At 72.3% G+C, this 230686-nt stretch carries 204 protein-coding genes, 4 tRNA genes, 2 pseudogenes and 1 riboswitch (2 of these 211 cut by a window edge); of the genes and pseudogenes, 120 read left to right on the top strand and 90 right to left on the bottom strand.

The genetic code is table 11. The features are described from left to right. Nucleotides 1-49, bottom strand: the start of a protein-coding gene (locus J2S44_RS13120; protein WP_310412687.1) for an IniB N-terminal domain-containing protein. The gene continues 848 nt to the left of window position 1, outside the view; only the first 49 of its 897 coding nucleotides appear in the window; the start codon lies at nt 47-49; its stop codon lies beyond the left edge, outside the window. A 457-nt stretch (nt 50-506) separates the two neighbouring features. Between J2S44_RS13120 and J2S44_RS13115 the strand changes: the two genes are divergently transcribed. The 4 genes from J2S44_RS13115 to J2S44_RS13100 all read left to right on the top strand — a co-directional run bounded on the left by J2S44_RS13115 (nt 507) and on the right by J2S44_RS13100 (nt 6241). Next, nucleotides 507-1850, top strand: coding sequence for an Hsp70 family protein (locus J2S44_RS13115; RefSeq protein ID WP_310412684.1), 1344 nt, complete (start codon nt 507-509; stop codon nt 1848-1850). An 8-nt stretch (nt 1851-1858) separates the two neighbouring features. Further along, the gene (locus J2S44_RS13110) at nt 1859-4354 is read left to right on the top strand and encodes a helix-turn-helix transcriptional regulator (protein WP_310412681.1); all 2496 of its coding nucleotides are present in this window, start codon (nt 1859-1861) and stop codon (nt 4352-4354) included. After that, nucleotides 4351-5520: a sensor histidine kinase gene (locus tag J2S44_RS13105; protein ID WP_310412678.1), complete on the top strand. Its 1170-nt coding sequence runs from the start codon at nt 4351-4353 to the stop codon at nt 5518-5520. Before J2S44_RS13110 ends, J2S44_RS13105 begins: the two co-directional genes overlap by 4 nt. Before the next feature lie 268 nt (nt 5521-5788). Then, nucleotides 5789-6241 carry a DUF742 domain-containing protein gene (locus tag J2S44_RS13100; protein ID WP_310412675.1) on the top strand — a complete coding sequence of 151 codons (453 nt, stop codon included), beginning with the start codon at nt 5789-5791 and terminating at the stop codon, nt 6239-6241. 541 nt (nt 6242-6782) lie between these two features. Here J2S44_RS13100 and J2S44_RS13095 read toward each other — a convergent pair. Beyond that, on the bottom strand, nt 6783-7082 hold the full coding sequence (locus J2S44_RS13095; protein WP_310412673.1) for a hypothetical protein: 300 nt from the start codon (nt 7080-7082) through the stop codon (nt 6783-6785). Nucleotides 7083-7386: 304 nt separating this feature from the next. Between J2S44_RS13095 and J2S44_RS13090 the strand changes: the two genes are divergently transcribed. Both J2S44_RS13090 and J2S44_RS13085 read left to right on the top strand, forming a co-directional pair. Continuing rightward, nucleotides 7387-8343, top strand: a complete 957-nt coding sequence (locus J2S44_RS13090) for an SDR family oxidoreductase (protein ID WP_310412670.1) — start codon at nt 7387-7389, stop codon at nt 8341-8343. Nucleotides 8344-8578: 235 nt separating this feature from the next. Continuing rightward, nucleotides 8579-9004: a hypothetical protein gene (locus tag J2S44_RS13085; protein WP_310412668.1), complete on the top strand. Its 426-nt coding sequence runs from the start codon at nt 8579-8581 to the stop codon at nt 9002-9004. On the opposite strand, the gene J2S44_RS13080 is transcribed toward J2S44_RS13085, so the two are convergent. Further along, nucleotides 8985-9548 (bottom strand): GrpB family protein, encoded by a 564-nt coding sequence (locus J2S44_RS13080; RefSeq protein WP_310412665.1) that lies wholly within the window; start codon nt 9546-9548, stop codon nt 8985-8987. The genes J2S44_RS13085 and J2S44_RS13080 overlap by 20 nt on opposite strands. Nucleotides 9549-9612: 64 nt before the next feature. On the opposite strand from J2S44_RS13080, the gene J2S44_RS13075 reads away from it, so the two are divergent. Beyond that, complete coding sequence (locus J2S44_RS13075; protein WP_310412662.1) at nt 9613-9972, top strand: VOC family protein; 360 nt, start codon at nt 9613-9615, stop codon at nt 9970-9972. Nucleotides 9973-10122: 150 nt separating this feature from the next. Next, complete coding sequence (locus J2S44_RS13070; RefSeq protein ID WP_310412659.1) at nt 10123-10533, top strand: hypothetical protein; 411 nt, start codon at nt 10123-10125, stop codon at nt 10531-10533. Here the strand turns inward: J2S44_RS13070 and J2S44_RS13065 are convergent. The 4 genes from J2S44_RS13065 to J2S44_RS13050 form a co-directional block, all read right to left on the bottom strand. After that, nucleotides 10524-13079, bottom strand: a complete 2556-nt coding sequence (locus J2S44_RS13065) for a hypothetical protein (RefSeq protein ID WP_310412656.1) — start codon at nt 13077-13079, stop codon at nt 10524-10526. The two genes, J2S44_RS13070 and J2S44_RS13065, sit on opposite strands and share 10 nt — an antisense overlap. 168 nt (nt 13080-13247) lie before the next feature. Continuing rightward, nucleotides 13248-13628, bottom strand: a complete 381-nt coding sequence (locus J2S44_RS13060; RefSeq protein ID WP_310412653.1) for a RidA family protein — start codon at nt 13626-13628, stop codon at nt 13248-13250. Nucleotides 13629-13643: 15 nt separating this feature from the next. Further along, a complete protein-coding gene (locus J2S44_RS13055; RefSeq protein ID WP_310412650.1) occupies nt 13644-14933 on the bottom strand; it encodes an amidohydrolase/deacetylase family metallohydrolase in 1290 nt (429 codons plus the stop codon). Beyond that, nucleotides 14930-16312, bottom strand: coding sequence for a helix-turn-helix domain-containing protein (locus tag J2S44_RS13050; protein WP_310429636.1), 1383 nt, complete (start codon nt 16310-16312; stop codon nt 14930-14932). Before J2S44_RS13050 ends, J2S44_RS13055 begins: the two co-directional genes overlap by 4 nt. A gap of 133 nt (nt 16313-16445) precedes the next feature. On the opposite strand from J2S44_RS13050, the gene J2S44_RS13045 reads away from it, so the two are divergent. The 5 genes from J2S44_RS13045 (at nt 16446) to J2S44_RS13025 (ending at nt 22418) form a co-directional block, all read left to right on the top strand. Then, the gene (locus J2S44_RS13045; protein ID WP_310412647.1) at nt 16446-17654 is read left to right on the top strand and encodes an alanine racemase; all 1209 of its coding nucleotides are present in this window, start codon (nt 16446-16448) and stop codon (nt 17652-17654) included. Nucleotides 17655-17762: 108 nt separating this feature from the next. Beyond that, on the top strand, nt 17763-19019 hold the full coding sequence (locus tag J2S44_RS13040) for an extracellular solute-binding protein (RefSeq protein ID WP_310412644.1): 1257 nt from the start codon (nt 17763-17765) through the stop codon (nt 19017-19019). A 2-nt stretch (nt 19020-19021) separates the two neighbouring features. Then, nucleotides 19022-19948, top strand: a complete 927-nt coding sequence (locus J2S44_RS13035; protein WP_310412641.1) for a carbohydrate ABC transporter permease — start codon at nt 19022-19024, stop codon at nt 19946-19948. Next, nucleotides 19945-20790 (top strand): carbohydrate ABC transporter permease, encoded by an 846-nt coding sequence (locus J2S44_RS13030; RefSeq protein WP_310412638.1) that lies wholly within the window; start codon nt 19945-19947, stop codon nt 20788-20790. Before J2S44_RS13035 ends, J2S44_RS13030 begins: the two co-directional genes overlap by 4 nt. Then, nucleotides 20787-22418 carry a beta-N-acetylhexosaminidase gene (locus J2S44_RS13025; RefSeq protein WP_310412636.1) on the top strand — a complete coding sequence of 544 codons (1632 nt, stop codon included), beginning with the start codon at nt 20787-20789 and terminating at the stop codon, nt 22416-22418. The genes J2S44_RS13030 and J2S44_RS13025 overlap by 4 nt, the downstream gene beginning before the upstream one ends. A gap of 54 nt (nt 22419-22472) precedes the next feature. Here the strand turns inward: J2S44_RS13025 and J2S44_RS13020 are convergent, their stop codons facing one another. Beyond that, on the bottom strand, nt 22473-22943 hold the full coding sequence (locus J2S44_RS13020) for a MarR family winged helix-turn-helix transcriptional regulator (RefSeq protein WP_310412633.1): 471 nt from the start codon (nt 22941-22943) through the stop codon (nt 22473-22475). A 123-nt stretch (nt 22944-23066) separates the two neighbouring features. On the opposite strand from J2S44_RS13020, the gene J2S44_RS13015 reads away from it, so the two are divergent. The 3 genes from J2S44_RS13015 (at nt 23067) to J2S44_RS13005 (ending at nt 26232) form a co-directional block, all read left to right on the top strand. Beyond that, complete coding sequence (locus J2S44_RS13015) at nt 23067-24005, top strand: NmrA/HSCARG family protein (protein ID WP_310412630.1); 939 nt, start codon at nt 23067-23069, stop codon at nt 24003-24005. A 1106-nt stretch (nt 24006-25111) separates the two neighbouring features. Further along, on the top strand, nt 25112-25891 hold the full coding sequence (locus J2S44_RS13010; protein WP_310412627.1) for a discoidin domain-containing protein: 780 nt from the start codon (nt 25112-25114) through the stop codon (nt 25889-25891). A gap of 137 nt (nt 25892-26028) precedes the next feature. Next, on the top strand, nt 26029-26232 hold the full coding sequence (locus J2S44_RS13005) for a hypothetical protein (RefSeq protein ID WP_310412624.1): 204 nt from the start codon (nt 26029-26031) through the stop codon (nt 26230-26232). 91 nt (nt 26233-26323) lie between these two features. Here J2S44_RS13005 and J2S44_RS13000 read toward each other — a convergent pair whose 3' ends face one another. After that, on the bottom strand, nt 26324-26899 hold the full coding sequence (locus J2S44_RS13000; RefSeq protein WP_310412621.1) for a TetR/AcrR family transcriptional regulator: 576 nt from the start codon (nt 26897-26899) through the stop codon (nt 26324-26326). Between the two features lie 93 nt (nt 26900-26992). On the opposite strand from J2S44_RS13000, the gene J2S44_RS12995 reads away from it, so the two are divergent. The 3 genes from J2S44_RS12995 (at nt 26993) to J2S44_RS12985 (ending at nt 29179) form a co-directional block, all read left to right on the top strand. Next, nucleotides 26993-27844 (top strand): alpha/beta hydrolase family protein, encoded by an 852-nt coding sequence (locus tag J2S44_RS12995; protein ID WP_310412618.1) that lies wholly within the window; start codon nt 26993-26995, stop codon nt 27842-27844. Next, entirely contained in the window at nt 27841-28701 is an 861-nt protein-coding gene (locus J2S44_RS12990) for an LLM class flavin-dependent oxidoreductase (RefSeq protein ID WP_310412615.1), read from the top strand. The genes J2S44_RS12995 and J2S44_RS12990 overlap by 4 nt, the downstream gene beginning before the upstream one ends. Nucleotides 28702-28774: 73 nt before the next feature. Continuing rightward, nucleotides 28775-29179, top strand: coding sequence for a DoxX family protein (locus J2S44_RS12985; RefSeq protein ID WP_310412612.1), 405 nt, complete (start codon nt 28775-28777; stop codon nt 29177-29179). Between the two features lie 73 nt (nt 29180-29252). Here J2S44_RS12985 and J2S44_RS12980 read toward each other — a convergent pair whose 3' ends face one another. Together J2S44_RS12980 and J2S44_RS12975 are read right to left on the bottom strand one after the other, a co-directional pair. Continuing rightward, nucleotides 29253-29777, bottom strand: coding sequence for a CGNR zinc finger domain-containing protein (locus tag J2S44_RS12980; protein WP_310412609.1), 525 nt, complete (start codon nt 29775-29777; stop codon nt 29253-29255). 100 nt (nt 29778-29877) lie between these two features. Next, complete coding sequence (locus J2S44_RS12975) at nt 29878-31914, bottom strand: HelD family protein (RefSeq protein ID WP_310412606.1); 2037 nt, start codon at nt 31912-31914, stop codon at nt 29878-29880. Nucleotides 31915-31980: 66 nt separating this feature from the next. Between J2S44_RS12975 and J2S44_RS12970 the strand changes: the two genes are divergently transcribed. The 9 genes from J2S44_RS12970 (at nt 31981) to J2S44_RS12930 (ending at nt 42665) form a co-directional block, all read left to right on the top strand. Beyond that, nucleotides 31981-32610 carry a TetR/AcrR family transcriptional regulator gene (locus J2S44_RS12970; protein WP_310412603.1) on the top strand — a complete coding sequence of 210 codons (630 nt, stop codon included), beginning with the start codon at nt 31981-31983 and terminating at the stop codon, nt 32608-32610. A gap of 237 nt (nt 32611-32847) precedes the next feature. Further along, the gene (locus J2S44_RS12965) at nt 32848-33687 is read left to right on the top strand and encodes a glycosyltransferase family 2 protein (protein WP_310412600.1); all 840 of its coding nucleotides are present in this window, start codon (nt 32848-32850) and stop codon (nt 33685-33687) included. After that, nucleotides 33684-34670 carry a glycosyltransferase family 2 protein gene (locus tag J2S44_RS12960; RefSeq protein WP_310412598.1) on the top strand — a complete coding sequence of 329 codons (987 nt, stop codon included), beginning with the start codon at nt 33684-33686 and terminating at the stop codon, nt 34668-34670. The genes J2S44_RS12965 and J2S44_RS12960 overlap by 4 nt, the downstream gene beginning before the upstream one ends. Before the next feature lie 22 nt (nt 34671-34692). Beyond that, nucleotides 34693-35703 (top strand): polysaccharide pyruvyl transferase family protein, encoded by a 1011-nt coding sequence (locus J2S44_RS12955; protein ID WP_310412595.1) that lies wholly within the window; start codon nt 34693-34695, stop codon nt 35701-35703. Next, nucleotides 35700-36977 carry a glycosyltransferase family 2 protein gene (locus tag J2S44_RS12950; protein ID WP_310412592.1) on the top strand — a complete coding sequence of 426 codons (1278 nt, stop codon included), beginning with the start codon at nt 35700-35702 and terminating at the stop codon, nt 36975-36977. The genes J2S44_RS12955 and J2S44_RS12950 overlap by 4 nt, the downstream gene beginning before the upstream one ends. Further along, the gene (locus tag J2S44_RS12945; RefSeq protein ID WP_310412589.1) at nt 36974-38995 is read left to right on the top strand and encodes a hypothetical protein; all 2022 of its coding nucleotides are present in this window, start codon (nt 36974-36976) and stop codon (nt 38993-38995) included. The genes J2S44_RS12950 and J2S44_RS12945 overlap by 4 nt, the downstream gene beginning before the upstream one ends. Then, nucleotides 38992-40563, top strand: coding sequence for a lipopolysaccharide biosynthesis protein (locus tag J2S44_RS12940; RefSeq protein WP_310412586.1), 1572 nt, complete (start codon nt 38992-38994; stop codon nt 40561-40563). The genes J2S44_RS12945 and J2S44_RS12940 overlap by 4 nt, the downstream gene beginning before the upstream one ends. Further along, on the top strand, nt 40560-41537 hold the full coding sequence (locus J2S44_RS12935; RefSeq protein WP_310412582.1) for a beta-1,6-N-acetylglucosaminyltransferase: 978 nt from the start codon (nt 40560-40562) through the stop codon (nt 41535-41537). The genes J2S44_RS12940 and J2S44_RS12935 overlap by 4 nt, the downstream gene beginning before the upstream one ends. Before the next feature lie 246 nt (nt 41538-41783). Then, entirely contained in the window at nt 41784-42665 is an 882-nt protein-coding gene (locus J2S44_RS12930; RefSeq protein ID WP_310429634.1) for an IS5 family transposase, read from the top strand. Nucleotides 42666-42679: 14 nt separating this feature from the next. On the opposite strand, the gene J2S44_RS12925 is transcribed toward J2S44_RS12930, so the two are convergent. Beyond that, the gene (locus J2S44_RS12925; RefSeq protein ID WP_310412579.1) at nt 42680-44122 is read right to left on the bottom strand and encodes a glycoside hydrolase family 16 protein; all 1443 of its coding nucleotides are present in this window, start codon (nt 44120-44122) and stop codon (nt 42680-42682) included. Nucleotides 44123-44437: 315 nt separating this feature from the next. Here J2S44_RS12925 and J2S44_RS12920 point away from each other — a divergent pair, with 315 nt between their 5' ends. The 3 genes from J2S44_RS12920 to J2S44_RS12910 are packed head-to-tail and all read left to right on the top strand — an operon-like array spanning nt 44438 to nt 50740. Beyond that, on the top strand, nt 44438-47422 hold the full coding sequence (locus tag J2S44_RS12920; protein WP_310412576.1) for a methyl-accepting chemotaxis protein: 2985 nt from the start codon (nt 44438-44440) through the stop codon (nt 47420-47422). After that, nucleotides 47419-48972 (top strand): chemotaxis protein CheW, encoded by a 1554-nt coding sequence (locus J2S44_RS12915; RefSeq protein ID WP_310412573.1) that lies wholly within the window; start codon nt 47419-47421, stop codon nt 48970-48972. Before J2S44_RS12920 ends, J2S44_RS12915 begins: the two co-directional genes overlap by 4 nt. A gap of 28 nt (nt 48973-49000) precedes the next feature. After that, nucleotides 49001-50740 (top strand): sensor histidine kinase, encoded by a 1740-nt coding sequence (locus J2S44_RS12910; protein ID WP_310412570.1) that lies wholly within the window; start codon nt 49001-49003, stop codon nt 50738-50740. Between the two features lie 10 nt (nt 50741-50750). On the opposite strand, the gene J2S44_RS12905 is transcribed toward J2S44_RS12910, so the two are convergent. Then, the gene (locus J2S44_RS12905; protein ID WP_310412568.1) at nt 50751-51239 is read right to left on the bottom strand and encodes a CAP domain-containing protein; all 489 of its coding nucleotides are present in this window, start codon (nt 51237-51239) and stop codon (nt 50751-50753) included. Between the two features lie 466 nt (nt 51240-51705). On the opposite strand from J2S44_RS12905, the gene J2S44_RS12900 reads away from it, so the two are divergent. Further along, nucleotides 51706-52299, top strand: a complete 594-nt coding sequence (locus tag J2S44_RS12900) for a DUF3455 domain-containing protein (protein WP_310412566.1) — start codon at nt 51706-51708, stop codon at nt 52297-52299. Nucleotides 52300-52368: 69 nt separating this feature from the next. On the opposite strand, the gene J2S44_RS12895 is transcribed toward J2S44_RS12900, so the two are convergent. Both J2S44_RS12895 and J2S44_RS12890 read right to left on the bottom strand, forming a co-directional pair. Further along, complete coding sequence (locus J2S44_RS12895) at nt 52369-52824, bottom strand: SLATT domain-containing protein (RefSeq protein WP_310412563.1); 456 nt, start codon at nt 52822-52824, stop codon at nt 52369-52371. Beyond that, nucleotides 52817-53332, bottom strand: coding sequence for a DUF4231 domain-containing protein (locus J2S44_RS12890; RefSeq protein WP_310412560.1), 516 nt, complete (start codon nt 53330-53332; stop codon nt 52817-52819). The genes J2S44_RS12895 and J2S44_RS12890 overlap by 8 nt, the downstream gene beginning before the upstream one ends. Nucleotides 53333-53455: 123 nt before the next feature. On the opposite strand from J2S44_RS12890, the gene J2S44_RS12885 reads away from it, so the two are divergent. Beyond that, nucleotides 53456-54628: an acyl-CoA dehydrogenase family protein gene (locus tag J2S44_RS12885; protein ID WP_310412557.1), complete on the top strand. Its 1173-nt coding sequence runs from the start codon at nt 53456-53458 to the stop codon at nt 54626-54628. Between the two features lie 72 nt (nt 54629-54700). Further along, a complete protein-coding gene (locus J2S44_RS12880; RefSeq protein WP_310412554.1) occupies nt 54701-55642 on the top strand; it encodes a protein kinase family protein in 942 nt (313 codons plus the stop codon). Nucleotides 55643-55957: 315 nt separating this feature from the next. Here J2S44_RS12880 and J2S44_RS12875 read toward each other — a convergent pair whose 3' ends face one another. Further along, nucleotides 55958-58093: a DEAD/DEAH box helicase gene (locus tag J2S44_RS12875; protein WP_310412552.1), complete on the bottom strand. Its 2136-nt coding sequence runs from the start codon at nt 58091-58093 to the stop codon at nt 55958-55960. A gap of 42 nt (nt 58094-58135) precedes the next feature. Between J2S44_RS12875 and J2S44_RS12870 the strand changes: the two genes are divergently transcribed. Further along, nucleotides 58136-59035: an SMP-30/gluconolactonase/LRE family protein gene (locus J2S44_RS12870; protein WP_310412549.1), complete on the top strand. Its 900-nt coding sequence runs from the start codon at nt 58136-58138 to the stop codon at nt 59033-59035. On the opposite strand, the gene J2S44_RS12865 is transcribed toward J2S44_RS12870, so the two are convergent. Then, on the bottom strand, nt 59013-60023 hold the full coding sequence (locus J2S44_RS12865) for a GlxA family transcriptional regulator (RefSeq protein ID WP_374727836.1): 1011 nt from the start codon (nt 60021-60023) through the stop codon (nt 59013-59015). The genes J2S44_RS12870 and J2S44_RS12865 overlap by 23 nt on opposite strands. 54 nt (nt 60024-60077) lie before the next feature. Between J2S44_RS12865 and J2S44_RS12860 the strand changes: the two genes are divergently transcribed. Both J2S44_RS12860 and J2S44_RS12855 read left to right on the top strand, forming a co-directional pair. Continuing rightward, nucleotides 60078-61388: an MFS transporter gene (locus J2S44_RS12860; RefSeq protein WP_374727835.1), complete on the top strand. Its 1311-nt coding sequence runs from the start codon at nt 60078-60080 to the stop codon at nt 61386-61388. A gap of 76 nt (nt 61389-61464) precedes the next feature. Next, entirely contained in the window at nt 61465-61854 is a 390-nt protein-coding gene (locus J2S44_RS12855; protein ID WP_310412540.1) for a cupin domain-containing protein, read from the top strand. Here J2S44_RS12855 and J2S44_RS12850 read toward each other — a convergent pair. Both J2S44_RS12850 and J2S44_RS12845 read right to left on the bottom strand, forming a co-directional pair. Next, the gene (locus J2S44_RS12850) at nt 61847-62386 is read right to left on the bottom strand and encodes a hypothetical protein (protein ID WP_310412537.1); all 540 of its coding nucleotides are present in this window, start codon (nt 62384-62386) and stop codon (nt 61847-61849) included. The two genes, J2S44_RS12855 and J2S44_RS12850, sit on opposite strands and share 8 nt — an antisense overlap. A 265-nt stretch (nt 62387-62651) precedes the next feature. Beyond that, nucleotides 62652-63362 carry a hypothetical protein gene (locus J2S44_RS12845; protein WP_310412534.1) on the bottom strand — a complete coding sequence of 237 codons (711 nt, stop codon included), beginning with the start codon at nt 63360-63362 and terminating at the stop codon, nt 62652-62654. Nucleotides 63363-63551: 189 nt separating this feature from the next. Here J2S44_RS12845 and J2S44_RS12840 point away from each other — a divergent pair, with 189 nt between their 5' ends. Next, a complete protein-coding gene (locus J2S44_RS12840; RefSeq protein ID WP_310412531.1) occupies nt 63552-63863 on the top strand; it encodes a hypothetical protein in 312 nt (103 codons plus the stop codon). Here J2S44_RS12840 and J2S44_RS12835 read toward each other — a convergent pair. The 4 genes from J2S44_RS12835 to J2S44_RS12820 all read right to left on the bottom strand — a co-directional run bounded on the left by J2S44_RS12835 (nt 63860) and on the right by J2S44_RS12820 (nt 68399). Further along, nucleotides 63860-65149: an amylo-alpha-1,6-glucosidase gene (locus J2S44_RS12835; RefSeq protein WP_310412527.1), complete on the bottom strand. Its 1290-nt coding sequence runs from the start codon at nt 65147-65149 to the stop codon at nt 63860-63862. The two genes, J2S44_RS12840 and J2S44_RS12835, sit on opposite strands and share 4 nt — an antisense overlap. 85 nt (nt 65150-65234) lie before the next feature. Continuing rightward, nucleotides 65235-66077 carry a glycosyltransferase family 2 protein gene (locus J2S44_RS12830; RefSeq protein WP_310412524.1) on the bottom strand — a complete coding sequence of 281 codons (843 nt, stop codon included), beginning with the start codon at nt 66075-66077 and terminating at the stop codon, nt 65235-65237. 120 nt (nt 66078-66197) lie between these two features. Further along, nucleotides 66198-67355: a glycoside hydrolase family 12 protein gene (locus J2S44_RS12825; RefSeq protein ID WP_310412522.1), complete on the bottom strand. Its 1158-nt coding sequence runs from the start codon at nt 67353-67355 to the stop codon at nt 66198-66200. 282 nt (nt 67356-67637) lie between these two features. Next, nucleotides 67638-68399, bottom strand: a complete 762-nt coding sequence (locus J2S44_RS12820) for an IclR family transcriptional regulator (RefSeq protein ID WP_310412520.1) — start codon at nt 68397-68399, stop codon at nt 67638-67640. A gap of 76 nt (nt 68400-68475) precedes the next feature. Between J2S44_RS12820 and eda the strand changes: the two genes are divergently transcribed. The 4 genes from eda to ctaD all read left to right on the top strand — a co-directional run bounded on the left by eda (nt 68476) and on the right by ctaD (nt 73381). Further along, complete coding sequence (eda, locus tag J2S44_RS12815) at nt 68476-69114, top strand: bifunctional 4-hydroxy-2-oxoglutarate aldolase/2-dehydro-3-deoxy-phosphogluconate aldolase (protein ID WP_310412517.1); 639 nt, start codon at nt 68476-68478, stop codon at nt 69112-69114. Then, nucleotides 69108-70196: a sugar kinase gene (locus J2S44_RS12810; protein ID WP_310412513.1), complete on the top strand. Its 1089-nt coding sequence runs from the start codon at nt 69108-69110 to the stop codon at nt 70194-70196. The genes eda and J2S44_RS12810 overlap by 7 nt, the downstream gene beginning before the upstream one ends. A 157-nt stretch (nt 70197-70353) precedes the next feature. After that, on the top strand, nt 70354-71475 hold the full coding sequence (locus J2S44_RS12805) for an FAD-dependent monooxygenase (RefSeq protein WP_310412510.1): 1122 nt from the start codon (nt 70354-70356) through the stop codon (nt 71473-71475). Between the two features lie 142 nt (nt 71476-71617). After that, entirely contained in the window at nt 71618-73381 is a 1764-nt protein-coding gene (ctaD, locus tag J2S44_RS12800) for an aa3-type cytochrome oxidase subunit I (RefSeq protein WP_310412507.1), read from the top strand. 271 nt (nt 73382-73652) lie between these two features. Here the strand turns inward: ctaD and J2S44_RS12795 are convergent, their stop codons facing one another. Continuing rightward, nucleotides 73653-74594 carry a LysR family transcriptional regulator gene (locus J2S44_RS12795; protein ID WP_310412505.1) on the bottom strand — a complete coding sequence of 314 codons (942 nt, stop codon included), beginning with the start codon at nt 74592-74594 and terminating at the stop codon, nt 73653-73655. 80 nt (nt 74595-74674) lie between these two features. On the opposite strand from J2S44_RS12795, the gene J2S44_RS12790 reads away from it, so the two are divergent. The 3 genes from J2S44_RS12790 to J2S44_RS12780 all read left to right on the top strand — a co-directional run bounded on the left by J2S44_RS12790 (nt 74675) and on the right by J2S44_RS12780 (nt 78837). Further along, nucleotides 74675-75967 (top strand): aspartate aminotransferase family protein, encoded by a 1293-nt coding sequence (locus J2S44_RS12790; protein ID WP_310412502.1) that lies wholly within the window; start codon nt 74675-74677, stop codon nt 75965-75967. 127 nt (nt 75968-76094) lie between these two features. Further along, on the top strand, nt 76095-77648 hold the full coding sequence (gene mptB, locus J2S44_RS12785) for a polyprenol phosphomannose-dependent alpha 1,6 mannosyltransferase MptB (RefSeq protein ID WP_310412497.1): 1554 nt from the start codon (nt 76095-76097) through the stop codon (nt 77646-77648). A gap of 607 nt (nt 77649-78255) precedes the next feature. Continuing rightward, entirely contained in the window at nt 78256-78837 is a 582-nt protein-coding gene (locus tag J2S44_RS12780) for an RDD family protein (RefSeq protein ID WP_310412494.1), read from the top strand. A 127-nt stretch (nt 78838-78964) separates the two neighbouring features. Here the strand turns inward: J2S44_RS12780 and J2S44_RS12775 are convergent, their stop codons facing one another. From J2S44_RS12775 to J2S44_RS12755, 5 genes are all read right to left on the bottom strand, one after another. Beyond that, complete coding sequence (locus J2S44_RS12775; RefSeq protein ID WP_310412491.1) at nt 78965-80545, bottom strand: DUF7379 domain-containing protein; 1581 nt, start codon at nt 80543-80545, stop codon at nt 78965-78967. 684 nt (nt 80546-81229) lie between these two features. Further along, nucleotides 81230-82453, bottom strand: a complete 1224-nt coding sequence (locus J2S44_RS12770) for an MFS transporter (protein WP_310412488.1) — start codon at nt 82451-82453, stop codon at nt 81230-81232. A gap of 19 nt (nt 82454-82472) precedes the next feature. Then, on the bottom strand, nt 82473-83048 hold the full coding sequence (locus J2S44_RS12765; RefSeq protein ID WP_310412485.1) for an isochorismatase family protein: 576 nt from the start codon (nt 83046-83048) through the stop codon (nt 82473-82475). A 560-nt stretch (nt 83049-83608) separates the two neighbouring features. After that, nucleotides 83609-84892 carry a nicotinate phosphoribosyltransferase gene (locus J2S44_RS12760; RefSeq protein WP_310412482.1) on the bottom strand — a complete coding sequence of 428 codons (1284 nt, stop codon included), beginning with the start codon at nt 84890-84892 and terminating at the stop codon, nt 83609-83611. A 51-nt stretch (nt 84893-84943) separates the two neighbouring features. Further along, complete coding sequence (locus J2S44_RS12755; protein WP_310412480.1) at nt 84944-87595, bottom strand: LuxR C-terminal-related transcriptional regulator; 2652 nt, start codon at nt 87593-87595, stop codon at nt 84944-84946. A gap of 217 nt (nt 87596-87812) precedes the next feature. Between J2S44_RS12755 and J2S44_RS12750 the strand changes: the two genes are divergently transcribed. The 6 genes and pseudogenes from J2S44_RS12750 to J2S44_RS12725 all read left to right on the top strand — a co-directional run bounded on the left by J2S44_RS12750 (nt 87813) and on the right by J2S44_RS12725 (nt 92115). Further along, nucleotides 87813-89303, top strand: a complete 1491-nt coding sequence (locus J2S44_RS12750) for a hypothetical protein (protein ID WP_310412477.1) — start codon at nt 87813-87815, stop codon at nt 89301-89303. A gap of 58 nt (nt 89304-89361) precedes the next feature. Next, a complete protein-coding gene (clpS, locus tag J2S44_RS12745) occupies nt 89362-89652 on the top strand; it encodes an ATP-dependent Clp protease adapter ClpS (protein ID WP_306838681.1) in 291 nt (96 codons plus the stop codon). A gap of 16 nt (nt 89653-89668) precedes the next feature. After that, on the top strand, nt 89669-90166 hold the full coding sequence (locus J2S44_RS12740; RefSeq protein WP_310412474.1) for a DUF2017 domain-containing protein: 498 nt from the start codon (nt 89669-89671) through the stop codon (nt 90164-90166). Nucleotides 90167-90229: 63 nt separating this feature from the next. Next, nucleotides 90230-90746: pseudogene (locus J2S44_RS12735) on the top strand (M67 family metallopeptidase). Between the two features lie 75 nt (nt 90747-90821). Next, complete coding sequence (locus J2S44_RS12730) at nt 90822-91145, top strand: MoaD/ThiS family protein (protein ID WP_306838685.1); 324 nt, start codon at nt 90822-90824, stop codon at nt 91143-91145. Nucleotides 91146-91149: 4 nt separating this feature from the next. After that, nucleotides 91150-92115, top strand: a complete 966-nt coding sequence (locus J2S44_RS12725) for a PLP-dependent cysteine synthase family protein (protein WP_310412472.1) — start codon at nt 91150-91152, stop codon at nt 92113-92115. 83 nt (nt 92116-92198) lie between these two features. Here the strand turns inward: J2S44_RS12725 and J2S44_RS12720 are convergent, their stop codons facing one another. Then, entirely contained in the window at nt 92199-92579 is a 381-nt protein-coding gene (locus J2S44_RS12720; protein WP_310412469.1) for a hypothetical protein, read from the bottom strand. A gap of 301 nt (nt 92580-92880) precedes the next feature. On the opposite strand from J2S44_RS12720, the gene J2S44_RS12715 reads away from it, so the two are divergent. The 7 genes from J2S44_RS12715 (at nt 92881) to J2S44_RS12685 (ending at nt 100154) form a co-directional block, all read left to right on the top strand. After that, nucleotides 92881-93627: an MBL fold metallo-hydrolase gene (locus J2S44_RS12715; protein WP_310412467.1), complete on the top strand. Its 747-nt coding sequence runs from the start codon at nt 92881-92883 to the stop codon at nt 93625-93627. 95 nt (nt 93628-93722) lie between these two features. Continuing rightward, nucleotides 93723-94868, top strand: a complete 1146-nt coding sequence (locus J2S44_RS12710; protein WP_310412463.1) for a glycosyltransferase family 4 protein — start codon at nt 93723-93725, stop codon at nt 94866-94868. A 46-nt stretch (nt 94869-94914) separates the two neighbouring features. Continuing rightward, entirely contained in the window at nt 94915-96132 is a 1218-nt protein-coding gene (locus tag J2S44_RS12705; protein ID WP_488193100.1) for a glycosyltransferase, read from the top strand. A 168-nt stretch (nt 96133-96300) separates the two neighbouring features. Further along, nucleotides 96301-97032 carry a ribonuclease PH gene (gene rph, locus J2S44_RS12700; protein WP_310412460.1) on the top strand — a complete coding sequence of 244 codons (732 nt, stop codon included), beginning with the start codon at nt 96301-96303 and terminating at the stop codon, nt 97030-97032. Further along, nucleotides 97029-97637: an RdgB/HAM1 family non-canonical purine NTP pyrophosphatase gene (rdgB, locus tag J2S44_RS12695; RefSeq protein ID WP_310412457.1), complete on the top strand. Its 609-nt coding sequence runs from the start codon at nt 97029-97031 to the stop codon at nt 97635-97637. The genes rph and rdgB overlap by 4 nt, the downstream gene beginning before the upstream one ends. Before the next feature lie 54 nt (nt 97638-97691). Continuing rightward, on the top strand, nt 97692-99107 hold the full coding sequence (sthA, locus tag J2S44_RS12690; protein ID WP_310412454.1) for a Si-specific NAD(P)(+) transhydrogenase: 1416 nt from the start codon (nt 97692-97694) through the stop codon (nt 99105-99107). 63 nt (nt 99108-99170) lie between these two features. Beyond that, nucleotides 99171-100154 carry an arabinan endo-1,5-alpha-L-arabinosidase gene (locus tag J2S44_RS12685; protein ID WP_310412452.1) on the top strand — a complete coding sequence of 328 codons (984 nt, stop codon included), beginning with the start codon at nt 99171-99173 and terminating at the stop codon, nt 100152-100154. A gap of 24 nt (nt 100155-100178) precedes the next feature. Here the strand turns inward: J2S44_RS12685 and J2S44_RS12680 are convergent, their stop codons facing one another. The 10 genes from J2S44_RS12680 to J2S44_RS12635 form a co-directional block, all read right to left on the bottom strand. Continuing rightward, nucleotides 100179-100844, bottom strand: a complete 666-nt coding sequence (locus J2S44_RS12680; RefSeq protein WP_310412449.1) for a histone deacetylase — start codon at nt 100842-100844, stop codon at nt 100179-100181. A 107-nt stretch (nt 100845-100951) separates the two neighbouring features. Then, nucleotides 100952-102157, bottom strand: coding sequence for an IS110 family RNA-guided transposase (locus J2S44_RS12675; RefSeq protein WP_310412446.1), 1206 nt, complete (start codon nt 102155-102157; stop codon nt 100952-100954). Nucleotides 102158-102407: 250 nt separating this feature from the next. Then, nucleotides 102408-103166 (bottom strand): hypothetical protein, encoded by a 759-nt coding sequence (locus J2S44_RS12670; RefSeq protein ID WP_310412443.1) that lies wholly within the window; start codon nt 103164-103166, stop codon nt 102408-102410. Then, nucleotides 103163-103732 (bottom strand): SigE family RNA polymerase sigma factor, encoded by a 570-nt coding sequence (locus J2S44_RS12665; RefSeq protein WP_310412440.1) that lies wholly within the window; start codon nt 103730-103732, stop codon nt 103163-103165. Before J2S44_RS12665 ends, J2S44_RS12670 begins: the two co-directional genes overlap by 4 nt. A 43-nt stretch (nt 103733-103775) precedes the next feature. Then, nucleotides 103776-105311, bottom strand: a complete 1536-nt coding sequence (hutH, locus tag J2S44_RS12660) for a histidine ammonia-lyase (protein ID WP_310412437.1) — start codon at nt 105309-105311, stop codon at nt 103776-103778. Next, complete coding sequence (gene hutI / locus J2S44_RS12655) at nt 105308-106474, bottom strand: imidazolonepropionase (protein ID WP_310412435.1); 1167 nt, start codon at nt 106472-106474, stop codon at nt 105308-105310. The genes hutH and hutI overlap by 4 nt, the downstream gene beginning before the upstream one ends. Further along, complete coding sequence (locus J2S44_RS12650; protein ID WP_310412432.1) at nt 106462-107778, bottom strand: formimidoylglutamate deiminase; 1317 nt, start codon at nt 107776-107778, stop codon at nt 106462-106464. Before J2S44_RS12650 ends, hutI begins: the two co-directional genes overlap by 13 nt. Then, nucleotides 107769-108968, bottom strand: coding sequence for an allantoate amidohydrolase (locus tag J2S44_RS12645; protein ID WP_310412429.1), 1200 nt, complete (start codon nt 108966-108968; stop codon nt 107769-107771). Before J2S44_RS12645 ends, J2S44_RS12650 begins: the two co-directional genes overlap by 10 nt. Further along, nucleotides 108965-110593 (bottom strand): urocanate hydratase, encoded by a 1629-nt coding sequence (gene hutU / locus J2S44_RS12640; protein WP_310412426.1) that lies wholly within the window; start codon nt 110591-110593, stop codon nt 108965-108967. Before hutU ends, J2S44_RS12645 begins: the two co-directional genes overlap by 4 nt. A gap of 12 nt (nt 110594-110605) precedes the next feature. Beyond that, complete coding sequence (locus J2S44_RS12635) at nt 110606-111448, bottom strand: MurR/RpiR family transcriptional regulator (RefSeq protein ID WP_310412424.1); 843 nt, start codon at nt 111446-111448, stop codon at nt 110606-110608. Between the two features lie 112 nt (nt 111449-111560). On the opposite strand from J2S44_RS12635, the gene J2S44_RS12630 reads away from it, so the two are divergent. After that, nucleotides 111561-112550 carry an expansin EXLX1 family cellulose-binding protein gene (locus J2S44_RS12630; RefSeq protein WP_310412421.1) on the top strand — a complete coding sequence of 330 codons (990 nt, stop codon included), beginning with the start codon at nt 111561-111563 and terminating at the stop codon, nt 112548-112550. Nucleotides 112551-112592: 42 nt separating this feature from the next. On the opposite strand, the gene J2S44_RS12625 is transcribed toward J2S44_RS12630, so the two are convergent. Beyond that, a complete protein-coding gene (locus J2S44_RS12625; RefSeq protein ID WP_310412418.1) occupies nt 112593-113111 on the bottom strand; it encodes a GNAT family N-acetyltransferase in 519 nt (172 codons plus the stop codon). Nucleotides 113112-113557: 446 nt separating this feature from the next. Here J2S44_RS12625 and J2S44_RS12620 point away from each other — a divergent pair, with 446 nt between their 5' ends. The 5 genes from J2S44_RS12620 (at nt 113558) to J2S44_RS12600 (ending at nt 122100) form a co-directional block, all read left to right on the top strand. Beyond that, nucleotides 113558-113992, top strand: a complete 435-nt coding sequence (locus J2S44_RS12620) for an EndoU domain-containing protein (protein WP_310429630.1) — start codon at nt 113558-113560, stop codon at nt 113990-113992. A 5-nt stretch (nt 113993-113997) separates the two neighbouring features. Next, on the top strand, nt 113998-114402 hold the full coding sequence (locus J2S44_RS12615) for a hypothetical protein (protein WP_310412415.1): 405 nt from the start codon (nt 113998-114000) through the stop codon (nt 114400-114402). Between the two features lie 158 nt (nt 114403-114560). Further along, nucleotides 114561-115160 carry an OB-fold-containig protein gene (locus tag J2S44_RS12610; RefSeq protein WP_310412412.1) on the top strand — a complete coding sequence of 200 codons (600 nt, stop codon included), beginning with the start codon at nt 114561-114563 and terminating at the stop codon, nt 115158-115160. Nucleotides 115161-115210: 50 nt separating this feature from the next. After that, the gene (locus J2S44_RS12605; RefSeq protein WP_310412409.1) at nt 115211-117223 is read left to right on the top strand and encodes an SPFH domain-containing protein; all 2013 of its coding nucleotides are present in this window, start codon (nt 115211-115213) and stop codon (nt 117221-117223) included. 5 nt (nt 117224-117228) lie between these two features. Continuing rightward, nucleotides 117229-122100 (top strand): DNA repair ATPase, encoded by a 4872-nt coding sequence (locus J2S44_RS12600; protein ID WP_310412406.1) that lies wholly within the window; start codon nt 117229-117231, stop codon nt 122098-122100. Nucleotides 122101-122165: 65 nt separating this feature from the next. Here J2S44_RS12600 and J2S44_RS12595 read toward each other — a convergent pair whose 3' ends face one another. Then, complete coding sequence (locus J2S44_RS12595) at nt 122166-122405, bottom strand: hypothetical protein (protein ID WP_085067341.1); 240 nt, start codon at nt 122403-122405, stop codon at nt 122166-122168. A 202-nt stretch (nt 122406-122607) separates the two neighbouring features. Here J2S44_RS12595 and J2S44_RS12590 point away from each other — a divergent pair, with 202 nt between their 5' ends. Then, nucleotides 122608-123330 carry a response regulator transcription factor gene (locus J2S44_RS12590; protein ID WP_310429628.1) on the top strand — a complete coding sequence of 241 codons (723 nt, stop codon included), beginning with the start codon at nt 122608-122610 and terminating at the stop codon, nt 123328-123330. A 117-nt stretch (nt 123331-123447) separates the two neighbouring features. Here J2S44_RS12590 and J2S44_RS12585 read toward each other — a convergent pair whose 3' ends face one another. The 4 genes from J2S44_RS12585 to bcp all read right to left on the bottom strand — a co-directional run bounded on the left by J2S44_RS12585 (nt 123448) and on the right by bcp (nt 125505). Further along, nucleotides 123448-123840, bottom strand: a complete 393-nt coding sequence (locus tag J2S44_RS12585) for a hypothetical protein (RefSeq protein ID WP_310412403.1) — start codon at nt 123838-123840, stop codon at nt 123448-123450. Between the two features lie 182 nt (nt 123841-124022). Further along, nucleotides 124023-124107, bottom strand: a tRNA-Leu gene (locus tag J2S44_RS12580). A gap of 14 nt (nt 124108-124121) precedes the next feature. Beyond that, entirely contained in the window at nt 124122-125024 is a 903-nt protein-coding gene (locus J2S44_RS12575; RefSeq protein WP_310412400.1) for an HNH endonuclease, read from the bottom strand. A gap of 4 nt (nt 125025-125028) precedes the next feature. Further along, nucleotides 125029-125505: a thioredoxin-dependent thiol peroxidase gene (gene bcp / locus J2S44_RS12570; RefSeq protein WP_310412397.1), complete on the bottom strand. Its 477-nt coding sequence runs from the start codon at nt 125503-125505 to the stop codon at nt 125029-125031. A gap of 105 nt (nt 125506-125610) precedes the next feature. On the opposite strand from bcp, the gene J2S44_RS12565 reads away from it, so the two are divergent. Genes J2S44_RS12565 through J2S44_RS12550 form a run of 4 tightly spaced genes read left to right on the top strand, consistent with a single transcriptional unit; the run spans nt 125611 to nt 128097 of the window. Then, a complete protein-coding gene (locus J2S44_RS12565; RefSeq protein WP_310412394.1) occupies nt 125611-126306 on the top strand; it encodes an energy-coupling factor ABC transporter permease in 696 nt (231 codons plus the stop codon). After that, nucleotides 126303-126629, top strand: a complete 327-nt coding sequence (locus J2S44_RS12560) for a PDGLE domain-containing protein (protein ID WP_310412391.1) — start codon at nt 126303-126305, stop codon at nt 126627-126629. The genes J2S44_RS12565 and J2S44_RS12560 overlap by 4 nt, the downstream gene beginning before the upstream one ends. Continuing rightward, a complete protein-coding gene (gene cbiQ, locus J2S44_RS12555) occupies nt 126626-127351 on the top strand; it encodes a cobalt ECF transporter T component CbiQ (RefSeq protein WP_310412388.1) in 726 nt (241 codons plus the stop codon). The genes J2S44_RS12560 and cbiQ overlap by 4 nt, the downstream gene beginning before the upstream one ends. Further along, nucleotides 127348-128097, top strand: a complete 750-nt coding sequence (locus tag J2S44_RS12550; protein WP_310412385.1) for an energy-coupling factor ABC transporter ATP-binding protein — start codon at nt 127348-127350, stop codon at nt 128095-128097. The genes cbiQ and J2S44_RS12550 overlap by 4 nt, the downstream gene beginning before the upstream one ends. Before the next feature lie 260 nt (nt 128098-128357). Here J2S44_RS12550 and J2S44_RS12545 read toward each other — a convergent pair whose 3' ends face one another. From J2S44_RS12545 to J2S44_RS12535, 3 genes are read right to left on the bottom strand one after another with little or no spacing between them, the layout of a single operon-like run. Beyond that, nucleotides 128358-129578, bottom strand: a complete 1221-nt coding sequence (locus J2S44_RS12545) for a hypothetical protein (RefSeq protein WP_310412383.1) — start codon at nt 129576-129578, stop codon at nt 128358-128360. A 35-nt stretch (nt 129579-129613) separates the two neighbouring features. Further along, complete coding sequence (locus tag J2S44_RS12540) at nt 129614-130330, bottom strand: DsbA family protein (RefSeq protein ID WP_310412380.1); 717 nt, start codon at nt 130328-130330, stop codon at nt 129614-129616. Between the two features lie 6 nt (nt 130331-130336). Continuing rightward, nucleotides 130337-130801, bottom strand: coding sequence for a MauE/DoxX family redox-associated membrane protein (locus J2S44_RS12535; RefSeq protein ID WP_310412377.1), 465 nt, complete (start codon nt 130799-130801; stop codon nt 130337-130339). Nucleotides 130802-131057: 256 nt separating this feature from the next. Here J2S44_RS12535 and J2S44_RS12530 point away from each other — a divergent pair, with 256 nt between their 5' ends. The 6 genes from J2S44_RS12530 to J2S44_RS12505 all read left to right on the top strand — a co-directional run bounded on the left by J2S44_RS12530 (nt 131058) and on the right by J2S44_RS12505 (nt 137955). Then, nucleotides 131058-132728 carry a copper resistance CopC/CopD family protein gene (locus J2S44_RS12530; protein ID WP_310412375.1) on the top strand — a complete coding sequence of 557 codons (1671 nt, stop codon included), beginning with the start codon at nt 131058-131060 and terminating at the stop codon, nt 132726-132728. A gap of 14 nt (nt 132729-132742) precedes the next feature. Then, nucleotides 132743-133477, top strand: coding sequence for a YcnI family copper-binding membrane protein (locus J2S44_RS12525; RefSeq protein WP_310412373.1), 735 nt, complete (start codon nt 132743-132745; stop codon nt 133475-133477). 135 nt (nt 133478-133612) lie between these two features. After that, complete coding sequence (locus J2S44_RS12520) at nt 133613-135583, top strand: hypothetical protein (protein ID WP_310412370.1); 1971 nt, start codon at nt 133613-133615, stop codon at nt 135581-135583. A 218-nt stretch (nt 135584-135801) separates the two neighbouring features. Further along, nucleotides 135802-136392, top strand: coding sequence for an oligoribonuclease (gene orn, locus J2S44_RS12515; protein ID WP_307239949.1), 591 nt, complete (start codon nt 135802-135804; stop codon nt 136390-136392). A gap of 85 nt (nt 136393-136477) precedes the next feature. Continuing rightward, nucleotides 136478-136553 (top strand) — tRNA-His (locus J2S44_RS12510). A gap of 202 nt (nt 136554-136755) precedes the next feature. Then, nucleotides 136756-137955: a DUF1996 domain-containing protein gene (locus J2S44_RS12505; RefSeq protein WP_310412366.1), complete on the top strand. Its 1200-nt coding sequence runs from the start codon at nt 136756-136758 to the stop codon at nt 137953-137955. Between the two features lie 66 nt (nt 137956-138021). Here J2S44_RS12505 and J2S44_RS12500 read toward each other — a convergent pair. From J2S44_RS12500 to J2S44_RS12490, 3 genes are all read right to left on the bottom strand, one after another. Then, nucleotides 138022-138094 (bottom strand) — tRNA-Lys (locus J2S44_RS12500). Between the two features lie 138 nt (nt 138095-138232). Further along, on the bottom strand, nt 138233-139483 hold the full coding sequence (locus J2S44_RS12495) for a L,D-transpeptidase (protein WP_310412364.1): 1251 nt from the start codon (nt 139481-139483) through the stop codon (nt 138233-138235). A 312-nt stretch (nt 139484-139795) separates the two neighbouring features. Further along, complete coding sequence (locus J2S44_RS12490; RefSeq protein WP_310412361.1) at nt 139796-141052, bottom strand: L,D-transpeptidase; 1257 nt, start codon at nt 141050-141052, stop codon at nt 139796-139798. Nucleotides 141053-141260: 208 nt separating this feature from the next. On the opposite strand from J2S44_RS12490, the gene J2S44_RS12485 reads away from it, so the two are divergent. After that, nucleotides 141261-141333 (top strand) — tRNA-Lys (locus J2S44_RS12485). Nucleotides 141334-141725: 392 nt separating this feature from the next. On the opposite strand, the gene J2S44_RS12480 is transcribed toward J2S44_RS12485, so the two are convergent. The 4 genes from J2S44_RS12480 to J2S44_RS12465 all read right to left on the bottom strand — a co-directional run bounded on the left by J2S44_RS12480 (nt 141726) and on the right by J2S44_RS12465 (nt 146520). Further along, a complete protein-coding gene (locus tag J2S44_RS12480; protein WP_310412358.1) occupies nt 141726-141947 on the bottom strand; it encodes a hypothetical protein in 222 nt (73 codons plus the stop codon). Between the two features lie 132 nt (nt 141948-142079). Continuing rightward, nucleotides 142080-143372 carry a serine hydrolase domain-containing protein gene (locus J2S44_RS12475; RefSeq protein WP_310412355.1) on the bottom strand — a complete coding sequence of 431 codons (1293 nt, stop codon included), beginning with the start codon at nt 143370-143372 and terminating at the stop codon, nt 142080-142082. Between the two features lie 38 nt (nt 143373-143410). Next, nucleotides 143411-145249 carry a lectin-like domain-containing protein gene (locus J2S44_RS12470; protein WP_310412352.1) on the bottom strand — a complete coding sequence of 613 codons (1839 nt, stop codon included), beginning with the start codon at nt 145247-145249 and terminating at the stop codon, nt 143411-143413. 194 nt (nt 145250-145443) lie between these two features. Then, complete coding sequence (locus J2S44_RS12465) at nt 145444-146520, bottom strand: M20 family metallopeptidase (RefSeq protein WP_310412349.1); 1077 nt, start codon at nt 146518-146520, stop codon at nt 145444-145446. Nucleotides 146521-146641: 121 nt separating this feature from the next. On the opposite strand from J2S44_RS12465, the gene J2S44_RS12460 reads away from it, so the two are divergent. After that, entirely contained in the window at nt 146642-147403 is a 762-nt protein-coding gene (locus J2S44_RS12460) for a GntR family transcriptional regulator (RefSeq protein ID WP_310412347.1), read from the top strand. Here J2S44_RS12460 and J2S44_RS12455 read toward each other — a convergent pair. Continuing rightward, entirely contained in the window at nt 147396-149138 is a 1743-nt protein-coding gene (locus tag J2S44_RS12455; protein WP_310412344.1) for a protein kinase domain-containing protein, read from the bottom strand. The genes J2S44_RS12460 and J2S44_RS12455 overlap by 8 nt on opposite strands. A 159-nt stretch (nt 149139-149297) precedes the next feature. Beyond that, nucleotides 149298-153992, bottom strand: coding sequence for a diguanylate cyclase (locus J2S44_RS12450; RefSeq protein ID WP_310412340.1), 4695 nt, complete (start codon nt 153990-153992; stop codon nt 149298-149300). 158 nt (nt 153993-154150) lie between these two features. Between J2S44_RS12450 and J2S44_RS12445 the strand changes: the two genes are divergently transcribed. Together J2S44_RS12445 and J2S44_RS12440 are read left to right on the top strand one after the other, a co-directional pair. After that, nucleotides 154151-154402, top strand: a complete 252-nt coding sequence (locus J2S44_RS12445) for a hypothetical protein (protein ID WP_310372056.1) — start codon at nt 154151-154153, stop codon at nt 154400-154402. Between the two features lie 53 nt (nt 154403-154455). Continuing rightward, nucleotides 154456-155268, top strand: a complete 813-nt coding sequence (locus J2S44_RS12440; RefSeq protein WP_310412338.1) for a class I SAM-dependent methyltransferase — start codon at nt 154456-154458, stop codon at nt 155266-155268. Nucleotides 155269-155318: 50 nt separating this feature from the next. Here the strand turns inward: J2S44_RS12440 and J2S44_RS12435 are convergent, their stop codons facing one another. The 5 genes from J2S44_RS12435 to J2S44_RS12415 all read right to left on the bottom strand — a co-directional run bounded on the left by J2S44_RS12435 (nt 155319) and on the right by J2S44_RS12415 (nt 161010). Continuing rightward, nucleotides 155319-155786, bottom strand: a complete 468-nt coding sequence (locus J2S44_RS12435) for a nucleoside deaminase (RefSeq protein WP_310412336.1) — start codon at nt 155784-155786, stop codon at nt 155319-155321. After that, nucleotides 155783-158584 (bottom strand): molybdopterin-dependent oxidoreductase, encoded by a 2802-nt coding sequence (locus J2S44_RS12430; RefSeq protein ID WP_310412333.1) that lies wholly within the window; start codon nt 158582-158584, stop codon nt 155783-155785. Before J2S44_RS12430 ends, J2S44_RS12435 begins: the two co-directional genes overlap by 4 nt. After that, entirely contained in the window at nt 158568-159371 is an 804-nt protein-coding gene (locus J2S44_RS12425) for an FAD binding domain-containing protein (protein WP_310412330.1), read from the bottom strand. Before J2S44_RS12425 ends, J2S44_RS12430 begins: the two co-directional genes overlap by 17 nt. A gap of 227 nt (nt 159372-159598) precedes the next feature. Beyond that, entirely contained in the window at nt 159599-160795 is a 1197-nt protein-coding gene (locus J2S44_RS12420) for a cytochrome P450 family protein (RefSeq protein ID WP_310412328.1), read from the bottom strand. Then, nucleotides 160792-161010, bottom strand: a complete 219-nt coding sequence (locus tag J2S44_RS12415; protein WP_310412325.1) for a hypothetical protein — start codon at nt 161008-161010, stop codon at nt 160792-160794. The genes J2S44_RS12420 and J2S44_RS12415 overlap by 4 nt, the downstream gene beginning before the upstream one ends. A 459-nt stretch (nt 161011-161469) precedes the next feature. Between J2S44_RS12415 and J2S44_RS12410 the strand changes: the two genes are divergently transcribed. From J2S44_RS12410 to J2S44_RS12320, 19 genes and pseudogenes are all read left to right on the top strand, one after another. Beyond that, nucleotides 161470-163233, top strand: a complete 1764-nt coding sequence (locus J2S44_RS12410; RefSeq protein WP_310412321.1) for a glycoside hydrolase family 6 protein — start codon at nt 161470-161472, stop codon at nt 163231-163233. Between the two features lie 229 nt (nt 163234-163462). Beyond that, complete coding sequence (locus tag J2S44_RS12405) at nt 163463-164512, top strand: LacI family DNA-binding transcriptional regulator (RefSeq protein WP_310412318.1); 1050 nt, start codon at nt 163463-163465, stop codon at nt 164510-164512. A 10-nt stretch (nt 164513-164522) separates the two neighbouring features. Further along, nucleotides 164523-166184, top strand: a complete 1662-nt coding sequence (locus tag J2S44_RS12400; RefSeq protein ID WP_310412315.1) for a ribulokinase — start codon at nt 164523-164525, stop codon at nt 166182-166184. Further along, a complete protein-coding gene (locus tag J2S44_RS12395) occupies nt 166181-166873 on the top strand; it encodes an L-ribulose-5-phosphate 4-epimerase (protein WP_310412312.1) in 693 nt (230 codons plus the stop codon). The genes J2S44_RS12400 and J2S44_RS12395 overlap by 4 nt, the downstream gene beginning before the upstream one ends. A 46-nt stretch (nt 166874-166919) precedes the next feature. Continuing rightward, complete coding sequence (locus J2S44_RS12390) at nt 166920-168215, top strand: SGNH/GDSL hydrolase family protein (protein WP_310412309.1); 1296 nt, start codon at nt 166920-166922, stop codon at nt 168213-168215. Between the two features lie 108 nt (nt 168216-168323). Further along, the gene (locus J2S44_RS12385; protein ID WP_310412306.1) at nt 168324-169898 is read left to right on the top strand and encodes a methyl-accepting chemotaxis protein; all 1575 of its coding nucleotides are present in this window, start codon (nt 168324-168326) and stop codon (nt 169896-169898) included. 71 nt (nt 169899-169969) lie between these two features. After that, nucleotides 169970-171010 carry a DNA polymerase ligase N-terminal domain-containing protein gene (locus tag J2S44_RS12380; RefSeq protein WP_310412303.1) on the top strand — a complete coding sequence of 347 codons (1041 nt, stop codon included), beginning with the start codon at nt 169970-169972 and terminating at the stop codon, nt 171008-171010. A 743-nt stretch (nt 171011-171753) separates the two neighbouring features. After that, nucleotides 171754-172326: a hypothetical protein gene (locus J2S44_RS12375; RefSeq protein WP_310412300.1), complete on the top strand. Its 573-nt coding sequence runs from the start codon at nt 171754-171756 to the stop codon at nt 172324-172326. Then, on the top strand, nt 172320-173231 hold the full coding sequence (locus tag J2S44_RS12370; protein ID WP_310412298.1) for a hypothetical protein: 912 nt from the start codon (nt 172320-172322) through the stop codon (nt 173229-173231). The genes J2S44_RS12375 and J2S44_RS12370 overlap by 7 nt, the downstream gene beginning before the upstream one ends. Then, entirely contained in the window at nt 173228-173902 is a 675-nt protein-coding gene (locus J2S44_RS12365; protein ID WP_310412294.1) for an SAF domain-containing protein, read from the top strand. Before J2S44_RS12370 ends, J2S44_RS12365 begins: the two co-directional genes overlap by 4 nt. Before the next feature lie 2 nt (nt 173903-173904). Then, nucleotides 173905-174672 (top strand): annotated as a pseudogene (locus J2S44_RS12360) (CpaE/TadZ family protein); the annotation flags it as partial. 913 nt (nt 174673-175585) lie between these two features. Further along, the gene (locus tag J2S44_RS12355) at nt 175586-177037 is read left to right on the top strand and encodes a TadA family conjugal transfer-associated ATPase (RefSeq protein WP_374727978.1); all 1452 of its coding nucleotides are present in this window, start codon (nt 175586-175588) and stop codon (nt 177035-177037) included. Beyond that, the gene (locus J2S44_RS12350; RefSeq protein ID WP_310412288.1) at nt 177034-177939 is read left to right on the top strand and encodes a type II secretion system F family protein; all 906 of its coding nucleotides are present in this window, start codon (nt 177034-177036) and stop codon (nt 177937-177939) included. Before J2S44_RS12355 ends, J2S44_RS12350 begins: the two co-directional genes overlap by 4 nt. Before the next feature lie 38 nt (nt 177940-177977). Continuing rightward, nucleotides 177978-178826 carry a type II secretion system F family protein gene (locus J2S44_RS12345; protein WP_310429626.1) on the top strand — a complete coding sequence of 283 codons (849 nt, stop codon included), beginning with the start codon at nt 177978-177980 and terminating at the stop codon, nt 178824-178826. A gap of 26 nt (nt 178827-178852) precedes the next feature. Beyond that, entirely contained in the window at nt 178853-179068 is a 216-nt protein-coding gene (locus J2S44_RS12340; RefSeq protein WP_310412285.1) for a hypothetical protein, read from the top strand. A gap of 71 nt (nt 179069-179139) precedes the next feature. After that, nucleotides 179140-179520: a TadE family protein gene (locus tag J2S44_RS12335; protein ID WP_310412283.1), complete on the top strand. Its 381-nt coding sequence runs from the start codon at nt 179140-179142 to the stop codon at nt 179518-179520. Next, the gene (locus J2S44_RS12330; protein WP_310412280.1) at nt 179517-179960 is read left to right on the top strand and encodes a TadE family protein; all 444 of its coding nucleotides are present in this window, start codon (nt 179517-179519) and stop codon (nt 179958-179960) included. The genes J2S44_RS12335 and J2S44_RS12330 overlap by 4 nt, the downstream gene beginning before the upstream one ends. Beyond that, nucleotides 179957-180397, top strand: a complete 441-nt coding sequence (locus J2S44_RS12325; RefSeq protein WP_310412277.1) for a pilus assembly protein TadG-related protein — start codon at nt 179957-179959, stop codon at nt 180395-180397. Before J2S44_RS12330 ends, J2S44_RS12325 begins: the two co-directional genes overlap by 4 nt. A gap of 23 nt (nt 180398-180420) precedes the next feature. Next, on the top strand, nt 180421-181752 hold the full coding sequence (locus J2S44_RS12320; protein ID WP_310412274.1) for a LysM peptidoglycan-binding domain-containing protein: 1332 nt from the start codon (nt 180421-180423) through the stop codon (nt 181750-181752). 591 nt (nt 181753-182343) lie between these two features. On the opposite strand, the gene J2S44_RS12315 is transcribed toward J2S44_RS12320, so the two are convergent. Beyond that, a complete protein-coding gene (locus tag J2S44_RS12315) occupies nt 182344-184194 on the bottom strand; it encodes a hypothetical protein (protein ID WP_310412271.1) in 1851 nt (616 codons plus the stop codon). Nucleotides 184195-184206: 12 nt separating this feature from the next. Beyond that, entirely contained in the window at nt 184207-185157 is a 951-nt protein-coding gene (locus J2S44_RS12310; RefSeq protein WP_310412268.1) for a prefoldin domain-containing protein, read from the bottom strand. Between J2S44_RS12310 and J2S44_RS12305 the strand changes: the two genes are divergently transcribed. Genes J2S44_RS12305 through J2S44_RS12290 form a run of 4 tightly spaced genes read left to right on the top strand, consistent with a single transcriptional unit; the run spans nt 185111 to nt 189087 of the window. Beyond that, nucleotides 185111-187687 carry a nitrate- and nitrite sensing domain-containing protein gene (locus J2S44_RS12305; protein WP_310412265.1) on the top strand — a complete coding sequence of 859 codons (2577 nt, stop codon included), beginning with the start codon at nt 185111-185113 and terminating at the stop codon, nt 187685-187687. The two genes, J2S44_RS12310 and J2S44_RS12305, sit on opposite strands and share 47 nt — an antisense overlap. A gap of 12 nt (nt 187688-187699) precedes the next feature. Then, nucleotides 187700-188110, top strand: coding sequence for a roadblock/LC7 domain-containing protein (locus tag J2S44_RS12300; protein WP_310429624.1), 411 nt, complete (start codon nt 187700-187702; stop codon nt 188108-188110). After that, nucleotides 188100-188504 (top strand): DUF742 domain-containing protein, encoded by a 405-nt coding sequence (locus J2S44_RS12295; protein ID WP_310412262.1) that lies wholly within the window; start codon nt 188100-188102, stop codon nt 188502-188504. The genes J2S44_RS12300 and J2S44_RS12295 overlap by 11 nt, the downstream gene beginning before the upstream one ends. Next, nucleotides 188485-189087 (top strand): GTP-binding protein, encoded by a 603-nt coding sequence (locus J2S44_RS12290; protein ID WP_310412259.1) that lies wholly within the window; start codon nt 188485-188487, stop codon nt 189085-189087. Before J2S44_RS12295 ends, J2S44_RS12290 begins: the two co-directional genes overlap by 20 nt. 12 nt (nt 189088-189099) lie before the next feature. Here J2S44_RS12290 and J2S44_RS12285 read toward each other — a convergent pair whose 3' ends face one another. The 4 genes from J2S44_RS12285 to J2S44_RS12270 are packed head-to-tail and all read right to left on the bottom strand — an operon-like array spanning nt 189100 to nt 192485. Continuing rightward, nucleotides 189100-189711: a LutC/YkgG family protein gene (locus tag J2S44_RS12285; RefSeq protein WP_310412256.1), complete on the bottom strand. Its 612-nt coding sequence runs from the start codon at nt 189709-189711 to the stop codon at nt 189100-189102. After that, entirely contained in the window at nt 189708-191114 is a 1407-nt protein-coding gene (locus J2S44_RS12280; protein WP_310412253.1) for a LutB/LldF family L-lactate oxidation iron-sulfur protein, read from the bottom strand. The genes J2S44_RS12285 and J2S44_RS12280 overlap by 4 nt, the downstream gene beginning before the upstream one ends. Continuing rightward, complete coding sequence (locus J2S44_RS12275) at nt 191111-191845, bottom strand: (Fe-S)-binding protein (protein ID WP_310412250.1); 735 nt, start codon at nt 191843-191845, stop codon at nt 191111-191113. The genes J2S44_RS12280 and J2S44_RS12275 overlap by 4 nt, the downstream gene beginning before the upstream one ends. 4 nt (nt 191846-191849) lie before the next feature. Next, complete coding sequence (locus J2S44_RS12270) at nt 191850-192485, bottom strand: GntR family transcriptional regulator (RefSeq protein WP_310412247.1); 636 nt, start codon at nt 192483-192485, stop codon at nt 191850-191852. A gap of 71 nt (nt 192486-192556) precedes the next feature. On the opposite strand from J2S44_RS12270, the gene J2S44_RS12265 reads away from it, so the two are divergent. The 4 genes from J2S44_RS12265 to J2S44_RS12250 all read left to right on the top strand — a co-directional run bounded on the left by J2S44_RS12265 (nt 192557) and on the right by J2S44_RS12250 (nt 198337). Next, a complete protein-coding gene (locus tag J2S44_RS12265) occupies nt 192557-193549 on the top strand; it encodes an aldo/keto reductase (RefSeq protein WP_310412245.1) in 993 nt (330 codons plus the stop codon). 93 nt (nt 193550-193642) lie between these two features. After that, complete coding sequence (locus J2S44_RS12260; RefSeq protein WP_310429622.1) at nt 193643-194704, top strand: lactonase family protein; 1062 nt, start codon at nt 193643-193645, stop codon at nt 194702-194704. A gap of 292 nt (nt 194705-194996) precedes the next feature. After that, nucleotides 194997-196697: a substrate-binding domain-containing protein gene (locus J2S44_RS12255; RefSeq protein ID WP_310412243.1), complete on the top strand. Its 1701-nt coding sequence runs from the start codon at nt 194997-194999 to the stop codon at nt 196695-196697. A gap of 152 nt (nt 196698-196849) precedes the next feature. Beyond that, a complete protein-coding gene (locus J2S44_RS12250) occupies nt 196850-198337 on the top strand; it encodes a sugar transferase (RefSeq protein ID WP_310412240.1) in 1488 nt (495 codons plus the stop codon). 24 nt (nt 198338-198361) lie between these two features. On the opposite strand, the gene J2S44_RS12245 is transcribed toward J2S44_RS12250, so the two are convergent. After that, complete coding sequence (locus J2S44_RS12245) at nt 198362-198895, bottom strand: MarR family winged helix-turn-helix transcriptional regulator (protein WP_310412237.1); 534 nt, start codon at nt 198893-198895, stop codon at nt 198362-198364. Between the two features lie 38 nt (nt 198896-198933). Further along, nucleotides 198934-200124, bottom strand: coding sequence for an ROK family transcriptional regulator (locus J2S44_RS12240; RefSeq protein ID WP_310412235.1), 1191 nt, complete (start codon nt 200122-200124; stop codon nt 198934-198936). A 75-nt stretch (nt 200125-200199) separates the two neighbouring features. Here J2S44_RS12240 and xylA point away from each other — a divergent pair, with 75 nt between their 5' ends. Both xylA and xylB read left to right on the top strand, forming a co-directional pair. Continuing rightward, the gene (gene xylA / locus J2S44_RS12235; protein WP_310412232.1) at nt 200200-201387 is read left to right on the top strand and encodes a xylose isomerase; all 1188 of its coding nucleotides are present in this window, start codon (nt 200200-200202) and stop codon (nt 201385-201387) included. Between the two features lie 2 nt (nt 201388-201389). After that, on the top strand, nt 201390-202778 hold the full coding sequence (xylB, locus tag J2S44_RS12230) for a xylulokinase (protein WP_310412229.1): 1389 nt from the start codon (nt 201390-201392) through the stop codon (nt 202776-202778). Nucleotides 202779-202857: 79 nt separating this feature from the next. Here the strand turns inward: xylB and J2S44_RS12225 are convergent, their stop codons facing one another. Both J2S44_RS12225 and J2S44_RS12220 read right to left on the bottom strand, forming a co-directional pair. Then, nucleotides 202858-203055: a DUF397 domain-containing protein gene (locus J2S44_RS12225; RefSeq protein ID WP_310412227.1), complete on the bottom strand. Its 198-nt coding sequence runs from the start codon at nt 203053-203055 to the stop codon at nt 202858-202860. Between the two features lie 89 nt (nt 203056-203144). Next, nucleotides 203145-204002 (bottom strand): helix-turn-helix domain-containing protein, encoded by an 858-nt coding sequence (locus J2S44_RS12220; RefSeq protein ID WP_310412223.1) that lies wholly within the window; start codon nt 204000-204002, stop codon nt 203145-203147. 155 nt (nt 204003-204157) lie between these two features. Between J2S44_RS12220 and J2S44_RS12215 the strand changes: the two genes are divergently transcribed. Both J2S44_RS12215 and J2S44_RS12210 read left to right on the top strand, forming a co-directional pair. After that, the gene (locus J2S44_RS12215; protein WP_310412220.1) at nt 204158-204763 is read left to right on the top strand and encodes a GNAT family N-acetyltransferase; all 606 of its coding nucleotides are present in this window, start codon (nt 204158-204160) and stop codon (nt 204761-204763) included. 16 nt (nt 204764-204779) lie between these two features. Beyond that, a complete protein-coding gene (locus tag J2S44_RS12210) occupies nt 204780-206207 on the top strand; it encodes an MFS transporter (RefSeq protein ID WP_310412217.1) in 1428 nt (475 codons plus the stop codon). Nucleotides 206208-206284: 77 nt separating this feature from the next. On the opposite strand, the gene J2S44_RS12205 is transcribed toward J2S44_RS12210, so the two are convergent. The 5 genes from J2S44_RS12205 to J2S44_RS12185 form a co-directional block, all read right to left on the bottom strand. Continuing rightward, nucleotides 206285-207934: a glycoside hydrolase family 13 protein gene (locus tag J2S44_RS12205; RefSeq protein WP_310429620.1), complete on the bottom strand. Its 1650-nt coding sequence runs from the start codon at nt 207932-207934 to the stop codon at nt 206285-206287. Nucleotides 207935-207968: 34 nt separating this feature from the next. Continuing rightward, nucleotides 207969-208979, bottom strand: a complete 1011-nt coding sequence (locus tag J2S44_RS12200) for a LacI family DNA-binding transcriptional regulator (RefSeq protein ID WP_310412214.1) — start codon at nt 208977-208979, stop codon at nt 207969-207971. A 94-nt stretch (nt 208980-209073) separates the two neighbouring features. Beyond that, complete coding sequence (locus tag J2S44_RS12195) at nt 209074-210051, bottom strand: carbohydrate ABC transporter permease (RefSeq protein WP_310412212.1); 978 nt, start codon at nt 210049-210051, stop codon at nt 209074-209076. A 1-nt stretch (nt 210052) separates the two neighbouring features. Then, entirely contained in the window at nt 210053-211114 is a 1062-nt protein-coding gene (locus J2S44_RS12190) for a carbohydrate ABC transporter permease (protein ID WP_310429618.1), read from the bottom strand. A gap of 90 nt (nt 211115-211204) precedes the next feature. Then, on the bottom strand, nt 211205-212545 hold the full coding sequence (locus tag J2S44_RS12185; protein ID WP_310412208.1) for an ABC transporter substrate-binding protein: 1341 nt from the start codon (nt 212543-212545) through the stop codon (nt 211205-211207). Nucleotides 212546-212800: 255 nt separating this feature from the next. On the opposite strand from J2S44_RS12185, the gene J2S44_RS12180 reads away from it, so the two are divergent. Together J2S44_RS12180 and J2S44_RS12175 are read left to right on the top strand one after the other, a co-directional pair. Then, nucleotides 212801-213532 carry an HD domain-containing protein gene (locus J2S44_RS12180; protein WP_310412205.1) on the top strand — a complete coding sequence of 244 codons (732 nt, stop codon included), beginning with the start codon at nt 212801-212803 and terminating at the stop codon, nt 213530-213532. 28 nt (nt 213533-213560) lie between these two features. Continuing rightward, nucleotides 213561-214049 (top strand): TspO/MBR family protein, encoded by a 489-nt coding sequence (locus J2S44_RS12175; RefSeq protein ID WP_310412202.1) that lies wholly within the window; start codon nt 213561-213563, stop codon nt 214047-214049. Between the two features lie 359 nt (nt 214050-214408). Here J2S44_RS12175 and J2S44_RS12170 read toward each other — a convergent pair whose 3' ends face one another. The 6 genes from J2S44_RS12170 to J2S44_RS12145 all read right to left on the bottom strand — a co-directional run bounded on the left by J2S44_RS12170 (nt 214409) and on the right by J2S44_RS12145 (nt 218282). After that, nucleotides 214409-215314 (bottom strand): MHYT domain-containing protein, encoded by a 906-nt coding sequence (locus J2S44_RS12170; protein ID WP_310412199.1) that lies wholly within the window; start codon nt 215312-215314, stop codon nt 214409-214411. 253 nt (nt 215315-215567) lie between these two features. Further along, complete coding sequence (locus tag J2S44_RS12165; RefSeq protein WP_306838875.1) at nt 215568-215714, bottom strand: GPGG-motif small membrane protein; 147 nt, start codon at nt 215712-215714, stop codon at nt 215568-215570. A 95-nt stretch (nt 215715-215809) separates the two neighbouring features. Next, on the bottom strand, nt 215810-216568 hold the full coding sequence (locus J2S44_RS12160; protein WP_310412196.1) for a metallophosphoesterase family protein: 759 nt from the start codon (nt 216566-216568) through the stop codon (nt 215810-215812). Beyond that, a complete protein-coding gene (locus J2S44_RS12155) occupies nt 216565-216849 on the bottom strand; it encodes a hypothetical protein (RefSeq protein WP_310412193.1) in 285 nt (94 codons plus the stop codon). The genes J2S44_RS12160 and J2S44_RS12155 overlap by 4 nt, the downstream gene beginning before the upstream one ends. A 15-nt stretch (nt 216850-216864) precedes the next feature. Then, nucleotides 216865-217488 (bottom strand): nucleotidyltransferase family protein, encoded by a 624-nt coding sequence (locus tag J2S44_RS12150; RefSeq protein ID WP_310412190.1) that lies wholly within the window; start codon nt 217486-217488, stop codon nt 216865-216867. 89 nt (nt 217489-217577) lie between these two features. Beyond that, entirely contained in the window at nt 217578-218282 is a 705-nt protein-coding gene (locus J2S44_RS12145; RefSeq protein ID WP_310429616.1) for a SigB/SigF/SigG family RNA polymerase sigma factor, read from the bottom strand. A 257-nt stretch (nt 218283-218539) separates the two neighbouring features. Between J2S44_RS12145 and J2S44_RS12140 the strand changes: the two genes are divergently transcribed. The 4 genes from J2S44_RS12140 to J2S44_RS12125 all read left to right on the top strand — a co-directional run bounded on the left by J2S44_RS12140 (nt 218540) and on the right by J2S44_RS12125 (nt 222527). After that, nucleotides 218540-219247 carry a dTMP kinase gene (locus J2S44_RS12140; RefSeq protein WP_310412187.1) on the top strand — a complete coding sequence of 236 codons (708 nt, stop codon included), beginning with the start codon at nt 218540-218542 and terminating at the stop codon, nt 219245-219247. 148 nt (nt 219248-219395) lie between these two features. Beyond that, the gene (locus J2S44_RS12135; RefSeq protein ID WP_310412185.1) at nt 219396-220295 is read left to right on the top strand and encodes a MurR/RpiR family transcriptional regulator; all 900 of its coding nucleotides are present in this window, start codon (nt 219396-219398) and stop codon (nt 220293-220295) included. 483 nt (nt 220296-220778) lie between these two features. Next, complete coding sequence (locus J2S44_RS12130; RefSeq protein ID WP_374727977.1) at nt 220779-221720, top strand: sigma-70 family RNA polymerase sigma factor; 942 nt, start codon at nt 220779-220781, stop codon at nt 221718-221720. Nucleotides 221721-221906: 186 nt separating this feature from the next. After that, nucleotides 221907-222527: a DUF6642 family protein gene (locus tag J2S44_RS12125; RefSeq protein ID WP_307248782.1), complete on the top strand. Its 621-nt coding sequence runs from the start codon at nt 221907-221909 to the stop codon at nt 222525-222527. Between the two features lie 44 nt (nt 222528-222571). Here the strand turns inward: J2S44_RS12125 and J2S44_RS12120 are convergent, their stop codons facing one another. Further along, nucleotides 222572-223585 (bottom strand): C40 family peptidase, encoded by a 1014-nt coding sequence (locus tag J2S44_RS12120; RefSeq protein WP_310412180.1) that lies wholly within the window; start codon nt 223583-223585, stop codon nt 222572-222574. A gap of 8 nt (nt 223586-223593) precedes the next feature. Continuing rightward, a riboswitch (cyclic di-AMP (ydaO/yuaA leader) is annotated at nt 223594-223724 on the bottom strand. 828 nt (nt 223725-224552) lie between these two features. On the opposite strand from J2S44_RS12120, the gene J2S44_RS12115 reads away from it, so the two are divergent. Beyond that, nucleotides 224553-225083 (top strand): DUF6232 family protein, encoded by a 531-nt coding sequence (locus J2S44_RS12115; RefSeq protein ID WP_310412177.1) that lies wholly within the window; start codon nt 224553-224555, stop codon nt 225081-225083. Between the two features lie 131 nt (nt 225084-225214). Here J2S44_RS12115 and J2S44_RS12110 read toward each other — a convergent pair whose 3' ends face one another. Both J2S44_RS12110 and J2S44_RS12105 read right to left on the bottom strand, forming a co-directional pair. Further along, the gene (locus J2S44_RS12110) at nt 225215-226108 is read right to left on the bottom strand and encodes a helix-turn-helix domain-containing protein (RefSeq protein ID WP_310412174.1); all 894 of its coding nucleotides are present in this window, start codon (nt 226106-226108) and stop codon (nt 225215-225217) included. A gap of 29 nt (nt 226109-226137) precedes the next feature. Continuing rightward, a complete protein-coding gene (locus J2S44_RS12105) occupies nt 226138-227004 on the bottom strand; it encodes a helix-turn-helix domain-containing protein (RefSeq protein WP_310412171.1) in 867 nt (288 codons plus the stop codon). Between the two features lie 623 nt (nt 227005-227627). Here J2S44_RS12105 and J2S44_RS12100 point away from each other — a divergent pair. Then, entirely contained in the window at nt 227628-227822 is a 195-nt protein-coding gene (locus J2S44_RS12100) for a DUF397 domain-containing protein (protein ID WP_310412168.1), read from the top strand. A 104-nt stretch (nt 227823-227926) separates the two neighbouring features. Here J2S44_RS12100 and J2S44_RS12095 read toward each other — a convergent pair whose 3' ends face one another. Beyond that, nucleotides 227927-228295: a DUF3817 domain-containing protein gene (locus J2S44_RS12095; RefSeq protein ID WP_374727834.1), complete on the bottom strand. Its 369-nt coding sequence runs from the start codon at nt 228293-228295 to the stop codon at nt 227927-227929. A 10-nt stretch (nt 228296-228305) separates the two neighbouring features. Next, nucleotides 228306-228659, bottom strand: coding sequence for a hypothetical protein (locus tag J2S44_RS12090; protein WP_310412165.1), 354 nt, complete (start codon nt 228657-228659; stop codon nt 228306-228308). Between the two features lie 105 nt (nt 228660-228764). Here J2S44_RS12090 and J2S44_RS12085 point away from each other — a divergent pair, with 105 nt between their 5' ends. Then, nucleotides 228765-229505 (top strand): MerR family transcriptional regulator, encoded by a 741-nt coding sequence (locus J2S44_RS12085; RefSeq protein WP_310412162.1) that lies wholly within the window; start codon nt 228765-228767, stop codon nt 229503-229505. 162 nt (nt 229506-229667) lie between these two features. Further along, nucleotides 229668-229955: a DUF6158 family protein gene (locus J2S44_RS12080; RefSeq protein ID WP_310429612.1), complete on the top strand. Its 288-nt coding sequence runs from the start codon at nt 229668-229670 to the stop codon at nt 229953-229955. Between the two features lie 276 nt (nt 229956-230231). Here J2S44_RS12080 and J2S44_RS12075 read toward each other — a convergent pair whose 3' ends face one another. After that, on the bottom strand, nt 230232-230686 hold the 3' portion of the coding sequence (locus J2S44_RS12075; protein WP_310412159.1) for a 3-deoxy-7-phosphoheptulonate synthase. It continues 622 nt past the right edge of the window; 455 of the gene's 1077 nt are visible here — the last part of the coding sequence; its start codon lies off the right edge, out of view; the stop codon is at nt 230232-230234.

The following is a 230686-nucleotide window of genomic DNA, read 5'->3' as shown; positions in this document are numbered from 1 at the left end:
GCGGGTCGGTGATCAGGTTCAGTACGAAGTCGTGCAGCGTCGAAGTCATCGTGCGCCAAGCCTCTCAGGGATTTCGCGGTGGTCGGGCAGCGGCTGCCGATAACCGAAGCTAGTGCCGCGCCACCCGCCGAACATCGGGGACGAGACCGGGTTCCGCACCCGGCCCCCTGGGGACCCCCGGGGAGGGGGATAGGGGATTAGGGGGTCCGGCGGCGGTTGTTTTTGTGGGGTCCGTCCCCCGGCGGCTTTCTGGTACGAACAGTGCAGCCCGCCGATCAACGGCCGGAACGGCAGCCATCCCGTCCCGGCATCCGGCGGGCTCGAGCCCACCGTGGCCGCGGCCGGACTCCGTCTGCCTGGCCGGCCGTGCGAGCGTGTGCCCACGCGCCACCGCGGCGGGCTCGGTCTCTCCCGGGTAGGGGTGCCCAGGGAAGGCACGAGGGATGGGGCGGGCGTCCGCGGCTCATGCGGGCGCCCGCCCAACGAGGAGACGAGGGGGAGGCGGCATGGCGTACGTGCTCGGCATCGACATCGGCGGCACCCACGTCACCGCGGCCACCAGCGTCCTCGCCGACGGCGTCTGGAAACGCCCCACGCCGGTCCGGCTGCGCGGCGACTCCGACGAGGCGCCCGCGGTCCTGCACGTCGACCCGGAGGGCGCGCTGCAGGTCGGCGACCCGGCCGAACGCGGCCCGGTGCTGCGCCCCGGCGTCGTCGCCCGCGAGTTCGCCGGGCGGATCGGCGCGGACGCGCCCGTGCTGCTGCGCGGCGAACGCTGGTCACCGCAGACGCTCACCGCGATCGTCGCGCGCCGCGTCACCGACCTGGTCCGCGGCCGCGAGGGCGAGCCGCCGGTCCGGGTCGTGCTGGCCCACCCGGCCACGTTCACCGCGCACCACGTCGCCGCGCTGCGGGCTGCGCTCGCCGACGTCGCCCTGGCCGCCGAACCGCTGCCCGAGCCGGTCCTCGCGGCCGAGGGGCACGCGGCCCGCGGCGGCCCGGACGCCCGCGCACTCGCCGTGCTCGCGATCGGCGGCACCAGCTACGAGGCGTCCGTCGTCACCCGGACCAACCCGATCACGTACGCGGTGCGGGCCGCCCGCACCGGCGCGCACCAGCTCGGCGGCGCCGACCTCGACGAGGTGCTCGCCCAGCACGCGTACGACGCGCTGCGCCGCGAGATCGCGCCGCTGGCCGACGACCCGGACCGTCACCTGCGGATCCTGCACGACCTGCGCGCCGAGGCCCGGTACACCCGCGAGCAGCTCAGCCACGCGGACGACGCCGAGATCATCCTGCCGCTGCACCCCGGCGAGACCCGGCTCACCGTCGACCGGGCCCGGCTGGAGACGCTGCTCCGGCCGCTGCTCGACCACCCCGCCGCCACGCTGGCCCGGCTCGTCGCGGTGGCCGGCGTGCCACCGCACCACCTCGGCGGCGTGCTGCTCACCGGCGGCACCGCGCACACGCCGCTGCTGACCGAACTGGTCGCCGCGCACCTGCCCGGCGTCACCCCGCTCCCGCCGGGCGGCACCACGCTGGTCGCCGAGGGCGCGGCCGCGGTCGCCGCCCAGCTCGCCGCCGGGCTGCACGACGCGCCGCCGGACCCCGGCCGGCGCGGCACCGCGGTCTGGGAACCCGAACCCGGTCAGGAACCGTCCGTGCGGCCCGCACCGGCGTCCACCGGCCGGACGCACACGCCGGACGCGCCGCCCCGGCCGCCGGTGCGGATCAGCACGCCGGAGCTGCCCGGCCGCCGCCGTACCCGCAAGACCCAGGGCATGAACGCGGGCGCGACCGCACTCGTACTCGCAGTCGGGGCGCTCGCGCCCGTCATCCCGATCGGTTGAGGAGAACGGTGACGATCCGCACCATGACACCGTCCTGGCTGGTGCTCGACGAGCAGGTCGCGCGGATCTGCGACGACCTCGCGGCGGTGCCGGCCGGCCCGCTGCGCCTCAGCCTCCAGGCGCCCGGCGGGTACGGCAAGACCGCGCTGCTGTCCTACCTGGCCGGTCTGCTGCGCGAGCACGACGTACCGGTGATCGACGCCTGGACCGACCCGCTGGACGGTGCGGACGACGACGCGGTGCTGCTGATCGACGACGCCCACCTGCTCGACGAGGGCCGCCTGGCCGCGCTGCACCCGCTGACCACCGGCCGCCGGCGGCTCGTCCTCGCCTACCGCCCCTGGCCGCGTCCGGCCGGCCTGACGTCACTGCTGACGATCCTGCGCCGGGAACGCCCACCGGTGCTGCTCGGCCCGTTCACGCCGGAGCAGACCGCGCGCGCCGTGCACGCCTGGACCGGCGGCGCGCCCGGCGACGACCTCGCCGACCGGGTGCACCGGCTCAGCGGCGGCGTGCCCGGCATCGCGCACCGCATCACCGCGGCGCTCGCGGCCGGCCCGGAGCTGACCGACACGTCCCTGCTCCAGTTCCGCGCGGACCTCGACCACCTCGACCCGGACGTACGCCGGCTGCTGCTGGCCACCGCGGCCGGCGGCGCGCTGCCGATCGGCGTGCTCGCCGACCTGCTCGGCCGCGACCCGGCCCGGATCGACGAGCTGCTGGAGGCCGCCCGCGCCACCGGGCTGTTCGCGCTGGACGACACGCTCGTCCCGGCCGCCCGGCAGGCCGTCACCGCGCTCGGCCCGGTCGCGCACCGCGCCGACCTGTGGCAGCGCCTCGCCGCGCTGCAACTCGCCCGCGGCGACGGCACGCTCACGGTGGCCCGCTCGCTGCTCGACGCCGGCATCGGCGGCAGCGGCCTCGCCTCCGCGTTCCAGGCCGGCGCGGAGGAGGCACTGATCGCGGCACCGCAGGTCGCGGCGCGCCTGTTCGCCGCCGCGGCCGCGAGCGGGGCACCGACCGGCGCCCGGCACGCGCTCGCCACCGCGCTCGGCGGCGACCTGGACACCGCGCTGCGCCTCGCCGACCGGCTCGTCGGCGCGCCCGGCACCGGACCGGTCGCGGAGAACGACCGCGCCGCCGGTGCCGCGGTCGCGGCCGCCGTGCTCGCGCACCGCGGCCAGCTGGCCCACAGCGCGGAACGGTACCGCTGGTCGCGCACGCCCACGTCCCGGTCGTTCGCCGCGCTGGCCACCCAGGTCACCGGCGGCAGCTTCGCGGTCGAGGGACCGGACGCCGCCGACGGGCCGCCCACGCTGCTCACCAACGCGGCCGCGATGATGGCCGACGGCATCCGGGAGAGCATCGGCGGTACGCCCGCGGCCGCGCTCGCCACCCTCGTGCAGGCCGCCGCGCTTCTCGAACCGGCCGGCCCGGCCGTGCTGCTGCCGGACAGCCCGGCCGCGCTCGCCGCCCTGGTCGCGCTGCACGACGGCGAGCTCGACGCGGCCGACGCGGTGCTCGACCGCGCGGTCACCGCCGGCATGGGATCGGTGCTGATGGCCCGCCGGCACCGCCTGCTGGCCGGCTGGATCCGGATGTTCCGCGGCGACACCGCCGCCGCGCACGACCTGCTCGCCACGGCCACCACCGGCGGCGCGCCGATCCAGCTGCGCGACGGGCTGTTCGCCGCCGCGCTGCAGATCGGGCTCGCCCGGCGCACCGGTGACCTGCCGGAGATGCACCGCGGCTGGGCCAACGCCCGGGAGACCGTGCTGCGTCACCCGGTCGACCTGCTCACGCTGCTGCCACTCGGCGAGCTCGCGGTCGCGGGGGCACGGCTCGGCGAGCGCGCGGCGCTCGACGTACCGGTGCGGCAGGCCCTCGATCTGCTCGATCGTCTCGGCCGGCCGCCGCTGTGGCACGCCACGCTGCACTGGTACCTGCTGCAGGCCGCCGTGGTCGGCGAGGACGCCGGCACCGCGGCCGTGCACGCGGACGCGCTCGCGGCGGACGCGGACGCCACCGCGCACACCGCCGTGCTCGCGGCCGCGGCCACCAGCTGGTGCCGCCTGCTCACCGGCGACATCGACCCGGACCAGGTCGTCGCGCACGCCCGCGACCTGGCCCGCACCGGCCTGGCCTGGGACGCGGCCCGGCTCGCCGGCCAGGCCGCCGCCCGCACCGCGGACCGGCGCGCGATGGTCACGCTGCTCGACACCGCCCGCCTGCTGCAGGGCCGCCAGCCCGGCCCGCGCACCGAGAACGCGTCCGAGCCGACGCCGACCGGACAGCTCTCCGCCCGCGAGCAGGAGGTGGCGGAGCTGCTGCTGGCCGGGCTCACCTACAAGGAGATCGGCGACCGGCTCTTCATCACCCCGAAGACCGTCGAGCACCACGTGGCCCGCATGCGCGCCCGGCTCGGCGCGCCCAACCGCGCGGAGCTGCTCGCCCGCCTGCGCGCCACCACCACCCCCGTGGCCTTTCGAAAGGCGCCGGAATGACCAAGCCCAGCCTCGCCCCCGCGCTCGCCCTGATCATCCTCATCCCGGCCGGTGCCGGCCTGATCGCCTACGCGGCCGGCAACGCGGTCGCCCGCGCCGGCGCCGGTGAGCCGCCGTTCTCGCTCCAGATCGTCTTCGCCGCGGTCGTCGGCGTGCTCGTGCTCTCGGCCAGCGCCCTCGTGGTGTGGCTCGCCCGCCAGGTCCGCGCGGCCGCCGCCTACGCGGAGGACCTCGCCGCGGTACGGGTCCCCGACCTGACCCGCCGGGTCCGCGCCGGCGAGCCCGTCGACCCGGCGACCGCGCTGCCCGCACCGCACGGCGGGCCGTTCGCGCCGCTCGGCGACGCACTGCATGCGCTCGCCTGCCACGCGGTCGACGCGGTCACCGCGGAGACGATCAGCCGGGACGCCCAGCAGCTCGCGTTGCGCGTCGGCCGGGACAACCAGACACTGCTGCACCGGCAACTGACCATGCTGGACGAGGTGGAGAGCCGGCAGACCGACCCGGACGAGCTGGCCCGGCTCTTCACCATCGACCACCTCGCCGCCCGCATGCGCCGCAACGTGGAGAAACACCTGACACTCTCCGGCAGCACGCCGGCCCGGCGCTGGCGCAAACCGGTGCCGATGCTGGACGTGCTGCGCGCGGCCGCGGCCGAGGCGACCGACTACCACCGGGTGGACGTGGCGCCGGTCAGCGGGCCCGTGCTGCTCGGCCGCGCGCTGATCGACGTGACGCACCTGCTGGCCGAACTGATCGACAACGCGCTCGCGGCCGCGCCCGGGCAGCCGGTGCGGGTGGTCTGCACGCCGATGCGCGGCGAGGTGCTGATCACGGTGCGCGATCTCGGGCCGGCGATGGACGCCGGCACGCTGGGCGCGGCCAACGAACTGCTGCGCGCGCCCGCCACGGCCACCGAGGAGCAGCGCGGGCACGGTCTGCACGTCGCCGCGCGGCTCGCCCAGCGGCGGGGCATCACGGTCACGCTGCAGACCGGTCCGCAGGGCAGCACGGCCACGGTCCTGATCCCGGCGGACCTGCTCGCGGCAGCCCCGGCTGCCGCCGCACCCGCCCGCGGCGGTCCCGCCGGCGGCCCGGCCGGTGGGACCGTCGCCGTTCCGGGCGTGCGCCCGGGGGCCCGGCGAGGCGCAGATGTCGCCCTATAGGCCGGCGGCGTCGGCATTCCACTCGGCTCCGGCCACGGCGCCGGGGCCAGCACCCGCTCCGCCGGCCGGCCTGGATCCGCGGGCTGACCTGGACCCGGTGGCACGCCCGAATCCGCGGGCTGGCCTGGATCCGCGGGCTGGCCTGGATCCGGTGGCACGCTCGACTCCGCCGGCTGGTCTGACTTCGCGGGTTGGCCCGGCTCCGGTGGCGCGCCCGGCTTCGGCCATGGGCCCGGCTTCGGCTCCGCTCTCGAATCCGGCGGCGCGTGTGGCTTCGGCCGCGCGCCGGGCGCCCGCGGCGTCCTCGTCTCCGGTCTCGTCCGCGGGTCCGGGTCCGGGCGCGGGTGCGGTTTCGGGGTCGACCGCCGAGGAGGCCTGGTATGACGACGCGGCCGGCCCGGTGGTGCGGCCCTACGCGGTCACCCGCGGACGCACCCGCCCGGCCGGCAACCTGGACCTGGTCACCCTCATGATCACCACCGGCAAGGGCGCCCGGACCGGCCGCTCGCTCCCGCCGGAACAACGCGAGATCCTGCGTCTCTGCCACAGCCCGCACTCCGTCGCCGAGGCCGCCGCCAACGCCGGCCTCCCGCTCGGCACCACTCGCGTGCTCCTCGGCGACCTGGTCACCGATGGCCTGGTCACGGCCTGGGAACCACCCACCACCGCGCCCACCGAGAAGATCCTCCGCCGCGTGCTGGTCGGCCTGCGCGCGCTGTAGGTGCGCCCCGGCGACCGAACCTCGGCGATGTCCATTCGGCCGGTCCGGGTCCCGCCTCGGCGCGTCCTGGTGATCACCACCTCGTGGCCGACCACATTCGCCACCGTGCCGCCAGTGACCCGACGCATGCGGAAACCTGCGGCGCCGGAGGAGCCCTGGAGCGCATGAGGATATCCGCGGCGCAGCGCGGTTCGCGAGGAGTCTGCGGCGCGAGAAACTTGCGGCGCGGGTGGAATCTGTGGCCGGGGTGGAATCTGCGGCGCGCGTGGAATCTGTGGCCCGCGTGGAATCCGCGGCGGGCGAGGAAAACTTGCGGCGCGCGTGGAACTCCGCGGCGCGTGTGGAACCCGCGGTGCAGGAGGAAACCGGCCGATTCGGCCCCGTGGCACCCCTCCACGCGCCCGGGAGGCCCCGCCGACGAGCGGAGTGCCGTCAATCAACGCGGATCTGTTCGCGGGCGATTTCCGGCGGTCGTCGGCGCAGTGGGGCCCGGCCACCCTGGGCGAGGTGGCCGGGCCCTATTACTGGGGGAAGAGAAGCATCAGTGCTTCTTGACGTAGCCGACCTTCTGGCCCGCGATGCTGAGCGCCTTGCACTCGGTCACGTCGGTGTTGTTCAGCACGTTCGACAGCACGTTCGCGTCCAGGCCGCACAGCGTCGCCGCGACCGGAACGGCCACGTTCTGCAGCACGGTGACCTCGTTGCCGGTCAGCACGTCCTGCACCGTCACGTCGACCAGGGTTCCGCTGCCGGCGGACGCCGGGCCGGCGATGGAGAGGCCGCCGAACGTCGCGGCACCGGCGATGGCGAAGCCGGCGACAACCTTGGAGATACGACGCATGTTCTTTCCTCCACTGCGATCGAAGAACGTTTCTTGGGGGATTTGGTGCGCTTGCGGCCGCAGCATCCAAATACCCGTGCCGCGGTTCTCTAACCGCCATTAATCGCAATGTCAGATGGCTGGCGTGACTATTGACTGAGTCCCGCAAAGGCTATCCAATAAACGCGTTCGCCTTTCTTGTGAAACCATTTCGGAATTGTTGGGCGAGTCCCGCCGGCCCCAAGGGGGGATCGGCCGTCCGTGGTTCGTGCCGGGTGTGGCCCGCATCCTCGGAGGCACCAGTGGCCGACGAGGGAGCAGTGCCATGACACGCATCCGACCGGGGTGGAGCGTCCCGAACCTGTCCGGCAGGCGCGCGGTCGTCACCGGGGCCAGTGACGGCATCGGCCGGGTGATCGCCGCCCGGCTGGCCGCCGCCGGCGCCGAGGTCGTCATGCCGGTCCGCAACCGGGCCAAGGGCGAGGCCGCGATCGCCCGGATCCGGCGGGAGCACCCGGCGGCCGCGCTGACGCTGCGCGACCTGGACCTGTCGTCGCTCGCGTCGGTCGCGGCGCTCGGTGCCACGCTGCGCGCGGAGGACCGGCCGGTCCACATTCTGATCAACAACGCCGGGGTGATGACGCCACCACGGCGGCAGAGCACGGCGGACGGGTTCGAGCTGCAGTTCGGCAGCAACCACCTGGGGCACGTCGCACTGGTCGGGCACCTGCTGCCGCTGCTGCGCGCCGGCCGGGCCCGCGTCACCTCGCAGCTCAGCGTGTCGACCGCCGGGGGCCGCATCAACTGGGACGACCTGAACTGGGAGCGGTCGTACCGCTCCCTCGGCGCGTACGGTCAGTCGAAGGTCGCGCTCGGCCTGTTCGCCCTGGAGCTGGACCGGCGCAGCGGGGCCGGCGGCTGGGGTGTCACCAGCAACGTCGCCCACCCGGGGCTCAGCCCGACGAACCTGTTGCGGACGCGTCCGGAGATCGGCCGGCTGCGGGACGCGCCGCAGCAGCGGGGCATCCGCGCGCTGTCCCGCCGCGGCATCCTGGTCGGCACCCCGGAGACGGCGGCGCTGCCCGCGCTGATGGCCGCCACCGACCCGCACGCCGGGGGTGGCCGGTTCTACGGCCCGAGCGGGCCCGGCGGCCTGGGCGGACCGCCCGCGGAACGGCGGCTCTACCGCCCGCTGCGCCCCGCGGACGACGCCGAGAGGATCTGGCGGGTCTCCGAGGATCTCACGCACGTCCCCTTCCCGACGCTGAGGAGCGGCAAATGATCATCGCAGCGATAGTGGCCGCGCTGGCCGCGGCGACGGCCTGGGTCAGGAAGCGGCGCACCCGCCGGGCGGAGCGGGAGTCGGGTGCCGGAACGGCTCCGTAGCCCTGGGCCGGCCGCGCGCTCGACCCGGCGACCGGGTCCGCGGTGCGCGTTGCCGCGGCCGCCACGGAATTCCGGCCGCGTCATGGGTACGGCGCCGACCGTACCGTGTGGAAGATCGTCATAATGTCGCCGTGGAGACGGCGCGGTTCGATGCGGCAGCGGCACGGGTTGCGGAGGACCGGGGTGACTTCGACGCGGCGATCGCGCTGGTCGGCCCGTTCGGCGAGTGTTTCAGCGACGACCTGGACCGGCACGAGGCGCACCTGTGGCACGTCGACCTGCTCGGCCGGGCCGGCCGGCTGGCCGAGCTGGAGGCGATGGGCCGCACCGACGAGCACGCGCGCCGGCGGCTGAACCGGCTGCTCTACCGCAAGGGCCGCACCGCCGCGCTGCGCCGCCGCGCGCTGGCCGGCGACAAGCTCGCGTTCTACCTGCTGGTCGGCCTGCACTACGCGCGCGGCCGGCACGCGGAGGCCCGCCGGGTGATCATGGAGATCGACCCCACCGGGCGGTACGCGATAGAGGCGCAGCCGGCGTTCACGGAGCCCAGCCGGTAGCCTCCGCCCACTGCTCCGCGGACACGATGACCAGGTCCACCACCGGATCCTTGAGGTCGGTGTAGACGGCGACGTCCGCCACGACCGCGGCCAGCTGCTGCTTGAACCGCGCGTACGCCGGGATCGCCGCCGGATGCGCCCGGAACCAGTCCCGGAACAGCAGCGCCAGCCGCTCGTTCGGCGAGCCCGTGCGGCGGCAGTGCAGGTTGATCTCGTCCAGCCCGGGCACCCGCCGGTTCCAGTACCGCTTGGCCCACCGCGCCGGCGGATCGTCCCGGCCGGCCGGCACGTGGTCCTGCTCGTACGGCTTCCGGACCAGTCCGAGCCCGGCCAGCGGTCCGTCGAACGCGGTGGCCGCGGCGTCCAGCTCCACCGCGACACTGACCTGCAGATCGAAGACCGGCTTCGCCGCCATCCCGGGTACGGACGTGCTGCCGATGTGCTCGACCCGCAGCGCGAGCGGTCCGAGCGCGGCCCGGACCTCCCCGGCGAGCGCGGTGCCCCGGGTCGCCCACGCGGGATCGTAGGGGGAAACGAACGGCACCTTTCGTCCTTCCGCCGGCCGGTCGGCTCAGCGTAACGCCGCGGCGCACGGCAGAATCGGCGTCATGGTCCACAGTCACCACGCGATCGACTACATCGAGCTGACCGTCACCGACCTGGCGGCGGCGAAGCGCTTCTACGGCGACGCGTTCGGCTGGCGGTTCAACGACTACGGCCCGTCCTACGCCGGCATCCGCGCCCAGCGGGACGGCGCGCCCGAGGTCGGCGGCCTGAACGCCGCCGGCGAGGTGCGCCGCGGCGGCCCGCTCGTCCTGCTCTACTCCGCCGACCTGGACGCCAGCGTCGACGCGGTCCGCGCCGCCGGCGGCACCGTGGTCCGGGGCCCCTACGACTTCCCCGGCGGCCGCCGCTTCCACTTCACCGACCCGAGCGGCAACGAACTCGGCGCCTGGTCCGAGCGCTGACGTCGTGCGGGCAGCCGTCGTCGGAGTACCCGGCTCCGACAGCGAGGTCTACGCCGAGCGTGCCGCCGCGCGCCTCGGCGTACCGCTGATCAGGCTGCGCACGGTCGACGCGACCGGGAGTGCGGATGAGATCGTGTCCGGGATTTCGGGATGAGCGGCGAACGTCTCGACGATGCCGACCTCGCTCACCTGGCCGCCGTCACGGTGGCCGTCGCGCCCGGCCGCGCCCTGGACGCGATCGCGCTGCTCGGGGCGTGGCGGGCGCACGTCGCGACGTGCGAGGGCGATCGGCCCGGTGTCCGGGGTGCCCGTGACCACATCGCCGCGCTCTGTTTCCGTGACTGGATCGCCCAGGTCTCCGCGCTGCTCCCGGCCGATCTGCGCGGTCGCTACGACCGCACCGTCGCGGTGATCGACGACCGCTTCAAGGCCCTGACCGAACCCGACGTCGACGGTCTCGTCGAACGGGCCGCCGACTTCCCCGACTCGATGCACGACTGGTGGTGGTTCCGGATCCCCCGCACCGGCCCGGTCCGCGACGACCTCCGCCATCACGGCTGAGTCGGTGAGCTGTCCGAGACGAGCTCAAGCCCCCACCGACTACGGAAAGCATCGATCATGGTCCACGATCGGTGGTGGTCGACGGCCAGGTGGGACCGTGCCCGCGCCAGATCCTCCGTGGGGAAGTCGGTCCCGAAGGTCCATGCCTCATCGGCGCAGAACACATCTATCAGTGTCGCTACGTAGTAGAGATAGGCTCGGTGCTGTCGAACCATCCGTGCGGCGGTGATCGTGTCCGCATCGACCACCGTTGAATCCGCCGCAGGTCGGTCGTTGTCGAGGTTCGGAGGCGTCGCGCAGAGCCGAAGCAGCACTGCCGCGTTCACCGGTGTGATCCGGGCGTCGCCGACCCAAGACAGTGCGGCGTCCGAACCGGTGCAGTGCAATCGGCTCAGACCCGCGATCTGTCCGTCGGTGTTCGCATGAAGATCATTTTGGATGAGCGCGGCAGCCAGTTCAGCGAGCGACACCCGCAGTTCGGTTGCGGGCCCGGCGTCCGGCGCGATCCGCGTCCGTTGCTCGCGTCCCAGCCGGTCGAGTGCCGCCTGGTACGTGTCCAGCAGGTTGCGGGCGATCCGGATGACATCTCGAGGCAGCCCGGCGGCGAGGCTGTGACACAGGATGACGAACGGCTCGGGAAGGACCAGCAGCCGCCGGGCGAGCAACCTTCGAACTTCACCGGCCGTCATCCTGGGAACCGCGATCACCATGTCGAACGCGCTGTCGAACGCTGTCCGGAGCGCGAACGCCCGACGGTCGAACGCCGCCAGCGCGTCCTCCGAGATGGACACGATGTAGTGCGCGTTGGTGATCCCGAAGACGCCCTTGATGTCGTTGAGGAACCGCTCCGCTTCGTCAGGTGACGAGATCTTGTCCAATTCGTCGATGCCTATGATGATCGACCCGGCGCTTTCACCGGCCCTGCGCTCCAGGCTGATGCGCTCGATGAAAAGCCGAAATTCCCGGACGAGTTCCGGGTACGTGCGTGCCTGCTGGGCGAATTGATGGCTGTGCTTTCGCGATGCCTCCACCCACGCCGGTGGCTTGATCACCCCGTTCCACTCGACGACGTCCGTCTGCAGAAAACGTAACCGCCGCAGGTGTTCGCGCGCTTCGAGAACGATGCCCGGCTCGGTACCGCGAGAGCGAGCGTGGACGACGTTGAGGATTGCGCCGGAGACGACCAACAGGAGCCCAGTCGTGATGACGATCCAGCGCGGTTGTTCCCACACCGACTGGGCGAGCCGCTGCGGTAACGGCCACGTGACGGCGCCGACGACCAGCAGGGCCCCGGTCGCCACCAGCCCCGGCGGGAGCGCGTAACGCCACCATGGGCGCCGTGCCGCCGGGACGGGAAGCGTGCCCGTCGCGTTTGTGATCACGCTGACGCAGGCCTGGCTGAACAGATCGATCAAAAACTCTCGCGGCTGGTACGTCGTCGGGGCCGACACCATCACCGACAGATTCTGTGCGCCCCCGCCGGGCCGGAAGTCGCTCGCGCGCTTCAGCAGGGCGCTCTTGCCGACGCCCCGCGGACCGCTGAGCCCGATGCTCGCGGCGTTCGTCCGGTTCAGGGCGACCGCGAGCCGCTGGCTGGCCTCGGTCGATACCAACTGGGCGGGTTCCGTGATCTCGCCGAGGATCGGCGTCGCCTGGCTGTTCGTCAGCCAGGCGACGAAGGATGGCTGCCGACTGGCGAGCTCATCACCGATCAGTAGCCTCCGGATTCCCAGCTCCACCAAGGCGGTGATCCACTCGTGGTGGGCGCGGACGGCGCTCTGTCGTGCCCGGTCGGCGGCGGCTGACCGCGGGCGTGGCCAGTCGTCGGGGTCGTCGGACGACCATGTGGTGTCCACGCCCTGTACGGCCCGCGCCAGCGGCCTGGCGATTGTCAGCGCGGCGACGACGACCGCACCGACAATCGCGCTGATCTCTGTCCATCCTGCAGCGGAGGTTGCCGGTGCCATCGCCAGTGTGATGAGCAGACCGACGATGATCGGTAGCCAGGTGCTCGCTCGCGGCGGCGTACGGAGGGCGCCGCCTCGGATCAGGATGTGCGTGCCCGCCCGGGAGGGGAGCAGGGTGATGAGCGCGATGACGAGCGATCCCAGCACGCCGATCTCGAAGGCGACGAGATCGGTGCTGCCGTCCAGCGCCGAGGCGTAACCGAGTGCGGCGAGGGCGGACATCCCCGCCGTTACCGTCACCGCCATCAGCCGGGATGCCCGGATCAGGCCGTCGGCCCTCGAGTCGGGACGTCCGTTCTCTTGAACAGCTGCCGCTTTCGCTCCGTCGAGACGGGCGCGCGCGACGGACGCCGCCTGGATGATTTCGTCGATCCGTTGCGGAATTTGCCGCTCGACCTGTTCCCGGACCTCCGTGCGCTCCGCCTCAGCAGGAAGGACGTCGAGGACGTCGGGACCGTCGAACGCGCGCTGCAGCAGTTCCGCACGAATGCCGAGCACGTAACGCTGCACGCCGATGCGATCGTGCACCCAGTTGTCCGGCATCTTGCTCGGACCAGCGTTCATATCGGTATAAACCACCCGGACCGCCTTCCACGGGCGTCATCCCGTGCCCATGGTCAGTCTGCTGCGATCGGGTGCGAAGGACAGTCGCCCGGACGGGTCGACCCCTCGGAGAGAGGGATGGCGGGGTGGACGCGCCGTGATGCCGCTCGTCACGCGCTTCGCGACGAGCGGCGGACGGAACGGTCAGGCGCCGGTGTAGAGGACGGCGTCGATCTCGATCTGGAAGCCCTCGAGCGCGACCGGCAGCGTGGTGCGGGCCGGGAGGTTCTCGGTGCCGAGGAACTCGGTGTAGATCTCGTTCATCTTCGGGAAGTCGGAGAAGTCGCGCAGGTAGACGCCGACCCGGACCGCCTGGGACAGCGACGCGCCGGCGGCCTCGGCGACCGCGGCCAGGTTCGTGAACGCGAGGCGGGCGGCGGCCTCGAAGTCGTCGCGGATCCAGGTGCCGTCCGGGTGGACCGGGCAGGCACCGGCCAGGTAGACGAAGTCGCCGGCGACGACGGCCTGGGAGTACGGGCCGCCGGGCTGCGCGGCCTTGTCGGTGGCGATGATCTTCTTCGGCATGGCGGAAGGGCCTTTCTAGACAACGGGAAATCGGGGGAACTGCTCGGCCAGGCCGTCCGCGCCGACCAGCGGATCGGTCAGCAGCGTCCGCAGCGTGCGCGTCCGGTCGTGCAGCGCCTGTCGCTGTGCGGGGGTGAGCGGGATCCAGGACGGCGGTGGTTCCGGCAGGCGCGCGGGGAGCAGCCGCCCGCCGACGTACGTGGCCTCGTTGACCAGGCGCTGCGACGCGGACCGGCGCTGCTGGTGGGCGTCGACCACCTCGAACGGGCCGTCGCGCAGCGTGAACACCGCGATGTCCGCGGGCGCGCCGACCGCGAGCGTGCCGGCGTCCAGCCCGAGCACCCGGGCCGGGATCATGGTGGCCCGGGCGATCACGTCGGGCAGCGACATGCCGACCGCGAGCATCTTGGTCAGCGTGGTCGGCAGGTCGAAGACCGGGCCGTAGAGGCTGCGCGCGTGCAGGTCGGAGCTGAGCGTGTGCGGCACGAGCCCGGCCTGCAGCTGCGCGTCCAGCACGTCGAAGGCGAAACCCCCGGAGCCATGACCGAGATCGAAGAGCACCCCACGCCGGTACGCGTCCGCGAGCGCCGGATGGGCGAGCGTGGGTCCGGCCGCTATCGCGCTCGCACAGTGCGTGACGAGGTCACCCGGCCGGAGCAGCGCGAGCACGTCGGCCAGCGCGGGCGGCGACGTACCGATGTGGACCATGACCGGAACGCCGAGCGCGGACGCGGCGGCGAGACCGCGGCGCAGCGGCTCCAGGCCGTTGCCGCCGACCGTCTCCCGGTCCATCCGCACCTTGATGCCGCGCACCAGGTCGCGGTGCGCCGCGATGGTCGAGATCGCCAGGTCCACGTCGCAGTGCGCGAGGTCGCGCGCCTCGCCGGTCCGGCCGGCCAGCCCGACCGCGGAGATGTTCAGGAACGACGCGATCCGCACCCGGCTGCGCGCGGCCGCCGCACGGAACGCGCCGAGCGTGAACGCGCCCGCGGAGCCGGCGTCCACCCAGGTGGTCACGCCGGAATACCAGGCGATCGGGTCCGGGTCGATGCCCCAGTAGCCGCCGCCCGCGTGCACGTGTGTGTGCAGGTCGACCAGGCCGGGCGTGACGACCTTCCCGCGCGCGTCGACGACCTCGCGCGCGCCGGTGGTGGGAAGCGACGGCGCGACCGCGGCGATCTTCCCGTCCCGCACGCCCACGTCGAACGCGCCGACGTGATCGCCACCGACGTCCACCACGTGCCCGCCGGTGAGGACCAGATCCAGGGGGTACGGCCCGGCGGCCTCCGCCGTCCGGCCACTCACGACCGCACCGCGCCGGTCACGCCGGTCCCCGCGCCGGCCGCCGATCCGGCCGCGGCGGCCGTGCCGGTTGCGCCGGTTCCCGCGAGGTTCGCGGAGGCCGGGCCGGTGGTGGTCGCCGCGGTGATCGCCAGCCGGTAGAGGCGGGTCGGCCGGCCCTTGCGGCTCACCTGCGCGCTGCCCTCGTCGATGACCAGCCCGCGCTCGCTGAGCTTGCGGATCAGCCGCCGCCCGCTCGGGTCGGTGATGCCCAGCGACGCGGCCAGCTCGCCCGGCGACACCGGGCGCCCGGCCAGCCCGCGCTCGATCGCGGCGAGGCGGGACAGCGTGCCCGCGCTCAGCCCGACCTCGGCGGCCAGGTCCTCCAGGCCCGCGTCGTGCGCGCGGTAGGTGAACGTCAGCGCGGTGCTGCCCGCGCCCATCGGGCCGATGACCAGCCCGGAGTCCTCGATCAGGTACGCGCCCGGCGCCGGTTCCTGCTCGGCCCGCGCGGCGGCCCGTTCGGCCAGCGCCACGCAGGTGCGGGCGGACGCGCCGATGCCGAAGCCGGCCACCACCCGTACCCCCAGCGTCTCCTGGGCCCTGGAGAGCACGTCCAGGTCGACCCAGCGGTGGGTGACCGCCTCGAACAGCGCGCGGTGCGCGAAGACGACGACGCCGCGCCGGTCGCGGTTCTCGATCCAGCAGTCGGCGAACTCGGGCGTGTTGAGCAGCAGGTTCATCAGGCCTATTCGGGCGCGGTCCGGGTCGGGGGAGTTCGGCGCGACCAGGAACACGCCGGCCGCGAACCGCAGCTCGTCCGCCTGCTTCGACTTGACCCGCAGCGCGAGCTGGTGCAGCTCCGCGCGGATGGTGGCGATCTCCGGCTGCGCCGTGACCACGGTGGCGCCCTCGATACCGGCCGCGATCACGCCGGTGCGGACGCTGATCACCAGCGGCGCGGCGGCCCGGCGGTGGAAGTCGACGATGCCCGAGACGGTCTGCGACTCGTCGAACGGCAGGCCGGCGATCGCGGTGCGGTCCAGGCCGAGCGCCTCCGCGACCTCGTCGATCGTGTCCTGGGCGAACGTGTCGATGCTGACCGGCGTGCCCGGGATGCCGGCGGCGAGCGCGCGTCCCCAGGCGAGCGCCAGGTCGAGCGCGGCGGACCGGGTGACCGCGACCGGCAGGCTGTTCGGGATGACCTCGCGGGCCCGGGCGTACGGCATCGGGCCGAGCAGCAGGCCGTCGACGTGCTTGCGGCGCAGCAGCTCACCGACGCGCGGACGGATCTCCGGCTCGTTCTCGTAGGTGATCCACTCCAGCGTGGCGCCGGTCAGCGTGCGCACGGCCGCGTCGAACCGCGCCCGGTGACTCGCGTGGATCACGAGTCCGATGACCATCGCCACGGGGCCGCTCCTCACCTACGATCGGGTCCAATATTCGATCAGGTTCGAAAATAGTGCGCTAAAGCTCGACTAAGAGTGGGGCCTCGGCCCGCGCGGGTCAAGCCCGTCCTGCGAGAAGGGTGTCACAGTGAGCGTCATCGACTGGCGTACCAAGGGATTCTTCGTCCCGGGGCCGCCGATATCCGACGAGGACTTCGTCGCCGCAGGTCACGACCTGTTCGGCGACGCGTTCACGTACCCGCTGATGTTCGCCCGCCGCGAGGCGCTGGAGGCGAACGTGGCCACGATGGCGGCGTTCTGCGCGCGGCACGGCCTCACGTTCGCGCCGCACATCAAGACCCACATGAGCCCCGCACTGGTACGGGCGCAGCTCGACGCCGGCGCGTGGGGCGTCACGGTCGCCACCGCCAACCAGGCCCTGGCCGCGCACGCGATGGGCGCACCGCGGATCCTGGTCGCCAACCAGGTCCTCGACCCGACCGCGCTGCGCTGGGCCGCCGCGCACGACGTCACGATCACCGTCGACTCGGTGGCGGGCGCGGAGATCGCTGGCGCCGCGGTAGCCGGCGCCGATGGGGTCGCGGGCGGCGGGACGTTGCCGGTGCTGGTCGAGCTGGGGCACGACAACGGCCGTACCGGCGCGCGCACCCTCGCCGGCCTGCTGAAGGTCGCCGAGGTGATCGGCGCGCGGGCCGGCCTGCGACTGGCCGGCGTCACCGCCTACGAGGGCGGTCTGCCGGACGCCGGCGCGGTCGCCGCGTTCCTCGACCGGCTGCGCGAGGCCGCGCACGCGGTGGCGCCGCTGGTCGACGGCGACGTCGTGGTCTCGGCCGGCGGCAGCGCCTGGTTCGACGTGGTCGCGGACCGCCTGCCGGGTCGGTGGATCCCGGGCCGCACGGTCGTGCCGCTGTTGCGGTCCGGCGCCTACGTCAGCCACGACGACGGCTTCTACCGGGAGCGCACCCCGTTCAACCGCCTGGCCGGCGAGGGGGTGCTGCACGCGGCGCTGGGCGTGTGGGCGCAGGTGCTCTCCACGCCGGAGCCCGGTCTCGCACTGGTCGGCATGGGCAAGCGCGACGCCCCCTACGACGAGGGCCTGCCGGAACCGCAGCGGGTGCGCGGCGCCGACGGTGTGCCGCGCGACGCCACCGGCCTGCGCGTGACCAGGATGAACGACCACCACACCTACGTGTCGACCGGTGCCGCGCACGTCGTACCCGGTGATCTGGTGCTGTTCGGTATCTCGCACCCGTGCACCGCGTTCGACAAGTGGCGGGCGCTCCCGATCGTTGATCATGACGGACGCGTTTCGGGCGTGCTTCGGCCTTATTTGTGACCTCGGGGGGTCTTGACGTGCGGAGGAGCTCGGCCACACCCTAGTGGCCAGCGATCAACGAACCATTTACGAGCCATGCGCGAAATATTTCCCTGTGACGGAGGTCCGATGAAGAAGCGGATAGCGGGCGTCGCGCTCGCCGCCGCGCTGCTGACCGGCTGCGCCCCCTCCACCGGCACGCCGGAGTCGTCCGGCGCCGACGAGAAGACCGGCACGCTGCGCGTCTGGCTCTTCGACGAGCCGAACCGCGCGCCGAAGGAAGCGGTCATCAAGGCCGCGATCGACGAGTTCCAGGCCGCGCACTCCGGCGTGACCGTCGACGTGCAGTACATCGCGGTCGAGACCCGCGGTGAGCGCTTCAAGGGCGCGTTCAACGACCCGGCGAGCGCGCCGGACGTGGTCGAGTTCGGCAACACCGACATCGCGGAGTACGTCGCGGCCGGCGGCCTCGCGGACGTCACCGCGGACATCGACGGCTGGAGCGAGGGCGCCGACCTCGGTGCCGACCTGCGGGCCAGCGCCACGGTGGACGGCAAGCTCTACGGTTTGCCCTGGTGGGTCGGCGTGCGCGCGCTCTACTACCGCACCGACGTCTTCACCGAGCTGGGCCTGAAGCCGCCGGCCACGATGGCGGAGCTGACCAGCACGGCCAGGACCATCCGGGAGAAGAAGCCGGAGCTGTTCGGCATCGCGGTCGGCGGTAAGTACACGTTCGGCGCGCTGCCGTTCGTCTGGGCCAACGGCGGCGACATCACGGCGCTGAACTCGGCGGAGTCGCGGGCCGGCGTCACCGCCTACACCGACCTGCTGAAGGACGACAACTGCCCGCCGCAGCAGTGCGCGGACCTGACCGGCGGCAAGACCGTCGAGCTGTTCGCGGGCGGCAAGGCCGGCATGGCGATCCTGGGCAACTTCAACCGGGCCGCGGTCGAGGCCGGCGTGGCCAAGGGCAAGTACGCGGTGGTGCCGCTGCCCGGCACCACGGCCGGTGCGATCGCGCCCGCGTTCGCCGGTGGCAACAACCTCGGCATCATGAAGAACACGCAGCGCAAGACGCTGGCCGCGGACTTCCTGAAGCTGCTCGGCAGCAAGGCGTACCAGCTGAAGATGTACGAGGCGATGGGCAACCTGCCGACGCTGACCGCGGCCCGCACCGAGCTGGCCGCGCGGGACACCTCGCTCAAGCCGTACCTGGACACGATCGCGGCCGGCACCAAGTTCGTCCCGGTCGACCCGGGCTGGGGCGCGATCGACAGCCAGGCCGTCATCCCGACGATGCTGCAGAACGTCGCGACCGGGCGGGCCACCGTGGACGCCGCGACCGACGAGGCCGCCGCCGCGGTGAGCGCGGCGCTGGAGAAGTAGTAGTGACAGCGATCGACGCGGGTCCGGCCGTCACCGGCCGGGCCCGCTCCCGCCGGAAGCGGCAGTTCGCGCCGCTCTGGATGCTGCTGCCCGCGGCCGCGGTGCTGGTGCCGCTGTTCGTCTACCCGATCTACCAGCTCGGCCTGCTCTCCGTGCTGGACTTCCGGCAGGCGCAGGTCAGCGGCGGCCAGCCGACCCAGTTCATCGGCTTCGACAACTACGCCGAGCTGATGTCCGCGCCGAAGTTCTGGTCCGTGCTCTGGGCGACCGTGGTCTTCGCGGCCGCGCTCGTGGTGGTCACGCTCGCGGTCGGCGCCGCGCTCGCGGTGCTGCTCACCAAGATCAGCCGGTGGGCCGCGGTCGCGCTCTCGCTGGCCGCGATGGCCGCCTGGGCCGCGCCCGCGATGACCGGCTCCACGGTCTGGATGTTCCTCTTCGACACCAACCTGGGCCTGGTCAACCGGGTGCTCGGCTGGGAGGGGCACAACTGGACGTACGAGCGCTTCTCCGCGTTCGCCCTGGTCGGCGCCGTCGTGGTCTGGCACTCGTTCCCGTTCGTGATGGTCACGCTCTACGCCGGCATCAAGGCGCTGCCGGAGCAGGTGCTGGAGGCGGCGCAGCTGGACGGCGCCGGGCCGTGGCGGTCGTTCTGGAGCATCACCGTGCCGATGCTGCGCCCGGTCATCGCGATCGTGGTCATCCAGTCGATCATCTGGGACTTCAAGATCTTCACGCAGATCTACGTGATGACGAACGGCGGCGGCATCGCCGGGCAGAACCTCACCCTCAACGTGTACGCGTACCAGCAGGCCTTCGCGTCCTCCGAGTACGGCCTCGGCTCCGCGATCGGCGTCGTGATGATGCTGATCCTGCTCGCCGTCACGCTGGTCTACCTGCGCATGCTGCGCCGTTCCGGGGAGCCGCTGTGACCCGTCGAATCGTCCGGGACAAGAACGTCGCTCGTTACCTGGCCAACGCGTTCGCTGTGGTCACAGCCCTGGTCGTGGCGTTCCCGATCTACTGGATGGTGCTGTCCGCGCTGAAGCCGGCCGGCGAGATCCAGTCGGCTACGCCGGTGCCGTGGACCTTCCACCCGACGCTGGAGAGCTTCCAGCGCGTGCTGCAGGTCAACGACTTCGGCCGGTACTTCATGAACAGCCTGATCGTGGCGCTCGCCGTGGTCGCGCTGTCCGGGCTGGTGGCGTTCCTGGCCGCGGTCGCGCTCACCCGGTTCCGCTTCCGGTTCCGCACCACGCTGCTGGTGCTGTTCCTGATCGCGCAGATGGTGCCGATCGAGGCGCTGACCATCCCGCTGTTCTTCCTGGTGCGTGACCTGGGCGCGCTGAACACGCTGTTCTCGCTGATCCTGGTGCACTTCGCGTTCACGCTGCCGCTGGCGGTGTGGATGCTGCGCGGGTTCGTCGCCGCGATCCCGGACGAGATCGAGGAGGCCGCGCAGCTGGACGGCGCGTCCCGCTGGCAGATCCTGGGGCGCATCCTGTTCCCGCTGGTCGCGCCGGGGCTCGCGGCCACCAGCGTGTTCTCGTTCATCACCGCGTGGAACGACTTCCTGTTCGCGCGCACGTTCATCATCAGCGCGACCGAGAACCAGACGCTGCCGATGGCGCTGCTGGTCTTCTTCAAGCCGGACGAGAACGACTGGGGCGGGATCATGGCAGCATCGGTGCTGATGACCGTACCCGTGCTGATCTTCTTCCTGTTCGTCCAGCGCCGCCTGGTGTCCGGCCTGGCCGGGGCGGTGAAGGATTGATCCCGCGCCCCGTCGCGGCGTCGTTCGACGACGCCGGCGCGTTCACGCTGCGGCCGGACACGGTGCTGATCGCGCCGGACTCGCTGGCCGGGACGGCGGCCTGGCTGCGCGCCACGCTCGGGCCGCCGACCGGCTGTTTCCTGCCGCCGGCGGCACCGCCCGCGGCCGTGGACGGCCCGCCGCCCAGCGGCGCGATCGTGCTGCGGCTCGACGAGCGGATGGCGGCCGAGGCGTACCGGCTGACCGTCTCCGCCTCGCTGGTCACCGTGACCGGCGGCGACGCCGCTGGCGTGCACTACGGCCTGCAGACGCTGCGCCAGCTGCTGCCACCGGCCGCGCTGCGCCGGGCCGCGGTCGGCGACGGACCCTGGCCGGTGCCGGCCGTGGCGATCACCGACGCGCCCCGGTTCCGCTGGCGCGGCTGCATGCTGGACGTGGCCCGGCACTTCATGCCGGTGGCCGGCGTGCTGCGGCTGATCGACCTGCTCGCGCTGCACAAGCTCAACGTGCTGCACCTGCACCTCACGGACGACCAGGGCTGGCGCCTGGAGATCCCCGGATATCCGCTGCTGACGTCGGTCGGCGCCTGGCGGCCGCGCAGCATGCGCGGGTCCAAGAAGCACGAGGAGTACGACGACCGGCCGCACGGCGGCTACTACACCGCGGACGACGTGCGGGAGATCGTGGCGTACGCGGCGGCCCGGCACGTCACCGTGGTGCCGGAGATCGATCTGCCCGGCCACGTGCAGGCCGCGCTCGCGGCGTACCCACGGCTCGGGAACGGTTCCTCGCCCGCCGTGCGGGAGGCGTGGGGCATCTCCACGCACACGCTCAACGTCTCGGACGAGGCGCTGGACTTCTGCCGCACGGTCCTGCACACGGTCTGCGACCTGTTCCCGTCGCCGGTGATCGGCATCGGCGGCGACGAGTGCGACCGCGGCGAGTGGCGCCGTAGTCCGGCCGCGGTGGCGCGGGCCCGCGACCTCGGCATCGAACCGGACGACCTGCAGGCCTGGTTCGTCGCGCAGTTCGCGGCCGTGCTGGCGGCACGCGGTCGCCGGCCGTACGGCTGGGACGAGATCCTGGAGGGCGGCGCACCGGAGGACGCGCTGATCGCGGCGTGGCGTGGTCCCGCCGCGGCCGCGTTCGCCGCGAACGCCGGCCACGAGGTGGTCTCCTGCCCGGACATGCACGTCTATCTCGACTACCGCCAGTCCGACGACCCGGCCGAGCCGGTCCCGGTCGGCACCCGGCTCACCGTCGAGGACGTCTACGCGTTCGACCCGGTCCCTGCCGGGCTGACCGCGACCGACCGGATCATCGGCGCCCAGGCGAACATCTGGACCGAGCACATGCCGGACGCGCGGGCGGTCGACTACATGGCCTTCCCGCGGCTGTGCGCGCTGGCCGAGGTGGTCTGGTCCGCGCCGGATCGCGACCTCGCCGACTTCACCGGCCAGCTGACCACGCACCTGGCCCGGCTGGACGCGCTCGGCGTCGAGTACCGGCGGCCGGACGGCCCGCGGCCGTGGCAGACCCGCCCGGCAGCGCGTGGCAACCCGCTCACCGACGCGGAACGCCGCGAGATCATCGCCGGCCTCACCGCGCGGCTGCTCGGCCACCCGTGACCGAGGCGTCGACCGGGTCGTCCCGGCGGCCCGGCCGTCGTCCCGGTCCCGGCGTCAGGCCGGGCAGGCGGGTGTCGCCTCGTCCAGGCGCGCGGACACCTTCTCGGACAGCTCGCCGAGCGTGGCCAGCTCCTCGGCGCTGAGCGCCTCGATGAACCACGACCGTACGTGCGTCACGTGCTTCGGCGCCGCCGCCTCGATCGCGGCCCGCCCGTCCGCGGTGATCACCACGTCCGAGTAGCGCAGGTCGTCCGGCCGGGTCTCCCGGGCGACGAGACCGCGCTTCTCCATCCGGGTGAGGTGGTGCGAGAGCCGGCTCTTCTCCCAGCAGGTGCGCTCGATCAGGTCGGTCGAGCGCATGCGCCCGTCCGGCGCCTCGGAGAGGTGCACCAGCACCTCGTAGTCGGGGATCGACAGCCCACCCTCGGCCTGCAGGTGCGCGGCCAGCTGCGCCATCAACCGGTTCTGCATCGTGACGAACCGGCGCCAGTCGCGCTGCTCGTCATCGGTCAGCCAGATAGTCACGCCACCATGGTACGCGTCACAGGTTGACACGTCATTCCATCGGAATTCACCGATGGATTATCAGGTTGATGCATCAACAGAAGGGCCGATGAGCAGCCCTCGGACACGATGCGGAGCACCGTCATGAACGAGAAGAAGATCATCGCGGTCGTCGGCGCCACCGGCTCCCAGGGCGGCGGCCTGGTCCGCGCGATCCTGGCCGACCCGGACGGCGGCTTCGCGATCCGCGCGCTGACCCGCGATACCACCTCACCGAAGGCTCAGGAGCTGGTCAAACTCGGCGCCGAGGTGGTCCGGGCGGACAACGACGACGAGGCGAGCCTGGTCGCGGCGTTCACCGGTGCCTACGGCGCGTACCTGGTCACGAACTTCTGGACGCACGGGTCCGCCGTCCGCGAGCAGCAGGAGGCCACGAACCTCGCCCGCGCCGCTCGCACCGCCGGCCTGCGGCACGTCATCTGGTCCACGCTCGAGGACACCCGCGACCAGATCCCGGTCGACGACCCGCGCATGCCCACGCTCCAGGGCAGCTACAAGGTCCCGCACTTCGACGCGAAGGCCGAGGTCGACCACCTCTTCCCCAACGCCACGCTGCTGCGGACCACCGCCTACTGGGACAACCTGGCCGGGATCGGCTGGGAGCCGGTCCGCGACACCGACGGCACGCTCGCGTTCACGCTGCCGCTCGGCGACGCCCGCCTCGCCGGCATCGCCGCCGAGGACATCGGCAAGACCGCCTACGGCATCCTCAAGGCCGGCGACGCCTACATCGGCCGGACCGTCCACATCGCCGGCGAGCACCTGACCGGCGAGCAGATGGCCGCCGCCCTCAGCCGTGCGCTCGGCGAACCGGTCGCCTACCGCCCGCTCACCCACGACGCGTACCGCGCGCTCGGCTTCCCCGGCGCGGACGAGGTCGGCAACATGTTCCAGTACTACACCGAGGCCACCGACTACTTCACCGGCGTCCGCGACATCGCCGAGGTCCGCCGGCTCAACCCCGAGCTGCAGACGTTCGACCAGTGGCTCGCCGCCCACGCGGACGCCATCCCGCGCCACTGACCGCTGCACGCCTACCGGCCCGGCGACATCCTCGGATGCCACCGGGCCCGGCGTGCATCCGGTCCACGGCGCCGCATTCCGGTCCGTCCCCCCGGGTCGCGGGGTGGCACCGACACATCGACGGGATCCGGTTAACCTCCTCCGGGCAACACAGGCAGCGCCACGCAGGGGGAGCCGACATGGAGAAGCCCGAGCGCCGGCCGGACGCGCGGGACGCCGCCGCCGGCGACGGGACCGAGCCGGCGGGTGCGGAACGGCCGGCGGCGCGGCCCGGTGCCGGTGCCGGTGCTGGTGCTGGTGTCGGTGAGCGCGGCCTCGGCGGCTTCGAGCAGTCCAGGCAGCCGATCGCGCAGCGGGCGATCGTGCTGCGCGGGTTGTCGATGACGGAACCACCGGCCCCCGGCGATGCCGCGCCGCCGTCGCGCACCGGTCCCGCCGCCGATCGCGGTGCACCGGCTCCCGCCGATCCCGATCCCGGTCCCGGTCCCGCCGCCCGTTCCGCGACACCGTCGCAGGACTCGCCGGTCACGATGCCGCCGGGAATCACCGGCGCGCCGGCCACGGTGCCGCCGGGGACGACCGGCGCGGCCGCCACGGTGCCGCCGGGGGCGACCGGCGCGGCCGCCACGGTGCCGCCGGGGATCACCGGCACGGCCGCCACGGTCCCGCCGGATCCGGCCGGTGCCGGGCCCACGTTCGCCGGGCGCCCGACGGCTGCCGCCGGGGCCGGGCCGGGTGGGTCGGGGCCTGCGCGCCGACCGGGTGCCGATGATCCGGTTGGCGGCGGGGCCGGGCCGGGTGGGTTCGGGCCCACGTTCGCGGAATCCCCGCCGGGCGCCGGTGATCCGGTTGCCGGGGCCGGGCCGGATGGATGGGGGCCCACGTTCGCGGAGCGCCCGCCGGGTCCCGGGGGCCCGCTTTCCGGACCCGGCGGGTCCCGGCCTCCGTTCGAGACGGCGTCCGTCCGGCGTCCCGATACCGCGTTGTCGGCACCCGGGCGTGCCGCCGGTGAGTCGTCCGGGACCACCGTCGCGGCATCCGGGCCGGATCGGGACGCGCCGGATGCGGGCGGGCCGGTGACTCGGCCGGCGGCGCCGGGTGGTGCGGTGGGCGGTGCGGTGGGTGGTCCGCCGGGTGCGGGCGGGGACGGGATCGTGCCGGGGGCGCGGCGGCGCCGGGCGGTGCCGTGGCTGGTCGGGCTGGGCCTGGTGGCGGTGGTGGGCCTGGCGGCGGCGGTGGTGCCGCTGCTGGGCCGGGAGGGCGGGGCGCAACCGGTGGCGCTGCCGAGCGCGATGGCGACGCTGTCCTGGCAGCTCGGCTATCCGTCGGGTCCGTCGACGGTCGCGGCGGCCGCGCCGACGCCCTCGCCGTCCGCGACGCCGTCCGCGTCGGTGCCGGCGAGCCCGAGCCGGGTGGTCTCGGCCACCGCGGCCGCGCCGTCGCCGAGCCGGGCACCGTCGTCGAAGGCCGCGGCGCCGACGGGACCGAAGGCGAATCCGTCCGGGGCGAACATCGCGCGCGGACGGCCCGCGTTCGCGTCGACGGAGGCGGACGGTACGCGGGCGGTGAGCGCGGTGGACGGGGACATGGCCACGCGGTGGAGCAGCGCCTACGCGGCTCCTGAGTGGATCATGGTGGATCTCGGCGAGACCTGGCGGATCAGCGGCGTCACGCTGTTCTGGGAGACCGCGTACGGCCGCTCCTACCGGATCGAGGTCTCCGGTGACGGCAGCACCTGGAAGTCGATCTACAGCACCACCGCGGGCGCCGGCGGCACCGTGAAGGCGACCGCGCCGAGCGGCACCACCGGGCGGTATGTGCGCCTCTACGGCACCGAGGTCGCGACCATCTGGGGCTTCAGCATCTTCGAGATGGAGGTCCGCTGACCGAGCCGTGACGCGGTGTGCGACAGAGGACGCCATGCCGAGGTTCGCGGACTCCACTGTGGTCCCGCCGGAAGCGGCGCGGGCGGCTGCTCGCCGTCCTGCCGCGGGTCCGGCAGCCGCTGTACGTCGGAAGCGGCGTGATCGAGGCGAGCACCCGGGCCAACTGGTTGTCCTGGGGCGAGACGATCACCTGCACGCTGCGTCCGGAGGGCGCGGGCACTCGCGTGACGGTGGAGAGCCGGTCGACCATGAGCCTGACCGCGGTCGACTACGGCATCAACCGGGAGAACGTCCACCGGGTGACGGCGATGCCGGCCGGTGCGCACCCCGGGGTGCGGTGACCGGCGGCGGGACCGGCAGGGAGGCCGCCCGCGGCCGACCGGTGCCCGCGGGAGCACTGGGAACGCCGCCACGCCGGAAGCGGGAAAGGAATCAGTTCTGTTCCGGCCGTAGGCCGTTGATCACCAAAGTGATCATCAGTCGGGCGTCGTAGCGCGGATCGGTGGCGCCGACGCAGAGGTTGCCGATGCCGCGGAGCAACGTGAGCGGGTCGATGCCGGGGATGATCTGGCCGGCCGCGACGCCTGCGTCGAGCAGGTCGGCGCAGACCGGCAGCAGGCGGTCCAGGAAGTACGCGTGGAGCGTGGCGAACGCGGCGTTGTCGGACTGGAGCGCCTCGGCCAGGCCGTGCTTGGTGACCAGGAAGTCGGCGAACAGGTTGACCCAGGCGGCCAGCGCGGCGTGCGGGGTCGGGCCGGCGGCCAGCAGCGCGGGACCGGCCTCGGCGCACGCCTCGACCTGGTGGCGGTAGACCGCGACGATCAGGTCGGCGCGCGTGGGGAAGTGGCGGTAGATCGTGCCCACGCCCACGCCGGCGCGCGCGGCGACGTCGCGGACCGGCACGTCGACGCCGGACTCGACGAAGGCGGCGGCGGCCGCGTCCAGCAGCGCCTTCTTGTTGCGTTCGGCGTCGGCGCGTTTGCGCGGCGCGGGTGGGTCAGTGACCACCGTCACTCCTCTTGGCAAACGGAACGCTGTTCCGTAACGTTGGAGCGGAACACGGTTCCGCTTATCGGGCCGTCTGGAACTGGAAGGTACGTCATGACCACCACCACGCCAAACACCGTCCTCACGATCCACCCGGTGGTTCTGCCCGCGCCGGAGCGCGGCGACGACCTGCAGGTGCGGATCTCGGCGCCGGCGAGCGGCGGCGACCTGCCGGTGATCGTCTTCTCGCACGGCTATCACCAGTCCGCGATCGGGTACGGGCCGCTGGTCGACCACTGGGCCGCGAACGGCTTCGCGGTGATCCAGCCGACCCACCTCGACTCGCTCCGGCTCGGTCTGGCGCCGGACGACCCGCGCACGCCGGACATCTGGCGCACCCGGATCGACGACGTCACGCGGGTGCTCGACAACCTGGACGTGCTGGAGGCCGCGATCCCGGGGCGGTTCGACCGGGACCGGATCGCGCTGGCCGGCCACTCGTGGGGCGCGCAGACCGTGGGCGTGCTGCTCGGCGCCGGCGTCGTCGGCATGGACGTGCCGGCGCGCGACCCGCGGATCTCGGCCGGTGTGCTGCTCGCGGCGACCGGCACCGGCGGGGACGACCTGACGCCGTTCGCGGCCGAGCACTTCCCGTTCATGAGCCCGGACTTCACTGGGATGACCACACCGGCGCTGATCGTGGCCGGTGACAAGGACCAGTCGATGCTGTCGGCGCGCGGACCGGAGTGGTTCACCGACGTCTACCACCTGAGCCCGGCACCGAAGACCTTGCTCACGGTGTACGGCGGTGAGCACTCACTGGGCGGGATCGCCGGGTACGCGGTCACCGAGACCACGGACGAGAACCCGGAGCGGGTCGCGCTCGTCCAGCGGGTGACCACGGCGTACCTGCGCGGGGAGACGCTGCCGGAGAGCGACGACCTCGGGCGGCTGGAGTCCAAATGAGCTTCGGGATCATGACGGCGCCGATGCAGGTCGGCTACGCGGACATCCTGCGGGTCTGGCGGGAGGCGGACGCGATCGAGGAGATCGAGCATGCCTGGCTGTTCGATCACCTCATGCCGATCGCCGGCGACCCGGACGGGCCGATCCACGAGGGCTGGACGCTGCTCGCCGCGCTCGCCGCGCAGACCCGGCGGCTGCGCCTCGGCCTGCTGGTGACCAGCAACCGCTTCCGTCCGCCGGCGATGCTCGCCAAGATCGCCACGACCGTGGACGTGGTCTCCGGCGGGCGGCTGGACTTCGGCATCGGCGCCGGGTCCCGGCCGAGTCATCCGGCGGCCCGGCGGGAGTACGACGCGCACGGGCTGCCGTACCACGACTTCGACCGGTCCGTGGGCGCGCTCGGCGAGGCGCTGACCGTGATCCGCCGGCTGTGGACGTCGGAGGCGCCGTTCGACTTCGCGGGCGAGCACATCCGGCTGACCGGCGCGTTCGGCAACCCGAAGCCGGTGCAGCGACCGCATCCGCCGATCATGATCGGCGGGCGCTCGTCGCCGGTGCTGCGCCTGGTGGCGGAGCACGCGGACCTGTGGAACATCGCGGGCGGCGGCGACGTCGAGGACGTGGCCCGGCGGAGCCGGCTGCTGGACCGGTTCTGCGCGGAGGTCGGGCGGGACCCGGCCACCGTCACCCGCTCGATCCACCTGCCGGTCTCCTACGACGACCCCGGCACCACGCGGGACCGGATCGCGGCGGCGCGGGAGGCCGGCTTCGGTCACGTCGTGCTCGGCCTGCCACCGTTCTATCCGGACGGCGTGGCCCGGTGGGTCGCGGACGAACTGATCACGCCGTCGCTCTGAGCAGGATTGATCGGCGCGGGACGGGGGATCTCACCACGGTCATCGTTCCGCGTCCTCCGGGGGAGTGCCGATCATGAAGCAGACCGCGCCCGTGCTGCGGGCTCTGGGCCAGGCGGGGCTGGGCGCCGTGCTGCTGGCCGCCGGCGCCGGGCACCTGACCACGCAGCGCCGGGAGTTCCAGGCGCAGGTGCCGTCCTGGGTGCCGCTCGATCCGGACGCGGTGGTGCTCGCGTCCGGCGTCGTCGAGCTGGCGCTCGGGACCGCGCTGCTGACGACGTGGCGCCAGCCCGCCCGCAAGGTGCTCGGGGCCGCGGTCGCCGGCTTCTTCGTCGGCGTCTTCCCCGGCAACATCGCGCAGTACGTCGAGCGCCGCGACGGCTTCGGACTGGACACCGACCGCAAGCGCGCGCTGCGTCTGCTCGGCCAGCCGGCCCTGGTCGCCTGGGCGCTGGCCGCGACCCGCGACCGCGCGCGCTGAGCGCCGCCCCAGCAAGCGGCGCCGGCCGCCCGGACCGTCGGCCGCCCGGCCGTCGATCGGCCGGGTCGCGGGCTCAGGCCGCGGTGGTGCGGGCGCGGTGGCGGCGGACGGCGTCGCGGTTGGCGCAGGTGGTGCTGCAGTAGCGCTGGCGGCCGGTGCGGCTGATGTCGGCGAACGGTGCCGTGCAGTCCGGGGCGGCGCACCGGCCGAGGCGGTGCATGCCGCGCCCGGCCAGGTGCAGCGCGGTGCCGACGCTGATCAGGGCGCGCAGCAGCCAGCCGAGCGGCAGGTCCGGTCCGCGGTAGTGCACGTGCCAGCCGTCGTCCGCGTGGTTGGTCAGCCGGGGGTGGGCGGAGGAGCCGGCGAGCAGCGCGTTCAGCCGGTCGGCGCGGGTGGTGAAGTCGGGCGCGTCGACCACGCCGAGCCAGGTCCGGAGGAACTCCCGGGTCGCGTCCAGGTCCGCGTCGGTGACCGGCTGCTCGATCATCAGGTCCACCGCGCGGCAGCGCGCCTCCAGCTCGGCCGCGGTCGCCGGCGGGTTGCGCAGCAGGTCTATCGCGAGCAGAACCGCGTCCTCGCCGTAAGGGTTGATGTGCACAAGGGCATTACATCATCGTCGAGGGCATGACGGAACAGCACATCTGGCGCACGGTCTCCAGCCACCGCACCAGCACCGGGCCGGTCCGCTACGAACGCTGTCACTGCGGTGCGTGGCGGCTGCGCAGCGCGGCGGGCAACGGCCGGGAGTGGATCACATCGAGCCTGGCGACCGCGCGGGTGAGCACCACGTAGAGCCGGTTCAGGCCGCGCGGCTCGGCCGCCACGATGTCCGCCGGCTCCACCACGATCACGTGGTCGAACTCGAGACCCTTGGCCAGCGCGGCGGGCAGCACGGTCAGCCGCGGCGAGGGCGGCAGCTCCAGCCCGTCGACGGACGCCGCGATCACCGCGACCGAGCCCTCCCGCTCCAGCGCCTCGGCGACCGTGTCGCGCACGGAGCCGGACGGCAGGAACCGGACCACACCGTCGGTACGCACGGACCGCGCCGGCGGCACGTCCACGCCGAGCGGTGCGAGCAGCCGGTTCGCGACCGTCAGCACCGCGGCCGGCACCCGGAACCCGGCGGTCAGCGGCGTGACCGGCGTGCCCGGCCGGCCGAGGTGGGCCAGCAGCGGGGCCCAGGACGTGGGCGCCCACGGCGTGGTGCCCTGCGCGAGATCGCCGAGCACGGTCAGCGAGCCGTGCGTGCCGCGGCGCGCGATCGCCCGGCACTGCATGGCGGAGAGGTCCTGCGCCTCGTCCACGATGATGTGCCCGAACCCGGGCGGTGCCTCGATCAGCCCGGCGACCTCGTCGATGAGCAGCGCGTCCGCCTCCGTCCAGCGGGCCGTGCGCGCCGAGCGGGGCCGCGGCCAGCGGACGGCCGCGCGCTCCGCGGCCGAGAGCGCCGGGTCCGCGGGGTCGCTCAGGAACGCGGCGACCAGCTCGGCGGGCCGCACCCGGGGCCACACCCGGTCGAGCAGTTCCCGGACCGGCGCGCACCGCGACATCCGCTGCTGCCACGCGTACCCGGGGGTCTCGCCGCGCCGTTCCGCCTGGGTCTGCATCAGCGCGACGATCCGGGCCCGCAGCCGTTCCCGGCCGGTGCCGTGGCGCGGATTCTCCGCGAGCACGTCCACCAGCAGTCTCTCCAGGGCCGGGACCGGGATCCGCCAACGGTACGAGCCGTCCGTCACCGACAGCGGTTCGGTCGGTGGCGTGACGCGCGACCACAGCGCGCGCTCCAGCACGCCCGCCATCCGCGCGTCGTGCTTGACCAGCGCGGCCTCCGGCGTATCGGTGGCCACGGCGGCGACCGGCAGCAGCTCGGCGAGCGTGCGCTGCTCGACCCGCACCTCGCCGAGCGCGGGCAGCACCGCGGCGACGTAGCCGAGGAACATCCGGCTCGGCCCGAGCACCAGCACGCCGGCGCGTTCCAGCTGCCGCCGGTGGGCGTAGAGCAGGTACGCGGCGCGGTGCAGCCCGACCGCGGTCTTGCCGGTGCCGGGCGCGCCCTGCACGCACACGGTGTCCCCGATCTGGGCCCGGACCAGGTCGTCCTGGTCCGGCTGGATGGTGGCGACGATGTCGCGCATCGGCCCGACCCGCGGCCGCTCGATCTCCTCGGCCACGAGCCGGCTCAACGAGGCCTCCCCGGCCACCGGCGCGGTCTCCGTGGCGCCCGGCCGGCCCGGCCCGGTCTCCGTGGCGGCCGGGCGGGTCGGCGCGGTCTCGCCGGTGGCCGGGCGGGGCGGGGACGGGCGGACGGTGACCGGTGGCGTGGTGGGCAGGTGCTCGTCCTCGTACCCGGTGAGCGTGGTGCCGGACCAGCCGTAGCGGCGCCGGACGTGCACGCCCTGCGGATCCGCGGCGCGGGCCTGGTAGAACGCGCGGGACACCGGCGCACGCCAGTCCAGCACCAGCGGCGTGCCCTGCGCGTCCGTGACGCGGCGGCGGCCGATCCGGTGCCGCTCGCCGTCGGTGAAGTGCAGCGCGCCGAAGTAGGGCGGCGCCGCCGGCTCCTCGCGCAGCTCCTTGAGGTGGCTCTTCAGCATGCGGCCGAGCCGCTCGGCCGTCCACCGGTCGCCGGCCACGTCCGCGCCGGTCGCGACGCGGTGAGCCGCGGTGTCCAGCATACGGGCGAGCGCCGCGCGCACCTCGGCCAGGAAGTCGAGTTCATCGGAGGGAACCGCCATGCCGAAAGCTTAACCTAGTAAAGAAAATTACCAAGTCAAATTCTTTCCCCTTGGTACGCTGAGCGCGTGACCGACGGGGGCCTGCGCGAGCGCAAGAAGCAGCGCACCCGCGACGCCATCTCCACCGCCGCGATCGCGCTCTTCCTGGAGCGCGGCTACGACCGGGTCTCGGTCGCCGAGGTCGCGGCCGCCGCCGAGGTCTCCAAGCCCACGCTGTTCAAGTACTTCGCGTCGAAGGAGGACCTCGCGCTGCACCGCGCCGCGGACCACGCGGGCGAGCCGGCGCGGGTGGTCCGGGCACGCCCGGCCGGCGTGGCGCCGCTGGCCGCGCTGCGCGCGCACTTCCGCGCCGGGCTGGACGCGCGCGACCCGGTGACCGGCCTCAACGATCATCCGCAGGTGCTGGCGTACCACCGGTTGGTCTTCGAGACCCCGGCGCTGGCCGCCCGCGTCGCGGCGCACGCGGCCGGGGACGAGGAGTCGCTGGCCGCGGCGCTGGCCGGGGCCGACACGCCCGGGTCGGCGGAGTTCGTCGCGGCCGGGCAGATCGTGGCGGCCCGCCGCATCCTGGCCCGGGAGAACTGGCGGCATCTGGCCACCGGCGAGAGCGCGGACGCGCGTCATCCCGGTGCGGTCGAGGCCGCCGAGGACGCGTTCGCGATGCTCGCGAACGGGCTGTCCGGCCGGTACGGATAAATTTCCGCGCCCCGCGTGTGAAATGCCCAATCAAGGGTAATGGGAGCGGTTTATCGCGAGGGTCCACTTCGCCTGGACCGCGATACCTTGCGGGCATTACCTGTGATTCATGCGCTCTCCACCGATGTGCCCCGCCTACTCTGTAACGGTCACGGCACACAGCGTGACGGCATGCACCCACAACACCGGTGGTTTGGAGATGCCATGCAATATCACCATCACGCGCCGCCTCCTTCGGTGAGCGTGATCGTTCCGGCACTGAACGAGGCCCGGAACCTGCCACACGTGCTCGGCGCGATGCCGGACGTGGACGAGGTCATCCTCGTCGACGGCGGCTCCGTGGACGACACGGTCGAGACCGCGCGGCGCCTGCTGCCCGGCATTCGCGTGATCCAGCAGGGCCGCAGGGGCAAAGGAAATGCCCTGGCCTGCGGATTCGCGGCGGCCAAGGGCGACATCATCGTCATGATCGACGCGGACGGGTCCACCGATCCCGGCGAGATCCCGCGCTTCGTCGAGGCGCTGCGCCGCGGTGCCGACTTCGCCAAGGGATCCCGGTTCGTAGCCAGCGGGGGCAGCGCGGACATCACGGGCATCCGGCGTCTGGGCAACAAGGCACTCAGCCTCTTCGTGAACGTGCTGTTCCGCACCCGCTACAGCGACCTCTGCTACGGCTACAACGCGTTCTGGGCCGCGCACCTGCCGATCTTCGGGTTGGACCACACCACGCCCCGGCCCGCGAACGGCGAACGGCTCTGGGGCGACGGCTTCGAGATCGAGACGCTGCTCAACCTGCGCGTGGCCCGCGCCGGCCTGCGCGTCGAGGAGATCCCGAGTTACGAGCACGAGCGCATCCACGGCGTGAGCAACCTCAACGCGATCACGGACGGGCTCCGCGTGCTGCGCACCATCATGCGCGAATGGCCGCGCAAGCCGATCCCGCACCTGGCGGTCGAGGTGGCCGCGGCGTCCGCGACCGTGGCCGGGCGACGGCACCGGGTGTCCGCGTCGATGCGCATCCGCGGCACCGCCGCCGGCCGCAAACACGCCCGCGCGGGCGCGAGAGGGCTCTCGTGACCCTGCTCGCACCGGAGGAGACCACCCGAACCGGCGACGGTGGTCCGGGCGCGCCCGCGATCAGCGTCGTCGTCTGCACCTACCACGAACGACGCTTCGACGACCTGGTCGCCGCCTGCGCGTCCGTGACCGCCCAGCTCGCACCGCACGACGAGCTGATCGTCGTGGTCGACCACAATCCGGAACTGCTGTCCAGGGTGGACCGGGAGATCCCCGGCGCGCATGCGGTCGCCAGCGCCGGGCCGCCCGGCCTGTCCGGCGCCCGCAACACCGGCGTCCGGCTCAGCCACTGCCCGGTCGTCGCGTTCCTGGACGACGACGCCACCGCCGCGGACGGCTGGCTCGGCCGGGTCCGCGCCGGGTTCGCCGACCCGGCCGTGCAGGTTGTCGGCACCGAGGTGGCGCCGCGCTGGGCCGGCGGGTCACCGCCGCGCTGGTTCCCGCCCGAGTTCGGCTGGGTGGTCGGCTGCGGATACCGCGGCCTGCCCACCGAGCCGGCGCCGGTGCGCAACCCGATCGGCGCCTCGATGGCGATCCGCCGGGCCTGCTTCGCCGAGGTCGGCGGCTTCTCCGAGGTGGTCGGCCGGATCGGCACGCTCCCGGTCGGCTGCGAGGAGACCGAGTTCTGCATCCGCCTGGCGCGCCGGCACGCCGGTGCCGCCGTCGTCTTCGACCCGCGGGCCCGGGTGGACCACCTGGTGCCGGCGGACCGGCAGCGGCTCCGCTACTTCCTGAGCCGCTGCTACCACGAGGGCCGGTCCAAGCGTGCGGTCGCCGCGCTCACCGGTGCCGGTGCCGCGCTCACGGCCGAACGCCGGTACGTACGCGTGGTGCTGCCGCTCGGCGTGGCCCGCGGCCTCGCCGGCGCGGTCCGGCGGCCCAGCGGACTGCTCCAGGCGGGCGCGATCCTCGCCGGGCTGACCGTGACCGTGCTCGGATATCTGACCGGCCGGCCCACCGGAAGCCGGAGGGCCACCCGATGACCGTCGCCCGGAGGGCCATCCCGTGACCGACGCCCGCATCGACGATCCCGTCCGCGCCCTGACCGCGCGGACGGGAGCGATCCTGCAGGATCTCCTGCCCGGCGGCCCACACGTGGCGCTGCTCGACTTCCCCGCCCACGACAATGCCGGCGACTCGCTGATCCACCTTGGACAGGTGGCCCATCTGCGGCGACTCGGCCTCGTGGTGCGATATCTCGCCGACGACCGGACCTACAGTCCCACGGTACTGCGCCACCGGCATCCGACGGGGCCGATCCTCATTCAGGGTGGCGGAAATCTGGGCGACCTCTGGCCGCTCCGCCAGGACTTCCGGGAACGGCTGCTCCGCGAGCACCCGGACCGGCCGATCGTCCAGCTGCCACAGTCCATGGACTTCCGCGACCCGGGCCGGCTCGCGCAGGCCAGCGCCGCGTTCCACGCCCACCCGGACCTCACGCTCCTGCTGCGCGACGAGCGCAGCCTGACCCGGGCCCGGGAGGCGTTCCCCGGTGTGCGCACGGAGTTCTGCCCGGACCTCGCGCCCGGCGCCGGGCCGCAGCCGCGCACCGCACCGGCCACACACGACGTGGTGCTGCTGCTGCGCACGGACGGTGAGCAGACCGGCGACCACCGGGTGACGATCCCGGCCGGTGCGAGCGCGCTGCGCACCGACTGGGGTTTCCGTGGCGTGCACCGGCTGCGCTGGGACCTGCTGCGAGCGCCGTCGGCGTTGGCCCGGCACGTGCCCGCGCTGCGCGGCCCGCTGCAGACCACGGTGGAGCGTTCGTTCGCCGCGATCGCGGCACACAACGTCGGCCGGGCCCGCGCCGTGCTGTCCCGGGGACGCGCGGTGGTCACCGACCGGCTGCACGCGGCCGTGCTGGCCGCCCTGATGGGGATTCCGGTGATCGCGATGGACAACTGCTCCGGGAAGATCTCGGCCGCGTACGACGCGTACCTGCACGCGCTGCCCGGCCTCACGTTCGCCCGGTCCGCGGCCGAGGCGTCCGAGGCACTGGAGGCGGTGCTGTGACCGCCGTGCTGCCCGCCGCGCCCGCGACCACCGGCGTCGGCGTCTGGTGCTGCGAACTGGAACTCTCCGGTGTGGACGGACTCAAGGCCGTGGTGCCCGCGCGCGACGAGCCCCGGATGCGGGTGCTGGTCCGGTTGCACGGCGAACCGCTCGGTTACCTCACCCGGCCGGCCGGGACCACGGTGGACGCGCTGGTCGCGGCCGCCTGGCAGGCGTTCGGGACGGCGGCGCTCACCCACCTGGCGGTCGAGGGCGCGGCGCCGGCGCTCGGCGAGCGGCCCGCGCCGGCCACCGCGGCCTGCCCGAACCGGGTGACCGAGGACGAGTTCGTGTCCGTGGTGGTCTGCACCCGCGACCGGGCCGGACAGCTCGGTGCCGCGCTCGACCGGCTGGCGGCACTCACGTACCCCCGGCTGGAGATCGTGATCGTGGACAACGCGCCGTCCGACGACTCGACGGAGCGCCTGGTCACGGCGAGAGCCGAGAGGGACAGCCGGTTCCGGTACGTACGGGAGCCGCGACCCGGGTTGTCCGCGGCCCGCAACCGGGGGCTGATCGCGGCGCACGGCAGGTACGTCGCCTACACCGACGACGACGTCTCCGTGGACCCCGGCTGGGTGCACGGGCTGGTGCGCGGCTTCGCGACCCGCCCGGACGTCGCGTGCGTGACCGGGCTGGTCTGCACCGCGTCGATCGGCAACGCGTCCGAGGCGTACTTCGACGCGCGCAACTCCGGCTGGTCCGGCCGGGTCGCCGCCCGGCTCTACGACCGGGACACCGACGGCGGGCCGCTCTACCCGTACTCCGCGGGGATCTTCGGCACCGGCGCGAACGTCGCGTTCCATCGGGAGCGGACGCTCGCGATCGGCGGCTTCGACGAGGCGCTCGGCGCCGGCTCACCGACCCGCGGCGGCGAGGACCTGGACGCGTTCGTGCGGGTGCTGCGCGCCGGGCACGCGATCGCCTACCAGCCGGCCGCGGTCGTCTGGCACCACCACCGCGCGGACCCGGCCTCGCTGCTGCGCCAGATGTACGGGTACGGCACCGGGCTCACCGCGTACCTGACCAAGCTCGCGCTCGCCCCGGACACCCGCCGTGACCTGCTGCGCCGCGTACCGGCCGGGCTGTTGCGGCTGGCCCGGATCCGGCCGGACACGCACCGCCGGCTGGACGGCGTGACCGCGCCCCGGGCCGCGCTGCGCCGCGAGTTCGCCGGGTACCTCGCCGGTCCGCTGCTCTACCTGCGGGCCCGCCGCGCCGGAGGCACGCGGTGACCCAGCTGCGGACGCTCCGCACCGCCGACCCGGACACCACGACGCGGCTCGCGCTCTCCGCCGGCAGCCTGCTGCTGCTTCCGCTGGCCGGGCTGTGCCAGCTGGCCGGCGCGCCCGGGCTGCGCGGTGCGGCGCTGCTGGCGTTCGCGCTGCTCGGCCTGGGCTCCGCGCCGTGGGCGCCGCTGCTGCGCCTGCCGGCCGGCACCCGGATGGCACTGACCGCGCTCACCGCGCTCGCGCTGCCGGTCATCGTCGGCACCGGCATGCTGCTCACCGGCGTCTGGCATCCGCTCGCCGCGTTCGTGCCGCTCACCGTCGCGGCCGTGGTGGCGCACGGGCTGTCGCTGCTGCGCGAGCCGATCGCCCGGCCCGCGCTCGACGGCGCCGCGTCCGGGTTGATCTCGGTGCTCGGTGGCGCGCTGTGCCTGGGCGCCGCGCTCACCCACCGGCACCTCGACCCCGGTCTGTGGGGTTTCCTGGTGCGGATCGGGCCGGTCTGGTACGCCGGCCTCGCGCTCGTCCTGATCGGTCTCGCCACCGCGCGCGCCGGCACGCAGACCGCCCTGGCCGTCTCCGTGCTGATCCTCGCGCTCGCGCTCACGGTCACGCCCGCGCTGGTCTACGACGGGCCGCGCTCGCAGTCCGCGAACAAGCACGTCGAGCTGGTGCAGCAGATCCGCGCGCTCGGCACGCTCGACTCCTCGGTGCGGGCGTACAACGCGTGGCCCGGCTTCTTCGCCGCGGTCGCCTGGCTGTGCGACGTGGCCGGCCTGCGCGACCCGATGCGGCTGGCGATCGCCTGGCCGCCGCTGATGGCGGTGTTCCGCGTGGTCGCGCTGCGGTACCTGGCGGGGCGGGTGCTGGCCGTGCCGTACCAGGCGTGGATCGCGGTGGCGCTGGCCGTGCTGGCGGACCCGATCGGCGCGGACTACTTCTCGCCGCAGTCGCTCGGCTTCGTGCTCGGGCTGCTGGCGTTCGGCCTCGCGCTGTCCGCGGTGCGGCACCGGATCCCGCTGCTGGCCGCGACCGGGTGCGTGCTCGCGGTGACGCATCAGCTCAGCCCGTACATCACCGGCGGGATCCTGGTGGTGCTGGCCGCGTTCCGCTGGGTGCGGCCCTGGTGGACGCCCGCGGCCGTGCTGCTGCCCGCGATCGCCTGGACCCTCGTGCACTTCTCCGCGGTCTCCACGTTCCTCAGCCTCCGCGGCGTCGGCGACACCGCGAACTTCCGGCCGCCGCGCACCACCGCGGTCGACGACCTGGAACGGCTGCCGATCGTCACGGTCAGCGTGGTCGCGCTCTCCGCCGGCATCGTGCTGCTCGGCCTGGTCGCGGCCGGGGTGCTGGCCACCCGGCTGCGCGACGAACGGGCCTGGGCGATGGCGGCCTGCCCGGCGGTCGGCCTGATCATCATCGCCGGGAACGCGTACGGCAACGAGGGCATCTTCCGGGCCGCGCTGTTCGGCATCCCGTGGCTGGCGCTGCTCGCGGCCGGCGCGTTCACCGAACGCCGGCGGCCCGCGTTGTTCGTGCTGACCGCGGCGCTGACCACCACGTTCGTGACGGCCGCGTTCAGCATGGACGCCACGAACGTCAGCCGGCCCGGTGACCGCGCCGCGTTCGCGTACTTCCTCGACCGGCCGCGCGGCAGCTGGATGCTCATCCTCGGCGCCGGTGACCTGCCCAGCGTGCCGCCGACCCGGGAGCGCACGCACGTCTCCGTCTACCGGCCGATCCTGGACCCGGTCGCGGACCGGCCCGCGAACGAGACGCCGCAGGCCGCGGTGCCACGACTGACCGCGTTGCTCAAGGACTACGCGGACCGCGAGGCGAACTGGCGGACCGACCACCTCTACGCGCTCTGGTCGCCGGTCACGTCGTACTACGGCTGGGAGTACGGGCTGCACACCCGCGACGACTTCGCCGCGCTGCGGGACGCGTTCGCCGCCGCGCCCGGCTGGTCGGTGGCGTTCCGCTCCGGCGAGACCGTCGTCTTCGCCTACCGGCCGGCGTCGTGAGCGTCGAGGCGCACGTGTCCCGGCTGTTCGGCCGGGACTCGCTCTACATGATCCTCTGGGCGGTGCAGCTCGGCTGTGCCGCGCTGCTGACGCCGGTGCTCACCCGGTTCCTCGGCACCGGCGAGTTCGGCACCGTCGCGGCCGCGAACACGGTCATGCAGGTGCTGTTCGTGGTCGGCGGGTTCGGGCTGCAGACCGCGATCCAGCGCGCGTACGCCCGGCCGGGGACCCGCGGGCCGGACGACGCCCGCCGGATCGTCACGCTCGCGATCGCGGTGGCGCTCGTGGTCACCGGCCTCGCGCTCGCCACCGCACCCGGCTGGGCCCGGCCGCTCGGCCTGACCGGCGAACTGACCGCGCTGCGGCTCGCGATCACCTGGGCCGGGTTCTCCGCGATCACCAACGCGTCGCTCGGACTGCTGCGCAGCCAGGACCGGCTGGCCGCGTTCGCGCTGGTCAGCCTGTTGCAGTCGGCGGTGGCGGAGGCCGCGAGCCTGGGCCTGGTCGCGGTGGTGCGGCCGACCGCGGAGAACTTCCTGCTCGGTCAGCTGCTGCTGCAGGCCGTGGCGGTCACGGCCGGGCTGGCGCTGGCACCGCCGCGCCGGGTGCGCACGGCGGACGCACCGATGCTGCGCGGCGCGCTCGGCTACGCGCTGCCGCTGGTCCCGGCCGTGCTCGGCATGCTGGTGCTCTCCACCGCGGACCGGTTGCTGATCCAGGCCGCGCTCGGCCCGGACGCGGTCGCCCGCTACCAGGTCGCCTACAACGTGGCGTCCGGGCCGATCCTGCTGCTCGGCGTGCTCAACACCGCGTGGATGCCGCGGTTCTTCGCGCTCGTCGAGGACGGTGAGCGCACCGCCGTGCTGGCGGCCAGCCGCGACCTGCTCTACCGGCTGCTGGTGCCGCTGGTGGCCGGCGTCGCGATCGGCGCGCCGTTCGTGCTGCGGGTGTGGGCCCCGCCGTCGTACCGGCCGGAGGATCTGTACTGGGTCTTCTCGCTGGTCGTGGTGGCGGCCGTGCCGTTCGCCGCGCAGCTCGCGCTGCATCGCGCGCTGGTCGCGGCCGGCCACACCGGCGTGGTCGCGGTCGCGGTCTGCGTGGCCGCGGTGGGGAACCTGCTGCTCACCTGGGCGCTGATCCCGCCGCTCGGGCTGGCCGGGGCCGCGCTGGCCACGGTCGTCGCGTACGGACTGCTCTACCTGGGCCTGCGCCGGGGTGCCGCGGCCACCGCGCCGGTCCCGGCGCCACCGGCCCGGCTGCGGGCGCTGATCGCCGCGTCGGTCACCGTCGGCCTCGCGGCCCCGGCCGCGCCGGACACACCCCTCTTCCTGGCGGTACGCGGAGCGCTGGTGCTCGGCACGGTGATCTGGTTCTTCCGGGTGCTCGCCGGTGTGCGCCGGCCCGCCACGGTTCCGCCGCGTGCCGCGTCCGCACCGGTCCGGTCCGCACCGGTCCCGGCCGGCTCGGATGCGGCCGGTTCGGGTGTAGCCGGTTCGGTTGCGGCCGGGCCGGGTGTGGCCTGTGCCTGCGCCGCGCCGGACGCCTGCGCCTGCCGGGGCGGCTCATGAGCCCGCGTGCGCGCACGTCCCCGGCGTGCGCCCACCGCGCGGGCCGGGAAGCCGAGCCGCTCGCCGTGGTGCTGCTGGCGCACGCGGACCCCGCGCAGGTGCACCGGCTGATCCGCGCGCTGCCCGGCGTGCCGGTGTTCCTGCACTGCGACGCGCGCACCCCGCCGCCGGTCTTCCGCGCGATGACCACCGGCCTGCCGGCGCACGTCACCGTCGTGGACCGGGTCCGGACCGCGCTGGCCAGCTGGTCGCTGGTCCGGGCGGAGCTGACCGGGCTGCGCGCCGCGGTCCGCGCCGTCGACGCCCGGCACGTCGTGGTGCTCTCCGGCGCGTGTTACCCGCTGATGAGCGTGGACGATCTGGTCCGGGAGCTGGCGGTCTGGCGGGGGCGGTCGTGGATCGCGAACACGCCGCTGCCGGTGGCGCGGTGGAGCACGCCCCGCCATCCGGACGGCGGGCTGTGGCGGCTCAACCGCCGCTACCTCGTCCACCGCGACCGGGTGCTGCACCTGCGCGGCGTGCCGTTGCGCTGGCCGTGGCCGCGGACGGTCCCGGCGGAGCTGGAGCTGCGGGCCGGCGGGCACTGGAAGATCTACTCCGGCGCGCACGCGCGGCTGCTGCTGGACCTGGTGGACGACCGGCCGGACCTGCTGCGGTTCTGGCGCACCACGCTCATCCCGGAGGAGACGTTCGTGCCGACCATGCTGGCCAGCCCGGCGCTGGCCGGTGCGGACGCGCTGCCGCCGTGCGACGCGGGCCCGTGGTACATCGACTGGGCCGGCAGCCCGGACGGTCACCACCCGCCGTGGCTGACCGGCGCGGACGTCGACCGGCTCAAGGTGGCCCGCTGGGCACCGCCGCTCACGCCGGCCGCACCGCCGGACCCGGCGGGCACCCGGCGGCTCTTCGCCCGCAAGTTCCGCTCGGCCGACCCGGACGTCCTCGACCGCATCGACGCCGAACTGCGCCGCTGACCGCACCGCGTCGCCGCGGTGGTCCGCCGCGGCCGTGAGACGCCGAGATCCAGGTGCCCGGCACGTCGGGCAACGACGTGCGGGACACCTGGATCACCGGGTGGTCGCTAGCGCGGCCCTAGAGCGTGTATCGAAGTCCACGAGGGTTGCGGCGCGTCGTGGCTGAAATAGGCGAGGTCTCCGGTAGAAGGTTTTTCGACCAAGAAACACCTGAATACCGGAGACCTCGTGGACACCTTAGCGGTGTTGCGGCGGCATGACCTGACCGACGTGCAGTGGGCGCGTCTGGAGCCGTTGCTTTCTGTTCCTGACCAGCGGCGTTCCGGCCGCCCGCCTGCGACGTGCCGACGGACGGTGATCGACGCGATCCGATGGCGGGTGAGGGTCGGCTGTGCATGGCGGGACATACCGCCGTGTTACGGGTCATGGTCCGCGGCATACGCTTTGTTTCGCCGGTGGCAACGCAACGGGACCTGGTCGAGAATCCTCGCCCGGCTGCAAGCTTTGGCCGAGGCGGTGGGCGCGATCATCTGGAATCTGTCGGTTGATTCGACCATCGCGCGGGCGCATCAGCATGCCGCCGGAGCACGCCGCGACAGCGCCGGGCAGGCGGAGCCGCCGGGCGGTGTCGGTGATCCGGAGCCTGACGATCACGGGTTGGGCCGGTCGCGTGGCGGCTGGACGACAAAGGTTCATCTGGCCTGTGAGCAGGGATGCAAGCCCATGGCGATCGTGGTCACGGCCGGGCACCGGGGCGACAGCCCGCAGTTCGTCAAGGTCTTGGAACGGGTGAAGGTCGTGAAACTGTCCGGCCGGACGAGAACCCGGCCGGAGGCGGTGATGGCCGATAAGGCCTACTCCAGCCGGGCCAACCGCGCCTATCTGCGCCGCCGCCGGATCACCTGTGTCATCCCGATCAAGACCGACCAGGCCGCCGGCCGCACCCGGAAGGGTGCAGCCGGCGGCCGGCCCTACGACTTCGATGCTGAGCGGTACAAACAACGGAACACCATCGAACGCGGGATCAGCCGGCTGAAGCAGCACCGCGCGGTCGCGACCCGGTACGACAAACTCGCCGTCCGCTACGAAGCCACCGTCCAGATCGCCTGCATCAACATCTGGCTCTGACTTCGATACACGCTCTAGAAGGGCGTGCCGCCCTCGTGGACGAAGATGTCGCCGACCGTCATGGTGCGGGGCATCGGGGTGGTGGGCGTGCCGCTCGCCACCGCCACGTTCAGTACCAGGAACTGGTCGCCGCCGAACGGCCAGGTGCGGCCGGAGGAGATCGCGTCCGCGGCCCACACCGTCATCGTCGGCTTGCGGTCGATGTAGAAGCGGACCACGTTGCGGTCGAAGTACACGCCGTACCGGTGCGGCCGGGCGTCCAGCGACTCGCGGAGGTCGGTCGAGCCGCCGGCCTCGCCCCAGCCGTACGGCAGGTCGGTCTTCGGGGCACCGGCCTTGGCCATGTGCATGGCGCTGTGCGCGATCGTCGGCGTGGCGCCCCAGCCCTCGAGGATGTCCAGCTCGCCGGCGGCGGGCCAGCCCTGGGTGCGGGTGGCGGTGCCGACCGTCCAGAACGCCGGCCACACGCCCGCGCCGACCGGTGCGACGATCTCCGCCTCGACGTACGAGCCGGCCCGCACCGTCACCTTGCCCTCCGTGGTCAGCCGGGCGCTGGTGTAGTCGCGGGTGATGCCGTCGGTGCCCTTGACCGTCTGCTTACGGGCCGTGATGTGCAGCTTGCCGGCACCGTTCAGGTACGCGTTGTCCAGGCTCTTCGTGTACGTCTGGACCTCCTCGTTGCCCCAGCCGTTGCCGCCGGTCTCGTGGTTCCAGTGCGCCGCGTTCGGCGCGGTGCCGGCCTTGCCCGCGAACGAGAGGATCTTCTCCGGCGTGATGTCGGTCCGCGCCGGCAGCGCGGCCGCGAACTCCTTGACGCTGACGCCGGTGACCTGGAACCCGAACGCACCGGAGGACGGCAGCGCCAGGTAGACGGCGGTGTCGGCCTTGCCGGCCGCGGTGGCCACGAAGGTACGGGTGATCAGGTGCCAGGCCGTGTCCGCGTACTTGCCGTAGACCGCGGCGTCCGCGGGCCGGTTGCCGTAGTTGCCGTTGGCCAGCAGCATGCCGATCGACATGCCGGACGAGCGGGTGTCCCGGACCCAGGCCTCCATCCGGTAGACCTTGCCGGGGACGAAGAACGTCTGCGGGTTGCGCAGCGGCGCGAGCGCGAGCGCCCAGCCGCCGCCGGTGCCGCTGCCGGTCGCGGTGCGGGTCAGCTCCATCGCGGTCTTCGCGGTGAACGGGCCGGCGACGCCGGAGACGCGGCGAACCGTGACCGGGCCCGCGCTGGAACCGGCGGTCCAGCCGGGGTTGGCGGTGGCGCCGGAGCCGTCGAGGACCCCCTCGGCGCTGGCGGCGGCGGGTGCGGCGGACGTCATGGTGATCGCACGGGCATTGTATGGCGTCTGGGTGGGCTGGGAGGCCGCGATGACCGCGGCCGGCAGGGCGAGCGTGACGGCGGCGAGCGCGACGATCGTGACGGTACGTCGAGTGCCGCGCCGGGGGGTGAGGCGCATTATCCGGAACCTTCGATAGAGGGCTGGCTTCGAGGGGGTGCCGCTCGCGGCGGCGACGAGCCATATCGGGGAGCCCGGAGCGGCCCTTAGCCCGGCACCGAACGGCAACCGGGGGACACCGCGATTGCTCGGCGGCCACCGGGGGCACGCCGGATTTCGGTGATTCGCCACGGGACCGGGACGGGCCGGCCTACCCTCCGGACATCCGACCCGGACATCTGAACGGTTGCGGCTCGGTTGTCTCAAGGTTGTGTTTCAGGTGCCGATCAGAGGACTGGAAGCAGGGCGGGGACCGCGCCGAAGGGGAGCAACACAGTGGCTGATTCCGGTTCGCTGATCAACGCCGAGAGCGGCGCCATGCTCGAGGGCGCGGCGCTGCGCCTGCTGCTGCAGGAGCGCCTGGTGTTGACGCTGCACGCCAAGTCCGGGTCGATCCTGGCGGTGAACCAGCGCGTGCTGGACATCGCGGACATGCCGATCAACAAGGTGGTCGGGATCAAGCTCGAGCACCTCTGGAAGATGCCCGGACCGCTGGTCGACCGGATGCTGGAGTCGGCCGCGCGCGGCGAGTTCATCGAGCAGGTCACCTCGATCTCCGACGGCAGCGGCCGGCAGCGCTGGCTGCGGCTCAACTGCGGCCCGGTGGAGGCGACGGCGAAGGCCACCCCGCCGGCGAAGGCCGCGCCGGCGAAGGCGACCACGGCCGCGGCCGCCGCGGCGGCGGCGAAGGAGGCGGCCACCGCGACCAGCGCGTCCGCGGCCGGCGCCGTGGCCGCACCGGTCGAGGCCAAGCTGTCCGACACGGTGCTGGTGACCGCGTACGACATCACCGAGGACCGGCGGCAGATCGGCGAGCTGAAGGGCAAGTACGCCGCGATCGACCGGGCGCAGGCGGTGATCGAGTTCGACCTGACCGGCGCGATCCTGCACGCGAACGAGAACTTCCTCAGCCTGACCGGATACTCGCTCGGTGAACTGGTCGGCAAGCCGCACAAGGTGCTCTGCGACCCGGCGTTCGGCGAGAGCCCGGAGTACGACAAGTTCTGGGAACGGCTGCGCGGCGGTGAATTCGAGTCCGGCGAGTACAAGCGGGTGGGCAAGGGCGGCCGGGAGATCTGGATCCGGGCCACCTACAACCCGATCTTCGACCTGGACGGCCGGCCGTTCAAGGTGGTCAAGTACGCGCTCGACGTGACCGACCAGAAGCTGCGCACCGCGGAGTTCGAGGGCAAGGTCAAGGCGATCTCCCGGGCCCAGGCCGTGATCGAGTTCGACCTCTCCGGCGTGATCCTGGACGCGAACCAGAACTTCCTGAACACGGTCGGCTACGACCTGTCCGAGGTGATCGGCCAGCACCACAAGATGTTCGTCGAGGAGGAGGAGGGCCGCAGCGCCGGGTACCGCAACTTCTGGCAGGCGCTGGCCCGCGGCGAGTTCGAGTCCGGCGAGTACAAGCGGGTCGGCAAGGGCGGCAAGGAGGTCTGGCTGCAGGCCACCTACAACCCGATCTTCGACCTCAACGGCCGGCCGTTCAAGGTGGTCAAGTACGCGCTCGACGTGACCGATCAGAAGATCCGCAACGCGGAGTTCGAGGGCAAGGTGAACGCGATCGACCGCTCCCAGGCCGTGATCGAGTTCGACCTCAAGGGCAACATCCTGCGTGCCAACCAGCTGTTCCAAGAGACCATGGGCTACGCCGAGTCGGAGATCGTCGGCAAGCACCACCGGATGTTCGCGGACGCGGCCACCTCGTCCAGCGCGGAGTACCGCGAGTTCTGGCAGCGGCTCGGCCGCGGCGAGTTCGAGTCCGGCGAGTACAAGCGGGTCGGCAAGGGCGGCAAGGAGGTCTGGCTGCAGGCCAGCTACAACCCGATCTTCGACCTGTCCGGGCACCCGTTCAAGGTGGTCAAGTACGCCTCCGACATCACCGATCAGAAGACCCGCAACGTCGAGTTCGAGGGCAAGGTGAACGCGATCAGCCGCGCCCAGGCCGTGATCGAGTTCGACCTGCAGGGCCGCGTGCTGAACGCGAACCAGAACTTCCTGGACCTGCTCGGCTACTCACTGGAGGAGGTGCGCGGCAAGCACCACCGGATGTTCGTCGACGAGGACGAGGCGAAGTCCTCCGAGTACGCCGCGTTCTGGGAGAAGCTGTCCCGCGGTGACTTCGACGCCGGCGAGTACCGGCGCCGCACCAAGGGCGGCCGGGACGTCTACATCCAGGCCACCTACAACCCGATCTTCAATCTGGACGGGCGCCCGTACAAGATCGTCAAGTTCGCGGTGGACATCACGGACGCGAAGGTGCGCAACGCGGAGTTCGTCGGCAAGGACCGGGCGATCAACCGTGCCCAGGCGGTGATCGAGTTCGACCTGGAGGGCAACATCCTCACCGCGAACGAGAACTTCCAGCGGGCGCTCGGCTACTCGCTGCGCGAGCTGGTCGGCCAGCACCACAGCATGCTCTGCGACAGCGACTACATCACGTCCGCGGAGTACCGCGACTTCTGGCTGCGGCTGCGCAAGGGCGAGTACCTGTCCGGCCGCTTCCACCGCACCGGCAAGTACGGCCGCAACGTCTGGATCCAGGCCAGCTACAACCCGATCTTCGACATGCGCGGCGTTCCGGTCAAGGTGGTCAAGTACGCGCACGACGTCACCGAGCAGGTCGAGCTCGAGCAGCGGCTGACCACCAAGACGCGGGACATGGCCGCCTCCATCCGGGCGCTGGCCGACTCGATCGACGAGATCGTGGTCAACGCGCAGCAGGCCAGCGGGCTGGCCGGCGAGACGCAGAGCAACGCCGAGCAGGGCTTCGAGGAGCTGCGCAAGTCGATCGAGGCGATCGACCTGATCGAGAAGTCGTCCGACCAGATCGCGGCGATCGTGAAGGTGATCAGCGAGATCGCGAGCCAGACGAACCTGCTCGCGTTCAACGCCTCGATCGAGGCCGCGCGCGCCGGCGAGCACGGCGTCGGGTTCTCCGTCGTCGCCGGCGAGGTCCGCAAGCTCGCGGAGCGCTCGTCCGACGCGGCCCGTGAGATCAGCAACCTGATCCACGAGTCCGCGGCCCGCGTCGGCCAGGGCTCGCAGGTCTCGCACCGCGCGCAGGCCGCGTTCGCGGACATCCTGAAGAGCGTCGCCTCCACCGGCGAGTCGATCCGGCGGATCGCGGACTCCACGCAGAAGCAGCAGGCCGCGTCCGTCACGGTCACCCGGCTGATCGACGAGCTCACCCGGTCCGGCACCGAGACCAGCACGGCGGAGCAGCAGCTCGACCAGGTCGGGCAGGCGTCATGACCAGCGCGATGCTGGACGCCCAGTCGGACTTCGTCGGCCTGCACGCCAGCGCCGACACGCTCTTCGGGGTGTTCCGGATCGACCGGATCCGGGTCGCGCTGCCGCTCACCGAGCTGCGCGAGGTCATTCCCTGCCCGCCGGCGTTCAGCCCGCTGCCTGCCCGCGCGCCCGGCCTGGTCGGCGCCGTCAACCTGCGGCACCTGGTCATCCCGGTGCTGGACATGCGGCAGTTGCAGGGCATCGAGGAGACCGCCGACGACCAGGTCATCGTGATCGTCGCCCAGGAGGGCCGGGTCTTCGGCCTGATCGCGGACGAGATCGAGGGCGTCAGCCGGGTCGCCGGTGACGCGCTGATGCGGATGACGGTCGGCGGTGGCCTGCCGTCGCTGTTCTCGCACAGTTTCGAGCGCCCGGACGACGACGCCGTGGTGTCGCTGCTGGACGCGGAGGCGATCGCGGCGCTGCCGGGCATGCCGGTGGTCCGGGACACCGGGCCGCGCGGTGTGCCGGTCGAGGCGGAGGGCGTGGTCGCGGACGCCTCCCGCCGTACCGTCATGCTGATCACCTGTGGCGCGATCGGACTGGCGATGGAGGTCAACGACGTCCACTCGGTGATCCCGACGCTGACCGTGCGCTCGTCCCCGCTGGACGGGCCGGCCTGCCGCGGCGTGGTGCACCTGCACGGCCACGCGGTGCCCGCGGTCGACCCGCTGGGCCTGCTCGGCCTGGGCGGGATGATCGAGGACGGCCCGCTGCGCGGCGTCGTCCTCGCGCTGCCCCGCGGCCTGATCGTGCTCACCGTCAACGACGTCGCGCACATCGCGTCGGTACCGAACTCGGACGTGCTGCCGCTGCCGCCGCTCGGCATGCCGAAGTCCGAGTTCCTCTCCGGCGTGCTGCAGTACGAGGGCGGCCGGCAGTACGTGATGGTCGACGGCGCCGCCATGCGCCGGGACGCGGAGCTGGACGCGCTCGCCGCGCTCGGCCTGCCGCTCGACCCGGGCAAGGCCGCGGCCGCCACCGGGCAGGGCGGCGGCCCGCCGGCCGAGCCGCCGCGCGTCGGCGCGCAGCGCACCCGCGAGGGCCGGCGCGTGGTGCAGAGCGTGCGGAAGTTCCTCACCTACAGCGTGGGGGTGGAGGCGGCGACGCTGCTGTCCCAGATCGGGGAGATCCTGCCGTACCCGCAGGAGATCATTCCGCTGGACGCGGGCGGTGCGATCCGCGGCGTCTTCACGCACCGGCGCACGTCCGTCCCGCTGCTGTGCCTGCCCACGCTGCTCGGCCACTGGCAGGAGATCGACCCGGTCACCTCGCGGGTGCTGCTCGTCGCCGTCGAGCAGGACGGTGGCGGCACCAGTGCGGTCGGCTTCATCGTCCCGGCGCTGCACGCCATCGAGAACTCGGTCTGGGAGGAGTCCGGCGGCGAGAACGAGTACAGCGGGCTGTCGCTGAGCAACAGCCCGCTCGTGAAGATCGGCACCGAGGAGCAGGGCCGGATGATGCCGCACATCGATCTTCATCGGATCGCCGCGGCGGAACTCGCGTTCTGAACAGAGGCCTTGAGGGGGTACGGCGCGCGTGCTGAGCCGAATCGTTCGAACCGACTGGCGGTATCTCGCGCTGCCCCTGGCCGTGTGGTTGCTGCTCTGTGCCGTCGGTGCCGGGGCCGTGTTCTGGGTCAAGGAGCGTGGCGAGCGCGCCATGCAGGACCGGTTCGGTGAGCGGGTGCGGCTCACCGCCCGCGCGGTCTCGGAACTGAGCACCGGCGGCGACGGGCGGTCCGGCCAGCTCGGCCGGTACCTGGCGCACGCGATCTCGATCGACGGCGCCCAGGTCTACCTCCTCGACGCCGACGACCGGCTGGTCGCCAGCAGCGACAGCCTGCCGCCCTGGCCGCTGCCGCTGGCCAGCCAGGATCCGCTGATCGCCGAGGCGCTGACCGGTGCGGACTCCGGCCACTACGGCACGGCGGCCACCGAGCGGTACTTCGACGCGCAGCCGGTCCCCGGAGCGGGTGGCCGCATCGTCGCCGCGGTGCCGGTCGACGGCCTCTACGGCCCGGTGCTGGGCGCGAACGTCGCCGTGCAGTCGATCGCGGCGGGGCTCGGCACGCTGGGCCTGGTCGCGGCCTTCACCGCGGCCCGCGCCGGCCGGAACCGCGCCGCGCTGCGCGCCAGCGAGGCCGAGTTCCGCGGTCTGTTCGACAACTCCATGCTGGGCATGGTGGTCACCCGGCCGGACGGCGAGATCGAGCGGGTCAACCGGGCGTTCGGCGCGCTGCTCGGACATCCGCCGGAGATCCCGCCGCCGGGCGGGTGGCCGGAGATCCTGCGCCCGGACGAGGCGGCCGGGCTGGCCGGGCTGGCCGCCCGCTCGCTGGCCGGTGACATCCCGGGCTTCACCGCCACGGTCGGGCTGCGGCACACCTCCGGGCGTGTCGTGCCGGTCGAGGTGACCAGCACGATCATCCGCGACGAGCTGGGCGAGCCGCTGCACTTCAGCACGCAGCTGCTGGACATCTCCGAGCGGGTCCGCCGGCAGGAGGAGCAGCGGGCGTACCGGGAGGAACTGGCCGCCCGCGCCCGCGACCTGCAGTCGGCGAACGCGGAGCTGCAGGCCGCGAACCAGCGGGTGGCCGACATGGTCGCGATGCTCACCCACGACGTGCGGCAGCCGATCGCCACCATCAGCGGGTACTGCGAGCTGCTCACCGACATGTGGGACGACACCGACGACCGGGCCAAGCGCCGCGATGTCGACCGGATCGCGGCCACGGCCGCCAGCATGAGCGGGTACGTCGAGGAGATCCTCACGCTCACCCAGGTCGACGCGGACACGCTGTTCGCGCACCCGGCGCCGCTGCGGCTGGCGGACGCGATCGCGGAGGCGCTGGCCCACCTGCCGGTGCAGCAGCGGGCCGGCATCACGGTCACCGTGGACGACCGGCTGCGGGTCTTCGCCGACCCGCGTCAGCTGCACCAGATGCTGGTCAACCTGATCGGCAACAGCCTGAAGTACGGCGAGCCACCGATCCTGATCCGCGGCCTGTCCACCGCGGGCGGCGTCGAGATCGAGATCAGCGACTCGGGCGAGGGCGTGCCGGAGGACTTCGTGCCGCACCTGTTCGACCGGTTCGCGCGGGCGAACAGCGGGGTGGCCCCGACCAAGAAGGGGACCGGGCTGGGGCTCTACATCGTGCGCCAGCTCGCGGTCGCGAACAGCGGCGACGTGACGTACCGCCCGCACCAGCCGTCCGGGGCCAGTTTCGTGCTGCGGCTCCCGGCGGTCGACGCGTCGGTCGGCGCGGTCCGCGCCTGAGCCCCGGCGGCTAGTTCCCGAACTCCTGCGTCCAGTAGAGGACGCCCTTCGCGTTGCGCACCGCGCCCACGCCGATCATGGTGGAGTCGCAGTTCAGCATGTTCCGGCGGTGCCCCGGGCTGTTCAGCCAGCCGCGCATCACGCCCCGGGCGTCCCGGTAGCCCCAGGCGATGTTCTCGCCCATGGCCCGGCGGGTGAACCCGGCCCGCCTGGTGCGCTCGGTGAACCTGCTGCCGTTCGCGCCGGTGTGGCTGAAGAAGCGGTTCCGCACCATGTCCGCGCTGTGCCGCTCCGCGGCCTCGGTCAGCGTCCGGCTGATCACCAGCCGCTCGCAGCCGGCCTTGACCCGCGCCTTGTTGGTCAGGGACACGACCTGGGCTTCGAGCGTGGACGTCCGGGGCGCGGCGGACGCGGAGGCCGCGGGCGCGGCGAGCGTCATGCCGAAGGCGGCGGCTGGTGCCAGTACGACGAGCGCGGTTCGGCGAACGATTGTGCGCAAGAGTGTGTCACCTCTCGGTCGGTGTGTCGCTCGCACCGTTCGTCAGGCGGCGTGATGCGACGACTGACGAATCGGTTTGCCGTCCCGCCGTCAGCCGTCGGTTTCCGCCCGTGGTGCCGCGATGTCCGTTACTCACAGCAGACACTTTTCGCTGGCTGTCCGGACCCTTTTTGGCCATTTTCCGGACATGGTGACCAGGGTGTGCTCCCACGTACACGCTGCGTCAAAAGCGTGCGCGGATGTGTAGGCGTACCGATGAATGGTTCGCCTGAAGCTTTCCGGAAAAGACGCAATGCGACGCGTAGAACCGGACGTGAGAATGGTTCACGCTCAAAATTTCTTTGACCAATTTCGTTCCCCGCTGAACCGCGGGCGACCCCGGATCCGTGTTCGGGGGCGGCGGCGCACCACGGGGCGACAAGGCGGGTGCGTCGCGCTGACCCGGAACCGGTCCTTTGGAGGACACGTGAACAAGACCAAGTCTCGGATGCTCAAGATCGGCGGCGCGGTCGCCGTCGCCGGCGCGCTGATCGGTGGCACGCTCGCCACCGCCAACGCCGCCGAGCAGGCACCCGGCACCACCGAGGTCGCGGCCGCGGACGTCGCCGCGGAGTCGCGCGGTGGCGGCCCGCGCGTCCCGCAGGCTATCGCGGTCCCGGCCGGCAACCGTCTGGTCGGCACCATGCAGGCTCGCGGCCAGCAGGTCTACACCTGCACCGCCGGCGCCTGGGTCTTCACCGAGCCGGTCGCCACGCTCACCGGCCGGGTGAACAACCGCCCGGTCACCGCGATCCACTTCAAGGGCCCGAGTTGGGAGTCGATCGACGACGGCTCGCTGGTCACCGCGACCTCGCAGGCCACCTCGCCGGTCACCGGCTCGATCGCGCAGCTGCTCCTCAAGGCCACGCCGGCGACCGGCTCCACCGGCGTCTTCAGCAAGGTCACGTTCATCCACCGGCTCGCCACCAGCGGTGGCGCGGCCCCGGCCGGCGCCTGCACCGACGGCACCCGGCTCGGCGTCGCCTACCGCGCCGAGTACCGCTTCTACGCGGCCGGCTGACCCAGAACTCGCACACCGCGCCAAGGGGGAGAGGGGCGCCCGCGATCGTCGCGGGCGCCCCTCCGCGCGTCACGGCCCGTCCGGCGGGTCGTCGGTCAGCTCCTCCCACCGCGAGTGCTCCTGGGCCAGCACCGCCTCCACCTCGGCCACGTACGCCGCGACGTCCGCCGCGGCGGCGGTGGACGGGTCCGGCTCCACCGCGCGCAGCGCGTACAGCCGGTCCGCGGTGTCCCGGTACAGCTCACCGATCGGCTCGTAGCCCAGCAACGCGTCGTACCCGGTGACGAACGTGGCCAGCCCGGCGCACGCCACGGCCAGCACACCCCAGCCGGACCGGAACGCCCAGACGTCCACCGCGCCGAGCACGCCGCACACGCCGGCACCGAGCAGCAGCAGCGTGCTCACGGCCAGCGCCTGGTCGTGCGCGGACGCGTACTCGTCCGCGCGGCTCTCGTAGTAGGCGAACTGGTCCGCGTACCGGTGCCGCAGGTAGGCCCGCAGCGCCTGCTCGTCCCGGTCACCCACGGCCGGTCACCGCCGCGCCGGACCGGGCCCGCGCGATCGCCGAGATCAGCTCCGTCTCGCCGGCCGGCGTGCCGGTCAGGAACCGGAAGTAGATCGTGCGCAGCGCCTCGGCCCGGCGCCGGCAGTGCTGGAAGTCCCGCAGCGACCGGCGGCGCACCGCGTACCCGGTGAACACGGTCGCGCCGGCCCCGGCCAGGCCGGTCACGATGCCGGGCCACGGCGAGGTCGCCCAGGCCGCCTGCGCCGCGCCACCGGCCGCGGTCAGCACCGCGAGCGCCGGCAGCAGCACCCGTTGCCGGCGGTGCCGCCGCTGATGCCGCTCCGCGTCCTGCTGCGCGCGCAACAGCGCCGGGACCAGCTCCGCGCGCAGCAGCGCCAGCTCGGCGGCGAGCGCCGGGTACGCCGCCTCGTCCGCAATGGACAGCGGGGCCCGCGGAGGGTCGGCCCGACCCCAGGGCAGGCGGCGGAACAGCGCCGGACGCCGTCGGCCGCCGGGAAGCCACGTCACGCACCGCAGCGTAGCGGTTACGGGCAAGCGCGATCGGGTTCGTCCGAACGGCCGATCCGGTACCGGGTGGAAAAACCCCGTCGTGTCCCCCCGAAAGCGGCGTCAATCGTCTAATTTGGCGCGGTGAAAGCTGGACGTCCGCCGACCCCCGAGCAGCGGGAGGCCGAGCACCACCGCTGGGTGACCCGCGCCGAGCGGGTCGCCGAGCTGATCGACGGCCACACCCGGCGCACCGACGGGCGCGACCCGGCGCCGCCGGTCGCCGAGGCCGAGCTGCTCCGCCAGCACGGCCTGCTCACGCTGCTCACCCCGGCCGCGCACGGCGGCGCCGGACTGACCTGGCGCACCGCGCTGGCGGCGGTGCGCGTGCTGGCCCGCGCGGACGGCCGGATCGGTTACCTGCTCGGCGATCACTACGTCAGCAACGCCGCGATCTGGCTGGCCGGCGGGCCGCGCGTCCAGTCGCTGCTCGGCCGTCCGTCCGCGGAACGCCAGTGGCTGTGGAGCGACGTGGTGGTGCCCGGCGCCGCACCGCTCGAACTCATCGCGGACGGCGACGGGTACCGGCTCACCGGCACCCGGCTCGCCCCGATCGGGGTCGCCGCGGCGGACATGACCGTGGTCGCGGCGGCCGACGCCGGCAACGCGGAACCGTTGCTGGTCGGTGTGCCCCGGGAGAGCAAGGGCGTGTCGTTCACGCCCGAGCCGGAGAGCGGCGTGCCGCGCCCGGACGGCGTCACCGTGCGGTACGACCGGGTCTGGATCCCGTCCGAGCACGTGGTCTGCTCGCTCGACCCGGACACCGCCACCCCGCGCGCCTCGCTGCTCGGCCTCGCCGTGCAGGCCGTCGCCGGCCACCTCTGCCTCGGCATCGCGGAGGGGGCGATGCGGTACTGCCGGAGCGGCGGACCGGGCGGCACCCCGCCCGGCGCCCGCGCGCTCGCCGGCTACGGCACCTGGCTGGCCGCGCTGGACGCGGCCGGTGAGCTGGCGAACCGGGTCGCCGAGTCGCTCAGCGACGCGGCCGCGCGGCCCACGCTCACCTGGCCGGAACGCGCCGACCTGGCCGCGCGCGTCTCCCGGCTGCCGATCCTCGCGGCCGACCTGGCCACCGAGGTCACGTTCGGTCTGTACGAGACCACCAGCGACTGGCCGGCCACGGCGCAGCAGGGCTTCGACCGGTTCTGGCGGGACGCGCGCGCCTACACCGCCGGCATGCCGCTCGACAAACGCCGCCGCGAGGTGGCGCAGCACTTCCTCACCGGCGCGGAACCGGCCCGTACCGACCTGGCCTGAAGAACTCACCAAAGGGTACGAACGGTCCGGCCACCCCCATCGTGGACCGGGCCGCCGCTAGGGTCGGCTGCCATGGGAGCCGAGATCGCCGACGAGGGCGGACCGGTCATGCCGCGCCTGCGCGACGTGCCGCTCCCACCCGGCACCGACCTGGTCGCGCTCGCCGAGTCGGCGCTGGCCGCCCACGGTCGCACCGGGCGGGCCGGTGCTCCGGCCCCGGCCGGCCACGGCATGACGGTGGCCGGCGGCGGCTGGCGGCGCGGTGTGAAGGTCCGGCTCGGTGACGCCGCGTTCCTGCTGCAGGACACGGTCCTCGACCGGAGCGGACCGGGCCACGAGCTGCGCCGCGCCCGCGCGCGGCAGCTCTCGCCGGTCGCGCGCGACGTCTGGCTGGTGCAGGCGCTCGCGGTCCGTCCCACGCCGGCCGCCCGCCTCGCGCTCGACGACGTGGCCGCGCAGGGCCTGTTCATGGCGCGGTCACGCGTGCTGCCCGGCCTGCCGTGCCTGATCGACACCGTGCCGGGCCCGGGCAGCGTGACGCTGGTGGTGGCGCTGCCGGACGCCCGCCCGCTGCCGGAGACGCTGGGCGGCCCGCCGTACCCGTGCCGCGTTCTCGATCTGCTCTGGCGTGGGCTCCCCGCACTCTGCGCGGTGCTGGACGCGCTGCACGCCCGCGGTCTCGCGCACCGGGCGCTGCGCGCGGACGCGCTGCTGTACACGGTGGACGGCCGGATCGTGCCGCGCGACCTCGGCCGGGCCGCGTTCGCCGCGGTGCCCGGCGACGAACCCGGCCCGGCCGCGGACGTGCGCGACCTGGCCGCGCTGATCTACGAGGCGGTCACCGGGCTGCGGCCGGGCAACCCGGCGATCCCGCCCGGCCTGCTGCGTCCGGACGCGGCCGACCTCGACGACGTCCTGCTGCCGGCGCTCGACCCGGACCCGCGCGCCCGGCCGCCGCTGGCCCGGATGTCCCGCCGCCTGCGCACGCTCGCCATCCGGGGGATCCCGGCCTGACCCGCGCACCCCGGCCCCTGTCGTGGGCGGTCAGGAGGTGCAACCGCCCCGGTCGATGTCGGTGATCAGGCCGGGGGCGCCGGCTTCCACCGAGCAACTCGTGGGTGCGGCACGCGGTCGCCGGCTGGTCCGTCGGGAGCAGCGTGCCGAGCCAGCCCAGGTCACCGGCCGGCACCGGGGCGGCCGGTACGCCGATCTCTGATCTGCGGAACCGGCGGCGGGACGTGCAGGGAGGCCGCCCGCGGCCGACCGGTGCCCGCGGGAGCATGCGGACCGCACCACGCCGGAAGCGGGAAAATCCGCTTCGGTGGGTCGCTAGACCGCGAGGCGGCGCTGTTCCTCGGCGATCACGGCCTTGGCCAGGTCCACGTCGACCGCGTCGGGGGAGGACCGGGCCACCTCGCTGTGCCGCGCGTACTCGTCGAACAGGCGGCGCTTCTGCTGCAGGATCTCCAGGATCCGCTGGTCGGGCCCGTCCGCGGTGAGCAGCCGGTGCACCTGGACGGAGCGCACCTGGCCCATCCGGTGCGCGCGGGCCACGGCCTGGTCCTCGATCGTCGGCTTGATCTGCGGTTCGCAGAGGATGACCACGGACGCGGCCTGGATGTTCAGCCCGACGCCGCCGGCCTGGATCTGGCTGATCAGCACGGAGTGGCCGGGGACCGCGCTGAACGCGTCCACCAGCTTCTGCCGCTCCTCGACCGGCGTCGAACCGGTCAGCGGGCCGAACGCGCCCGGGCCGAGCAGCTCGGCCACCTCGGTCAGCACGGACCGGAAGTTGGAGAAGACGACGACCTTGCGGCCGTTCTCCCGCGCCTCGACGACCAGCTCCCCGAGCCGGTGCAGCTTGCCGGAGCCGCCCGGGTCCGCGGTGAACGCGACCTGCCGCATGGCCATGAAGTTCCCGGCCGCGACCGCCTCCCGGTACGCGGAGAACTCGGCCCGGTTGAACTCCGACCACTCCTCGGCCCGCACCAGCTCGGGCAGCTCCTTGAGCACGTCCTCCTGGTTGCGCCGCAGGTAGACCGGGGCGACCGCCTGCCGGAACGCCACCGGCCCGGCGACCGTCTCGGCCAGGTCCAGCCCGTCCGACACGCGCGGCTGCAGGTAGCCGATCAGGTTGCGGAACTCGTCCAGCTTGTTCTCCATCGGCGTGCCGGACAGGAAGATCACCCGCGGCACCCGGTCGGTCCACTCGCGCACCGCCCTGGACCGGCGCGTGTCCGGGTTCTTCACGTAGTGCGCCTCGTCCACCACCATCAGCGCGACCCGGGTGCGCTCCGGCACCTCGAGCGTGTGCAGCGAGTCGACGGTGGCGATCGCGACGCCGCCGTCCTCCGTCCAGGTGCGCAGGTTCGCGCCGCGCTGGCCGCCGTGCAGCAGGTACGCGGTGAGCTTGCTGCGGTCGGCGACCTCGCGCGTCCAGTTGACCATCACGCTGGCCGGGCAGACCACCAGGAAGTGCGTCTCACCCCGGGCCCGCAGGTGCGCCATCGCGGAGATCGACTGGACGGTCTTGCCGAGGCCCATCTCGTCGCCGATGATCACCCGGCCCTGGGCCAGCGCGAACCGGGCGCCGAACGACTGGTACCCGCGCAGCGTCACGGTCCGGAACGTGTCGTCCAACTCCTGCCGGCGCACCCGGCCGGTGATGTCGGTCGGCAGGAAGCCCTGCGACGAGTCGACGTCCGGCTGCTCGGCACCGAGATCACCGAACGCGGTGTAGTACTCCGCGGACCGTTTCTCGAAGTCCTTCCAGACCGTGCGCGGTGACGCCGGCCGTTCGCGGATCGCCCGCTCGGCCTTGGCGAGCTTCGCGGGGAGCTTCTCCCGCTCCGCGTCCTCGACGAGCCGCCGCAGCTGGTCGACCGCGGCGCCGGCGCGCTCCTTGCGGGTCCGCCCGGCGAACAGCATCCGCAGCAGGCTGCCCGCGACGGACGCGGAGCGCAGCGCGGACTCGAGCTCGTCGACCAGGCGCCGGGCCGGTCCGCGTGCCGGGCCGACCGCGGGCTCGGCCCGCAGCACCCGGTGCGTCGCGGTCAGCAGCGCGGTCGCGGCCCGGTCCTTGGTGTCGACGTTGACCCGGACGGCCAGCGAACGGGCCGCGGCCTCGGCCACCTGCTCGGCCACGGCCCTCAGCTGCCGTGCGCTCGCCGCGCTCAGGCCGGGCAGCTGCGCCAGCTCGGCCTCGGACCGGGAGCGGACCGCACCGATCGTGGTCAGCCCGGCCTTCTCCAGCGGCGCGGTGCGGATCTTCGGGCCGCCCGCGTCGCGCAGCGCCGAGACCGGCAGCGTCTCCAGGTGCCGGGCCAGCAACTGCTCGCGTTCCCGCAGGTAGGCGTCGCGTGCCTCGCCCCGAATGTGCCGATCGCCGTCCGCGACCCGCTCGGCGGCGTCCCGCAGCCGGCGTCCCGCGGCCAGCACCTGCCGCGCTTCCGCCCGCTCCACCACGCGCTACAGGCTACGTCCCCCGCGCCGGTTTAGCCTGTCGGGATGACCGAGCTGGTGAACGCGCGCTTCGAGGCCCTGGACGAGCGGTTCGACGGGATCCGAGGGGACCGGTGGCTGCAGCGGCTGCACACCGGCTGCCGCTGGACCGAGGGCCCGGCGTACTTCCCGGCCGGCCGCTACCTGGTCTTCAGCGACATCCCGAACGAGCGGATCCTGCGGTACGACGAGACGACCGGCGTCGTGGGCGTGTTCCGCGAACCGTCCGGGTACGCCAACGGCCACGTGATGGACCGGGCCGGGCGCCTGGTCAGCTGCGAGCACGGCAACCGGCGCGTCACCCGGACCGAGCACGACGGCAGCCTCACCGTGATCGCGGACCGGTACGACGGCAAGCGCCTGAACAGCCCGAACGACCTGGTCGAGCACTCCGACGGTGCGATCTGGTTCACCGACCCGAGCTACGGCATCGACAGCGACTACGAGGGACACCGGGCGCCGAGCGAGATCGGCGCCTGCAACGTCTACCGCGCCGATCCGGCCACCGGCGAGGTGCGCCTGGTCGCGGACGACTTCGACCGGCCGAACGGGCTGGCGTTCTCGCCCGACGAGTCGCTGCTCTACATCGTGGACAGCGCGCGGCGGCACATCCGCCGCTTCCGGGTCACCGACGAGGGCACGCTGACCGGCGGCGCGGTCTTCGGCTCCTGCGACACCGGCAGCTTCGACGGGCTGCGCCTGGACGACGCGGGTCGGCTCTGGGCCGCGGCCTCGGACGGCGTGCACTGCTTCGACCCGGACGGCACGCTGCTCGGCAAGCTGCACGTGCCGGAGTGCGTCGCCAACCTCACGTTCGGCGGCCCGAAGCGCAACCACCTCTACCTCACGGCCACCACCTCCCTCTACGCCATCCGCCTCACCGTCACCGGCGCGACACCGCGCTGAACGACCGGCGGTACGCGCTGGGGGCGACGCCGATGGCGGCGTGCAGGTGCTGGCGCAGTGACGCGGCGGTGCCGAGACCGCAGCGGCGGGCGATCTGGTCCACGTTCAGCGACGTGGTCTCCAGCAGCCGGCGGGCCAGGTCGACGCGGCGTTGCAGCAGCCAGCGGTTCGGGCTGACGCCGGTCTCCTCGCGGAACCGGCGGGTGAACGTGCGCACGCTCATCCGCGCGTGCCCGGCCAGCTCCGGCAGTGACAGCGGCGTGTCCAGCCGGTCCAGCGCCCAGGCCCGGGTCGCGGCCGTGTCCGCGCCGGCCGGGGAGGCCGGGACCGGCCGTTCGATGAACTGCGCCTGGCCGCCCTCCCGCCAGGACGGCACCACGCAGCGGCGGGCGGCCCGGTTCGCCACCTCGCTGCCGTGGTCGGTGCGGATGATGTGCAGGCACAGGTCGATCCCGGCGGCCACGCCGGCCGAGGTGAGCACCGGTCCGTCGTCGACGAAGAGCACGTCCGGGTTCAGCCGCACCCGCGGGTAGAGGCGCCGGAACGTGTCCATCCACCACCAGTGCGTGGTGGCCGGCCGGTCGTCGAGCAGGCCGGCCGCGGCCAGCACCATCGACGCGGTGCAGATGGACACGATCCGGGCGCCACGCGCGTGCGCGGCCCGCAGCGCGGCGGTGACCGCGGGATCCAGCGTGCCGTCCTCGACCGGTGGCCCGGAGTCGACGCCCGGCACCACGACCGTGTCCGCCTCGGCCAGCAGTGCCAGGTCGGTGCCGTCCTCCGGCGCGATCATGATGCCGGCGCTCGCCAGGATCGCGCGGCCGTCCGGCGTGCAGGTGCGGGTGCGGTAGAGGCGGTGGCCGGCCGCGTCGCGCGCGGAGCGGAACAGCTGCACGGCCGTGCCCAGGTCGAACGGGACGACGCCGGGCAGCGCGAGCACGGCCACCAGGTGGCGCGGATCAGCGGACATGGCCCGATTCTTACGCATGATGGCCTGCGGGCCACTAGCTCGAGGGGTCACATGTGCCGAGACTCGTTTCTCGTGCGCTCTCCTCGAGTTGGAATTCACCCCGCCTGGTTCGTCGCGGCCGTCGCGTTCGTGGCGCTGGTCGGCGCGGCCGGCTTCCGCGCCACGCCCGGCGTGATGCTGCATCCGCTGCACGCGGAGTTCGGCTGGCCGCTCGCCGTGATCTCCGCGGCCGTCAGCGTCAACCTGCTGCTCTACGGCCTGACCGCGCCGTTCGCGGCCGCGCTGATGGACCGGTTCGGCATCCGCCGGGTCGCCGCGGTCGCGCTGCTGCTGGTCGCGTCCGGCAGCGGGCTGACCGTGTTCATGACGGAGAGCTGGCAGCTGTTGCTCTGCTGGGGCGTGCTGGTCGGCCTCGGCACCGGCTCGATGGCGCTGTCGTTCGTGGCGACCGTGACCGGGCGCTGGTTCGTGCGGCGGCGCGGCCTGGTCACCGGCGTGCTGACCGCGGGCGGCGCGGCCGGGCAGCTGATCTTCCTGCCGATCCTGGCCGTGCTGGTCCGGGACAGCGGCTGGCGGACCGCGTCGCTGACCGTCACCGTGGCCGCGCTGCTGGTCGTACCGCTGATCTGGTTCTTCCTCCGGGATCACCCGCGGGACCTGGGCACGACCGCTTACGGCGGCTCGGTGGAAGATCAGGATCAGAAACCCCGGGGCAACGCGGCGGTACGGGCGGTGCGCGCGCTCGGCGCCGCCTCGCGTACCCGCGCGTTCTGGTTGCTGGCCGGCGGCTTCGCGATCTGCGGCGCGACCACGAACGGGCTGGTCGGCACGCACTTCATCCCGGCCGCGCACGACCACGGCATGGCGGAGACCGCGGCCGCGGGCCTGCTCGCGCTGATCGGCGTGTTCGACATCGTCGGCACGATCGCGTCCGGCTGGCTGACCGACCGGTTCGACGGCCGGATCCTGCTCGGCGCCTACTACGCGCTGCGCGGCCTGTCGCTGCTGGTGCTGCCCACGCTGTTCGCGGCGGACAGCGGCCCGAGCATGCTGGTCTTCATCCTGTTCTACGGCCTGGACTGGGTGGCGACGGTGCCGCCGACCGTGGCACTGTGCCGCACCTACTTCGGCGGCGACGGCGCGGTCGTGTTCGGCTGGGTCTTCGCCGCGCACCAGGTCGGTGCCGCGATCGCGGCGACCGCGGCCGGTCTGGTCCGCGACCGGCTCGGCGAGTACGACCTGGCCTGGTACGTCGCGGGGGTGCTGGCGCTCGGCGCGGCCGTGCTGTCCCTGCTGCTGTTCCGGGCCCGCCGCCACGACCGGGTCACGCCGCCGGCCGACGGGCTCGCGCGGCCGGGCCGATGGTCGCTCCGGACGACCTGAGCGAGCGCGGGCGATCCGCGCAACACGGGCCGGAAGACCTGAGTGACGAGGGGACCGCGGGGGTAGAACTGACACCATGGAGCACTACACGATCGCCACCGTCGCGGAACAGTACTCGGATTTTCGTCGCGTCCTCTGGACCGGCAAGCACACGCAGGTCGTGATCATGACGATCCCGGCCGGCGGCGAGATCGGTGAGGAGGTCCACGAGGTGGACCAGATCCTCACCTTCGTCAGCGGCGTCGGCCAGGCCAAGGTCAGCGGCCAGACGCGCAAGGTCAGCCAGGGTGACATGGTCATCGTCCCGGCCGGCGCCAAGCACAACTTCACCAACGAGGGGCCGAACCCGCTCGTGCTCTACACGGTCTACGGCCCGCCGGAGCACGCGGACGGCGCGGTGCACGCCACCAAGGAGGAGGCGGACGCGCTGGAGGAGGCCGGCAAGGACGAGCCGCCGGCTAACTGACGACGTCGGTGTCGCCCGCGACCGCGCACTGCATCAGCGCGGCGCCGGCGGCCAGCTCCCGGGACGCGGCGGAAGCGAGGTCCAGCTCCCGTTCGGTACCGCTGACGTGCAGCGCGCCGTACATGGCGATCGCCACGTCGGCGGTGCCGCCCGCGTTCAGGTGGCTCAGCAGCAGGTCACTGACGTACTGATCGCTGACGGAGGCCGGGCCCGGGTGCCGGTAGGCGATGAGCCGCCGCCACAGGTTGCCGGTCTCACCGACGAACGTGCGGTGTCCGCAGATCGAGTCGACCCAGGTGAAGCGGTAGAGACCGGGCCGGTCCGGCAGCACCGGGAACGCGAGCCGCCCCAGGCCGTCCACAGTGATCTTCCCGGAGTGCCGCCAGTGCATGACGATGCGCAGATCCACGGTCCCGCCCTTGGGCCTCGGCGTGTCGTATCCGCGGTAGCCGGCACCGAGGTGCGGCCGCTCCACGGTGGCCGCGCCGGCTGCGAGCAGCTCGGCCAGCGGATCGGGGTGGTTGCCGGGCATCGAAGCGCCCCCTTGTCTCCGGGCGCGGCCGGTGGGCCGCGTCGCCGGACAGGTTCCTGCCGGTCGGTGGTGAGGACGCTCAGCGTGGTGCCGGCCGCGTGCCGGGCCGCGGTGGCGGGCCGGTCGACGTCGGGGCTGGACGAACCTCGGTGCCGGCGCCCGAATGGTGCCGGACGGCCGTGCAAGGCTAATTCTGCTCGCGTTCGCCGTGCCCGGACTCCGCTGAGCGGTTCACATGCCCACCGGCTCGGTGAGCAACCATCGGCTATGCGGCCGAAGGTTCCGACCTTCGGTCACCCCCGGTGTCGAACATTCGCCTTAACTCGATCCGGCCCTGTTCGGCCGCCGCCCGTAGCCGTTCGACGGAGGTATCCGTCGGTGCGGTGACGGGAATCCGCAGCTCAACGTCCATCAGATCGCGACGGAGCCAGGCGCGGATCGCCTCGTGATCACGGAGCGTGTCGTCGTGATCGGCAACGTTCCATGCATCGGACAGGTACGGCGTGTTGTCACGGCCGAGCGCGGCCAGCAGACCGGCCCGGCGGGTCAGGCAGGCCGCGCAGTGCCCGCACTGCGCGGTGGACGGGCACGGCGCGCGCGTGCAGCTGATCGTCCGGGTGAGCACCGGCGCCGGCAGGCCGGCCCGCAGACCGCGGCGGAAGACCTCACCGGAGGTGGCCAGCAGGTACGGGTTGACCGTGCCGGCCGGGGGTGGGTCCATGCCCGGCGGCAGCTCCAGCGCGCGCAGCACGTGCGCGGGTGCCACGCCGCCGTCGTACGCGCCGTGCCGCAACCGGACCGGCCTGGTCGCCCTCGACTCGACCGCCGCGAACAGTTCCCGGACGCGCCGCGAATGACCGTCCGCGACCTCGGCCGGCCCGATCAGGATCAGCGGGGACGCACTGGCGCGCGCCCGCTCGGCTGCGTGGACGACCGAGTCGGGGTCGCCGGTGAATGGCAGGATCTCCTCAGCCACCAGCACCTCCCAAAGCCCGCCGCCGACCATAGTAAATACCCGTAGTCATTGGCTAGTGTCGCTCAGTCGCCGGAAGCTGAACATCGTGGGAATTGCACGAAACGCTTATTCCAAGGCGTCCGAAACGGGACACGTGCGAATCGGCATTTTATGTTGTCAATGCCGCGTCCCGCACTCGAAAATGCTTCGGTGACGACCGATCCACCCCCGCGCCCCTCGATCAACCAGGCGTCCCGCCGATACCGCGGTGCTCCCGGTCGCAACGTCACCCCCGGCCCACGCCCGTCACCGGCCCCCGCCGCACCGGCCGCCGGCACGGCATCGACCGGCGGCACCGCACCGGGCGGCGGCACCGTGCCCGCCGCGACCCCGGAGGCGTGCCCCGATCGCCGCCGGCACGACCGCCGCCTCCTGCTCCTGCGCCGTCTGCAGTACGCGGCCGTCACGCTGGCCCTGATGATCGCCACCGGCGCCACGGTCGCGCTGATCTGCACCCACTAATCGAGGGGATCCGACAGCAGGTCCAGCGCGAGCGCCGCGGTCCAGCTGAACTCCGGCGCGCCGAGGCCGGCGCCGGTGCGCGGGTCGTAGTACTCGAAGCTGCCGCCGGCGTCGATCAGGCCGAGCGTCCGGTCGCGCAGCACCGCCGCGAGCGCCGCCCGGCCGTGCCCGATCAGTCCGCGCCGGAGCAGCCAGTTCATGTTGATCCAGATCGGGCCGCGCCAGTACCGGACGGCGTCGAAGTCGGCCGCGGTCCGGTCGTAGCTGGTCACCGGCAGCGGGCCGCCCAGCCCGAACCGGGGTGACGTGGCCACCTCGATCAGCGACGTCACCACCTCGTCCGGCAGCCCGGGCAGCACCAGCGGCACCAGGCCGTTGACGCATCGCGCCGGGGACCGCTCACCGGAGAGCACGTCACGTGCGTGGAACATGCCGGTCCGGCGGTCGTGGAGGTGCGCGACCATCGCGGTGACCACGGCCCGCGCGCGCTCGCGGTGGTGCGCGCCGGGCCGGCCCAGCTCCGCCGCGATCTCGGCCAGCGTGCTCTCCGCGAGCGCGTACAGCGCGTTGAACGACGGGCACTCCATCACGAAGGGGTGCCGCCCGACCAGGTCCGTGTCGTCGTAGCCGCGATCCCGGTACGCGCCCGCGATCGCCAGGAACCGGGAGTAGTCCTCGTCCGTGGGCCGGTGCGCGGGCGCCGCGACCACGTTGTCCCGGCGCCGGTGGACGCGCAGCAGCTCCGGGTCGGCCGGCACGCGTGCCATCGCGGTGTCCCAGCCGGGGCTGTTGTCGAGACCGGACTCCCACGGGTGCGTGATCGACACCAGGCCGTCGGCGCCGGCGTCGCGGCGTGCGGCCAGGTAGTCCTGCTGCGCGCACAGTCGCGGGTAGAACCAGGCCAGCCGGCCGCGGTCACCGGTGCGGCGGAAGACCTCGTGCACCGCGAGCGCGTGCACCGGCGGCTGCACCAGCCCGGTGGTCGAGCGCGGCGGCAGGTGCGGCGTGGCCGGCGCGTCCCAGAACCCGGGCCCGGGGAAGTAGTTCTCCGCCGGGACCTCCGGGTTGAAGACGATGTGCGGCACCCGGCCGTCCGCCCACTGGGCCCGGAACAGCGTGTGCAGCTCCCGCCACGCGCGGTCCGGGCGGACGTGGGCGAGGCCGATCGCGGTGAACGCCGAGTCCCAGCTCCACTGGTGCGGGTAGAGCGAGCGGGCCGGCACCGTGTGGTCACCGGCCCAGTTCAGGTCGAGCACCTGGACGGCCCGTGCGCGGAGTGCGGCCATCGATCGATCCCCCGCCCGGTGTCGACGTTCGTCCCCGTCGATCCGTTCCCGGCCGGGCGGCGGCCAAACCTCGGTCCGCGTGCCGTTACGCCCCGGCGGGTGCGGCCGAGGCGAGCGTGCGGACCGCGGCCTCGACGTGCGCCGGGAGCGGCCGGCGGTGCCGGAGCACCCACGGCAGCAGCCGCGCCGCGTCGGCCAGTCCGCCGCGTGCGGGCCCGCCCGTGCGCCAGGCCGACCGGGCGGCCGCGGCCGCGATCGGCAGCGGGCGGCGCAGCCACGACGTGAGCAGGTCGTTGCGGGCCTGACGGCGCCGGCGGCCCGCGACGTCCCGGCCGGCCGGGAGCGGCAGGTGCCGGACCGTCAGCGCCGGTACGTACGCCAGCCCCCAGCCCGCCGCCGCGAGATCCATGGCGAGCAGCGCCTCCTCGCCGTACACGTGCAGCGTGGGGTTGAAGCCGCCCACGGCGAGGAACGCGTCCCGCCGGACCACGGCCGCGCACGCCAGGAAGCCGAGGACCGAGGGGCCGGGCAGGTCGGTGGGCGTGCCGAGCGGTGCCGCCTCCATGGCGGCGGAGATCGGGTCGGCGCGCCCGTCCGCACCCACCAGCACCTGGCCGGTGAGCAGCGCCGCGCGCGGATGCGCGTCCAGCAGCGCCGCGGCCTTGCCGAGCGAGCCGGCCTCCCAGTACGAGTCGTCGTCCGCGAACGCCACGAACCGGGTCTCGGCCAGTTCCGCGCCGACGTTGCGCCCGGCCGCGCCGAGGTTGACGGCCGACCGCACCACGTGGACGTGCGGTAACGCGGCCGAGACCGCCTCCGCCGTACCGTCCTCCGACGCGTTGTCCACCAGGATCACCGGCGCCTCGTGCCGCGGCAGGTAGCGAAGCAGCTGTGCGCGCCGGTTCCGGCTGGCCACGACAACGGTCACGTCATCCACCGCACCGGTCTACCCGAAAAATGTCCGGATATGCGCTGCGGCGCACCGCCCCGGGACAAGCGAGGAGGGGCCGGTGCGGGCCGGCCCCTCCTCTGTGGGAACTGCGCGGGGTTAGGCGACCGCGCAGGCTGTGCCGTTCAGGGTGAACGCGCCCGGCTCCGCGAACGCGCCCGTGGAGCTCGCCTGGAACCCGAACGCCGCGGTGCCACCGGCGGCGATCACGCCGTTCCACGCAATGTTCTTCGCAGAGACAGTCTGCCCGGTCTGGGTAACGGTGGCATTCCAAGAATTTCCGACCCGCTGGCCGGCCGGGAGTGTGAACCCGAGGTCCCAGCCGTTGATCGCGGTGCTGCCGGTGTTCCGTACCGTCACGTTGGCGGTGAAGCCGCTGTTCCAGGCATTCGTGTCATAGGTGATCGTGCATCCGCCGGCCGGGCCGGGCGGCGGCGAGGTGGTGCTCGGCGGCGTCGGGGACGCCGTGGTCGGCGGCACCGTTGTCGGATTCGTGCCGGGACCGTTGACCGCGGCCGAGAACGAGTTGACCGCCAGGCCCGCGCCGCCGATCCACGGCTCGAAACCGGCCTGGATGCTGGTCAGGTACCACGAGTTGGTGATCGCGCCCCGGTTGCGGATGTCGTTGATGAAGTCCAGCACGCTGAAGTTCCAGGACGTGATCGCGGACGGCGCCAGGTACGAGATGACGTTGTTCGCGCCGTTGCTGCCCTGCCAGACCTCCCAGGTCCGGCCGCCGACCGTGGCCGAGCCGACCGGCGAGCCGATCGGCTGGATGTTCCCCTGCCGGTTGAACCAGATCATGATCTCCATCTGGTTGACGCCGTCCCGCTTCGGCGACGGGTCGAGCCAGATGTCGTAGGACGCGTTGTACGTGGCGCCGTTCACGAACGTGTAGTCGATCGAGCTGGTCGCGTTGTTGATCGCGCTCACCTGGATCGGCAGGTTCGTGCCCGGCGAACAGTTCGTGTAGTGGCAGCCGAGGAAGACCGACGGGTAGGACACCGGCGCGCCGCTGGTGTTGCCGACGCCCTGCTGCCGGGTGATCGAGAAACCGGTGTCGGTCACGTTGATGCATTGCTCCGCCGACGTGCCCCAGCGGTTGTTCTGCACGACGTACCGGTTCTGGATCGTGGTCGAACCGTACTGCTGACAGATCTCGGTGGCGGCGTTGGCGGCGCTGTTCACCACGAACGCGGTGGCGGTGCCCGCCAGCAGTAGCGCGGCCGCCGCGATGGCGCGGATCGGTCGTTTCATGGGTAGAGTCCTCACGAGGATGTCCGTGGAGCCGGATGGTGGGTTCCGTGTCACGCCCCCAGTTTCGACGTTCGTCGATATGTCGACCGTTGAAACGGTGCAGCGCCGGTTGAGCCGACGCGGCGGGGCTGCGCTACCTGGCCCAGTGGGCGACCAGCACCGGGAGCGCTCCCAGGGGGCGTTAACAGATTTACACGCCCGAAAACCGCAGGCAACCCGAAGGCGCCTTTTCTTCTTCTTAAGTCCAGTCTCGCGCCGCGGGCTTGACGGCGCGCGCGGCCGTCAGGAGAGCAGTGCCCGGGCCGCCCGCACGCCCGCCAGCCCGCGCCGCAGCGCGTCCAGCACCCGCTCCTCGGTGGACGCGTTCACCCGCGCGGCCGGGATCGAGATGCTGATCGCGTCCGTGGCCGGCAGCCGCAGCGGCACCGTCATCGCGAAGCAGACGATGCCGTCCGTGTTCTCCTGCCGGTCCATCGACCAGCCCCGTGCCGCGATCGCGTCCAGTTCCGCGCGCAGCGCGCCCGGATCCGTGATCGTGTGCGCGGTCAGCGCCGGCAGCGGCCGGGGGAGCAGCGCGTCGACCTCGGCGGCCGGCAGCCCGGCGAGCAGCGCCTTGCCGAGCGCGGTCGCGTGCGCCGGCAGGTGCCGGCCGATCGCGCTGTAGAGCCGCAGCGGGTGGATCGACTCCCGCTTGGCCATGTAGACCACGTTCGGCCCGTCCAGCCGGCCCAGGTGCACGGTCTCGCCCAGCTCCTCGGACAGCCGGTCCAGCACGGTGGCGAGCATGCCGACCGCGTCGTCCGCCTCGATGTAGGCGGCGCCGACCTGGAGCGCGCGCATGCCCAGGCCGAAGCGGGTGCCGGTCGGGTCGGTCGCCACCCAGCCGCGGCGCGTCATGGTGCGCAGGATGCCGTGCAGCGAACTCTTCGGGATGTCCAGGTCGCGGGCCAGCTCGACCAGGGAGCGGCCGGGATGGGCGGCGAGCCGCTCCAGGATCTCCAGCGTCCGGTCGGCGGACTTCACGGGCTGCCAGTCGTCGGTCACGAAAGCTCCTCACTGCGTACCCCCTCATCTTTGACGCCTTGACAGGGGGTGTGACACGAGGGCTATGGTCACATACGTGACTGACGTTCGCCATCTTGAACAGACGATCGAGGCCGGGCGCATCCTGCCGGTGGTCGTGCTCCACGACGCGTCCGCCGCCGACGGGCTGGCCGGCGCGCTGCTCGCGGGCGGCCTGCGCAGCGTCGAGGTGACGTTCCGCACCGACGCCGCGGCCGACGCGATCCGGGCGATGGCCCGGCGCGACGAGCTGCTGGTCGGTGCCGGGACCGTGACCCGCGTCGAGCAGGTCGACCAGGCGGTGGAGGCCGGCGCCAGGTTCGTGGTCAGCCCCGGTTTCTCCGCGCGCGTGGTGGAGCGGTGCCAGGCCCTCGGCGTGCCGGTCTTCCCCGGCGTCGCCACCGGCACCGAGATCCAGATGGCGCTGGACGCGGGCCTGACCACGGTCAAGTTCTTCCCGGCCGAGCAGCTCGGTGGCGCGCCGATGATCAAGGCGCTCTCCGCGCCGTACGCGAACGTCCGGTTCATCCCGACCGGCGGCGTGACCACCAAGAACCTCGCCGACTACCTGGGCCTGAAGTCCGTGCTCGCGGTCGGCGGCACCTGGATGGTCGCCCCCGACCTGCTCGCCGCCCAGGACTGGGCCGAGGTCACCGCCCGCACCGCCGCCGCGCTCAAGGAGGCCGCCGCATGCTGACGATCAGGGAGAACGCCGCGTTCGACGCGGTGAGCCTCGGCGAGATCATGCTCCGTCTCGACCCGGGCGAGGGCCGGATCAAGACGGCCCGCTCGTTCCGCGCCTGGGAGGGCGGCGGGGAGTACAACGTGGCCCGTGGCCTGCGCCGCGCGTTCGGCAAGCGCACCGCCGTGGTCACCGCGTTCGCGGACAACGAGGTCGGCCGGCTGCTCGAGGACCTGGTGCTGCAGGGCGGCGTGGACACGTCCTTCGTGCACTGGGCGAAGTACGACGGCATCGGCCGTACCGTGCGGAACGGGCTGAACTTCACCGAGCGCGGCTTCGGCGTGCGCGGCGCGGTCGGCGTCTCCGACCGGGGCCTGACCGCCGCGTCCCAGCTCAAGCCGTCCGACGTGGACTGGGAGCACCTGTTCGGCACGCTCGGCGTCCGGTGGCTGCACACCGGCGGCATCTACGCCGCGCTCTCCGAGACCACGCCGGACGTGATCGAGGCCGCGATGGAGGCCGCGCACCGCCACGGCACGATCGTCTCCTACGACCTGAACTACCGGCCCAGCCTCTGGCAGGCGATCGGCGGCAAGGATCGGGCGCAGGAGGTCAACCGCCGCCTGGCCCGGTACGTCGACGTCATGATCGGCAACGAGGAGGACTTCACCGCGTCCCTCGGCTTCGAGGTGCACGGCGTCTCGGAGAACCTGGACAACCTGGAGACCGCCGCGTTCCGCGCGATGATCGAGGCCGCGGTCAAGGACTACCCGAACTTCCAGGTCGTCGCGACCACGCTGCGCACCGTGAAGACCGCCACGGTCAACGACTGGGGCGCCATCGCCTGGCAGGACGGCACGTTCGCGGAGGCCACGCACCGCCCCGGTCTGGAGATCATGGACCGGGTCGGCGGCGGCGACAGCTTCGCCTCGGGCCTCATCTACGGGCTGCTCGAGGGCTACGGCATCGAGCGGGCGGTGGAGTACGGTGCCGCGCACGGCGCGCTGGCCATGACCACGCCCGGCGACACGTCGATGGCGTCGCTGCGTGAGGTGGAGGCGCTGGTCGGCGGCAAGGGCGCGCGCGTCCAGCGATAGAACTTCCACGTCGGGTGGCCGCGTGTTGAGCTGCGCAAATATGCGAACTCGTGGTCACCCGACGGCAGGACCGGTCATCCGCCTCTACCATGGTGCCGTTCGCGGCGAGTAATCTCTTGGCTTCAACGCGTGCCCACCCCTCGGAGGCGTCGCTCACATGGCCGGTACCACCCTGCGGATCCTGATCGTCGGCGCCGGCATCGCCGGTCTGGGCGTCGCTCGGGCCCTGCGTATGGCCGGTCTCCGGCCCGACGTCGTCGACCGGGAGCCGCCCTCGGCCGGGCCCGGCGCCGCGATCTTCCTCCCCGGCAACGCCACCCGCGCGCTCGCCGGCCTCGGTCTCACCGGCCCGCTGCGCCCGCTCGGGGCGGTCATCCACCGCCAGTCCATCTGCGACGCCGGCGGCGAGCCGCTCTGCGAGCTGGACCTCGGCCAGCTCTGGGACGGCGTCGGCGAGTCCCGTGCGCTGCCCCGCGCCGACCTCCAGCGCGTGCTCGTCTCCGCGGTCGGCGGAGTCGTTCGTCACAACACCGCGGTCACCAACCTGGAGCTGGACGAGGGCGGCCCGGTCAAGGTGGACTTCGCGGACGGCACCCGCACGGAGTACGACCTGGTCATCGGCGCCGACGGTCGCCGCTCCACGGTCCGCGCGCTGGCCGGCCTCGGCGGCGCCGCCCGTCGCACCGGCCAGTTCGTCTACCGCAGCGTGGTGTACGGCGGGCCGCCGGTCACGGACTGGACCGGCCTGCTCGGCGCGCACTCCAGCTTCGTGGTGATGCCGATGGGCGACCGCCGGCTGTACTGCTACGCCCACGAGACGGTGCCGGACGGCGCCACGCTCCCGGACGACGGGCTCGCCCGGGTCCGCGAGGTCTTCGGCGGCTACGGCGGCCCCGTGCCCGCGGTGCTCGACGCGCTGGAGAAGGTGCAGCTCGCCGCGCCCGAGGAGGTCGAGGTCGGCGGCTGGTCGCGCGGCCGGGTGCTGCTCGTCGGCGACGCCGCGCACTCCACCTCGCCCACCCTCTCCCAGGGTGCCGCGATGGCGCTCGAGGACGCGATCGTGCTCGCCGAGGTGCTCCGCACACACGCCGGTGACCTGCCGGCCGCGCTCGCCGCGTACGAGAAGCGCCGCCGCCCGCGGACCCGCTGGGTGCTGGACCGCACCCGCGACCGGGACCGCACCGGCGACGTCGCGCCCGACACGCGCGACCCGTTGCTGCGTAAGCGAGGCGACCGCATCTTCCGCGATTACTACGCTCCCCTGCGCGATCCAGCGTAGAGCAAGCACACGGCATCAACGGCGCGTTTGGTCACCCCGTGCCTACAGGGGCATCCCGAAGGATTATTCTGCCCCAGAGGTACGTCTGCAGATCAACTGTGCGTCGTGCCCACGTGGTGAGCTCGAAGACCGGAGGCTGCTCGTGACCACCGTCGCACCGAAGCCGATCGTCACCCGGCCCTGGCCGGTGCATAAACCCGCCAAGGGATCGGCGCTGGCGCGCATCCTGCGCACGACGGACGCGAAGCAGATCGGGATCATGTACATGATCACGTCCTTCGTGTTCTTCCTGCTCGGCGGTCTGATGGCGCTGCTGATCCGCGCCGAGCTCGCCGCGCCGGGACTGCAGTTCCTGTCGCCCGAGCAGTACAACCAGATGTTCACGATGCACGGCACGATCATGCTGCTGTTCTTCGCGACGCCGATCGTGTTCGCGTTCGGCAACTACATCGTGCCGATCCAGATCGGCGCGCCGGACGTGTCGTTCCCGCGGCTCAACGCGTTCGCGTACTGGCTGTACCTGTTCGGCGGCACGATCACCATGGGCGGTTTCTTCACGCCCGGTGGCGCCGCCGACTTCGGCTGGTTCGCCTACACGCCGCTGTCCGACGGCATCCACAGCCCGGGCGTCGGCGCGAACATGTGGGTCGTCGGCCTCGCGCTCTCCGGCCTCGGCACCATCCTCGGCGCGGTCAACCTGATCACGACGATCCTGACGCTCCGCGCGCCCGGCATGACCATGTTCCGGATGCCGATCTTCACGTGGAACATGCTGGTCACCAGCCTGCTCGTGGTGATGGTCTTCCCGTTCCTGGCCGCCGCGCTGTTCGCGCTGGCCGCGGACCGCATCCTGGGCGCGCAGGTCTTCAACCCGGAGACCGGCGGGCCGATGCTCTGGCAGCACCTCTTCTGGTTCTTCGGCCACCCCGAGGTGTACATCATCGCGCTGCCGTTCTTCGGCATCATCTCGGAGATCATCCCGGTCTTCAGCCGCAAGCCGATCTTCGGCTACAAGGGCCTCGTCGCCGCCACGCTGCTGATCGCCGCGCTGTCGATGTCCGTGTGGGCGCACCACATGTTCGCCACCGGCCAGGTGCTGCTGCCGTTCTTCAGCTTCCTGAGCTTCCTGATCGCGGTCCCGACCGGCATGAAGTTCTTCAACTGGATCGGCACCATGTGGCGGGGCCAGATCAGCTTCGAGACCCCGATGCTGTTCTCCATCGGCTTCCTCACGACGTTCCTCTTCGGCGGCCTGTCCGGCGTGCTGCTCGCCAGCCCGCCGATCGACTTCCACGTCTCCGACTCGTACTTCGTGATCGCCCACTTCCACTACGTCCTCTTCGGCACCATCGTGTTCGCCGTCTACGGCGGCATCTACTTCTGGTTCCCGAAGATGTTCGGCCGGATGCTGGACGAGCGCCTCGGCAAGCTGCACTTCTGGCTGACCTTCGTCGGCTTCCACACCACGTTCCTGGTGCAGCACTGGCTCGGCAACGAGGGCATGCCCCGCCGCTACGCCGACTACCAGGTCAACGACGGCTGGACCGAGCTCAACATGATCTCGACGGTCGGCGCGTTCATCACCGGCCTCTCCACGCTGCCGTTCCTCTACAACTGCTGGAAGTCCTACAAGGCCGGCAAGGTGGTCACGGTGGACGACCCGTGGGGCCACGGCAACAGCCTCGAGTGGGCCACGTCCAGCCCGCCGCCGTTGCGCAACTTCGACCGCATGCCGCGCATCCGTTCCGAGCGGCCGGCCTTCGACGCGAAGTTCCCCGAGCTGGCCGCCGGGCACCAGTCCGTCGCCGGCCCGCCGGAGGGCGGCGCCAAGCCGCTCAGCGCCGAGTCCGACGGCGGCGCCACGTACCAGGAGAACAAGGACCACACCCTGGACAAGGACAAGTAGCCACCCAGCTGCTTCCGGCCCCCACTCGCGTGTCGCGAGTGGGGGCCTTTTTCTCTTCCCGCTCCCGGCGTGGCCGCTCACCCAGTGCTCCCGCGGGCACCGGTCGGCCGCGGGCGGCCTCCCTGCCGGTCAGCGGGTGGTGCCGCACACCCCACACCCGCCACCGACGTCCGGCCATCGCCCCGCCACGGGGTGTGCCGGTCTCGCGCCGGTCGTCAAGGTGTGCCGGTGTCGCGGCGGTCGTCAGGGTCTGCCGGTCTCGCGCCGGTCGTCAGAGCGTGGCGGTGTCGCGGCGGTCGTCAGGGTGCGGGGTGGTGGGCTCGGCGGCGGCGGTGATGCGCAGCTGTGCGACGGCGCGGGCGATGATCGCGGCGCGGCGCGGGTCCTGCCGGGCGTGGACCACGATGCGGCGGAAGACCGACGGGCGGGTCAACGGGCGGACGGCCACGTCCGGGGCGATGCCGGCCACGGCCAGCAGCGGCAGGACGGTGACACCGAGCCCGGCCGCGACCATGCGCACCGCGGCGCGGTGGTCGTCCAGCCGGGCGGCGTAGCGCGGGGTGAAGCCGGCCGTCCGGCACGCGCTCAGCACGATCTGGCCGGTCGGGCTGTCGTAGATGTCATGGTCGATCCACGGCTCGGCCTCCAGGTCCCGCAGCGCGACCGCGGGGGCCGCGGCGAGCGGGTGAGTGGCCGGCAGCACGACGACCAGCGCCTCGACCGCGAGCTCGTACCGCAGGTGCCCGTCCAGCCGGATCCGTACGCCGTCGGCAGGCTCGGTGCGGATGTCCAGGTCCGGCTGGCGGCGACCGCGGCCCGGCATCGGCTCGTTGAGGCTGATCTCGACGGTGACGCCCGGCCGGTGCCGGTGCACCGCCCGCACCACGTCCGGCATCCACCGCTCGGCGGCCGACGCCATGCACGCGATCGCGAGCCGCTCCGCCTGGCCGTCCCGCAGGTCCGCCACCGTGCGCTCCAGCCGGCCGAAGTCGGCGAGCAGCACGCCGGCGTGCTCGGCGAGCCGGCGGGCGGCGTCGGTGGCGACGATGCCGCGACCCTGCTTCTCGAACAGCACCAGGCCGGTCTCCCGGGCCAGCGCGGTCATGTGCTGGCTGATCGTGGCGGGGGAGTAGGTGAGGTTGCGGGCCGCCGCGTTGATCGATCCGGCGTCCAGGACCGCGCGCAGCACCATCAACCGGTGCGGGTTGAGCATCCCGGAACCATACGGCCGTACCGAACGGTCAGCGGTTTTCATCTGCTTGTGGCACCGGTTACGGCGATCAAAAATGAGGAATGACGACCTTCTGGGCCGACGCGGACCGGCTGTTGATCCGCTACGGCGCGACGTTCACGCCGCGGATCATCGAGCGCGCCGAGGGGGCCTACGTCTACGACAGCGAGGGCCGCGCGATCCTCGACTTCACGTCCGGGCAGATGAGCGCGATCCTCGGGCACGCCCACCCGGACGTCGTCGCCACGGTGTCGTCCTCGGTCGCGACGCTGGACCACCTCTACAGCGGCATGCTCAGCCGCCCGGTGGTCGACCTCGCGGCGCGCCTGACCGGCACGCTCCCGGCCGGACTGGACCGGATGATGCTGCTCAGCACGGGCGCCGAGGCGAACGAGGCCGCGCTCAAGATGGCCAAGCTCGCGACCGGGCGGTACGAGATCGTCTCCTTCGACCGGTCCTGGCACGGCATGACGCACGGCGCGGCGTCCGCGACGTTCTCCGCCGGGCGGCGCGGGTACGGGCCGGCCGCGCCGGGCAACCTGGTGCTGCCGACACCGAACGGCTACCGGTCACCGTTCCGGGACCCGGACGGCGGCTACGACTGGGCGGCCGAGCTGGAGTACGGCTTCGCGCTCGTCGACCGGCAGTCCGCCGGCAGCCTCGCGGCCTGCCTGGTCGAGCCGATCCTGTCGTCCGGCGGGATCATCGAGCTGCCGGCCGGCTACCTGCGCCGGCTCCGCGAGCTGTGCGACGCGCGCGGCATGCTGCTGATCCTGGACGAGGCGCAGACCGGGATCGGGCGGACCGGCACGATGTACGCGTTCGAGCGCGACGGCGTCGTCCCGGACCTGCTGACGCTCTCCAAGACGCTCGGCGCCGGGCTGCCGGTGGCCGCGGTGATCGCGAGCGCCGAGCTGGAGGCGGTCTGCCACGAGCGCGGCTTCCTCTTCTACACCACGCACGTCTCCGACCCGCTCGCCGCCGCGGTCGCGCTGACCGTGCTGGACGTGGTGGAGCGCGACGGCCTGGTCGCCCGCGCCGCGGAGCTGGGCGGTCAGCTCACCGCGCGGCTGATGGCACTCCGCGACACCTACGAGGTGGTCGGTGACGTCCGCGGCCGCGGGCTGTTGCAGGGCATCGAGCTGGTCCGGGACAAGGGGAGCAAGGAACCGGCCGAGGCGCTGGGCGCGGCCGTCACGTCCGGATGCCTGGAGCGGGGACTGCACATGAACATCGTCCAACTGCCCGGTATGGGGGGTATCTTCCGGATCGCCCCACCGCTGACCATCACCGAGAACGAGCTGCACACCGGGCTGGACATCCTGGAGGACACAATTCGCGCCTGCGCAGCGTGACCGTCTCCTACTTTCGGCCGATGTAGGCCGCTCGCTTTCCCTCCTCTGGACAGAGGTTTGCCGACGCGGGATGAGGCAACCTTGGATCTAGGACTACACTGCGTGTATACACGGAGGGTGTAACGCTATGAGCAGGCAAAACGCGACCCGGCAGCGGTCGCTGCCCGAAGCACCGCCGCGGGTCACGCAGTCGGTGGCGACCTCGACCGGCCTGCTGGCGGTGACCGGGTCGGCGGCCACCGCGACGCTCGCGGTCGTCACGGCCGGTGTCATCCGGCCGTCGGCGATCACGATAGCGGCTGGACTGGTGGCCATGGGGGCAGTGGTCGGCGCGTGGCTCCTCACCGGGCGCCACGCCGCGCATCTGCCGCCGCGCGCGCTCTACGCGGTGGCCGCCGCCTGGGCCGCGCCGCTGCTGCTCGCGCGCCCGCTGTTCAGCGGCGACGTGTGGAGCTACCTGGCGCAGGGGGCGACGGCCGCGCTCGGCCTCGATCCGTACCGGCTGGGCCCCGCCTCGGCGCTCGGCGCCGACTCGGTCTTCACCGCGCAGGTGAGCCACTACTGGGCCGACACGCCCGCGCCGTACGGTCCGGCCTGGATGCTGCTGTCCCGCGGCGTGGCGCTGCTGACCGGTGAGAACCTGGGCGTGGGCGTGCTGGCGTACCGGTTGGTCGCGCTGGCCGGCGTGGTGCTGATCGCGTGGGCGCTGCCGCGGCTCGCCGTGCGGGCCGGGACGTCCCCCGGTGTCGCGGTCTGGCTCGGCCTGCTCAACCCGCTGATGCTGTGGCACCTGGTGGCCGGGGTGCACAACGACGCGCTGATGCTGGGCCTGATGCTGGCCGGCCTGGAGCTGGCGCTGGCCGCGGTCGACCGGCTGCACGCGGGTGGTGCGCCGGATCGCCCCGCCGCATACCTGCGTCTGGCCGCCGGTGTGCTGCTGCTGACGCTCGCGGCGGACATCAAGTTCGTGGCCGGCGCCGCGTTCTGCGTCGTGCTGGTCGCGATCGTGCACCGCACCACCCGGCCCGTCCCGCTGATGGCCGGCGTGGTGGCCGGCGCGGTCCTCGTCACCGTCGCGCTGTCCCTGGCCGCCGGCTTCGGTTGGATCACCGGCCCGCTGGGCTCGCTCACCGTCTACAGCTGGATGTCGCCGACCACCGCCACCGGCCTGCTGATCGGCGCGGTCGCCGGCTCCGGTGTCACCCCGACCGCGGTCACCGTGGCGAACATGATCGGTCTGGCCGTGTGCGTCCCCGTGGTGATCGGCCTGCTGGTCGCCATGTTCCGCGGCCGCGTCGAACCGATCCGCGGCCTCGGCCTGATCTTCACGGTCGCGCTGCTCTGCGGCGCCGTCGTCCAGCCGTGGTACGTGCTGTGGGCCGTCCTCCCGCTCGCCGCCGCGGCCCGCACCCACCGCAGCCGCCTCCGGATCGCCGCCACCAGCACGCTGGTCGCGGTGGCGCTGCCCCCACTCACCGGCGACGTAACCGCCATGATCGTCGGCTACGTCGTCGCGGCCGTCATCCTCGGCACCGCCGCACTGCTGATCCGCCGCCGCCTGACCCACCCGGCCGACACCGCCACCACGACCACCCCCGCCCCGATCACCACCCCGGCCCCCCTGCCACGCCAGTCCGCCGCGACGGAGCGCGAACGCGTAACCTCCCTCCCTCGCGCGTAACCCACCCCACCCTCCCCACCCAGCCACGCCGCGACGGGCAGCCGGCCACGCCGCGACGGGCAGCCGGCCACGCCGACGGGCAAAGCGGCCGTGCCGCGACGGCGAATCAGCCGTGCCGGGATGGACAACCGGCCGCGCCGGAACGGGCGAATCAGTCGGGCCGGGATGGGCCAGCGGCCGCGCCGACGGGCAAGGCGGCCGCGCCGGCACGGGCAAATCAGCCGGGCCGGGATGGGCAAGCGGCCGCGCTGGTGGGCAAGGCGGCCGCGCCGCGACGCCGAAAGCGGTTGGCCGCGAGGTAGGCCCGGCCGCGACATGCGGCGGTTGGGCATCGCACACCACGCGGCGTGCATGCGTGGCGGTCAGGCCTTACCGGCGCCGCACGATCGGCCTGCAACGTGAGTAGATCACCATGCTCTCCGGCCGTCGCTGCCCTCGTGCGCGCCACCGCGACGTGCGCGGCCGCTCATACCGATGAATCCGATCATGCCGACCACGGATTGACGATCGCGCGCCCCGGCGTCCACAAACCCTGTGCCGCGAGCGCCTGCTCCCGTTGACGGGTAAGCCAGACTCTCTCCATGGATGAAAGCGGATTGGCCGGCGGATGACGAGTGACAATATCGCGCCCGGTGATGAGCTCGACCTCGTGCCGGTAGCCCGTGAGCCGCTGAACAGGATCGCGGCATGGGCGGTCGATTGGTGCTGCATCATCGTCTGGGTGGCGATCACCGCGGCCGTCGGTGTCCCGCTCTTTCTCGCCGGCGCGACCGACGCGCTCGGCACCACGACCCTGAACCTCGTCGCCGCCGCGGTCGTGGTCTTCCCCGTCACCTTCTGGCTCGCCCATCTGGAGTCCGGCACCCGCCGAACAACGCCCGGCAAGCGACTGCGCAGACTGACTGTCATCACGGCCACCGACGGTTCCCGTCCTACCCTCCGCAGGGCGCTGCTCCGTAACACCCTCAAGATCGCTGTTCCATGGCTCATCGGCCACGCGGCCGTCTACGCGATCGCCGGAACAGGCGACTCCGGTGCGGTACCCATCGAATCCTGGCTGCTCACGGCCACGTCCTACCTACTCCCGATCGTGTACGTCGCCTCCCTGTTCATCGGCACGGGCCAAACCCCCTACGACCGCCTCTCGGGAACCGCGGTCATCCGAAGAGCGCCGGAAGGTGATACCTAACCCGTCCGGCTGGACGGACGGATCAAACACGCCATCCGCCATGACCAGGCACACTCTCGTGCCGATGTGAGCATGTCTTCCAGTGGGATCCGTAGATTGAGTTCGGCAGGGCAAAAATCGTGTATAGCTATAACAATCGCTGGTGCGCGGAGGCGATGGCGTCTCGTACCTCAACTTCATCCAAGTAGCAGAAGTGATCACAAGCAAGCTCGATGGTTTCCCCTACGCGAGTAAGGGCGGACGCCTGCGGTACCACGAGATCGTTATTCCCGTCTCCGATCGCACCTAGAGCAACGCCGCGTATAGCTGACCGCCAAATCCATGACAGCCCGCATTGACGAATGCTGGATTGGAAATCAACAGCCCCGCCCGCTCCAGTGGAGTTCGCGAGCGGGCGGAAGCTACTTGCGCGAATATATCCCGATTCTGTTTGCATATCTGCGATACCGTCCGGAATTCGCCCGAGGTACAAGAGGCCAAAAAGTCTAGTGAAAATGTCTATCTCCAGCTGATCCATCACCGCGAAAGAAGCTAGGAAGGCTTCTCCCGCCGCGTCGGCGATGGGCGTTCCCCCGAACGGAGTTCCGAGCGAAATTAGCTCCCCATGGGAAAGGTGTGCTTGGAGCCTCTCTAGAACCTCAGCCCCTACCAGACCACCGCGGGAGTGAGCAACGAACAGCACGCGACGGAGGTTCAGGTTCTGTACTTTTTGCAGTAAGTCAGCAGCGTTATGTGATACCGAGTGCCACGTATCATGCTCGAACCGGAGAACCGGCATAATTCGATTCGGCTTGCTGCTGGATATCGCATCTTGAATATCGCCCGCGAGCTTAACGCCGCAGCTCATCGTTCCATGTATCGCTACCACCGCTGCACCGTCGGCTACCTCGCTCGCATTTACGGATTCTATCGAGGGGGCGCTGCTCATCATCGTGGTGCGTCGCTCCTTCCACCAGCGGCGTAGACGCCAGGATGGATCATGGCTAGTGCGCTTACGCCGACTTGCGCGCAGACTCAGCGCCCGTCCAACAAGAAGCGTCACGCTTTCAATTGGGTTGAGCGATATCCGCCGCCTCCGGGGAAGCGGACCCCGTGCGGTGAATCCATCCATGCTGGCGCTATGCGAGCCCACGTAGTGGCGCCAAACAATCAGGCTTCCGTCATTTGGGAAGTCGTCATCCCTGACGTGCGGCGGCCAGCCGTCAAGGACATTTCCAGATTCATCTTCAGGTAAGTATGTTATGTCAATTATCATAGAGTCGGATGGGATGACCATTACAAACGCATCCGGTGCGAAGGCTGCAACCGTCACCGGTTCTCCGTCCTCGTCGAGTGACAACTCAAACTCGGGCGTGCGCCACGAGTTGCCATTTCCCAAGACTTTCAACCTGGCCATTTGCTCCTGCGGCAAATTTCTTGAATCAAGGACATCAGTGGTCGGAATTGAAGATTGGATCTCCTCAACTGAAGTCCTTCCCGCTGGTGCGAGAGGTGACAGATTCTTCAAGGTATTACCGAGATACAGATCGCCGAAGCGAAATTCTTGGAGTACTCGATCGATCAAAGATCCCGGTGCGCCTTCGATGGACAATCGGCTCCGAAGATATGTGTCGTCTGAAAGAACTTCTTCTTCATTGAAAATCGAGTCTCGGGTGTAAGCGCCGGGGGCGACTTGAAAAAGCGGGAACTTCTTCGACGTCTCATACACAAGTCCCGACCATAGGCGCATGCCGTGCCCATACCCTGAGAATCTATCGATTGTGCACAGGGTTGGTAGAGCTGCGCTAAACTTGCCGATTCGGCACCTCTCGTGGTCTAACTCTCATGCCGCCGATAGCGTGAAGCACCAGAACAACTCGTGGACCTGGCGCGCCAGCGACGTCAGAGGTCGGCCGCCTCAGTCTCTGCGAACCACCCCGGTCCCGAGAGCATGGCCTCCGGCGGGGCCGACGGAACGCTCCACCTCAAGATCAAACGCACTCTCATGCCGCAGATAAGGCGTGGTCCGCCTCCCTGGCATCCGTTGCGGTGGGTAAGCGGTGGGTTGGTTGACGGAAGGCTCAGCTCGCCAGCAGGGGTGGCGCCCACACTCGGGAACATCGAAAGTGGCGAGGTTTTAGGGGTGCCGAGGTTCGGTCACATCTGGTGCCCGCGACTTACGAACAAAACCCGCGCACGTGCGCGGCCACACCGTGACGTGCGTGCGGTGTGGCCGTGACGGTGTGTCCGGCCGCACCGCGACGCGTGCCGGGTTGGCATCGGCACCACGCGGCGTGTGGTGCGCTGTGATCGAGCCCTACGCAGTTGCCTCGCATGTGACGCCACCGCGACGGGTGGCGTCACGCATCGCGCGTCGCGTGGAGGGCGGTGCGTGGTGGGCGGGCGGTCGTGGTCAGGCCTTGGTGGGGAGGGGAGCGGGCGCGCTCTCGGCGCGTTCGTGGGCGTGGGGCGGGCGGGCGCGGAGCACGACCGGGAGTGCGGCCAGTGCGATCAGCAGGCCCGTGAATCCGACTGCGGCGAAGCCCCAGCCGCCGCCGAAGGAGTCGATGACCGCGCCGGTCAGGGGGGCGCCGACGGCCATGCCGACGGTCAGTGATGAGCCGTGCAGGCCGAGTGCCTCGCCGCGGGCGGCGGCGGGGGCGAGCAGGCTGACCTGTTCGGTGGTGGCGGTGAGCGTGGGGGCGCAGAGTATGCCGGCCGGGATCAGCGCCAGTGCGAGCAGCCACCAGGTGTCACCGGCGAGGCCGACCGGGATGGTGAGTGCGCTGAGCCCGGCGAGCAGGGCGACCGCGCCGAGCGGGCGGGGCAGTGTGCCGTAGACGAAGCCGCCGGCCAGCGATGCGGCGGCCCAGACGCCGAGTACCAGGCCGGTCCAGCCGACCTCGCCGCCGTCGCGGAGCACGGCGACGGTGGCCACGTCCGTGCCGGCGAGCACCAGCGTGGAGGCGGCGGCGATCGCGTACGCCATCAGCATGGGTGGGCGCAGCCAGGCGCGGCGTGGGACGGCCGGCGCGTCCGAGGCCGGGGTCTCGTGCGCGGCGCGGATCGGCGGGTTCAGCAGGACCAGCAGCACGGAGGAGACGGCCAGGCCGCCGCCGATCGCGATCATGGCGGCGGTCGGTGAGACCGTGGTGGCGAGCAGCACCGCGCCGGCCGGGCCGGCCATGTAGGACAGCTCGACCGTCATCGCGTCCAGCGAGAACGCCTGCCGCCGCTGCTCCTCCGGCACCATCGCGGTCAGCGACTGCCGGATGATCGAGAACGCGGGCAGCGTGAGCAGGCCACCGACGGCCGCGGCGCCCAGCAGCCAGGCGAACGGCAGTTGCGGCGACAGCAGCCAGAACGCACTGCCGGCCACGCCGGTGAGCACGATGACCGGCCGCATGCCGACGCGATCGGCCCAGCGGCCGAGCCACGGCGCGCCGACCGCGCTGCCCACGGTCATCGCGGCGCCGACCAGGCCGGCCGCCGCGTAGCCCCGGCCCTGCTCGTCGACCACGTGCAGGGTCAGCGCCATCGAGGTCGCGGTGATCGGGATCCGGGCGAGGAAGCCGATCAGCAACAGCGCGACCACGCCGCGCAGCCGTAACACACTGCCGTACGCCCGGAGACCCATGCGGCCATGCTCGCGCCTGTTACGCCGGGATTACCACTGGTTTTCCGCTCAGCGTGACGGATGCCTCGGTCAGCTGCGCCAGCGCGCTCTCCGTGGTGGCGGGTGCTACGCCCGCGGTCAGGCCGAGCAGCACGGTGGTGTCGAAGCCGGCCGCGGCCGCGTCCAGCGCGGTGGCCCGCACGCAGTGGTCGGTGGCGATGCCGACCACGTCCACCGCGGTCACGTCGCGTTCGCGCAGCCAGCCGGCGAGCGTGGCGCCGTCCGGCGTGGCGCCCTCGAAGCCCGAGTACGCCGCCGCGTGCTGGCCCTTGTGGAAGACCGCCTCGACGCGCGAGGTGTCCAGCGCCGGGTGGAACTCGGAGCCGTCCGTGCCGACCACGCAGTGGGCCGGCCACGAGTCGACGAAATCCGGGTGCGCGGAGAAGTGCGCGCCCGGGTCGATGTGGTAGTCCTTCGTCGCCACCACGTGGTCCCACCCGCCGCCGGCCAGCGCCTCGGAGATGGCCGCGGCCACCCCGGCGCCGCCGTTCACGGCGAGCGAGCCGCCCTCGCAGAAGTCGTTCTGCACGTCGACGATGATCAGAGCACGGGACATGACACACCTTCTCAGAAATGGGAACCGGCTAGCGTTTCGTCACGTTTCGAAGGAACCGATCACAATCTTGCTTTTCCCGCTCTCGGCGTGGCCGCTTTCCGCATGCTCCCGCGGGCAAACCTCGCCGAGGGCTCCGGCTCCGCTGGCGCTCCGCTCCGCCCGCGGCATCGGAGCCGGTCCCGCGGTGGCCGGGTGAGACCCCGCGGTCTCCGCCGCCGCCCGCGACGTGCCCCGCGGCTCGAGTCCCGGCCGGTCGCGACCCGCGGCGGTTCCGCGACCCGCGGCGGTTCCGCGACCCGCGGCGGTTCCGCGACCCGCGGCGGTCACGAAGCCCGTGGCAATCATGCGGCCCGTGGCGGTCACGAAGCCCGTGGCGGTCACGTGGCCCGCGGTGGAAGCCGCGAGCAGCGGTGATGTCGCGTGGCTCGAGGCCCGGCCGCCCGCGGGACGTGCAGGGAGGAGCGCCGGCGACGACCGGTGCCCGCGGGAGCATGCGGACCGCGACCACGCCGGAAGCGGGAAGAAGGCCTGCACGGTTTGGTTTTCGTGGTCGGGTGCGGTCAGGCGGCCGAGACCATGACGACCGGGATCGCGGGGTCGCCGGCCGAGAGCTTGAGGCCCTCCCACGGGATGGAGATCAGGCACTGCCGGAGGTGCTCGCGCGCGTCGGCGAGCGACGGCACGTCCAGGAACTCGCCGTTCGCCACGTAAGAGTGCTGCAGCAGCCGGTCGTTGGGCAGGTGGTCCGGCACGCCCTGGGACACGACGATCTCCTCGGTGGCGGTGCCGGTGGGCTTGTGCCGGCGCACCGCGGTCTTCCGGCCGCCGACCGTGCGCTTGTTCTCCGAGCGCTTCACGACCGGCCGGCCCTCGACCTCGACCAGCTTGTAGACCAGCCCGGCGGTGGGCGCGCCGGAACCGGTGACGACGGAGGTGCCGGCGCCGTAGATGTCGACCGGCTCGGCCGCGAGCGCGGCGATCGCGTACTCGTCCAGGTCGCCGGAGACGACGATCTTCGTTTCCGTGGCGCCGAGCGAGTCGAGCAGCTCGCGGGACTGCTGGGCGAGCACGGACAGGTCGCCGGAGTCGATCCGGACCGCGCGCAGTTCGGTGCCGGCCGCCTGGATCGCGTTGCGGATGCCCTGACTGATGTCGTACGTGTCGACGAGCAGCGTGGTGCCGGTGCCGAGCGCCTTGACCTGGGACGCGAACGCGGTCGGCTCGTCGTCGTGCAGCAGCGTGAACGCGTGCGCGGAGGTGCCCGCGGTCGGCACGCCGTAGCGCAGCCCGGCCGCCAGGTTGGAGGTGGCGGTGAAGCCGGCCAGGTACGCCGCGCGGGCCGCCGCGGTGGCCGCCTCCTCGTGGGTGCGCCGCGAGCCCATCTCGATCACGCTCCGGCCGCGGGCCGCGGTGACCATGCGGGTGGCCGCGGCCGCGATCGCGCAGTCGTGGTTGAGCACGGAGAGGATCAGCGTCTCCAGCACCACGCACTCGGCGAACGTGCCGGCCACGGTCAGGATCGGCGAGCCGGGGAAGAACAGTTCTCCCTCCGCGTACCCGTCGATGTCGCCCGTGAAGCGGTATGCGGAGAGCCAGGCGGCGGTCGGCTCGTCGACCACGTTCGTGCGGCGCAGGAACGCGATCTCGTCCGGGTCGAAGCGGAAGTCCTTGATCATCTCGATCAGGCGGGTGGTGCCGGCGACCACGCCGTAGCGCCGGCCGGTCGGTAACCGCCTCGCGAAGACCTCGAACACGCACTGACGGTCGGCGGTGCCGTCGCTCAGGGCCGCGCTGATCATCGTCAGCTCGTAGTGGTCGGTCAGCAGCGAGGTGGTAGCAGTCACGTCGTTCAGCGTATGCCACCCGGCCCGGGTTAGCGCTGTGAGGAGTCTAACTCATTCTGAGATCGATTGAAGCGCGACCGGTAGCTCCGCGCGCCCGGTGACGCCGAGCTTCACGTAGACGCGCTGCAGATGGTTCTCCACCGTCCGGGCGGAGAGGAACAGCTGCTCCGCGATCTCCTTGCTCGGCGTGCCGATCGCGGCCAGCTCCGCGACCTGCCGTTCGCGCTCGGTCAGCCGCACGCGGTCGACGCGCAGCGCGGGCGTGTCGATCAGCTGGCAGCGCTGCTTCAGCTCGGCCAGCCTCGTGTTGATCAGCTGGGTCTGCGGCGAACGCTGGTCGCGCAGGAGCCGGGCCGCGGTCGCGGTCGCCTCCGCCGCGTAGAGCAGGAAGTCCTGCCGGGCGAACTGATCCGCGACCCAGAGCAGCTCCGCCTCGGCCGCGCCGGCCGCGGCCTTCGCGTGCCGGGAGAACAGCGACGGCATCGGGCCGCCGACCTGCCGGGCCAGCTCGGCGAGCCGCTCCGCGACCGTGGTCAGGCCGCCGTCCGGCAGTGACAGCGGCAGGGCCGGGAAGCCGAGCCGGACCAGGTCGTGCAGCGCGTACAGCTCGTGGCCGGCCATCCGGTCGTCGCGCAGCCGCTCGGCCAGCCGCCGCAGCGTGTCCACCGCCCCGGCCAGGTCGCCGGCGGACGCGAGCGTCCAGGCGCGGGCCTGTTCCCGCCACGGATAGAGCACGAGCATGTTGGTGCCGTGGGTACGGTCGGAGTCCGCCATCGCCTCGGCCGCGAGCGCCGCCTCGCCGCGCAGTGCGGCCGCCATCGCGCGTTCCGCGTGCGCGAGCCCGGCGAAGACCTTGCTGGCCGCCAGCATCGCGCAGGCCTGGAGGCTGTGCCGCAGCGCGTCCCCGGTCTGCCCGCGCAGCCGGGCCGCCTGGGCGCGCAGCACCGACACGTATCCCGAGCCGAGCCGGAACTCGCCCGCGTCGGCCAGGTCCGCGAACTCGTCCGCGACGATCTCGTCGATGCTGCGCAGGTCGCCGCCGAGGATGAGCCGGGTGCCGCGGCCGAGCTCCATCGCGACCTTGATGTACGGCATCTCGTTCTGCCAGGACGCCAGGTCCGCGACCACCCGGGACGCGGCCCGGTCGCTGTCGGCCAGCTCGCCGCGGGCGGCGCGCAGATGGGTCAGCATGCTGTAGACCAGCGCGCGGCTGATCCCGTCGGTGGCCGGGCGGTCCAGCACGGCGCGGCCGATGTTCAGCGCGTCCTCGTGGTCCATCTGGTGGAAGCGCATCATCGACTCGAACGCGCGGAGCCGGGAGCGGTGGTTGGCGTCCTTCAGCCCGCCGACCGCCTCGGCGACCTCCGTGATCGTCTTCTCCCGGCTCAGCCCCCAGAAGCAGATCAGCGCGCGTGCCGAGTACCACCGGGTCTTCTTCTCGTCGGTGTCCGCCTCGTGCCAGACCGACTCGATCACCTGCAGTGCGTCGTCCGGCTGGTCGGCGAACATCAGCAGCGTGGCCAGCAGCTCCGCGGCCGGGAAGCCACCGCCCGCGTCCACCGCGGCCTTGGACAGGCGCAGCGCGAGCGGCACGTCGAACCGGCTGTACGCCTGCATGCCGGCGCCGAGCAGCAGCGCCGGGTCCTTCGCGGTGCCGGAGTCGAGCCGCCACACCGCGACCCGGAGCAGGTCGTCGCGGCGGCGCGCGCCGACGCCCTCGACCGCGTCCGCGAGCTGCGCGGTGAGCCGGCGGCTGCGGCTGACCGGGCAGCGGCGGCGGACCACCTCGCCGTACAGCGGATGGGCCAGCCGCACGTCGTGCCGCCGGTCGTCGGAGGTGACCCGGATCAGGCCGCGCTCCTCGGCGACCTCCACCTCGGCGGGCCGCACTATCTTGGTCAGCAGGTCCAGGCCGAGCGGCTCGCCGAGCGCGACCAGCTCCACCGCGGTCCGCACGTCCGGGCTGAGCCGGCCGATCCGGGTGTCGATCAGGTCGGTCAGATCCGGTGCCAGCTCCAGCCTGCCGGTCCACCGCCACACGCCGAAGTGCTCGGTCATCTCGTCGCCGGCCTGCGCCGCGATCACCAGCTCGCGGAGGAACAGCGCGTTGCCCAGGCACATCCGCCACAGCCGCTCCGCGGACGCGGACTCGATCTCGCCGCCGAGCATCTCGCCCAGCATGTGCGTGGTGTCCGCGATGGTCAGCGGCGACAGTTCCGCGTGATCCACCAGGTCGTCGGTCCACAGTGCGCGGATCGGCAGCGGCACCGGTTCCCCGCTGCGCAGCGTGCCGAGCACGGTGGCGTGGCCGGAGCGCGCGATCAGGTAGACCAGCGCGGCCGAGGTGGGATCCAGCAGGTGCGCGTCGTCGATCGCGAGCACGATCGGGCGGCCGACCGCGCGCTCCACCAGCGAGTCCATCGCCCAGCGGAGCAGCCCGGCCGGTGACAGGCCGACCGGCTGGTCGGCGGGCAGCACCTGGGCCAGGCCGCCGAAGGGCAGACCCGCGGTGGCGATGTTCGCCGACGCGTACCACGTCGCGTAACCGTCGCGCGGAAGGACGTCGACTCCCTCACGGAGAAGTCGACTCTTGCCAATACCGGCGCTACCGCTGAAAATGAGGCCGCGTTCGCCTCCGCTGGTGGCGGCGGCGACGAGGCGCTGCAACTCCTGGGTCCGGCCGACGAAGCTCCACGGACGCACCCGAGCAGCATATAGACCGGGCACGGCTCCGCACAGTTACCGTAACGGCGGAATTGAGTAATGATCCACGAGTCCATTGAGTACCGCGGGAGCTGTGGCGTAAGCGCGCGTTCACGTACCGTCTTCCCCAGCCGCGGCCCGCACCGTGCCGTGGCCTGCCGCGAGGCTCACCGTGCCGCGGCCTGAATCCGGCGACCATTCGTTGAGGAGCCGCACCATGCAGCAGAGCGGGCCGACGCAGCAGAACGGGCCGATCCCGGCGCGGAACACCGCGCCGCCGGCGCCGAGGCAGCGGAGGTCGTCACGCCCGCGGCCCGCGCAGCCCGAGCCGGTCCCGGACGAGCCGATCGCGCTGATGATCGTCGGCGCGCGGGACAGCGGCCGTGGCGGCGTGCTCGGCGCGCTGCTCGACTCGGCCGGCCCGCTGCTCGACCGGCCGGACGACAGCTACCTGGTCGTGACGTACGGGCACAGCCGGGACGTCTGCGCCTACGTGCCGGGCAACCGCCAGCCGCAGCCGTTCACGCCGCCACCGCCGGGCGAGGAGTCCGGTGCCCGGCCGCCGCGCCGCATCGAGCTGACCCTGCCGAACCCGCTGCTGCGCCACTTCGCGCTGATCGACACGCCGGACGCGGAGCACCTGTCCGCCGCCGGCACCCGGATCCTGCTCGACGCGGCGAACCGCGGCGGCGCCGTGCTCTACGTCGTCTCCGCCGGGCACGAGCTGCTGCCGGCCGAGGTCACGCTCATCGCCGAGCTGCACCGGGCCGGCGTGGAGCTGTTCTTCGCGCTCACCCCGGCCGCGGACGGCACCTGGGGCGACGGCACCATCGAGACGGCCATCAGCGACGCGCGCGACGCCGTGATCGCGGCCGTCCCGGCCACCTCGGACGCCGGCTGGCACACGGTCGACCCGGCCGTGGCCGACACCGCTTACCTGCGCCGTGCGCTGATCGAGTGGTCCGGCCTGGAGGGCCTGGAGCGGGCCAGCTACAACCCGCCGGTGCCGCCCGGCTCCGGCCGGGTCGTGCGGGTCGCCGCGGACGCGGAGCGCTCCGGCTGGACCGAGCGGCTCGACGACATGATCCGGACGAACACGCAGCTCGTCCGGCAGCGGCTGGCCATCGAGATCGCCAACATCCACCTGCGCTGCGTGCAGGAGATCGTCTTCGGCGGCGGCTGTCCCGGGCTGCCCGGTGCGCTGGACCGCGAGACGGCGGCGCTGTCGCTGTCCGCGGTGGCCGAGTGCGACGCCGCGGTCGAGAAGATCATCGACGACCTGCTGGAGCTGGTCCTGGAGGAGCCGGCCACCGAGGCGGCGCGCCGCCGGGTGATCGCGGCGGTCCGGGACGGGTTCGCCGACGACCGGGCCGCCCGCGACCTGGAGCGGGTGCTGCTGGTGACGAACACCGGCGGGGTGGCGACGGTGGCCGGCGAGGGCGCGGTCGCGGCGCTGGCGGCGTACCAGACGCCCGGGATCCCGCGTCCGCTGCCAGGACTCGGGATCGGGCTGTCCGGCGCCTGCTACACGTACTGGCGGCATCCGGCGAACCGCGACAACAACCGTGCCCGCTCCTGGCTGCAGCTGGCCATCCGCGGCGTCGAGCTGGAGTTGCTGCGCGAGGTCAGCCGCCGTTTCGAGGCGGTGCAGCGCTCGCTCGCGGCGGTGCTGACGGACGCCGTCGACCACGGCATTCTGCTGAGTTGAGCGACTCGTCGTTCGGTCGGTTCCTCACCACAGCGGACTCGGTGGCACGATGGGGGACATGGCGGCGCCGCAGATCGCACCGGTCGAAACGCCAGACATCGAAGAGCTCCCGGTCGAGGACCGTCCGTGGGTAACGATCGTCTGGGATGATCCGGTCAATCTCATGACGTATGTGACCTGGGTTTTCCAGAAGCTGTTCGGATACAGCCGAGAGAAGGCCGAGGAGCTGATGCTGGCGGTCCACCACAAGGGCCGGGCGGTGGTCTCGACCGGCGCCCGGGAGCGGATGGAACACGATGCCTCCCAACTGCATGCCTATGGTTTGTGGGCGACGGTGGACCGGCAGTGACGGGAGGACGGTGAGCATGTTCCGGCGCCAGGGCACGCAGTGCGTGGCCAGCTTCGCCCAGGACGAGGTGCGCGTGCTGCGCAAGGTCGCGAGCGAGGTCGTGGGCCTGCTCACGGACGGCTTCGACCACGACGACCCGGTCGTCGACCGGCTCTTCCCGGCGATCTACCCGGACCAGCCCGCGGAGAGCGAGGAGGTCCGGCGGTACACCGAGGGAGACCTCAAGACCGCGAAGATCGACCAGGCCGGCGCGATCCTCGCCGGCCTGCCCTCCGAGGGCGGCGGCGACGTCTCGCTGGACGCGGAGGAGGCCGAGGCCTGGCTGCGCGCGATCAACGACGCGCGGCTGGCGATGGGCATCCGGCTGGAGATCAAGCCGGAGACCGACCTGGGCGAGGAGCTGGACGACGCGGTGCTGCACGACCCCACGTCGACCCGGGTGTTCCAGCTCTCGGTCTACGCGTACCTGGGCTACCTGCAGGAGTCGCTGCTGCACGCGCTGATCGAGGGGTGAGCGCGGCGTGACGGGCGCCACGGGCCCCTCCGGGGGTCCGTGGGGCGGGGTAAAGTGGCCGTCGTGCTGACCATTGACCGGGCGATCCTCGACGCGATCGTCGCCCACGCCCGCCGGGATCACCCGGACGAGGCGTGTGGCGTGGTCGCCGGCCCGGCCGGCAGCGACCGGCCGGTGCGGCACATCCCGATGGACAACGCGGCCCGGTCGATGACGTTCTACGAGTTCGACTCGATGGAGCAGCTGCGGGTCTGGCGCGAGATGGACGACCGCGACGAGGAGCCGGTGGTCATCTACCACTCGCACACCGCCACGGAGGCGTTCCCGTCCCGCACCGACATCTCCTTCGCCGGCGAGCCCGGCGCGCACTACCTGCTGGTCTCGACGCGCGAGCCCGACTCCGAGGAGATCCGGTCGTTCCGCATCGTGGACGGTGAGGTGACCGAGGAGCCGGTCGAGGTGCGGGATGGCACCATTGAATCCATGGAGCTGATGCCCCATGGTGCCTGATCCCCACGCCGTCCAGACGTACATGTTCGGCCAGAGTCCGACGACGGTCGATTACGAGTGTCGGCGCTGATCCTGCGCGCCCCGGAACCGTAATCGCTTCCATTCAATCGTCGTCTGTCGATTCTTCCTTCAGGAGTACGCCATCATGGCCATCGAAGTTCGCATCCCCACCATCCTGCGCTCCTACACCGGCGGCGCGAAGGTCGTCGAGGGCTCCGGCGACACGCTCGCCGACCTGCTCACCGACCTCGACTCGCGCCACTCCGGCATCCGCGGCCGCCTGGTCACGCCGGAGGGCACGCTGCACCGGTTCGTGAACATCTACGTCAACGACGAGGACGTGCGCTTCCTCGGCGGTCTCGAGGCCAAGCTCTCCGACGGCGCGTCCGTCACCGTGCTCCCGGCCGTGGCCGGTGGCGCGTTCGGCTTCGCGGCCGCTGCCGCGCTGCTCGGCCACAACGGCCGATAACGACATGGCGCGGTACGACAGCCTGCTGGACCTCGGTGGCGACACGCCGCTGATCGGACTGCCTCGCCTGTCGCCGGTGGTGCCCGAGGGGGCGCCACCGGTCCGCCTGTGGGCGAAGCTGGAGGATCGCAATCCCACCGGCAGCGTCAAGGACCGCGCCGCCGCGTTCATGATCCGGGCGGCCGAGGAGGCCGGCCGGATCCGTCCGGGTGACACGATCCTGGAGCCGACCAGCGGCAACACCGGCATCTCGCTGGCCATGGTGGCGAAGCTGCGCGGTTACCGCCTGGTCTGCGTGATGCCGGAGAACGTCTCCGCCGAGCGCACCCAGCTGCTGCGGATGTACGGCGCGGAGATCATCTTCTCGCCCGCGGCCGGCGGCTCGAACCAGGCGGTGGCCACCGCGAAGCAGATCGCGGCCGAGCACCCCGACTGGGTGATGCTCTACCAGTACGGCAACGAGGCGAACGCCCGCGCCCACTACGAGACCACCGGCCCGGAGCTGCTGCGCGACCTGCCGTCGATCACACACTTCGTGGCCGGTCTCGGCACCACCGGCACGCTCATGGGCACCGGCCGCTACCTGCGGGAGAAGGTCGAGGGCATCGAGATCGTGGCCGCCGAGCCGCGCTACGGCGAGCTGGTCTACGGCCTGCGCAACCTCGACGAGGGGTACGTGCCGGAGCTCTACGACGCCACCGTGCTCACCCGCCGGTTCTCCGTCGGCACCCGCGACTCGGTGCTGCGCACGCGGCAGCTCGTCGAGGTCGAGGGGCTGTTCGCCGGGTTCTCCACCGGCGCGGTGCTGCACGCGGCGCTCAACGTCGCGCACGAGGCCGTGAAGGCGGGGCGGCGGGCCGACGTGGCGTTCCTGGTCGCCGACGGCGGCTGGAAGTACCTCTCCACCGGCGCCTACGGCGGCACCCTGGCCGAGGCCGAGGAGTCGCTCGAGGGTCAGCTCTGGGCCTGAGGCCCCGACGCCCCACCCGGTGAGTCCCACGTGTGCCGGGAGCGGGAGGACCGGACCCGGTCCTCCCGCTCCGCGGCGTGGGTCTACAGCAGCGGGGATGCCAGCAGCGCGGCCGTCGCCGCGGCGAGCATGATCCAGGGCAGCCGGCGGCGGTGGACCGACATGAAGGCGCCGACCGTGAATGCGATCCCGGTCACACCCACGGCGACCGTCGCGGGCTCGTGCCAGCCACCGGCCGTGTCCGCGACGAGCGCCGCGAGACCGCGCACCGCGACGGCCAGCCCGAACAGCGCGAGCGCCCCGGCCCAGCAGGAGAGCGTGAGCAGGCGCCGGGTGGACGGCTCCGGGTCGGTGTCCGCGGGCATGCGGAACGCCGGGCCGATGACCGGCGCGCGCCGCTGATCAGGCAGATCGGTGGTCTCCGTGAACATCGGGAGCCAGCCGGTGGTGGTGGCGTCGGGCACGTCGTTACTCCGATCTCGGAATGGACCTGTTGCCGCGCCGGGGGGAGACTCCTCACCCAGTGCAACGCCGCATGCGCACGCGGCGTAACGATGGCCGCGTCGGAGGGCCTCCGTGCGCTTATCGCAATCCGTTGTCACCTTCGTGACAAGTTCGATCAGACCTTTATGTGCCGCACTGGTCACGGCGTAGGCTGCGCAGCGTGGTGGATTCTCGGCGCGTGATCTCGGGCGAGGATCCGATCGAGCATCGGTTTTGGAATGACCAATCGTCGACAGCGCAGCGTGACAACGGGGTAGCAGAATGCGATTGACCGTGCTTGGCTGTGCCGGCAGTTTCCCCGGTCCCGAGTCGGCCTGCTCCGCGTACCTGCTCTCGGTCGACGGCTTCAACCTGCTGATCGACTTCGGCTCCGGCTCGATGAGCGCGCTCCAGCGCTACGCCGGCCTGCACTCGGTGAACGCGATCCTGATCAGCCACCTGCACTGCGACCACGTGCTGGACGCCTGCACCTACGTGGTGGCCCGGCGGTACGCGCCGGACGGCCCGCTGCCGCCGCTGCCGGTCTACGCGCCGGACGGCGCGCCGGACCGCATCGCCACCGCCTACAGCCTCGACGAGGGCCCGGTCGACGACGTCTACACGTTCTACAGCCTGCAGCCCGGCACGTTCCCGATCGGCCCGTTCTCGGTCACGGTCGACCGGGTCAACCATCCGATAGAAACGTACGGCGTGCGCGTCGAGCACGAGGGCCGGGTGCTGGCCTACTCGTCCGACACCGCGCCGTGCGACTCGCTGCTGCGGCTGGCCCAGGGCGCGGACGTGTTCCTCTGCGAGGCCAGCTACCTCGACGGCGTCGACAACCCGCCGGACCTCCACCTGACCGGGCGCGAGGCGGGCGAGATCGCGGACAAGGCCGCGGTCGGCCGGCTGTTGCTCACCCATCTGGTCGCGGCGTGGGGCAGCGAGGCGCTCACCCAGGACGCGGCGCAGGCCGCGTTCAACGGCCCGGTCGAGATCGTCCGTCCGGGCGCGCGTTACGAGATCTGAGCCATCGACCGCGGTGGCGTTTTCTTGTGCCAGAGTTCGCCGTCTGGACAACCGGCTTTCAGCTCCCGCACCGGACGTGACCGCACGGTGAGCCCATGCGTATCGCGATCATCACGGAGTCGTTCCTGCCGGATGTCAACGGCGTCGCGCACTCCGTCGTGCGCGTCGCGGAGCACCTCGTCAGCCAGGGGCACGAGCCGCTCGTCATCGCGCCCAACCCGGCGATGACGACCCGCCGCGTGCTGCCGGCCACCGACTATCCGGTGGTCCGGGTGGCGAGCTTCCCGATGCTGGGGTACAGGGACTTCCGCCTCGGACTCCCGGTGCCCAAGATTGCCGAGGCGCTCGATGCGCACCGACCGGACGTCGTGCACCTGGCCAGCCCGTTCTTCCTGGGCGGCCGCGGCTCGGTGCTCGCCGCCCAGCGTGGCCTGCCGACCGTCGCCGTCTACCAGACCGACGTGGCCGCGTACGCGCGCCTCTACAAGCTCGGCTGGGGCGAGGCCACGGCCTGGAAGTGGATCAGGCAGATCCACAACACCGCCGACCGTACGCTCGCGCCCTCCACCGCGTCCGCCGAGGCGCTCATCGCGCACGGCGTCTCCCGGGTCTGGCTGTGGCGGCGCGGCGTGGACGTCGAGCGGTTCCGCCCCGACCACCGGTCCGAACTGGTCCGTCGCGCGCTCGCGCCGAACGGTGAGCTGATCGTCGGCTACGTCGGCCGGCTCGCGGTCGAGAAGCGCGTCGACCTGCTGGCCGCGACGAGCCGCCTGCCCGGCGTGAAGGTGGTCATCGTCGGCGACGGGCCCGCGCGCAAGGAGCTGGAGAAGGCGGTGCCGGACGCGACCTTCCTCGGCGCTCGCCACGGCGAGCAGCTCGCCCGGCTGTACGCCAGCATGGACATCTTCGCGCACACCGGGCCGCACGAGACGTTCGGTCAGACCGTGCAGGAAGCGATGGCGTCCGGTCTGCCGGTCGTCGCGCCCGCGGTCGGCGGACCGGTCGATCTGGTCAAACCCGGTGTGACCGGCGAGCTGGTGCCGCCGGAGGACGCGGCCGCGCTCGCGGACGCGGTCGCCGGTCTGGTCGCGGACGACGAGCGGCGAGTCGAGTTCGGACGGGCCGCGCGGGCCACCGTGGCCCGCCGAAGCTGGGCGGCCGTTGGCGACGAACTGCTCGGGCATTACGCTGCCGTGGTCGCCGGTCCCGGTGTGCCGGCGCCCGTGCGGATCGCGGCCTGAGGCTGTGTCCATCCTGCACGCCAGCCCTGACCAGGAGGTTCTCCCGGTGTCGATCCCCGGCCAGCGCGCGTCGTCGGAACCCATGACGCCGCCGGGCGGTCTGCGCATCGTCCGGCTGGCGAACTTCGTCATGTCCCGCTCCGGGGGGTTGCGCACCGCGCTGCGCAACCTCGGCGAGGGCTACCGGGACGCCGGGCACGAGCCGATCCTGGTCGTGCCGGGCAAGAAGGCCGGCGACGAGATGACCTCCTACGGGCGCGTGATCACGCTGCCCGGCACCATGGTCCCGCGGACCGGTGGCTACCGGCTGATGCTCGGCCGCCGCCGGCTCGCCGCGGTGCTGGAGGGCCTGCGGCCGGACCGGCTGGAGGTCTCCGACCGCAGCACGCTCCGCTGGACCGGCGACTGGGCGAAGGCGCACGGCGTACCGTCGATGATGGTGTCGCACGAGAGCCTGGCCGGCCTGCTGCACGTGTGGGGGGTGCCGGCCGGCGCCGGCGGGCGCGCGGCCGACGTGCTGAACGCGCGCACCGCCCGCCAGTTCGACACGATCCTCTGCACCACCGCGTGGGCGGCTGCGGAGTTCAAGCGGATCGGCACGCCGAACCTGGTCGAGGTCCCCCTCGGGGTGGACCTCGACGGGTTCACCCCGAAGCACCACGACCCGGCGATCCGCGCCCGGTTCGCCCGGGACGACGAGGCGCTGCTCGTGCACTGCAGCCGCCTCTCCCCGGAGAAGCGGCCCGAGCTGGCGATCGACGCGCTCGCCGCGCTGCTCGCGTCCGGCGTCAAGGCGTCGCTGGTGGTGGTCGGCGACGGTCCGCGCCGTGCGGCACTGGCCTACAAGGCGGCGCGGCTGCCGGTCCGGTTCGCCGGCTTCATCAACGACCGCACCACCGTCGCCGGGCTGCTGGCCAGTGCGGACGTGGCGATCGCGCCCGGGCCGGTGGAGACGTTCGGCCTGGCCGCGCTGGAGGCGCTCGCCTGCGGCACGCCGGTGGTGGTCAACGCGGCCAGCGCGCTGCCCGAGGTGGTCGGCGACGCGGGCACGGCGGTGGCCGGCACCGGTGCGGCGTTCGCGGCGGGCGTGCGGGAGCTGCTGGAACGCCCCGAGGAGGAACGCCGGAAGGCCGCGCGGGCCCGGGCCGAGCAGTTCGGCTGGCCCGCCGCGATCGAGGGCTTCCTGCGCGCCCACGGCGCGCCGCGGCAGGCCGCGGCGCCGAACGCTCAGGAGACACCCGAGCCGACCACCCGGGACAACTGAGCGGAGACGCACGGGCACGTAAGCGGCCCGCGCGAGACACGTGAGCGGCCCGCGCGAGACACGTGAGCGGCCCGCGCGAGACACGTGAGCGGAGCGCTTGAGACACGCGAGCGGAGCGCTTGAGGGCCCGCGAGCGGAGCTCGGTGGCCAGAGCATAGGCTTTCCGCCATGGCGCGTCCCGATGGCAGAACGACCGAGCAGCTCCGACCGGTGACCCTGGCTCGTCACTGGAGCGCGAATCCGGAAGGGTCGGTGCTGGTCGAGTTCGGCGCCACCCGGGTGCTCTGCACCGCCAGCGTCACCGAGGGGGTGCCGCGCTGGCGGAAGGGCTCCGGCCTCGGCTGGGTGACCGCGGAGTACGCGATGCTGCCCCGCGCCACCAACTCCCGGTCCGACCGGGAGAGCGTGAAGGGGCGCATCGGCGGCCGCACCCACGAGATCTCCCGCCTGATCGGGCGCAGCCTGCGCGCCTGCATCGACCTGAAGGCGCTCGGCGAGAACTCGATCGTGCTGGACTGCGACGTGCTGAACGCGGACGGCGGCACCCGCACCGCCGCGATCACCGGGGCCTACGTGGCGCTGCACGACGCGGTCACCTGGATGGCCGGCCGGAAGATGCTCGGCGGCCGTACCGTGGAGAAGGTCGTGCACCGGTCGGTGGCCGCGGTCAGCGTCGGCCTGATCGGCGGTGAGCCGCGCCTCGATCTGTGCTACACCGAGGATGTGGCGGCCGATGTGGACATGAACATCGTCTGCACCGGCGAGGGCGACTTCGTCGAGGTCCAGGGCACCGGCGAGGCGACCGTCTTCGGGCGCGCCCAGCTCGACGCGCTGCTCGACCTCGGCGTGGCCGGCTGCGCCGACCTGGCGGAGGCTCAGCGGAAGGCGCTCTCGGCATGACGAAACTGCTTCTGGCCACGCGGAACGCGAAGAAGCTCACCGAGCTGCAGAGCATCCTGGACGCCGCGCTCGGCGCCAGCCGCGTCCAGCTGGTCGGCCTCGACTCGGTGCCGGAGTACCCGGAGGTCCCGGAGTCCGGGCTCACGTTCGGCGAGAACGCGCTGATCAAGGCGCGCGAGGGCGTCCGGCACACCGGCCTGCCCACGGTCGCGGACGACTCCGGCCTGGCCGTGGACGCGCTCTCCGGCATGCCGGGCGTGTTCAGCGCCCGCTGGTCCGGCCGGCACGGTGACGACCGGGCCAACACCGACCTGGTGCTCGCCCAGATCGCGGACGTGCCGGAGCAGCACCGCGGCGGCGCGTTCGTCTGCGCGGCCGCGCTGGTCCTGCCGGGCGGCAAGGAGCACCTGGTCGACGGCCGGATGGCCGGCCGGCTGCTGCGTGCGCCGCGCGGCGAGGGCGGGTTCGGCTACGACCCGATCTTCATCGCCGAGGGGCAGCAGAAGACCAACGCGGAGCTCACGCCGGCGGAGAAGAACGCGATCAGCCACCGCGGGAAGGCGTTCCGGGCACTCGCCAAGGTCATCGCCAAGGAGCTGACCTAGCGGGACGGCCGAGTTCGGCGCTGAATAACCCTCAATCCGTAGCGCATTCAGGGCATGATGAGTCTCGTGTACGACTTCGACGTCCTGGTGCTGGGATCGGGCCCGAGCGGGCAGAAGGCCGCGATCGCCGCGGCGAAGCTGGATCGACGGGTCGCCATCGTCGAGCGGCGCAACATGATCGGTGGCGTGTGCATCAACACGGGCACCATTCCGTCCAAGACGCTGCGTGAGGCCGTGGTCTACCTGACCGGCCTCAATCAGCGCGAGATGTACGGTCGCGACTACCGGGTCAAGGACGACATCACGGTCGGCGACCTGAGCGCGCGCACGTCGCACGTGATCGGCCGCGAGGTCGAGGTGATCCGCAGTCAGCTGCAGCGCAACCGGGTGCGGCTGCTCACCGGCACCGGCTCGTTCTTCGACGCGCACACCGTCTCGGTCGACGACGACAGCGGCCGCGAGACCAAGGTGACCGCCGAGAAGATCATCGTGGCCGTGGGCACCAAGCCGGCCCGCCCGTCCACCGTCGACTTCGACGACCGGACGATCATAGATTCCGACGGCATCATCAACCTCGAGCACGTGCCGAACTCGATGATCGTGGTCGGTGCCGGCGTGATCGGCATCGAGTACGCGTCGATGTTCGCCGCGCTCGGCACGAAGGTCACCGTGGTCGAGCGCCGCGACCGGATGCTCGAGTTCTGCGACCTGGAGATCATCGAAAGTCTGAAGTACCACCTGCGCGACCTGGCCGTGACGTTCCGGTTCGGCGAGACCGTGGCCTCGGTCGAGCGGCACCCGCGCGGCGCGATCGCGCTGCTGGAGTCCGGCAAGCGGATCGGCGCGGACACGGTGATGTACTCGGCCGGCCGCCAGGGCCTCGGCAGCGAACTTCAGCTGGAGAACGCCGGGCTGGAGGCGGACAGCCGGGGCCGGATCGCGGTCAACGAGAGCTACCAGACCACGGTCGACCACATCTACGCGGTCGGCGACATCATCGGTTTCCCCGCGCTCGCCTCCACCTCGATGGAGCAGGGGCGGCTCGCGGCGCACCACGCCTGCGGGGAGCCCGCCCGCGACATGCAGAAGCTCCAGCCGATCGGCATCTACACCATCCCGGAGATCAGCTTCGTCGGGCGGACCGAGGACGAGCTGACCGAGGCGCGCATCCCGTTCGAGGTGGGCATCGCCCGCTACCGTGAGCTGGCCCGCGGGCAGATCATCGGTGACTCGTACGGCATGCTCAAGCTTTTGGTCTCGCCGGACGACGGCAAGCTGCTCGGCGTGCACGTCTTCGGCACCGGCGCGACCGAGCTGGTCCACATCGGGCAGACCGTGATGGGCTGCAACGGCACGGTCGACTACCTGGTGGACGCGGTCTTCAACTACCCGACGCTGGCCGAGAGCTACAAGGTCGCGGCGCTCGACGCGATGAACAAGATGCGCCACATCCACCGCATCGCGACCTGAAGGTGCGCTTAAGTCTGGTTTAGGGCGGTCGATACGCATCGGCCGCCCTTCTACCGTCACCTGGTGATCATCAAGAGACTCCTGATCGGCGCCGTGACGCTGGTGGCCGCCGGCGCCGCCACGGTCTACGGCATCCAGAGCGCGAACGCCGCGACGTACCCCGGCCCGGGCGTCGTCACCGGCAGCACGTTCGCCCACGACCCGGCGATGGTGAAACGGCCGGCGGGCGGCTATCTGCTGGCCGTCACCGCGCCCGGCATCGGCCTGAAGACCTCCACGGACCGCACGGCCTTCGCCGACGCCGGGGTCGCGTTCCCGAACGGCGCGCCGTGGACGCTGCCGTACACCAAGGGTGACACGAACCTGTGGGCGCCGGACCTGACCTACCGCAACGGTCAGTACTGGCTGTACTACTCGGCCTCCAGCTTCGGCGGCAACACCTCCGCGATCTTCCTGGCGACCAGCACCACCGGCGCGGCCGGCAGCTGGGTCAACCGGGGCCTGGTCATCGAGAGCCGGAGCACCGACACCTTCAACGCGATCGACCCGAACCTGTTCATCGACGGCGACGGGAGCTGGTGGCTGTCGTTCGGCTCGTTCTGGGGCGGCATCAAGATGATCCGGCTCAACGGCGGGACCGGCCTGCGCACGCCCACGGACACCGCGGTCCGGCCGCTGGCCGAGCGGTTCGTCAACAGCAAGTCGGTCGAGGCGCCGTTCGTCTACAAACGCGGTGGGTACTACTACCTGTTCGTCGCGTTCGACCTCTGCTGCCGGGGCGCGTCCAGCACGTACCGCACGATGGTCGGCCGCGCGAAGAGCATCACCGGGCCGTACGTCGACCGCAACGGCACCCCGATGACCGCGGGCGGCGGCACCGAGATCATGGCCACCCACGACGCGGTCCACGGTCCCGGCCACCCGGCGGTGCTGCGCGACGGCGACCAGGACGTCCTGATCTACCACTACTACACGCCGGCCGGCGACGCGAAGCTCGGCATCAACCTGCTCCGGTGGGACTCCGCGGGCTGGCCCGCCGCCTACTGACGCCGGAGCCGGGCGAGCAGCGGGTCACGCGCCGTCCGGGTCGGGGGCGGCGAGACGCATCCCGGCCCGGATGCCGCGCTCGGCCAGCGCGGTCAGCTGCGGCACGTCCTGGGTGACACCGGGACGACCGGCGAGGTAGCCGGCGATCCGGACCGGGTCCCAGGAGTGGGCCTCGTGCAGGCCGCTGGAGATCATCTCCAGGTAGCGGGCGGCCGGGGCGTTGAGCGTCGCGGTGGCGGCGGTCCACGGCGCGGTGAACGTGATCATCGGGTGGCCGTCCCGGTCACCGGCGTGCACCAGCGTCTCGTAGCGGCCGTCGCCGAGGGTCTGGTGGCCGTCGGTCAGCACCGGCGTGAGGTCGAGGTCGGTGCCGGGCGGGCGGTACATCTCCTGGGCCGCGATGTCGGCGAACTGCGACAGCGTGACCAGGTAGCTGCGCGCGGCGGCGGTGCCGGCCAGGTCCCGGTCGTAGAACGCGGCACCGCCGGTCCACGCGGGCGACTCACCGGCGAAGTAGATGCCGCCGGGCAGCGTCGACCCGGCCGTACGACGCGGTGGCGACGTGTCCCGGCAGCCCGGATAGGTGCGGCGGCCGCCCGGCGGGGTGCCGCCGCCGAGGTAGTAGCCGAGCCGGGTGGCGTGCATGTTCGAGCCGTACGCGGTGTACCAGACCAAACGCGGCATCGTCATGTGCCGGACTCCTCCCGGCGTGGTCACGTCGTCGGCGACTCTACATATGCCTGGCCGGACCGGCGAACCGCCGATCCGGCCAGAGGGGGGTGTCCCTATGGTTTTCGTCAAGCCTCAGGGGCAGATTCCTTGGTTGTTTTGGGCTGGTACGGGGTTTTGGTGCGGAGCATGGCGTGGAGGACGTCGGCGCGGCGGCGGGCGAGGCAGATGATGGCGGCGTTGTGTTTCTTGCCCTCAGCGCGTTTGCGGTCGTAGTAGGCCCTGGATGGTGGGTGGGACAGCGACGCGAACGCGGCGAGGAAGAACGCGCGTTTGAGCTGCTTGTTCCCGGATTTCGGCGGGTGTTCGCCGCGGATCGAGCTGCCGGAACGCCGCGTCACGGGCGCGAGCCCGGCGTAGGCGGCGAGGTGCCCTGCGGTCTTGAACGCGGTGGCGTCGCCGACTTCGAGGAGTATCCGGGCGCCGGTCCTGACGCCGATGCCGGGCATCGAGGTCAGGACCTCGGCGAGAGGGTGGGCATCAAGCATCCGTTCGACCTCGTCCGCGACCTGGTCACGCTGCTGCATGGCCTGCCGGAGGCTGTCGGCGAGTCGGGGCAGGACGGTCTCGGCGGCGGTGGTGCCGGGGACGGTGACGGTCTGCTCGTCCAGCGCGGCCAGGACCTGCTCGATGAGCCGGGCTCCCATCCGTGGCGCCTTCGGGGCGACGATCGAGGTGAGGTCGCGCCGGCCGGTCGTGCGCAGCCCAGCGGGGCCGCCGCAACGGGACAGCAGTTCCAGCACCGCTGGGTGGGTGACTTTGGGGCCGAGGATGCGTTCCAGTGGCGGGTGGATCTGGGTGAGCAGGCCGCGGATGCGGTTGCTGATCCGGGTGGCCTCGCCGGCCAGGTCGTCGTCGTAGCCGATCAGGACCTCCAGCTCGGCGAGGGTCTCGTCGCCGGTGTCGACGCGGCGCAGGGTGTGGGGCAGGGTGCGGGCGGCGTCGGCGATGACGTAGGCGTCTCTGGCGTCGGTCTTGGCCGTGCCGGGGTGGAGGTCGGCGAGGCGGCGCATCGCGAGTCCGGGCAGGTAGGCGACCTGGCAGCCGGTGGCGCGGGCGACCGCGACGGGCAGGGCGCCGATCGAGGCGGGCTGATCGACGACGACCAGGACCCGGCCGTGCCGGGCGAGTTTGGTGAACAGGGTCTTCAGACGTTTCTCGGTGTTCGGCAGCGGCGCATCGTGCAGCCGCTTTCCGTCCCGGCCGAGGGCGACCGCGTGGTGGTCGCTCTTGCCGACGTCGAGCCCGAGGAACACGTCGTACTCGTTGTGCACCGCATGCCTTCCATCACCGCAGGTCAACCGGGGTCCAGTCGCGGTCGGGCGTCGAACTGCCGGCACCCACGTTACGAAGAGACCAACCCCAGCAAGCGGGGCGGCCGGGTCCCTATTCAGCGGTCCGTCGACGCCACCCGACCCGGCGGCAACACCCCCCGGATCATGCGTACGACAGGGGGAAAGAGCCATACCGAGCCGAGCGACCAAACAACCCCGAAGGGGTTGATCAAAAAGGTAACGGTGAGGGTCAGTTGTTGCCGGTCTTCAGCGTCGGCGGCGTGCGGGCGCCCTCCTCGGCGTCGCTGAGCGCCGTCGGGTCGACGCCGATGCCGCCGGCCACCGTGATCATCTGCTCCTTGGTCAGCCCGGTGCTGTGCGCGAACTGCACGGTGAGGGAGACCTTCTCCGACTGGGCGACGAAAATCTGCGTGGCGCCCGCGATGTCGCCCTCCGCCGGGATGGTCCGGAGCGCGGCGGGCCTGTCCCCGATGGTGAATTGCTCGTCACCGGTCGGGTTGACCATGAAGTCCGTGACCTCGAGGAACACGGCGATCTTGTCGGTGTAGACGCGCGGGTTGAACAGCTCGGACGCCGGGTCGTCGCCGGGGCCGGGGCTCTTCGCTCGTTCCGGTGCCAGGACCAGCTCGTACTCGTCCTGGTTCTGGACGAAGAAGCCCTGCGGGACCTGGTCGATGGTGAAGCGGCCGGGCTTCTCGCCGGTGTAGGCGACCAGCTGGACGCCGCCGGTGACCGCGCTCTGCGAGACGCCGGGCGGCACCTGACCGGCCAGGCCGGGGTTCGGCGTGGAGTTGCCCGGGCCGGAGATGGTCAGGGCGAACGCGGTGGCGACGGCCGCGACGCTGAACGCGGAGCCGGTGGCGATCTGAGCGGCCCGGCGCCGCCGGACGGCCCGGCGGCCACGGTCGAGGTCACCGGCGATGGCGGTGGCGGACGGGTCGTCGATCGAACCGCCGAGGCGCTCCATGCGGCTGTGCAGATCCATCATCGGGTCAACTCCTGTTGGTGAAGCGTGGTGGGCTGAGCGGATGTGGAACGAGGGGCAGTGGGCCGCTCCAGCGCGGCACGCAGCTTGTCCAGGGCCCGGGCGGTCTGACTCTTGACCGTGCCGGTCGAGCAACCGAGTGCTTCCGCCGTCTCCGCGACGTCCAGCTCGTAGAAGAAGCGGAAGACGACCGCGGCCCGCATCCGTGGTGGAAGCGCGCCCAGCGCCTGCGCCAGCTCCGGGTCCGTGCCGTCCGGCGTGTCCGCCGCGGCACGCTCCGGGAGGCGCTCGGACGGTCGCTCGAATCGCCACCAGGCCCGGCGGCGCTCCGTGATGAGGGCGTTGACCAGCACCCGGCGTACGTACCCGTCCGGGTTGGCGGCCCGGCGGTACGCGGTCCAGGAGACGTAGAGCTTGGTCAGTGCCGTCTGCACGAGGTCCTCGGCGAGGTGTCCGTCACCCGCGGTCAGCAGCCTGGCCGTGTGGAGAAGGTGTCCGCGCCGGTCGGCCACGAAGTCGTGGAACTGCTCGTCGCGCTCGGATCTCCCCGAGCCTCTGTCTCGTTTCACGTTCACCCTGACCTCCTCGCCGGGGGCCGGGGTTGCACGGCTCCTACCCGAGTTGCCCGACCGTCTCCTCGATCGCGGACCGCAGCGCCGGGCCGGCGACCGCCGCGCGCGCCGCCTCCATCGCCGGGGCCAGGAAGATGTCCGGTCCGGGCCCGCCCGCGAACGCGGTCACCGCCTCGACCGCGAGCCGCCCGGCCGGGGACGGCGTGAGCGGCGCCCGGAGCTGGATGCCGCGGACCGCGCTGAGCAGCTCGACCGCGAGGATGCTGGTCAGGTTGTCCAGCACGGTGCGCAGCTTCTTGGTCGCCGCCCAGCCCATGGACACATGGTCCTCCTGCATGCCGCTGGTCGGCAGCGAGTCGACCGAAGCCGGCGCGGCCAGCCGGCGGTTCTCCGCCACGATGCCCGCGGCCGTGTACTGCGCGATCATCAGCCCGGAGTTGACGCCCGCGTCCGGCGACAGGAACGGCGGCAGGGCACGGTTGCGGGTGACGTCGAGCAGCCGGTCGACGCGGCGCTCCGCGATCGCGCCCACCTCCGCGGCCGCGATCGCCAGGAAGTCCGCGGCGAAGCCGAGCGGCGCGCCGTGGAAGTTGCCGGTCGACTCGACGCGGCCGTCCGGCAGCACCACCGGGTTGTCGACCACGGAGACCAGCTCGCGGGCCGCGGTGGTGGTGACGAACCCGAGCGTGTCCCGGGCCGCGCCGGCCACCTGCGGCGCGCACCGCATCGAGTACGCGTCCTGCACCGCGTGCGCCAGGTCGTCCCGGTGCGAGTCCATGATCGCCGAGCCCTGCAGCAGCCGGTGGATGTTCGCCGCGGACGTCGCCTGGCCCGGGTGCGGGCGGATGGTGTGCAGCTCCGGCAGGAACGGCCGCTCCGAGCCGAGCATCGCCTCGACCGCGAGCGCCGCGGTCACGTCCGCCATGGTGAACAGGTGCCGGGCATCCTCGATCGCGAGCAGCAGCATGCCGAGCATGCCGTCGGTGCCGTTGATCAGCGCGAGCCCTTCCTTGGAGTCGAGCGCGATCGGGGCGAGGCCGGCCTGACCGAGCGCGTCGGCGGCGTCCAGCCGGCCGCCGTCCTTGCCGAGCACCCAGCCCTCGCCGAGCAGCACCAGCGCGCAGTGGGCGAGCGGCGCCAGGTCACCGGACGCGCCGAGCGAGCCGTGTTCCGGCACCCACGGCGTGATGTCGTGGTTGAGCAGGTCGACCAGCGCCTGGGCGAGCAGCGGGCGAACCCCCGAGTGACCGAGGGCCAGCGACCGTACGCGCAGCAGCATCATCGCCCGGACCACCTCGCGCGGCATCGGCGCGCCGACGCCGGCCGCGTGCGACCGGATCAGCGCGTGCTGCAGCTCGGCCCGGCGGGACGGGTCGACGAACGTGTTCGCCAGCGCGCCGAAGCCGGTGGAGACGCCGTAGACCGGGCGGCCCCCGGCCTCGATCCGGTCGACGATGTCCCGGCTGCGGGCCATGCTGTCCCGCGCCTCCGACGAGATCGTGACCCGGGCGGAGTCGCGGGCCACCGCGATCACGTCGGTGGCGGAGACCCCGAGCGGGGTGACGACGACGGTCATAGCTTCACTCCGTTGTGCACGACAGCGCTGATCAGTGGCACCCCGGGCCGGTAGGCCAGGTGCAGGTACGAGGGAGCGTCCAGGACGATCAGGTCGGCGCGCCGGCCCGGCGCGATCACGCCGATGTCGTCGCGGCGCAGCGCGCGGGCGCCACCGGCGGTCGCGGCCCAGACCGCCTCCGCCGGCGTCATCCGCATCTCGCGGACCGCCAGTGCGATGCAGAACGCCATCGACGACGTGTACGACGACCCCGGGTTGCAGTCCGTGGCGAGCGCGACGGTGGCGCCCGCGTCGAGCAGCCGGCGCGCGTCCGGGTACGGCGACCGGGTGGAGAACTCCGCGCCCGGCAGCAGCGTCGCCACCGTCCACGTCCCGGCGAGCGCCTCCACGTCCCGGTCGGTGAGGTGGGTGCAGTGGTCCGCGCTGGCCGCGTCGAGCTCCACCGCGAGCTGCACGCCCGGCCCGTGCCCGAGCTGGTTGGCGTGCACCCGGACGCCGAGCCCGGCCGCCTTGCCCACGGTCAGGATCGCGCGCGCGTGGTCGGCGTCGAACGCGCCGGTCTCGCAGAACACGTCGATCCACCGGGCGTACGGCGTGGCCGCGTGCAGCATCGGCCCGCAGACCAGCGAGACGTAGTCGTCGACGCGCGCGGCGTACTCCGGCGGGACCACGTGCGCGCCGAGGAACGTGGTCTCCGCGGTCAGCTCGCGGGCGATCCGCAGCGAGCGGGCCTCGTCGGCGACGGACAGCCCGTACCCACTCTTGATCTCGATCGTGGTGGTGCCCTGCCGCAGCGCCTCGTCCCGCAGCCGGCCGGCGGCCTCGCGCAGCCGCTCGTCGGAGGCCGCGCGGGTGGCGGCGACGGTGGTCCGGATGCCGCCGCCGGTGTACGGCTCGCCGGCCATCCGGGCCGCGAACTCGCTCGCCCGGTCCCCGGCGAAGACCAGGTGCGAGTGGCTGTCCACGAAGCCGGGCAGCACCGCGCGGCCGTCCGCGTCGACGCGGTGGTCGGCGCCGGGCGCGTCCTTCGACCGGCCGACCCACACGATCGTGTCGGCCTCGACGACCACCGCCGCGTCCTTGAGCGTGGTCAGGTGCCCCCGTCCGCAGCACCCGGCGTCGTTCGTGACGAGCTCGCCGATCCGGTCGATCAGGAGAGCCATGCGATCGCCTCCCGCAGCTCGCGCGGCACGTCCAGGCGGGTGTGCCGCCCGTCCCGGACGATCCGGTCACCGTCCACCACCACGTCGGTGACGTCCGCGGCGGTCGCGGCGAAGACGATGCCGGCCGGGTCGGTGCCGGCCGTGCGCGGGGCGTCCAGCGTGACCGTCACCAGGTCGGCACGGGCACCCACGGTGATGGTGCCGGCGTCGTCCCAGCCGAGCGACGCGTGCCCGCCGGCGGTCGCGGTGCGGACCAGCGCGGCGGCGGTGAAGTGTCCCCGTTGCTCGGTGCGCAGGCGTTCGTGCAGCTCCACGGCGCGGGCCTCCTCCAGCGGGTCGATGACGGCGTGACTGTCGCTGCCGGTGCACAGCGGTGACCCGGCGGCGGCGAGTGCCGCGGCCGGCCCGATGCCGTCGCCGAGGTCACGTTCCGTGGTGGGGCACAGGCAGACGCGGGTACGGCTGCCGCCCAGCGCGTCGATGTCGTGCGCGGTGAGGTGGGTGGCGTGCGCGACGGTGGTGCCCGGCCCGAGCGCGCCGGCCTCGGCCAGCAGGCCGGTGGGGGTGCGGCCGTGCGCGGCGACGGCGGCCTCGTTCTCCGCGCGCTGCTCGGAGAGGTGCACGTGCAGCGGCGCCCGTCGTGCCGTGGCCCACGCGACGACGTCGGGGATCTGGTCCCGCGGGACCGCGCGGACGGAGTGGACGGCGGCGCCGAGCCGGGCGTGCGGTCCGGTGCGGACGGCGCCGGCCCGCTCGCCCCACGCCGCGGCCGTGCCGTCGCCGAACCGCAGGGCCACGCCGTCCAGCGGATCACCCGCCACCGACGCGGTCAGGTAGCACGTGTCCAGCAGCGTGATCCGGATCCCGGCCTGCGCCGCCGCCTCGACCAGCGCGGTGCCCATCTCGTTCGGGTCGTCGTAGCGCCGCCCGCCGGGCCCGTGGTGCAGGTAGTGGAACTCGCCCACGCAGGTGATCCCGGCCAGCGCCATCTCCGCGAAGACGGCCCGCGCCAGCCGCAGGTAGGACTCGGGGGTGAGCCGGGCCGCCACCGCGTACATCTGCTCCCGCCAGGTCCAGAACGTGCCCCGGCCCGCGTGCGTGCGCCCGCGCAGCGCCCGGTGGAACGCGTGCGAGTGCGCGTTCGCCAGGCCGGGCAGCGTCAGCCCGCGCAGCCGCTCGGCGCCCGCCGGCCGGGGCACGCCCGGCGTCACGGACGTGAACCGCCCGGCCGCCGCGGTGATCAGCACGTCCGCGACCGGTGCGTCGCCCAGCCAGGCGAGGTCGGCGTGCCAGGTCAGCGGCATGCCAGCTCCTCCAGCACGTCCGCGAGCGCCTCGATGCCGGCCTCGCAGTCCTCGTCGTCGGCGCGCTCGGCGGGCGCGTGCGAGACGCCGGTCGGGTTCCGCACGAACAGCATCACCGTGGGTACGACCGCGGACAGCACGCCGGCGTCGTGCCCGGCACCGGTCGGCAGCACCGGCGTCCTCGCACCGAGCACCGTGACGCACCGGTCGATCAGCCGCTCCGAGAAGCCGATCTCCCCGGTCGTCGACTCCGCCGTGATCGTGACCGTGGTGCCGTCCTTGGCGGCGCGCGTTGCGATCTTGGTGCCCAGTCCGGCCAGCAACTCGTCCAGCGTCGCCGTGGAGGCGGCCCGCGCGTCCAGCCAGCCGGTCACCCGGGACGGGATCGCGTTCGTCGCGTTCGGGTGCACCGCGACCCGGCCGACCGTGGCGTGCGCGCCGTGCGTGCGCGCCTCCTTGTTCGCGGCCAGCACCGCGAACGCGTAGGTGAGCATCGGGTCGCAGCGGTCGCCCATCAGCGTGGTCCCGGCGTGGTTGCCCTGGCCGGTGAAGTCCATCCGCCACCGGCCGTGCGGCCAGATCGACGAGCCGATCCCCACCGGTACGGTCAGCGCCCGCCCCTGCTCGACGTGCAGTTCCACGAACGCGTGCATGTCCCGCAGCCGGGCCGGGTCGGCACCGAGCCGCGCCGGGTCGAAGTCGTAGCCGGCCATCGCCTCGGCCAGCGTCACGCCGTCGGCGTCGGTGAGCGCGCGGGCCCGCTCCGGGTCGAGCGCGCCGGTCATCAGCCGGGAGCCGAGGCAGGCGACGCCGAAGCGGGAGCCCTCCTCCTCGGCGAACGCGGCGATCCGGATCGGCCGGGCCGGGGTGACGCCACGCGCGCGCAGCACCTCGACCGCGAGGAACGCGGAGACGACGCCGAGCGGCCCGTCGTAGGCGCCGCCGTGCGGCACGGAGTCGAGGTGGCTGCCGGTGACGACGGCCGGCCCGGTCGCGCCGGCCGGGTTCCAGGTCGCCCACATCGTGGTGTTGCCGTCCACCTCGAACTCCAGGTCCCGGTAGCGGGCCTCGGCCTCGAACCAGGTGCGCAGCTCCCACTCGGGCGGCGTCCAGGCGAGGCGGACATATCCGTCCCGCGGTGTGCCGCCGACCTCCGCGATCTCCCGCCAGAGATCGGTGAAGGCACTCACGACGCCGCCATCGGGATCTTGACGCCGCGCTCCGCCGCCACCGCGGACGCCTCGGGATAACCCGCGTCCACGTGCCGGATCACGCCCATCCCCGGGTCGTTCGTCAGCGTCCGCCGGATCTTCTCGCCGGCCAGCGCGGTGCCGTCCGCCACGCACACCTGCCCGGCGTGCAGCGACCGCCCGATCCCCACGCCGCCGCCGTGGTGCAGCGACACCCAGGACGCGCCGCTGGCCGTGTTGAGCAGCGCGTTGAGCAGCGGCCAGTCCGCGATCGCGTCCGAGCCGTCACGCATCGCCTCGGTCTCCCGGTAGGGCGACGCCACGGAACCGCAGTCCAGGTGGTCACGGCCGATCACGACCGGGGCGGACAGCTCGCCGGACGCCACCATCTCGTTGAAGCGCACGCCGGCGACGTCGCGTTCGCCGTACCCGAGCCAGCAGATCCGGGCCGGCAACCCCTGGAACGCCACGCGCTCGCCGGCCAGCCTCATCCACCGCGCCAGCGACTCGTTCTCCGGGAACAGCTCCAGCACCGCGCGGTCGGTGGCCGCGATGTCCGCCGGGTCGCCGGACAGCGCCGCCCACCGGAACGGCCCCTTGCCCTCGCAGAACAGCGGCCGGATGTACGCGGGCACGAACCCGGGGAAGTCGAACGCGCGGTCGTAACCGCCGAGCTGCGCCTCGCCGCGGATCGAGTTGCCGTAGTCGAACACCTCCGCGCCCGCGTCCTGGAAGCCGACCATCGCCGCCACGTGCGCGGCCATCGACGCCCGCGCGCGCTCGGTGTGCTCCTCCGGGGTCAGGCCGGCCGGGTCGCCGAGCGGTACGTAGGAGAGCGGATCGTGCGCCGAGGTCTGGTCGGTCACGACGTCGATCTCGACGCCGCGTCGCAGCAGCTCCGGGAACACGTGCGCCGCGTTCCCCACGACACCGATCGAGACGGCCCGCCGCTCCTTCTTCGCGGCCAGCGCGAGCCGCACCGCCTCGTCCAGGCCGGACGCGACCTGATCGAGGTAGCGGGTCTGCACGCGGCGCTCGAGCCGGGCCGGGTCGACGTCGACGATCAGGCACACGCCGCCGTTCATGGTCACCGCGAGCGGCTGCGCGCCGCCCATGCCGCCGCACCCGGCGGTCAGCGTGAGCGTGCCGGCCAGCGAGCCGCCGAACCGCTTGGCCGCCACGGCCGCGAACGTCTCGTAGGTGCCCTGCAGGATGCCCTGCGTGCCGATGTAGATCCATGAGCCGGCGGTCATCTGCCCGTACATGGTCAGGCCCAGGTTCTCCAGCCGCCGGAACTCCGGCCAGGTCGCCCAGTCACCGACCAGGTTCGAGTTGGCCAGCAGCACGCGCGGCGCCCACTCGTGCGTGCGGAACACGCCCACCGGCCGCCCGGACTGCACCAGCAGCGTCTCGTCGTCGGCCAGCTCGCCCAGCTCCCGCACGATCGCGTGGTAGGACGGCCAGTCGCGCGCGGCCCGCCCGGTCCCGCCGTAGACGACCAGATCCGCCGGCCGCTCCGCCACGTCCGGGTCGAGGTTGTTCATCAGCATCCGCATCGCGGCCTCCTGCGGCCAGCCCTTCGCGGTGCGCGTGCTGCCACGTGGCGCCCTGATCGCCATCCTCATCAACCTCCAGCGCTAGGGAACGAAAACCTGCCGGCGTGCGGCGGACGACTCGAACTCCTCCAGGCGCCGCTGCGTCTCCTCCGGCACCGCGTCGCAGATCGCCTGCAACAGCACCATGGCCAGCGTCATCGGCGCGGTGTGCAGGTCGAAGACCAGGCCGGCACCGACCCGCGCGGTCAGCACGTGCGCGGCCGGCTCCGCCGCGGGACTGACCGGCGAGTCGGTGATCACCACGGTGTGCAGGCCGAGCGCGCGCGCCTCGGCCAGCGCGTCCAGCGCCTCGCGCGGATACCGGGGCAGCACGATCGCCAGCATGGCGGTCGCACCGGCCGCGCGGGCCTGTTCCAGCCGATCGGTCAGCAGCGTGCCGCCGGTGTCGAGCACCCGCACGTCCGGCAGCACCTTCGCGGCGAAGAACCCGAAGTACGCGGCGAGCGGCGCGGCGGCCCGCAGCCCGAGCACCGGCAGCGGGCGCGACCCGGCCAGCGGCGCGGCCGCGGCGGCGAGCCGGCCGGCGTCGGCGAGATCACCGGCGAGCCGTTCCAGGTTCGCGGCCTCGTGCCGTACCGCGTGCTGCACGTCGTTGGGCTTCCCGCCCGGGGTCTCGGTCACGCCCGGGCCGGCGGCCTCGCGCAGGAGCTGCCGCAGCGCCGGGTAGCCGTCGAGGCCGAGCGCGGTCGCGAACCGGGTCACGGACGGCTGGCTCACGCCGGCCAGGTCCGCCACCTCGGCCGCGGACAGCCACGCGGCCGCGCCGGCGTGCTGGATCAGCGCGTGCGCGATCCGCCGCTGGGTGGGCGTCAGCCGGGCGTCGGCGAACAGGGCGAGCAGCCGGTCTGCGCCCTTTTCATTCATGTACGGATCGTATGCATGAAGTTATTCATCGGGCAACGACCGGGTGACGTTCTCTTAGGTTCTGATTAGAAACCTGGCCTCCGCTACGCACCGTGCGGAAGCATCCCAGGACGTGCATGACGAGACGACTCTGCTGTCCACGCTCCCCGGCAAGCGCCGCCGACCGAGATCCATGGTCACCTGGCTGGCCGCTGCCGGTGTCGCCGCGCTCGCCGGGGTGATCGGGCTGGCGCTGATGCTGCAGACCGGCTCGTCCGCCGCGTGCGCGGCCGCGCTGAGCGGCAAGGCCACGTTCTACGACATCGCCGGTGGCGGCGGCAACTGTTCCTACGACGGCCCGCCGGCCGACATGATGCACGTGGCGATGGGCCCGGGGGAGTACGCGGACGCGGCCGCCTGCGGCGGATACCTGAACGTGACCGGTCCGAAGGGGTCGGTCCGGGTCAAGATCGTGGACCAGTGCCCGGAGTGCGCGCAGGGCCACATCGACCTCAGCAAGGAGGCGTTCGCCAAGATCGGCAACCCGGTCGACGGCATCATCCCGGTCACCTACAGCACGGTCGCGAACCCGCCGCTGCCCGGCCCGCTCACGTTCCGGGTCAAGGAGGGCGCGTCGCAGTACTGGTTCTCGGTCCGCATCGACAACACCGGCAACGCGCTGCGCTCCGTGCAGGCGAAGAGCGCGGGCGGCGGCTTCGTGACGCTGAAGAAGTACGACTACAACTACTGGCAGGCGGACAGCGGCCTCGGCCCCGGCCCGTTCACGATCAAGGCGACGGACACGCAGGGCAACACCGCGACCGTGGACGGGGTCAAGCTCGCACCGGGCAGCACCCAGTCCAGCGGCGTGAAGATGTACGGTGCCGGCGCGAACACCGGCTCGGCCTCCGGCGGCGACTCCGCCGCGGCCGCCGCACCGGCCGCCCCGGTCCCGGCCAGGGCGACGCCGGCCGCGTCGAAGTCCGCGTCCCCCACGCCGTCGGCCTCGGCCTCGGCGTCCCCGTCGGCCGTCGCGTCCCCGTCCGCCCCGGCCGACGACGAGGCCGACGTGCAGCCACTGGCCGCCGCCACGCTGGACGTCGAGAAGACCTCCTGCGGCTGACCGCCGCGCCGCCGGCCCCGCCCCCGCGGTCGAGGGGTGGGGTCAGCGCAGCGGGAGCCACATGTGGATCTCGTCCCGGTCGTCGCCCGGCCCGACCCGGATCGCGCCCGGCATCCGGCCGACCTCCTTGTAGCCGGCACGCTGGTAGAAGCGCTCGGTGTCGTTGCCGGCCCGGACCGTCAGGTGCAGCGCCTCCAGCCCCGACGCGCGCGCCACCCGCTCGGCCTCGGCCAGCAGCGCCCGCCCGTACCCCCGGCCCTGCATCTCGGGGTGGATCATCACGCGCTTGAGCGTGCGCCAGTGCATCCGCAGGCCGGACCGGTTCCCGGTGAAGAACAGCAGCCCGACCAGCCGGCCCTCGGCATGCCCGACCAGCAACCGGTCCTCACCGTCGGCCAGGCTCGCGAACGTCGCCCGCGCCACCGCCGCGACCGCGTCCCGCTCGACCGGCGGCACGAACCCCACCGCACCCCCGGCCTCGGACGCCGCGTGCCACAGACTCACGATCTCCTCGCGCAGCGCGTCGGTCAGCTTCGGATCGACGGTCCAGGCAACACTCATGGATTCATTCTCATAACGGAACGCCACAGAGTGGCCATGCCACGACGAAATGCGATCGGCGTCTCAGCCGGCCGGAGAGTTCTGGGGTGAGCCGGTGACTGACGCCATGAACGATCATGAGGACGGCGGTCCGGAGGTGGCGATCCGCCGCCTGCGCGCGCTCGCGGAGGACGTCCGGGCCGGCCGCGCCGGACCCAGCTGACGCTGTTCGCGATCCAGGTCGCCCAGGCCGTCACCACGGCGGTCGCGACGTTCGGCGCCTCGCTGCTGGAGATCCCGATCTTCCGGATGCTGACCGACCTGGTCCTGGACCAGCTGCTCGGTCTCGCCATGGACGCGGTCCTGAATGGTTAGGAGGCGTCCCGGCCAGAGCCGGAGCGCGGCCCGACGCGACGCCGGCCTCTTCAAGCAGATCGAGGAATGGCTCCGGGTGAGGACCCGGCAGCATCGCTGCAAACACCTCTTCAAGGGCGACGACAATTATTACCCGCCCGCCCGACAACCGCCCCGGAGCCTTCGGGTTCCATCACCGGTATCGCGGCCAGAATCCGCAGGGTGCGCGCGTCCGCCTCAACCCGGACGGCACCGAGATGATCACCGGGCGTGGAAAGCACGGTGTCTACCGTGCCAGGGTCGATGTGCAGGCGCCTGACGGGCAATGGATTCCGAAGTCGAAGCAGGCGACGTTCTTTCCGGATGACATGACGCCGCAAGAGGTGGACGAGGCAATCTCACAGGCGTTCCGTGGTCGTGAGTTGCAGCCGAACGACAGCACGGCCTGGGACGGCCGCGCGGGTAACGGCATGCTCATCGGCGGCTTCACCGATGAGCCCGGCGGGAACCGATGGAAAACGGTCTTTCCGATCATGGAGAGCGAGTAGCGGCAGTGCGCGATTCTGTTTCTTTCTACCGTAGTGAGACCGGCGCTCTCAGATATCGGCTCGACGGGGAAGTGTTCAAGGATCTCGGCTCGATGTTGATGAGCGATATCCAGAATTTCGGTCCTGGTTGTCTCGAATATCTCGGGACTCTCGAGGATGTCAGGGCCGGGCGGCTCGAGCCCGAGGAGATCGAGGGCAACGCGTATCAACTGGTTGTCACTCGCGCCGGGGTGCGGGTGCAGAACATGTACATCGACTCGGGTGGCGACTACACGCATGACGAGGTGCATGCGGTGCTGATCCGGTACTGGAAGTGGCTGGTGCCGGACGAGGCGAAGCGGGAGCAGCAGATCGAGGCGTGGGAGAGGGAGTTCGGGCGGGTGCATCCGTGCCGGGAGCATCTCGCCTGAACGGGCCATCGGTGGCCTTGACCCGCTGTGCCATGATCGTCGAAGACGAGAAAGCGCAGGTCGTGACCGGGTAGCGGTGACCCTGCGTGCTGACGGGCCACGGGGAGGCTGCTGCCAGGATGGGCGGATTCATCGATGCCGCGCTGGGGTTTCCGGCGGTGTTGTTCAGTTTCCTGCTCGTCGTCGTGGTCGGCTACTGGGTCGTGGTCCTGATCGGCGGTGCCGACGTGGACGGCCTGGACGGGGACGCGGGTGAGGCCGGCGGGCTCACCGGGTTCTTCGCCTGGCTGGGGCTCGGCGGCGTGCCCGTCACGGTGATCGTCTCGCTGATGGTGGCGTTCGCCTGGTTCGCGAGCCTGGCCGGGACCGTGGTGCTCGGCACCACCGATCTGAACGGTGGCGTCATGATCGTGCTGTCGCTGCTGGTGATCGTGGTGGCGCTGGTTCTCGCGTTCGGCATCACCCGGGTGCTGGCCGGGCTGCTGTCCCGCCTGATGCCGGTCGGCCCGCAGCCGTCCCGCGGCGACTTCATGGGCGCCACGTGCGTGGTTCGCACCGGTTCGGTGACCGCGACCTTCGGCCAGGCCGAGGTGCACGCGAAGGACGGGTCCTCCGCGATCGTTCAGGTTCGCCAGCCGGGTGCCGAACCGTTCCGAGCCGGATCCAAGGCCGTCATCTACGACTTCGACGCCCAGGGCGAGTTCTTCTGGATCATGCCGGCGGACGCGGTCCCCGGCCTGTCCGACCATTCCGCGTAACAGACGCGCGTTTCTCATATCCCAAACCCCCACGAAAAAGGGATGCTCGAATGGATGTGCTCACCACGGGTCTCGGCGTGCTGCTCGCCGTGGTCCTGCTCGTTCTCCTCGGCCTGGCGTTCCTGGTCAGCCGGCTCTTCCGGAAGGTCGAGCAGGGCAAGGCGCTGATCATCTCGAAGGTCAAGAAGGTGGACGTGACGTTCACCGGTGCGGTCGTGATGCCGGTGCTGCACAAGGCCGAGATCATGGACATCTCGGTGAAGACGATCGAGATCGAACGTACCGGCAACGAGGGTTTGATCTGCCGGGACAACATCCGGGCGGACATCCGGATCACGTTCTTCGTGCGGGTGAACAAGACCATCGAGGACGTCATCAAGGTGGCGCAGGCGATCGGCACCGCGCGCGCCAGCGACCAGGACACGCTGCAGGAGCTGTTCAACGCGAAGTTCTCCGAGGCGCTGAAGACGGTCGGCAAGCAGCTCGACTTCGTCGACCTCTACACGAAGCGCGACGAGTTCCGCGACCAGATCATCGCGGTGATCGGCACCGACCTCAACGGCTACAGCCTGGAGGACGCGGCGATCGACTTCCTGGAGCAGACGCCGATCGGCCGGCTGGACCCGAAGAACATCCTGGACGCGCAGGGCATCCGGAAGATCACCGAGCTGACCGCGGCCGAGAACGTGCGGACCAACGAGTTCCAGCGCTCCGAGGAGAAGGAGATCACCCGGCAGAACGTGGACGCCCGGGAGGCGATCCTCGAGCTGCAGCGCCGCCAGGCCGAGGCGGAGATCCGGCAGAAGCGCGAGATCGAGACCATGCGCGCCCGCGAGGAGGCCGAGACCGCCAAGGTGTACGCGGAGGAGCGCCTGCGGTCGCGCACCGCGGATCTGCGTACCGAGGAGCAGCTGGGCATCCAGGCCGAGAACCAGGCCCGGGAGATCGCGGTCGCGGCGAAGAACCGCGAGCGGGTCATCGCGATCGAGACCGAGCGGATCGAGAAGGACCGCATGCTGGAGGTCATCGGCCGCCAGCGTGAGACCGAGCTCTCCACCATCTCCAAGGACAAGGAGGTGGAGGCCGAGAAGCGGGCCATCGCCGAGGTCGTCCGGGAGCGGATCGCGGTCGAGAAGACCGTGGCCGAGCAGGAGGAGAACATCAAGCGGCTGCGCGTGGTCGAGGAGGCCGAGCGCACCCGCCAGGCCGTGATCATCAACGCCGAGGCCGAGGCGCAGGAGACGCTGGTCAAGAACATCAAGGCCGCCGAGGCCGCGGAGCAGGCCGCGAAGTTCAAGGCCCGCGAGCAGCTGACCCTGGCCGAGGCGCGCCAGCAGGCCGCCGAGCTGGACACCCGGGCGCAGATCCGGCTGGCCGAGGCCCGGCAGGCCACCGCGGCCGCCGAGGGCCTCGCCGAGGTCCAGGTGCAGGAGCGCAACGCGGAGGCGATCGAGAAGGTCGGCCGCGCCGAGGCGATCGTCGAGCGGGAGAAGGCCCTCGCCGGCGCGGACGCGCTGCGCGAGAAGCTGAAGGGCGAGGCCGAGGGTCTCACCGAGAAGGCGGCCGCGATGGCCGCGCTCTCCGACGCGTCCCGCGAGCACGAGGAGTACCGGCTGCGCCTGGAGGCGGAGAAGGAGATCCGGCTGGCCGGCATCGACGTGCACCGGCAGGTCGCCGAGTCGCAGGCGATGGTGGTCGCGGCCGGCCTGGAGAAGGCCAACATCGACATCGTCGGCGGCGACAGCGTCTTCTTCGACAAGCTGCTCGGCTCGATCACGCTCGGCAAGAGCGTGGACGGGTTCCTGGCCAACTCCGACGTGGCCCGGTCGCTCGTTGCCCCGTACGTGAACGGCAACGGCAACCTCCCCGCGGACCTGGGCGCACTGCTCGGCTCGATCACCACGTCCGACGTGAGCAACCTGACGCTGTCCGCGTTCCTGCTCCAGCAGATGAAGTCGTCGTCGGACAAGGACGAGGCCAAGCTGCGTGAGCTGCTGGAGAGCGCGCGCCGGCTCGGCATCGCCGACAAGTCCGTGGCGGACCTGACCCCGGCGAACAAGTGACCGGAATGGACGCCGGCACCTACGAGGTGCTCCGCGGCCGGCTCGCCGAGCAGGCCGCGGAGCTCGCCCGCCGCGCCGAACGTCTCAACGCCCAGCGCGCGGAGACGTTCGGCGGCGCCGAGCTGCGGCTGCTCGGCACCGAGCGGATCCGGACCGAGAACAACTGCGTGCCGCGGGACATCGTGTCCGTGGGCGGGCGGATGCTGTTCGGCTACAACGTCTTCATCGGCCTGAAGTCGGAGACGACGGTCGGGGACGTGTTCGCGCTGCACGGCTTCACCCGTACCGGTGGGGACGCCTTCGCCTTCAGCGACCCGGAACCGGTGCCGGGACTGCTCGACGACGAGCGCTTCCAGCGTGAGTTCGCGGAGCTGTACAAGTACTACCGGCAGGCGCGGCTGCTGCAGCTGCGCCGGCTGGAGGGCCGGCTGCTGGCCGTCTTCCAGACCGGTGCGCGCGCCGACGACCTGCGCGTGCTCCGCTGGCAGATCGCGCCGGACGGCACCGTCTCCTATCTGGACAGCCGCGGCGACCGGGAGCACGTCTTCCCGGCCGCGCACGACTTCGAGTGGTCCGAGACCACCCGCGACCAGCACGTCCTCGGCCGGCACCCGCACGTCTCGATCGAGGACGAGGTCTTCGTCGAGACGGTCGGCGGCACGCTCACCATCAAGGTGGAGAACAACACCGAGGACGGCGAGGGCATCTACGGCGAGCCGGTCGACGAGCCGCTGCAGAGCCTCGCGGACGCGGAGATCTCCTACGCCCGGGTCGGCACGCTGATCCTGCTGAAGATCCTCCCGTACAAGGAGACCGTCCACCGGTACCTGGTGTTCAACACCCGGACCCGGACCGTGGTCCGGCTGGACGGCATCGGGCAGGCCTGCCAGCGACTGCCCGAGGACCAGGGGATCATCTTCCCGGGCGGCTACTACCTGGACACCGGCGTCACGAAGACGTTCGACACGGACGCGACCGACCTCGAGTTCGAGAAGGTCATCCGGTCACCGAACGGCGAGGACGTGCTCTACGTCTTCCACGCCCGCGCCGACGGACGCTACCTGCTGCTGCCGTACAACCTGATCCGCAAGGAGGTGGCGAACCCGTTCACCTGCCACGGGTACTCGCTGTTCGACGACGGCACGCTGGTGGTGTTCCGGTCCGCGACCGACGAACCGACCCGGGTCCACCCGGTGCAGGTGTGGCAGACGCCGTTCCTGTCCGACACGTACGCGGCCGCGCAGCCGGTCGGCGAGGGCACGCTGGCCCGGATCGGCAACGCGGAGCTGGTCCGCGGCATCTCCGAGGCGGTCTCGGTGGCCCGGATGGTCGGCGAGATGTCCCCGTCGCAGGCCGTCTACGAGGGGCTGATCTCGGCCTGCACGCGCGCGTTCGACCACTACCACTGGCTCGGCGAGCAGGAACTGGGCGACCTGGCCACGCCGCTGGCCGAGGTGCGCGCGACCGCGTCGCAGGTGCTCGACGAGTTCGAGAAGGTGCAGGCGCTCACGGCGCAGGCCGCGACCGCGCTCGGCACCGCGTCCACCGAGATCACCGCCATGATCCGGCGGTCCCGCGGCGAGACGCCGACCTCCACCCCGGAGTGGATCACGCGCCTGGCCGCCCTGCGCGCGGCACAGGGCCGGCTCGTCTCGCTGCGTGAACTGCGCTACGTCGACCTCGACGCCCTCGAGGCGCTGCTGACCGAGCTGGCCGCGGAGACGTCCGCCTTCGCGCAGCGCGCGGTCACGTTCCTCAGCGACGCGGACGCCTTCTCCTCGTACCATGCGGTCGTCGCGGACCTCGAGGTCGACGCCGGCAAGATCGAGACGGTGGCGTCCGCGGCCGGCGTGCAGCAGAAGATCGACGAGCAGGCCACCGGGCTGCAGACGGTCACCGAGGTGATCGGTTCGCTGGACATCGCGGACGCCACGGTCCGGGTCGGCATCCTGGAACGGGTCGGCGAGGTGCTCGGCGGGCTCAACCGGGCCCGTGCCGTGCTCGACGGCCGCCGTCGGCAGCTGCTCGACCGCGAGGGCCGGGCCGAGTTCTCCGCCGAGTTCGCGCTGCTCGGGCAGGCGATCACCGGCGCGCTCGCGGCCGCGGACACGCCCGCGCGCTGCGACGAGCAACTCGGCCGGCTGATGCTGCAACTGGAGAACCTGGAGTCCCGGTTCGCCGAGTTCGACGACTTCCTGGCCCAGCTGTCCACCAAGCGCACCGACGTCTACGAGGCGTTCTCGTCGCGCAAGCAGGCGCTGCTGGACGACCGGTCCCGGCGCGCGGACCGGCTCGTCGACTCCGCCGAGCGGATCCTCGGCAGCGTCGGCCGCCGGGTCGCCACGCTCGACACGCTCGACGACGTCAACACGTACTTCGCCACCGACCCGATGGTCGCGAAGCTCCACTCCGTCGCGGACGAGCTGCGCGCACTCGGCGACAGCGTGCGCGCGGAGGAGCTGACCGGCCGGGTCAAGGCCGCCCGCCAGGAGGCCGGCCGGTCCCTGCGCGACCGCCTCGACCTGTTCGCCGACGGCGGCGACACGATCCGGCTCGGCAAGCACCGGTTCGCCGTCAACACGCAGACCGTGGACCTGACCATGGTCCCGCACGACGGCGAGATGACGTTCGCGGTCACCGCGACCGACTTCCGCTCGCCGGTCCGCGACCCCGCGTTCGCGGCCACCAAGCCGTTCTGGGAGCAACTGCTCGTCTCCGAGTCCCCGGAGGTCTACCGGTCCGAGCATCTCGCGGCCACGCTGCTGGCGGGCCGCTCCCCGGACGAACTTCACGCCGCCGACCTGCGGGAACTCGCCCGCCGGGAGGCCGAGACACGGTACGACGAGGGGTACGAACGCGGCGTCCACGACGTCGACGCGGCGCTGATCCTGGACGCGCTGCTGCGCCTGCACGCCGGCGCCGGGCTGCTGCGCTACCCGGCGGCGGTGCGGTCGGCCGCGCAGCTGTTCTGGGCCTACGGCGTCGCCGAGACGGACCGCGTGGTGTGGGCCCGCCGGGCGTCGTCGCTGATCCGGGCGCGTGCGGTGTTCGGCACGGCCGGGCCGGCCCTCGGCGAACTCGCGTCGTCGCTCGGTGCCGACGCCGCCGTCTTCCTGGGCGAGGCCGGGCTGCCGGTCCTCGAGCCGGAACAGGTCGGGGAGTACCTGGTCGAGGAGCTGGGCGGCGAGCCGTTCGGGTTCGTCACCAGCGCGGAGGCCCGTACCCTGCTGGACCGGTTCCGCCGCGCGCTCGGCGGCGCCGCGGCGCCCTCCGGCCGCGACTTCGACGAGGACCTGCGCGCGCTCGACGACCTCGCGGCCCGGCACCAGCTCGCGTCCGCGTGGCTCGGCGCGTACCTGGCCGCCTCCTCCGCTCCGGTCCCGCCGGAGTTCCCGGAGGCGGTCGCGCTGCTGCTGACCGCGGACCTGCCCCGGCACGACTCGTCCGCCGCGCTGTCGCTCGACGTGACCGGCCTGCTCGGCGCGCACCCGCGGATCTCGGACCGGTCGCTGACCGTGCGGCTCGACGAGTTCCTGCCGCGCACCCGCCGGTTCCGGGAACAGCGCATGCCCGCCTACCGCGAGTACCAGCGGCAGCGCACCGCGCTCGCGGCGGCCGAACGCGCCCGGCTGCGGCTGGACGAGTTCACACCGCGGGTGATGAGCGCGTTCGTCCGCAACCGGCTGCTCGACGAGATCTACCTGCCGCTGATCGGTGACAACCTGGCCCGGCAGCTCGGCGCGGCCGGCGACGCGAAACGCACCGACCAGATGGGCCTGCTGCTGCTCATCTCGCCGCCCGGATACGGCAAGACCACGCTGATGGAGTACGTGGCCAGCCGGCTCGGCCTGGTGTTCGTCAAGGTCAACGGCCCGGCCCTCGGGCACGGCGTGACCTCGCTGGACCCGGCCGAGGCACCGAACGCGACCGCGCGGCAGGAGGTGGAGAAGATCTCGTTCGCGCTGGAGATGGGCAACAACGTGCTGCTCTACCTGGACGACATCCAGCACACCAACCCGGAGCTGCTGCAGAAGTTCATCTCGCTCTGTGACGCGCAGCGCCGGATGGAGGGCGTCTGGGCCGGGCAGACCCGCACCTACGACCTGCGCGGCAAGCGGTTCGCGGTGTGCATGGCCGGCAACCCGTACACCGAGACCGGGCAGCGCTTCCGGATCCCGGACATGCTGGCCAACCGCGCGGACGTGTGGAACCTCGGCGACGTGCTCTCCGGGCGGGACGACCTGTTCGCGCTCTCCTACATCGAGAACGCGCTCACCTCGAACGCGGTGCTCGCACCGCTGTCCACCCGCGAACGCGGCGACATTGAGCTGCTGGTCCGGCTGGCCCGCGGCGACGAGACCGCGCAGGCGGACAAGCTCGCCCACCCGTACTCCGCGGTCGAGCTGGACGGCATCCTCGCGGTGCTGCGCAAGCTGCTGCGGGTCCAGGAGGTCGTGCTCACCGTCAACCGCGCCTACATCGCGTCCGCGGCGCAGGCGGAGGAGTCACGCACCGAGCCGCCGTTCAAGCTGCAGGGCTCGTACCGCAACATGAACAAGCTCGCGGAACGGATCGTGCCGGTGATGAACGACGCGGAACTCGACCTGGTGCTCGACGACCACTACCTCGGCGAGGCCCAGACGCTCACCGGCGGCGCGGAGGCGAACCTGCTGAAACTCGCGGAACTGCGCGGGCGGCTCACGCCGGCGCAGGCCGCCCGGTGGGACGAGGTGAAGGCCGCGTTCCTCCGGCAAGCCGCGCTGGGCGGGGCCGGCGACGACCCGCTGGGCCGGGCGGTCGGTGCGGTCGGACTGCTCGCGGACCGGGTGTCGGAAGCCATCGACCGCGCCGCTGCGACGCGGTCGATGGCGCCCTGACATCATCCGTACCGGTTGAGGGTTGTGTGGGATCTTCCGGGCGCCGCTGCCACGGCGCCGGTGTCTCAGCTGTGCGCGGGGGTGCGCGGCTGAGGCACCTCCAACCAGCTCGGGTTGGAGCCCCGCCAGGCGTTGGCGAGGATCACGGCCGAGGCCTGGCTGGGGCACTCCTGGACCTTGGATTTGCCGGAAGCGCCGCCGATCTGCGCCTCGACCTCCCAGCGGGAACCGTCCGTCCGGATGTAGACGTCGCGACGACCCTTCGGGGTGCGGTTCCCGTTCCACCAGTGGCATTCGACTCTCACTACCGGACCGTACCCCAGGTCGCGGCGATACCGAATATCTTGATCTTGATCGGTTCGGTTACGACTCAACCGCACGTCAGATGTGATCTCGGCTGGTAAACGTGGTGTTCCCCACCCGGAATCCACCCGGAAACAAATCTGCTGGAATCTGGCCTTTCCGACCGCACAACATCGGGGGTAGGGCACCGTGGAGATCCTTCTGATGACCGCCATCGCCGGCGAGCGCGCCCGGCGCGTCCTCCCCGGGCTCGACCTGCTCCCGCACACGCTGCGGGTCGCACCCCGCGACGTGTCCGCGCTGATCACCGGCCCCAACCCGGACGTCGTGCTGGTCGACGGCGCACACGGGCTCGGCACCCGATCCGGCCTCGCCGAGGCCCGCGACACCTGCCGCCTGCTGCGCGCCACCGGCCTCTCCAGCCCGCTCGTCGCGATCGTCGACGAAGCCGGCCTCGCCGCGGTCTCCGCCGAATGGGCCGTCGACGACGTGGTGCTCGTCACCGCCGGCCCCGCCGAGATCGAGGCGCGCCTCCGGCTGGTCACCGCCCGCCGCACCGCCCAGGCCGCCGGCACCAACGGCATGGTCACCGCCGGCGAACTGCTCATCGACCCGGCCACCTACGCCGCCAAGCTCAAGGGCGCGCCGCTCGACCTCACGTACAAGGAGTTCGAGCTGCTCAAGTTCCTCGCCCAGCACCCCGGCCGGGTGTTCACCCGCGACCAGCTGCTGCGCGAGGTCTGGGGCTACGACTACTTCGGCGGCCACCGCACCGTCGACGTGCACGTCCGCCGCCTCCGCGCCAAACTCGGCTCCGAATACGAATCCATGATCGGCACGGTCCGCCAGGTCGGCTACAAGCTCGTCCTCCCACCCCGCCCGGACCACCAGCTCCTGGCCCCGGAGATCGAGCACGTCCTCGCCTAGGCGAACCCGACCGGGCTCCGGCGACCGAACGCGCCGCCGGAGTCCCGCTCCACGAGCCGAAGGCGCCGTGCCGCCTCCCCGGCGGTGCCGAACCGGCCGCACGCCGTCTCGCAGGCGCTAGCCCGCCGCCGCGGGTCCGGGCGGCGAGGCCACCCCGGCGTACTCCTCGCGCAGGATCCGTAGGAGGCGGTCGAGGATCTCGAGATACTTCTCGTCCGTGCCGTGGTCGACACCCCAGTTGCCGTAGCCCTCCACCAGCCACGCCAGCGTGCCGTCCCGCGGCGGGTCCGCCATGAACGCCTCGAACGACCGCAACACATAGCCCATCCGCCACGGATCGGGCCGCATCGCCCGCCGCAGCTCGGCCCGGAACTCGTCCTCGCCACCCCAGTCGTGGACGAACTCGCTCATGAAGTCCCGGACCGCCTCCCGGTCCGGCTTCGTCATGATCTCCTCACGCCACGCCCGCAGCCGCTCCGCCAACCGAGCCCGCAGCCCCTCCCGCTCCACCCCCGCCACGCTAGGCGCGCCCGGCAACCCGCCCCGGAGCACCTCAACATTCTGGCCGCTGCCGACGGCGGCGCGTCAGCACCGCCCGACGCTCCGAAGTGGCAGGCCGGCCTGCTGCGCCGGGAGGAGAAATGGGGGCGCACCCAGAGCGGTCGCGCCGGAAGACATGGCGCCGGAAGACATGGTGCGGAAGAGGGGACTTGAACCCCTACGCCCGAAGGCACGGGAACCTAAATCCCGCGCGTCTGCCTATTCCGCCACTCCCGCTGGCTGGTGCGAGTCTACGGGCTGCCCGGCGGAAACGGGTGCTCGGTCCCACCGGAGACCGACGCCGCGGCCCGTCGGCGGTCCCTGATCGTGGCGAGACCGGCGCGCCGCAGAATGGTGGATATCGTGCCGTGAGCCACCGGGCAGCCCTGATCCCGCAGCTCCCGGGCGATCGACTTCGGTCCGAGGTCGGGATGGGCCAGCGCGTGGGCGATCACCCGGTCGGCGTGCTCCTCGGCACGCGGGCGGCGGCGGGCCGTGGGTGCCATGGTGCCCTCGTCCCGCAGGCGGCGCCGCGGCCGGTAGACGTGGTTGCGGTGGCATCCGATCAGTCGCGCGGCCGCGGTCACGGTCAGCTCGCCGCGGTCCACCCGGGTCAGCACGTCCGTGACCGCACCGGTGTCCGCGAGGCGGAAACGCGTGGTGCCGGGCGGGACGGGTACGGCCGGCGCGAAGATCCGGCGGTTGCGGCCGGCGTAGGTACCGGTCTGGCTGTGGCAGTTCGGGCAGAGGAAGCGCAGATTCTCCCGCCGGCAGTCGGCGGAGTCGCCGTTGACGTGGTCGACGTGCAGCGTGAGCGGGTTGCCCTGCCATTCGCCGCCGGTCCCGCAGGCCGCGCACCGGTAGGCCGCGCCGGTCTCGACGAGCGCGCGCCGCAACATGTCCGGGTGCGCGCGTCGAGCGCCCACGGCCCGGCGTACCAGGATCTCCTCGGGCGTGCGCCGGCGCCGGGAGACCCGCCCCCGCTGGTGCGCCCGCCCGAGGAAGTGCGACGTGTCGATGCCGATCGCGTCGATGCGCCGGCGCAGATGGGCGTGCGCGCCGCCGTTGAGCGGGAGGCCGAGGTGCCGGAGCACGTCGGCCATGCTGCGGGCGCCGCGCACCGCCTCCCGCAGCACGTCCTCCGTGTACTTCACCGGCTCAGTCCAGGCCCAGGTCCTTGCGGAGCTTGGCGACGTGGCCGGTGGCCTTGACGTTGTAGAGGGCGCGGTCGATGCGGCCCTCCTCGTCGATGACGAAGGTGGAGCGGATGACGCCGACGACGGTCTTGCCGTAGAGCTTCTTCTCGCCGTAGGCGCCGTACGCGGTCAGCACCTGCTTGTCCGGGTCGGAGACCAGCGGGAAGGTCAGCGCGTCGTGCTCGCGGAACTTCGCCAGCTTCGCGGGGGTGTCGGGGGAGATGCCGACGACCTCGTATCCGGCGGCGGTGAGTGAGGCCAGCGAGTCGCGGAAGTCGCAGGCCTGCTTGGTGCAGCCGGGGGTCATGGCGCTGGGGTAGACGTACAGGATGACCTTGCGTCCGCGCAGGTCCGCCAGGGACAGCTGGTCGCCGGTGTCGGTCGGCAGGGTGAACGTGGGTGCGGGGTCACCGGCGGTGAGGCGGATGGCTTCGGTCATGGGGTCAACCCTACCGGCGGTGCCGAACGTGACAGTTGCAACTTCTTGGCAACTAGAGGTGGTGGCCAATAGTCTGAGCGCGACCCGAGGAGGGAAGCGGCACTCATGGACGTTGAGGCCCTGCACATATCGAACGGTGTCCTCAACGGGCCCGTCTCCGTCGCCTATGCCGTGCTGGCCGCCGTCGCGATCGCGGTGTGCCTGGCCAACGGCCGGCGCGATCTCGAGGACCGGCTGGTGCCGATGGCCGGGCTGGTCGCGGCGTTCATCTTCGCGGTGCAGATGCTCAACTTCCCGGTGCTGCCGGGCGTGAGCGGGCACCTGCTCGGCGGCGCGCTCGCGGCGATCCTGGTCGGGCCGTGGGTGGGTGCGCTGTGCGTGACGATCGTGATCACGGCGCAGGCGCTGTTCTTCGCGGACGGTGGCATCACGGCGCTGGGACCGAACATCACGAACATGGGGCTGGTCTCCACCGCGGTCGCGTTCGGGGTCACCGTGCTGCTGCTGCGCGTGCTGCCGCGTACCCCCACCGGGTTGTCGGTCTCGGTGTTCGTCGCGTCCGTGGTGAGCGTGGTGGCGGCGTCGCAGAGCTTCGTGCTGCAGTACGCGCTGGGCGGCGCGACCGAGCTGTCCGGCGTCGGGCTGACCGGCGTGGCCGCGGCGATGGCCGGCACGCACGTGCTGATCGGCGTCGGCGAGGGACTGATCAGCGCGGCCACGGTCGCGACGGTCGCCCGGGTCCGCCCCGACCTGGTCTACGCGCTGCGTTCGGTCAAGCCGAGGATCGGAGCGGTGGCATGAGGAAGTTCGTCCTGGCCGGTCTGCTGACCGCGCTGTTGCTGGCCGGCGTGGTGAGCAGTTTCGCGTCGTCCGCGCCGGACGGTCTGGACTCCGCCTCGACCCGCGGGTGCACGACGAACGCGGACGGCGAGATCACCGGCGGTACGTGCATGGCCCAGGGCGCCAAGGAGCACGAGCTGGCGGACAGCCCGCTGGCCGACTACGGCGTCGCGGGGATCGACAACGCGTACCTGTCGACCGGCCTGTCCGGCGTCGTCGGCGTGCTGCTGGTCTTCGCCGTCACCGGCGGCATCTTCTGGGCGCTGAGGCGCAGCCGGCGGTGAGCCCGATCCACCGCCTCGCGCCCGAGGTGAAGATCGCCGCGACCGTCGCGATCACGGTCGCGGTGGTGGCGACGCCGCGCGAGGCGGTCTGGGCGTTCGCGGTCCACGCGCTGGTCGTGGTCGCGCTCGCGGCGACCGCGCGGGTCCCGGCCGGCTGGCTGGCCCGGCGCAGTCTGGTGGAGGCACCGTTCGTGCTGCTGGCCGTGCTGATGCCGTTCGTGGTCGCGGGTGACCGGATCGAGTGGCACGGCCTGCAGCTGTCCGTGGAAGGGCTCTACGGCGGCTTCAACCTGCTGGTCAAGGGCACGCTCGGCGTGCTGGTCGCGCTGATCCTGGCCGCGACCACCAGCACCCGGGACATCATCGTCGGCCTGGACCGGCTGCGCTGCCCGCCGGTGCTCACCCAGATCGCCACGTTCATGCTGCGCTACCTGGACGTGCTCGTGGACGAGGCGCGGCGCATGCGCACCGCCCGGCTGGCCCGCGGCGACGACCCCCGGTTCCTGTGGCAGTTGCGCGGCTTCGCGTCCGGCGTGGGCGCGCTGTTCCTGCGCGCGTTCGAGCGCGGCGAGCGGGTCTACCTGGCGATGCTGTCCCGCGGATACACCGGCAGCCTGCCGCAGGCCGACGGCGGCGGTGCGAGCGTGGCGCAGTGGGCGGCGGCCGCGACCGTACCCCTGGTGGCGGCCGGGATCGCGGTCGGCGCGACCATCCTCCTATGACCGAAGCCCCGAGCCTGGACGTCCGCGACGTCACGTTCGCCTACCCCGACGGCCACCGCGCGCTGGACGGCGTCACGCTGCGCGTCGCACGCGGTGAACGGGTCGCGCTGCTCGGCCCGAACGGCGCCGGCAAGACCACGCTGGTGCTGCACCTCAACGGCATCCTCGGCGGTGGCACCGGCACGGTCACGGTCGGCGGCCTGACCGTCACCCGCGACCGCACCACGCTCACCGAGATCCGCCGCCGGGTCGGCGTGGTCTTCCAGGACCCGGACGACCAGTTGTTCCTGCCCACGGTCGCGGAGGACGTCGCGTTCGGCCCGGCGAACCTCGGCCTGCGCGGCGCCGACCTCCAGCGGCGCGTCGACGAGGCGCTGGACGCGGTCGGCATGCGTGAGCACCGCGACCGCATCCCGCACCACCTGAGCTTCGGCCAGCGCCGCCGGGTCGCGGTCGCCACGGTCCTCGCCATGCGCCCGGAGATCCTGGTGCTCGACGAGCCCAGCTCCAACCTCGACCCGGCCTCCCGCCGCGAACTCGCGGACATCCTGCGGAGCCTGCCGGTCACGGTCCTGATGGTCACCCACGACCTGCCGTACGCGCTCGAACTCTGCGACCGCGCGGTCATCCTCGACGCCGGCCGCATCACCGCGGACGCGCCGACCCGCACGCTCCTCGCCGACACCGCGCTCCTGGCCGCCCACCGCCTCGAACTGCCCTACGGCTTCTCGGTGCCCGCACCCTGAGAGCAGATGCGGATCTTCCCGCTTCCGGCGTGGTGCGGCCCGCATGCTCCCGCGGGCACCGGTCGGCCGCGGGCGGCCTCCCTTCCGGTCGGGTGGGCGGTCACCACGAACCGCGCGTCCCGCGTCCCGCACGCCGGCCGCGCGCCTCCGGTCCCGCACACCGCCGGTCGCGGGCTTCGCGCCCGAGGTCTCTCGGAGGCGGCGCCGGTCGCCGGGGTGCCGGAGATCCGTCCTCGCGGCCGAGGCCCACGCCGGCTACGTCATGGTCGGTCGTCGTCGGGCTGCTCTTCCAGCGCCGCCTTGAGGGTCAGCGGTGCGCGGCGCGGGCGTGGGCGGGCCGCGTCCCGGCCCCCGGTGGCGTCCCGGCCCCCGGTGGCGGACTGGTTTTGGGCGGCGGAGCGGCCGCCGTCGGGAGCGGAACCGCCGGCGGGGGAGGAGCCGTCGGGAGCGTCGCCGGAGCCGGCGGGATCGGCGGTGGCGGCGAGCGCGGTGGCGCGCATGCGCAGCACGGCGGCGGCGGTGAGACCGAAGCCGCCCGCGAGCGCGACCACGGCCAGCACCCGGGCCACGGTCGGCGGCCACGGGGCCGGCACGACGGAGTTGAGCAGGGCGCCCGCGTTCGCGAGGCCGACGAAGACGCCGGTGCAGACGCCGGCCAGCGCGAGCGCGAAGTCCGCGGCCGGTCGCCGGGCGACGGCGACGGCCGCGGCGGCCAGCGCGCCGGCGCCGGTGAGCGCGGGCCACAGCTGGGTGGACAGCAGCGCGGGGAGCGCGGTGCCGAGCGTGTCGTTGCCCGCGTCGATCTCGCGCCCGACGGTGTAGGCGAGCGCGGCCACCCCGGCGAGCGCGGACACCGCGGCCATCGGCCACCGTGCCGCCCGGCCGTGCAGCAGGCCGAGCGCGGCCACCGCGGCCGCGACCAGGACCACCGCGGCCCACCAGCCGCCGGCGTAGGGCGGCGGCACCCAGTCGAGCGTGCCGGTCGCGGTGATCGGTGTGACGCCGTCGCGGAGGTCGACGGTCCAGTCCCGTACCCGCTGGGTCCGGGTGGGGTCCGCGGCGACCGCGGGCGGTTGCTCCTCGCTCATCCAGTACGTGCGGTGGTCGTGCCAGCGGGCGGCCGGCCGGTCGGAGACGCGGCGCCACGACGGCGGCACGGTGGGCCCGGCGGTGGCCGGCACGGTCGCGGAGGTGGCGATGCTGGCGTTGAGGTAGGTGGCCGCGGAGTTGACGTTCTCCCAGACCCCGTCCGGCCCGATCCGCAGGTAGGGCTCGCCCTGGTAGCCGAGCACCTCGATCTCGCGGCGGCCGGTGTTGGTCAGCTCGAGCCGGGCGCCGGCCTCGATGACGCGCAGCCGGACGCCCGGCACGGCCGGTGAGACGCCGGTGAGCCGGGCGCGGTAGTTCGTGCCGGCCGGCGCGTCCGCCCCGTGCGCGAGCGCGGGTCCGGCCGGGACCGGCGCGAGCAGCACGCCGGCCACGACCGCGGCCGCCAGCCGGCCCGCCGCCGGCCGGCCTACTTGACGGCCGCCTCGACCGCGCTGGTCAGGCCGGCCGCGGAACGGTCCTTGAGCACGGTTCCGGCGACGTAGACGGTGGGCGTGCCGGTGACCCCGCGCTCGCTCGCCCGGTCCGTGATCTGTGCGCTCCACGTCTTGTATCTTCCGTCCTCGACGCACCGCGTGAAGTCGTCCCCCAGACCCAGCGTGGTGCCGAGTGAGATCAGCTTCGCGTCGTCGAGGCCGGAGGTGCCCTCCTCGGGCCGGTTGTCGAAGAGCGTCTTGTGGTATTCGGTGAACTTGCCCCCGTCGGCCGCGCAGGCCGCGGCGCCGGACGCGCGGGTGGAGTAGTTCGTGCCGTTGGAGTAGCGGTCCAGGATCGAGATCGGGTGGTAGACCACCGTGACCTTGCCCTCGTCCACCAGCCGGTCGACGGTCGAGGCGGCCTCGCTCTCGAACTGGCCGCAGGCCGGGCACATGAAGTCCTCGTAGATGTCGATGGTGACGGACCCGTTGCCGATGGCGAAGCCGGTGCCGTCCGCGGTCGCGGCGGCCGGCGTGACCACCTCGCCGGAGCGCTGGGCGGCGAAGATGCCGTACCCGGCGATGCCGGCGACGAGCAGCACCGCGGCGGCGGCCACCGAGGTCCACAGCGTGGTCCGGCGGCGCTGCTCCTTGGCGAGCTGCTCGCGTACCATCCGGTTCGCCTGCTTCTGGTCTTTTCGTGAGCTCATGCGCGTTTACCTCGTCAGGTAGCGGTCGACGGAGAATCTGGAGTCGGGACGGACGATCAGGTAGCCGGCCAGGAGCACGAACCCGACGTCCCGCGCGATCTCCCAGCCGTAGGTGGGGCTCTCCCCGGCGGCGAGCTGCCCGCCGCTGCCGAAGCATCCGCAGTCGATCTGCAGGCCGCGTGCCCACGCGCTGGCGATGCCGGCGACGAAGACCATCAGCAGCAGCGCGGACACCACGGCCGAGACCCGGGTCGCGAGCCCGGCCAGCAGCAGCAGCCCAACCGCGACCTCGACGAACGGCAGCATCGCACCGATCACCTGGGCGACGTCGAAGGGCAGCAGCTGGTACGCGTTGACGGCGCGCGCCGACCCGGCCAGATCACCGACCTTGGCGCCGCCGGCGTAGAGCCAGACGGCCGCCAGCCCGAGCCGGGCGACGAGTCCGGCCCAGGGTCCGGCTCGATCCTGCACAGAGAAGTCCACCTCCCTTGGTCGGTCCGAGCCGTCGCCCGGTTCCGTGCTCACGGTGACGCGGCGGGGACCGCACGGGTACGGGCGAAGGTCCCGTGATCGCCGGGAACTATCCGGGCCGGTCGCCCGACCAACTCGGCATGCCCCTCCGCCCCCCGCGATTTGCCGGTTTTGGTCCTATATTTGGGGCCGGAACGGTAGGTGCGAAACACGCCACGCCGACCACCGGCGATCACTGCCACATCCGTGGGAGAGCATGTCCGGCATGACTGCCGAGAGAAGACGTCGCTGGGCCGTGCTCGCCGCGCTCGTCCTGGGCGCGCTCGCGGTGTTCGTCGGACCGGCGAGCCCGGCCAGCGCGCACGCCGTCCTGCAGCGCACCACGCCCGCCACCCAGTCCGTGGTCCAGACCGCACCGGGTGACGTGAAGCTCACCTTCAGCGAGGGGGTCAGCCCGGTCAGCGGCAAGATCCAGGTGATCGCGCCGAACGGCGACCGGGTCGGCGGTGACCCGCGCGCGGAGGGCTCGACGCTGATCATCCCGATCACCGCGGACCAGCGCGGTACGTACCTGGTCAGCTATCGGGTCATCTCGGCGGACAGTCACCCGGTGAGCGGCGCGTTCACGTTCTCGGTCGGCGCCACGTCCGCGGTGCCCGCGCTCACCGACGACGGCGACGAGACCGACCCGGTGGTGAAGAACACCATCCCGGTCGTCAAGTTCCTCGGGTACGCCGGACTCGTCCTGGTCGTCGGCCCGGTCCTGGTGCTGCTGTTCCTCTGGCCGGCCCGGCTCAGCCGCCGCGTACCGGCCCGGCTGGTGCGCGCCGGCCTCGGCCTGGTCGCGTTCAGTACGCTCGCCGCGCTCTACCTACAGGCGCCGTACACCAGCGGCGGGAACATCCTGGACGCCGGCGGTCTCGGCGACGTGGTCGCCAGCGCGTTCGGCACCGCGCTGCTGGTGCGGCTCGGCCTGCTCGCCGCGATCGCCATCATGCTCCGGCCGATCCTCGCGGAGCGCGGCGACGGCGGCCGCAGCGGCGAGAACATGGTCGACCTGATCGTGCTCGCCGCGCTCGGCACCGCCGCGGTCTTCACCTGGCCGCTCACCGGCCACCCGTCCGCCTCACCGGTCGCAGCCGTCTCCGTGGTGGTCGACGCGGTGCACCTGGTCAGCATGGCGGTCTGGCTCGGCGGCCTGGTCATGCTGGTCGGCTTCCTGCTGCGCCAGGCCAGCGAGCGCGAGCTCGGCGCGATCCTGCCGATCTGGTCCCGGTGGGCCGCGCTCGCGGTCAGCGCGCTGCTGCTGGCCGGCGTGGTCAACGCGCTCATCGAGATCGGCACGCCGGCCGCGCTCACCGGCACCACCTACGGCCGGTTCATCCTCGCCAAGACCGCGTTGTTCGCGGCCGTGGTCGGCATCGCCGCGTACTCCCGGTCGCTGGTCCGCAAGCGGGTCACCACGGAGAACCCCGGGCGGATCCGGACCGCGGTCTGGGCCGAACTGGCGATCACCGTGGTCGTGCTCGGCCTCACGTCCGTGCTGGTCCAGCAGACGCCGGCGCGCACCGAGTCGGAGAACGCGGCGCTGACCGACCAGGGCTACTTCTCCGTGCTGGTCGACAGCCCGCTCTACACGCTGCAGGTCGAGCTGGACCCGGCCAAGGTCGGCAGTAACTCGATGCACCTGTACGCGTACGAGCCCGGCACCACGAACCTGCTCAAGGCGGAGGAGTGGACCACCACCGCGGCGCTCCCGGCCGCCGGGATCGAGCCGATCGACGTACCCATGCTCCGCGTCGCCGACAACCACGCGATCAGCGAGTTCCAGCTGCCGGCGGCCGGCACCTGGGAGTTCAAGTTCACCCTCCGCACCACCGAGATCGATCAGGCCACCGTCACCGTCACGGTGGACGTCGCCTCCTGACTGAAGGGACAGCCATGTCTCCCCGTACCGCCGCCCGCGCGGCACTGCTCAGCCTCGGCGCCACGGTCGTCGGCGTGCTCGCCGTCGCCGGTCCGGCGTCCGCGCACGTCACGGTCAACCCCCGGGAGGCCACCCAGGGCGGGTACGCCAAGGTGGACTTCCGGGTGCCGAACGAGAGCGACACCGAGTCCACCACCAAGGTGGAGATCTTCCTGCCGGAGGACGCGCCGATCGGCTCCGTCTCGACGAAGCCGGTGCCCGGCTGGACCGTCGCGATCGAGAAGGGCGCGCCCGCCATCCCGGTGACGGCGCACGGCGCGGAGATCACCGAGGTGGTCAAGAAGATCACCTGGACCGCGGACGAGAACGCGCGGATCACGCCCGGCACGTTCCAGGAGTTCCCGGTCTCGCTCGGCCCGCTGCCGGAGACCGGCCAGCTGGTCTTCAAGGCGCTGCAGACGTACTCGGACGGCGAGGTCGTGCGCTGGATCGACGAGCCGGCCGCCGGCGGCGAGGAGCCGGAGAGCCCGGCGCCGGTGCTCACGCTGACCGCCGCCGCGGAGGAGGCACCGTCGGCCGCGCCGGTGGCCTCGTCCGAGTCCGCGTCGGACTCCGGCCCGGCGCTGGGCATCGCGATCGCGGCGCTGGTCGCCGGCCTGGTCGGGCTGGTGCTCGGCGGGCTGGCGTTCACCCGCAGCGGCGCGCGCCCGGCGACGCCGGCCACCCCCGAGGGTACGAAGAACGCCTGACCCGCACGCGTTCCGGCGGCCCGATCCCGTTGTGGGGTCGGGCCGCCGCGTTTTCCCCACCCCCTGAGCCGTGTCGATGCGACTGATACCGACGTTTCCGTCTGTATGGTCCGATAACGGGCAAAGGGGGAGCCGATGCGCATCATCCGTCTGATCGTCGGAATACTGCTGCTCACCGCGGGACTGCCGATCCTGCTCACCGCCGGCGGACTGTGGACCGCGGGCCAGCACCGCGACCCGGACGGGGCGTTCCGGGCCACCCTGGAACCGGTCGACGTGCCCGGCCAGGCGCTGCTCGTCGCGAACCTCGACGGCCTGCTCCGGCGCGACGCCGCCTTCGCCCGGGCCGGCGACACCCGCATCCGGATCGCCGCCGTGACCGACGAGGGGCCCGCGTTCGTCGGGCTGGCACCCACCGCCGAAGCCACGTCCTACCTGCGCTCCGCCCGCCACACCTGGGTCGAGCAGCTCGCGCTCGCCCGGGGCCCGCTGCCGGTCCGGGCCGGCACGGTCGCCGGCTCCCGCACCCCGGTCGCGGACCCGGCGCGCCAGACCTTCTGGACCCGCTCCGGCACCGGCGCGCTCACCTGGACCGCCGACGAGATCCGGGACCGTGACCTGGCACTGGTCGTGATGACCCCGAACGGCCGGCCCGCCGGCACGGTCGCGATCACGGCGGAACTCCGCGCCCGCTGGCTCACGGCCACGACGTGGGGCGGTCTCGGCGGCGGCCTGCTCCTGATCATCGGCGGCATGCTCCTGCTCGCCTGGCCGGCCCGCCCCCGCGAACTCGTCTACGTCGTCGAGCCGGACCGCCTGCCGGACGTCGCGGCCCGGCTCGGCCCCCGCGCCTCGGTCATCCACGCCGGCGACGGCGGCCGGCCGGCCACCCGGATCACCAGCCGCCCCCGCCGCACGGACCGGTCGCTCACCGGCGCCCGGTCCCGCCCCGACACGGCCACCGCACGGCCGGCCACACTCGCGGACACGTCCCCACCCGCGGCCGAGACCGCCCCGATGCACACGCCGGCGCCCGCGGACGCGCCGGCCTCCCCGAACGCGCCTGCGGACCCGTCGGCTCTTGTGAACGCGCCGACGCCTGTGGACGCGCCGGCCTCCGCGAACGCGCCTGTGGACCCGTCGGCCCTTGTGAACGCGCCGACGCCCGCGGGCTCACCGATGCCGGTGGATGCGGTGCCCGGGGCCGCGGTGCCCGGGGCCGCGGTGGACGAGCACAGTGCCGGCGCCGTGGCGCAGCCGAAGACCCGGACCGGATCGCGACCGCCGGTCACGCCACAGCTGACCTGGCCGCCGCTGACCCGGGACCCGGCCGCGGACACCAGGCCGCCGATCCCGGCCGGCGCCCTCGATCGCGCCGTGGTCGGGCAGCCGGCGACCGTCCCGGCCGGCACCCTCGATCGCGCCGTGGCCGGGCAGCCGGCGACCGTCCCGGCCGGCGCTACTCCGGTTCCGGCCTCGCCGGTTCCGGCTGGGACGGTGGCCGCGGTTCCGGCGACGGACACGGCGGTGCCGGCCGCGGCTGACGCGAGCACTGCGACGGCCGGCGAGTCTGCCGAGCCCGACACCGCGGAGATCGTCGCGCCGCGGCGGCGGGCGAACGTGGCGCCCGCCGAGACCGCGAAGGTGCGTACCTCGGGTGCGGCCAAGTCGTCGGCGGCGAATGCGGCGAAGGCGCCCCCTCCGGCGGCGAAGGCGCCCGCCAGGCGGGCCACGAATGCCGGCGCGGTGGTCACCCGGTCGGCCGCGCAGGCAAGCGCGGCGTCGGCGGAGGAAGCGCCGGGCGGTGCGGCGCCGGATGGTGGGGCGCCGGTCAAGCGGCAGCCGCGGCGGAAGGCGCAGCCGAAGGGCGGCGAGCCGGTCGGTGCCGACGCGGACCGGAGCCCGGGGCGGGGGAGCGGCGGTACGCCGGCGGCCCGGGCGGCCGGGGAACGCGACGGTGTCGTGGCCGGGCCCTCGGTGGCCGGGGCGGGGGAGTCGTCGACCGTACCCCCGGATGGTGCTCTTGATCGTGATGGTGCGGCTCCCGCGCCGCGGGCCGGGCGGCGCCGGAAGGCGGCCGACGGTGAGGTCCGGCCGACTCGCTAGCCGGCACGTCGAGCGGCCCTCCACGGGGGTGGAGGGCCGCTTCACCGGGGGAACGGTGCGGTATTGCGGGGTTAAGAGCGAGTTTACGGATTTGCGCGGTATTCGACCAGATCTGTCCATCTAGGCGGTGATCTGCTATAACGTGAGCGCCGTGCGGGGAGCCGGAATCTCTGCCTCACGCAGCGCCCACGACGCAGCGCTGCGCGTAGGCTGTCGTCGTGGCTGATCTTCTGGTGTGGGTGGACTGCGAGATGACCGGGCTGGATCTGGGCAAGGACGCCCTGATCGAGGTGGCGGCCCTGGTGACCGACCCCAACCTTCAGGTGCTCGGCGAGGGCGTCGACGTGGTGATCCACGCCGACGACGCCGCGCTGGCGAGCATGCCGGACGTGGTCCGCGACATGCACGCGAAGTCGGGCCTCACCGAGGAGGTCCGCGCCTCCACGGTCACGATGGCCGAGGCCGAGGACATGATCATGGATTACGTCACGCAGTTCGTGCCGGACCCGCGATCCGCGCCGCTGTGCGGCAACTCGATCGCGACCGACCGCGGCTTCCTCGCCCGCGACATGCGCCGCCTCGACGCCCACCTGCACTACCGCATGATCGACGTCTCCTCGATCAAGGAGCTGGCCCGCCGCTGGTTCCCGCGCACCTATTTCGGGCAGCCCGCCAAGGGCCTCTCCCACCGCGCGCTCGCCGACATCCGGGAGAGCATCCGCGAGCTGGAGTACTACCGCCGCGCGATCTTCGTCCCGGCCCCCGGCCCGGACGTCGAGACCGCCAAGGCCATCGCCGCACAGCTTTGAGGTAACCCGCTCGACCGGCCCCCGAGGGGTGTGGCTATTATTGGTCAGCACCCCACACGGGCCGGCCGGTTCGGTGGAGTACATGGTGGTCGTAGCTCAGCTGGTAGAGCACCGGGTTGTGGTCCCGGGGGTCGCGGGTTCAAGTCCCGTCGATCACCCCACGCCGAAGGCCTGATCGCGAAAGCGGTCGGGCCTTTCGCCGTTTCGGCAGCCGGCGCCGGAGAGCTGACCGGGAGCGAACTGGGAGCGAATCGGGAGCGGGACCCCGCGGCCGGGCCTTCTGGGCCTAAAGGCCTAACGGCTCCGGGCCGGAACCGCCTACCATCCGCGACAGCTCGTCCTGTCCCTCCGGTGGGAGTTCCCGTGTCTGACATTGCGCCGCGCCCCGGCCTCCTGCGGCGGCTCGCCGTGAACAAGCGGAACCTGGCCGCCAGCGGTGCCGGTGTCGCCGTCGTCGTGATCGCGGTCGCGGCCGCCGCCGTGTCCCTGGCGGACGCGTCGGCCGAGCCGGACCCGGCGGGCGTCGCGGCCGCGGTCCCGCCGTCGGCCGTGGTGAGCGCGCCCGGGTCGCCCAGTGCGTCGCCGTCCGCGTCGCCCTCGGCGTCCGCGTCCGCGTCGCCCTCGGCGGCGGTGTCGAAGCCCGCGCCGGTCGCGCCGGAGCCGGTGGTCCCGAGGACCGGCTGGATCGCGGTCGACTCGGCCGCGTGGAAGGCGCAGGTGGATGCCTATCGGGCGCTGTCGTTCGAGCCCGCGCCGGCCAGCGTCGGCAACCTGCCGGAGTTCCGGGCCGACTGCGAGTACAGCCACTCGCTGCCGGACGACCCGATCGTCGCGCCCGGTCTGCCCGGCGCGTCGCACATGCACTCGTTCTTCGGCAACGAGGGCGTCGACGCGGGTACGGTCGCGGACGACCTGGTGCGGTTCACCGCGACCACCTGCGAGCCGAAGCAGGACCACTCGTCGTACTGGGTGCCGACGCTCTACGACGCCGCGACGAACAAGGCGGCCGAGCCGACCGGGTTCCGGGTCTACTACCGCTCGCTGATGAGCGACTCCGCGAAGCAGCTGCCGATGCCGAACGGCCTGCGCATGATCGCCGGTGACGCGAAGAAGAAGGTGCCGACCCCGCGCGGCGCCACCGGCCAGTTCTACTGCGCCTACTGGGAGCCCGGCCACGACGCGGACGGCGTCGCGCGCAGCACGAACGGCAACTGGCCGATCTGCGAGAAGCAGGCCTACCTGCACTTCATCCTGCAGTTCCCGGACTGCTGGGACGGCAAGCACCTGGACAGCCCGAACCACAAGGACCACGTCGCGTACGGCTGGAACAACGCCTGCCCGGCCAGCCACCCGGTGAAGATCCCGGCGATCACGTTCGACATCCAGTACGGCGTGCAGGGCAGCCAGGCCGGCTACTACCTCGCCTCCGACAAGGACGTCCGCAGCTCGTCCTCGATGCACGGCGACGCGTTCGTGATGTGGGACGTCGACACCATGAACAAGCGCACCAAGAACTGCGTCGAGCAGCGCCGCACCTGCGACAACTACGGCTACCTGAAGTAGCGGGCGGCACGTGGTACGAGAAAGCCCCGGCGGGATGTCTCCCGGCCGGGGCTTTCTTGTGAGGAGTGCGCCGCGTAGGACTTGAACCTACAACCCGCGGATTAAGAGTCCGCTGCTCTGCCAGTTGAGCTAGCGGCGCTCGTTCGGCAACGGAGGGAACGTTAGCACGGGCTCCGGCCGCGGCTCCAATCGGTTTGGCCCGTGCGGGACCGGGGCCGCCGGCGGTGACGAGAAGGCCCCGTCACGGATCCGTGACGGGGCCTTCCGGGACGAGCGATCAGAGCGCGCTGAGGCTCTTGAAGTCGTCGTAGCTCATGTTCCAGACGGTCCAGCCGTCACCGTTGACCAGCGGGACACCGGTGTTCTTGACGATCAGCGGGTCGCCGAGCTTGGTCTGCTCGAAGAGCCACTTGCCGGCATCCTGGGAGACGTTGACGCAGCCGTGCGAGACGTTCTCCCGGCCCTGCGAGGCGTTGGACCAGGGTGCGGCGTGGATGAACTGGCCGCCCCAGGTGACGCGCTGGGCGTACTCGACGTCGACCCGGTACGCGTCCTCGTCGCTGAACTGCCCGTACGTGTCGAAGGTCGTCTTGCGGAGCTTCTCCATGATCAGCATGGTGCCGCTGACGGAGGGGAACTTCGGCTGGCCGAGGCTGACCGGGAAGTCCTTGACCTTCTTGCCGTCCTTGATGACCGTCATGTGCTTGGTCTTGTTGTCGACCTCCATGATGAGCTGGGAGCCGATCGTGACGTTGACCTCGTAGTCGGTCTTGCCGTACCAGCCCTTGCCCATCTCCACGCCGGCGTGGTCGACGCCGTAAGTGATCTTCGTGCCGGCCTTCCAGTACTCCGCGGGCCGGAACTGGATGGAGTCGGCGCTGAGCCAGCCCCAGGTGCCCTCCTGCGGCGGGTCGGAGACGACCGTCAGGTGCTTCTCCACCTCGGCGCGGTACTCCTCCGGGATCTCCCGGCTGAACGACAGCATCAGCGGCATGCCCACGCCGACGGTCGCCCCCTCACCCATGAAGCTGACCGTGCGCACCGTGTTCTTCGGCTCGCCCATGGTGGTGAACGTGCCGGTCGTCGTGCCGGTCCGCCCGGACGCGTCGGTGCCGGTGTACTCCGTGGTGTACGTCGTGCCGTACGACAGCTTCTTGTCCGGCACCCAGGTCTTGCCGTCCTCGGACAGCTTGCCCGGGACCGGCTCGCCCTTCGCGTTCTTCACCACGACCGCGCCGGACACCGCGTTGACCAGGTCGAACGAGATGTCCGTGGTGATCGGTGCGTTCTTGCTGCCCTCGGCGGGCGACTTGAGCGTCGCGCCGATCGGCGCCGGGCTCTCCGTCGTGGCGGCCGGGCCCGCGGACGCCCCGGCGTCGTTGCTCTGCCAGGTGGGCGACGAGTCGCCGCCGCTGCAGGCACTGCCGAAGCCGATGACTCCGGCGAGAAGGAGCGCGCCGATCGCGCGCCGACGTATGCGTGAGCCCGGCACACCCCAGGGTGCCTGCTCGGAACGGGTAGCGTGCATTGTCCCCTAACCCCAGGTCTCGATCCCGAAGCACTGATCCGTCGGTGCGTGTGCGAGCGTGCCGGTGCTGCTGCCCTGCACACGTGGAACGGCGGGTCCTGGTTGCACTCCGCGCAGAGGAGACGCGCGAAGGCGTCCGGGACCCCTCGGGTGGCCGGAGTGCGCGATCGCACTGCCCGCCAGGCCCGTAACGGTACCCGTCGGCGACATGATCACACACAGCCGAAAGGACGAACCGATCGTCGTAACAGCAACGTAATGGCGAGGCGACCAGTTACACATGGTCATGTTCGCTGGTCGCCTCGCCGCGAGTTACGACGGACTATTCGTGGGGGACGGTGTGACGTTTGTCAGATTGTCCGGAATCGGCAGTGCGGAGCCCTTGATGAACTGCGCCCAGCTGACGTTCCACGCGGTCCAGCCGTTGCCCTCCTCCAGCTCCACCCCGGTCCCGGTCACGGTCACCGGGTCGCCGATCAGCGTCTTGCCGAACAGCCACTGACCGCCGTCCTGCGACACGTTCACGCAGCCGTGCGAGACGTTCTCCCGGCCCTGCGACGCGTTGGACCAGGGCGCGGCGTGGATGAACTGGCCGCTCCAGGTCAGCCGCTGTGCGAACTCCACGTCCACCCGGTACCCCTCGACCGGGCCGAACTGCTCGAACGTGTCGAAGACGGTCGCTTCCTTCTTCTCCATCACGACCATCACGCCGCTGGCCGACGGCATCTTCGGCTTGCCGAGGCTCACCGGCAGCGTCCGGGTCAGCTTGCCGTCCTCGTAGATCTTCATCTGCTTGTCCGAGTTGTCGACCCGCATCTCGAGCTTGCGCCCGATCTCCGCGGTCGCGGTCCGGTCCTGGTTGCCGTAGGTGCCCGGCGCCGTCTCCAGGCCGCCGATCCCTATCCGCACGGTCAGTTTCGTGCCCGGCTGCCAGTACTCCGGCGCCCGGTAGTACGCCTGGCTGCCGCCCTTGACCCAGGACCAGACGCCCGGCTGCGGCGGGTCGGTCTGCACGAACAGCCGCTTCTCCACCGCGGCCCGGTGACTCTCCGGCACGCCCGGGATGAACTCGACCACGACCGGCATCGCCACGCCGTACTCGCGGTCGTCGAACAGGTACAGCCCGGTCCCGGCCTCCTTGCCGGGCCGGCCCATCGTCGAGAAGCTCGTGGTCCGCGTGATCGACTCACCGGCCGCGCTCCTCGCGGTCACGGTCGCGGTGTAGGACGCGTTGAACGCCAGCGTCTTCGCCGGCACCCAGGAGGTGCCGTCCGCCCGCATCGCGCCCGCGACCGCCCGGCCGGCGCCGTCGACGACCGCGACCTTCTCCACCGTGCCGCCGGCCACGGCCGTCCCGATCTCCACGCTCGCCGGCTGGTTCTTCGCCTTGTCCTTCGGCGTGATCTCCAGCGCCAGCGGCACCACCGGCGCGCTCGACGTCGCGACCGGCGGCGGTGGCGCGGCGGACGGCAGCGCGGCCTCCGCCACCGTCTCGTCGTCGCTGCCGCACGCCGCCAGCGCCAGGGGCATCATGATCGCCAGCGCCGCCACCAACGCGGTACGCCTCATCCGACCCGTCCTTTATGCATATTTGTCCCGCCATGGGTGTGTCTCGGGGCGGTTTATCCGCTGACCTGCCGAGATACGGCACCATCCTGCCCGACGAACGCCACCCCCGCACCGTCGCCGCGTTCCGTCACGTTGCGTAGACCACACCCCGCCAACCGATTGGAAGTCCGCCGGAGCACCGTGCTAGTGTTCTCTCCGTTGCCGACGAGCGCCGCTAGCTCAACTGGCAGAGCAGCGGACTCTTAATCCGCGGGTTGTAGGTTCAAGTCCTACGCGGCGCACCTCTGAAATCCCCTGAGCGATTCGCTCGGGGGATTCGCTTTTTCCGGTGCCATTCATCGACCCGCTTCCGGCGGGTTCCGTTCCGCATGCTCCCGCGGGCACCGGTCGTCGCTGGCGCTCCTCCCTGCACGATCCGTGGCCGCACGAGCGAAGACCGCTGTGGCGGTCCGGTGCCGCCGTGCGGCCTGGTGTCGTGGTGCGGTCCGGTGTCGTGGTGCGGGCCGGGAGACGCGGTGCGGGCGGGTGTCGCGGTGCGGGCCGGGAGACGCGGTGCGGGCGGGTGTCGCGGTGCGGGCCGGGAGACGCGGTGCGGGCGGGTGTCGCGGTGCGGGCCGGGAGACGCGAAAGGGCGCGGGCCGAGATCCGGCCCGCGCCCTGCTCCCGAGCGGAGCTAGACTCGCTGGGTCTCGGTGGTGGCGGGGTGCAGCTCCGCGGTCGTCTCGCGGACGAAACGGCCGGTCGCGGCGCTGCGGTTGACCTCGCGGTCGCCGTCGTTGTCGGAGCCGCCGACGTGCTCGGTCACCGTCGTGTCGGGGGAACGCTCGGCCGTGCTCTGCTTGACGAAACGGCCGCTCTTGGTGCTGCGGTTGACCTCGTGCTCGTTGCCTGCCATCGAAAAACTCACTCCTCCGGCATCGTCACGTTCATCTGTCTACCTGCATATACGTACCCGTGATTAAGTGGCTGAAACCCGAGTCGGCATCGACGAGCGGCCAGGACGCGCCGCGGGCCGGCTGCGAAGCCGCTAGACGAGCGCGGCCACCGCGTCGTGGATCGCGACGCGGTAGGGGTCCGGCTCGGCCCAGTTCCAGTTCGGATGGGCGCGGTTGGTGAGCAGCACGACCACCAGCCGGCGGACCGGGTCGACCAGCAGCGACGTGCCGCTGAAGCCGGTGTGGCCGAACGCGCCGGGGGACGACAGCGCGCCCATGAACCACGGCTGGTGCATCACCACGCCGAGCCCGTAGTCGGCGGTGCGGCCCGGGCGCTCGCCCGGGGCGAGCGGGATCCCCGCGTTCGCGTTCGTCAGCATGCGCGTGACGATCGACGTGGAGAGCAGCCGGGTGCCGCGGTACGTGCCGCCGTCCAGCAGCAGCTGCCCGAGCACGGCGACGTCCGCGGCGGTCGCGAAGATGCCGGCGTGGCCGGCCACGCCGCCGAGCGTGTCGCAGATGTCGTCGTGGACCCGGCCGCGCAGCAGGCCGCGGGACGAGCGCGCGTCGGTGGCCGCGATCCGGTCCACGTCGGCGACCCAGTCGAGCGGCAGGTAGCCGGTGTCGTCGAGGCCGAGCGGGCCGGTGACGTGCTCGCGCAGCGCCCGGTCCAGCCGCATCCCGGTCTGCTTCTCGACCAGCCGGCCGAGCACCATCGGGCCGACGCCGGAGTAGCGGAACACGGTGCCGGGCGCGGCCACCGGCGGCGTGCTCAGGAAGCCGCGCGGGCTGGGCGGCGACACCGGTAGCCCGCCGGTGTGGGTGAGCAGCATCGCGGCGGTCACGCCGGGCGCGGTGAACTCCGGCAGGAACCGGCTCAGCGGCGCGTCCAGGTCCAGCGTGCCGGCGTCGGCCAGGCGCAGCGTCAGGACCGCGGTGAAGATCTTGGTGATCGACGCGAGGTCGAAGACCGAGTCCGGGCGCATCGGGACGCGGTCCTCGGCGGGCAGTTCGACCGGGCCGGCGCGGTACCGGAGCGCGTCACCGACCGTGGCACCCGCCAGCGGCAGCCCGTCCCGCCAGGCCAGCGCGACCGCCCCGGCGTACCCGGGATGGCGTGGGTTGTCGCGGGTCGGCGAGAGGTGCGTGGTCAGGACCGCTTCGAGCGCGGCATCGGCCGCGGGATCGGAGGCCGCGGGATCGGAGGTGGCGGGACCGGGCGCGGCGGGACCGGGCGCGGCGGGACCGGGCGAGCCGGCGGGGGAGGCGGACGGCACCACCCACCTGCCCGGGGCCGCCGACGCGTCCGGCCGGGCGCAGCCACCGAGGGCGGCTGCGCCCGCCAGAAGAGCGGATCGGACGACGGTACGGCGGGTGACCGGCACGTCGACGATGATGGCACGCCGACGGGCCGGTCACTGCCCTACTTTCCGGTGAACGTCCACTTCGTGATCGACTCGCTGGAGTCGGTCAGGTTGGTGTTGCCGGTCGCGCCGGCGAATCCGGCGTAGACCTTGGCGCCACCGAACTTCGCGCCCAGGTCGATGGAGTGACTGACCAGCGCGGACCCCGGCTTGGCCGTGCTCTGGCTGGCGAAGACGGAGAGCCGCTTCGCGCCGGCGTCGTAGTCGACCCACACGTGGAACGCCTGGCCGAAGCGCATGTCGAAGCGCGGGTCGGCCCAGGCCAGGTGGTTCTTGACGTTGCCGTTGGACATGATGCCGATGTGCTGCTGCCCGGCCGGGTCACCGTGCCCGTTGCCGCTGTTGTCCCAGGTGTCGAACTCGACCGCGACGCTGGGGCTGATGCCGCTGTACCCCATCGACTCGCCGGTGCCGGCCGCGATGGCTCCCGCCCCGGCGCTCTGCAGCAGGAACGCCATGCCGTCGGTGGGCTGGCTGATCACCGCGGTGAACGAGGTGCTGAACGACCGGGTCGGGTCGATCGCGGTGGTCGAGTACGCGCTGCCGACCTGGCTGGTGGCGCTGGTCAGGGCCAGCTTGCCGCCGCTGACCTTCGCGGCGCCGTTGAGCCGCAGCCCGCCGGTGCCGGTGAAGCTCGGGTGGCTGAACGTGACCGGTCCGGCAGGCTTCGGTGCCGCGGCGGACCCACCGGGAGCGGGTGCGCCCGCGGAGCCGGACGGGGACGCGGAGCCGGACGGGCCCGGGCTCGCCGAGCCGGACGGGCCGGGGGACGGTGACGCGGACCCGGACGGGCCGGGGGACGCGGGCGTGCCGCCGATCCGGGTGTCGAGCCGGTAGTACGACGTGTAGTCCGTGACCTTCTGCAGGTGGGAGCGGGTCACCGCGTCCGGGATGCCACCGGCGCGGCGGACCGTGTCCGGACCGGAGTTGAACGCGGCGAGCGCCAGCATGTACGGGTCGCCCTCGACGCCGTCCAGCTCGGCCGTCAGGATGCACAGCGCGGTGCCGACCGCGGGGATGGCGACGGCCGGGTCCCACACGGAGCCGCGTGGGCCGTACCGCTCCCAGACGTCGCCGCGGAACTGGGCGATGCCCTCCCGACCGGCGGCGCCGAGGTGGTTCGGGTCGAACCCGGAGCCGGCCATCAGCTGGGCGGCCACGGTCGCGGCGGAGATCTCCGGGCAGCGGGTGCCCGCGGTGGCGACCAGCTTGACGTACTCCTCGGGCAGCGGCTTGGCCTCCGGCGCGCCCGAGGTGTCCTCGGCGAGCGGTGCGCCGGCGCGGCCGAACTGGGGGAGCTTCTCGTAGTAGGACGCGTATCCGGCGGCACGGTCGACGTAGCCGGTGGCCTCCTCGGGCACGTCCTTCGCCGCCACGACCGCGGCCTGGCCGGACCGGTACGCGGCGAGCGACAGCCGCCACGTGTCGCCGGAGAGGCCGGCCAGCCGCAGCTCGCCGCTGAGCGAGCACATCTTGTGAGCCATCGCGAGCACGGCCGCGTACGTGTCGGTGCGGGCCGCACCGGGCCACGGCGCCCACTTCTTCCAGTCCTCGTCGTCGAGGCCGGCCAGCCCGGAGCCGCCGGACTCGGTGCGGGCGGCCGCCGCGTCCAGGCCCGACTCCGCCATCAGCTGCCCGGCCAGCCGGTGGGCGGACAGCATCGGGCAGGAGTGCGCGGCGGTGAGGACGGCGGCGAGCTGCCGGTCGTCGACCGTGCGGCCGGTGAGGTCGTCGTCGGCGGCGATCGCTACGCCCCAACTGATGGTGGCGGCGACCAGCGTGACGATCGCAAGTCCCGTGAGGACGATGCCGGTCGCGCCGCGGCCGACATCGGTCAATTGCCGGAGGCTCATCTGTGGCACAGCGTGGAACCCTCTCTAGGCCGAATCCGCCAGGAAAACGGAAACGGGCGTGCCTTAGTTCAATCACCGGCCGAAAAGAATGCGCCCGCCGACCGGAAAGCACTGTGCCGCCACCGTCCGTGACGGCGGCGGCACAGTGGATGGACCGGTCGGCGCCGGCCGCCGGATCTCTACCGGGCGGCCGTGAGCACGTCGGAGATCAACGCGGCCAGCAGGGCGGCCCGGTCCGGCATCGCCGCGAGGTCGACCCACTCGCCCTCCGCGTGCGCGTTGCCGCCGACCGCGCCCAGCCCGTCCAGCGTCGGCACGCCGCGCGCGGCGGTCAGGTTGCCGTCCGACGCGCCGCCGACCGCCACGCCCGGCAGCACCGGCTGACCGAGCCGCGCCGCCGCGCCGTGCGCCAGCCGGTGCAGTGCCGCCGACGCGCTCGGCGGCATCGGCGGCCGCGACACCCCGCCGGTCACCGTGATCGCCGCGCCCGGCAGCACCGGCCGCAGCCCGCGCAGCGCCGCCTCCACCCGGTCGAACTCCGCCGGGTCGAACCCGCGCATGTCGATCGTCAGCGCCGCGCTCGCCGGTACCGTGTTGTCGCTGGTCCCGGCGCCGGCCAGGGTCGGCGTGACCGTGGTGTCGCCGCGGCCGAGCCCGGCCACCGCGAGCGTCTGATGGGCCAGTTCGACGGCCGCGTTCACGCCGAGATGCGGTTCCAGTCCCGCGTGCGCCGCGCGCCCGGTGACCGCCACCCGCCAGCGCGCGATGCCCTTGCGCGCGGTCTTCAACGCACCCCCGGTCGCGCTCGGCTCGCAGATCAGCGCGGCCCGGGCGTCGGCCGCGGCCGCGTCGATGAGACCGCGCGACCCGGCCGAGCCGATCTCCTCGTCCGCGTTGACGAGCACCGTGACGCCGTCCGGTGACGGCAGCGTGGCCAGGCCGTGGAACAGCTGCACCAGGCCGGCCTTCATGTCGAAGCAGCCGGGGCCGGTCGCCCGGTCCCCGTCGACCGTGAACGGCCACCGGGCCAGCGTGCCGACCGGCCACACCGTGTCGTGGTGCCCGGCCACCAGCACCTTCGTCGGCCCGTGCCGCCAGATCAGGTGCGGGCCGTGCCGCTCCGGCGCGCTGCCGAGCAGCCGCGTCCCGAGCGCCGCGACCACCTGCGCGCTGGCCGCCAGGGCATCGTCGTCCGTCGACGGCGACTCCACCGTCACCAGCGTGGCCAGGTCGTCCGTCATCTCTCGCACCGTCACCGCACGCCTCCATGTCAGATTGACTAGACAATATGATGTGAGGAGGCGAAGCAAGCCGTCAAGGGCGCGGGGTGGCCTTCCGCTCCGTGGCCTAAATTGTCTGGACGATCTGAGGAGGGGTATGGAGCCGGCCTATCGGCGGATCGCCGCCGTCTACCGGGACAAGATCGCGTCCGGCGAGCTGGCGCCGGGCGTGCGGCTGCCCACGGAGCACGAGATCGCCGAGGAGTTCGGGGTGGTGCGGCAGACCGTGCGCAGCGGGCTCGGCGTGCTCGTCTCCGAGGGGTTGATCGTGGCCCGGCGGCCGTACGGTTACTTCGTGCGCGAGTGGGAGCGGATGCTCTACCGCCCGCAGGAGAAGTCCCGGCCGATGCCGTCCCGGTCCACGATGGACCGGTTCTCGCAGCAGATCAGCGACGAGGGCCGGGTGCCGAGCATGCACATCGAGGTCGCGCTGGTGCAGGCCGCGCCGGACCTGGCGGAGCGGCTGCGGGTCGAGACGGGCGCCACCGTCGTGATCCGGCGGCGGGTGCGGTTCATCAACGGCGAGCCGGTCAACATCAACGACTCGCACTTCCCGCTCGACCTGGTCAAGGACTCGGAGATCATGTCGCCGGCCTACATCCCGCGCGGCACGGACGAGGTGCTGGCCGACCTCGGTCACCGGCAGGAGCGCGCGGTCGACGAGATCTTCGTGCGCATGCCCACGCCGGACGAGATCCGCCGGCTCGGGCTCGGGCCGGGCACGCCGGTCGCGCTGCACTACGACACCGGTTACACCGCGGACGACCGCCCGGTGCAGTGCACGGTCAACGTGCTGCCCGGCGACCGCCACCGCATCGTCTTCGAGCGGCGGTGGCGGGCGGACGAGCCGCTCAGCTGAGCACCCACTTCTGCGCCGGCGTGCCGTTGCAGTCGTAGAGCTGGACCGGTGTGCCGTTGGCGAAGATGCCGCCGGTCACGTCCACGCACTTGCCGCTCTGGATGCTGATCAGATCGCCGCCGTCGCTGAGGCCGAACGTCTGCGACAGCTCGCCGGTGCACGGCGCTATGTGCAGCTGGCTGCCGACGGTCGGGCTGTCCGCCTGTATGCAGTTGCCGAGCACCTGCAGCGCGCCGGTGCCGGGCAGTGTGAACTTCGTGCCCGGCGTGCCGTCGCAGTCCCAGATGTGGATCGGCTCGGTGGCGGCCGGGTTGCTGCCCGCGACCGCGAAGCACCGGTTGCTGCCCAGGTTGACCAGCGACCGGTCCGCCACGACCGGCGTTATCACCTGCGGCGCGGCCGAGGTGGGCGCGGCCGGGGTCGGCGACGGCGGCGTGACCCGGGTCCGGGACGGTGTGGGCGTCGGCGCGGCCGCGGGCGTCCGGGGCGCGGACGTGGTGACGGTCGGCAGCGTGAAGTCCGGCTCGTTCGTGATGTTGCCGCCGCTGGTCGACGGGTTGAACACCCGCATGCCGAGCACGACCGCCAGGATCAGCACCACCACGAGCGCACCGACCAGCAGATAGAGCGAGCCGTTCTCGCCGCGCGAGCGCGGTGGCGGTCCACCGTACGGCGGCAGCGGCACGGACGGCGCCGGCGGGATCTCCACGGTCGGGCCGCCGTCCGGGCGGGTGGTCGCGGCCGGCAGCATCGTGGTCGGGCCGCCGACCACGTGCCGGTGCCGGGCCTGCGACAGCGTGCCGACCGGCACCGCCTGCTGGTGCGCGGAATGTGCCGCGCTGTTGCCGCCGGACGCGGCCGCGTCCGGGTTGGCCCAGGTGCCGGACAGCATGCCGGCGCCGGCGTGCGCGGGCGCCCCGGACAGCGCGTGCCGCAGCAGCCGTTCCGCCTCGAACGCGTCCACCCGGCGCGCCGGGTCGCGGCGCAGCAGGCCCTCCAGCGCCGGCAGCAGCGGGCCGGCGTTCTGCGGCATCGGCGGCAGTTCGGTGGCGAGCGCGGCCAGCGTGGCGATCGAGGACGGCCGGGTGTACGGCGCGCGGCCCTCCACGGCCGCGTAGAGCGAGGCACCCAGCGACCACAGGTCCGCGGACGCGCCGACCTGACCGCCGGTGGCCCGCTCCGGCGCGAGGTAGGCCGGTGAGCCCATCACCACGCCGGTGCGGGTCATGCCCGGGTCGTCGGTCGCGGTGGCCAGGCCGAAGTCGGTGAGCACCACCCGGCCGTCCGCGCCGAGCAGCACGTTGGCCGGCTTGATGTCGCGGTGCAGCACGCCGACCGCGTGGGCGGCCCGCAGCGCGCCGAGGACCCGGAGCCCGATCTCCGCGGCACGGGCCGGTGTGATCGGCCCGTTCGTCGCGATCTCCTTCTGCAGCGAGGTGGAGTTGACGTACTCCATCACGATCCACGGCTCCTCGCCCGTGCGGAGCACGTCGAAGATGCGGACCACGTTGCTCTGGCTGACCTTCGCGATCGCGCGTGCCTCGCGCAGCGCGCGCTCCCGGAGCTCCTGCACCTCGTCGCCGGTCAGCCCGGCCGGGGGCACGATCTCCTTCAGCGCGACGTCGCGTTGCAGCATCTCGTCGCGTGCCAGCCAGACACGGCCCATGGCGCCCTGGCCGAGGGGGCGGAGGAGTCGATAGCGGCCGGCGATCTCGCGCTGCGGGGTGTCGGACACGAAGTGGACCGTACCCGGACGAAACCAGTGAGTTGATACCCGGTGCGTCAAACCTCGTCACACATGGCCGCTACCGGCCCTTACCCCACTATCGGATCTCTGTCACTGAACTCTTCGCCACTCGCTCCGGGCCGGGCACCGGATGTGCCGGTGATGGTCTCACTCGCTGGAGACCCGGTTCCGGCCGGCTCGTTTGGCGGCGTAGAGACATTCGTCCGCCGTCTTCACCAGCGTGTCGACGTCCCGGTTCGGGCGGGGGAACGCGGCCGCGACGCCGATGCTGACCGTGACGATGCCGTGCGGGGAGAGTGCATGCGGCTCGCGCAGCGCCTCGACCGCGGACCGCACCCGTTCCGCCACGACCAGTGCGTCCGCGAGCGGTGTCTCCGGCAGGATGATGCAGAACTCCTCGCCGCCGTAGCGGGCCACGTGGTCGGTGGAACGCACGTGCGCGGCCACGGTGGTGGCCACCGTGACCAGGCAGCGGTCGCCGCCCTGATGGCCGTAGTGGTCGTTGTACCCCTTGAAGTGGTCGATGTCGATCATCGCGATCGACAGTGGGTTCCGGGGCCGGGCCGCCCGCCGCCACTCGGCCGCCAGCAGCGCGTCCAGCCGGCGGCGGTTCGTCAGCCCGGTCAGCGGGTCGGTGACGGCGAGCTGCTCCAGCCGCGCGTTCGCCTCCTCCAGCTCGCGCGTCCGGTCCGCGATCTTCGCCTCCAGCGACGCGTAGAGCTGCGCGTTCTCCAGCGACACCGCGAGCTGGCCGGTGACCAGGCGCACCGCGTCCAGCCGGTCCGCGGTGAACGCGTTGCGGCTGCCCCGGTTCTCCAGGATCAGCACCGCGCGGTCCTCGCCGCGCACCACCACCGGCAGCGCGAGCAGCGCGCACTGGGACACGCCCGCGAAATACTCGTCGCGCGCGAACCGGTCGTCGCGCACCGCGTCCTCGCTCACCACGGCGGCGTGGGTGCGCTGCACGTAGCGGACCACCGACCGCGGGCCGGCGTCCGTGCCGGAGGCCACCAGCAGCACGTCGGTCGCGCCGGTCAGCGCGCGCAGCACCTCGTCGACGCGTTCGTGCAGCGCGTGCACGCGGGTCTCCGAGCTGAGCGTGCGCGCCGCGTCCAGCACGCCGAGCAGGTCGATGTCGGAGTTGTCCAGTCCGCCGGTGCTGCGCGCCCGGTCCGGCTCGGCCGGCCGGCCGCGCAGCCACCGGTGCGTGGTCTCCAGCGCCCGGACCTTCGCGCTCGCGCCCCACGCCGCGTACCCGTCCCGGGCCAGCCGCAGCAGCCCGTTGCCGGCGAACTCGTTGCCCTCGGCGAGCTGGAACGCGGCCGCCCGCTCCGCGATGACCGCGTAGTGCCAGGGGCGCCGCCGCCGGCTGACCTCGCGCAGCGCGCGGTCGTAGGCGACCGTGGCGGCCCACCGGTCGCCGTCCGCGCGGGCGCGCTCCGCCTCGGCCAGCGACGCCAGGTGCGAGAAGTTGCCGGGTGCGTCCGCGGCCCGGCCGGCCAGCCACCGCTCGGCCCGGTCGAGGTCGACGCCGGTCAGCGCGCACAGCAGCATGGTCGTGGTGACCAGGTAGAAGCCGGGATTGCGGTCGACCAGCGCGGCGGCCTGCCCGGTCGCGGCCCGCGCCGCCGCCTCGTCGCCGGCGATCAGCGCGGCCAGCCCGCGCAGCGCGTGGGCGGTGTGCGCGGCCGGCGCGTTCGCGGCGACCGTGGCCAGGTGCGCCGCCTCGTCGAACCCGTCGTCGGTGAAGCCGCCAGGTGCGTGCGTCTCGCCGCGCATCGCGCGCACGAACTGCCGGTACGCGCCCTGGATCAGCCCGGCCTGTGCATGGCCGGTGCGCCGCGCGTACCGGAGCGCGTCCGTGACCTGCTCGTCCAGCGCGCCGAGCGAACCGATGTCGAGCAGGTATGCGGCCAGCCCGCTGCACGTGAGCCCGGCCTGGGTGGTGACGCCCGCACGGACCAGCCCGGTGAACGCGGCGCGCGCGACCGGCAGCACGTTCTCCAGCCGTTCGTGCCAGTGCCCGGCCCACGACACCAGGATGAACCGCAGCTCCGCGGCCGACCGCTCCCAGCCGCGCCGCTCGGCCTCGGCCAGCAGGTGCCGGGCGATGCGATAGCCGCTGTGGTAGTCACCGCGCGTGGAGATCAGCCCGAACCCGCTCGCCGCGACCGGCCCGGCCAGCCACGCGGCCGGACCGTCCGTCACCCACAGCCGGTGCGCGGTCGTCTGCAGCCACGTCATGATGATCGGTCCGGCCATCAGCGCGTTCGGCATGAGCGCGTTGATCAGCCGGGCCCGCGCCTGGTGGGCGCGATCCGAATTCTCCGGTCGCGGGTCGCCGTCCGCCGGCAGCGCCGCCGCCCACTCGACCAGCCGCAGCATGCCGGCCTCGGCCAGCGCGGGCAGTTCCTCCGGCGACCGCACGGCCGGCACGCCGATCCGGTCGAGCAGGTCGCTGCCCAGGGCCAGCGCGTCCGCGAACCGGACCCGGCTGTTCAGCGAGCCGATCTGCACGCACGCGCTGGGTACCCGGCCGACCGGGTCCGGGCAGTTGATCTCGATGTACCGGTACTCCTCGTCGGCCTCGGTCAGCCGTCCCAGCCGGCAGAGCGCGGCGTGCCGCTCGGCGTGCAGCACCAGCGACGCGTACCGGTCGGTGCCGTCGTCGACGCGCAGCGCCGCGGAGAGGAACCGCTCGGTGCGTTCCGGATCCATGATCCGCAGCGCGTCCGCCGCCTCCGCGAACAGCGGCCCGGCCAGCGCGCGGTCGTCCGCGCCGGCCAACGGCTCCGCCTCGAGCAGCAACTCCGCGGCGATCCGCCGGTGCGTGGGATCGGCCGCCAGCCGCCGGGCGATGCCGGTCCGGGCCGCGACCGCGCCGTGCCGCAGCGCGTCCCGCACCCGCTCGTGGGTGATCCGCACGCGGTCGCCGGCGAACGCGGCCAGCCCGTCGTCGAGCGCGGGCGCCAGCGCCTCCAGCACCGCGCCGGCCGGCCGCCCGACGGCGGCGCCGAGCAGCTCCGGCGCGGCGTCCCCGCCCAGGCAGACGGTGGCGGTCAGCACCTCGCGCGCGGGCTCCGGCAGCGCGCGGATCCGGGCCGCCAGCCGCTCGCCCGCGTCGCCCTCGCCGAGGTGCCGGCGCAACGCGTCCGGGTCCCACGTCCAGCCGTCCGCGCCGATCCGCAGCGTCCCGGTCGTGCGCAGCTCGTTGAGCAGCGCCAGCGTCTCCGCGGGGTGGCCGCCGGTGCGCTCGTGCACGGCGGCGGCGAGCCCGGCCGGGTCCGCCACCGGCGCGCGCAGCACCTCCGCGATCAGCTCCGCGACCGCGTCCGGTGGCAGACCGCCGAGCCGCAGCCGGACCGTCTCACCGGCGGGCTCGGTCAGCACCGGCGCCGGGTCGCGGTGCGTGACCACCAGCGTCACGCCCGGGACCGGGTCCGCGGCCACGATCGTCTCCACCGACCGGGCCGCGATCTGCGGCGCCAGATGGAAGTCGTCCAGCGCGAGCACCAGGGGATACGCGGGCGAGGCCACCGCACGCAACAGCGCGGACGCGGTCTGCACCAGCCGGTTCTCCAGCTGCGCGGAATCCGGCGGCGCGGGCGCCGGGCCGGTCGGGTCCGGCGCCGGCGCCAGGCCCAGGACCAGGCCGAACTCCGGCACCACGTCCGCGACCAGCGCCGCGTTCTCGCCCAGCGCCTCACGCAGCCGGTCCCGCGTCGCGGCCAGCACCGGCTCCGGCTCCGTCAACAGCAGCCCGCCGAGCACCCGGAACGCCTCGCGCAGCCCGTCCGCGCCGCCGTCCGCGCGCCGCGGATCGCACCGCCCGCTGACGAACCGCGCGCCCGCGTCCTCCGCCAGCGGGCGGACCTCGGCCAGCAGGCTGGTCCGGCCGATCTCGGGCGGGCCGCCGATCGTCACCAGCGGCACGCCGGTGGTGACGGCCGTGCGCAGCGCCGCCAGCTCCGCGGCCCGCCCGGCCGGGCGGGCCGGTGCCACCAGCCGCGCCGGGAAGTCGCGTTCGCCGAGCGTGAAGCCGGTCAGCCGGCGCTGCGCCACCCGGTCCAGGTCGTGCGCCAGCCCTTCCGCGCTCTGGTACCGGTGGTCCGGCTCCTTCTCCAGCAGTCGCATCACGATCGCGGAGAGCACGATCGGCACCCGCTCGTTGAGCACGGCCGGTTCCTCCGGCACCGCGACCAGGATGTCGTGCACCAGCCGCAGCGGGTCGGGACCCGGTGCCGCCCCGGAGGCCGGCGCGACGTCGTCGCCGAACGGCGCCCGGCCGGTCAGCGCGGCGTACAGCGTGGCGCCCAGCCCGTACAGGTCGGCGCGCTGGTCCACGCCGCGCCCGGTGCGCCCGGTCTGCTCCGGTGCCACGTAGGCGAGCGTGCCGATCAGCCGGCCGGTGTCCGGGCCCTCCACCTGCGCGGTGGCCAGCCCGAAGTCGATCAGGGTGGCCGTGCCGTCCAGGCCGAGCAGCACGTTCGCCGGCGTGATGTCGCGGTGCAGCAGCCCGCGCCGGTGCAGCCCGGCCAGCGTGCCGGCCAGCCCGGTGGCGAGCCGGAGCGCGTCCGCGAGCGGCAGCGGGCCGTCCGCCAGCGCGGCGCCGAGCGTCCGGCCGCCCACCGGGTCGACCAGCGCCACCACGTCGTCCTCGCCGGTCGCGACCAGCGCCGGCACGCCGGGCACGCCGGCCGCGCGTTCCAGCATCGCGCGCTCGTGCCGCGCCCGTTCCTCCGCGCCGGGGCCGCGCAGCCGCTTGCTCACCACCCCACCGGTGGGCCGGCGCGTCACGAGGGTGCGCTCGCTCTCGTAGAGCACCTCGTCGACCAGGACCATCGCGGCCGTTCCTCCAGCAGCACGTCGTCCGGGCACCGGAAGGCACCCGTCACGCTCCCATTCGGCACCCGGCCGGTCGTCTTCAGCTTTTCGTTTCGCGGACATCCGGCCCGCGCCGTGTATCACCGAACGGGTGATTCGGTCCGCATAATGTCCACATGGTCAAGTGGGAGTACGCCTTGCTCATCCGCCGCCGTGTCCCGGACGGCGGGCAGTGGGTCATCACGTTCGCCTGGTACGCGCCGGACGGCACGGTGCAGGACGTGACGATGTACGGCACCGCCGTGATCTCGCAGCTCAACCAGGCGGGCGCGGCGGGCTGGGAAATGATCTCCGCCTCCGAGGACGTGAACAACCTGCAGGGCACCACCGAGGTCCACCGCTACCACTTCAAGCGCCCGCTCGACTGACATCCCGGCGCGGCACGCCGCTCCCTTCCCCGCCACCTCTGAATAATGCCTCTATGTCGGAAGAATCGGACAATAGGCCTCAGGTCGACCGGGGTGCCGGCCCAGTCCTCGGCACCCCCGGTGAGGTGACGGCCGCGCTCCAGGACGTCGTGACGGCGCTGCTCCGGGCGCCCGCCGGGGCACCGTTGCGCGCGCTGGAGGCCGGTGCCGGCAAGCGTATCCGCCTCGACGTGCCGGAGGACGCGTACATCGTCGGCGTGGACACCGACGACACCGCGATGAACCTGAACCCGCGGCTGCACGAACGGGTCGTCGGCGACCTGCACGACTACGTCGCCTCACCGGACTCCTTCGACCTGATCACCTGTTGGTACGTGCTGGAGCACGTCGAACGGCCGGAGGACCTGATCGCCCGGTTCGCCCGGATGATCGCGCCGGGCGGCCTGGTGGTGCTCGCGGTGCCGCACCTGTGGAGCCCGAAGTCGCTGTTCACCAAGCTCACGCCGCACGCGTTCCACGTCTGGTTCCGCCGCCGGGTGCTCGGCTTCCCGAACGCGGGCCGGCCCGGCTACGGCCCGTACCCGACCACGCTGCGCCGCACCATCGCACCGGCCGCGATCACCGCACTGGTCGCCCGGCACGGTCTGGCCCCGGTCTTCGAGGGCTACTTCGAGGACGAGAAGCAGGCCCGGTTCCGCCGGCGGCTCGGCATCACCGGCCGGCGCTGGTCGCTGGTCCGCGGCCTGGTCCGCGCGCTCAGCCTGGGCCGGCTCGACGCGGCCCGCAGCGAGTACGTGGTGGTGCTGCGCCGCGACCCGGCCAGGCCGCGCCCGGCGCTCAGCGAGTCGCTCTCCACCCGCGCCTAGGGTTCGCGGATCGTCGCCGAGCCGGGCGGCGAGGCCCACCGGACACGCGCTCAGTACTCGACCCGGTCCGGCCGGTTCGTCCACGCGGTAAAAGGCGCCACCCGGTCGGTCGCGTCCGCCTGCACCACCGGCACGGGCCACTCCGCGCGCGGCCGGGCGAACAGGTCGTAGAACGCGCGGTCGTCGAAGCCCGCCTCCGCCGCGTCGTGCCGGTCCGCCGCGTAGACCACCCGGTCCACCCGGGCCCACAGCGCGGCGGCCAGGCACAACGGGCACGGCTCGCACGAGCTGACCAGCACGCAGCCGTCCAGCTTGAACGTGCCGAGCGCGCGGCAGGCGCCCCGGATCGCCACCACCTCCGCGTGCGCGGTCGGGTCGAGCGTGCTGGTGACCTGGTTGACGCCGGTCGCGACCACCTCGCCGGCGCGTACCACCAGCGCGCCGAACGGCCCGCCGCCGGTGCCCACGTTCGCCACCGCGGCCGCCACCGCCTGGTCCAGGAACCGCCGATCCGTCATCGTCGCTCCACCGCCGTCTCCTCGGGCAGCCCGGCCAGCACCGAGACCGCGTGTGCCGGACCGCCGGCCGGGTCGTCCGCGGTCACGCCGGCCAGCGCGAGCGCCTCCCACACCCGGTCCCGGCCGAGCGGCAGCGACGTCAGCCGCACGCCGGTCGCGTCCCGGACCGCGTTCGCCAGCGCGGGCGCGACCGGGTTGAACGGGCTCTCGCTCATCGACTTCGCGCCCAGCGGGCCGAGCGCGTCCTCGGTCCTGGCGACCAGCACCTCGGTGTGCGGCACGTCCGCGAACTGCGGCAGGTGGTAACCGCGCAGCGCGGGGTTCACCACGTGGCCGCCCGCGTCGATCCGCATCTCCTCGTAGACCGCCGCGCCGATCGCCTGCGCCACGCCGCCCTCGATCTGCCCGACCAGTTGCATCGGGTTCAGCACCACGCCCGCGTCCGCCGACTGCACGCTCTTCAAGATCTTGATCTCGCCGGTACGCGGGCGCACCGCGACCCGGAAACCGTGCACGTTGAACGCGACCGAGCGCGGCGTGCCGTCGGTGACCGCGTGCGCCGCCACCGGCAGCCCGCCCTCGGCCGCGCGCCGGTGCAGCTCCGGCAGGCCCAGCATCGTCCCGTCGCCGCAGACCACGCCGTCCGCGGTCAGCTCGCACTCCTCGGGCGGCAACGTGGTCAGCACCGCGGCCGCGGCCTGGAGGCGCTCCCGCAACGCCTCCGCGGCCAGGAGCGTCGCCTTGCCGGCCACCACGATGCCGGTCGAGCCGTACGCGCCGGTGTCGTGCGCGACCAGCGCGGTGTCCGACTGCGCGATCGCCACCCGGTCCGGCGTGGTCCGCAACGCGGTCGCGGCCAGCTGGACGTGCACGGTCGAGGTGCCGTTGCCGAACTCCGTGGTGCCGACCATCAGCTGGTACGTGCCGTCCGGCAGCAGCCGCACGTCCGCCTCCGCGTGGTGCCCGCGCGGCGGAATCGTGTTGATCAGCGACAGTGCCACGCCGTCGCCGGTCAGCCAGCCCGGCTCGGGCGCCGGCTCGGGCGCGTCCGCGAGCGCGTCCCGGACCAGCGTCAGGCACTGGTCCAGCCCGTAGCTGCCGTACTCCACGTCGTCGAGCTCGTTGCTGACCGAGACCATCGGATCGCCGGGCCGGACCACGTTGCGCTCCCGGAACGCGATCGGGTCCATATGCAGCAACCGGGCCAGCTCGTCCATCGCGGACTCGACGGCGAAGACGGTCTGGCTCAGCCCGTAGCCGCGGAACGCACCGGCCGGCACCGTGTTCGTGTAGACCGCGTACGCGTCGACCTTCTTGTTCGGGCAGCGGTAGACCGCGACCGACTCGCCGCAGCCGTGGTGCAGCACGCCGACCGCGTGGTTCGCGTACGCGCCGGTGTCCGAGACGACCCGCAGCTGCAGCGCGGTGAGCGTGCCGTCCTCGCGCGCACCGGCCCGTACCCAGATGGCCATCGGGTGCCGGCTGGTCGTGCCGGTGAACTGTTCCTCGCGCGTCAGCTCCAGCTGCACCGGCCGGCCCAGCCGCAGCGCGGCGAGCGCGGCGACGTCCTCGACCAGCATCTCCTGCTTGCCGCCGAAGCCGCCGCCGACCCGCACGGTGAGCACCCGCACGTGCTCCGGCGGCAGGTTGAACACCGCGCAGAGCGCCTGCCGGGTCAGGAACGGCACCTGCGTGCTGGTCCGCACGGTGAGCGCGCCGTGCTCGTCCACCCAGGCCACGCAGCCGTGCGTCTCCAGCGCCGCGTGCTGTACCCGCTGGGTGTGAAAGATCTGTTCGTAGATCACGTCCGCCTCGTCGAAGCCGGCCGCGACGTCGCCCAGGTTGCCGTGGATCTCCGCGACCGTGTTCCGCTCCGGGAACGCGATCCGCGACTCCTCGGCCGGCTTGTCGTGGATCACCGGCGCGCCGGGCCGCATCGCCAGCTCCGGGTCGAGGACGGCGGGCAGCACCTCGTAGTCGACGACCAGCGCGCGCACGCCCTCCTCGGCCGCGGCCACGGTCTCCGCCACCACGGCCGCCACCCGCTGCCCGACGTGCCGGACCACGTCGTCCAGCACGCGCGTGTCGTCCGGGTTGTCCGTCATGTGCTCGTGCCGCGCGCTGGAGTAGAGCCGCTTCGGCGCGTCCTCGTGCGTCAGGACCAGGCGCACCCCGGGTACGGCCAGCGCCGCGCTGGTGTCGATCGCCACGATCCGGGCGTGCGCGTGCGGCGAGCGCAGCAGCTTCATGTGCAACAGCCCGTTCGGCGGCAGGTCCAGCGTGAACAGCGCCTTGCCGGTGACGATCGCGCGGCCGCCCGGCGCCGGTGCGTTGTGGCCGGCGGCGTGGCCCGGCTCCGGCTCCGCCACGTGCCGTACGCCGTTGATCGAGTCCTCGATCGCGCGGTACCCGGTGCACCGGCACAGGTTGCCCTTGAGCGCGTGCGGCAGGTCCGCGCGCTGGGCGTCGCTCAGCGCGGCCGCCGTCATGATCATGCCGCTGGTGCAGAACCCGCACTGGAAGCCCTGCGCCTCCAGGAACCCGCGCTGCACCGGGTGCAGGTCGTCACCGTCGGCCAGGCCCGCCACCGTGGTCACCTCGCGGCCCCGGGCCCGGAACGCGGGCGTCACGCAGCTGTGCACCGGCGTGCCGTCCAGCCACACCGTGCAGGCGCCGCAGTCACCCGTGTCGCAGCCCTTGCGCACGCCGGTCGCGCCCTGCTCGCGCAGGAACGTGCGCAGGCACTGCCCGGGGCGCGGCGTCGCGGTGGTCCCGGTGCCGTCAATCGAATAGCTCATGACGGATCCCCTCGGCCAGCTCGAACGTCATGTGCCGCCGCCAGGCGGGCGAGCCGTGCACGTCGTCGTGGTAGCTCTCGGCCGGGATCGCGGCGATCGCCTCGCGCAGCTCGGCCGCGGCCGGCGGCGTCCCGAACGACAGGCGCAGCGGCCGGACCACGGACGCGGTCACGGTCAGCTCCAGCCCGGCCGTGCGCCGCCCGATCAGCAGCGCGGCGGACCGGCCCACCGGGCTCAGCGAGACCTGCCGGAACGCGGTCGGTGCCCGCAGCGCCGCGACCGGCAACCGCACCGAGCGCAGCAGCTCACCGGGGCGCAGCGCGTTCCGCTGCGGGCCGGTGACGAAGTCGAGGACGTCGAGCGTGCGCGGCCCGGACGGGCCCCAGACCGTGCAGACGCCGTCCAGCGCGGCGGTCAGCGAGATCATCGGCCCGGCCGGCAGCGCCAGACAGAGATTGCCGCCGACCGTGGCCGCGTTCCAGATCTTGAAGCTGCCCAGCAGCGCGCGGCACGCCCGCGGGAAGAGCCGGGCGGCGGGCCAGTCGTCCGGCGCGGCGAACGCGTGCAGCTCCGCCAGCGTGCAGGTCGCGGCGATCTCCAGGCCCTCGTCCGTGACGGTCAGCGCCGGCCAGCGCAGACCCGGCAGGTCGATCAGCCGGCGCAGGTGCGGCTGCGGCTCGGAGAAGAGCCAGGTGCCGCCGCCCAGCCAGGCGTCGCCGGGCCGCCACGCGGCGAGATCCGGCGCGTCCCGCACCGTGACGACCTCGGAGATCGTGTTCAGATCCACGCCCGCCCTGCTCCCGTCCGCCCACCGCCCACGGAATGAGCGATTCAGGCTGTCGTGGGCAGGTGTCGTCCCGATATACCGGTTGTCGCCGTCCTGTTACGTGCCCGGCGTATCCACCCTAGGTCATTTGTCTCGCCCGGCCAGCCACTCCGCGAAGGTCGGGCCCGCCCTCAGCTCGGCCCGGCCGGCCACCGGGACACGCCCGTGCCCGGCGACCGGGCCGGCGGTCACGGGTGACGCGGGGCGAGGCCGCTCACCGGCAGTGCCTCCAGGCCGTGGATCAGCGCGCCGGGCCGCCAGGTCAGCTCCGCCGGGGAGAACGCCATCCGCAGCTCCGGGAAGCGGTCGAGCAGGCCGGTGAACGCGATCTGCGCCTCCAGCCGGGCCAGCGGCGCGCCCAGGCAGTAGTGGATGCCGTGGCCGAACGCGAGGTGCGGCGTGCCGGTCCGGGACAGCCGGAGGTGCTCCGGGTCCGGGTAGCGCGCGCCGTCCATGTTCGCCGAGAGCAGGCTGATCAGCACCGTCGCGCCGGCCGGGACGTCCACGCCGCCGATCGTCAGCGGCGCCGTGCTGACCCGGTGCGTGCTGGTCTGCACCGGGCTGTCGAAGCGCAGGAATTCTTCGATCGCGGACGGCAGCAGTTCGCGCCGCGCCCGCAGCTCCACCCAGCGCTCCCGCGTCTCGAGCAGGCGGTAGGCGCCGTTCGCGATCAGGTTGACCGTGGTCTCGTGCCCCGCGATGAGCAGCAGGAAGACGGTGGAGGCCAGCTCGTCCTCGGTCAGCCGGTCGCCGTCGTCGCGCACCGCGAGCATGCCGGAGAGCAGGTCGTCGCCGGGCGCCTTCCGCTTCCGCGCGATCAGCTCCTGGACGTAGCCGTGCAGCGCGAGCACCGCGCGGGGCGACTCGGCGCGCCGCTCGCCGGGCGAGGTGACCAGGTTCGACCAGTCGCGGAACGAGTCCCGGTCCTCCACCGGCACGCCGAGCAGCTCGGAGATCACCGCGATCGGCAGCGGGAACGCGAACGTCTCGATCAGGTCCGCCTCGCCGAGCCCGTGCATCGCGTCCAGCAGCTCGCCGGTCAGCTCCGTGATCCGCGGCCGCAGCGCGTCGATCCGGCGCGGCGTGAACGTGGCCGAGACCAGCCGCCGCAGCCGGGTGTGGTCCGGTGGGTCCGCGGAGAGCATGTGGTGCGTGATCGCGGAGTGCACGTCCGCCGGGATGCCCATCCGGTTCGGTGGGTGCAGCACGCCCTTGACCAGGCGCGGGTCGGTGAGCGCGGCCTTCGCGTCGTCGTACCGCGTGATCAGCCACGCCTCCACGCCGCCGGCCAGCTCGACGCGGTGCACCGGCGCCTCCTCGCGCATGGTGCGGTAGACCGCGTGCGGGTCGGCGCGGAACACGGGCCCGTACAGCGTGGTGGTCATCCGAGTCCTCTCCGGAGTGCGTCCAGGGCGGCCCAGACCTGCACGCTGCCCATCGGCGTGCCGTCGTCCGCGAGCTGATGCCCCTCGACGAGCTGCCAGCGGTCGTCCCGCAGGCCCAGCCGGTCGATCCGGATCCAGATCGGCCACACGCCGGCGCGCTGCTCGTCCCTGGCCAGCCGCAGCACGGTGCCCGGCGGTATCACGAGTGGAAGCACGTCACTCCCTTGCGGCCGTGCCGACGATCCGGCCAACATCGAAGTTAGTGCACGGTTTCGGCGCGTCACAAGGTTCGTCCGGGTGGTTGGCACATCGACCGTCCACAGTGTCGGCGACGCGCTGGCCAGTTGAAATGGACGTTCGTCTGTTTCGACACGTTGACGTGCAACGATGCGGTAATCGTTTCGTCATCTCTTGTGCATGGGAGCCCTCCCATGCAAAACTCACGGCAGTCGCATCCGGAGCCGATGCGCACGGCCGCCACAGGGCACGCGAGCGGTGTCTCACCGATCGCGAGGCGGGCCGGACCCCCTTCGTGTGTTGCTCGCCGTCCGGGTCGGTCGGGCAGGTCAACCGGTGTTTCTCCCGCGGTCTCTCGCACCCCGCGGACGTCACGCCGTGCCGAGCGGAAATCAGTGCGCCCTCGGCTATCTGCGACAACCTAGGAGAAAATCAGCATGACGAGTTCTTCGCAGCGATGGCGCCGCGGCCTGACCGCCGTCACCGCGCTCGCGCTCGGCACCACCGGCATCGTCGTGGCCGCCTCGCAGGCCAGCGCGGCCGCGGGCTGCCGGGTCAGTTACACCGTGAACCAGTGGAACAGCGGCTTCACCGGCAACCTGACGGTGACCAACCTCGGCGACCCGATCACCAGCGGGTGGAACATCACCTGGACCTGGGCCGGCAACCAGCAGGTGACCCAGGGCTGGAACGGTGAGATCAGCCAGTCCGGCACCTCGGTGACGGTGCGGAACCCGTCCTGGGCCGCGTCGCTCGGCACGAACGCGTCGGTGAACCCCGGCTTCCAGGCCACCTACTCCGGCACCAACACGGCGCCGACCTCGTTCTCGCTGAACGGCACGGTCTGCACCGGCGCGGTCGCCGGCACGCCGACCTCGACGCCGACCGGCAACCCGGGCACGCCGACGCCGGGCCCGACCACGCCCGGCCCGTCGACCCCGGCCGGCCAGAAGGTCGACAACCCCTACGTGGGCGCGCAGGGCTACGTGAACCCGGAGTGGAAGGCGAAGGCGGAGTCGGTCGCCGGCGGCAGCCGGATCTCCAGCAACCCGACGGCCGTCTGGATCGACCGGATCGCGGCCATCGAGGGCACCGAGGGCAGCAGCTCGAACGGCTCGATGGGCGTGCGTGACCACCTGGACGCGGCGCTGGCGCAGGGCGCGGGCTACATCCAGTTCGTCATCTACAACCTGCCCGGCCGGGACTGTGCCGCGCTCGCCTCCAACGGTGAGCTCGGCCCGACGGAGCTGCCGAGGTACAAGACGCAGTACATCGACCCGATCGCGGCGATCCAGGCGGACCCGAAGTACAAGAACCTGCGGATCATCAACATCGTCGAGATCGACTCGCTGCCGAACCTGGTGACGAACGTCGACGGCGCGGCCGGCACCGAGATGTGCCGCACGATGAAGGCCAACAACGGGTACGTCGAGGGCGTCGGTTACGCGCTGGCCAAGCTGGGCCCGATCGGCAACGTCTACAACTACATCGACGCGGCGCACCACGGCTGGATCGGCTGGGACACCAACTTCGGCCCGACCGCGACGCTGTTCGCCCAGGCCGCCAACGCCTCCGGCAGCACCGTGGCCAACGTGCACGGCTTCATCACGAACACGGCGAACTACTCCGCGCTGAAGGAGCCGTTCGTCACCATCACCAGCACCGTCAACGGCCAGTCCGTGCGGCAGTCGAAGTGGGTGGACTGGAACTTCTACACGGACGAGCTGTCGTTCGCGCAGGCGTTCCGCAACGAGCTGATCGCCAAGGGCTTCCGTTCGGACATCGGCATGCTGATCGACACCAGCCGCAACGGCTGGGGCGGCCCGAACCGGCCGACCGCGGCCAGCACGTCGACCGTGATGGACACCTGGGTCAACGAGTCCCGCGTCGACCGTCGCATCCACGCCGGCAACTGGTGCAACCAGTCCGGTGCGGGCCTGGGCGAGCGGCCGAAGGCGGCCCCGGAGCCGGGCATCGACGCGTACGTCTGGGTCAAGCCGCCGGGTGAGTCGGACGGCTCCAGCGAGCTCATCCCGAACACCGAGGGCAAGGGCTTCGACCGGATGTGCGACCCGACCTACACCGGTAACGCCCGGAACGGCAACAGCATGAGCGGCGCGCTGCCGAACGCCCCGATCTCCGGCGCGTTCTTCCCGGCGCAGCTGACCGAGCTGATGAACAACGCCTACCCGGCCCTGTAGTCCTTCCGCTGGGGTTGCCCCCGGTCCGGCGCGCGTCGCCGGGCCGGGGGCCTCTGCGCGTACCGCCGAGGGGTTTTGATGATCGTGAATCCGCTCTGTTCTCGCAGGGTGCGTGTCGGCCGTCGCGATCCGTAAAACCAGCCCTTGACGACCTCGGATGTTAGCGCTAACAATGTTCCCCACATCACGGCGCTGTGAACGGCGGATTTCGGGAGGCGGTGAACCGCGCATGCCGCGCAGACGGACCTCCGGCCCGCCCATCATGGCCGACGTGGCGCGCCTCGCCGGCGTCTCCCACCAGACGGTCTCCCGGGTGCTCAACGAGCACCCCAACGTCCGGCCGGAGACGCGGGACCGCGTGCTCGCCGCGATCGAGGAGCTGGCCTACCGGCGCAACTTCTCGGCGCGCGCGCTCGTCACCAGCCGCACCCAGACGCTCGGCGTGGTCGCGTTCGACACCACGCTGTTCGGCCCGGCCAGCACGCTCTACGGCATCGAGCAGGCGGCCCGCGAGGCCGGATACTTCGTCTCGATCGTCAGCCTCAAGAGCATCACCCGGGAGACGGTCCGGGAGGCGCTGGACTACCTGGCCGCCCAGTCCGTCGACGGCTACATCGTGCTGGCGCCGCAGCAGGCCGCGATCGAGGCCATCACCGACATGCCGCTCGGGCTGCCGGTCGTCGCGGTCGAGGGGCCGAACGCGGGCGACGTGCCGATCGTCGCGGTCGACCAGGCCGGCGGCGGCGCGCTCGCCACCCGTTACCTGCTCGACCTCGGCCACCGCACGGTCTGGCACATCGGCGGCCCGGCCGACTGGCTGGAGGCGGACGCCCGGGTGCGCGGCTGGCGGTCCGCGCTCACCGCGGCCGGCGCGCCGGTGCCGCCGCCGATCCGCGGCGACTGGAGCCCGCGCTCCGGCTACCAGGCCGGCGCGGAGCTGGCCGCGCTCGCACGCGCGGAGCCGGGCCGGATAACCGCGATCTTCGTCGGCAACGACCAGATGGCGCTCGGCGCGCTCCGGGCACTGCGCGAGGCCGACATCCGGGTGCCGGAGGACGTCAGCGTGGTCGGCTTCGACGACATACCCGAGGCGGAGTTCTTCCCGCCGCCGCTGACCACGGTCACCCAGGATTTCACCGAAGTCGGGCGGCGCAGCATGCGTATGCTGCTGGCGCAGCTCGACTCCGCCCGGCCGGACCACCCGCCGGACGCGCTGCGCGACATCGTGCCCGCGCGGCTGGCGATCCGATCCAGCACCGCCCGTTTCATCGACCAGTGAAGGACTTGTTGTGAGCGCTAACAGCGATCGCGTGGTGATCGGTGTCGACTACGGCACGCTATCCGGGCGCGCCGTCGTGGTCCGCGTCTCCGACGGCGCCGAGTTGGCCAGCGCCGTCCACGAATACCCGCACGCGGTCGTGGAGCGCACGCTGCCCGGCTCGACCGTGCGGCTCGCGCCGGACACCGCGCTGCAGGTGCCGGAGGACTACCGTGAGGTGCTGCGCGTCACCGTGCCGGCGGCGCTGGCCGCGGCCGGCGTGCCCGCCTCCTCGGTGATCGGCATCGCCACCGACTTCACCGCCTGCACCGTGCTGCCCACGCTCGCGGACGGCACGCCGCTGAACGAGGTCGACGGGTTCGCGGACCGGCCGCACGCCTACGTCAAGCTATGGAAGCACCACGCGGCCCAGCCGCAGGCCGACCGGATCAACGCGCTCGCGCATGAGCGCAAGGAGCCCTGGATCAACCGGTACGGCGGCAAGATCTCCTCGGAGTGGGAGTTCGCCAAGGGCCTCCAGGTGCTGGAGGAGGACCCGGAGGTCTACGCGCGGGCCGACCGGTGGATCGAGGCCGCGGACTGGATCGTCTGGCAGCTGACCGGCGTCGAGTCGCGCAACATCTGCACCGCCGGTTACAAGGGCATCTACCAGGACGGCGACTGGCCGTCGACCGAGTTCCTGGCCGCGCTGAACCCCAGCTTCGGCGGTTTCGTCGACAAGCTCCGGTTCGACCTGTCGCCGCTCGGCGGGCTGGCCGGCACGCTCTCCGCGGAGGCCGCGGCCTGGACCGGGCTGCCCGAGGGCATCGCGGTCGCGGTCGGCAACGTCGACGCGCACGTCACCGCGCCGGCCGCGGCCGCGGTCGAGCCCGGCCAGATGCTCGCCGTGATGGGCACCAGCACCTGCCACATCATGAGCTCCGACCGGCTCGCCGAGGTGCCGGGCATGTGCGGCGTCGTCCAGGACGGGATCATCCCCGGTCTGTACGGCTACGAGGCCGGTCAGAGCGGCGTCGGCGACATCTTCGGCTGGTTCGTCGACAACTTCGTCCCGGCCTCCTACGCGCAGGCCGCCGCCGCGGCGGGCGTCTCGCTGCACGGATACCTCACGTCGCTCGCCGCCCGGCAGGCCGTCGGCGCGCACGGCCTGGTCGCGCTGGACTGGCACAACGGCAACCGGTCCGTGCTGGTCGACCACAACCTGTCCGGCGTGATCATCGGCGAGACGCTGGCCACCCGGCCGGAGGACGTCTACCGCGCGCTGATCGAGGCGACGGCGTTCGGCACCCGCACCATCGTCGACGCGTTCGAGGCGTCCGGCGTGCCGGTGAACGAGTTCATCGTCGCGGGCGGCCTGCTGAAGAACGAGTTCCTGATGCAGATCTACTCCGACGTGCTGCGCCGGCCGCTGCACCTGATCGACTCCGACCAGGGGCCCGCGCTCGGCTCCGCGATCCACGCCGCGGTCGCCGCGGGCGCGTACCCGGACATCCGGGCCGCGGCCGCCGCGATGGGCAAGATCCGCCGGGACGTCTACACGCCGGACCCGGCCCGCGCGGACGCGTACGACGCGCTCTACGAGATCTACACCGAGCTCCACGAACAGTTCGGCCGGAGCAGCAAGTCCCTCCACCGGCTTCGCGCCATCCGTAACCAGGCGGTGAATTCATGACCATCCCGACCTCGCTGACCGAGACCGTGGCCAAGCTGCGGGCCGAGGTGTGCCTGCTGCACTCCGAGCTGACCCGCTGGGGCCTCGTCACGTGGACCAGCGGCAACGTCTCGGCCCGGGTGCCCGGCGCCGACCTCATGGTGATCAAGCCGAGTGGTCTCTCCTACGACGACCTGACGCCGGAGTCGATGGTGGTCTGCGACCTGGACGGCACGGTCGTCGACGGCGCGCACGGCCCGTCCAGCGACACCGACTCGCACGCGTACGTCTACCGGGCGATGCCCGAGGTCGGCGGCGTGGTGCACACGCACAGCCCGTACGCGACCGCCTGGGCCGCGCGCGGCGAGGAGATCCCGTGCGTGATCACCGCGATGGCCGACGAGTTCGGCGGCCCGATCCCGATCGGCCCGTTCGCGCTGATCGGCAGCGACGACATCGGCAAGGGCATCGTCGAGACGCTCTCCGGCCACCGCTCGCCGGCCGTGCTGATGCGCAGCCACGGGCCGTTCACCATCGGCAAGAACGCGAAGGCCGCGGTCAAGGCCGCGGTGATGTGTGAGGACGTGGCGCGCACCGTGCACTTCGCCACGCTTCGCGGCCCGGTCCAGCCGCTGCCGCAGCACCACATCGACTCGCTCTACGACCGCTACCAGAACGTCTACGGTCAGCGTTCGACGCCGGCCGCCTGACCTGCGCGTACCCCCGGGGCATCGGTAGATGTGAGATCATCAGCCGATGTCCCGGAGTGCACGTCCCATCAGCAGGCGCACCGTCCTCGCGACCGTTCCGGCGGTCGCCGCCGCCGCGCTCACCGACCCGCGTGCCGCGTCCGCGGCCCCCGTCACGACCCCGTCGCCGGCGGCGGACACCCGCGTCGGCATCTGGGGTGCGGCCCTCAACGGCGGCGGCCCGAGCTTCGCCAACCAGACGATCCGCCACGTCGTCTACGCCTCCAGCGCCGGCACGGCCCCCCGGCTGCGCATCTCGAACCGGTTCGGGACCGCGCCGCTGGTGCTCGGTCACGTGGACCTGGCCGAGCAGAGCATCGGCGGCGTCGTCAAGCCCGGCACCCACCACCGGGTCACCTTCGGCGGGCTTCCCCGGATCGAGGTGCCGGCCGGCCAGGAGATCATCAGTGACCCCGTCGACATGACGATCAACGCGGGCGTGAACCTGCTGGTCAGCATCTACATCGCGAACGCACCCGGACCGTCGGTGTGGCATCCGTTCGGGCTGACGAGGACGTACATCTCCGTCCCCGGCGACCACGCGGCCGACGACGCGAGCACCGACTTCCCGCCGGCGTCCTCGGCGGACGACACCCGGCACTTCCGGACGTACTACCTCGCCGGCGTCGACGTGGTCAGCGCGAGCGCGACCGGGACGATCGTGGCGTTCGGCGACTCGCTCACCGACGGGTTCTCGTCGACGGCGCTGACGAACCGCCGCTACCCCGACTACCTGGCCCGCCGCCTGCACGCGGACTCCGGTGGCGCGCCCCGGTTCGGGGTGGTGAACGCGGGGCTCGCCGGCAACCGGGTGTTGCTCGACTCCGGCCCGACGAACGGGCTCAGCGCACTCAACCGGTTCACGCACGACGCACTGCTCGGCCATCCGAACGTGCGCGCGGTGATCCTGCTGGAGGGGGTCAACGACATCAACAGCACGATCAACTCCCTGCCGGTCACGTCGTGGGACCTGCGGGCGGCGTACCAGACGTTGATCAATCAGGCGCACGCGCGGGGCGTCGCTGTCTACGGCGGCACGATCCTGCCGTACGCCGGTTTCACCCTGCCCGACGGCACACCGGTGCACACGCCGGCCCGGGAGGCGACCCGGGCGGCGCTGAACGGCTGGATCCGTACGTCCGGCGCGTTCGACGCGGTGATCGACTTCGACGCGGCCCTGCGCGACCCGGCCAACCCGACCATGCTGCTGCCGGCCTACGCACACACCGACCACCTGCACCTGACCGACGCGGGCATGCAGGCGCTGGCCGCCGCCGTGGTCGCGTCGGTCCCGCTCACCTGACGCGTCACCCACCCGGGCGCCCGTTCCCGGTGCCCGGTCCGGGTGGCCGGACCGGCAATTTCCGTCGTTCCCCCCGATCGGCCGCGGTCGCCTGCGCACCATGAGGCTATGGGGATCAAGGACCGCTCGGTGGGCATCAAGATCGGGTCGATCGTGGCGTTCGCGCTCGTCTCGCTCGTGGTGACAGCGGGCATGGCGATGACGGCACTGGACAGCGTGGCGGAGCGGGCCCGCGAGCTCGAGCAGGCGTCCGTCTCCACCCGGCAGGCGCTGGAGGCGGACATGGCCCACGACGCCATCCGCGGTGACGTCCAGCGTGCGCTGCTCGCCGGCACCGCGGCGGAGCGCCAGGAGGCGGCGGCCGACCTGGCGGAGCACAGCGAGGTGATCACCCGGAACGTCTCGGACTTCGTGACCGGTACGGAGGAGAGCGCCGAGGTGCAGGCGGCTGCGCGCGCGGTGCTCCCGGAGATCGAGAACTACACGGGCCTGGCGGCGCGGACGCTCGCCGAGATCACCGCGCCGGGTCAGGTGCCACCGGGCTACGCCGCCTTCCTGGAGAGCTTCGGCGCGGTCGAGGAGGGTCTGCCGACGGTCAGCGACGCACTCGCCGCGGACGCGTCCGCGGCATCCGCGGCGGTAAGCGATCAGCGGTCCGCGGCACAGTGGCAGGTCGGCCTGTCGCAGGCCGCGTGCGCGGTGCTGCTGTCGCTGCTCGCCTGGTTCGTGCTGCGGGCGATCCGGCGTCCGCTGGTCGAGGTCAGCGAGGTGCTGGGCGCGCTCGCCCGGGGCGACCTGACCCGCCGCGCGACCGTGACCTCCCGGGACGAGCTGGGCCGGATGGCGGCCGCGGCGAACGAGGCGATCGAGAGCGTGCGGACCGCGGTCGCGGCGTTCGCCGGTTCGGCCCAGCGGGTGGGCGCGACCGCGCGCCGGATGTCGGACGCGTCCGGCCGGATCAGCGCCGCGGCCGAGGGTGCGAGCGAGCGGGCCGGCGGCGCCACCGAGGCGTCCGCGCGGATGTCGGCGAACATCGGGACGATCGCGCAGGGCAGCACCGAGATGGGCGCGTCCATCCGGGAGATCTCGCAGAGCGCGAACGAGGCGGTCCGGGTGGCGTCGGAGGCGTCCGAGGCGGCGGCCCGGACGAACGACACGATGGCGAAGCTGAGCGCGTCCAGCGCGGAGATCGACAACGTGGTCCGCAGCATCACGGCCATCGCGGGCCAGACGAACCTGCTGGCGCTGAACGCGACGATCGAGGCGGCCCGCGCCGGCGAGCTCGGCAAGGGCTTCGCGGTGGTGGCCGGCGAGGTGAAGGACCTGGCCCAGGAGACCGCGCGAGCCACCGAGGGCATCGTCGGGCAGGTGCAGGAGATCCAGGCGGACACCACGGCCGCGCGCGAGGCGATCGCGCGGATCACCGACATCATCGCGCGGATCAACGAGTTCCAGACCACGATCGCGGGCGCGGTGGACGAGCAGTCCGCGACGACCGGAGAGATGAACCGGAACATGTCGGAGGCGTCCGGCCGGGGCGACGAGATCGCCGGCACGATGGCCGAGGTGTCCCGGTCGGTGCGGGTGACGCTGGAGGAGTCGGCGGCCACCCGCGAGGAGGCGGACCGGCTCACCGAGGTGGCCGAGGAGCTGGTGCAGGTCGCCGGTCACTTCCGCTACTGACGCCGTAACGATAGCCTTTCATTCACGTCCATCACAGGGCGATCTGGGTGAAACGGCCGCACAATGTGGCTATGGGTGACCGACTCGACGCTTATCGTGGCAAGCGGGACGCCCGGCGGACCCCGGAGCCGATCCCGGGGCGGGTCCGGTTCGGGGCCGGCGACTCCTTCGTGATCCACCAGCACCACGCTCGCCGCCTGCACTGGGACCTGCGGCTGGAGCGGGACGGCGTGCTGGTCAGCTGGGCGGTGCCGCGTGGCCTGCCGCGCGACCCGCACCGCAACCATCTCGCGGTGCACACCGAGGACCACCCGATCGAGTACGCGACGTTCGCCGGCGAGATCCCGCGCGGCGAGTACGGCGGCGGCACCATGCGGATCTTCGACCGCGGCCGGTACGAGGTGGAGAAGTGGGGCGACGACGAGGTCGTCGTGGTGCTCCGCGGCGACCGGATATCCGGGCGGTACGCGCTGTTCCGGACCCGGGACCGGGACTGGATGATCCACCGGATGGACCCGCCGGACCCCGGCTGGACCCCGATGCCCGAGCACCTGCTGCCGGTCCACCCGATCCCGGCCGGGCGGCTGCCGGCCGGCGACGCCGACTGGGCCTACGAGATGGAGTGGGACGGCATCCGCGTGCTGGCCTGTGTGGAGGGCGGCCGGCTGCGCCTGCTGGACGCGGGCGGGCACGACCTGAGCGGCGCGTTCGGCGAGCTGCGCGGGCTGGCGGAGTCGCTGGCGCCGACCGAGTGCGTGCTGGACGGCGTGGTGGTCGCGTTCGACCGGGAGGGGCACGTGAGCCGGGCCGCGCTGCGGTCACGGATCGAGGGGGCGGCCCGGCGGCGGGCCGGGCGGGCCCCCGTACAGCTGCTGGTCTTCGATCTGCTGTGGTTGGAGGGCCGGTCCACGGAGAGCCTGGGCTATGCGGACCGGCGCTCGTTGCTGGCTGATCTGGACGTCTCCGGCGAGTGGTGGCAGACGCCGCCGTACTTCTCCGGTGGTGGCGCCTACGCGGTGGACGCCGCGCGTGCGCACGAACTGCCCGCGGTCATCGCCAAGCGGCTCGACGCCCCTTACCGTCCGGGCTCCTGGCTGCGGGTTTCCGTGTGATCGGCTGCGGAGCGGAGCCGGTGGCAGCCGACCCCGCTCGACGCGTGAAGGCGAGCCTCGAGTTGATCGGCTGTCATGATGCCGATCTTGTCGCGACATGGAAAGACGGTCAGGCGGCACTTAAGCGAAACTTGAGGCGACAAAGCGACAAAACCCCCATAGGGGGTACGGAAGCTGTCCGTTGTTCTAACTACGCAGAGTATTTTTCATGTTGCGGAAGTGATCCATGAGGCTGCTGCGGCGGCCGGTGCGACGCCGCGGCCCGGCGCGCCGGTAGATCGATTGCGGTCGTCGCGGTCGGCCGCCGGCGGGGCGCGGTGCCGCCGGGCCTTCAGCGTTTTTGCGCTCCCATCGGGAATCCCGCTCCACGCGGCACCGTGCGGGGCGAATGACGCGCACCCGGGCGGGAGATGTCCGGCACATTGACGGCACTGAGAGCAGAAGATCAAGGCCATGAGCTGGAGATCGTCACTCTTCGTACGGACTCGGATTGCCTCTGTTCTATCGGCGTCGCTGAGCCTATGCTCCCCCTTTGTCGGTGCAACTCCAACCGGCGGCCCACCCCGGCGGCGGGGTGCGGAGATCGACGGCCCATGGGGAGGGCCGCGCGGGAACGGGAGCGCGACGCTACTCAACCGGATATCGGGATCACGTAAGAAAACGCGCGCCTTGCGCATATCGGGCGCCGTCTGAGCACGTCCGTCCATCCGCGCCTGTGATGAACGGGAGGAGGGCCTTCATCGATGCACCGGGTGCCGCAGCACACCACGAGAAGGGTCCTCGCGATCCTTGTGAGCCTGGCGATCCTGGCCGCCGCCGGCGCCTGCGGAGGCGGCATGGAGGGGCCCCGGGCGGTCCCGGTCGGCGCCGCGCCGTCCCCGGCCGCGACGGGCGACACCGCGCGGTCGAAGGCGGCCGACGCCGCGCTCGCCGTCTACAACGGTTATATGCAGGCCGCCCAAAAGGCATCGGCGATCCCGGATCCGCGCCATCCGGATCTGCGCAAATACCTGGGGGATCCGCTATATGCGCGGGTGCAGGCCGGAATCGGTCTCCTGGAGCGTGAGGGCGCGGTTCGCGAGGGGCAGTTGAAGATCAATCCGACGGTCACCGTTGTTGATCTAGAAAGCACACCGAAGACGGTTCAAATCCAGGACTGTGTCGACGGGACGGATTACAAAATGGTCTACCAAACGACGCGTTCACCGGTGCCCGACAAGCGGAACGTCCGCTATGTCGCCACCGCCACCGTGACGCTCTTCGACGAGGGCTGGCTGGTCACCCAGGGCCTGTCACACGAGGACCAGCCGTGCTGACCCGCCGGGCCCGCATCCGGCTCGCGCTCGCCACGCTGCTGGCCGGTGTGCTCGCCGCCACCGGCGTCATGACGATCCGCGGTCCCGAGGTGCTCGCCGCGCCACCCGTCTGCGAGAACACGCCGGATTCCACGGACTGCGGCCTCGGCGACGGCAACAGCACCACCCAGCCGGGCGGCCCCGGCGGTGGCCCCGTCGGTGGAGGTGGCGGCGGGGGCAGCTGTTCGTGGGGCGGCGAGCCGGTCGCCTGCTACATCGAGGGCGCCGGCTCGTTCAACGCGAGCGACGGCTGCTACTACCGGGTCGCCGATCCGCAGGGCAGCGGAACGCCCGAGGGCATGACCAACTACTGGAGATCGTGCATCGACAACAACTACGCGCAGGAGTCGGTCGATCTGGTGGATCCGCCGGCTCTCGTGCCGCCGGACCCGGTGGAGATCGCGAACCGGATCCGGGCCAACCTGGTCATCGCGCGGCCTGCGGTGAAAATCTCCCCGGCCAGTCCCGGCGTGCTCGGGCTGCCGGTCTGGATGCAGATCACCAATGACGCCTTCACCGCGCAGACACCGCCGTCGGTGACCGAGGCCGGCCTCACCGTGACGCTGGTCGCGACGCCGAGCGAGGCGCGATGGACGATGGGCGACGGCACCACCGTCGTCTGCACCCACCGGGGCGAGGCCTGGACCAGTGGCAGCGGCACCTCCCGCTCGACGACCTGTGGATACCCGATGGCCGGCGCGAGCGTGGCCGGTTACCAGAAGGCGGGTGACTACCGGGTGACGGTGCAGACGTTCTTCGACATCACCTGGTCCACCTCGTCGGACAGCGGTGAGCTGGCCGACGTCGCGAGCCCGGAGACGACCGTGGACTACACCGTGAACGAGCTCCAGGTGGTGAATCGATGACGATGGCGCAGACGCGTCCCGCCCCAGGTCAGGCCGACGCGCCGATCGCTCCGCCGAAGGTGGTGCGGCAACGGCGTACCCGTCCGGGTCTGCTCGGTCTTGCTCTTCTGCTGGTGGCGCTGGGCGGTCTCGCCGCCGCGTACGCGGTGAACTCGGTGCGGGCGACCGGTGAGTACCTCGCGGTCGCCCGGCCGGTCGCGGTCGGCGCGCAGATCGCGCCGGAGGACCTGATGATCGTGCAGCTCGGCGGCGGTCAGGGCCTCACGCCGATCGCCGCGTCGGACGCGGCCGCCGTGGTCGGCAAGCGGGCCGCCGTGGCGCTCTCACCGGGCAGCCTGCTCACCCCCGACCAGATCACCGACAAGCAGCTGCTCGGCCCCGGCCAGCAGCAGATCGCGCTCGGCCTGTCGCCGCAGGAGATCCCGGCCCGCGCGCTGCGTCCCGGCGACAAGATCCTGCTGGTCGGCGCGCCGGCGAGCCAGAACGCGTCGGCGACCGAGGCCACCCGGTTCCAGGGCGTCGTGGTCGACACCGTGACACCCGACCAGGAGGCGGCGATCCCGAGCGACATGACCGTCGTCTACGTGTCCATGGCCGAGAAGGACGCCGCCGCCGTGGTGCTGCTGCACGCGCAGCGACGCATCTCGGTCGTGCTGCAGAGCGGATCCTGATAGTGGCGATCATCGCGTTCGTCTCGCCCAAGGGCTCGCCCGGCGTGACCACGACGGCCCTGGCCTGCACGCTTTCCTGGCACAGCCGGGTCGTGCTGGCCGAGTGCGACCCGGCCGGTGGCTCGCTGATGGCGGGATACCTGGGCGGCGCGCTGGAGGGGCCGCGCGGCATCGGCGAGCTGGCCGTCTCCGAGCTGCGCGACGGCCGCCTGGAACAGGACTTCTGGGGTCAGCTGGTCGACCTGGACGCGCCGAAGCGGCAGCGCCTGCTGCTGCCCGGCCTGGCGAACCCGGCGCAGGCCGGCAGCCTGACGCCGCTCTGGGGCCGGTTCGCGGACTTCTTCACCCGGCTGGAGTACGAGAACCCGGGCTTCGACGTACTGGCCGACTGTGGCCGGCTGCACGTGGCGAACCCGCCGTGGCCGATCCTGCGCGCCGCGTCCGCGGTGCTGGTGGTCACGTCGGCCCGGCTGCCGGACCTGTCCAACGCGGCGGCCACGATCGAGGCGATCGGCCGCGACCTGCGCGACAACGGCGTACCGCCGGGGACCGTGCGGCTCGTGGTGGTCGGCGGCGGGCACGGCAAGGGCGAGATCAGCCGGGCGCTGAGCGTGCCGGTCGCGGCGCACCTGCCGATCGACCGGCAGACCGCGCAGGTGCTCAGCTACGGGGGTACGGTCCGGGGGCGCCGGCCACTGATGCGCGCGGCGGCGGCGCTGGAGATGCCGGTCCGGTCCATGGTGGACCGGCGGCGGGCGCGCTCCACGTGGAACGCCATGGCGACGCCGATGCCACCGATGCCCCAGTCGGCCCAGTCCGCGGCGCCGCAGTCACCACCGGCCCAGTCCGCGGCGCATCAGGCACCGTCGACGCAGTCCGCGGCGCATCATGCGCCGCCGACGCAGCCGGCTGCGCATCAGGCGTCGGCGGTCGCATCATCGGCGCATCAGTCTCCCGGTGCGACGCACCATCAGGAAGCGGCTCCGGCAGGTCAGGCCGCGAATCCCGCACACCGAGCCGTGAATCCGGCCCCGCAGGCCGGACACTCGGCCCCGCAGGCCGGACACTCGGCCCCGCAGGCCGGACACTCGGCCCCGCAGGCCGGACACTCGGCCCCGCAGGCCGGACACTCGGCCCCGCAGGCCGGACACTCGGCCCCGCAGGCCGGACACCCGGCCCAGCAGGGCCAGTCCGCCGCGAGCCCGGCGACGGTCTCCACGCAGTGGGCCGCGCCGACGCCCGCTCCGCCGGCGTCGGCGTTGCCGCAGGTGCCGGGCATGCGGCCGGCCTCGGCCGCGCCGCGGGAGGGTTCACCCACGGCGGCGACGCCTCCGGCACAGCAGCCCGCGGTACCTCCGGCACAGCAGCCCGCGGTACCTCCGGCACAGCAGCCCGCGACGCCTTCGGTACAGCAGCCGGTGACGAGTCTGTGGCAGGGCTCGACGGTCCCGCACCAGGCGCAACGGACACCGCACGTGCCGCCGCAACCGGACCAACCGGCACCGCCGCCCACCAGGAACGGCACCCCGAACGGATCGCGACCCCTCCCGGACGGCCCGATCACGGAGGAGCTGCCACGTGCGGTTTGAGCCACTCTCCCAGGACCCCCGGCCGGTGCCGCCGGCCAACGGACACCCGCCGGCCAACGGCGGCCACCCGGCCTTCCCCGCGCAGGCGTTCAACATCGCGCCGCAGCCGGCCGGTGGTGCCATGGCGCCACCGGTTTCCCCGGCCCCGACCGGCGCGCCGCGCCGGGACTGGTCCGTGGTCAAGGAGCTGCGCCGGCGGCTGAGCGAGCGGATCACGGTCCTGGAGCGCGGCCAGCACCTCACGCCCGAGGAGGAGCGGCGCGAGCGTGACCGGCTCGCGGTCGGGATCGTCGCCGAGTACGCGGACGGCCAGCGCCGCACCGGCACGCCGATCTCCGCGGCCGACGAACGGGTACTGCTCGACCTGGTCACCGCGGAGATGGTCGGCCTGGGCCGGCTCCAGCGGCTGCTGACCGACCCGTCCATCGAGGAGGTGCACGTGCTCGGCTGCGACCGGGTGCGGATCACCCGGCGCGGTGGCGGCGTGGACTGGGGCGAGCCGATCGCGGACAGCGACGAGGAAATGATCGAGACGATCCAGGCCGCCGCGCGCCGGGCCGGTGCCACCGAGCGGTCGCTGTCCACCTCCAAGCCCACGCTGGATCTGCAACTGCCGGACGGCAGCCGGCTCGCCGCGGTCTATCTGGTCAGCCGCCGCCCGTACGCGGTGATCCGGCGGCACAACACGCTGGACGTGACGCTGGACGACATCGCCGGCGGTCGCGCCGACCTGGACGAGATGCTCGACCCGCTGCTGCGCGACTTCCTCCGCGCCTCCATGCACGCCGGCCTGAACATCATGGTCGCGGGCCTGGCCGGTGCCGGTAAGACCACGGTGATCCGCGCGCTGATGCGGGAGATCGCGCCGGACGAGCCGTTCGTGCTGCTGGAGGAGAGCCGCGAGCTGCTGCCCGCCCGGGACGAGAACGGCTACCACCGGGCCGTGATGAGTTTCGAGTCCCGCGAGGGGCACGGCGAGCGCGGTCCGGACGGCCGCCCGGCCGGTGAGGTGACGATCGCGGACCTGATCCCGTTGTCGCTGCGGATGGGCGTGCTGCGGATCATCGTCGGCGAGGTCCGGTCCCGGGAGATCGTCCCGATGCTGCAGGCGATGACCACGAGCCGCGGCTCGATGTGCACGATCCACGCGCGTACGTCGAGCGGTGTGCTGGAACGCATCATCGAGCTGGCGCTCTCGCACGGCCGCGAGATGACGGTCGAGATGGCCCGCCGGATGGCCGGCAACGCGCTCGACCTGATCGTCTACGTCACGGTCGAGGACGAGACCGCGATCGGCGGCCGCAAGCACCGGTTCGTCTCGCACGTCGAAGAGGTCATCGGCATGGGCGAGGGCGGCCGGCTGTCCACCACCACGGTCTTCGGCCCGGGCCGGGACGGCCGCGCGATCCCGATGCACCTGCCCGAGCGGGTCCGCGACCAGCTGCTGCGCATCGGCTACGACCCGCGTCTGCTCAGCCGCTACATCGACGCGCGGACCGGTGCCTGGCGCCGGCCCCGGGTCAGCCTGCTGAGGCCGGTCGCATGAACCCGGCCGTGAACCTCTCGCTGATCGCGGCGCTGGCCGGGGCCGCGATCGTCGGCGGCCTGATCCTGGCCGGTGTGGCGCTGCTCGGCCGCCCCGGCCCGGCCGGCCCCGAGTCGCGTCTGATGGTGCGGGCGCGGCGGCTCTGGAACGGCGCCGATCCCAGCGCGGCCGGCCGCCGGCGGCACCACGCGGTGATCGTCGCCGCGTTCGCCGGTGCCGCGCTCGCCTGGCTGCTCACCGGCCTGCCGGTGATCGGTGTGCTGGTCGGCATCGCGATCCCGGGCGCGCCGTGGCTGTTCACCGTGGGCCGGGCGGAGCAGCGCAGCATCGCGCGCGTCGAGGCGCTCGGCGAGTGGACGCGGCGGCTGAAGGACGTCTCCAACATCGGCCAGGGCCTCCAGCAGGCGATCGTCAGCACCGCCGCGACCGCCCCCGAGACGATCAACACGGAGGTGCGGACGCTCGCCTCCCGGCTCCGGGCCGGCGAGAGCCCGCGGGACGCGTTGCTGCAGTTCGCGGACGAGATGGGCGACCCGGTCGCGGACCAGGTCGTGGCCGCGCTGATCCTGCACCTGACGGACCGCGGCGAGCGGCTGAGCGACGTGCTGGCCTCGATCGCGGCCGGCGCCGCCGCGGACGTGGCGACCCGCCGCGAGGTGGAGGCGAAGCGTACCCAGCCGCGGTTCGCGGTCCGGTTCCTCACCGTCGTCACGCTGCTGGTGCTGCTGCTGGGCCTGTTCAACCCCAGCTACATGCGACCGTACGGTTCGCCGCTCGGGCAGATCGTGATGGCCGCACTCGGCGCGATGTTCGTCGGGCTGCTGGCGTGGGTGCGCGGGATGAGCACGCCGCCGCCGGTGCCGCGCTTCCTGCACTCGCCGCAGATCGAGGAGGCCCGGTGAACGCCCCGTTCGGCCTGCTGCTCAACACCGACCTGGCGATGGCGGTCGGCGGTGGCGCCGCCGTGGGCGCCGGCGTGTTCCTCGTCGTCCGCGAGCTGCTGCCGGCCACTCCCGCGCTCGCGCCCGCGCTGCGCCGCCTGCACCAGGACCGGAGGCTGCCGGGCCGGGAGTTCCGGCGCCGCCGGAGGCTCGACTGGCTGGGCGGTCTGGCCCGCTGGCTGCGCCCGCCGGAGCAGGAACTGGATCTGCTCGGCCGCACGCCGGAGCAGTACGCGCTCTCCATCCTGCTCTCCGCGCTGGTCGGCCTGGTCGCGCCGATCCTGTCCGTCATGATCATGTCGGCGGGCGGTGTCCGGCCGCCGTTCGCGGTGCCGGTCTTCGCCAGCCTGCTGCTCGCGGCCGCCGCGGCCTGGACCGCGCACCGTGACGTGCTCGCCAAGGCGGAGCGGGCGCGCCGCGAGTTCCGGCGTGCCGTCTGCACCTACCTGGACCTGGTCGCGCTGCAGATCTCGGCGGCGCACGGCCCGGTCCAGTCCCTCGAACAGGCCGCCGACATCTGCGACGGCTGGGTGTTCGACCGCATCCGGGAAGCGCTGCACATCGCCCAGCTGCAGATGCGTTCCCCCTGGGAGGAGCTGCGTGAGCTGTCCGAGCGCATCGGCGTACCCGAACTGGGTGACGTCGGCGCGATCATGCAGTCCTCCGGAACCGAGGGTGCGCAGGTGCACGACACCCTGCGCAGTCGAGCGGACGCCCTCCGCGACCAGATCCGGACCGAGGCTCTGGCCCGGGCCGAGGGTGTCACCAGTCGCCTCGACATCCCCGGCGCCCTGCTCGTCTTCGTCCTGCTCGGTTTCGTCCTCTTCCCGTTCATGGCCAGGGTCTGAGACCCGATCCCGAAGGGAGGCCCACGATGGCCTTACTCCTCACCGCATACGTCTCCGTCCGCACCCGGCTGGCGGACCTGACCAGCCCCGAGAAGCGGGACCGTGGCGAGAGCCCGGTCTCCACCGTGATCATCATCGCCGGTCTGGCCGCGCTCGCGGTCGGCGTCATGATCTGGGCCTACGCCGAGGTGCAGGCCTACATGAACAGGGACCTCGGCACCATCCCCGCGGTGCCCAACTAGACCGTCCGACGATGACGCGGCTCGCCTGCCCTCGCCGCGCACGGTCCGCCGACCGTGCGCGGCGAGCCCGCATGCTCCGGTCCCAGCGCGGCGCCTCGCCGGTCGAGCTCGCCATCCTGATGCCGGTGATCCTGTTCATGCTCTTCGGAGGCATCCAGGTCGCCGCGGTCTACATGGCGCGGGCGACCGCGCTCGCCGCGGCGCAGGAGGCGGTCAGCGCCGAGCGCCTGTTCCAGGCGAAGGACGGCTCGGGCAAACAGCGGGCCGACGCGTTCATCAGGGCCGCCGGTGACTGGCTGACCGGGCCCACGGTCACGGTCACCAAGACCGGGACCGACGTGACCTGCGTGGTCACCGGCAACGCGCTCTCCATCATCCCCGGCTGGACGATCCCGGTCACCCAGACCGCGACCGGACCGCGTGAGCGGGTCACCGCGGGCGGTGGCGGATGATCCGCCGCGCCGACCGCGGATCCGTCTCCGTCGAGGTCGCGATCCTCACGCCGGTGTTCATCGTGCTGATCGTGACCGCGTTCGTCGTCGGCCGCACCGCCACCACCGCCAACGCGGTCGACCTCGCCGCACACGACGCGGCCCGCGCCGCCTCCATCTCACGCGACGTCGTCACGGCCGACGCCGCAGCCCGGGCCGCAGCCCAGAAGGCCATGAACAACCAGGGCATCCGCTGCACGAACACCAACGTCATCAGCTACGGCACGCCGAACTCGCTGGCGGTCGCGTTCAACACCGGGGTGGGCCAGCCGGCCTCGGTCGTCGTGACCGTCACGTGCGTCGTCTCGTTCACGGATCTCGGCTTTCCCGGCGTCCCCGGCGACCGGACCATCCAGTCGCGGTACGAGTCGGTCCTGGACACCTACCGGAGCCGGTCATGACCGGGGCGGACCGGGACCGTGGCCGGGTCAGCCTGTTCCTGGCGATCGCGCTCTTCGCGGTCCTCGCCATCATCGGCCTGTCCGCCGACGCGGCCGGCCGGCTGCGCACCCAGCAGCGCGCGGACAACCTGGCCGCGGAGGCCGCCCGCGCCGGCGGACAAGAGATCGACATCGAGCTGGCCATGAGCCAGGGACTCAAGGTGGTCGACATGGGCGCCGCGGCCACGGCCGCGGTCGACTACCTGCGGCGGGCCGGCGTGACGGGCAACGCCACCTGGATCACCCAGGGGGCCGGCTGTGCCGACACCGCGCGCTGTCTGCGGGTCGACGTGCAGATGACGTACCAGATGGTGATGTTGCCGGTCTTCGGCTTCCCGGAGACGGTCACGGTCAACGGCAGCGCCACCGCGGAACTCCTGACCGACGAGGACATCTGACCCACGAGAGAAGGCGACGGGGCATGACCAGCACACAGATCTCCGTACCGCGGAGGATCGCGCGAATCGCGACCGGACTGGCCGGGCTCGTGCTGCTCGTCGGCCTGCTGGGCGGCGCGCCGGTCGCGCTCTACGCGGTCGCGGGCAACCCGATCCCGGACCAGCTGCCCACGCTCGATCAGGCGATCAACACGCTGACCAGCCCGGACGACGGGCAGCTCTTCCTGCGCGCGCTCGCGCTCGTCGGCTGGCTCGGCTGGCTCACGTTCGCGCTGTCCGTGCTGGTCGAGCTGGTCGCGATGATCCTGCGGGTGCCGGCGCCGCACCTGCCCGGCATGCGCACCCAGCAGCGGATGGCGACCGCGCTGCTGGCGTCCGTAACGCTGATCGTCTCCACCGGCGCCGCGGCCTCCGCGTCCGCGCTCGGCCTCGGCGCCACGCACGCGCCGGCCACCGGCTTCGCACCCGCGGCGGCGCCGAGCATCGGCATCCCGGGCGACACGCCGCTGCACGTCGGCTACCAGAGCGCGGCACCGACGTACACCGCCGGGTTCGGCGCCGCGCCGGCCCGGCCCGCCACCCCGGACCTGGTCGGCGCCGGCTTCAGCGCCCCGAACGCGTGGGACCAGGGCCCCTGGAGCGGCACGCCGGGTGCCGACCCGATGCACGCGGCCACCGGGAACAGCACCGCGGGCGAGGCCGGCGGCCAGTCCTACCGGGCACCGGCCAAGGAGGCACAGCCCGGCGACCCGGTCTACCGGGTCGAACAGGACGACTACCTGGGCACGATCGCGGACCGCTACCTCGGTGACTTCGAGCGCTACCCGGAGCTGGCACAGCTCAACGGCATCTCCGACCCGGACCGGATCCAGGTCGGCGACTTCCTGCACCTGCCGGAGAACGCCCGCGACCGTGGCGTACGCGAGCACGCGACCGGCCTGGTCGACGCCCCACCGCCGGTCACCGCCCCCGGCGGCACTGCCACCCCCGGGACGCCCGCGCCCGACAAACCGGCCCCCGAGAAGCCCGCACCCGAGCGGCCCGCACCCGAACCGGCCGCGCCCGGCAGCACCACGCCCGGCAGCACCACGCCCGGGACGCCGGCGCCCGGACCGAGCACCACCGCGCCCGCGCCCGGCGCCGCCGCGCCCGGTGGCCACGCCACACCGGCCCCACCACCGGCACACCACGGCGAGGACCCGCTCGGCGGCCTCAACGGCGCCAAGGGCCTGGACGGCAACGACCGCGGCCCACTGCCCCTCGCGGTCTCCGCGGTCCTGGCCGCGGCCGCGGTGGTCGGCGCCCAGGTCGGCGCGCTCCTCGGCCTCCGCGACCGCCGCCGCCCACGCCACTGACGACACCACCGCAAACCCGGACCCAACGGCCTGAAAACCCTTACCCGCTGTTCCCGCTTCCGGCGTGGTCGCTTCGCGGTGCTCCCGCGGGCACCGGTCGGCCGTTGGCCGGCCTCCCTGCCGGTCCCGCGGTCGCCGCTGCGGCACTTCCCAGCTCCGCAGCATTTTCCGGCTCCGCGGCACTTTCCGGGTCGGCGGCACTTTCCGGGTCCGCGGCACTTCCCGGGTCTGCGGCGCCGTGCGGGTCCGCGGCGCGGTGCGGTCCGTGGCGCCGTGCGGGTCCGCGGCGCGGTGCGGTCCGTGGCGCCGTGCGGGTCTGTGGCGTCGTGCGGGTCTGTGGCGTCGTGCGGGTCCGCGGCGCGGTGCGGTCCGTGCGCGGTGCGGGTCTGTGGCGCCGTGCGGGTCTGCGGCGCCCTGCGGTCCGTAACGCTCCGCGGCTCCGCGGCGCCGTGAACAGTGCCTCCTCGGACTCCGTTCGACTCGGATAGCGAGATGGGCCTCGGATGGCGTGGTGCTTCGGGACGTGCGGAGGTCTCCGGACGAAGAAGCGGCCGCCCCGAAATCGGGGCGGCCGCGGATGGGTGGTCGGGGTCAGAGGCCGAGGATGCGGTCCAGGAAGTCGCGCTGGCGGCGGACCAGGACGCGGAGCTGCTCGGTGTCGCCCTGACCGGTCGTCGAGCCGCCGAGTGCCTCGCGCTGTTCGGTGATGGCCGCGTTCAGCGCGGCCACGACCTCGTCGATCAGCGTGCCCGCGTCCGCGGCGGCCCGGGCCGGGTCGTCGACGAAGCGGAGCTGCACCTCGCGCCACCGGTCGCGGAAGTCGCCGGCCGTCCGCTCGGTGAAGAACGCGGCCAGCGCAGGCTGCTCCGGCACGTCGCCGGGGAGCAGCTCGACCGGCTCGTCGACGGTGGCGGGTGTCTCCTCCGCGTCGGCCGGCTCCGGGATCGGCTCGATCGGCACCGCGGCTGTGCCGGCCGCGCCGGTCGGCTCGTCGTCGAGGCGGCCGTCACCGTCCCGATCGTTCGAGATCGGTTCCGCGTCGGGCCAGCCGTCGCCGTCCCGGTCCGTCGCGGCCCGCCCGGTGTCCGGCCGGCCGTCGCCGTCGCGGTCGGTTCCGGCTCGTCCGGTGTCCGGGCGGCCGTCGCCGTCGCGGTCGGTCGTGGTCGGCGCGGAGCCGGCCCGGCCGTCGGGGTCCGTGGCGGGGTGGTTCCGGTTCCGGACCGCGGCGGCGCCGACCACGGCGGCACCGGCGGCCGCGCCGCCCGCGACACCGAGCGCCGCGGTTTCCGCGGCGTGCGACCGCGTCTGCTCGTCCTCGGGCCGGTCCTCGGCGGCGAGGCGTGCGGACCGGTCCGGGTCGTCGGCGGTGCCGAAGCCCTCGGTGGCCGTCAGCCCTTCGGCCCGGAGCGGCTTGTCCGTCCCGGCCTCGCCGGTGTCCCGCGCGCCGGCCGTGCCGAAACCCTCGACCGGCTCGGGGCCCCGCCCGTCCGCCGGGCCGAAGCCTTCGACCTGGTCCCGCCCGTTCGCCGGGCCGAACCCCTCGCGATCGGTGGTGTCGCCGGCGCGGCCGAACTCGGACGGGCTGCCGTCCGGCTCACCGGCGGGCCCGGACCGGTCGGACGACTGTGCCGGGTCGCCGGCGCGGCCGAACTCGTGGGGCGACTGTGCCGGGTCACCGGCGTGTCCGGACTCGTCGGACGGCTGCACCGGGTCGTCGCCGGGTGTGTCGCCGGCGCGGCCGAAGTCGTGCGGTGCCTGGGCGGCCCCGCCGAAGCCCGCCGTGACCGGCGTGCCGAACGCGTCCGTCGGCTCGGCCGGTATCGGGCGCACCGTGGCCGTCGCGTCCGGGTCGTCCGTCTCGCGGCGTGCGGCCAGCTCCGACGCCGCCACCGCGCCGCCCACCGTGGCCGCGCCGAACGCGGTCTCCTGCGGCACCGGCTCGACGAACACCGGCTCCTCGTCGTCCCGGCGCGCGCCGGCGGCGACCGGCACCGAGCCGGTGCCCGTCGCCGAGTCCGGGCCCGGCACCACGTCCGCGTCCGCGGGCTCGCCGGTCCGGACCGAGCTGTCGGTGCCGTCCGGGTCGCCGTCGGCGGACCGGTCGGTGTCCGCCGGGTCCGCGTCGGCCGCGCCGATCGAGATGTGCGGCCGGTCGGCGGCGGTCCCGTCCGGCGTGCCGGTCCCGGGAGAGATGTGCGGGTGGTCCGTACCGTCGGCCCGGTCGGGGTCGGTGGTGCCCTGGTCGTCGGGGCCGCCGGAGAGGTGCGGGTGGTCCGCGGTGTCCGGTCCGCGCCGGCCGTCGTCGGTCACGTCGTTCTCGTCGGAGCTGCGCGGCACCGGCACCGGCTCGGAGCGGACGGTGCCGGTGGCGTCGTCGTCGGTCGCGCTGTCGTCGGTCCGGTCGTCAGGCTTCGGGTGGGACTCGCTCTGGAAGAAACGCATCGGGGGATCTCCTCACCGGTGGCTGGTGTGGGTGTTCTCGGTGGAACTGGCGGGAGAGACCGGCGGCACCGGATCGGCTTCGAGCAGCTCGCCGAAGAGTGCGCGGTAGTGAACGAGGGCCTTGCGGAGCTGCTCGGTGCTTGCCTCACCACGGGCGCTCGCGACGCTGATCTCGTGCGCGTCCCGGTAGTGGCCGAGCGTGTTCGCGTGCTCGACCGAGAGGTGGCTGAGCTGCTCTTCGTAGTTCTCCGTAGGATATCCGCGCTCGGCGATCAACTGGGTCACGAGTTCGTCGGCTTCGGCCACCGCCGTGACCGGCGAGTCGATGAACATGGCCTGGACCCGTTCCCACTCGGTGCTGTACCGGGTGCGGGACTCCGCGCTCAGCGGCGTCAGCGTCAGCTCGGCGTGCCGGCGCTCGCGTTCGAGCAGTTCCTTCTCGGCGGCCTCGCGGCTGCCGGACTCTTCCACGGTGCGGTCGTACTCGGGCCCGAAGCGTTCCTGGAGCCGCCGGCGGGAGCGGTTGCGGCCGAGGAAGACGGCGACTCCCGCGACGGCGAGCACGATGACGGCGACGACGATGAGGACGGCGATCTGCGTACCGGACATGGTTTCCTCCTTCCCCGGGCTAATGCCCGGCGGAACGTGATCCCCAATCCACCTTCCGCGGGTTTGTTGGCGCGCGGACCGCGGTGAGCCGACCGAAAAGTTGATCAATGCCTGATCACTCCCGGTCAGCGCGCGGTGTCGCATTCCCTGTCCGTCTACTTGCACCACCGGCGAGGTAGTGCGCGCGCCGTCGATTACGTATCCTGCCCAGCGGGGAAGGTGCTGCGTCGGCCCTGCCGAACCCCTCAGCGGACGAGGTCTGATGAACATCCGGAACTGGTCAATCCGATCGAAGATCGTCGCGCTGGTGTCGGTGCCGATCGCGGCGCTGCTGGCCCTCTGGGTCTTCGCCACCGTGCTGACCGTCGACCCGGCGCTGCGCCTGCTGGCGTCGCAGGACGTGCTCGCCGGGGTCGGCCGGCCCGGCGAGGATCTGGTGGCGGAGCTGCAGCAGGAGCGCCGGCTGTCGCTGGTCTATCTGGCCGGGAGCGCGAGCACGCCGACCGCGCGGCAGGACAACGTGGCGCTGACCGAGCAGCGGGAGCGTACGGACGCGGCGCTGGCCTCGTTCCGGGAGTTGTCGGTCGAGCACGCGGACACCGGTGAGGAACTGGGCCGCCGGCTGGAGATCGCCTACACGTCGCTGGACGCGATCGCCCGGCAGCGCGCGTTCATCGACTCGCGTGAGGTGGACAAGCCGGGTGCGCTGCGGTTCTACAGTGCGGTGATCGGCGACATGTTCAAGGTCTTCGACATGGTCAGCCAGTACGACGACCCGGTGCTCAGCCGCCGGGCGAACGCGATGGCCCAGCTCGGCCAGGCCCGCGAGGTGCTCGGTCAGGTGGACGCGCTGGTCGCCGGCGCCTCCACGGCCGGCAAGTTCCAGATCAGCGAGCACGGCCAATTGGTGCAGATAATCGGTACGTATCGGTACCTGTACGACACCGCGGTGGCCGATCTGGACGCGGAGACGCGACAGCGCTACAACCTGTTGATCCAGTCGCCGGTCTTCGAGCGCATGAACAACATGGAGAACGCGCTCATCACGTCCGGCGCGGACGGCAAGGCGGTGCCGATCGGACTGACCCAGTGGACCCGCACCTATGACCAGGTCGCGCTGCAGCTGCGCGTCTTCGAGAAGTTCACCGCGGACCGCGCGGCCGAGGACGCGGTCCCGCTCGCCGTCCGGACCCTCGGACTGCTCGGTGTCGCCGGTCTGCTGGGCCTGGCCGCGATCGTGCTGTCCCTGGTCATCTCCGTCAAGGTCGGCCGGTCGCTGATCAAGCGGCTCTCCGAGCTGCGCGCGGCCGCCACCGATCTGGCCGGGCACCGGCTGCCCGAGGTGGTCGGCAGGCTGCGGCGCGGCGACGAGGTCGATGTGGCCGCGGAGACGCAGCACCTGGAGTTCGGCACCGACGAGATCGGCCAGCTCGGCAACGCGTTCACCGAGGTCCAGCGCACCGCCGTGCAGGCCGCGGTGGACGAGGCGGCGCTGCGCCGCGGCCTCAACGACGTGTTCCTCAACATCGCGCGGCGCAGCCAGACGCTGCTGCACCGCCAGCTCGCGCTGCTGGACCGGATGGAGCGCCGGGTCACCGACCCGGACGAGCTGGCCGACCTGTTCCGCGTCGACCACATGGCGACCCGCATGCGCCGCCACGCGGAGGACCTGGTGATCCTCGCGGGCGCGGTCCCCGGCCGCGGCTGGCGCAACCCGGTCCCGATGATCGACGTGGTCCGCGGCGCGGTCTCCGAGGTGGAGGACTACGCGCGCGTCGACATCGGCGTGGCGGACGACATCGCGGTGGTCGGCCGCGCGGTCGGCGACGTGATCCACCTGCTCGCCGAGCTGATCGAGAACGGTACGTCGTTCTCGCCGCCGCACACCCGGGTCAAGGTCGGCGGCCAGCCGGTGCCGAACGGCTACGCGATCGAGGTGGAGGACCGCGGCCTCGGCATGTCGCCGGAGGAGTTGGCCGACGCGAACCGCCGGCTCGCCGAGCCGCCGGAGTTCGACCCGGCGAACAGTGCCCGGCTGGGCCTGTTCGTGGTCGCCCAGCTGGCCGCCCGCCACCAGATCCAGGTCAGCCTGCGCGTCTCGCCGTACGGTGGCGTGTCCGCGGTCGTGCTGGTCCCGAGCGAGCTGGTCACCGTGGTCGAGCCGACGCTGCCCCGGTTCGCCGTGGCGCAGCCGGTGGCGACCCCGCCGCAGAACGGCCGCACGGCGGTGGACGCCCGTCCGGCGAAGCCCCGCGAGATCGAACCCGCGCGCAGCGCCCGGCCGGTGGGTGAGAGCATCGGCACGGTCGTGGTCGATGGGATGGAACTGCCCGGCCGCCGCTCGACGAAACGCCGGAAGGCAGCCCCGATCGCGGCCGCCACATCGGACACGGAGAATAGGACGACAGAGGACGGCGAGGACGCGCCGACGCTCGCCATGCCGCAGCCGGGGCGGGAGACGACGGACGCGAACCCGGGGGACGACCCGGAGGAGACCACCACGATGGACGGCCTGCCCAAGCGCGTGCGTCAGGCGCACCTGGCACCGCAGCTCCGCCCGGGGCGCGCCGCGGCACCACCCGCGCCCACGGAGGCCGCACCGCGTACCCCCGATCAGGTTCGCAGTCTGATGTCCGCGCTGCAGGCGGGTACGAACCGCGGCCGGCGCGCGGCCGAGGCGATCACCGCCGGGCAGCCGGTGCCGGAGCAGCGGAGCGAGGCCGTGCGTGCCACCGCGACGCCGCCGCCCGGCGCGGTGCTGACACCGGCCCCGGACGCCGAGATCCCCGCGGTCGGTACGCCGACGACCGTGCAGTCCAGCGCGGCTGCGGAGAACGGCGCGGCAGAGCACAGCATGCATCAGGTGACAGACAGGGACGCATAAGTGGCACAGCAGATGACCTCCTCCGCCAACCTCAACTGGCTCCTCGACGACCTGATCGACCGGGTCCCGACGGCGCACCAGGCGGTCGTGCTCTCCTCCGACGGCCTGCTGATGGGCGCGTCGCGCAGTCTGAGCCGGGAGGACGCGGAGCACATGTCCGCGATGGCGGCCGGCTTCCAGAGCCTCGCCAAGGGTGCCAGCCGGCACTTCGGTGCCGGCCCGGTGCGGCAGACCGTGGTCGAGATGGAGTCCGCGTACCTCTTCGTGACCGCGGCCGGGGCGGGTGCCTGCCTCGCCGTGCTGGCCGCGTCCGACTCCGACATCGGGCTGATCGCCTACGAGATGGCCATGCTCGTCACCCGGGTGGGGCAGACCATGAGCGCCACCCAGCGAACCCCGGGGGTGCACACCGATGCGGGATAGGCCACCGGACATGCCGCAGCGGCCGGGCGAGCCGGAGACGCACTGGATGGACGACGACGCCGGCCCGGTCGTCCGCGCCTACGCGGTGACCGGTGGCCGGGTGCGCCCGGTCGCCGGCGGGTTCGACCTGGTGGCGTTCGTCGTCTCCCGGGCCGGGGAGAACGCGTGGCCGGCCCACCTGAGCCCGGAGCAGCGCGCCATCCTCGCGGCCTCCCGCGAGCCGCTCTCCGTGGCGGAGGTGGCCGCGAAACTGAACCTGGCGCTCGGCGTGATCCGGGTCCTCCTCGGTGACCTGCTGGCCGCCGACCTGATCTCCATGTACGAGCCGCCCGCGGCTCGCCGGCATGACGAAGACATCCTCAAGGCGGTTGTTAATGGACTCCGTGCGCTATGACGAGCAGTCGGTCACCGTACCGACGGCTCTCAAGATCTTGATCGCGGGCGGCTTCGGTGCCGGGAAGACCACGCTGGTCGGCTCCGTCAGCGAGGTCCGGCCGTTGCAGACCGAGGAGGTGCTGACCGGCCTCGGCCTGGACGTGGACGACACGTTCGGCGTCGAGCAGAAGGGCACCACCACGGTCGCGATGGACTTCGGGCGCATCACGATCAGCGAGGACCTGCAGATCTACCTGTTCGGCACGCCCGGCCAGGACCGCTTCTGGTTCCTCTGGGACGAGCTGGCGTTCGGCGCGCTCGGCGCGGTCGTGCTGGCCGACACCCGGCGGCTCGCGGACTGCTTCCCGTCCGTCGACTACTTCGAGCAGCGCGGCACGCCGTTCGTGGTCGCGGTCAACATGTTCGAGGGCCACAAGGAGATCACCGAGGCCGCGCTGCGGACCGCGCTCGACCTCGACCCGGAGGTGCCGATCGTGCTCTGCGACGCCCGGGACCGCCGTTCCGGCAAGAGCGTGCTGATCGCGCTGGTGGAGTACGTCGCCGAGCGCCGCGGGCTCAGCCTGGCCGGAGCGCCGTCGTAGGCGGGCCGGCGCTCAGCGCGTGGCGATGACGACGTCCAGCCGGCGCGGGCCGTGCACACCCTCCACCCGGTTCAGTTCGATGTCGCTGGTCGCGGACGGACCGGAGACGAGCGTGAGCGGCCGTGTCGGGTCGGGGAGCCGGCTGAGCGCGGCCGGCACGCCGCCGGCGATCTGATCCGTCCAGACCACGCAGACGTGGTGGTCCGGCACCAGGCTGAGCACCCGCCGGCCCTGGTCGGGACCGGCGTCCAGGATCAGCGTGCCGGTGACCGCGATCGCGACCGCGGCGCCGGTGACCACCGTGACGCCGGGCTCGTCCAGCGCGGCGACCGAGATCGGCGCGTCGGACGAGTCCCGCAGGACCGGCCCGGGGATCCACGGGGCCGGCAGGCCGGGCGGCACCACCACGGTGGACGAGGACGCCAGCAGCCCGCCGAGCACGTCCGCCAGCGACGCCGCGGTGGCCCGGTGCACGCCGGCCCGGTAGTCGACGAGCCGGTCCACCAGCACCTCGACCACGTCGATGCCGGGCACGTCGCGGCGGTAGTCGCGGGGCACCGGCGGCGCCGAGGCGGGCCGGGCCGCCCGGACCCGGGCCAGGATCTCCGTACGCGCGTCGCTCATCGCTTGGTCCACCATTCCCGGAAGGTCTGCTTCGGCGGCAGCGGCACGTCCCGGCTGTCCGTCCACGCGGAGGCCGGCCAGGGCAGCCGGCGCAGTCGCCCGAACCCGCGCAGCGGCGCACTGCCCCGGCGGGCGGCACGCAGCGCGGCGGCGTACCGGCGGCGATCCCGCATGATCCAGGAGAGCGAGCGGAACGCGGCCCGCTCCGCCGCCGGCTTGGGTCCCTTCTGCCGCAGGTGCACCAGCACCTGGGGGATGTCGATCCGCACCGGGCAGGCGTCGAAGCAGGCGCCGCAGAGCGTGGACGCGTACGGCAGCGTCTTGTTCGCGCCGGCGCCGGTCATCTGCGGCGACAGGATCGCACCGATCGGCCCGGGATAGACCGACCCGTACGCGTGCCCGCCGACCCGCTCGTAGACCGGGCACACGTTCAGGCACGCGGAGCAGCGGATGCAGCGCAGCGCCTGTCGCCCGACCTCGTCCTCCAGCGTGGCGGTCCGCCCGTTGTCGATCAGCACGACGTGCGTGGTCTGCGGCCCGTCGCCGGGCGTGACCCCGGTCCACATCGAGGTGTACGGGTTCATCCGCTCCCCGGTCGACGAGCGCGGCAGCAGCTGGAGGAACACCTCCAGCTCGGCGAACGTCGGCAGGATCTTCTCGATGCCGACCACCGAGATCAGCGTCTGCGGCAGCGTCAGGCACATCCGCCCGTTGCCCTCGGACTCGACCACGACCAGCGTGCCGGTGTCCGCGATCGCGAAGTTGGCACCGGACACGCCGACCGTGGCGCTGAGGAACTTGGCCCGCAGGTGCGTGCGCGCGGCCTCGGCCAGCGCGGGCGGGTCGTCGGTGAGCCCCGCCGCGACGCCGGGCATCCTGGACCGGAAGATGTCCCGGATCTGGCTGCGGTTGTAGTGGATCGCCGGGACCAGGATGTGCGACGGCGTGTCCTCGGCGAGCTGCACGATCAGCTCCGCGAGGTCGGTCTCGGTCGCCTCGATGCCGACCGCCGCCAGCGCCTCGTTGAGCCCGATCTCCTGGGTCGCCATCGACTTGACCTTGACGACCTCGCGCGCCGCGGTCTCGCGCACGAGCCGGGTGACGACGTCGCACGCCTCGGCCGCGTCGCGCGCCCAGTGCACCACCGCGCCGGCCCTGGTCGCGGACTCCTCGAACTGTTCCAGCAGCTCGGGCAAGCGGGCGAGCACGTCGTCCTTGATCGCGGCGCCGGACCGGCGCAGGTCCTCCCAGTCGTCGACCTCGCCGACCACGCGCAGCCGCTTGTCCCGGATCGTGTGCGTGGCGCGCCGCAGGTTGGCTCGCAGCTGCGCGTCGTCCAGCTCCAGCCGCGCCGCGTCCGGGAACGGCCTGAGCGCGACGATGTTCCCGGTCCCGTGGCTCACTGTGCGCTCCCGGTGCTGGCGAGGATCTCGGCGTAGTGGATCGGTTTCGCGGTCGACGCCGCGCGGCGGGACAGCCCGCCGCCGATGTGGGTCAGGCAGGAGTTGTCCGCGGCCACCACGTACTCCGCGCCGGTGGAGTCCACCGCGCCGCACTTGTCGGCCAGCATCGCGGCCGAGACGCCGGCGTTCTTCAGCGCGAACGTGCCGCCGAACCCGCAGCACTCCTCGGCGCCGGCCAGCTCGCGAAGCTCCAGCCCGCGCACCGCCCGCAGCAACGTCAGCGGCTTGTCGCCCAGGCGCAGCATCCGCAGCCCGTGGCAGGTCGGGTGGTACGTCGCGGTGTGCGGGAAGACCGCGCCCAGGTCGGTCACGCCCAGCACGTCGACCAGCAGCTCCGCGAATTCGTAGGTGCGTGGCGCCACCTCCGCCACGGCGGCCTCCAGAGCGGGGTCACCGAGCGCCAGCCGGGGGTACGAGTCACGCACCATCGCCACGCAGGAGCCCGACGGGGCCACCACCGCGTCGTAGCGGCGGAACGTGTCGACGAACCCGCGCACCATCGGCATCGCCTCCGCGCGGTAGCCGCTGTTGGCGTGCATCTGCCCGCAGCAGGTCTGCGCGGCCGGGAAGTCGACGGCGTGCCCGAGCCGTTCCAGGATGGACACCACGGCCTTGCCGGTGTCCGGGTACATCAGGTCGTTCACGCAGGTGATGAAGAGCGCTATCCGCACGGCGTCAGCTCCCGAAGTAGGACAGGTGCCGCTCGCGGGCGGCGGTGATGTGGTCGCGCATCGCCGCACCGGCCGCGGCGCCGTCCCCGGCCGCGATCGCGTCGACGATCCGGTGGTGCTCGGCCGCGCTGGTCCCGTAGTGGCTCTGCGGGAAGTTGAGCCGGAACAGGTGCAGGTGGGAGCGGAGCCGGACGATCGCGTCGTGCAGCATCCCGTTGCCGGACAGCTCCGCGACGCGGTGGTGGAACCGGGCGTCCCGCGCGGTGAACCCGGCGATCCCCTGGAAGCCCGGCGCGTCCGGCTGCACCGGCAGGTCGGCCTCGGCGCGCAGGTCGTCGGCGTAGACCGCCTTCGCGGCCGCGGCCGGTTCCAGCAGCAGCCGCATCTCGATCAGGTCCTCGAACTCCGCGCGGCTGAGCAGCGGGGACGCGGTGTAGCCGACCAGTGCCCGCTTGCGGACCAGGCCGTCGGACTCGAGCCGGGCCAGCGCCTCCCGTACCGGCGTGGGGGAGACCTGCAGGCGGCGCGCCAGCGCGTCGATGTTGATCTTCTCGCCCGGCGCCATCGCGTGATCCATGATCAGCGTCTGGACCGACGTGTAGACGTCATCGGTGAGCGTGAGTCTCCGGACCGGGCGCATCGGGACCTAATCTGTGTGAGGGGGAACACGGTAGGCAGATCCTATAGGATCTACGGTGCGAAGGAGAAGGCATGGATCCGGCGGCACGCATCCGGCTCGGCGGCAGCGACGTGCTGGTCACCCGGCTCGGCCTCGGCCTCGCCCCGATCGGCGGCCTCTACGCCCCGGTCGGCGACGAGACCGCCACGGCCGTCGTCGACCGCGCCTGGGAGCGCGGGATCCGGCTGTTCGACACGGCGCCGCTCTACGGCCACGGCCTCTCCGAACGGCGGGCCGGCGCCGCGCTCCGCGACAAGCCGCGCCACCAGCTCGTGCTCTCCACCAAGGCCGGCCGGCTGGTCGTGCCCGGCGACGCGACCGACCCGCTGTGGGCCGAGCTGCCGCCGGGCGTCAGCACGCGGTTCGACTTCTCCGCCGGTGCGATCCGCCGCTCGGTCGAGGAGAGCCTGGACCGGCTCGGCCTGGACCGGGTGGACCTGCTGCACCTGCACGACCCGGACGACCACTACCTGCCGGCGCTGCACGAGGCGCTGCCGGCCATGGCCGAGCTGCGCAGGTCCGGCGCGGTCGGCGCGATCAGCATCGGGATGAACCAGGCGCCGATGCTGGCCGCGTTCATCCGCGCGACGGGCGCGCCCGGCCCGGACGCGGTCATGGTGGCCGGCCGCTACACGCTGCTCGACCAGTCCGCGCTCGGCGACCTGCTGCCGCTCGCCGCCCGCCGCGGCATCTCCGTGCTGGCCGCGGCGCCGTACAACTCCGGCCTGCTGGCCGACCCGCGACCCGGCTCCCGCTTCGACTACGCGCCCGCCCGGCGCGAGCAGCTCGAGCGGGCCCTCCGGATCAAGGACGTCTGCCGGGGGTACGGGGTCCCGCTGCGCGCCGTCGCGCTCCAGTTCGCGTTCGGCCACCCGGCGGTCGCGGCCGTGGTCTGCGGCTCCCGCACGCCGGCGGAGGTGGACGACAACGTGGACCTGACCGCGCTGCCGATCCCGGCCGAGCTGTGGACCGCGCTCCGGAGCGAGCGTCTCCTCCCGCCGCACGTCCCCACGCCCACCTCGTGAGCCGTGCCGTCCGGGCCGGTCCGCGGCGGGCGCGACGCGGAACGGCCGTGCAGCCCCTGGCGCGCGTACCACCGGCAACTCTGGTTTCATCGGATCATGAGTGACGGCGAACTCGTATTCATCGGCTGCTACACCTCCGAGGCGGGCGGCCGGGGTGACGGCATCACCGTGACCCGCCGCGACCCGCGGACCGGCGAGCTCTCCGCACCGCGCCTGGTCGCGACCACGCCGTCCCCGTCGTTCCTGGCCCGGCACCCGCGCCTGCCCGTGCTGTACGCGGCCGGCGAGCTGGCCGAGGGCCGGGTCACCGCGTGGGCGATCGCGGCGGACGGCGACCTGACGCTGCTCGGCGAGCAGCCCACCGGCGGCGAGCACCCGTGCCACCTGGCCGTCACCGCGGACGGCCGGCACCTGGTGACCGCGAACTACGGCAGCGGCAGCGTCTCCGTGCACCCGCTCGACCTGCTCGGCGTGCCGGGCGAGCGCACCGACCTGCGGCAGCACTCCGGGAGCGGCCCGGTCGAGGACCGGCAGGAGGGACCGCACGCGCACATGGCCACGCCGGACCCGGACGGCGACCGGGTGTGGGTGGTCGACCTGGGCGTGGACGGGCTCTTCCCGTACCGGCTGGATCCGGACAGCGGCCGGCTGGAGCCGCCGCCCGCGCCGTTCCACGTCCGTCCCGGCACCGGCCCCCGGCACCTCGCCCGCGGGGACGGCCGCCTCTATCTGGTGGGTGAGCTGGACGGCTCGATCACCGGGTACGACGCGGCCACGGACGGCACGCTGAGTGAGCGCGGCCGGGCGCGGACCAGCGACGCGGACGGGCCGGTGCAGCCGTCCGAGATCGGCCTCGGCGCGGACGGGCGTTTCGGGTATGTCGCCAATCGGGGCCCGGACACGATTGCCGTTTTCGCGCTGCAAGCGACGTCCGGCATTCCCGCACTGGTCGGCGAGGTGCCGTCCGGCGGAGTCTGGCCGCGCCATTTCTCGATCATGCCGAGCATCGATCCCGGCGGATCGGAGTTCCTCTACGTGGCGAACGAGAGATCGGACACCGTGATCACGTTCCGCATCGACCCGGAGACCGGAATTCCCGCGCCCGGGGGCCCTGTGCTGGAGCTCGGCACCCCGACATGCGTTCTGCGCGCTTGATCGAGATATTTCCGGGGCGTTACGTCCGATTTGGCGGATGCTTGCCGAGATGGGGTCTGGACGGCAACCTTAAAGCTTTCCTAAACTACTGTGCCGGTCTTACCGTATTTGCCAACGCGCGGAGACTGATCAATTACTAACAGTGATTCTGCTGGTATAGATCGGTTTCTTCTCCGTAACTTTCGTCCGAACGTCTGTGGCGTTCGGCCACGATCGTGCGGAGTATTGGCGTGTGCCAGGCCGCCATCGAATGAACAGCAGCTTTCGGGGAGCCGGTGCCATCGCCGCGGCGATGGCACTGGTCGCCGTCGTCTCCGGCTCCTACCTCGGTTACCGACAGTTATCGCAGCCCAGCTGCACCGGGTCGGTGCCGCTGAGCGTCGCGGCGTCTCCCGAGATCGTCGAGCCCATCAAGGCCGCCGCCGAGGCGAAGGTCGCGGCCGGTGCCGGGGTGGACGGCCGCTGTCTCGAGGTGACCGTGCAGGCCGCCGAGCCGGTCGAGATCGCGGCCGCGATCGCGACCAAGCACGCCACCACGCTGACCGGCGTCGGGCAGGGCAGCGGCGCGACCGTGCTGCCCGACGTCTGGGTGCCGGACTCGTCGACCTGGCTGCAGCGCCTCGAGCAGGCCGCGCCCGGGTTCCAGCCGCTCAACGGCGCCTCCGTGGCGACCAGCCCGGTCGTCGTGGCCATGCCGGAGCCGCTGGCCAAGACCACGGTCGGCTGGCCGGACAAGAAGCTGCAGTGGTCCGAGCTGCTCGGCCAGATGACCAGCAGCGACTCCCCGCTGAAGGCCGGCATCGTCGACCCGGCCCGGGACGCCTCCGGCCTGGCCGGTCTGCTCGCGCTCGGGCAGGCGTCGGCCGGCAACGGCAACGACGCGGCCCGCGTGGGTGTGCTGCGCACGCTCGCGCTCAACCGGTCCAACCTGCGCGCCGACCTGATGGCGAAGTTCCCGAAGTCGGAGGACCCGGCCGCCCTGGCGGACGGCGTCAGCCTGGCCGCGCTCTCCGAGGAGGACGTGATCGCGTACAACGCGACGCAGCCCCCGGTGTCGCTGGCCGCGCTCTACGTCGAGCCGGCCGCGGTCGCGCTGGACTATCCGTTCGCCGTGATGCCGGAGGCGGACGCGGCCAAGGGCAACGCGGCCGACCTGCTCTTCGGTGAGCTGACGTCGAGCCCGGCGTACCGCGACGCGCTGGCGAAGGCCGGCCTGCGCAGCGCCGACGGCAGTGCGGGCGGCGGGTTCGCGGCACCGACCGGCGCGCCCAGCCCGGCGGCGATCGCCGCGTCCGCGCCCGCCACCGGCGGCGGCGCGGCCAACGGGCTGGACGCGGCCGCGATCGGCCGCGCGCTGGCCAGCTGGACCGCGATCACGTCGCCCGGCCGCATGCTGGTGGTCTTCGACGTCTCCGGCTCGATGCTCAGCCCGGTGCCCACGGCCGCGGACAAGACGCGCAACCAGGTGATGGTCGAGGCGGCCGGCCGCGGCCTGGGCCTGCTCGACAACGAGTGGTGGCTCGGCGTCTGGGTGTTCTCCACCGAGCTGCAGGGCTCGCGGGACTACCGCGAGCTGGTCCCGATCGGCCAGCTCAGCAAGCAGCGGGACGCGTTGCAGGCCTCGCTGGGCGAGGTCCAGCCGGTCGACGGCGGTGCCACCGGCCTCTACGACACCGTGCTCGCGTCGTACCTCGCGGTCCAGGAGGGCTACCAGGCCGACAAGGTCAACTCGGTGGTGCTCTTCACCGACGGCCAGAACGAGGACGCGAACAGCATCAGCCGCGAGGAACTGGTCGCACAGCTCAAGGAGAAGTCCGACGCCAAGCGACCGGTCCGGGTGATCCTGATCGGCATCGGCAACGAGGTCAACAAGGAGGAGCTGGAGAGCATCGCGGCGGCCGGGGGCGGTGGCGCGTTCGTCGCCCAGGACCCGGCGAAGATCGACGAGATCTTCCTGCAGGCGATCGCCTCCCGCGCCGCGACGGTCGGCTGAGCCGCCGTCGCCCTCGGGCAACCCGTCCGGCCAGCGGAAATTCCACCGTACGGCGGAGCTGACGGTGATCGGCCGCGGATATTCTGCGACCGGCCCTACTGAGTGATCATGGGCCTCCCGCCTTTCCGCGGGCACAACGGGTGGGAGGGCCGATGACGTCAGCGACGCTAGCGCCGTCGTCCGGGACGCAGCCGGGCGACACCCGGCAGGACGCCTCGGTGGCCACGCTCCGCCTCCGGCAGCACCGCTACGTCCGTACCCTCGTGGTGATCGACGCGGCCGTGGTCGCGCTCGCCGTCCTGGCCGGTTACGTCGGGCGCTTCTACGCCACCCCGGTCATCGGCGTCGACGTGCCCTACTACGTGATCCTGCCGGTCCTGGCGGTCGTCTGGCTGCTCTCGCTGAAGGCCGCGCACTGCTACGACGACCGGGTGCTCGGCTACGGCGCGGACGAGTACCGCCGGATCTTCACGGCCAGCGGGCGGATGGCCGCCGGCGTCGCGATCACCGGTTACATCATCGACATCGGCGTCGCCCGCGGCTTCCTCGCCATCTCGTTCGCGCTCGGCACGGTCCTGCTGATCGCCGCGCGCTGGGCGGTCCGCCAGCACCTGCACCGCCAGCGCCGGGCCGGCCGTGGCTGGGCCCGCCGGGTGCTCGTCGTCGGCGACGCGCCGCACGTGCTGGAACTGGTCCACACGCTGCGCCGCGAGCCGTACGCCGGATACCAGGTGGTCGGCGCCTGCATCCCGGACGCGCTGCTCGCGCCGGTCCCGCAGCGCCTCGGTGACGTGCCGGTGGTCGGGTCGTTCCGCGGCATCCTCGACGCGGTCGCCGCCACCGGCGTGGACACGGTCGCGGTCACCGCCTCCGGCGAGCTGACCGCCGGCCGCCTCCGCCGTCTCGGCTGGCAGCTCGAGGGCACCGACGTCGACCTGGTGCTGGCGCCCGCGCTCACCGACGTGGCCGGCCCGCGCATCCACACCCGCCCGGTCGCCGGCCTGCCGCTGATCCACGTCGAGTCACCGGAGTTCCGCGGCGGCCGCAAGCTCATCAAGGAGCTCCTCGACCGCAGCATCGCGCTGCTGGTCACGCTGGCCGCGCTGCCGGTGATGATCGCGATCGCGATCGCCATCAAGATCGACAGCCGCGGTCCGGTCATCTTCCGCCAGACGCGCGTCGGCCTGGACTCGCGGGAGTTCGGCGTCTACAAGTTCCGCACCATGGTAACCAACGCGGACGCGCTGCTCGCCGAGCTGAAGGCCAAGAACGAGACCGACGGCCTGATGTTCAAGATGCGCAACGACCCGCGGGTCACCCGGGTGGGGCGGTTCCTGCGCAAGTGGTCGCTCGACGAGCTGCCGCAGCTGTTCAACGTGCTGCTCGGGCACATGAGCCTGGTCGGCCCGCGACCGCCGCTGCCCTCCGAGGTGGCGCGGTACGACGGCGACCTCGCCCGGCGGCTGCTGGTCAAGCCCGGCATGACCGGGCTCTGGCAGGTCAGCGGCCGGTCCGACCTCTCCTGGGAGGACGGCGTCCGGCTCGACCTGTTCTACGTCGAGAACTGGTCGCTGGCCGCCGACCTCACCATCCTGTGGAAGACGGTCGGCGCGGTGGTCCGGTCGCGCGGAGCCTACTGACCCGGTCGTGCCGCCGGCGTGCGGTCAGGCGGTGCGGGCCGCGGCCGGGGACTCCTCGGCGGCCGGCCGGGCGGCGTCGCTGAAGGCCTGGAGGCCGGTCACCAGGGCGGCGCGGGACGCGGGCGACATCCGGGCGAGCACGCCGGAGAGCTGGTCGCGGCGTTCCGCGCGCACCTCGTCCAGCAGGTCGCGGCCGGCGGACGTGAGGCTGAGGGCGATCTCCCGGCGGTCGGCGCGGCCCGGCTCGCGTTCCAGCATGCCGGCGGCCACCAGCCGGTCGCAGAGCCGGCTGGCGGAGGAGAGGATCATGCCGAGGTTGCCGGCGAGCCTGCCCAGGTTGATGCCCTCGTCCTGCTCCACGACCAGCAGGGCCCGCAGCTGCGAGCCCGAGAGACGGTTGGTGGCCTTTTCCCGGGCGGTGTCCCAGACACCCAGCAGCGCCTCGGCCGCCTCGTCGATCGCGGCGGCGTCGGCCGAGACGGCGACGGTCGTTGAGGGGACCGCCGACGCTGTGGCGAGGATGGGTTCCGGCCGGTTTGGCCCGTGCTGTACGGCCATCGTCCGCCGAGAGTACCCCCGCGATGTGTGTCGTGTCTCTATGGCGTACCGGGTGAGGTCTCGACGAGCCAGCCGGCGGGCTCCTCGTGCACCGCGCGGATGATCGCACCGGCGGCACCGACGACGGCCGCGTCGCTGCCGAGCCCGGCGGGGCGCACGTGCACCGGTGACCAGCCCGCGGTCAGCACCCGGGACGCGATCTGGGCCTCGATGCCGGGGGAGAGCCACGGCGCGAGCGGCGCGTAGATGCCGCCGAGCACGACCGTGTCCACGTCCAGCAGGTTGATCACCCCGGCGATGGTGACGCCGAGCGCGGACGCGGCGGCGGCCAGCCGGGCGAGCGTGGCGGCGTCGCCGGACGACGCGAGCGCCGTCAGGTCGCCGACGGTGCGGCCGGGCGGCAGCAGCGCCTCCTGGCCCGCGTACTGCTCCAGGCAGCCGCGGGCGCCGCACCGGCAGGCGGGGCCGTCCGGGTCGACCGCGACGTGGCCGAGTTCGCCGCTCCAGCCGCGGGCGCCGCGGAACAGGCTGCCGTGCAGCACGATGCCGGCGCCGATGCCGATCTCCCCGGAGACGTAGAGGAAGCTGGACGGGCCGGCGGGTGCGCCGTGGTGCAGCTCGCCGATCGCGGCCAGGTTCGCCTCGTTCTCCACGGTGAGCGGGCCCGGCGTGAAGCCGGACGCGTCCACGTCCCGCCAGCCCAGGTTCGGCGCGAGCCGGATCGTGCCGTCCGGCGAGACCAGGCCGGGCACGGCCACGGCCGTACCCGCGATGGTCAGTCCCTGGTCCTCCGCCACCAGGCGGGCGCGCGCGGCCAGCGAGGCGGCGTCGGCCAGCACCCGGGCGGGCGAGTCGCCGCGCCGGTCGCCGGGCTGGATCTCCCGGTGGCGGACCGCGCCGGCCAGGTCGAGCACGCACGCGGCCAGGTAGTCGACGTTGATCTCCAGCCCGAGCCCGGCCGGGCCGTCCGCGTCGTTGAGCACCAGCCCGACGCCGGGCCGGCCGGCACCGCTGCGCGGGGCCGGCGAGACCTCGCGCAACAGCCTGCCGGAGACGAGATCGTCGACGAGAGTGGAGACCGTGGCGCGGGTGAGGCCGGTGGCGGCGGCGACGTCGGCGCGCGACTGTGGGCTCGAGAGAGCGATCTGGGCCAGCACCAGCCGCAGGTTGTGCCGGCGCAGACTCGCCTGCCGCACCGGGCTGCCGGCCGCGGAGATCCCGGAAATCACGGGGTTGACAATGCCACACGCCACTCAAATAATTCAACCAATAAACAAATCGCGGATGTTACGTGGAGGTATCGCATGGCCGCTCAGCCCACTCCCGCGGACAGGTTCACGTTCGGCCTCTGGACGGTCGGCTGGACGGCCCGTGACCCGTTCGGCGACGCCACCCGCGCCCCGCTCGACGCGGTCGAGGCCGTGCACAAGCTGGCCGAGCTCGGTGCATACGGCATGACGTTCCACGACGACGACCTGATCCCGTTCGGCGCCGAGACCGCCGCGCGCGACGAGCAGATCAGCCGGTTCAAGAAGGCGCTGGACGAGACCGGCCTCAAGGTCCCGATGGTCACCACCAACCTGTTCACCCACCCGGTGTTCAAGGACGGCGGCTTCACCAGCAACGACCGCTCGGTCCGGCGCTACGCGCTGCGCAAGGTGCTGCGCAACATCGACCTCGCCGCCGAGCTGGGCGCGAACACCTACGTGCTGTGGGGTGGCCGCGAGGGCGCGGAGTACGACGTGGCCAAGGACGTGCGGGCCGCGCTCGAGCGCTACAAGGAGGGCCTGAACCTCCTCACGCAGTACGTCACGGAGAAGGGCTACGACATCCGCTTCGCGATCGAGCCGAAGCCGAACGAGCCCCGCGGCGACATCCTGCTCCCCACGGTTGGTCACGCGATCGCGTTCATCGGCGAGCTGGACAAGCCGGAGCTGGTCGGCCTCAACCCGGAGGTGGGCCACGAGCAGATGGCCGGCCTCAACTTCGCGCACGGCATCGCGCAGGCGCTGTGGCACGGCAAGCTCTTCCACATCGACCTCAACGGCCAGCGCGGCATCAAGTACGACCAGGACCTGGTCTTCGGCCACGGCGACCTGCTCAACGCGTTCGCGCTGGTCGACCTGCTGGAGAACGGCGCGCCCGGCGGCGGCGAGGCCTACTCCGGCCCGCGGCACTTCGACTACAAGCCGTCCCGCACCGAGGACTACGACGGCGTCTGGGCGTCCGCGGCCGCGAACATGCGGACCTACCTGCTGCTCAAGGAGCGCGCCGCCGCGTTCCGCGCGGACCCGGAGGTGCAGGAGGCACTGGTCGCGAGCGGCGTCGCCGAGCTGAACCAGTCCACGCTGGGTCAGGGCGAGACGCTCGCCGACCTGCTCGCCGACCGGAGCAGCTTCGAGGACTACGACGTGGACGCGGCCGCCCAGCGCGGCTTCGGCTTCGTCCGCCTCAACCAGCTCGCGGTCGAGCACGTGCTCGGGGCCCGATAGCCATGCCTCTCGTCGCCGGGGTCGACTCCTCGACCCAGTCATGCAAGGTCGTGATCCGGGACGCGGAGACCGGCGCGCTCGTCCGGGAGGGCCGCGCGGCCCACCCGGACGGCACCGAGGTGCACCCGGACGCGTGGTGGAGCGCGCTCAACGACGCGGCCGCACAGGCCGGTGGCCTCGACGACATCGCCGCGATCTCCGTCGGCGGCCAGCAGCACGGCATGGTCACGCTCGACGAGCGGGGCGAGGTGGTCCGCCCCGCGCTGCTGTGGAACGACACCCGGTCCGCCGGGGCCGCGGTGGACCTGATCGACGAGCTCGGCGGCGCGCGGCAGTGGACGGACGCGGTCGGCCTGGTGCCGGTCGCCTCGTTCACCGTCACCAAGCTGCGCTGGCTGGCCGACCACGAGCCGGAGAACGCCGCTCGTGCCGCCGCGGTCTGCCTGCCGCACGACTGGCTGACCTGGAAACTGGCCGGCGCGCCGGGCCTGGACGGGCTGCGCACCGACCGCAGCGACGCCAGCGGCACCGGCTACTGGTCCGCGGCCACCGGGGAGTACCGGCCGGACCTCCTGCGGCACGCGGTCCGGAAGGACCTGATCGTCCCCACCGTCCTCGGCCCGGCCGAGACGGCGGGCTCGCACGGGAACGCGCTGCTCGGCCCCGGCGCCGGCGACAACGCGGCGGCCGGGTTCGGCGCGGGTGCGCAGCCCGGCGACGTGATCGTCTCCATCGGCACGTCCGGCACCGTCTTCTCGGTGGCGGACACGCCGGCGAACGACCCGAGCGGCATCGTCGCCGGCTTCGCGGACGTGACCGGCCGGTTCCTGCCGCTGGTCTGCACGCTGAACGCGGCCCGGGTGCTCACCACGGCCGCGACCATGCTCGGCGTCGACGTGGCGAAGCTCTCCGACCTGGCGCTCGACGCGCCGGCCGGCGCGGACGGCCTGGTGCTGGTGCCCTACCTGGAGGGTGAGCGCACGCCGAACAAGCCGCACGCGTCCGGCGCGGTGCACGGCCTGACGTTGCGCACCGGCACGCCCGCGCACCTGGCCCGCGCCGCGGTCGAGGGCATGCTCTGCGCGCTCGCGGACGGGCTGGACGCGCTGGTCGCGCAGGGTGCCACGGTCAACCGGGTGATCCTGGTCGGCGGCGGTGCCCGGTCCGAGGCGGTCCGCCGGATCGCGCCCGCGGTCTTCGGGCTGCCGGTCGTGGTCCCGCCGCCGGGGGAGTACGTGGCGGACGGCGCCGCCCGCCAGGCCGCCTGGGTCGCGACCGGTCACGCTCCCGAGTGGACGATCACGGACACCCGGGAGTACGACGGCACGCCCGTTCCCGCGATCCGCGAGCAGTACGCCGCGGCCCGCGAGCTGACGGTCGACCGGCACTGATCCCGGGACCGGTCAAGGCGGGAAGCAAAAAGGGCCCGCCGTCCGAACACGAAGGACGGCGGGCCCGCTTGCAAGTCGTTTATCTCTGGATGAGGTCGCTGGCCAGGAAGGTCCGCCAGCTTGCCGGGGCGAACGTCAGCGTCGGTCCCTGCACGTCCTTGGAGTCGCGCACCCCGACGACGGCGTCGTCGAGCCGGGCGAACTCCACGCACTGTCCCTGGCCGTTACTGCGGCTGCTCTTGCGCCACGTGACCTCGGACGGATTCGGCGCAACCATAGTGCGCCCTCCTACTCTGTTGATCTCGCCGACGTTGTGCTGTGAGGACGGACAGAGATCAACAGAGGTCGCCCGATCCCAGGCAGTCTTCACCTGGGAGCGAACGCGTCCGCCTTCACGCTTAGTAGTTTAACGCTGTCCACCGGGGAGAGCGCAATCGCCCGCATATGGTCATATGCGGTGGCATGCGTGGCCACGTGCTCCGGACTGTCCAAAAGCAACGCTCCGGAGAGATTTTCCAGGTAGACCACGGTGGGATCACCGGGGTTGGCGAATTCCATAATGGTGAAACCCACCCCCATCCCGGCATAAGGTCCCTGCCCGAACGGCAGGACCTGGATGGTGACGTTCGGTAACTGACTGGTGTCCACCAGATGCCGAAGCTGAGCCGCCATCACGTTCGGCCCGCCGATGACGCGCTGCGTCACGGACTCGTCCAGGATCAGCCACAGTTTCGGCGGCGTCTCCCGGCGCAGCACGGCCTGGCGCGCCAGCCGGAGCTCCACCCGTTCGTCGATGCGCTCCGGCGAGTCCTCGGGGAACTCCGCGGCTATCACGGCCCGCGCGTAGTCCGGCGTCTGCAGCAGGCCGGTCACCAGCTGGATGTCGACGATCTGGAAGCCGGACGCCTCGTCCTCGAACGCCACGTACCCCGCGAACCACTGCGGCATCGAGCCGGAGTAGTCCACCCACCAGCCGTGTTCGCGCGCGTCCCGGGCCAGTTGCATCAGTGCGCCGCGCACCTCGGACGACACGCCGTAGACGCGCAGCAGCGTGCCGACCGTGCGCGGCTGGACTCGGATCTGTGCCGTCTCGATCCGGGACAGCGTGGACTTGCTGACCTTCGCCTCGGCGGCGGCCTGCTCGATGGTCAGGTCCGCCGCCTCCCGCAGCCGCCGCAGCTCGGATGCGAGCCGGCGCCGCCGCACCGTCGGATGGGTTCCCATAGCGCAGAGTGTCGCCGATGCAGGTCGTGAGCGGGTAGCCGACTCCGCGAATTTTGGAGAAGTTCCAGCCTTGGAAGTTGCTCCATAGTGGGAGTTGCAAGGACGCGGGCATAGATGCCAGTCTGCTAGCGGCGTGTCTCATGAGGGGGATCGGCGTGCATCCGACAGTCACGAAGGCCGATGCGTCCGACGTGGTCTGGGCGACCGACCTGATCACCCACTCGCTGGAGAGCCAGGCACCCGCGGTCTGGCTCGTCCCACCGCGCGCCCGCCGCCACGTGGTCCTCGGCAGCGCGATCCGCACCGCGCTGGACGCGGCCCTGACGCTCGGCGAGGTGCTGTGCACGCCGGACCGGACCGGCGTCGCGGTCTGGCTGCCGCACGACGGCGACGCGTGGCCCGCGCTGCCGGGGCGGTACGACGCCCGGACGGACGAGATCACCGCGGAGTTCGGCGCCCGGTTCCGCCAGCTCGCCACGCTACTCGCCGCGCACCACCCGGCCGAGCCGCACCACCACCTGCTGTTCATGGCCGTGGAGCCGAACCGGCGCGGTGAGGGACTGGGCAGCGCGCTGCTCCGCGCGCACCACGCCCGGCTGGACGCGGCCGGCATTCCCGCCTACCTGGTCTCCGGCAATCCCGCCGCGCGCGACCTCTACGCCCGGCACGGCTACCGCGCCGCCGCGCCGATCCTGCTCCCGGACGGTGCCGCGTTCTGGCCGATGTGGCGGCCGAGCCACAGCGCCGGGGCCGGCACCTGAGCTACCCTCCCGTGTCATGAGGGGCGGCGGCGGGCGGGTGCACCGCTCGTACAGCGTGGTGGTCTTCGTCGTGCTCGCCTCGCTGGACAACGTGGTCATCGGCATCACGCCGCCGCTCTACGGCCGGATCGGCGACGGGCTCGACGTCAGCCGCGGCGCGATCGCCGGCGTCATCTCCGTGACCTACCTGGTGAGCGCGGTCGCGTCCGTCGCCTGGGCGTACAGCGGGGACCGCACCGACCGCAAGCGGCTGCTGATGTCCGGCACGCTGGTCTGGGCCGCCGGGACCGCCGGCACCGCGCTGTCCGGCACCTTCGTCATGTTCGTGCTCGCCCAGCTGGTCGCGGCCGCCGGGCTCGGCGCGGTCTCCTCGGTCGGCTTCTCCGTGGTCACCGACCTGATCACGCCGCGCCGCCGCGGGCTGGTGATGGCGTTCTTCGGCCTGGCCCAGGGCGTCGGCTCGCTCACCGGCACGCTGCTCGGCGGCCTGCTCGGCAACGCGGACTGGCGCCGCCCGTTCATGGTGCTGACCGTGGCCGGCCTGGTCGCGACCGTGGCATACCTGTTCACCTACGACATCCGGCGCGGCGAGTCGGAGCCGGAACTGGCGGACACCGCCGACTACGACTACCGCATCTCCCGCCGCGACCTGCCGCGCATCTGGCGCAACCGGTCCAACGTCTGGCTGGTCGCGCAGGGACTCACCGCGCAGGTCGCGTTCGGCTCACTGGTCTGGCTGCCGGTGCTGTTCACCGAGCGGGCCAAGGACCAGGGGTACGACGACTCCACCGCGGTCGTGGTCGGCACGATCTTCACCACGCTGTTCCAGCTCGGCGGCGCACTGTCGATCATCGGCGGGGTGATCGGCGACCGTCTGCAGCGGCGCACCCCGCGCGGCCGGGCCCTGGTCGCGGCCGTCGGCGTGCTGGGCGCGCTGCCGTTCTACGCGATCCTGTTCTACGTACCGATGAGGATCACCGTGCCGAACGGCGGCGGGAGCGGCGAGGTGATCGCGGCCGTGCTGACCAGCGTGGTCACCGAGCCGACCGTCGCGATCAGCCTGGTCACCGCGTTCACCGCGCTCGCGTTCACGTCCGCGAACTCGCCGAACTGGTTCGCGCTGATCGGCGACGTCAACCTGCCGGAGCACCGGGGCACGGTCTACTCGATCGGAAACCTGGTCAACAGCCTCGGCCGGGCCGGCGGCAACGCGCTGATCGGCGTGGCCGCGCGGGCGCTGGCCGGGGCGTTCCCGCCGCCGCTCAACTACGCGGCCGGCCTCGCACTGTTCCAGCTGTTCTTCGTCCCCACCGGCGTCATGTACTACCTCGCCTCGCGCACCGCGCCGCGGGACATCGCGGACGTGCACGCCACGCTGCTCACCCGCGCGGCGAGAACCACGGACCAACAGCCATCCGAGGGTACGGCCGCCGCCTCGGCCTGAGCCGCCCGCACTCCCGCGCTGCTCCACCGCCGGATGATCGGGGCGCCACGCCCGGCGCCCCGATCACCGTCGACGCGCTACGCGCGCAGCCAGACCGTCACGTCGGACGGCACCCGGCCGGGCGTCTCCAGCGGGTGGCTGGTCAGGATGACCTCCGCGCCGTCCGGCAGCACCGCGTCGTCCGGCCCGAAGTTGGTCAGCACCCGCACGCCGCCGTTGACGAACGACAGCACCGGGTCGCTCACGTCCGCGTCCCAGGTCAGCTCGCCGCTGCCCAGGCCGAGCTCACGACGCCGGCGCAGCGCCTCCCGGTACAGCTCGTAGGTGCTGCCCGGCACGCCGCGCTGCCGGTCCAGCGCGTACTCCGCCCACAGCTCCGGCTGCGGCAGCCAGCTGGCGTCCGTCGGCCCGAAGCCGTACGACGGCGCGTCCGCCTCCCACGGGATCGGCACCCGGCAGCCGTCCCGGCCGCGGCGCTCGTGCCCGGACCGCTCCCACGTCGGGTCCTGCCGCGCCTCGTCCGGCATCGTCATGTGCTCCGGCAGGCCCAGCTCCTCGCCCTGGTAGAGGTAGGCGCCGCCGGGCAGGCTCAGCATCAGCAGCGTGGCCGCCCGGGCCCGGCGCAGGCCGAGCACCGGGTCCGGCTGCGGGTCGCCGATGCCGATGCCGTCCGGGCGCGGCGTGCCGATCGGCAGGCCCAGCCGGGACGCGTGCCGCAGCACGTCGTGGTTGGAGAGCACCCAGGTGGTCGGCGCGCCCACCGCACCGTTCGCGGCCAGCGAGCGGCCGATCACCGATCGCTGCGCGGCCGCGGACCAGTGCGCCTCCAGGTACTCGAAGTTGAACGCCTGGTGCATCTCGTCCGGGCGCACGTACGCGGCGAGCCGCTCGGCCGGCTGCACCCACGCCTCCGCGACCAGGATCCGCTCACCCTCGTACGAGTCGAGCACCTGCCGCCACTCGCGGTAGACCTCGTGCACCTCGTCCTGGTCCCACATCGGCGCCCGCCGGCCCTCGACGCCGTCCCCGGTCGCGCCGCCGATCGGGTAGTGCCAGTTCGCCAGGTCGCGCTGCTTGATCAGGCCGTGCGCCACGTCCACCCGGAACCCGTCCACGCCCCGGTCCAGCCAGAACCGCAGCGTCTTCACGAAGTCCGCCCGGATCTCCGGGTTGTCCCAGTTCAGGTCCGGCTGCGCGGGGTCGAACAGGTGCAGGTACCACTGGCCGGGCGTGCCGTCCAGCTCGGTGACCCGCTGCCAGGCCGACCCGCCGAAGACCGCGCTCCAGTCGTTCGGCGGCTGGTCGCCGTTCGCGCCCTTGCCGTCCCGGAAGACGTACCGGTTGCGCGCCGGGCTGCCCGGCTCCGACGCCAGCGCCTCCTGGAACCACTCGTGCGCGCTGGACGTGTGGTTCGGCACCAGGTCCACGATCAGCTTCAGCCCACGCGCGTGCGCCTCGCCGATCAGCTTGTCCGCGTCCTCCAGCTGCCCGAAGATCGGGTCGACGTTGCGGTAGTCGGCCACGTCGTATCCGGCGTCCGCCTGCGGGGACGGATAGAACGGGGACAGCCAGAGCGCGTCCACGCCCAGCTCCACCAGGTGGTCCAGCCGGCCGGTGATGCCGGGCAGATCGCCGAGGCCGTCGCCGTCGCTGTCCGCCCAGGACCGGGGGTAGACCTGGTAGATCACGGCGTGCCGCCACCACTCGCTGCCCTTGTGCGTGTTCAGGGTCTTCTCCGTCCCGTGAGGTGTTGTTCCGTGCTCATTCAAGTGTGCTGCGCGGCGCGGCCGTCGACTCGCGAATGATGAGGCGTGTCGGCAGCAGCACCGCACCGTCCGGCACGGTCGGCGACAGCAGCGTCTCGACCGCCCGCCGGCCCTGTTCCGCGGCCGGCTGCGCGACCGTGGTCAGCCCGATCGCGGGCGCCAGGTCGTGATCGTCGATACCGACCAGGCTCACGTCCTCGGGTACCCGCAGACCGTGCCGGCGCAACGCGGTGAGCGCGCCCATCGCGGCCTCGTCGCAGATGGCGTAGATCGCGGAGAACGGTACGCCACGGCGCAGCAGCTCCTCGGTCGCGGCCACGCCACCGGCCAGGTCCAGCGCGCCCTCCACCTCCAGCGCCGGGTCCGGCCGGATCCCGGCCCCGCGCAGCGCCGCGTGGTAGCCGTCCTGCCGGTCCACGTGCGTGGTGAACGCCAGCTCGTCCGAGGACTTGCCGCAGATCCGCGCGATCCGGGTGTGCCCGAGCCCGATCAGGTGCTCGACCGCGTCCCGCGCCGCGGCCACGTCGTCTATCCGGACGCTCGGCCAGCCGGGCACCGGCGTGCCGGAGCTGACCGTCACGCCGGGCAGCTCCAGCCGGCTGACGGCCGCGAAGTCCTCGGCGAGCAGCGGCATGGAGATCATCATGACCGCGTCCACCCGCTGCCGCAGCGCGCCGGTGTGCAGCAGCTTCAGCCGCGCCTGCTCGCTGCCACCGAGGTTGAACAGCAGCACGTCGTACCCCGCCTCGTGCAGACTCTCCTCGGCCGCCTCCACCACGGTGGAGAAGAACCACCGGGTGATCCGCGGCACGACCACCCCGACGCAGCCGGTACGGCCGCCGGCCAGCCGGGACGCGCTGGGCGAGGCGATGTAGCCCAGCCGGGCCGCGGCGTCCAGCACCCGCCGGCGGGTCTTCTCGGACACCATCGGCAGTCCACGGAGCGCCCGGGAGACGGTGGCGGTGGAGACACCGGCCGCCCGGGCCACATCATCGATCCTGGTCACGTCGCCACCTTCACGAGGGCGCGTTGACGACGGCCGGCCGCTTCTGCCAGCGGCCGGCCGTCCTGTCGTTGTGGTGTTGTGCCCGCTGACGAAGTCAGCCCTTGACGCTGCCGGCCAGGAGACCCCGGACGAAGTATCGCTGGAGCGAGAGGAAGACGATCAGGGGGACGATCATCGACACGAACGCCCCGGAGGTCAGCCGCTGCCACTCGTTGCCGCGCGTACCGGCCAGCTCCGCCAGCCGTACCGTCATCGGGTTGGTGTCCCGGCCACCGCCGCTGGCGAAGATCAGCGCGACCAGCAGGTCGTTCCAGACCCAGAGGAACTGGAAGATGCCGAACGAGGCGAGCACCGGCGTGATCAGCGGCAGCACGATGGTCCGGAAGATCTTCGGGTGGTTCGCGCCGTCGACGCGCGCCGCCTCCATCACGTCCTTCGGCAGCTCCGAGATGAAGTTGTGCAGCAGGTAGACGCCGAACGGGATGGCGAAGCAGGTGTGCGCGAACCAGACCTGGATGAACAGCTCCTCGCCGCTCAGCCCCCAGGCCGGCAGCAACTGCACGCCGAACAGCTCCACGCCCTGCGAGAAGAAGCGCAGCAGCGGGACCAGCGCCATCTGCAGCGGCACGATCTGCAGCGCGAAGACCAGGATGTAGATCCAGTCACGGCCGCGGAAGTCGATCCAGGCCAGCGCGTACGCGGCCAGCGCGCAGATCGCCATCGGGAACAGCACCGCGGGGATCGTGATGACCAGCGAGTTGATGAAGTAGCCGGCCAGCTGACCGGAGCTGGCGCTGCCGCCGAACAGCACCTCGTCGTAGTTGTCCAGGGTCAGCTGCGGATCCGTGAAGAACGACCACCAGCCGGTCGTCTTGATGTCGTCCTCCGGCCGGAACGAGCTGATCAGCAGCCCGAACGTCGGCACGCTCCAGAACAGCGCGATGACGATCGCGATGCCGGTCGCCAGCGGGCTGGAGAGCTTCTTCCGGACGCGCCCGGCGGCCGTGTTCGGCCGGTCACCGCCGGACTTCGTCACCGGGACCGCTGCGGCGGGCGGGTTGGTAGTCGTCATGTCATGCCTCCGACCGCTGCTTGCGGATGTTCCGGATCTGGAAGATCACGATCGGGATCACCAGGACGAAGAGGAAGACGGCGAGCGCGGAGCCGTGGCCGGTCTCGCCGTACCGGAACGACTGGTTGTACATCTCGTTCGCGATGACGCTGGTGTCGTAGTTGCCGTTCGTCATGGTGCGGACGATGTCGAACACCTTCAGCGTGGCGATCGTGATCGTGACGACCACGACGATCAGCGCGGCCCGGATCGCCGGCAGCGTGATCCGCCAGAACATCTGCCACGCGTTGGTGCCGTCGATCTTCGCCGCCTCCACGATCTCCGCCGGGATCGCCTTGATCGCGGCGGACAGGATCACCATGGCGAAACCGGCCTGGATCCAGATCATGATGACGATCAGCAGCAGCGTGTTGAGCTTGAAGCCCTCCTCCAGCAGCCACTGCCTCGGCTCGCCGCCGAACCAGACCACGATCTGGTTGAGCAGGCCGATCTGGTCCTGCTCACCGGACCGGTACGCGTACACGAACTTCCAGATGATGCTGGCGCCGACGAACGAGATCGCCATCGGCAGGAAGATCAGCGCCTTGGCCACGGCCTCGCCGCGCGCCTTGTCCACCATGATCGCGTAGAGCAGGCCGATCGTGGCCGCCAGCGTCGGCACCACGAGCACCCACACCAGCGTGTTCAGCAGCACGTTCTGGATGTCGGGCTGACCGAACATCCAGGTGTAGTTGTCGAAGCCGACCCAGCGCGTGCTGTCACCGTTCATGAACGACAGAACGGTCGTGCGGATCGCCGGAAAGATCAGGCCGATCGACAGCAGCAGCAGCGCCGGTGCCAGGAAACCGAGTGCCAGCCAGCCTTCCCGGCCGCGCGCGGCACCGGGTGCGATCGGCACACCGGCATCGGCCGCGGCCGCGAGCCGGGCCTCCCGGCGTTCGGCCAGCTTGGTCGGGATCACGTCCAGGACCAGCAGCAGGCCACCGACCAGCACCACGAAGGCGACCAGGCCGCCCAGCAGCATCACGAACTTGTCGGCTTGATCGGCGAGGTCGAAGTTCATCACCGCTCCCCAGAGCTCACCCATACGGGTTGTTGTACCGATAAAGAGATCCGGGCCGGGCGCGCAGCGCCCGGCCCGGATCGGGTGCCCCTACTTGGGCCAGGAATCCTCGATGTACTTGAGGGTGCCCGCGGTGTCCTTGCCGCCGTTGATCCAGTCGACCATGCCCTTCCAGAACGTGCCCGCGCCGACCGACGCCGGCATCAGGTCCGAGCCGTCGAAGCGGAACACGGTCGAGGCGTCCTGGAGGATGCCCACGGAGAGCTTGTCGATCGGGTTCTGGACGTTGTTGATGTCCAGCTTCTTGTTCGCCGAGACCCAGTTGCCGAGCTTGGCCCGGGCGTTCGCGTGCTCGCCGCTGGCCAGGTACGTCTGCACGGCCTGGACCTCGGGACGGTCCGCGAACGCGACGGTGAACTCACCGGCGCCCAGGATCGGCTTGCCGCCGGCCGCGTCGATCGCCGGGAAGTAGAACGCGTAGACGTCGCCGTCCTCGGCCACCTTGGTGCCCTCGGGCCACTGGTTCGCGTAGAACGAGGCCTGGCGGTGCAGCGTGCACTTGCCCTCGAGGATCGGCAGGCCGCCCTCCTGGAACGCGGTCGTCGAGATCGACTTCGAGTCACCGAAGCCGCCGTTGACGTACTTGTCGTTCTTCAGGATCGTGCCGGCCCGGTCGACCGCCTCCGCGACCTTCGGGTCGTTGAACGGGATCTCGTGGTTGACCCACTGGTCGTAGACCTCGGGCGTCTGCGTGCGCAGCATGACGTCCTCGATCCAGTCGGTGGCCGGCCAGCCGGTCGCGTCACCGGACTCGATGCCCGCGCACCACGGCTTCTCGCCGGCACCGGCGATCTGGTCGCTCAGCGCGATCAGCTCGTCCCAGGTGGTGGGGACCTTGTAGCCCTTCTCCGTGAAGGTCTTCGGCGAGTACCACACGAAGGACTTCACGTTCGAGCCGAACGGAGCGCCGTACAGCTGGCCGTTGACCGTCGCGTACTTCAGCCAGTCGGCCGAGTAGTTCGCCTCGGCCTGCGTCTTCGTCTCCGCGGAGACGGCCTTGAGCTTGCCCGAGTCGGCGAAGCGCTTGATCAGGCCCGGCTGCGGGATGAACGCGATGTCGGGCGCGTTGCCGCCGTCCACGCGCACCTGCAGCTGCGCCTCGAACTCACCGCTGCCCTCGTAGTTGATCGCGATGCCGGTGCACTCGCTGAACTCGGCCCACGACTGCTCCAGCAGATCCGCCTCGGCGTCGCGGATCGACGCGTAGATCGAGACCTCGGTGCCGTCGTGCTTGTACGCCTCGTATGTCGAGCAGTCCCCCGTGCCCGCGCTGTTCTCGTCGTCTCCGCCGCCGCACGCGGCGGCGGTCAGCACCAGCCCGAGAGCGGTGGCGACCGCAAGGGCCTGGCGAGGTCGAGACTTGACCGCCATGGCGTCCTCCTTCCCTAGCCGGCGCAAGGCACTGCAAGCCCGTTCGCCGGATCCCGTTCCTGTGGGCGTCCTCACATGTAAGCGCTTGCAGGATCTTTAGTCCAGCGGTCGGCCGACCTTGATCGGTAACAATTCAGAAACCTGCGACCGCTCTGTGGCACACGGCCATTCTCGTCGCAAACGTCGGTTTTCGTGGTGGTTCGCACCGATACGGCGGCTACCCTGAGCAGGCAATATCGGGTATATGTGGGCGCCATGCCCGCCGAGAACCCGAAGTCCGAGATCCTGCGCACCATGCCGCTGCACGCCATTACCGAGGTGTACGGCGAGCCCGGTCTGCGGCAGCGCTTCCTCGACGAGATCGCTCGCTTCCCCGGCGCGCACCGGGACGCGCTCACCGACGCGCTCACGCTCGCGGCCCGCCTGCACCGCGACGACCGCCGGGTGCGCGAGCCGTACCTCAACCACCTGCTCCGGGTCGCGCTGCGGATCATGTGTTACTACCGCGTCGAGGACGTGGACGTGCTGTGCGCGGCGCTGCTGCACGACGCAGTCGAGGACCACCCGTGCGAGCTGGCCGGGCTGCCCGAGCCGCAGCCGCACGACGTCGCCACCGAGGCCGCGCTCGCCGAGGTCGCCCGCCGCTTCAACAAGCGCGTCGCGGACCTGGTCCGGTCGGTCACCAACCCGGAGTACGAGCCCGGCCGGGACCGCTACGAGCAGTACCGGGAGCACGTCGCGGACAGCCTGGAGCGCGACCCGTGGGCCCGCGTGATCAAGGTCAGCGACTTCACCGACAACGGCGTCGGCATCATTCACACCACCGGGCCGAAGCTCGAGTCGAGCGCCCGGAAGTACCGCCCGCTGGTGCCCACGTTCCGGGACCTCATCGCCCGGTCCGACACCCCGCTCGCCCCGGAGGCGAAGTCCCACATCATGGACCAGCTCGATCTGGCCGAGGAGCGATTCGCCGCCATCCTGGATTGACCACCCGCCCACGGGGAACTATCCGCACATGTCCACGCTGAGCGCCCGCCACCACCACGGTTCCGCCCCATGGCTCGCCCTCGCCGGCTTCGCGCTCGCCGCGTTCGCCGCCGCCGCGATCGGTGGCCTCGGCGTCCAGGGCACCGCCGCGGAGTACAACAGCCTGGCCCAGCCCTCCTGGGCGCCCCCGTCCTGGCTGTTCGGTCCGGTCTGGACCGTGCTCTACGCGATGATCGCGCTCGCCGGCTGGCTCGCCTGGCGCCGGGCCGGCTGGACCACCGCGCTCACCGTCTACGCCGTCCAGCTCGTCCTGAATGCGCTCTGGACCCCGCTCTTCTTCGGCGCCGGCCAGTACGGCCTCGCGCTGGCCGAGATCGTCCTGCTCTGGCTCGCCATCGCCGCGACCGTCGCGCTGTTCCGCCGGATCTCCACCGTCGCGGCCCTGCTCCTGGTGCCGTACCTGCTCTGGGTCACCTACGCCACGGCGCTCAACGCGGCCATCTGGTCGATGAACTAGGCACTCGCGGCGGGCCCGGCCCTCTCCCGCGGAACACGCCCTCCACGGCGGATCTCCCACTTCCGGCGTGGTGCGGCCGGTCCGCTCCCGCGGGCAAATCCCGGCTCCCTCCGGCTCCGCCGGCGCTCCGCTCCGGTCCGCCGGTCGAAGCCGGCGTCCGTGTGGTCACCACGAGCCCACGCGGCCGCGCCGGTGGTCGCCACACGCGTGGCGACCACCGGCACCGCCGCGTCCTGGCCGGTGCCGGCCACCCATGCTGGCGTTCCGCCGTGCGGCCGGCCGGTACCGGCGGGAGCGTCCGGGCAGCGGTCACGCGGTTGGCCGGCGTGCTGAGGGCGGCGGCCACGCGGGTCCCGTTCTCAGGTGCGGGCGCGGCTGGCTCCGGCGGTGGCGGCCGCCACGGCGGACGACGTGGCCAGCCGGTCGACCGCGGGTGCGGGCGGGATGACCGGCTCGGTCGCGCGGATGGACCAGGTCCGTTCCGCGTGCGCCCCGGTCGGGCGGAACGGCAGGATCGGCGCGCCGGCGGCGAACTCCTCCTGGGTCATCGCCTGGAGACCGCTGAAGGCCATGCCGATCAGCGTGGCGGCGGCCAGCAGCGTGATCGGGATGATCAGGATGTAGGGGGCCAGGCCGTCGACCGGTCCGCGCCCGTCGTTCCAGAGCTCGACGCGCATCGCGGCCATGCCGGTGTAGTGCATGCCGGTCACCGCGACGCCCATGATCGCGGCGGCGACGACGATCGGGCCCCAGCCCTTGATCGTGACGGTGAACCAGAGCGCGACGGTCGCGGCGACCACGGCGATCACGCACGACGCGGCGACCAGGCCCGGGTCATAGTGGATCACTCCGACCACGCGCATCGCCCGCATGCCGGTGTAGTGCATCGCCACCACGCCCGCGCCGGTCAGCACGCCGCTGGTGAGGATGCGCTGCCAGGAACGGGGACCGAAGCCGACCACGAACAGGCCGAACCCGACCGTGCCGACCGCGATGGCCGCGCTGGCCAGCGTGAGGCCGAGGTCGTAGCGGAGCGTGCTGTCGGGGACGTCGAAGCCCAGCATGGCCATGAAGTGCATGAGCCAGATGCCGGCGCCGCCGATCGCGAACGCGGCGATCCCCAGCCAGCGCGCGCGCCGGCCGCGGGTCTGTGACTCACGGGCGCGGACCGTGCAGCCGAGTCCCAGCAGTGAGCCGAGAAACGCCATCAGGAAGGAGACGATCGGGTTGAACGCCCCGTGCGTGAAGTGGTGGACCTCGGCCATCGCGCGCTGACACCTCGACAAATAAGACCCGATCGGACATCAGGGTCATTCAGTCGAGGATTCAGTCACATCGCGACCGGCCGTCGTCGCACATGCCGTCCGACCTTCACGGACGGGGGTAGTCGACGCATCGATGCTGGTCACGGACGTAAAACCGGGGTCGTCGCATCGGACCGGCCAGTCGGGGGAGGACTCCGGTCCGAGGTGGCGACGACCCCGGGGGCGTGAGGGATGAAGGGGGATGTCGGGCGGCCTACGTGAAGATGCTGACACCGCCGGGACCGACCAGGAGGCCCACCACGATCAGGACGATTCCCCAGAGAATCTGCCGCCGGACGAGCGAGACGACGCCGGCGACCACGAGCACCACTGCCAGGATCCACAGAAGAGTATCGAGCATGGTCTGTTCTGTACCCGACCCCGACGATTGCAAAACATGGCCGTGAGCGGCGAAAAGGCGGCCCGTGGGCCGCCTTCGTCGCGTAGATCGATTTCTTATCGTCCGGCGTGGACCAGGGACGGACTGTCGATGTCCGCGTCGTCGCCGAGGAGGTGGTAGACGCTGTACGCCTGCTTGATCACCGGGTGGGCCACGTTGCGCACCCGCACGCCGCCCGGCGTGGTGCCGCGCTCGGTGCCGTGGTGCGCGTGCCCGTGCAGCGCCAGCGCGGTCCCTGCCGAGTCGATCGCGCGCCCCAGCTGGTAGCAGCCGAGGAACGGGTAGATCTCCAGCGGCTCGCCGACCAGCGTGTCCGGCACCGGTGCGTAGTGGGTGAGCGCGACCTTCACGTCGCAGTCGAGCGCGTGCAGCGCGTCGGCCAGGCTGTCCGCGATCCGCTCGGTGGTCCCGACGAACGCCTTCATCTCCGGCTCGCCGAAGTTGCTGGCGCACCGCCCGGCGAAGCCGCCGCCGAAGCCCTTCACACCGGCCACGCCGAGCCGGGTGCCGCCGCAGTCCAGCACGGTCCCGGTGCCCTCCAGCACGGTGATGCCGGCGTCGGTGAGCACGCGGGTGACCGCGTCCGGCTGGTCCGACTGGTGGTCGTGATTGCCCAGCACCGCGATCACCGGTACGCCGAGCCCACCGAACTCCGTGGCCACGCAGCGCGCCTCGTCCTCGGTGCCGTGCCGGGTCAGGTCCCCGGCCAGCAGCAGCACGTCCGCCTTGTCCGGCAGTTCCTCCAGCGCGGGCCGGTAGCGCCCGACCACGTCCTTGTCGATGTGCACGTCCCCGACGGCCGCGATCCGGATCACGACAGCTCCTCCGCGTCGGCCGGGGCGTTCGCCCGGGTCAGGCCGATGTCGACCTGGAGGTCGATGCCGGGGAACTGCTCCCGGATCAGCCGGACGATCTCGTCGCGGCGCTGGGCGCTCTCCACGTCACCGCAGAGGATCAGCGTGTGCTCCCGGCGCGAGACGGTCAGGCCCTGCTCGGCCACCCGTCCGTCCTCGGTCAGCAGGCGCTGCACCTCGGCCTCGGCGTACTCGTCCAGCGGACGGTTCGTCCCGATGTCCGCATGATGCTGTGTCGTCACGTGATGTCACCTTCCTTACTGTGTGGCGGCGAGACGGAGCGTGCCGCGCTGGCCGGACCCCTCCGAGTCCGGCGTCTCCGACTCCTCCGTGGAGACCACGTCGAGCCGGTCCAGGAGCACCAGGAACGCCTCCGCGTACGGCGAGTCGGCCGTCTCGTGGCGCACGCGCGCCCAGTCGATCTGCTCCCGCAGCGACCGGGCGACCGGCAGGCCGCGCGCGAAGTCGCAGTAGTGCTGGGAGAAGCTGAGCAGCTTGTGCACCATCAGCTGGGTCGCGGAGATGCACGGCATCTGGATCGCGTCGACCGGCCGGACCACGGAATCGGCCAGCGTCTCGTCCGTCACCGGCGTCTCCACCGGCCGGAAGATGAGGTCCACCATCCGCCCGTCGTCGTAGACCTTGACCAGCCAGTCCTCCGGCGGTCGCTCGCTGGTGAAACCCGCGGCGGTCAGCTCCTCGAGCGCGCGGTCCACGTCCTGCTCGCGGATCATGAAGTCCACGTCGTGGTCGCTGGAGTAACCCCCGTGCGCGTAGACCGCGAAGCTTCCGCCCAGCGCGAACGGCACGTCGGCCTGCTTGAAGATGGCGGCGACGCGCTTGAGCGTATTGACGAGCCCGGCGTCCACCCGGTACGGCATGGCGATCTCCCGTCGTATGTGGCGGTGTCCTGTCCACCTACCCGGCGGGGAGCCGGTTCACACACCGGGAAACCGGCATTTCGGACGGGTCAGAAGTCGTCGGCGAGCCGCCCGCGGAGCTTGGCCAGCGCGCGGGCGAGAATCCGGGACACGTGCATCTGGGAGATGCCGACCCGCTCCGCGATCTGCGACTGGGTCAGGTTGCCGTAGAAGCGCAGCGTCAGGATGCGCTGCTCGCGAGGGTCGAGCGCGGCCAGTGCGGGCCCGAGCGCCACCCGCAGCTCGGCCGTCTCCAGGTCCTCGTCGTCCGCGCCGAGCAGGTCGCTGAGCGGCGTCTCGCCCTCGCCCGCCGGTGCGGAGAGCGAGACCGCGCTGTACGCCCGGGCCGCCTCCAGCCCTTCCAGGATCTCCTCCTCGCCGCGGTCCAGGTGCCGGGCCAGCTCCGCCACGGTGGGAGAGCGGCCGAGCGCCTGGGTCAGCGTGGTGGTCGCCTCGGACGTGGCGGCGCGCATCTCCTGGAGGCGGCGTGGCACCCGGACGTCCCAGCACCGGTCGCGGAAGTGTCGCTTGATCTCCCCGGCGATGGTCGGGATCGCGTATGCCACGAACTCCACGCCGCGGTCCGCGTCGTACCGGTTGACCGCTTTGATCAGCCCGACGATCGCGGTCTGGTCCAGGTCCTCGCGTGGCTCGCCGCGGCCGGCGAACCGGTTGGCCAGGTGATGGGCCAGCGGCAGCCACGCCTCGATCACCTCCGCGCGGACGCGTGCGCGGTCGGGGTGCTGCGGCGGCATCTCGGACAGCGTGGCCAGCAGCCGGGCGGCGCGATGCCGTCGTTCCGGGGGTGTGCTCACGAACGGCCTCCCCACTGAAGGGGGTCGGGGATCGTTTCGCGTACAGCAAACAACTTTAGTCCGGATGGACGGTGGAAATCCAGCCGAAAGGCTGATAGATATCCAGGCTCCTTTAAGCGGATATGCGGAAAAAAATAGTAAATGCCCGACTATGACTCTCAGCGAAAAGATGCCTCGACTCGCTACCGTGTCGGAGTATGGCGCCGATCTTTGAATCCACCCGTGACGACGACTCCGGACATCCGCCCAGGATCGTCGCGCTGATCGGCGTCGACGGCTCCGGGAAGACCACCCAGGCGCACCGCCTCGCGGACGCGCTCACCGAGGCCGGCCTGCTGGCCGACTACCAGCAGAACGCGGGTGGCCGCGCCTGGTTCGGCCGGGTCGCCCAGCGGATCGGCGCGGGCGACGCGCAGCACCTCTTCGGCCGCCGCGGCTGGCCGGTCGTGGAGTCGGTGCTCCGCTGGCTCGCCATCGCCCGCACGCTGGCGCGCACCCGCCGGTCCGGCCGGATCGCGGTGATGGACCGGTACAGCTACTGCCAGTACGCCAGCATCCGCACCCAGCTCGGCCGGGGGCGCGTCGCCGAGCGGCTGGCCCGGTTCGCGTACCGGCTGTTCCCCGCGCCGGACGTCACGTTCCTGCTGGTGGTCAGCCCGGGCGCGGCCTACCGGCGGATCGAGGCGCGCGGCACCGACCACGAGACGATCGAGTACCTGACGCGTGCCTCCGCGTCCTACGCCTCGCTGCCGGAGCACGACTCGTTCGTGCTGATCGACGGCGACGGCACGGAGGACGAGGTGGCCGCCGAGATCCTGGCGCACATGCTGCCCGCGCGCCCGGAGCCCACGGTGGTGCGACTGCCGGACCCTCAGCACCGCCCGGCGGAGGTGGCGGCGGCCTGACACCGGAGGCCGCGGGTGACATCGCCCACCCGTGACCTCCGCCCTCCGGACACGACCGCCTGCCCGTTCCGTCGAAGCTGTTCCCCGTAACAGACACCGCGGGGCAGGTTCCGTTGACGGGTACGAACTGCGCAAACAAACTCGGACCGTGGTGAATTCGCCTGGGCTGCTCGTGCACATCAACGCGCTCCTGCCCTCGCTGTCACCCGCCGAACAGCGCGTCGCGCGCCTGGTCGTCTCGGATCCGGCCGACGCGGCCGGCCACACCATCACGGGTCTGGCCACCGCCGCGGAGACGTCCGAGGCCACGGTCATCCGGTTCTGCCGCTCGATCGGCGTCGCCGGCTACCCGCAGCTGCGGCTCCGGCTGGCGGCGGAGGCGGCCGGGGCGGCCGGCCGTGGACGCCCCACGGACGCGCGCGTGGCCGGCGGCGAGATCCCGCCGGACGCGGACCTGGCCCGGATCGTGGCGACGATCGCGTTCAACGAGGCGCGGGCCCTGGAGGAGACCGCGGCCCAGCTCGACGCGGTCGCCTGCGAGCGGGTCGTGGCGGCCGTGGACGCCGCCGGCCGGATCGAGGTCTACGGCACCGGGACCAGCGGGTGCGCGGCGCTGGACCTGCAGCAGAAGCTGCACCGGATCGGCCGCAGCGTCGCCTACTGGCCGGACCCGCAGGCCGCGCTCGCCTCCACCGCGCTGCTGGCCGAGGGCGACGTGGCGATCGGCATCTCGCACAGCGGCACCAGCGCCGGCGTGCTGGACGTGCTGGCACAGGCGCGACGACGCGGCGCGGTCACGGTCGCGGTGACGAACTTCCCGCGCTCGCCGATCGCGGACACGGCCGATCTGGTGCTGACCACGGCGGTGCGCGAGACGACGTACCGGGCGGGCGCGTTCGCCAGCCGGGCCGTGCAGTTGATGGTCGTCGATTGCATCTTCGTCGGCGTCGCTGTGCGTAACCAGAAGCGGGCCGGCCGGGCACTCGCCGCGGCCGATGAGGCCACGGCGCCACTGCGTGCGCCGGGCGGTCGCGGAAAGCCACGCTGACCTGGGATGATCTTGCGCTCGTCGGGGTGGTGGCGCACTGCCGGTCCGCTGGGAATGCGGTGCGGACCGGGAAGGTTCGCTGGTGGGCTGAACCCTCCGATCACGTTTCCCGTAAGTCTTGGGTGACAGGGATCGCAGGGGCCCAGTGAGTTGGGTCGCTGCGACTCAACTGTCCCGGATGGTGTGATTTGACGGGCCAGGGGTAAGCACCCGTTGAGCGCATCGACCGGCCGGTAACTCTACATCCCCCGCCAGCCGAGCCGATTCAGGAACTACGCACCGCGCTCACAGCCAGATTTCAGGCATTCGTGACAGCTTCGATCGTACGACAACGAGATTCCATCCGAATGCCGGAATCAGCTGGGGACGTGCGCCGTTGTTAGAGGGGCACCGCTGGGGACGCGGATTACCGGGGAGGGCCTGATGGATACAGGGACGGCCCGCAAGAAGGCAAATGGGGTCAACGAGGGGACCGTGGGCGACATGGAAAAAAGCATGGTGTTGCGAACGGACGAGGTCGCCGAGGAGCGCGACCTCGTCGGAGTCTACCTGCACGAGATCTCCCGGACACCTCTGCTCGACGCGGCACGTGAGGTCGATCTCTCCAAGGCGATCGAGGCGGGGCTCTACGCCGAGCACCTGCTCGACGCCGACCAGCTTCCGGCCGGCGTGAGCCGCGAGGAGCTCGAGCGCGTCGTCGCCGACGGCAACCGCGCGAAGGACGAGTTCATCCGCGCCAACCTGCGCCTCGTGGTCTCGATCGCCCGGCGCTACGTGCGCTCCGGCATGCCGATGCTCGACCTGATCCAGGAGGGCAACACCGGCCTGGTGCGCGCGGTCGAGAAGTTCGACTACGAGCGCGGCTACAAGTTCTCGACGTACGCGACGTGGTGGATCCGTCAGGCGATCAGCCGGGCCATCGCGCAGCAGGAGCGCACCGTGCGGCTCCCCGTCCACCTGGTGGAGGACGTGAACCGCATGCGCAACGTCACCCGCCAGCTCACCCGCGAGCTCGGGTCCGACCCGGAGCCGGCGCAGATCGCGACCGCGCTGGGCGTGACCGTCGAGCGGGTGTCCGAGCTGATCCGGTGGTCGCAGGACACGGTGTCGCTGGACACCCCGGTCGGCGACGACGGCGACACCAACCTCGGCGACCTGGTCGCCGACTCGGACGCGCCGTCGCCGGAGGAGATCGTCCTCACCGCGCTGGAGCGTCAGCGCATCGAGGGCCTGCTGAACCACCTGGACGACCGCTCCGCCGGCATCATGCGCGCGCGGTACGGGCTGGAGGACGGTCGCGAGCACTCGCTGACCGAGGTGGCCTCGCGGTTCTCGCTCTCCCGGGAGCGGATCCGCCAGCTGGAGATCCAGGCGCTCGGCCGGCTGCGTGAGCTGGCCCGCGCGGAGGGCCTCCAGGCGGCATAACGACATTCCCCCACGAACCCCTCGGTGGTACGAACGAACCGGCCGGTCCCGACGCGGGACCGGCCGTTGCGTTTGTCACTGTGACGGCTTCATGTCGCGACAGCCACCGCGTCGGCGATGGGCAGGGCGGCACGGGATGGGTATGGTCGCCTGCGGGGTACGAAACCACAGCTCGGGGGAGGCGATGTGGCGCGCGGCGGCATCTTCTGTGTGGAGGGCCAGTGGCACCGGGACCTCTCCGAGCAAGGCTCCGTCATCCCCACGCTCGAGCTGCTGGAGCGTCTGCGCCGGATCCGGTTCATCTACCGGGACGTGGCCACGCCGGAGGAGCTGAGCTACTTCCTGGACCGGTGGCTGCTGAAGCAGTACAGCGACTACCGGGTGGGCTTCTTCGCGATGCACGGCGAGCCCGGCCGGCTCTGCCTCACCGACCGGGCCACGGTCGAGCTGGACGACGTGGCGGAGCAGCTGGCCGGCCGCTGCCAGGACAAGCGGCTCTACTTCGGGTCCTGCTCGGTGCTGAAGGCCTCGGACGCCACGCTGCTGGACTTCCTGGACGTCTCCGGGGCCGCGATGGTGTGCGGCTACACCCGCGAGGTGGACTGGGTCGACTCGGCCGCGTTCGAGACCGTGCTGCTGGACGTGCTGGCGAACGGCGCACTGGTGAACGCGGCGGAGAAGCGGATGGGCTCCGGGCCGTGGCGGGAGCTGGCGGCGTACCTGGGCTTCCGGATCGTCTACGCGAACGGGCGCACCTGGCGGCCCGGGACCCGGCCCCGGGTGCCGGCCCAGGCCACCGCGGCATGAAGAAGGGCGGGGATGGCTCCCCGCCCTCTTCCTGACCGACTCCGCTATCTGACTCTGCCGTACCCGACGATCGACATCATGTTGAGCGGCGCGATCGTGAGCACCTCGCCCGGTCTGGGCGCGTGGATCACCTTGCCGCCGCCGATCGCGATCGCGACGTGCGCGAGCCCGTTGTAGAAGACCAGGTCTCCCGGGACGACCTGGGAGGCCGATATCCGCGCGGTCGAGTTGTACTGCATGGCCGCGTTGTGCGGCAGCGACTTCCCGGCCTTCGCCCAGGCCGCCTTCACCAGGCCGGAGCAGTCGAAACCGGTCGGTCCCGCGGAGGCGTAGATGTAGGGCTTGCCGAGCTGGGCGTAGGCGAACTGCACCACGGCGCTCGACCCGGCGGGTGCGCTCGGCGCGGCACCGCCACCGCCGCTGTTGCTACCGCCGCCGCTGTTGCCGCCACCGTTGCTGACCGGCGCCGCGACTGCCTGCTCCTGCTCCCGGCCGTAGGCGGCCTTGCGCAGCGAGTACAGGTTCTTCAGCTCGCCCTCGATGCCGGCCTTGCGCTTGCCGGCCTCGTCCTTCTGCGCCTTCTGCTTCTTCTCGGCGGCGTCGAGCTTGGCCTTCTCCTCGACGTACCTCGCCTCGGTGGCCGTGTAGGCGGCGACCTCGTCGTTGCGCGCCTGGGCCAGCTGCTCGAGCACGCTGAGACCGGCCATCAGATCCTGGCTGTCGCTGAGCGTGAGCAGCGTGTTCGCGTCACTGAACCGCCCGGACTTGTAGGCGCGGTTGGCCAGTTGGCCGACGTTGGTGCTGGCCTCCTTGACCTCCTGCTCCAGCGTGGCGGTCTTCTCACTGAGTTCCTTGGCCGCCGCCTGGGTGGCCTTCAGTTCCTCATTGATCTTGTTGTAGGACTCGATCACGACCTCCAGCTCATGGGAGGCCTTGTCGATCTGCTTGGTGAGTTCGGCGCTTGACGGTTCGGCCAGGGCAGCGGAGGTCGGCGCGAGAACGCCGACCGCAACGGCCGCCAGCACGACAGCGCGCAGGATCGCACGCGAAGCTGACAACGGGGTGGACCCTTCTTCGCTGCCGCCTACCGGGTTAGCTGACGGATTCGGGCGAGAAGGACGCCCTACCGCGCGAGCGCGGATTCACCCCGGTGGGACTCTGTGGGTCCCCGGTTCGCCGCGACACCGGTCGAAGACCGCGTCGGGTGGGCCCGGCACGGCCGGCGATCGGCGCGCCTGGCACGAACGGTGCGGGGGAGCACCGACGGCCGAGGCCGGGCGATTCGGCGGCGCCGGGCTGGCGTCATTCCGGGGGGAGTGACTGAAGACCAGGTCCGGCCAACCCACGGTAACGACCATTTCGGAGGATCGAAAGGGTGACGGCGGTCATCTGTGGGCTTTCGCCGGTAATAGGGCAAATATCTAGATAGCTCAGAGTGAAGGAATGATTCCCTCAAGTAACCGCTCCGTGCAATTGCGGTGGGCAGTACCCGAAACGGGCCCTTTGCGTGTTTGGGCGAGTCTCAGGGACCTCGCCTCTCGGGCAAATGCGGAGAAATGCGCCGGGAAAACGGGTGCCGGGCCCTACCTGACGGGTGGAAATCTGCCACCTGGCAGATTGCCCTCTTCCCATTAGTGGCACGCGGTTGGGAGTATGGCTGTTAGGGAGGTCTCAGGGTTCTCCCGCAAGGGAAGCACCGTTACCCAGTGACTTTCTCGCAGCGCGGACTTTCTCGCAGTGCGCACTGACGCATCACGTGATCCTCGGAGTTCACGCCACGGAACTCCGGAGATCGTCTTTCCCCGGGGGCGGGGGAGCCAACGCGGCGAACGCGGTGTGGTGACCGGCGGCAACCGGAGACACCACATGCCGGATTCGACATCGTGCCGGTTCTCGACACTGTGCCGGTTCTCGACACTGTGCCGGTTTCTCGACACTGTGCCGGTTCTCGACATCATGCCGAATTCGGCACCGCGATCGCCGTAAACAAAAGACCAACTCCTAAAGAGCCGCAGGAGGACTCCGATGGAGAATAGCGCTCGTTACTCGCCGCGTTCAACCCGTCGCTACGCTTCTCCCGGTGCCGCACCGCGCAGCCGGGTCGCATTCGAGACGGCCGACGTCATCGTCACCCCGGAGTACTTCGAGGTCGCCGGCCGGCGCTGGCCGACCAGCGAGCTGGCCGGGCTGCGGACCGTGCGGGGCCCGTTCGACCAGCTCACGGTGCGTGCGGTCGCCACGTCCGGGGTGAGCCTGCTGGCGATCTTCGCGGCGCTCAGCTTCGGCAACGGCCTGCACGCGCTCGGCCCGGCGGCGTACGTCGTGATGGGCGCGGCCGCGTTCGTCCCGATGCTGCTCGGGGTGGTCGGGAATCGCACCCGGCCGCGCGTCTACGAGCTCTGGGGCGATTACCAGGGCATGTCGGTGCGCCTCTTCGTCAGCGACAGCGAGAGGCAGTACGGCCAGATCTCCCGCGCACTGGTGCGCGCACAGGAGATCGCCCGGCTCGGCGGCGTCCGTGCGCCGGTGTCGTCGATCAATCCGTACGGCATGTGAGTCGAAGTACCACGTCCGTGCCCACGTGACGATTGCGGACCGGGGTCTGGCGGGCACGACATGACCCCTTGAGATAGCCACACCGGAAAGTCATGGGCGCGCTTCCCCGGGCGCGCCCATGATCCGTTTCCTCAGCCGTCCTCGACGATTCCTTTGATCATGGCAAGCGACTCGGCCGGGTCCAGTGCCTTGTCCCGCAGCTCGTGAAAGACGTGCAGGTACGGCCGGACGTCCTCCGGCCGGTCGATGACCTCGTCGGTGACCGCGTTCTCCACGTACATGACGTCCGCGTCCTCCGGGTCCGGGAACTGCAGGATCGCGAACGGTGCCACCACCGGCGGCGGGCCCGCGCTGAACGGCAGCACCTGGATCGTGATGTGCGGCGCCGCGCTCAGCGACAGCAGATGGCTGAGCTGCTCGGGCGCCCGGTTCGGTGCGTGCGCGATGCGGTGCAGCACGGCCTCGTCGATGATCGCGGTGATCCGCGGCGGGCGCGACTTGTTCAGGATCTCCTGCTGACGGCGCAGCCGGACGGTGATCTCCTCGTCGGTCGGCCGCACCGAGGTGCCGCCGGCCGCGAAGTCACGGGTCTGCAGCAGCGTGGGCAACGTGGTCGGCGCGAAGTAGAGCACCTCGACACTCTCGTCCTCGAGCCCGATGTACGCGTAGTAGGACGGGTTGACCCGGTCGCGCAGCGTCGACCACCAGGTGCGCAGCCGGGAGTTGCGGGCCAGCGAGAGGATCTCCTCCACCCGCTCCGGCTCGGTGATGCCGTACAGCCCGGTCAGCGCGCGGGCGTCGATGGTCGAGATCCCGACCGTGCCCGCCTCGATCCGGATCACCTTGGACAGCGACCAGTCCATCGCGGTCGCCACCTCGGCACGGGTCTTGCCGGCCGACTCCCGGGCCGCCTTCAGCGCCTGGCTCAGCCGCCGCCGGCCCGTCGAGGGGCCCTGCCGCGCCGTCGGCGCCCGTTTCGCCGGTCGTGCTCCGTGGTCGGGGTCTTCGCTCTGATCGTGTGTCATCGCGGGGCCGCACCTGACTCAAGGGGTGGTCAGACCATCTGGGTGACCATTTTGTTGATCATTTCGAGGGACTCGCTGGGGTTGAGAGCGAGATTCTGCAGTCGGGCGAAGGTCTGCCGGTAGGTCTCGACCTCGGCGGGCTGGTCGACCAGCGCGACGGTCGGCGTCGACTCGATATAGACGACGTCCGGCGTGCCGGCCTCGAAGGAGAGCAGGTTGAACTGCCCGGTGGCGCCGTAGCTCTCCGCCGTGAACGGCAGGATCTGCAGCGTGACGTGGTCTTTCAGGCCCTCCGCGCGCAGCCGTTCCAGCTGCTCGCGGAGCACCTCGGTGCCGCCGATGTGCCGGTGCAGATTCGCCTCGTCCAGGATCACCTGCAGCGTCGGCGGGACCGGCCGGGAGAACAGCTCCTCCTGGCGGCGCAGGCGCAGGCCGACCCGGACGGTCACGTCCTCCGGCTCCACCTGGGACGGCACGGCGGCGCTGATGTAAGCCCGCGCGTACGACTCGGTCTGCAGCAGGCCGGGCATGCCGATCGGCTGGAAGACACGCAGCGTGGCCGCCTCCGCCTCCAGGCCGACGTAGTCGTAGTACGCGCGCTCGCGCTCGAAGATCTCGCGGTACTGCACCCACCAGCCGCGCTGCCGGGCCAGCCGGGCGAGCGCGAGCAGCTCCGCGACCGTGCCCGGATCGTCCACCCGGTAGTGCTGGAGCAGGGCCTTCAGGTCGTTCGTCGAGATCGAGACGGTGCCGGCCTCGATCCGGATCAATTTCGACAGCGACCAGTCCATCGCCTCGGCGGCCTGCTCCTGCGTCAGGCCGGCCGCGTCGCGCGCCGCGCGCAGCCGGGCCCGGAGCTGCCGCCGGCCGCCCGAAGGGCCGTGGGCGGTGGACATGGCGCCTCCTTGCGCTCACGGGCACGTCGCCCGCTGTGACGGCCGATACTCTACGGCCGTCCGGGCGGTGCCCTCTCGGGCACCGGCTTGTCGGTGCCACCTGGCAGACCTGATATTGCGACGTGCCATGTGCCGGCGTCACGCCGTCGATCCGCCACGTAGCCGCGCGGGCCGGGCCGGTTCGCCGCCTGGCCCGTCAGCCTTGGCTGGTTGCCACCTGGCTGGTCAGCCTTAGCCGGTTGCCACCTGGCCCATGGCTTCCTGTCAATGAGCCAATGACACAGAGGTTACTCGCGCATGGATGCATATTCCAGGGCGGAAGAGTGGGGAACGGCGGTCACGCGATCGGGTGTGAGCACGATTGCGTGAGCTGCGGGTATTTCGCGGTAACCCGGCGGGGTCGGCGCCGTTTGTCACGGAGAGTACGGGGGAGGGCGCGGGAGTGGTCTTGGTCCCGGGCCTGGCTAGACGCTACGCTCGCGCGGGCATCTGTCCGATCGCGTGATCAACGCGCGGTTGGTCCTTTTTGCTCAAATCTTGCATTTATGCAGCAATTGTTCATTTAATGCGATATTTTTCTATCGTGCGCGGCCAACGTTGCCCGCGCCGGACTGGAGTGACAAATGATCACGTCGACCGCGGGTGACATGGCGTGGCGGAAGAGCAGCCGCTGCGAGTCGCACACCTGCCTCGAGGTGGCCGAGGCACCCGGCGGCCGCATGGCGGTCCGTAACTCGACCCGCCCCGAGCTTCGCATCAGCTTCGAGGGGCCGGCCTGGCAGGCCTTCGTCCGCACCGTGCGTAACGGCGATCTCTGACGTCGCACCGCCCTCGAACCACAACCGCCCGGCGAGCCGTCAGCTCGGCCGGGCGGTCGCGTGTCCGGGGCCGGTCGCGTGTCCGGGGTCGGGCACGCGGGTCCTCAGTGGGTGGGCTGGTGCTCGGCGGGGGCCGGGGCGGGGACCCAGCGCGTGGTGACGACGCGCTCCGCGTAGAAGGACAGGAACGGCACCGTGCCGGCGAGCATGACCAGCAGCATGCGCTTCAGCGGCCAGTTCGCGCGGCGGCCGAGGTCGAACGCGGCGATCAGGTAGACCATGTAGAGGAAGCCGTGCGCGGGGCCGATGCCCTGGACGACGGCGGGCTGGCCCCAGATGTACTTCAGCGGCATGCCGATCACCACGAGCAGGATCAGCACCACGCCGACGATGTAGGCGATCGTCCGATAGCGGGTCAGTGCTCCGCGCACCGCGGCCTTCCCTTCGTCCGGCGCGAGCGCCGGGATAGTCATGTGCGTGTCGTCAGTGGTCGGCGGGGGGACGCGCCGGACCGTAGGCGGATCGTTCGGTGGCGCGCCGGACGGCCTCGGTGCGCACCGGGCGGCGAACCCTCAGCCGGTTCGGATCCTCGGGCTCCGGGGCGGGTGCGGCGGCGGGGGGTGCGTCGCGGCGCAGCACCGCGCGGACCTCACGGACCCAGAGGAAGATCACGAAGGCGGCGAAGACCGGCCACTCCAGCATGTAACCCCAGCTGGACGGGTTGCCGCCGGCCTCGGCCCGGGACAGCTGCCACCAGCCCAGGGCCAAAAAGGCGATCACCAGCAGCACGGTGGCGAGGTGGACCGCGATCCACCGCGGTGTCCAGAGCCGCTTCATACAGGCGAGCGTACCGGGGAGCTCCGGTGTCTCCGACGCAGCGTCGTAGTGGGCGTCCGGTAAAGGCTTGCGCTTGACGCAGCGTCAACTCGTAGCGTCGTTCCGGTGAGTTGGTCGACGGCACAGGTGGCGCGCATCGCCGGGATCACGTCCCGGACGCTGCGGCATTACGACGACATCGGCCTGCTGCGGCCGGCCCGGGTGAGCCCGGGTGGGCTGCGGCACTACGAGCGGGAGCAACTGCTGCGGCTGCAGCAGATCATGCTGCTGCGCGAGCTCGGCATGAGCCTGGAGACGATCGGCACCGTCGTCGCGGGCGAGGCCGACCGGGTCGAGCAACTCCGCCGTCATCATCGGTGGCTGATCGAGGAACGGGACCGGTTCGACCGGCTCGCGGGCACGGTCGCGGCCACCATCGCCCAATGGGAAGGTGGAACGGAGATGAGCACGGAACAGCTCTTCGAGGGCTTCGACGCGGACCGGCAGGCCCGCTACGAGGCGGAGCTGATCGAGCGGTACGGCGCCGGCGCGGCCACGGCCATCGCGGAGAGCCGGGAGCGTACCGCCGGCCAGGGTGCCGAGCTGCGGGCGGAGTGGGCCGGGATCGAGGACCGCGTGGTCGCGCTGCTGGACTCCGCGCCGGAGTCGCCGGCGGTGCAGGCGGTCATCGCGGACCACTACCGGTGGATCACGCGGCACTGGACGCCGGACCGGGAGTCGTACACCGGGCTGGGCCGGCTCTACGTCGACAGCCCGGACTTCCGGGCCCGGTTCGACGCGCGGGATCCCCGGCTGGCCGAGTTCCTGCGGGACGCCATCGCGGTGTACGCGCAGGCCAGCCTCTAGCTGCCGAGTGTTTGGGGACGTGGCGATCGGGCAACCGTTGACTCATTGAGGAGAGGGGCAGTGATGACCGACTCAGTGCGTTACAGCGACGGTTCGCCGTCGGCCTCGGGCACCGCGTTTCACCCGAACCCGGACGGGCCGCCCACTCCGGAGCAGACCACGCTGCCGGACGCGAGCCCGGAGCAGCGCGTGGACGAGTGGGACGGCGACCACCGGAAGGGACCGGCGGGCGACTCGCACGAGGAGATCGGGGTGGACCCGGCGGACCTGTCCGACGAGGACCTCACCCGTGAGATGGCCAGCCTGCACCGGACCAGGCTGGACACGTTGCGGCACGCGTCCGACGCGGCGCTCGCCACCCACCTGCGCCGCACCGCGGACCTGGAGACCGAGTACCTCACCCGGCACCCGGGCCGGGAGGTCGACCCGCAGCGGCTGCGGGACGGCTGATCATGTGATTCCCGATACATCGGCCTCAGGAACAGGCACCCATGGCCGATGGTTGAGTCAGGTGTCGGTGTGCGCAGTGTCCCCGGGCCTCACCTAACAGCCTTCGCGGAATACCGTTCGGCAGGAGCCGCGTCGCGCCACTCGCCGCGAGGCGACCGGCACACCGACACCCTTACGGTGCACGCCCCGCCGGGATCATTCCGGCGGGGCGTCGCTGTGTCCGGGGCAGCGCGCTCGTGCGGTGGCACCGGGTGGCTCCCGTGACCGGCGGGCCGGTCAGGCGACGGCGACCGCGGCGCGGCGGGCGGCGGCCGCGGACGCGAGCAGGTCGAGCACGGGCTCGGTCTGCTCCCAGCCGAGGCACGCGTCCGTGACCGACTGACCGTAGGTCAGCTCGCGCGTCGGGTCCAGCTCCTGCCGGCCCGGCTCCAGGAACGACTCCAGCATCACGCCGGAGATGCCCCGGTTGCCGGCCTTGAGCTGCTCGGCCACGTCCGCGGCCACCAGCGGCTGGCGGCGGTGGTCCTTGCCGCTGTTCGCGTGGCTGCAGTCGATGATCAACCGCTCCGGCAGGCCGGCCTTGCGCAGCAGCGCCAGCGCGCCGCCGACCGAGTCCGCGTCGTAGTTCGGGCCGTCGTTGCCGCCGCGCAGCACCAGGTGGCAGTCCGCGTTGCCGCGGGTGTGCAGGATCGCCGGCGTACCGGACATCGCGATGCCGGGGAACACGTGCG

The organism is Catenuloplanes niger, from assembly GCF_031458255.1.
Classification (GTDB): Bacteria; Actinomycetota; Actinomycetes; order Mycobacteriales; family Micromonosporaceae; genus Catenuloplanes; species Catenuloplanes niger.
This window is presented reverse-complemented; position numbering and strand designations above follow the sequence as displayed.

Coding starts and splice junctions, on each gene's coding strand:
- J2S44_RS13115 (WP_310412684.1), top strand. CDS start 507: ATGGCGTACGTGCTCGGCATCGACATCGGCGGCACCCACGTCACCGCG.
- J2S44_RS13105 (WP_310412678.1), top strand. CDS start 4,351: ATGACCAAGCCCAGCCTCGCCCCCGCGCTCGCCCTGATCATCCTCATC.
- J2S44_RS13095 (WP_310412673.1), bottom strand. CDS start 7,082: ATGCGTCGTATCTCCAAGGTTGTCGCCGGCTTCGCCATCGCCGGTGCC.
- J2S44_RS13090 (WP_310412670.1), top strand. CDS start 7,387: ATGACACGCATCCGACCGGGGTGGAGCGTCCCGAACCTGTCCGGCAGG.
- J2S44_RS13075 (WP_310412662.1), top strand. CDS start 9,613: ATGGTCCACAGTCACCACGCGATCGACTACATCGAGCTGACCGTCACC.
- J2S44_RS13070 (WP_310412659.1), top strand. CDS start 10,123: ATGAGCGGCGAACGTCTCGACGATGCCGACCTCGCTCACCTGGCCGCC.
- J2S44_RS13060 (WP_310412653.1), bottom strand. CDS start 13,628: ATGCCGAAGAAGATCATCGCCACCGACAAGGCCGCGCAGCCCGGCGGC.
- J2S44_RS13050 (WP_310429636.1), bottom strand. CDS start 16,312: ATGGTCATCGGACTCGTGATCCACGCGAGTCACCGGGCGCGGTTCGAC.
- J2S44_RS13040 (WP_310412644.1), top strand. CDS start 17,763: ATGAAGAAGCGGATAGCGGGCGTCGCGCTCGCCGCCGCGCTGCTGACC.
- J2S44_RS13015 (WP_310412630.1), top strand. CDS start 23,067: ATGAACGAGAAGAAGATCATCGCGGTCGTCGGCGCCACCGGCTCCCAG.
- J2S44_RS12995 (WP_310412618.1), top strand. CDS start 26,993: ATGACCACCACCACGCCAAACACCGTCCTCACGATCCACCCGGTGGTT.
- J2S44_RS12990 (WP_310412615.1), top strand. CDS start 27,841: ATGAGCTTCGGGATCATGACGGCGCCGATGCAGGTCGGCTACGCGGAC.
- J2S44_RS12985 (WP_310412612.1), top strand. CDS start 28,775: ATGAAGCAGACCGCGCCCGTGCTGCGGGCTCTGGGCCAGGCGGGGCTG.
- J2S44_RS12975 (WP_310412606.1), bottom strand. CDS start 31,914: ATGGCGGTTCCCTCCGATGAACTCGACTTCCTGGCCGAGGTGCGCGCG.
- J2S44_RS12935 (WP_310412582.1), top strand. CDS start 40,560: ATGAGCCCGCGTGCGCGCACGTCCCCGGCGTGCGCCCACCGCGCGGGC.
- J2S44_RS12925 (WP_310412579.1), bottom strand. CDS start 44,122: ATGCGCCTCACCCCCCGGCGCGGCACTCGACGTACCGTCACGATCGTC.
- J2S44_RS12915 (WP_310412573.1), top strand. CDS start 47,419: ATGACCAGCGCGATGCTGGACGCCCAGTCGGACTTCGTCGGCCTGCAC.
- J2S44_RS12880 (WP_310412554.1), top strand. CDS start 54,701: ATGGGAGCCGAGATCGCCGACGAGGGCGGACCGGTCATGCCGCGCCTG.
- J2S44_RS12870 (WP_310412549.1), top strand. CDS start 58,136: ATGACCGAGCTGGTGAACGCGCGCTTCGAGGCCCTGGACGAGCGGTTC.
- J2S44_RS12865 (WP_374727836.1), bottom strand. CDS start 60,023: ATGCGTAAGAATCGGGCCATGTCCGCTGATCCGCGCCACCTGGTGGCC.
- J2S44_RS12855 (WP_310412540.1), top strand. CDS start 61,465: ATGGAGCACTACACGATCGCCACCGTCGCGGAACAGTACTCGGATTTT.
- J2S44_RS12850 (WP_310412537.1), bottom strand. CDS start 62,386: ATGCCCGGCAACCACCCCGATCCGCTGGCCGAGCTGCTCGCAGCCGGC.
- J2S44_RS12835 (WP_310412527.1), bottom strand. CDS start 65,149: ATGGCCGCACTCCGCGCACGGGCCGTCCAGGTGCTCGACCTGAACTGG.
- J2S44_RS12825 (WP_310412522.1), bottom strand. CDS start 67,355: ATGAAACGACCGATCCGCGCCATCGCGGCGGCCGCGCTACTGCTGGCG.
- J2S44_RS12810 (WP_310412513.1), top strand. CDS start 69,108: ATGCTGACGATCAGGGAGAACGCCGCGTTCGACGCGGTGAGCCTCGGC.
- J2S44_RS12805 (WP_310412510.1), top strand. CDS start 70,354: ATGGCCGGTACCACCCTGCGGATCCTGATCGTCGGCGCCGGCATCGCC.
- J2S44_RS12795 (WP_310412505.1), bottom strand. CDS start 74,594: ATGCTCAACCCGCACCGGTTGATGGTGCTGCGCGCGGTCCTGGACGCC.
- J2S44_RS12790 (WP_310412502.1), top strand. CDS start 74,675: ATGACGACCTTCTGGGCCGACGCGGACCGGCTGTTGATCCGCTACGGC.
- mptB (WP_310412497.1), top strand. CDS start 76,095: ATGAGCAGGCAAAACGCGACCCGGCAGCGGTCGCTGCCCGAAGCACCG.
- J2S44_RS12780 (WP_310412494.1), top strand. CDS start 78,256: ATGACGAGTGACAATATCGCGCCCGGTGATGAGCTCGACCTCGTGCCG.
- J2S44_RS12770 (WP_310412488.1), bottom strand. CDS start 82,453: ATGGGTCTCCGGGCGTACGGCAGTGTGTTACGGCTGCGCGGCGTGGTC.
- J2S44_RS12765 (WP_310412485.1), bottom strand. CDS start 83,048: ATGTCCCGTGCTCTGATCATCGTCGACGTGCAGAACGACTTCTGCGAG.
- J2S44_RS12750 (WP_310412477.1), top strand. CDS start 87,813: ATGCAGCAGAGCGGGCCGACGCAGCAGAACGGGCCGATCCCGGCGCGG.
- clpS (WP_306838681.1), top strand. CDS start 89,362: ATGGCGGCGCCGCAGATCGCACCGGTCGAAACGCCAGACATCGAAGAG.
- J2S44_RS12740 (WP_310412474.1), top strand. CDS start 89,669: ATGTTCCGGCGCCAGGGCACGCAGTGCGTGGCCAGCTTCGCCCAGGAC.
- J2S44_RS12730 (WP_306838685.1), top strand. CDS start 90,822: ATGGCCATCGAAGTTCGCATCCCCACCATCCTGCGCTCCTACACCGGC.
- J2S44_RS12725 (WP_310412472.1), top strand. CDS start 91,150: ATGGCGCGGTACGACAGCCTGCTGGACCTCGGTGGCGACACGCCGCTG.
- J2S44_RS12715 (WP_310412467.1), top strand. CDS start 92,881: ATGCGATTGACCGTGCTTGGCTGTGCCGGCAGTTTCCCCGGTCCCGAG.
- J2S44_RS12710 (WP_310412463.1), top strand. CDS start 93,723: ATGCGTATCGCGATCATCACGGAGTCGTTCCTGCCGGATGTCAACGGC.
- rph (WP_310412460.1), top strand. CDS start 96,301: ATGGCGCGTCCCGATGGCAGAACGACCGAGCAGCTCCGACCGGTGACC.
- rdgB (WP_310412457.1), top strand. CDS start 97,029: ATGACGAAACTGCTTCTGGCCACGCGGAACGCGAAGAAGCTCACCGAG.
- sthA (WP_310412454.1), top strand. CDS start 97,692: ATGATGAGTCTCGTGTACGACTTCGACGTCCTGGTGCTGGGATCGGGC.
- J2S44_RS12680 (WP_310412449.1), bottom strand. CDS start 100,844: ATGACGATGCCGCGTTTGGTCTGGTACACCGCGTACGGCTCGAACATG.
- J2S44_RS12670 (WP_310412443.1), bottom strand. CDS start 103,166: ATGATGGATCTGCACAGCCGCATGGAGCGCCTCGGCGGTTCGATCGAC.
- hutH (WP_310412437.1), bottom strand. CDS start 105,311: ATGACCGTCGTCGTCACCCCGCTCGGGGTCTCCGCCACCGACGTGATC.
- hutI (WP_310412435.1), bottom strand. CDS start 106,474: ATGGCTCTCCTGATCGACCGGATCGGCGAGCTCGTCACGAACGACGCC.
- J2S44_RS12650 (WP_310412432.1), bottom strand. CDS start 107,778: ATGCCGCTGACCTGGCACGCCGACCTCGCCTGGCTGGGCGACGCACCG.
- hutU (WP_310412426.1), bottom strand. CDS start 110,593: ATGAGGATGGCGATCAGGGCGCCACGTGGCAGCACGCGCACCGCGAAG.
- J2S44_RS12635 (WP_310412424.1), bottom strand. CDS start 111,448: ATGAATGAAAAGGGCGCAGACCGGCTGCTCGCCCTGTTCGCCGACGCC.
- J2S44_RS12625 (WP_310412418.1), bottom strand. CDS start 113,111: ATGAGTGTTGCCTGGACCGTCGATCCGAAGCTGACCGACGCGCTGCGC.
- J2S44_RS12605 (WP_310412409.1), top strand. CDS start 115,211: ATGGATGTGCTCACCACGGGTCTCGGCGTGCTGCTCGCCGTGGTCCTG.
- J2S44_RS12600 (WP_310412406.1), top strand. CDS start 117,229: ATGGACGCCGGCACCTACGAGGTGCTCCGCGGCCGGCTCGCCGAGCAG.
- J2S44_RS12590 (WP_310429628.1), top strand. CDS start 122,608: ATGACCGCCATCGCCGGCGAGCGCGCCCGGCGCGTCCTCCCCGGGCTC.
- bcp (WP_310412397.1), bottom strand. CDS start 125,505: ATGACCGAAGCCATCCGCCTCACCGCCGGTGACCCCGCACCCACGTTC.
- J2S44_RS12565 (WP_310412394.1), top strand. CDS start 125,611: ATGGACGTTGAGGCCCTGCACATATCGAACGGTGTCCTCAACGGGCCC.
- J2S44_RS12560 (WP_310412391.1), top strand. CDS start 126,303: ATGAGGAAGTTCGTCCTGGCCGGTCTGCTGACCGCGCTGTTGCTGGCC.
- J2S44_RS12550 (WP_310412385.1), top strand. CDS start 127,348: ATGACCGAAGCCCCGAGCCTGGACGTCCGCGACGTCACGTTCGCCTAC.
- J2S44_RS12540 (WP_310412380.1), bottom strand. CDS start 130,330: ATGAGCTCACGAAAAGACCAGAAGCAGGCGAACCGGATGGTACGCGAG.
- J2S44_RS12530 (WP_310412375.1), top strand. CDS start 131,058: ATGTCCGGCATGACTGCCGAGAGAAGACGTCGCTGGGCCGTGCTCGCC.
- J2S44_RS12525 (WP_310412373.1), top strand. CDS start 132,743: ATGTCTCCCCGTACCGCCGCCCGCGCGGCACTGCTCAGCCTCGGCGCC.
- J2S44_RS12520 (WP_310412370.1), top strand. CDS start 133,613: ATGCGCATCATCCGTCTGATCGTCGGAATACTGCTGCTCACCGCGGGA.
- J2S44_RS12495 (WP_310412364.1), bottom strand. CDS start 139,483: ATGCACGCTACCCGTTCCGAGCAGGCACCCTGGGGTGTGCCGGGCTCA.
- J2S44_RS12490 (WP_310412361.1), bottom strand. CDS start 141,052: ATGAGGCGTACCGCGTTGGTGGCGGCGCTGGCGATCATGATGCCCCTG.
- J2S44_RS12480 (WP_310412358.1), bottom strand. CDS start 141,947: ATGGCAGGCAACGAGCACGAGGTCAACCGCAGCACCAAGAGCGGCCGT.
- J2S44_RS12460 (WP_310412347.1), top strand. CDS start 146,642: ATGGAGCCGGCCTATCGGCGGATCGCCGCCGTCTACCGGGACAAGATC.
- J2S44_RS12450 (WP_310412340.1), bottom strand. CDS start 153,992: ATGGTCCTGGTCGACGAGGTGCTCTACGAGAGCGAGCGCACCCTCGTG.
- J2S44_RS12445 (WP_310372056.1), top strand. CDS start 154,151: ATGGTCAAGTGGGAGTACGCCTTGCTCATCCGCCGCCGTGTCCCGGAC.
- J2S44_RS12440 (WP_310412338.1), top strand. CDS start 154,456: ATGTCGGAAGAATCGGACAATAGGCCTCAGGTCGACCGGGGTGCCGGC.
- J2S44_RS12435 (WP_310412336.1), bottom strand. CDS start 155,786: ATGACGGATCGGCGGTTCCTGGACCAGGCGGTGGCGGCCGCGGTGGCG.
- J2S44_RS12430 (WP_310412333.1), bottom strand. CDS start 158,584: ATGAGCTATTCGATTGACGGCACCGGGACCACCGCGACGCCGCGCCCC.
- J2S44_RS12420 (WP_310412328.1), bottom strand. CDS start 160,795: ATGACCACCACGCTGTACGGGCCCGTGTTCCGCGCCGACCCGCACGCG.
- J2S44_RS12410 (WP_310412321.1), top strand. CDS start 161,470: ATGACGAGTTCTTCGCAGCGATGGCGCCGCGGCCTGACCGCCGTCACC.
- J2S44_RS12405 (WP_310412318.1), top strand. CDS start 163,463: ATGCCGCGCAGACGGACCTCCGGCCCGCCCATCATGGCCGACGTGGCG.
- J2S44_RS12395 (WP_310412312.1), top strand. CDS start 166,181: ATGACCATCCCGACCTCGCTGACCGAGACCGTGGCCAAGCTGCGGGCC.
- J2S44_RS12390 (WP_310412309.1), top strand. CDS start 166,920: ATGTCCCGGAGTGCACGTCCCATCAGCAGGCGCACCGTCCTCGCGACC.
- J2S44_RS12385 (WP_310412306.1), top strand. CDS start 168,324: ATGGGGATCAAGGACCGCTCGGTGGGCATCAAGATCGGGTCGATCGTG.
- J2S44_RS12380 (WP_310412303.1), top strand. CDS start 169,970: ATGGGTGACCGACTCGACGCTTATCGTGGCAAGCGGGACGCCCGGCGG.
- J2S44_RS12375 (WP_310412300.1), top strand. CDS start 171,754: ATGCACCGGGTGCCGCAGCACACCACGAGAAGGGTCCTCGCGATCCTT.
- J2S44_RS12365 (WP_310412294.1), top strand. CDS start 173,228: ATGACGATGGCGCAGACGCGTCCCGCCCCAGGTCAGGCCGACGCGCCG.
- J2S44_RS12350 (WP_310412288.1), top strand. CDS start 177,034: ATGAACCCGGCCGTGAACCTCTCGCTGATCGCGGCGCTGGCCGGGGCC.
- J2S44_RS12345 (WP_310429626.1), top strand. CDS start 177,978: ATGGCGGTCGGCGGTGGCGCCGCCGTGGGCGCCGGCGTGTTCCTCGTC.
- J2S44_RS12340 (WP_310412285.1), top strand. CDS start 178,853: ATGGCCTTACTCCTCACCGCATACGTCTCCGTCCGCACCCGGCTGGCG.
- J2S44_RS12335 (WP_310412283.1), top strand. CDS start 179,140: ATGCTCCGGTCCCAGCGCGGCGCCTCGCCGGTCGAGCTCGCCATCCTG.
- J2S44_RS12330 (WP_310412280.1), top strand. CDS start 179,517: ATGATCCGCCGCGCCGACCGCGGATCCGTCTCCGTCGAGGTCGCGATC.
- J2S44_RS12325 (WP_310412277.1), top strand. CDS start 179,957: ATGACCGGGGCGGACCGGGACCGTGGCCGGGTCAGCCTGTTCCTGGCG.
- J2S44_RS12320 (WP_310412274.1), top strand. CDS start 180,421: ATGACCAGCACACAGATCTCCGTACCGCGGAGGATCGCGCGAATCGCG.
- J2S44_RS12315 (WP_310412271.1), bottom strand. CDS start 184,194: ATGCGTTTCTTCCAGAGCGAGTCCCACCCGAAGCCTGACGACCGGACC.
- J2S44_RS12300 (WP_310429624.1), top strand. CDS start 187,700: ATGACCTCCTCCGCCAACCTCAACTGGCTCCTCGACGACCTGATCGAC.
- J2S44_RS12295 (WP_310412262.1), top strand. CDS start 188,100: ATGCGGGATAGGCCACCGGACATGCCGCAGCGGCCGGGCGAGCCGGAG.
- J2S44_RS12290 (WP_310412259.1), top strand. CDS start 188,485: ATGGACTCCGTGCGCTATGACGAGCAGTCGGTCACCGTACCGACGGCT.
- J2S44_RS12285 (WP_310412256.1), bottom strand. CDS start 189,711: ATGAGCGACGCGCGTACGGAGATCCTGGCCCGGGTCCGGGCGGCCCGG.
- J2S44_RS12270 (WP_310412247.1), bottom strand. CDS start 192,485: ATGCGCCCGGTCCGGAGACTCACGCTCACCGATGACGTCTACACGTCG.
- J2S44_RS12265 (WP_310412245.1), top strand. CDS start 192,557: ATGGATCCGGCGGCACGCATCCGGCTCGGCGGCAGCGACGTGCTGGTC.
- J2S44_RS12255 (WP_310412243.1), top strand. CDS start 194,997: ATGGCACTGGTCGCCGTCGTCTCCGGCTCCTACCTCGGTTACCGACAG.
- J2S44_RS12250 (WP_310412240.1), top strand. CDS start 196,850: ATGACGTCAGCGACGCTAGCGCCGTCGTCCGGGACGCAGCCGGGCGAC.
- J2S44_RS12245 (WP_310412237.1), bottom strand. CDS start 198,895: ATGGCCGTACAGCACGGGCCAAACCGGCCGGAACCCATCCTCGCCACA.
- xylA (WP_310412232.1), top strand. CDS start 200,200: ATGGCCGCTCAGCCCACTCCCGCGGACAGGTTCACGTTCGGCCTCTGG.
- xylB (WP_310412229.1), top strand. CDS start 201,390: ATGCCTCTCGTCGCCGGGGTCGACTCCTCGACCCAGTCATGCAAGGTC.
- J2S44_RS12225 (WP_310412227.1), bottom strand. CDS start 203,055: ATGGTTGCGCCGAATCCGTCCGAGGTCACGTGGCGCAAGAGCAGCCGC.
- J2S44_RS12220 (WP_310412223.1), bottom strand. CDS start 204,002: ATGGGAACCCATCCGACGGTGCGGCGGCGCCGGCTCGCATCCGAGCTG.
- J2S44_RS12210 (WP_310412217.1), top strand. CDS start 204,780: ATGAGGGGCGGCGGCGGGCGGGTGCACCGCTCGTACAGCGTGGTGGTC.
- J2S44_RS12195 (WP_310412212.1), bottom strand. CDS start 210,051: ATGACGACTACCAACCCGCCCGCCGCAGCGGTCCCGGTGACGAAGTCC.
- J2S44_RS12190 (WP_310429618.1), bottom strand. CDS start 211,114: ATGAACTTCGACCTCGCCGATCAAGCCGACAAGTTCGTGATGCTGCTG.
- J2S44_RS12185 (WP_310412208.1), bottom strand. CDS start 212,545: ATGGCGGTCAAGTCTCGACCTCGCCAGGCCCTTGCGGTCGCCACCGCT.
- J2S44_RS12180 (WP_310412205.1), top strand. CDS start 212,801: ATGCCCGCCGAGAACCCGAAGTCCGAGATCCTGCGCACCATGCCGCTG.
- J2S44_RS12175 (WP_310412202.1), top strand. CDS start 213,561: ATGTCCACGCTGAGCGCCCGCCACCACCACGGTTCCGCCCCATGGCTC.
- J2S44_RS12170 (WP_310412199.1), bottom strand. CDS start 215,314: ATGGCCGAGGTCCACCACTTCACGCACGGGGCGTTCAACCCGATCGTC.
- J2S44_RS12165 (WP_306838875.1), bottom strand. CDS start 215,714: ATGCTCGATACTCTTCTGTGGATCCTGGCAGTGGTGCTCGTGGTCGCC.
- J2S44_RS12150 (WP_310412190.1), bottom strand. CDS start 217,488: ATGCCGTACCGGGTGGACGCCGGGCTCGTCAATACGCTCAAGCGCGTC.
- J2S44_RS12145 (WP_310429616.1), bottom strand. CDS start 218,282: ATGCCGCCGCAGCACCCCGACCGCGCACGCGTCCGCGCGGAGGTGATC.
- J2S44_RS12140 (WP_310412187.1), top strand. CDS start 218,540: ATGGCGCCGATCTTTGAATCCACCCGTGACGACGACTCCGGACATCCG.
- J2S44_RS12130 (WP_374727977.1), top strand. CDS start 220,779: ATGGAAAAAAGCATGGTGTTGCGAACGGACGAGGTCGCCGAGGAGCGC.
- J2S44_RS12115 (WP_310412177.1), top strand. CDS start 224,553: ATGGAGAATAGCGCTCGTTACTCGCCGCGTTCAACCCGTCGCTACGCT.
- J2S44_RS12110 (WP_310412174.1), bottom strand. CDS start 226,108: ATGACACACGATCAGAGCGAAGACCCCGACCACGGAGCACGACCGGCG.
- J2S44_RS12105 (WP_310412171.1), bottom strand. CDS start 227,004: ATGTCCACCGCCCACGGCCCTTCGGGCGGCCGGCGGCAGCTCCGGGCC.
- J2S44_RS12100 (WP_310412168.1), top strand. CDS start 227,628: ATGATCACGTCGACCGCGGGTGACATGGCGTGGCGGAAGAGCAGCCGC.
- J2S44_RS12095 (WP_374727834.1), bottom strand. CDS start 228,295: ATGACTATCCCGGCGCTCGCGCCGGACGAAGGGAAGGCCGCGGTGCGC.
- J2S44_RS12090 (WP_310412165.1), bottom strand. CDS start 228,659: ATGAAGCGGCTCTGGACACCGCGGTGGATCGCGGTCCACCTCGCCACC.